At 68.4% G+C, this 223,577-nt stretch carries 219 protein-coding genes, 1 tRNA gene, 6 pseudogenes and 1 riboswitch (2 of these 227 running past the window's edge); of the genes and pseudogenes, 110 read left to right on the forward strand and 116 right to left on the reverse strand.

Annotated features, from left to right (window positions below; translation table 11 throughout):
• On the reverse strand, positions 1-95 hold the start of the coding sequence (locus tag AB0269_RS10210) for a cell division protein CrgA (protein ID WP_366211084.1). The gene continues 145 nt to the left of window position 1, outside the view; the window shows 95 of its 240 coding nt (coding positions 1-95); the start codon lies at positions 93-95; the stop codon falls past the left edge of the window.
• Positions 96-172: 77 nt separating this feature from the next.
• On the opposite strand from AB0269_RS10210, the gene AB0269_RS10215 reads away from it, so the two are divergent.
• Genes AB0269_RS10215 through AB0269_RS10225 form a run of 3 tightly spaced genes read left to right on the forward strand, consistent with a single transcriptional unit; the run spans position 173 to position 1,718 of the window.
• Entirely contained in the window at positions 173-964 is a 792-nt protein-coding gene (locus AB0269_RS10215) for a class E sortase (RefSeq protein WP_366211085.1), read from the forward strand.
• Positions 965-978: 14 nt separating this feature from the next.
• The gene (locus AB0269_RS10220; RefSeq protein WP_366211086.1) at positions 979-1,134 is read left to right on the forward strand and encodes a hypothetical protein; all 156 of its coding nucleotides are present in this window, start codon (positions 979-981) and stop codon (positions 1,132-1,134) included.
• A complete protein-coding gene (locus AB0269_RS10225; protein WP_366211087.1) occupies positions 1,131-1,718 on the forward strand; it encodes a gamma-glutamyl-gamma-aminobutyrate hydrolase family protein in 588 nt (195 codons plus the stop codon). The genes AB0269_RS10220 and AB0269_RS10225 overlap by 4 nt, the downstream gene beginning before the upstream one ends.
• An 86-nt stretch (positions 1,719-1,804) precedes the next feature.
• Here the strand turns inward: AB0269_RS10225 and pknB are convergent, their stop codons facing one another.
• The 7 genes from pknB to AB0269_RS10260 form a co-directional block, all read right to left on the reverse strand.
• On the reverse strand, positions 1,805-3,481 hold the full coding sequence (gene pknB, locus AB0269_RS10230) for a Stk1 family PASTA domain-containing Ser/Thr kinase (protein ID WP_366211462.1): 1,677 nt from the start codon (positions 3,479-3,481) through the stop codon (positions 1,805-1,807).
• 64 nt (positions 3,482-3,545) lie between these two features.
• A complete protein-coding gene (locus tag AB0269_RS10235; RefSeq protein WP_366211088.1) occupies positions 3,546-5,288 on the reverse strand; it encodes a protein kinase in 1,743 nt (580 codons plus the stop codon).
• On the reverse strand, positions 5,285-6,739 hold the full coding sequence (locus AB0269_RS10240; protein ID WP_366211089.1) for a penicillin-binding protein 2: 1,455 nt from the start codon (positions 6,737-6,739) through the stop codon (positions 5,285-5,287). The genes AB0269_RS10235 and AB0269_RS10240 overlap by 4 nt, the downstream gene beginning before the upstream one ends.
• Positions 6,739-8,124 (reverse strand): FtsW/RodA/SpoVE family cell cycle protein, encoded by a 1,386-nt coding sequence (locus AB0269_RS10245; RefSeq protein WP_366211090.1) that lies wholly within the window; start codon positions 8,122-8,124, stop codon positions 6,739-6,741. Before AB0269_RS10245 ends, AB0269_RS10240 begins: the two co-directional genes overlap by 1 nt.
• Positions 8,121-9,470, reverse strand: coding sequence for a PP2C family serine/threonine-protein phosphatase (locus AB0269_RS10250; RefSeq protein WP_366211091.1), 1,350 nt, complete (start codon positions 9,468-9,470; stop codon positions 8,121-8,123). The genes AB0269_RS10245 and AB0269_RS10250 overlap by 4 nt, the downstream gene beginning before the upstream one ends.
• Positions 9,471-9,477: 7 nt before the next feature.
• The gene (locus tag AB0269_RS10255; protein WP_366211092.1) at positions 9,478-9,987 is read right to left on the reverse strand and encodes an FHA domain-containing protein; all 510 of its coding nucleotides are present in this window, start codon (positions 9,985-9,987) and stop codon (positions 9,478-9,480) included.
• Entirely contained in the window at positions 9,984-10,706 is a 723-nt protein-coding gene (locus AB0269_RS10260) for a DUF3662 and FHA domain-containing protein (RefSeq protein ID WP_366211093.1), read from the reverse strand. The genes AB0269_RS10255 and AB0269_RS10260 overlap by 4 nt, the downstream gene beginning before the upstream one ends.
• 210 nt (positions 10,707-10,916) lie before the next feature.
• Between AB0269_RS10260 and AB0269_RS10265 the strand changes: the two genes are divergently transcribed.
• A tRNA-Leu gene (locus tag AB0269_RS10265) sits at positions 10,917-10,999 on the forward strand.
• A gap of 60 nt (positions 11,000-11,059) precedes the next feature.
• Here AB0269_RS10265 and AB0269_RS10270 read toward each other — a convergent pair.
• Positions 11,060-11,215, reverse strand: a pseudogene (locus tag AB0269_RS10270) (AraC family transcriptional regulator); the annotation flags it as partial.
• Between the two features lie 96 nt (positions 11,216-11,311).
• Entirely contained in the window at positions 11,312-11,503 is a 192-nt protein-coding gene (locus tag AB0269_RS10275; RefSeq protein ID WP_366211094.1) for a hypothetical protein, read from the reverse strand.
• Between the two features lie 33 nt (positions 11,504-11,536).
• Here AB0269_RS10275 and AB0269_RS10280 point away from each other — a divergent pair, with 33 nt between their 5' ends.
• Positions 11,537-12,238, forward strand: a complete 702-nt coding sequence (locus tag AB0269_RS10280) for an EamA family transporter RarD (protein ID WP_366211095.1) — start codon at positions 11,537-11,539, stop codon at positions 12,236-12,238.
• 92 nt (positions 12,239-12,330) lie between these two features.
• On the opposite strand, the gene AB0269_RS10285 is transcribed toward AB0269_RS10280, so the two are convergent.
• Both AB0269_RS10285 and AB0269_RS10290 read right to left on the reverse strand, forming a co-directional pair.
• Positions 12,331-12,933 (reverse strand): response regulator transcription factor, encoded by a 603-nt coding sequence (locus AB0269_RS10285; protein ID WP_366211096.1) that lies wholly within the window; start codon positions 12,931-12,933, stop codon positions 12,331-12,333.
• Positions 12,930-14,186 carry a histidine kinase gene (locus tag AB0269_RS10290; RefSeq protein WP_366211097.1) on the reverse strand — a complete coding sequence of 419 codons (1,257 nt, stop codon included), beginning with the start codon at positions 14,184-14,186 and terminating at the stop codon, positions 12,930-12,932. Before AB0269_RS10290 ends, AB0269_RS10285 begins: the two co-directional genes overlap by 4 nt.
• 111 nt (positions 14,187-14,297) lie before the next feature.
• Here AB0269_RS10290 and AB0269_RS10295 point away from each other — a divergent pair, with 111 nt between their 5' ends.
• Positions 14,298-14,855 carry a small multidrug efflux protein gene (locus AB0269_RS10295; protein WP_366211098.1) on the forward strand — a complete coding sequence of 186 codons (558 nt, stop codon included), beginning with the start codon at positions 14,298-14,300 and terminating at the stop codon, positions 14,853-14,855.
• 121 nt (positions 14,856-14,976) lie between these two features.
• Here AB0269_RS10295 and AB0269_RS10300 read toward each other — a convergent pair whose 3' ends face one another.
• Both AB0269_RS10300 and AB0269_RS10305 read right to left on the reverse strand, forming a co-directional pair.
• A complete protein-coding gene (locus AB0269_RS10300) occupies positions 14,977-15,150 on the reverse strand; it encodes a CsbD family protein (RefSeq protein ID WP_175987912.1) in 174 nt (57 codons plus the stop codon).
• 98 nt (positions 15,151-15,248) lie between these two features.
• Positions 15,249-15,746, reverse strand: a complete 498-nt coding sequence (locus AB0269_RS10305) for a hypothetical protein (protein WP_366211099.1) — start codon at positions 15,744-15,746, stop codon at positions 15,249-15,251.
• A 96-nt stretch (positions 15,747-15,842) separates the two neighbouring features.
• Between AB0269_RS10305 and AB0269_RS10310 the strand changes: the two genes are divergently transcribed.
• Together AB0269_RS10310 and AB0269_RS10315 are read left to right on the forward strand one after the other, a co-directional pair.
• Positions 15,843-17,906, forward strand: coding sequence for an MMPL family transporter (locus AB0269_RS10310; RefSeq protein ID WP_366211100.1), 2,064 nt, complete (start codon positions 15,843-15,845; stop codon positions 17,904-17,906).
• Between the two features lie 241 nt (positions 17,907-18,147).
• Positions 18,148-18,354 (forward strand): cold-shock protein, encoded by a 207-nt coding sequence (locus AB0269_RS10315; protein ID WP_175987918.1) that lies wholly within the window; start codon positions 18,148-18,150, stop codon positions 18,352-18,354.
• 70 nt (positions 18,355-18,424) lie between these two features.
• Here AB0269_RS10315 and AB0269_RS10320 read toward each other — a convergent pair whose 3' ends face one another.
• The 3 genes from AB0269_RS10320 to AB0269_RS10330 are packed head-to-tail and all read right to left on the reverse strand — an operon-like array spanning position 18,425 to position 21,098.
• Positions 18,425-19,105 (reverse strand): HAD hydrolase-like protein, encoded by a 681-nt coding sequence (locus tag AB0269_RS10320; protein WP_366211101.1) that lies wholly within the window; start codon positions 19,103-19,105, stop codon positions 18,425-18,427.
• A gap of 58 nt (positions 19,106-19,163) precedes the next feature.
• On the reverse strand, positions 19,164-19,859 hold the full coding sequence (nucS, locus tag AB0269_RS10325; RefSeq protein ID WP_366211102.1) for an endonuclease NucS: 696 nt from the start codon (positions 19,857-19,859) through the stop codon (positions 19,164-19,166).
• 9 nt (positions 19,860-19,868) lie between these two features.
• Entirely contained in the window at positions 19,869-21,098 is a 1,230-nt protein-coding gene (locus AB0269_RS10330; protein ID WP_366211103.1) for an MFS transporter, read from the reverse strand.
• A gap of 58 nt (positions 21,099-21,156) precedes the next feature.
• On the opposite strand from AB0269_RS10330, the gene AB0269_RS10335 reads away from it, so the two are divergent.
• From AB0269_RS10335 to AB0269_RS10370, 8 genes are all read left to right on the forward strand, one after another.
• Positions 21,157-22,221 (forward strand): LacI family DNA-binding transcriptional regulator, encoded by a 1,065-nt coding sequence (locus AB0269_RS10335; protein ID WP_366211104.1) that lies wholly within the window; start codon positions 21,157-21,159, stop codon positions 22,219-22,221.
• A 96-nt stretch (positions 22,222-22,317) separates the two neighbouring features.
• The gene (locus AB0269_RS10340; RefSeq protein WP_366211105.1) at positions 22,318-25,263 is read left to right on the forward strand and encodes a Na+/H+ antiporter subunit A; all 2,946 of its coding nucleotides are present in this window, start codon (positions 22,318-22,320) and stop codon (positions 25,261-25,263) included.
• The gene (locus AB0269_RS10345) at positions 25,263-25,853 is read left to right on the forward strand and encodes a Na(+)/H(+) antiporter subunit C (protein WP_366211106.1); all 591 of its coding nucleotides are present in this window, start codon (positions 25,263-25,265) and stop codon (positions 25,851-25,853) included. Before AB0269_RS10340 ends, AB0269_RS10345 begins: the two co-directional genes overlap by 1 nt.
• Positions 25,850-27,403: a Na+/H+ antiporter subunit D gene (locus AB0269_RS10350; RefSeq protein WP_366211107.1), complete on the forward strand. Its 1,554-nt coding sequence runs from the start codon at positions 25,850-25,852 to the stop codon at positions 27,401-27,403. Before AB0269_RS10345 ends, AB0269_RS10350 begins: the two co-directional genes overlap by 4 nt.
• Positions 27,400-27,972: a Na+/H+ antiporter subunit E gene (locus AB0269_RS10355; protein WP_366211108.1), complete on the forward strand. Its 573-nt coding sequence runs from the start codon at positions 27,400-27,402 to the stop codon at positions 27,970-27,972. The genes AB0269_RS10350 and AB0269_RS10355 overlap by 4 nt, the downstream gene beginning before the upstream one ends.
• On the forward strand, positions 27,969-28,238 hold the full coding sequence (locus tag AB0269_RS10360) for a monovalent cation/H+ antiporter complex subunit F (RefSeq protein ID WP_366211109.1): 270 nt from the start codon (positions 27,969-27,971) through the stop codon (positions 28,236-28,238). The genes AB0269_RS10355 and AB0269_RS10360 overlap by 4 nt, the downstream gene beginning before the upstream one ends.
• Complete coding sequence (gene mnhG / locus AB0269_RS10365) at positions 28,235-28,624, forward strand: monovalent cation/H(+) antiporter subunit G (RefSeq protein WP_366211110.1); 390 nt, start codon at positions 28,235-28,237, stop codon at positions 28,622-28,624. Before AB0269_RS10360 ends, mnhG begins: the two co-directional genes overlap by 4 nt.
• Positions 28,625-28,861: 237 nt before the next feature.
• On the forward strand, positions 28,862-29,734 hold the full coding sequence (locus AB0269_RS10370) for a hypothetical protein (RefSeq protein WP_366211111.1): 873 nt from the start codon (positions 28,862-28,864) through the stop codon (positions 29,732-29,734).
• Between the two features lie 114 nt (positions 29,735-29,848).
• On the opposite strand, the gene AB0269_RS10375 is transcribed toward AB0269_RS10370, so the two are convergent.
• The 5 genes from AB0269_RS10375 to AB0269_RS10395 are packed head-to-tail and all read right to left on the reverse strand — an operon-like array spanning position 29,849 to position 33,742.
• Positions 29,849-30,613: an alpha/beta hydrolase gene (locus AB0269_RS10375; RefSeq protein WP_366211112.1), complete on the reverse strand. Its 765-nt coding sequence runs from the start codon at positions 30,611-30,613 to the stop codon at positions 29,849-29,851.
• A gap of 23 nt (positions 30,614-30,636) precedes the next feature.
• A complete protein-coding gene (gene ehuA, locus AB0269_RS10380; protein WP_366211464.1) occupies positions 30,637-31,419 on the reverse strand; it encodes an ectoine/hydroxyectoine ABC transporter ATP-binding protein EhuA in 783 nt (260 codons plus the stop codon).
• Between the two features lie 16 nt (positions 31,420-31,435).
• Positions 31,436-32,101, reverse strand: coding sequence for an ectoine/hydroxyectoine ABC transporter permease subunit EhuD (gene ehuD / locus AB0269_RS10385; RefSeq protein WP_366211113.1), 666 nt, complete (start codon positions 32,099-32,101; stop codon positions 31,436-31,438).
• Positions 32,098-32,835 carry an ectoine/hydroxyectoine ABC transporter permease subunit EhuC gene (ehuC, locus tag AB0269_RS10390; RefSeq protein ID WP_366211114.1) on the reverse strand — a complete coding sequence of 246 codons (738 nt, stop codon included), beginning with the start codon at positions 32,833-32,835 and terminating at the stop codon, positions 32,098-32,100. Before ehuC ends, ehuD begins: the two co-directional genes overlap by 4 nt.
• 10 nt (positions 32,836-32,845) lie before the next feature.
• Positions 32,846-33,742: a transporter substrate-binding domain-containing protein gene (locus AB0269_RS10395; RefSeq protein WP_366211115.1), complete on the reverse strand. Its 897-nt coding sequence runs from the start codon at positions 33,740-33,742 to the stop codon at positions 32,846-32,848.
• A gap of 246 nt (positions 33,743-33,988) precedes the next feature.
• Here AB0269_RS10395 and AB0269_RS10400 point away from each other — a divergent pair, with 246 nt between their 5' ends.
• Positions 33,989-34,756 carry a GntR family transcriptional regulator gene (locus AB0269_RS10400; protein WP_366211116.1) on the forward strand — a complete coding sequence of 256 codons (768 nt, stop codon included), beginning with the start codon at positions 33,989-33,991 and terminating at the stop codon, positions 34,754-34,756.
• On the opposite strand, the gene AB0269_RS10405 is transcribed toward AB0269_RS10400, so the two are convergent.
• From AB0269_RS10405 to AB0269_RS10430, 6 genes are all read right to left on the reverse strand, one after another.
• The gene (locus AB0269_RS10405; RefSeq protein WP_366211117.1) at positions 34,757-37,402 is read right to left on the reverse strand and encodes a penicillin acylase family protein; all 2,646 of its coding nucleotides are present in this window, start codon (positions 37,400-37,402) and stop codon (positions 34,757-34,759) included.
• 149 nt (positions 37,403-37,551) lie between these two features.
• Complete coding sequence (locus tag AB0269_RS10410) at positions 37,552-39,456, reverse strand: YhgE/Pip domain-containing protein (protein ID WP_366211118.1); 1,905 nt, start codon at positions 39,454-39,456, stop codon at positions 37,552-37,554.
• Entirely contained in the window at positions 39,453-40,070 is a 618-nt protein-coding gene (locus AB0269_RS10415) for a hypothetical protein (protein WP_366211119.1), read from the reverse strand. The genes AB0269_RS10410 and AB0269_RS10415 overlap by 4 nt, the downstream gene beginning before the upstream one ends.
• Positions 40,067-40,705, reverse strand: coding sequence for a helix-turn-helix domain-containing protein (locus tag AB0269_RS10420; RefSeq protein ID WP_366211120.1), 639 nt, complete (start codon positions 40,703-40,705; stop codon positions 40,067-40,069). Before AB0269_RS10420 ends, AB0269_RS10415 begins: the two co-directional genes overlap by 4 nt.
• A gap of 203 nt (positions 40,706-40,908) precedes the next feature.
• A complete protein-coding gene (gene argG / locus AB0269_RS10425) occupies positions 40,909-42,339 on the reverse strand; it encodes an argininosuccinate synthase (protein WP_366211121.1) in 1,431 nt (476 codons plus the stop codon).
• A gap of 63 nt (positions 42,340-42,402) precedes the next feature.
• Positions 42,403-42,918 carry a MarR family transcriptional regulator gene (locus AB0269_RS10430; RefSeq protein WP_366211122.1) on the reverse strand — a complete coding sequence of 172 codons (516 nt, stop codon included), beginning with the start codon at positions 42,916-42,918 and terminating at the stop codon, positions 42,403-42,405.
• Positions 42,919-43,013: 95 nt separating this feature from the next.
• Here AB0269_RS10430 and idi point away from each other — a divergent pair, with 95 nt between their 5' ends.
• The 10 genes from idi (at position 43,014) to AB0269_RS10480 (ending at position 52,223) form a co-directional block, all read left to right on the forward strand.
• The gene (gene idi, locus AB0269_RS10435) at positions 43,014-43,574 is read left to right on the forward strand and encodes an isopentenyl-diphosphate Delta-isomerase (RefSeq protein WP_366211465.1); all 561 of its coding nucleotides are present in this window, start codon (positions 43,014-43,016) and stop codon (positions 43,572-43,574) included.
• Entirely contained in the window at positions 43,567-44,649 is a 1,083-nt protein-coding gene (locus AB0269_RS10440) for a polyprenyl synthetase family protein (protein WP_366211123.1), read from the forward strand. Before idi ends, AB0269_RS10440 begins: the two co-directional genes overlap by 8 nt.
• Entirely contained in the window at positions 44,646-45,515 is an 870-nt protein-coding gene (locus tag AB0269_RS10445; RefSeq protein ID WP_366211124.1) for a phytoene/squalene synthase family protein, read from the forward strand. The genes AB0269_RS10440 and AB0269_RS10445 overlap by 4 nt, the downstream gene beginning before the upstream one ends.
• Complete coding sequence (gene crtI / locus AB0269_RS10450) at positions 45,512-47,137, forward strand: phytoene desaturase family protein (RefSeq protein ID WP_366211125.1); 1,626 nt, start codon at positions 45,512-45,514, stop codon at positions 47,135-47,137. Before AB0269_RS10445 ends, crtI begins: the two co-directional genes overlap by 4 nt.
• On the forward strand, positions 47,134-47,457 hold the full coding sequence (locus AB0269_RS10455; protein ID WP_366211126.1) for a lycopene cyclase domain-containing protein: 324 nt from the start codon (positions 47,134-47,136) through the stop codon (positions 47,455-47,457). The genes crtI and AB0269_RS10455 overlap by 4 nt, the downstream gene beginning before the upstream one ends.
• A complete protein-coding gene (locus tag AB0269_RS10460) occupies positions 47,454-47,789 on the forward strand; it encodes a lycopene cyclase domain-containing protein (protein WP_366211127.1) in 336 nt (111 codons plus the stop codon). The genes AB0269_RS10455 and AB0269_RS10460 overlap by 4 nt, the downstream gene beginning before the upstream one ends.
• Positions 47,782-48,666 (forward strand): prenyltransferase, encoded by an 885-nt coding sequence (locus AB0269_RS10465; protein ID WP_366211128.1) that lies wholly within the window; start codon positions 47,782-47,784, stop codon positions 48,664-48,666. The genes AB0269_RS10460 and AB0269_RS10465 overlap by 8 nt, the downstream gene beginning before the upstream one ends.
• Positions 48,663-50,183: an SDR family oxidoreductase gene (locus AB0269_RS10470; protein WP_366211129.1), complete on the forward strand. Its 1,521-nt coding sequence runs from the start codon at positions 48,663-48,665 to the stop codon at positions 50,181-50,183. Before AB0269_RS10465 ends, AB0269_RS10470 begins: the two co-directional genes overlap by 4 nt.
• Entirely contained in the window at positions 50,180-51,403 is a 1,224-nt protein-coding gene (locus tag AB0269_RS10475; RefSeq protein WP_366211130.1) for a ferrochelatase, read from the forward strand. Before AB0269_RS10470 ends, AB0269_RS10475 begins: the two co-directional genes overlap by 4 nt.
• 118 nt (positions 51,404-51,521) lie before the next feature.
• Entirely contained in the window at positions 51,522-52,223 is a 702-nt protein-coding gene (locus AB0269_RS10480; RefSeq protein WP_366211131.1) for a hypothetical protein, read from the forward strand.
• A 121-nt stretch (positions 52,224-52,344) separates the two neighbouring features.
• Here the strand turns inward: AB0269_RS10480 and AB0269_RS10485 are convergent, their stop codons facing one another.
• The 10 genes from AB0269_RS10485 to AB0269_RS10530 all read right to left on the reverse strand — a co-directional run bounded on the left by AB0269_RS10485 (position 52,345) and on the right by AB0269_RS10530 (position 60,174).
• A complete protein-coding gene (locus tag AB0269_RS10485) occupies positions 52,345-52,761 on the reverse strand; it encodes a PIN domain-containing protein (RefSeq protein WP_366211132.1) in 417 nt (138 codons plus the stop codon).
• Complete coding sequence (locus AB0269_RS10490) at positions 52,745-52,975, reverse strand: AbrB/MazE/SpoVT family DNA-binding domain-containing protein (protein ID WP_366211133.1); 231 nt, start codon at positions 52,973-52,975, stop codon at positions 52,745-52,747. Before AB0269_RS10490 ends, AB0269_RS10485 begins: the two co-directional genes overlap by 17 nt.
• Before the next feature lie 33 nt (positions 52,976-53,008).
• Complete coding sequence (locus AB0269_RS10495; RefSeq protein WP_366211134.1) at positions 53,009-54,091, reverse strand: hypothetical protein; 1,083 nt, start codon at positions 54,089-54,091, stop codon at positions 53,009-53,011.
• On the reverse strand, positions 54,085-54,855 hold the full coding sequence (locus AB0269_RS10500) for a hypothetical protein (protein ID WP_366211135.1): 771 nt from the start codon (positions 54,853-54,855) through the stop codon (positions 54,085-54,087). The genes AB0269_RS10495 and AB0269_RS10500 overlap by 7 nt, the downstream gene beginning before the upstream one ends.
• Positions 54,852-55,892 carry a VWA domain-containing protein gene (locus AB0269_RS10505; protein WP_366211136.1) on the reverse strand — a complete coding sequence of 347 codons (1,041 nt, stop codon included), beginning with the start codon at positions 55,890-55,892 and terminating at the stop codon, positions 54,852-54,854. Before AB0269_RS10505 ends, AB0269_RS10500 begins: the two co-directional genes overlap by 4 nt.
• Positions 55,889-56,875: a VWA domain-containing protein gene (locus tag AB0269_RS10510; protein ID WP_366211137.1), complete on the reverse strand. Its 987-nt coding sequence runs from the start codon at positions 56,873-56,875 to the stop codon at positions 55,889-55,891. Before AB0269_RS10510 ends, AB0269_RS10505 begins: the two co-directional genes overlap by 4 nt.
• The gene (locus tag AB0269_RS10515) at positions 56,866-57,354 is read right to left on the reverse strand and encodes a hypothetical protein (RefSeq protein WP_366211138.1); all 489 of its coding nucleotides are present in this window, start codon (positions 57,352-57,354) and stop codon (positions 56,866-56,868) included. The genes AB0269_RS10510 and AB0269_RS10515 overlap by 10 nt, the downstream gene beginning before the upstream one ends.
• The gene (locus AB0269_RS10520; protein ID WP_366211139.1) at positions 57,341-58,228 is read right to left on the reverse strand and encodes a DUF58 domain-containing protein; all 888 of its coding nucleotides are present in this window, start codon (positions 58,226-58,228) and stop codon (positions 57,341-57,343) included. Before AB0269_RS10520 ends, AB0269_RS10515 begins: the two co-directional genes overlap by 14 nt.
• Before the next feature lie 21 nt (positions 58,229-58,249).
• Complete coding sequence (locus tag AB0269_RS10525) at positions 58,250-59,215, reverse strand: MoxR family ATPase (RefSeq protein ID WP_366211466.1); 966 nt, start codon at positions 59,213-59,215, stop codon at positions 58,250-58,252.
• 251 nt (positions 59,216-59,466) lie between these two features.
• Positions 59,467-60,174, reverse strand: coding sequence for a Pr6Pr family membrane protein (locus AB0269_RS10530; protein WP_366211140.1), 708 nt, complete (start codon positions 60,172-60,174; stop codon positions 59,467-59,469).
• A gap of 136 nt (positions 60,175-60,310) precedes the next feature.
• On the opposite strand from AB0269_RS10530, the gene AB0269_RS10535 reads away from it, so the two are divergent.
• The 8 genes from AB0269_RS10535 to AB0269_RS10570 all read left to right on the forward strand — a co-directional run bounded on the left by AB0269_RS10535 (position 60,311) and on the right by AB0269_RS10570 (position 68,374).
• Positions 60,311-61,594: an adenylosuccinate synthase gene (locus AB0269_RS10535; protein ID WP_366211141.1), complete on the forward strand. Its 1,284-nt coding sequence runs from the start codon at positions 60,311-60,313 to the stop codon at positions 61,592-61,594.
• A 175-nt stretch (positions 61,595-61,769) separates the two neighbouring features.
• Positions 61,770-63,011, forward strand: coding sequence for a beta-propeller fold lactonase family protein (locus AB0269_RS10540; RefSeq protein WP_366211142.1), 1,242 nt, complete (start codon positions 61,770-61,772; stop codon positions 63,009-63,011).
• Between the two features lie 219 nt (positions 63,012-63,230).
• Entirely contained in the window at positions 63,231-64,646 is a 1,416-nt protein-coding gene (locus AB0269_RS10545; protein ID WP_366211143.1) for an NAD(P)/FAD-dependent oxidoreductase, read from the forward strand.
• Positions 64,647-64,760: 114 nt separating this feature from the next.
• Positions 64,761-65,066 carry a DUF427 domain-containing protein gene (locus tag AB0269_RS10550; RefSeq protein WP_366211144.1) on the forward strand — a complete coding sequence of 102 codons (306 nt, stop codon included), beginning with the start codon at positions 64,761-64,763 and terminating at the stop codon, positions 65,064-65,066.
• Positions 65,067-65,085: 19 nt separating this feature from the next.
• Positions 65,086-66,024 (forward strand): ATP-binding cassette domain-containing protein, encoded by a 939-nt coding sequence (locus AB0269_RS10555; RefSeq protein WP_366211145.1) that lies wholly within the window; start codon positions 65,086-65,088, stop codon positions 66,022-66,024.
• Positions 66,021-66,704: an ABC transporter permease subunit gene (locus tag AB0269_RS10560; protein WP_366211146.1), complete on the forward strand. Its 684-nt coding sequence runs from the start codon at positions 66,021-66,023 to the stop codon at positions 66,702-66,704. Before AB0269_RS10555 ends, AB0269_RS10560 begins: the two co-directional genes overlap by 4 nt.
• Positions 66,701-67,435: an ABC transporter permease subunit gene (locus tag AB0269_RS10565; protein ID WP_366211467.1), complete on the forward strand. Its 735-nt coding sequence runs from the start codon at positions 66,701-66,703 to the stop codon at positions 67,433-67,435. Before AB0269_RS10560 ends, AB0269_RS10565 begins: the two co-directional genes overlap by 4 nt.
• Before the next feature lie 21 nt (positions 67,436-67,456).
• A complete protein-coding gene (locus AB0269_RS10570) occupies positions 67,457-68,374 on the forward strand; it encodes an ABC transporter substrate-binding protein (RefSeq protein WP_366211147.1) in 918 nt (305 codons plus the stop codon).
• Positions 68,375-68,414: 40 nt separating this feature from the next.
• Here the strand turns inward: AB0269_RS10570 and AB0269_RS10575 are convergent, their stop codons facing one another.
• The gene (locus AB0269_RS10575; protein ID WP_366211148.1) at positions 68,415-69,629 is read right to left on the reverse strand and encodes an AI-2E family transporter; all 1,215 of its coding nucleotides are present in this window, start codon (positions 69,627-69,629) and stop codon (positions 68,415-68,417) included.
• A gap of 60 nt (positions 69,630-69,689) precedes the next feature.
• Here AB0269_RS10575 and AB0269_RS10580 point away from each other — a divergent pair, with 60 nt between their 5' ends.
• Complete coding sequence (locus AB0269_RS10580) at positions 69,690-69,986, forward strand: chorismate mutase (protein ID WP_175987371.1); 297 nt, start codon at positions 69,690-69,692, stop codon at positions 69,984-69,986.
• 203 nt (positions 69,987-70,189) lie between these two features.
• On the opposite strand, the gene AB0269_RS10585 is transcribed toward AB0269_RS10580, so the two are convergent.
• The 5 genes from AB0269_RS10585 to AB0269_RS10605 all read right to left on the reverse strand — a co-directional run bounded on the left by AB0269_RS10585 (position 70,190) and on the right by AB0269_RS10605 (position 76,083).
• Entirely contained in the window at positions 70,190-72,661 is a 2,472-nt protein-coding gene (locus tag AB0269_RS10585; protein ID WP_366211149.1) for a CHAT domain-containing protein, read from the reverse strand.
• Positions 72,662-72,711: 50 nt separating this feature from the next.
• Positions 72,712-74,289 carry a S8/S53 family peptidase gene (locus AB0269_RS10590; protein WP_366211150.1) on the reverse strand — a complete coding sequence of 526 codons (1,578 nt, stop codon included), beginning with the start codon at positions 74,287-74,289 and terminating at the stop codon, positions 72,712-72,714.
• A 31-nt stretch (positions 74,290-74,320) separates the two neighbouring features.
• Positions 74,321-74,773: a hypothetical protein gene (locus tag AB0269_RS10595; RefSeq protein WP_366211151.1), complete on the reverse strand. Its 453-nt coding sequence runs from the start codon at positions 74,771-74,773 to the stop codon at positions 74,321-74,323.
• Positions 74,766-75,383, reverse strand: coding sequence for a sigma-70 family RNA polymerase sigma factor (locus tag AB0269_RS10600; protein WP_366211152.1), 618 nt, complete (start codon positions 75,381-75,383; stop codon positions 74,766-74,768). Before AB0269_RS10600 ends, AB0269_RS10595 begins: the two co-directional genes overlap by 8 nt.
• 106 nt (positions 75,384-75,489) lie before the next feature.
• Positions 75,490-76,083: a short chain dehydrogenase gene (locus tag AB0269_RS10605; protein WP_366211153.1), complete on the reverse strand. Its 594-nt coding sequence runs from the start codon at positions 76,081-76,083 to the stop codon at positions 75,490-75,492.
• A 90-nt stretch (positions 76,084-76,173) separates the two neighbouring features.
• Here AB0269_RS10605 and AB0269_RS10610 point away from each other — a divergent pair, with 90 nt between their 5' ends.
• Both AB0269_RS10610 and AB0269_RS10615 read left to right on the forward strand, forming a co-directional pair.
• Entirely contained in the window at positions 76,174-77,118 is a 945-nt protein-coding gene (locus AB0269_RS10610) for an ROK family protein (protein ID WP_366211154.1), read from the forward strand.
• A gap of 183 nt (positions 77,119-77,301) precedes the next feature.
• Complete coding sequence (locus AB0269_RS10615; protein ID WP_366211155.1) at positions 77,302-77,520, forward strand: hypothetical protein; 219 nt, start codon at positions 77,302-77,304, stop codon at positions 77,518-77,520.
• A gap of 140 nt (positions 77,521-77,660) precedes the next feature.
• On the opposite strand, the gene AB0269_RS10620 is transcribed toward AB0269_RS10615, so the two are convergent.
• Positions 77,661-79,061 carry an MFS transporter gene (locus AB0269_RS10620; protein WP_366211156.1) on the reverse strand — a complete coding sequence of 467 codons (1,401 nt, stop codon included), beginning with the start codon at positions 79,059-79,061 and terminating at the stop codon, positions 77,661-77,663.
• Positions 79,062-79,136: 75 nt separating this feature from the next.
• Between AB0269_RS10620 and AB0269_RS10625 the strand changes: the two genes are divergently transcribed.
• Positions 79,137-79,727 carry a winged helix-turn-helix domain-containing protein gene (locus AB0269_RS10625; RefSeq protein WP_366211157.1) on the forward strand — a complete coding sequence of 197 codons (591 nt, stop codon included), beginning with the start codon at positions 79,137-79,139 and terminating at the stop codon, positions 79,725-79,727.
• 116 nt (positions 79,728-79,843) lie between these two features.
• Here AB0269_RS10625 and AB0269_RS10630 read toward each other — a convergent pair whose 3' ends face one another.
• The 6 genes from AB0269_RS10630 to AB0269_RS10655 form a co-directional block, all read right to left on the reverse strand.
• Complete coding sequence (locus tag AB0269_RS10630) at positions 79,844-80,530, reverse strand: hypothetical protein (protein WP_366211158.1); 687 nt, start codon at positions 80,528-80,530, stop codon at positions 79,844-79,846.
• Positions 80,530-81,438: an ABC transporter ATP-binding protein gene (locus AB0269_RS10635; RefSeq protein ID WP_366211159.1), complete on the reverse strand. Its 909-nt coding sequence runs from the start codon at positions 81,436-81,438 to the stop codon at positions 80,530-80,532. Before AB0269_RS10635 ends, AB0269_RS10630 begins: the two co-directional genes overlap by 1 nt.
• The gene (locus AB0269_RS10640; protein WP_366211160.1) at positions 81,435-81,821 is read right to left on the reverse strand and encodes a GntR family transcriptional regulator; all 387 of its coding nucleotides are present in this window, start codon (positions 81,819-81,821) and stop codon (positions 81,435-81,437) included. Before AB0269_RS10640 ends, AB0269_RS10635 begins: the two co-directional genes overlap by 4 nt.
• A gap of 189 nt (positions 81,822-82,010) precedes the next feature.
• Complete coding sequence (locus AB0269_RS10645; RefSeq protein WP_366211161.1) at positions 82,011-82,808, reverse strand: ABC transporter permease subunit; 798 nt, start codon at positions 82,806-82,808, stop codon at positions 82,011-82,013.
• Positions 82,801-83,817, reverse strand: coding sequence for an ABC transporter ATP-binding protein (locus AB0269_RS10650; RefSeq protein WP_366211162.1), 1,017 nt, complete (start codon positions 83,815-83,817; stop codon positions 82,801-82,803). The genes AB0269_RS10645 and AB0269_RS10650 overlap by 8 nt, the downstream gene beginning before the upstream one ends.
• On the reverse strand, positions 83,814-84,524 hold the full coding sequence (locus tag AB0269_RS10655) for a TetR family transcriptional regulator (protein WP_366211163.1): 711 nt from the start codon (positions 84,522-84,524) through the stop codon (positions 83,814-83,816). Before AB0269_RS10655 ends, AB0269_RS10650 begins: the two co-directional genes overlap by 4 nt.
• A 61-nt stretch (positions 84,525-84,585) precedes the next feature.
• Here AB0269_RS10655 and AB0269_RS10660 point away from each other — a divergent pair, with 61 nt between their 5' ends.
• From AB0269_RS10660 to AB0269_RS10680, 5 genes are all read left to right on the forward strand, one after another.
• Complete coding sequence (locus AB0269_RS10660) at positions 84,586-85,848, forward strand: methyltransferase (protein WP_366211164.1); 1,263 nt, start codon at positions 84,586-84,588, stop codon at positions 85,846-85,848.
• Between the two features lie 282 nt (positions 85,849-86,130).
• The gene (locus AB0269_RS10665) at positions 86,131-87,432 is read left to right on the forward strand and encodes a glycine betaine/L-proline ABC transporter ATP-binding protein (RefSeq protein ID WP_366211165.1); all 1,302 of its coding nucleotides are present in this window, start codon (positions 86,131-86,133) and stop codon (positions 87,430-87,432) included.
• Entirely contained in the window at positions 87,432-88,385 is a 954-nt protein-coding gene (locus AB0269_RS10670; RefSeq protein ID WP_366211166.1) for a proline/glycine betaine ABC transporter permease, read from the forward strand. Before AB0269_RS10665 ends, AB0269_RS10670 begins: the two co-directional genes overlap by 1 nt.
• Positions 88,386-88,432: 47 nt before the next feature.
• Entirely contained in the window at positions 88,433-89,341 is a 909-nt protein-coding gene (locus AB0269_RS10675) for a glycine betaine ABC transporter substrate-binding protein (RefSeq protein WP_366211167.1), read from the forward strand.
• 130 nt (positions 89,342-89,471) lie between these two features.
• On the forward strand, positions 89,472-90,923 hold the full coding sequence (locus AB0269_RS10680) for a lipase maturation factor family protein (protein WP_366211168.1): 1,452 nt from the start codon (positions 89,472-89,474) through the stop codon (positions 90,921-90,923).
• A 22-nt stretch (positions 90,924-90,945) separates the two neighbouring features.
• Here the strand turns inward: AB0269_RS10680 and AB0269_RS10685 are convergent, their stop codons facing one another.
• A complete protein-coding gene (locus AB0269_RS10685) occupies positions 90,946-91,740 on the reverse strand; it encodes an SDR family oxidoreductase (RefSeq protein WP_366211169.1) in 795 nt (264 codons plus the stop codon).
• A 23-nt stretch (positions 91,741-91,763) separates the two neighbouring features.
• Complete coding sequence (locus AB0269_RS10690; protein ID WP_366211170.1) at positions 91,764-92,618, reverse strand: hypothetical protein; 855 nt, start codon at positions 92,616-92,618, stop codon at positions 91,764-91,766.
• 240 nt (positions 92,619-92,858) lie between these two features.
• Here AB0269_RS10690 and gnd point away from each other — a divergent pair, with 240 nt between their 5' ends.
• The 4 genes from gnd to AB0269_RS10710 all read left to right on the forward strand — a co-directional run bounded on the left by gnd (position 92,859) and on the right by AB0269_RS10710 (position 96,122).
• Complete coding sequence (gene gnd / locus AB0269_RS10695; RefSeq protein WP_366211171.1) at positions 92,859-93,914, forward strand: phosphogluconate dehydrogenase (NAD(+)-dependent, decarboxylating); 1,056 nt, start codon at positions 92,859-92,861, stop codon at positions 93,912-93,914.
• A gap of 96 nt (positions 93,915-94,010) precedes the next feature.
• The gene (locus AB0269_RS10700; protein WP_366211172.1) at positions 94,011-94,175 is read left to right on the forward strand and encodes a hypothetical protein; all 165 of its coding nucleotides are present in this window, start codon (positions 94,011-94,013) and stop codon (positions 94,173-94,175) included.
• 4 nt (positions 94,176-94,179) lie between these two features.
• A complete protein-coding gene (locus AB0269_RS10705; RefSeq protein ID WP_366211173.1) occupies positions 94,180-95,853 on the forward strand; it encodes an FAD-dependent oxidoreductase in 1,674 nt (557 codons plus the stop codon).
• Positions 95,850-96,122 carry a metal-sensitive transcriptional regulator gene (locus AB0269_RS10710; protein ID WP_366211174.1) on the forward strand — a complete coding sequence of 91 codons (273 nt, stop codon included), beginning with the start codon at positions 95,850-95,852 and terminating at the stop codon, positions 96,120-96,122. The genes AB0269_RS10705 and AB0269_RS10710 overlap by 4 nt, the downstream gene beginning before the upstream one ends.
• A 58-nt stretch (positions 96,123-96,180) precedes the next feature.
• Here AB0269_RS10710 and AB0269_RS10715 read toward each other — a convergent pair whose 3' ends face one another.
• The gene (locus AB0269_RS10715) at positions 96,181-97,017 is read right to left on the reverse strand and encodes a helix-turn-helix transcriptional regulator (RefSeq protein ID WP_366211175.1); all 837 of its coding nucleotides are present in this window, start codon (positions 97,015-97,017) and stop codon (positions 96,181-96,183) included.
• Between the two features lie 100 nt (positions 97,018-97,117).
• Here AB0269_RS10715 and AB0269_RS10720 point away from each other — a divergent pair, with 100 nt between their 5' ends.
• Positions 97,118-97,873: an SDR family NAD(P)-dependent oxidoreductase gene (locus AB0269_RS10720; protein ID WP_366211176.1), complete on the forward strand. Its 756-nt coding sequence runs from the start codon at positions 97,118-97,120 to the stop codon at positions 97,871-97,873.
• A gap of 7 nt (positions 97,874-97,880) precedes the next feature.
• Here the strand turns inward: AB0269_RS10720 and AB0269_RS10725 are convergent, their stop codons facing one another.
• The 4 genes and pseudogenes from AB0269_RS10725 to AB0269_RS10740 all read right to left on the reverse strand — a co-directional run.
• Positions 97,881-98,249 carry a TraR/DksA C4-type zinc finger protein gene (locus AB0269_RS10725; RefSeq protein ID WP_366211178.1) on the reverse strand — a complete coding sequence of 123 codons (369 nt, stop codon included), beginning with the start codon at positions 98,247-98,249 and terminating at the stop codon, positions 97,881-97,883.
• On the reverse strand, positions 98,237-98,560 hold the full coding sequence (locus AB0269_RS10730; protein ID WP_366211179.1) for a cupin domain-containing protein: 324 nt from the start codon (positions 98,558-98,560) through the stop codon (positions 98,237-98,239). Before AB0269_RS10730 ends, AB0269_RS10725 begins: the two co-directional genes overlap by 13 nt.
• A 59-nt stretch (positions 98,561-98,619) precedes the next feature.
• Positions 98,620-98,811: a hypothetical protein gene (locus tag AB0269_RS10735; protein WP_366211180.1), complete on the reverse strand. Its 192-nt coding sequence runs from the start codon at positions 98,809-98,811 to the stop codon at positions 98,620-98,622.
• Positions 98,808-99,554, reverse strand: a pseudogene (locus AB0269_RS10740) (AIR synthase-related protein); the annotation flags it as partial. The gene AB0269_RS10735 and the pseudogene AB0269_RS10740, both read right to left, overlap by 4 nt.
• 66 nt (positions 99,555-99,620) lie before the next feature.
• Here AB0269_RS10740 and AB0269_RS10745 point away from each other — a divergent pair.
• The 4 genes and pseudogenes from AB0269_RS10745 to AB0269_RS10760 form a co-directional block, all read left to right on the forward strand.
• A pseudogene (locus AB0269_RS10745) lies at positions 99,621-99,842 on the forward strand (SDR family NAD(P)-dependent oxidoreductase); the annotation flags it as partial.
• 56 nt (positions 99,843-99,898) lie between these two features.
• On the forward strand, positions 99,899-100,051 hold the full coding sequence (locus AB0269_RS10750; RefSeq protein ID WP_247963099.1) for a hypothetical protein: 153 nt from the start codon (positions 99,899-99,901) through the stop codon (positions 100,049-100,051).
• 117 nt (positions 100,052-100,168) lie between these two features.
• A pseudogene (locus AB0269_RS10755) lies at positions 100,169-100,324 on the forward strand (leucine zipper domain-containing protein); the annotation flags it as partial.
• Positions 100,324-100,548 (forward strand): annotated as a pseudogene (locus AB0269_RS10760) (integrase core domain-containing protein); the annotation flags it as partial. The pseudogenes AB0269_RS10755 and AB0269_RS10760, both read left to right, overlap by 1 nt.
• Here AB0269_RS10760 and AB0269_RS10765 read toward each other — a convergent pair.
• The 4 genes from AB0269_RS10765 to AB0269_RS10780 all read right to left on the reverse strand — a co-directional run bounded on the left by AB0269_RS10765 (position 100,545) and on the right by AB0269_RS10780 (position 104,337).
• Complete coding sequence (locus tag AB0269_RS10765) at positions 100,545-101,078, reverse strand: gluconokinase (protein WP_366211181.1); 534 nt, start codon at positions 101,076-101,078, stop codon at positions 100,545-100,547. The pseudogene AB0269_RS10760 and the gene AB0269_RS10765 overlap by 4 nt on opposite strands.
• Positions 101,075-102,313, reverse strand: a complete 1,239-nt coding sequence (manD, locus tag AB0269_RS10770) for a D-mannonate dehydratase ManD (RefSeq protein ID WP_366211183.1) — start codon at positions 102,311-102,313, stop codon at positions 101,075-101,077. The genes AB0269_RS10765 and manD overlap by 4 nt, the downstream gene beginning before the upstream one ends.
• Before the next feature lie 93 nt (positions 102,314-102,406).
• Positions 102,407-103,546: an N-acetylglucosamine-6-phosphate deacetylase gene (locus AB0269_RS10775; RefSeq protein ID WP_366211184.1), complete on the reverse strand. Its 1,140-nt coding sequence runs from the start codon at positions 103,544-103,546 to the stop codon at positions 102,407-102,409.
• Positions 103,543-104,337 carry a 6-phosphogluconolactonase gene (locus tag AB0269_RS10780; protein ID WP_366211185.1) on the reverse strand — a complete coding sequence of 265 codons (795 nt, stop codon included), beginning with the start codon at positions 104,335-104,337 and terminating at the stop codon, positions 103,543-103,545. Before AB0269_RS10780 ends, AB0269_RS10775 begins: the two co-directional genes overlap by 4 nt.
• 71 nt (positions 104,338-104,408) lie before the next feature.
• Between AB0269_RS10780 and AB0269_RS10785 the strand changes: the two genes are divergently transcribed.
• The 7 genes from AB0269_RS10785 (at position 104,409) to AB0269_RS10815 (ending at position 112,071) form a co-directional block, all read left to right on the forward strand.
• Positions 104,409-105,413: a LacI family DNA-binding transcriptional regulator gene (locus tag AB0269_RS10785; protein WP_366211186.1), complete on the forward strand. Its 1,005-nt coding sequence runs from the start codon at positions 104,409-104,411 to the stop codon at positions 105,411-105,413.
• Positions 105,414-105,445: 32 nt separating this feature from the next.
• Positions 105,446-106,447, forward strand: coding sequence for a Gfo/Idh/MocA family oxidoreductase (locus AB0269_RS10790; RefSeq protein ID WP_366211187.1), 1,002 nt, complete (start codon positions 105,446-105,448; stop codon positions 106,445-106,447).
• Positions 106,444-107,439 (forward strand): Gfo/Idh/MocA family oxidoreductase, encoded by a 996-nt coding sequence (locus tag AB0269_RS10795; RefSeq protein ID WP_366211188.1) that lies wholly within the window; start codon positions 106,444-106,446, stop codon positions 107,437-107,439. Before AB0269_RS10790 ends, AB0269_RS10795 begins: the two co-directional genes overlap by 4 nt.
• Positions 107,440-107,503: 64 nt before the next feature.
• Positions 107,504-108,796: a sugar ABC transporter substrate-binding protein gene (locus AB0269_RS10800; RefSeq protein WP_366211189.1), complete on the forward strand. Its 1,293-nt coding sequence runs from the start codon at positions 107,504-107,506 to the stop codon at positions 108,794-108,796.
• Positions 108,797-108,807: 11 nt separating this feature from the next.
• On the forward strand, positions 108,808-109,731 hold the full coding sequence (locus AB0269_RS10805) for a sugar ABC transporter permease (RefSeq protein ID WP_366211190.1): 924 nt from the start codon (positions 108,808-108,810) through the stop codon (positions 109,729-109,731).
• A gap of 76 nt (positions 109,732-109,807) precedes the next feature.
• Complete coding sequence (locus AB0269_RS10810; RefSeq protein WP_366211468.1) at positions 109,808-110,656, forward strand: carbohydrate ABC transporter permease; 849 nt, start codon at positions 109,808-109,810, stop codon at positions 110,654-110,656.
• Between the two features lie 56 nt (positions 110,657-110,712).
• On the forward strand, positions 110,713-112,071 hold the full coding sequence (locus AB0269_RS10815; protein WP_366211191.1) for a mannitol dehydrogenase family protein: 1,359 nt from the start codon (positions 110,713-110,715) through the stop codon (positions 112,069-112,071).
• Positions 112,072-112,190: 119 nt separating this feature from the next.
• Here AB0269_RS10815 and AB0269_RS10820 read toward each other — a convergent pair whose 3' ends face one another.
• Together AB0269_RS10820 and purL are read right to left on the reverse strand one after the other, a co-directional pair.
• A complete protein-coding gene (locus AB0269_RS10820) occupies positions 112,191-112,328 on the reverse strand; it encodes a hypothetical protein (RefSeq protein ID WP_247963415.1) in 138 nt (45 codons plus the stop codon).
• Entirely contained in the window at positions 112,325-114,655 is a 2,331-nt protein-coding gene (purL, locus tag AB0269_RS10825) for a phosphoribosylformylglycinamidine synthase subunit PurL (RefSeq protein WP_366211193.1), read from the reverse strand. Before purL ends, AB0269_RS10820 begins: the two co-directional genes overlap by 4 nt.
• Positions 114,656-114,902: 247 nt before the next feature.
• Between purL and AB0269_RS10830 the strand changes: the two genes are divergently transcribed.
• Positions 114,903-116,129 (forward strand): cobalamin-independent methionine synthase II family protein, encoded by a 1,227-nt coding sequence (locus AB0269_RS10830; RefSeq protein ID WP_366211194.1) that lies wholly within the window; start codon positions 114,903-114,905, stop codon positions 116,127-116,129.
• 150 nt (positions 116,130-116,279) lie between these two features.
• Here the strand turns inward: AB0269_RS10830 and AB0269_RS10835 are convergent, their stop codons facing one another.
• The gene (locus AB0269_RS10835) at positions 116,280-116,882 is read right to left on the reverse strand and encodes a biotin transporter BioY (RefSeq protein ID WP_366211195.1); all 603 of its coding nucleotides are present in this window, start codon (positions 116,880-116,882) and stop codon (positions 116,280-116,282) included.
• Between the two features lie 65 nt (positions 116,883-116,947).
• On the opposite strand from AB0269_RS10835, the gene AB0269_RS10840 reads away from it, so the two are divergent.
• The gene (locus tag AB0269_RS10840) at positions 116,948-117,523 is read left to right on the forward strand and encodes a helix-turn-helix domain-containing protein (protein ID WP_366211197.1); all 576 of its coding nucleotides are present in this window, start codon (positions 116,948-116,950) and stop codon (positions 117,521-117,523) included.
• Between the two features lie 192 nt (positions 117,524-117,715).
• On the opposite strand, the gene AB0269_RS10845 is transcribed toward AB0269_RS10840, so the two are convergent.
• Positions 117,716-119,182: an HNH endonuclease signature motif containing protein gene (locus AB0269_RS10845; RefSeq protein WP_366211198.1), complete on the reverse strand. Its 1,467-nt coding sequence runs from the start codon at positions 119,180-119,182 to the stop codon at positions 117,716-117,718.
• Between the two features lie 89 nt (positions 119,183-119,271).
• Between AB0269_RS10845 and AB0269_RS10850 the strand changes: the two genes are divergently transcribed.
• On the forward strand, positions 119,272-120,192 hold the full coding sequence (locus tag AB0269_RS10850; protein WP_366211199.1) for a hypothetical protein: 921 nt from the start codon (positions 119,272-119,274) through the stop codon (positions 120,190-120,192).
• On the opposite strand, the gene AB0269_RS10855 is transcribed toward AB0269_RS10850, so the two are convergent.
• The 5 genes from AB0269_RS10855 to AB0269_RS10875 form a co-directional block, all read right to left on the reverse strand.
• Entirely contained in the window at positions 120,162-121,685 is a 1,524-nt protein-coding gene (locus tag AB0269_RS10855) for an ATP-dependent DNA ligase (protein WP_366211200.1), read from the reverse strand. The genes AB0269_RS10850 and AB0269_RS10855 overlap by 31 nt on opposite strands.
• A gap of 45 nt (positions 121,686-121,730) precedes the next feature.
• Positions 121,731-122,162 (reverse strand): type II toxin-antitoxin system VapC family toxin, encoded by a 432-nt coding sequence (locus AB0269_RS10860; RefSeq protein WP_366211202.1) that lies wholly within the window; start codon positions 122,160-122,162, stop codon positions 121,731-121,733.
• Positions 122,159-122,395 (reverse strand): toxin-antitoxin system, encoded by a 237-nt coding sequence (locus AB0269_RS10865; protein ID WP_227529814.1) that lies wholly within the window; start codon positions 122,393-122,395, stop codon positions 122,159-122,161. Before AB0269_RS10865 ends, AB0269_RS10860 begins: the two co-directional genes overlap by 4 nt.
• A 213-nt stretch (positions 122,396-122,608) precedes the next feature.
• Positions 122,609-122,878: a hypothetical protein gene (locus AB0269_RS10870; protein WP_366211203.1), complete on the reverse strand. Its 270-nt coding sequence runs from the start codon at positions 122,876-122,878 to the stop codon at positions 122,609-122,611.
• Positions 122,879-122,906: 28 nt separating this feature from the next.
• Positions 122,907-123,902, reverse strand: a complete 996-nt coding sequence (locus tag AB0269_RS10875; RefSeq protein ID WP_366211204.1) for an SDR family NAD(P)-dependent oxidoreductase — start codon at positions 123,900-123,902, stop codon at positions 122,907-122,909.
• A gap of 152 nt (positions 123,903-124,054) precedes the next feature.
• Between AB0269_RS10875 and AB0269_RS10880 the strand changes: the two genes are divergently transcribed.
• The 3 genes from AB0269_RS10880 to AB0269_RS10890 all read left to right on the forward strand — a co-directional run bounded on the left by AB0269_RS10880 (position 124,055) and on the right by AB0269_RS10890 (position 126,186).
• Positions 124,055-124,414, forward strand: a complete 360-nt coding sequence (locus tag AB0269_RS10880) for a hypothetical protein (protein WP_366211205.1) — start codon at positions 124,055-124,057, stop codon at positions 124,412-124,414.
• A gap of 19 nt (positions 124,415-124,433) precedes the next feature.
• The gene (locus tag AB0269_RS10885; protein WP_366211206.1) at positions 124,434-125,009 is read left to right on the forward strand and encodes a TetR/AcrR family transcriptional regulator C-terminal ligand-binding domain-containing protein; all 576 of its coding nucleotides are present in this window, start codon (positions 124,434-124,436) and stop codon (positions 125,007-125,009) included.
• Between the two features lie 91 nt (positions 125,010-125,100).
• Positions 125,101-126,186: an HNH endonuclease gene (locus AB0269_RS10890; RefSeq protein ID WP_366211207.1), complete on the forward strand. Its 1,086-nt coding sequence runs from the start codon at positions 125,101-125,103 to the stop codon at positions 126,184-126,186.
• Here AB0269_RS10890 and AB0269_RS10895 read toward each other — a convergent pair.
• The 4 genes from AB0269_RS10895 to AB0269_RS10910 are packed head-to-tail and all read right to left on the reverse strand — an operon-like array spanning position 126,176 to position 129,454.
• On the reverse strand, positions 126,176-127,915 hold the full coding sequence (locus AB0269_RS10895) for a DNA/RNA helicase domain-containing protein (RefSeq protein WP_366211208.1): 1,740 nt from the start codon (positions 127,913-127,915) through the stop codon (positions 126,176-126,178). The genes AB0269_RS10890 and AB0269_RS10895 overlap by 11 nt on opposite strands.
• Positions 127,912-128,538, reverse strand: a complete 627-nt coding sequence (locus AB0269_RS10900; RefSeq protein ID WP_366211209.1) for a hypothetical protein — start codon at positions 128,536-128,538, stop codon at positions 127,912-127,914. Before AB0269_RS10900 ends, AB0269_RS10895 begins: the two co-directional genes overlap by 4 nt.
• 45 nt (positions 128,539-128,583) lie before the next feature.
• Positions 128,584-128,928 (reverse strand): nucleotide pyrophosphohydrolase, encoded by a 345-nt coding sequence (locus tag AB0269_RS10905; protein WP_366211210.1) that lies wholly within the window; start codon positions 128,926-128,928, stop codon positions 128,584-128,586.
• Between the two features lie 31 nt (positions 128,929-128,959).
• Entirely contained in the window at positions 128,960-129,454 is a 495-nt protein-coding gene (locus AB0269_RS10910; protein WP_366211211.1) for a hypothetical protein, read from the reverse strand.
• 241 nt (positions 129,455-129,695) lie between these two features.
• Here AB0269_RS10910 and AB0269_RS10915 point away from each other — a divergent pair, with 241 nt between their 5' ends.
• Positions 129,696-130,469, forward strand: coding sequence for a CBS domain-containing protein (locus AB0269_RS10915; RefSeq protein WP_366211212.1), 774 nt, complete (start codon positions 129,696-129,698; stop codon positions 130,467-130,469).
• A gap of 7 nt (positions 130,470-130,476) precedes the next feature.
• Here AB0269_RS10915 and AB0269_RS10920 read toward each other — a convergent pair whose 3' ends face one another.
• The 3 genes from AB0269_RS10920 to AB0269_RS10930 form a co-directional block, all read right to left on the reverse strand.
• Complete coding sequence (locus AB0269_RS10920) at positions 130,477-131,367, reverse strand: HNH endonuclease (RefSeq protein ID WP_366211213.1); 891 nt, start codon at positions 131,365-131,367, stop codon at positions 130,477-130,479.
• Positions 131,368-131,399: 32 nt separating this feature from the next.
• Complete coding sequence (locus tag AB0269_RS10925; protein ID WP_366211214.1) at positions 131,400-131,660, reverse strand: NUDIX domain-containing protein; 261 nt, start codon at positions 131,658-131,660, stop codon at positions 131,400-131,402.
• A gap of 144 nt (positions 131,661-131,804) precedes the next feature.
• Positions 131,805-132,119 carry a hypothetical protein gene (locus AB0269_RS10930; protein ID WP_366211215.1) on the reverse strand — a complete coding sequence of 105 codons (315 nt, stop codon included), beginning with the start codon at positions 132,117-132,119 and terminating at the stop codon, positions 131,805-131,807.
• A 15-nt stretch (positions 132,120-132,134) separates the two neighbouring features.
• Between AB0269_RS10930 and AB0269_RS10935 the strand changes: the two genes are divergently transcribed.
• Positions 132,135-135,116 (forward strand): ATP-dependent DNA helicase, encoded by a 2,982-nt coding sequence (locus AB0269_RS10935; protein WP_366211216.1) that lies wholly within the window; start codon positions 132,135-132,137, stop codon positions 135,114-135,116.
• A gap of 5 nt (positions 135,117-135,121) precedes the next feature.
• On the opposite strand, the gene AB0269_RS10940 is transcribed toward AB0269_RS10935, so the two are convergent.
• From AB0269_RS10940 to AB0269_RS10960, 5 genes are read right to left on the reverse strand one after another with little or no spacing between them, the layout of a single operon-like run.
• Positions 135,122-136,057, reverse strand: a complete 936-nt coding sequence (locus AB0269_RS10940) for a 5'-nucleotidase (RefSeq protein ID WP_366211217.1) — start codon at positions 136,055-136,057, stop codon at positions 135,122-135,124.
• Positions 136,058-136,110: 53 nt separating this feature from the next.
• On the reverse strand, positions 136,111-138,699 hold the full coding sequence (locus tag AB0269_RS10945) for a DEAD/DEAH box helicase family protein (protein WP_366211218.1): 2,589 nt from the start codon (positions 138,697-138,699) through the stop codon (positions 136,111-136,113).
• The gene (locus AB0269_RS10950; RefSeq protein ID WP_366211219.1) at positions 138,696-140,870 is read right to left on the reverse strand and encodes a DNA methyltransferase; all 2,175 of its coding nucleotides are present in this window, start codon (positions 140,868-140,870) and stop codon (positions 138,696-138,698) included. The genes AB0269_RS10945 and AB0269_RS10950 overlap by 4 nt, the downstream gene beginning before the upstream one ends.
• Before the next feature lie 54 nt (positions 140,871-140,924).
• On the reverse strand, positions 140,925-142,445 hold the full coding sequence (locus AB0269_RS10955; protein WP_366211220.1) for an AAA family ATPase: 1,521 nt from the start codon (positions 142,443-142,445) through the stop codon (positions 140,925-140,927).
• A 2-nt stretch (positions 142,446-142,447) separates the two neighbouring features.
• Positions 142,448-144,901 carry a hypothetical protein gene (locus AB0269_RS10960; RefSeq protein ID WP_366211221.1) on the reverse strand — a complete coding sequence of 818 codons (2,454 nt, stop codon included), beginning with the start codon at positions 144,899-144,901 and terminating at the stop codon, positions 142,448-142,450.
• Between the two features lie 433 nt (positions 144,902-145,334).
• Between AB0269_RS10960 and AB0269_RS10965 the strand changes: the two genes are divergently transcribed.
• Positions 145,335-147,230 (forward strand): DUF262 domain-containing protein, encoded by a 1,896-nt coding sequence (locus tag AB0269_RS10965; RefSeq protein WP_366211222.1) that lies wholly within the window; start codon positions 145,335-145,337, stop codon positions 147,228-147,230.
• Between the two features lie 81 nt (positions 147,231-147,311).
• Positions 147,312-149,114: an NERD domain-containing protein/DEAD/DEAH box helicase gene (locus AB0269_RS10970; RefSeq protein ID WP_366211223.1), complete on the forward strand. Its 1,803-nt coding sequence runs from the start codon at positions 147,312-147,314 to the stop codon at positions 149,112-149,114.
• A gap of 19 nt (positions 149,115-149,133) precedes the next feature.
• Here AB0269_RS10970 and AB0269_RS10975 read toward each other — a convergent pair whose 3' ends face one another.
• Both AB0269_RS10975 and AB0269_RS10980 read right to left on the reverse strand, forming a co-directional pair.
• Complete coding sequence (locus AB0269_RS10975) at positions 149,134-149,583, reverse strand: hypothetical protein (RefSeq protein WP_366211224.1); 450 nt, start codon at positions 149,581-149,583, stop codon at positions 149,134-149,136.
• Positions 149,584-149,868: 285 nt separating this feature from the next.
• Positions 149,869-149,986, reverse strand: a riboswitch (SAM riboswitch).
• 290 nt (positions 149,987-150,276) lie between these two features.
• Entirely contained in the window at positions 150,277-151,533 is a 1,257-nt protein-coding gene (locus AB0269_RS10980; protein ID WP_366211225.1) for a hypothetical protein, read from the reverse strand.
• Positions 151,534-151,654: 121 nt separating this feature from the next.
• On the opposite strand from AB0269_RS10980, the gene AB0269_RS10985 reads away from it, so the two are divergent.
• A complete protein-coding gene (locus tag AB0269_RS10985) occupies positions 151,655-152,050 on the forward strand; it encodes a DUF2510 domain-containing protein (RefSeq protein ID WP_366211226.1) in 396 nt (131 codons plus the stop codon).
• 78 nt (positions 152,051-152,128) lie between these two features.
• Here AB0269_RS10985 and AB0269_RS10990 read toward each other — a convergent pair whose 3' ends face one another.
• Positions 152,129-152,983 (reverse strand): hypothetical protein, encoded by an 855-nt coding sequence (locus AB0269_RS10990; protein ID WP_366211227.1) that lies wholly within the window; start codon positions 152,981-152,983, stop codon positions 152,129-152,131.
• 238 nt (positions 152,984-153,221) lie between these two features.
• On the opposite strand from AB0269_RS10990, the gene AB0269_RS10995 reads away from it, so the two are divergent.
• Positions 153,222-154,067 (forward strand): hypothetical protein, encoded by an 846-nt coding sequence (locus AB0269_RS10995; protein ID WP_366211228.1) that lies wholly within the window; start codon positions 153,222-153,224, stop codon positions 154,065-154,067.
• 27 nt (positions 154,068-154,094) lie between these two features.
• On the opposite strand, the gene AB0269_RS11000 is transcribed toward AB0269_RS10995, so the two are convergent.
• From AB0269_RS11000 to AB0269_RS11015, 4 genes are all read right to left on the reverse strand, one after another.
• Complete coding sequence (locus AB0269_RS11000; protein ID WP_366211230.1) at positions 154,095-154,304, reverse strand: hypothetical protein; 210 nt, start codon at positions 154,302-154,304, stop codon at positions 154,095-154,097.
• A gap of 209 nt (positions 154,305-154,513) precedes the next feature.
• Entirely contained in the window at positions 154,514-154,723 is a 210-nt protein-coding gene (locus AB0269_RS11005) for a helix-turn-helix transcriptional regulator (protein WP_366211231.1), read from the reverse strand.
• Entirely contained in the window at positions 154,724-155,134 is a 411-nt protein-coding gene (locus tag AB0269_RS11010; RefSeq protein ID WP_366211233.1) for a DUF2975 domain-containing protein, read from the reverse strand.
• Positions 155,135-155,185: 51 nt separating this feature from the next.
• The gene (locus AB0269_RS11015) at positions 155,186-155,851 is read right to left on the reverse strand and encodes a hypothetical protein (protein ID WP_366211235.1); all 666 of its coding nucleotides are present in this window, start codon (positions 155,849-155,851) and stop codon (positions 155,186-155,188) included.
• Between the two features lie 62 nt (positions 155,852-155,913).
• Between AB0269_RS11015 and AB0269_RS11020 the strand changes: the two genes are divergently transcribed.
• The 10 genes from AB0269_RS11020 to AB0269_RS11065 all read left to right on the forward strand — a co-directional run bounded on the left by AB0269_RS11020 (position 155,914) and on the right by AB0269_RS11065 (position 165,465).
• Positions 155,914-156,996: a PfkB family carbohydrate kinase gene (locus AB0269_RS11020; RefSeq protein ID WP_366211236.1), complete on the forward strand. Its 1,083-nt coding sequence runs from the start codon at positions 155,914-155,916 to the stop codon at positions 156,994-156,996.
• Between the two features lie 37 nt (positions 156,997-157,033).
• The gene (locus AB0269_RS11025; protein ID WP_366211237.1) at positions 157,034-158,377 is read left to right on the forward strand and encodes a DUF222 domain-containing protein; all 1,344 of its coding nucleotides are present in this window, start codon (positions 157,034-157,036) and stop codon (positions 158,375-158,377) included.
• 183 nt (positions 158,378-158,560) lie between these two features.
• On the forward strand, positions 158,561-159,202 hold the full coding sequence (locus AB0269_RS11030) for an archaellum operon transcriptional activator EarA family protein (protein ID WP_366211238.1): 642 nt from the start codon (positions 158,561-158,563) through the stop codon (positions 159,200-159,202).
• Positions 159,203-159,258: 56 nt separating this feature from the next.
• Positions 159,259-160,932, forward strand: coding sequence for an AarF/ABC1/UbiB kinase family protein (locus tag AB0269_RS11035; RefSeq protein WP_366211239.1), 1,674 nt, complete (start codon positions 159,259-159,261; stop codon positions 160,930-160,932).
• Positions 160,933-161,085: 153 nt separating this feature from the next.
• On the forward strand, positions 161,086-161,853 hold the full coding sequence (locus AB0269_RS11040) for a Rossmann-like and DUF2520 domain-containing protein (protein WP_366211240.1): 768 nt from the start codon (positions 161,086-161,088) through the stop codon (positions 161,851-161,853).
• Positions 161,850-162,710, forward strand: a complete 861-nt coding sequence (panC, locus tag AB0269_RS11045) for a pantoate--beta-alanine ligase (RefSeq protein ID WP_366211241.1) — start codon at positions 161,850-161,852, stop codon at positions 162,708-162,710. The genes AB0269_RS11040 and panC overlap by 4 nt, the downstream gene beginning before the upstream one ends.
• Positions 162,710-163,111 (forward strand): aspartate 1-decarboxylase, encoded by a 402-nt coding sequence (panD, locus tag AB0269_RS11050; RefSeq protein WP_366211242.1) that lies wholly within the window; start codon positions 162,710-162,712, stop codon positions 163,109-163,111. The genes panC and panD overlap by 1 nt, the downstream gene beginning before the upstream one ends.
• The gene (gene panB, locus AB0269_RS11055; RefSeq protein WP_366211243.1) at positions 163,108-163,974 is read left to right on the forward strand and encodes a 3-methyl-2-oxobutanoate hydroxymethyltransferase; all 867 of its coding nucleotides are present in this window, start codon (positions 163,108-163,110) and stop codon (positions 163,972-163,974) included. The genes panD and panB overlap by 4 nt, the downstream gene beginning before the upstream one ends.
• A gap of 153 nt (positions 163,975-164,127) precedes the next feature.
• Complete coding sequence (locus AB0269_RS11060) at positions 164,128-164,475, forward strand: helix-turn-helix domain-containing protein (protein ID WP_366211244.1); 348 nt, start codon at positions 164,128-164,130, stop codon at positions 164,473-164,475.
• Between the two features lie 3 nt (positions 164,476-164,478).
• Positions 164,479-165,465, forward strand: a complete 987-nt coding sequence (locus tag AB0269_RS11065) for an SRPBCC family protein (protein WP_366211245.1) — start codon at positions 164,479-164,481, stop codon at positions 165,463-165,465.
• A gap of 79 nt (positions 165,466-165,544) precedes the next feature.
• Here the strand turns inward: AB0269_RS11065 and AB0269_RS11070 are convergent, their stop codons facing one another.
• Positions 165,545-166,144 (reverse strand): hypothetical protein, encoded by a 600-nt coding sequence (locus tag AB0269_RS11070; protein ID WP_366211246.1) that lies wholly within the window; start codon positions 166,142-166,144, stop codon positions 165,545-165,547.
• A gap of 110 nt (positions 166,145-166,254) precedes the next feature.
• Here AB0269_RS11070 and AB0269_RS11075 point away from each other — a divergent pair, with 110 nt between their 5' ends.
• Positions 166,255-166,893, forward strand: coding sequence for a TRAP transporter large permease subunit (locus tag AB0269_RS11075; RefSeq protein WP_366211247.1), 639 nt, complete (start codon positions 166,255-166,257; stop codon positions 166,891-166,893).
• 1 nt (position 166,894) lies between these two features.
• On the opposite strand, the gene AB0269_RS11080 is transcribed toward AB0269_RS11075, so the two are convergent.
• Genes AB0269_RS11080 through AB0269_RS11090 form a run of 3 tightly spaced genes read right to left on the reverse strand, consistent with a single transcriptional unit; the run spans position 166,895 to position 168,543 of the window.
• The gene (locus AB0269_RS11080; RefSeq protein ID WP_366211248.1) at positions 166,895-167,593 is read right to left on the reverse strand and encodes a ribonuclease H; all 699 of its coding nucleotides are present in this window, start codon (positions 167,591-167,593) and stop codon (positions 166,895-166,897) included.
• A gap of 30 nt (positions 167,594-167,623) precedes the next feature.
• Positions 167,624-167,950 (reverse strand): hypothetical protein, encoded by a 327-nt coding sequence (locus tag AB0269_RS11085; protein WP_366211249.1) that lies wholly within the window; start codon positions 167,948-167,950, stop codon positions 167,624-167,626.
• Between the two features lie 32 nt (positions 167,951-167,982).
• Positions 167,983-168,543, reverse strand: coding sequence for a TetR family transcriptional regulator (locus tag AB0269_RS11090; protein ID WP_366211250.1), 561 nt, complete (start codon positions 168,541-168,543; stop codon positions 167,983-167,985).
• Positions 168,544-168,580: 37 nt separating this feature from the next.
• Between AB0269_RS11090 and AB0269_RS11095 the strand changes: the two genes are divergently transcribed.
• Positions 168,581-169,774 (forward strand): FAD-dependent oxidoreductase, encoded by a 1,194-nt coding sequence (locus tag AB0269_RS11095; RefSeq protein ID WP_366211251.1) that lies wholly within the window; start codon positions 168,581-168,583, stop codon positions 169,772-169,774.
• On the opposite strand, the gene AB0269_RS11100 is transcribed toward AB0269_RS11095, so the two are convergent.
• On the reverse strand, positions 169,771-170,472 hold the full coding sequence (locus tag AB0269_RS11100; protein WP_366211252.1) for a hypothetical protein: 702 nt from the start codon (positions 170,470-170,472) through the stop codon (positions 169,771-169,773). The genes AB0269_RS11095 and AB0269_RS11100 overlap by 4 nt on opposite strands.
• A 157-nt stretch (positions 170,473-170,629) precedes the next feature.
• Between AB0269_RS11100 and AB0269_RS11105 the strand changes: the two genes are divergently transcribed.
• A complete protein-coding gene (locus AB0269_RS11105) occupies positions 170,630-171,715 on the forward strand; it encodes a mechanosensitive ion channel domain-containing protein (RefSeq protein WP_366211253.1) in 1,086 nt (361 codons plus the stop codon).
• On the opposite strand, the gene AB0269_RS11110 is transcribed toward AB0269_RS11105, so the two are convergent.
• Together AB0269_RS11110 and AB0269_RS11115 are read right to left on the reverse strand one after the other, a co-directional pair.
• A complete protein-coding gene (locus AB0269_RS11110; RefSeq protein ID WP_366211254.1) occupies positions 171,660-172,037 on the reverse strand; it encodes a protealysin inhibitor emfourin in 378 nt (125 codons plus the stop codon). The genes AB0269_RS11105 and AB0269_RS11110 overlap by 56 nt on opposite strands.
• A complete protein-coding gene (locus AB0269_RS11115) occupies positions 172,009-173,067 on the reverse strand; it encodes a M4 family metallopeptidase (protein WP_366211255.1) in 1,059 nt (352 codons plus the stop codon). The genes AB0269_RS11110 and AB0269_RS11115 overlap by 29 nt, the downstream gene beginning before the upstream one ends.
• An 83-nt stretch (positions 173,068-173,150) precedes the next feature.
• Here AB0269_RS11115 and AB0269_RS11120 point away from each other — a divergent pair, with 83 nt between their 5' ends.
• Positions 173,151-174,683, forward strand: a complete 1,533-nt coding sequence (locus AB0269_RS11120; RefSeq protein WP_366211257.1) for an SDR family NAD(P)-dependent oxidoreductase — start codon at positions 173,151-173,153, stop codon at positions 174,681-174,683.
• A 111-nt stretch (positions 174,684-174,794) separates the two neighbouring features.
• On the opposite strand, the gene AB0269_RS11125 is transcribed toward AB0269_RS11120, so the two are convergent.
• Genes AB0269_RS11125 through AB0269_RS11145 form a run of 5 tightly spaced genes read right to left on the reverse strand, consistent with a single transcriptional unit; the run spans position 174,795 to position 179,501 of the window.
• The gene (locus AB0269_RS11125; RefSeq protein ID WP_366211258.1) at positions 174,795-175,970 is read right to left on the reverse strand and encodes an FAD-binding oxidoreductase; all 1,176 of its coding nucleotides are present in this window, start codon (positions 175,968-175,970) and stop codon (positions 174,795-174,797) included.
• A gap of 8 nt (positions 175,971-175,978) precedes the next feature.
• The gene (locus tag AB0269_RS11130; RefSeq protein WP_366211259.1) at positions 175,979-177,019 is read right to left on the reverse strand and encodes a Gfo/Idh/MocA family oxidoreductase; all 1,041 of its coding nucleotides are present in this window, start codon (positions 177,017-177,019) and stop codon (positions 175,979-175,981) included.
• On the reverse strand, positions 177,019-177,789 hold the full coding sequence (locus AB0269_RS11135; protein ID WP_175987152.1) for an amino acid ABC transporter ATP-binding protein: 771 nt from the start codon (positions 177,787-177,789) through the stop codon (positions 177,019-177,021). The genes AB0269_RS11130 and AB0269_RS11135 overlap by 1 nt, the downstream gene beginning before the upstream one ends.
• Positions 177,786-178,574, reverse strand: coding sequence for an amino acid ABC transporter permease (locus AB0269_RS11140; RefSeq protein ID WP_247963153.1), 789 nt, complete (start codon positions 178,572-178,574; stop codon positions 177,786-177,788). Before AB0269_RS11140 ends, AB0269_RS11135 begins: the two co-directional genes overlap by 4 nt.
• Positions 178,575-178,628: 54 nt before the next feature.
• Entirely contained in the window at positions 178,629-179,501 is an 873-nt protein-coding gene (locus AB0269_RS11145; protein ID WP_247963154.1) for an ABC transporter substrate-binding protein, read from the reverse strand.
• 213 nt (positions 179,502-179,714) lie between these two features.
• On the opposite strand from AB0269_RS11145, the gene AB0269_RS11150 reads away from it, so the two are divergent.
• A complete protein-coding gene (locus AB0269_RS11150; protein ID WP_366211261.1) occupies positions 179,715-180,767 on the forward strand; it encodes a LacI family DNA-binding transcriptional regulator in 1,053 nt (350 codons plus the stop codon).
• Positions 180,768-180,902: 135 nt separating this feature from the next.
• On the opposite strand, the gene AB0269_RS11155 is transcribed toward AB0269_RS11150, so the two are convergent.
• Complete coding sequence (locus tag AB0269_RS11155) at positions 180,903-183,443, reverse strand: DUF3516 domain-containing protein (RefSeq protein ID WP_366211262.1); 2,541 nt, start codon at positions 183,441-183,443, stop codon at positions 180,903-180,905.
• Positions 183,444-183,605: 162 nt separating this feature from the next.
• On the opposite strand from AB0269_RS11155, the gene AB0269_RS11160 reads away from it, so the two are divergent.
• Both AB0269_RS11160 and AB0269_RS11165 read left to right on the forward strand, forming a co-directional pair.
• Positions 183,606-184,670, forward strand: a complete 1,065-nt coding sequence (locus AB0269_RS11160) for an iron-containing redox enzyme family protein (protein ID WP_366211263.1) — start codon at positions 183,606-183,608, stop codon at positions 184,668-184,670.
• Entirely contained in the window at positions 184,663-184,881 is a 219-nt protein-coding gene (locus AB0269_RS11165; protein ID WP_175987141.1) for a CDGSH iron-sulfur domain-containing protein, read from the forward strand. The genes AB0269_RS11160 and AB0269_RS11165 overlap by 8 nt, the downstream gene beginning before the upstream one ends.
• Here AB0269_RS11165 and AB0269_RS11170 read toward each other — a convergent pair.
• A complete protein-coding gene (locus AB0269_RS11170) occupies positions 184,850-185,521 on the reverse strand; it encodes a DNA alkylation repair protein (RefSeq protein ID WP_366211264.1) in 672 nt (223 codons plus the stop codon). The two genes, AB0269_RS11165 and AB0269_RS11170, sit on opposite strands and share 32 nt — an antisense overlap.
• An 83-nt stretch (positions 185,522-185,604) precedes the next feature.
• On the opposite strand from AB0269_RS11170, the gene AB0269_RS11175 reads away from it, so the two are divergent.
• Both AB0269_RS11175 and AB0269_RS11180 read left to right on the forward strand, forming a co-directional pair.
• A complete protein-coding gene (locus AB0269_RS11175; protein WP_366211265.1) occupies positions 185,605-187,035 on the forward strand; it encodes a glycosyltransferase family 2 protein in 1,431 nt (476 codons plus the stop codon).
• Positions 187,032-187,238, forward strand: coding sequence for a hypothetical protein (locus AB0269_RS11180; protein WP_366211266.1), 207 nt, complete (start codon positions 187,032-187,034; stop codon positions 187,236-187,238). The genes AB0269_RS11175 and AB0269_RS11180 overlap by 4 nt, the downstream gene beginning before the upstream one ends.
• Here AB0269_RS11180 and AB0269_RS11185 read toward each other — a convergent pair.
• The gene (locus AB0269_RS11185) at positions 187,200-187,937 is read right to left on the reverse strand and encodes an EAL domain-containing protein (protein ID WP_366211267.1); all 738 of its coding nucleotides are present in this window, start codon (positions 187,935-187,937) and stop codon (positions 187,200-187,202) included. The two genes, AB0269_RS11180 and AB0269_RS11185, sit on opposite strands and share 39 nt — an antisense overlap.
• 105 nt (positions 187,938-188,042) lie before the next feature.
• Here AB0269_RS11185 and AB0269_RS11190 point away from each other — a divergent pair, with 105 nt between their 5' ends.
• Positions 188,043-189,044 carry a GGDEF domain-containing protein gene (locus tag AB0269_RS11190; RefSeq protein ID WP_366211268.1) on the forward strand — a complete coding sequence of 334 codons (1,002 nt, stop codon included), beginning with the start codon at positions 188,043-188,045 and terminating at the stop codon, positions 189,042-189,044.
• A 3-nt stretch (positions 189,045-189,047) separates the two neighbouring features.
• On the opposite strand, the gene AB0269_RS11195 is transcribed toward AB0269_RS11190, so the two are convergent.
• A complete protein-coding gene (locus AB0269_RS11195) occupies positions 189,048-190,082 on the reverse strand; it encodes an FUSC family protein (RefSeq protein ID WP_366211269.1) in 1,035 nt (344 codons plus the stop codon).
• Between the two features lie 141 nt (positions 190,083-190,223).
• On the opposite strand from AB0269_RS11195, the gene AB0269_RS11200 reads away from it, so the two are divergent.
• The 7 genes from AB0269_RS11200 (at position 190,224) to putP (ending at position 197,867) form a co-directional block, all read left to right on the forward strand.
• Positions 190,224-191,258 carry an iron-siderophore ABC transporter substrate-binding protein gene (locus AB0269_RS11200; protein ID WP_366211270.1) on the forward strand — a complete coding sequence of 345 codons (1,035 nt, stop codon included), beginning with the start codon at positions 190,224-190,226 and terminating at the stop codon, positions 191,256-191,258.
• A 5-nt stretch (positions 191,259-191,263) separates the two neighbouring features.
• Positions 191,264-192,301, forward strand: coding sequence for an iron ABC transporter permease (locus tag AB0269_RS11205; RefSeq protein WP_366211469.1), 1,038 nt, complete (start codon positions 191,264-191,266; stop codon positions 192,299-192,301).
• Entirely contained in the window at positions 192,301-193,368 is a 1,068-nt protein-coding gene (locus AB0269_RS11210) for an iron ABC transporter permease (protein WP_366211271.1), read from the forward strand. The genes AB0269_RS11205 and AB0269_RS11210 overlap by 1 nt, the downstream gene beginning before the upstream one ends.
• Entirely contained in the window at positions 193,365-194,165 is an 801-nt protein-coding gene (locus tag AB0269_RS11215) for an ABC transporter ATP-binding protein (protein WP_366211272.1), read from the forward strand. Before AB0269_RS11210 ends, AB0269_RS11215 begins: the two co-directional genes overlap by 4 nt.
• Complete coding sequence (locus AB0269_RS11220; protein WP_366211273.1) at positions 194,155-195,114, forward strand: siderophore-interacting protein; 960 nt, start codon at positions 194,155-194,157, stop codon at positions 195,112-195,114. The genes AB0269_RS11215 and AB0269_RS11220 overlap by 11 nt, the downstream gene beginning before the upstream one ends.
• Before the next feature lie 100 nt (positions 195,115-195,214).
• Entirely contained in the window at positions 195,215-196,270 is a 1,056-nt protein-coding gene (locus tag AB0269_RS11225) for a DUF998 domain-containing protein (RefSeq protein WP_366211274.1), read from the forward strand.
• Between the two features lie 64 nt (positions 196,271-196,334).
• Complete coding sequence (gene putP, locus AB0269_RS11230; protein ID WP_366211275.1) at positions 196,335-197,867, forward strand: sodium/proline symporter PutP; 1,533 nt, start codon at positions 196,335-196,337, stop codon at positions 197,865-197,867.
• A 45-nt stretch (positions 197,868-197,912) separates the two neighbouring features.
• On the opposite strand, the gene AB0269_RS11235 is transcribed toward putP, so the two are convergent.
• Positions 197,913-198,755, reverse strand: a complete 843-nt coding sequence (locus tag AB0269_RS11235) for an alpha/beta hydrolase (protein ID WP_366211277.1) — start codon at positions 198,753-198,755, stop codon at positions 197,913-197,915.
• Positions 198,756-198,848: 93 nt separating this feature from the next.
• On the opposite strand from AB0269_RS11235, the gene AB0269_RS11240 reads away from it, so the two are divergent.
• The 3 genes from AB0269_RS11240 to AB0269_RS11250 all read left to right on the forward strand — a co-directional run bounded on the left by AB0269_RS11240 (position 198,849) and on the right by AB0269_RS11250 (position 202,694).
• Positions 198,849-199,409 (forward strand): TetR/AcrR family transcriptional regulator, encoded by a 561-nt coding sequence (locus AB0269_RS11240; protein ID WP_366211278.1) that lies wholly within the window; start codon positions 198,849-198,851, stop codon positions 199,407-199,409.
• A gap of 109 nt (positions 199,410-199,518) precedes the next feature.
• Positions 199,519-199,761: a hypothetical protein gene (locus AB0269_RS11245; RefSeq protein ID WP_366211279.1), complete on the forward strand. Its 243-nt coding sequence runs from the start codon at positions 199,519-199,521 to the stop codon at positions 199,759-199,761.
• 56 nt (positions 199,762-199,817) lie between these two features.
• Positions 199,818-202,694 (forward strand): AAA family ATPase, encoded by a 2,877-nt coding sequence (locus tag AB0269_RS11250; protein WP_366211280.1) that lies wholly within the window; start codon positions 199,818-199,820, stop codon positions 202,692-202,694.
• A gap of 141 nt (positions 202,695-202,835) precedes the next feature.
• Here the strand turns inward: AB0269_RS11250 and AB0269_RS11255 are convergent, their stop codons facing one another.
• The 4 genes and pseudogenes from AB0269_RS11255 to AB0269_RS11270 all read right to left on the reverse strand — a co-directional run bounded on the left by AB0269_RS11255 (position 202,836) and on the right by AB0269_RS11270 (position 207,644).
• Positions 202,836-203,507 carry a response regulator gene (locus AB0269_RS11255; protein WP_366211281.1) on the reverse strand — a complete coding sequence of 224 codons (672 nt, stop codon included), beginning with the start codon at positions 203,505-203,507 and terminating at the stop codon, positions 202,836-202,838.
• Positions 203,504-204,919, reverse strand: a pseudogene (locus AB0269_RS11260) (ATP-binding protein); the annotation flags it as partial. The pseudogene AB0269_RS11260 and the gene AB0269_RS11255, both read right to left, overlap by 4 nt.
• 54 nt (positions 204,920-204,973) lie before the next feature.
• Positions 204,974-206,980: an APC family permease gene (locus tag AB0269_RS11265; protein ID WP_366211283.1), complete on the reverse strand. Its 2,007-nt coding sequence runs from the start codon at positions 206,978-206,980 to the stop codon at positions 204,974-204,976.
• Between the two features lie 94 nt (positions 206,981-207,074).
• Positions 207,075-207,644: a GNAT family N-acetyltransferase gene (locus AB0269_RS11270; RefSeq protein WP_366211284.1), complete on the reverse strand. Its 570-nt coding sequence runs from the start codon at positions 207,642-207,644 to the stop codon at positions 207,075-207,077.
• A 97-nt stretch (positions 207,645-207,741) separates the two neighbouring features.
• Here AB0269_RS11270 and AB0269_RS11275 point away from each other — a divergent pair, with 97 nt between their 5' ends.
• Entirely contained in the window at positions 207,742-208,437 is a 696-nt protein-coding gene (locus AB0269_RS11275; protein ID WP_366211286.1) for a GTP pyrophosphokinase family protein, read from the forward strand.
• 10 nt (positions 208,438-208,447) lie between these two features.
• On the opposite strand, the gene AB0269_RS11280 is transcribed toward AB0269_RS11275, so the two are convergent.
• The gene (locus AB0269_RS11280; RefSeq protein WP_366211287.1) at positions 208,448-209,662 is read right to left on the reverse strand and encodes an amidohydrolase; all 1,215 of its coding nucleotides are present in this window, start codon (positions 209,660-209,662) and stop codon (positions 208,448-208,450) included.
• 10 nt (positions 209,663-209,672) lie between these two features.
• Positions 209,673-210,314, reverse strand: coding sequence for a TetR/AcrR family transcriptional regulator (locus AB0269_RS11285; protein WP_366211288.1), 642 nt, complete (start codon positions 210,312-210,314; stop codon positions 209,673-209,675).
• Positions 210,315-210,475: 161 nt separating this feature from the next.
• On the opposite strand from AB0269_RS11285, the gene AB0269_RS11290 reads away from it, so the two are divergent.
• The 7 genes from AB0269_RS11290 to AB0269_RS11320 all read left to right on the forward strand — a co-directional run bounded on the left by AB0269_RS11290 (position 210,476) and on the right by AB0269_RS11320 (position 219,839).
• Positions 210,476-212,146 (forward strand): ABC transporter substrate-binding protein, encoded by a 1,671-nt coding sequence (locus tag AB0269_RS11290; RefSeq protein ID WP_366211289.1) that lies wholly within the window; start codon positions 210,476-210,478, stop codon positions 212,144-212,146.
• A 56-nt stretch (positions 212,147-212,202) separates the two neighbouring features.
• Positions 212,203-213,027 (forward strand): ABC transporter ATP-binding protein, encoded by an 825-nt coding sequence (locus tag AB0269_RS11295; protein WP_366211290.1) that lies wholly within the window; start codon positions 212,203-212,205, stop codon positions 213,025-213,027.
• A complete protein-coding gene (locus AB0269_RS11300) occupies positions 213,024-213,839 on the forward strand; it encodes an ATP-binding cassette domain-containing protein (RefSeq protein ID WP_366211291.1) in 816 nt (271 codons plus the stop codon). Before AB0269_RS11295 ends, AB0269_RS11300 begins: the two co-directional genes overlap by 4 nt.
• On the forward strand, positions 213,836-214,927 hold the full coding sequence (locus tag AB0269_RS11305; protein ID WP_366211292.1) for an ABC transporter permease: 1,092 nt from the start codon (positions 213,836-213,838) through the stop codon (positions 214,925-214,927). The genes AB0269_RS11300 and AB0269_RS11305 overlap by 4 nt, the downstream gene beginning before the upstream one ends.
• Before the next feature lie 123 nt (positions 214,928-215,050).
• Positions 215,051-215,962 carry an ABC transporter permease gene (locus tag AB0269_RS11310; RefSeq protein WP_366211470.1) on the forward strand — a complete coding sequence of 304 codons (912 nt, stop codon included), beginning with the start codon at positions 215,051-215,053 and terminating at the stop codon, positions 215,960-215,962.
• The gene (locus tag AB0269_RS11315) at positions 215,955-218,198 is read left to right on the forward strand and encodes a glycoside hydrolase family 3 N-terminal domain-containing protein (RefSeq protein WP_366211293.1); all 2,244 of its coding nucleotides are present in this window, start codon (positions 215,955-215,957) and stop codon (positions 218,196-218,198) included. Before AB0269_RS11310 ends, AB0269_RS11315 begins: the two co-directional genes overlap by 8 nt.
• Positions 218,199-218,342: 144 nt before the next feature.
• The gene (locus AB0269_RS11320; RefSeq protein WP_366211294.1) at positions 218,343-219,839 is read left to right on the forward strand and encodes a SulP family inorganic anion transporter; all 1,497 of its coding nucleotides are present in this window, start codon (positions 218,343-218,345) and stop codon (positions 219,837-219,839) included.
• A gap of 73 nt (positions 219,840-219,912) precedes the next feature.
• On the opposite strand, the gene nhaA is transcribed toward AB0269_RS11320, so the two are convergent.
• The 3 genes from nhaA to AB0269_RS11335 all read right to left on the reverse strand — a co-directional run.
• On the reverse strand, positions 219,913-221,184 hold the full coding sequence (gene nhaA / locus AB0269_RS11325) for a Na+/H+ antiporter NhaA (protein ID WP_366211295.1): 1,272 nt from the start codon (positions 221,182-221,184) through the stop codon (positions 219,913-219,915).
• 101 nt (positions 221,185-221,285) lie between these two features.
• A complete protein-coding gene (locus tag AB0269_RS11330) occupies positions 221,286-222,299 on the reverse strand; it encodes a LacI family DNA-binding transcriptional regulator (protein ID WP_366211296.1) in 1,014 nt (337 codons plus the stop codon).
• Positions 222,300-222,312: 13 nt separating this feature from the next.
• On the reverse strand, positions 222,313-223,577 hold the 3' portion of the coding sequence (locus AB0269_RS11335) for a glycoside hydrolase family 13 protein (RefSeq protein WP_366211297.1). It continues 397 nt past the right edge of the window; 1,265 of the gene's 1,662 nt are visible here — the last part of the coding sequence; the start codon falls outside the window, past its right edge; it ends in the stop codon at positions 222,313-222,315.

Here is a 223,577-nt window from a genome sequence, read left to right on the forward strand (position 1 = left end):
CCGATCATGACGGGCTTGAACCAGACGGCGTTGGGCGCCTGCTCGCCCTCGGTGCGCTCGACGATGGGCTCTTCGCTCTTGCGGTCTCGTGCCATGCCGTCATTCTACCCATGAGCGCTCCGTTCTCCCGGGTCGGGATCGGCGCCGCATCCGCGCCGATAGGATCGGGTACATGACTGCATCCGTCGCGGAGGCGTCGCCGACCTCGCGCAGCCCGCGGCGACGGTCTCGGGCGACGTTCACGAGCGTGCTCGGCGAGCTGCTTCTCACCGCGGGTGTGGTCGTGCTCCTCTTCATCGCGTGGCAGATGTGGATAGGCGACCTCATCATCGGCGCCGAGAGCAACAGCGCAGGGCACGCGGTGTCGCAGGAGTGGGCGGAGCTCCCCGCTCCCGAGCCACCGCCCGCGACGATGCAGGACGACGGCGATACCTGGTACGAACCGCCCGTGCTCGAGCATCCCGCGAACGGTGAGAAGTTCGCCCAGATGCTGATCCCCCGGTTCGGGTCCGACTACAACGTCGCCGTCGCCGGGGGCACGACGCGGCCGGCGACGCTCGACAACGGCTGGATCGGCGTCTACGACCAGTCGGTCATGCCCGGGCAGGTGGGCAACTTCTCCGTCGCAGGGCACCGCACCACGTGGGGCGCGCCGCTGAACCGCATGGACAAGCTGCGCATCGGCGACGCGATTGTGATCGAGACACCGGAGGGCTGGTACACCTACCGGTTCCGAACTCTCGAGTACGTGCAGCCCGACGAGGTTGACGTGCTACGCGATGTGCCCCAGATGCCCGAGGCGCAGACCGGTGAGCGGTACCTGACCCTCACGGCCTGCTCTCCGCTGTATTCGCTCGCCGAGCGGATCGTCGGCTACGCCGTGTTCGACGCCTTCCAGCCGCGTGCCGAAGGCGCGCCCGACTCCCTCGATCCGGTCGACGACGTCGCGTCGCCGTCCTGGTGATCGGAGAAGACCTCATGTATGCAGCGCTGTGGCGGATCCTCCCCGGCCCGTGGTGGGTTCGGGTGCTCATCCTGATCATCGCCGCGGCCGTGATCGTCTACGGCCTCTTCTTCTACGTGTTCCCGTGGATCAGCCCGATCATCGCGCCGGGCGAGGTCGACCTGCAGTGAGCGCGCGCATCCTCGTCGTCGACAACCACGACAGCTTCGTGCACACCCTCGTCGGGTACCTGCGCGACCTCGGCGCCTCGGTCGACCTGGTCGAGGCGGATGCGGCGGACGCGAGCGCGTTCGCCGCGATGATCCCCCGCTACGACGGCGTGATGCTCTCGCCGGGGCCCGGAAGGCCGCGGGATGCCGGAGCATCCGTCGACGTCGTGCACCTGTGCGCCGACATCGGGATGCCGCTGCTCGGCGTGTGCCTCGGGCATCAGGCGATCGGCGCGGCGTTCGGCACCGAGGTCTCCGAGGCGCCGGAGCTCATGCACGGCATGGTGTCGTCCATCGCGCACACGGGGACCGGACTGTTCGACGGCATCCCCTCGCCCTTCGACGTCGGGCGCTACCACTCGCTCGCGCTCGCCGAGGAGGACCTTCCCGCGGAACTGCGGGTGACGGGGCGCAGCGAATCGGGCACGGTCATGGCCGTCGCGCATCGCGAGCTGCCGATCACGGGTGTCCAGTTCCACCCCGAGAGTATCCTCACCGAGCACGGGCACCGCCTGCTCGCGAACTGGCTGCGCTCTCTCGGCTGAGCCCTCACCTCCCGCGAGAATCGCGCTGCGCGCTGAGACGGATCCTGCCGGCACCATTCTCGTGCGGCTGGATCGCTGGTCGCGCTCTACTGACCGGTGCAGTAGCGCAGTTCGACGTCGGAGTGCACGGGGACATCGCCCGGCGCGGCCGACATCGACGCGACGGTCGCGGGATTCGTGGCCGGGCAGTCCGCGGACTCGATCGGGATGGCGTTCAGCCCGAGTTCCTCGAGCTGTGCGGATGCGGCATCCAGCGTCCATCCCGTGACATCAGGGAGAGTCACCCGACCGCTCGCCACGACGAGGTTGATGACGGTGTTCGGGGCGACCTCGTCGCCCTCGTCGGCGCTGGCCTCGAGCACCGTGTCGGTCTGGCTCGCCGGGTCATTGCGCGGTGTGACGCTGCCGAGCTTCAGACCGAGGTCGCCGAGTTCCTTCTTCGCCGCGGTCTGCGACAGGCCGACCAGTTTGGGCACGGTCACGGTCTCGGCACCCGACGAGACGTACAGGGTCACCGTCTCGCCCACCTTCACCGACTGCCCGGCCTCGGGGTCCGTGCGGATGACGTTGTCCTCGCTGACGTCAGGGTTCGCCTCGTAGATGACCTCGGCCTGCAGGTCCATGTCGATGAGATCTTCCTGCGCACGCTCGGCCGAGACGTCGACGAGGTCGGGGATGATCCGTGACGAGGTCGGAATCTCTTCGCCCCTGGGCATCATGATGACCCACAGCAGCACCGAGATGAGCAGCACGGCCAGCAGCGCGACGCCGGCCCAGATCCACGCCACCGGCGGACCGGACTGGGTGCGCGTCATGGTCGTGTCAGAGCTCAGCTGACGCAGCGACCGCGCGGTCTCCTGCGCCTGGCGCGGGCTCGGACCGTACAGCTCGCTGGTGAGCTCCCCGAGCTGCTTCTTCGTCGGCGCCTTTCCGGTCACGGCCGAGTCGAGCGCGACGCGGAAGCTCGCGGCATCCGGATACCGCTGGTACGGGTCCTTCGCGAGAGCCCGCAGCACGATCGGGTCGAGCGTGCGCGGCGCCTCTTCGTTCACCTCGGTCGGCGGAACGGGCGCTTCGCTGACGTGCTGATATGCGACGGCCACGGGCGACTCGCCGCGGAACGGCTGGCGTCCGGTGAGCAGCTCGTACAGCACGACGCCCGTCGAGTAGAGGTCGGCCCTGGCGTCCACCGGCTCGCCCTTGGCCTGCTCCGGAGAGAAATACGCGGCTGTGCCGAGGATCTGGGTCGTCTCGGCGACCGTCGACGACGAGTCCGACACCGCGCGGGCGATGCCGAAGTCCATGACCTTGACCTTGCCGGCGGCGGTGACCATGACGTTGCCCGGCTTGATGTCGCGGTGCACGACGCCGGCGCGGTGCGAGTAGTCGAGGGCCTCGAGGATGCCGTCGATGTACTTCACGGCGTCGTCGACGGGCACGGGCCCGGCGGAGATGATGTCCTTCAGCAGGCGCCCCTGGACGAGCTCCATGATGATGTACGGCTCGCTCGTTGCGGGGGTGGCGCCGTCGGCGGAACCGGGATCGCCGGCGTCGAACACGCGCACGATCGAGGGGTGCGACATGCGCGACGCCGCCTGCGCCTCGAGGCGGAACCTCGTGCGGAAGGCCGTGTCGCGGGCGAGTTCGGGGTCGAGGATCTTGATCGCGACGTCGCGGCCGAGAGTCAGGTCGTAGCCGCGGTACACCTTGGCCATGCCGCCGTGGCCGATGAGCTCGTCCACGCGGTATCGCTCAGCGATGATGCGCGGCTCTGCAGACAATTCATTCCCCCCGGATGTGGCGCGATGCAATGGAACGCACGGCTCGTCAGCCCTGCGGGGCTTCCTCGCCGCCGCCCTCTTCAGCAGGGGCTGCGGTGATCGGCACGGACATCTGCGGAGACGGGTCCGACTCGCGCTGCTCGTCGCCGCCGGAGCACAGCGCGGTGTACGTCGCCGTGGCCTGCAGACCCTCGCCGCCCAGCGTGATCGGCGCGCTGCGCGTCGCCGGGTCGAAGGCGCGTGTCGTGCTGCCGTCGTCGAACGTCGCGTTCGTGATCGTCACGTTGTAGCCGCTGAGGGTTCCCGTGCCGCTCGGGCAGGTGAAGTTCGTCCAGTTCAGCGTGACGACGGTCCCGGTGACCGGGTCGCCCGTGATGGACGGGGCCGACTGCGGTGCGCCGAGCTGCACGCGGTCGCCGTACAGCGTCAGCGTGATCGAGTCGCCCTCTTCGAGGTCGCCGCGCGGGCTGACCGATTCGACCGTGCCGACCTGGTCATCGGATGACGCCGCCGTGCTGCCGGTCTCGCAGACCGGGACGAGCCCGGCGTCGCGCGCCTTCGCGAGCGCGTCGTCGCAACTGAGGCCGATCAGGCCGAGAGCGTCGACGCTGATGCGCGTCTCGGTGGGCGTCGGGGTGTTCGACGGGGTGTTCGACGGCGTCCTCGACGCGGTGGTCGCGGGCGGCGTCGACGGGTCGGCTTCGGGTTCGCCCTGGTTCAGCAGCGCGAACAGCGTGCCTGCCAGCACGATCACCAGCAGGACGATGAGGGCGATCAGCGGCCACGTCCAGGGGCTGCGCTTCTTCTTCTTGCCCTCATCGGCCTCGCCGTGCTGCTCGGTCGGCAGCTGGGCGGTGGTGGGCAGGATGCGAGTCGCACCGTCGCCTGCGGCCGAGGTGAGGATGCGGGTCGCATCGTCACCCGCAGCTGCCCCGGCGATGGCCGGGACGGCGATCGCGGCGGAGTTCAGGTCGCCGCGGCGCAGCGCCTGCGCAGCACGCGCCACGGTCGCCGAGGACGACGGGCGGTCGGCGGGCTTCTTGGCGATCATCGCCATGACGAGGTTCTGCACCGGGATCGGCACGGTCACCGGCAGCGGCGGGGGCTGCTCGTTGATCTGCGCCATCGCGATCGCGACCTGCGACTCGCCGGTGAACGGGCGCTTGCCGGCCAGGCACTCGTACGCGACGATGCCGAGCGAGTACGTGTCGGTGGCCGGGGATGCCGGGTGACCCGAGGCCTGCTCGGGGGATAGGTACTGCACCGTGCCCATGACCTGACCGGTCGCGGTCAGCGGCACCTGGTCGGCGATGCGCGCGATGCCGAAGTCGGTGATCTTGACGCGGCCGTCGGGGGTGATCAGCAGGTTGCCCGGCTTGATGTCTCGGTGCACGAGACCGGCGGCGTGCGCCGCCTGCAGCGCGGATGCCGTCTGGGCGACGATGTCGAGGGTCTTGTCGGCGCTGAGTGATCCCTCGCGCTCGATGATCGTGGAGAGGGCCTCGCCGGGCACGAGCTCCATGACGAGGAAGGCCGAGCCGTTCTCCTCGCCGTAGTCGAAGACGCTCGCGATGCCCTCGTGGTTGACGAGTGCGGCGTGGCGCGCCTCAGCGCGGAACCGCTCGAGGAATCCGGGATCCCCCATGTACTCGTCCTTGAGGATCTTGATGGCGACGGTACGTCCGATGACGTGATCCGTCGCCTCCCAGACCTCGCCCATACCGCCGATCGCGATACGCGACTGAAGCTCGTATCGACCACCGAACGACACACCCTGCGTCGGCCTCATTTGTTCAGCACCGCCTCAATGATCTTCTTCGCGATCGGGGCGGCGAGTGTGTCACCGGATCCCGACTGTCCCATTCCACCGCCGTCTTCCACGACGACGGCCACCGCGATCTGCGGGTCGTCCGCCGGCGCGAAACCGGTGAACCACAGTGTGTACGGATCGTCTGGTTCGTGTTCGGCCGTCCCCGTCTTACCGGCGACCTCGACCCCGTCTATTCTTGCACCCTGGGCCGCGCCATCCGTGACGCTGGCGACCATGGCTGCGGTCACATCGTCGGCCACACCCGCCTCGACGGCGCGGCCGAACTCCTCGTCCGGATACTCGCGCACGGTGGACAGGTCGTTGCCGATCACGGCATCCACCAGTCTCGGCTTCATCACCAGACCGTCGTTGGCGAGTCCGGCCGATATCATCGCGACCTGCAGCGCCGTCGCGGTGACCTGCCCCTGACCGAATCCGGTCAGGGCCGTCTGCGGGTCGTTGAGGACGCGGGGGTAGCTGGACTTGGCGACGGGGAGCGGCGTGGTGAACTCCTGGTTGAACCCGAACTTCTCCGCGATGTCGAAGATCGTCTCGCTGCCCAGTTCGACGGCGAGCTCCGCCATCGGGATGTTACAGCTGAGCTTGACGGCCTCGGCGATCGTCACGGTGGAGCCGGATCCGCACGTTCCGCCCCAGGCGTTGCGCACCTGGTTGTTGGATCCGGGGAGGGTGTAGCGGGCAGGATTGGGGAGCGTCGACTCCGGCGTCCACTCGCCGGTGGCGTAGGCCGCCGCGGCGACGAGCACCTTGAACGTGGATCCGGGAGGGTTGACGTCGGCGGTGGCGTTGTTCACGAGCGGGTTGGGCTTGAGCGCGTCGAGCTCGTTGTACCGCTGCTCGGCCTGCGTCGCGCTGTGCACGGCGAGCTCGTTCGCGTCGTATCCGGGCGTCGAGTACATCGCGAGGATGCGGCCGGTCGACGGCTCGATGGCGACGGCTGCGCCCTGCTTGTCGCCGAATGCCTCGTACGCAGCGCGCTGCGCATCGGCATCCAGGGTCAGCTCAACGCTGAACCCGCGCTGCGGCTGGCCCGAGACGATCCGCTCGATCTCGGCGAGGAAGGCGCTCGCACCGGTGCCCGACAGGTCGCCGTTCAGGGCGTTCTCGATGCCGGTGGACGACTGCAGGGCGGGATTGAAGAACCCGGTGATGTTCGACCACATGGGCGAGTCGACGTACTCGCGCTGGTACTGGTACTCGTCGTCCGAGGGCACGGAGCTCGCGATCGGCATCCCGTCGACGATGATCGACCCGCGCTGGATCTCGTAACTGTCCAGCAGCGACCGGGTGTTGCCGTCGGCCTGGCCGAGATCGTCGGCCGCGACGACCTGGATCCAGCTCGTCGCGACGAACAGCGACAGGAACATGAACAGCATCACGATGCTGAGGCGGCGCATCTCTTTCGTCATCAGCCGATCACCACCCTGGGCTGGCGACGCACGCCGTCGGAGATCCGCAGCAGCAGTGCGACGATGAGCCAGTTCGCGACGAGCGAGGATCCACCGGCCGCGAGGAAGGGCGTGGTGAGACCGGTGAGCGGGATGACGCGGGTCACACCGCCGACCATGATGAACACCTGCAGGCCGATCGTGAACGACAGGCCGGTCGCGAGGAGCTTGCCGAAGTCGTCCTGCCCGGCGATGCCGATGCGGACGCCGCGGCTGACGAACACCATGTACAGGCAGAGGATCGCGAACAGGCCGATCAGGCCCAGCTCTTCGCCGAGGCTCGGGATGATGTAGTCGCTCTCCGCCAGGGGCGTGATCTGCGGGCGGCCCTGACCGAGGCCCGTGCCGATCAGGCCGCCGTGGGCGAGGCCGAAGATGCCCTGGACGAGCTGGAAGCCGGGCCCCTGCGGGTCGACGACCTCGGGGTCGAACGCGTAGAGCCAGTTCGTGAAGCGCCCGTGGACGTACGGGAGGATTTGCGTTGCGGCGGCGACGCCGGCCGCGACCATGCCGAGACCGATGAGCACCCAGCTCGTCTTGCCGGTGGCGACGTACAGCATCGCGATGAACAGGCCGAAGATGAGCATTCCGGTACCGAGGTCGCGCTGGATGACGATGATGCCCAGCGAGATCAGCCACACGACGATCACGGGTCCGAGTTCGCGCATCCGCGGCCAGGTGATGCCGAGGAACCGCTTGCCCACCGAGGCGAGGCTCTCGCGGGTGCGGACGAGGTAGCCCGCGAAGAAGATCGCCAGGCAGATCTTCGCGATCTCACCGGGCTGGAAGGAGAAGATCCCGCCGATCGACACCCACACGTCGGCGTTGGCCTCGGCGACGCCGAGACCGGGGATGAACGGCAGGAGCAGGAGCAGGATGCCGGCGAGGCCGAACAGGTACGTGTACCGGAAGAGGATCCGGTAGTTGCGAAGCAGGATGACGATCGCGATCGCACCGGCGAGCGAGATCGCCGTCCACGCGAGCTGCTTCGTGGAGAACGCCGCCCAGCCGGTGTTGTGCTCGGCGATGTCCAGCCGGTAGATCATCGCGATGCCCAGGCCCGTGAGCAGCGTCGCGATCGGCAGCACGAACGGGTCGGCGTCGGATGCCACGGCGCGCAGGACGAAGTGCAGGGCGAACGCGAGGATCGCCAGTCCACCGCCGATGAACAGGATGAACGGGTCGATGAGGCCGAGTGCGCCCAGCTGCACGAGCGCGAGGGCCGCACCGCTGACCGCGACGGCGAACAGCAGCAGCCAGAACTCGCGGTTGCGCTGGGTCTGCGGCATCCGCATCCGCTTGAGGGCCTTGATGACCGCGGTGTCGGCGGCGACGTCGGCGCTCATCCGATCACCTCACCGTCGTTCGTCATGGTGGGATCCGCCTCGCCCGGGGCGCTGTTCGGCGTCTCGGTGGGCACGGGGGTGGGCGAGGGCGACGGGGTCGCGGTGTCGCCGATGACCGCCTCTTCGCCGGCGCGGAGCCGCTCGACGATCGCCATCGCATCGGAGAGGGACCGCGCGGTGATGGTCCGCTCGACGGTGGCGCGCTGGTAGGCGGGCAGGTTCGCCAGGAGGATGCCGGTGTCCTCGAGCTCAGTCGACAGTGAGATCGGTCCGATGTTCTGCTGCACGCCCTGGAAGATGACGACGCTGTCCTCGTCGGCGCCGACGAAGTAGCGGGTCTGGGTCCAGTTGTACGCGAGGACGCCGGCGCCGGTGAGCGCGAGCACGAACACGACGAGCGCGGCGATCCAGCCGATGCGGCGACGCCGTGCGCGACGGCGATCCTCTTCGATGAGCTCTTCGAGGTAGTCGGCGGCCGGCTCGAAGTGCGACGGCTCGTTGGCCGCCTGGCGCACCGGGTGCAGCCAGCTCGGACGGTTCGGGCGCGCCGCGGGGACGAGGACGCCGGACGGGGTGGATGCCGCGCCGACGATGGTCGGGGTTCCGGAGGAGAGCGGATGCTGTCCTCCGACGTCGACCAGCACGATCGTGACGTTGTCGGGGGCTCCGCCGTCGAGGGCCTGCTTGAGCAGGTTGTCGGCGGTGCGGCCGGGCGGCAGACCGAGGCGCATCGCCTTGAGGATGTGGGCCTCGTCGACGACGCCGGAGAGGCCGTCGGAGCACAGCAGCCAGCGGTCGCCGGGGAGCGTCGGCATGACGAACATGTCGAGCTCGGGGTCGTTGTCCATGTCGCTGAGAACCCGCATGAGGACGGAGCGGCGGGGGTGGTAGCGGGCCTCTTCCGGCGTGATGCGGCCGGAGTCGACCAGGCGCTGGACGAACGTGTGGTCGGCGGTGATCTGCGTCAGCTCGTCGTCGCGGTACAGGTAGATGCGCGAGTCGCCGATGTGCCCGATGACGGCGTGGTCGTCGACCATGATGATCGCACTGACGGTGGTGCCCAGGCCCGCGAGTTCTGGCTGCTCCTTGGCCGCGCGGATGAGGTCGTTCGCGGCGGTCGTCGCGGCCGCCTGGAGTTCGGCCTGCGCGTCGTCGGTGGAGGTGAAGGCCTGGTCGAGCTGCTCGAGCTGGTGGATGGCGATCGTGGATGCCACGTCGCCACCGGCGTGACCCCCCATGCCGTCGGCGACGGCGAACAGGTTCGCTCCGGCGTAACCGGAATCCTGGTTGTTGGACCGGACCTTCCCGGTGTGGGAGATCGCGGAGGCGGATCCTTCGAAGACCATGCCGGGTTCAGGCCCGCAGCTCGAAGGTCGTTGCGCCGACCTTGATCGTGTCGCCGATGCTGATGGGGGTCGGGGTGCCGCCCAGGCGCTTTCCGCCGAGGAAGGTGCCGTTGGTCGAGTCGAGGTCCTGGATCGCCCAGGCGTCGCCGCGCAGCAGCAGGCGGGCGTGGTGGCTGGACGTGTAGTCGTCGCGGATGACGAGGCCCGACTCGCTCGAGCGGCCGATGGTCATCGCCTCGGTGCCCAGGGGCAGCTCGAGCCCCGCCTTCGGACCCGAAGTGATGACGAGCGTCGAGACCGTGGACGTGGTGGCCGGGCTTCCCGGTTTCGCGGCGCGCGGGGCCTTCGGCGCGGGGGCGGGGGCGGCGACGGGTGCGCCGGAGGCGGCCTCGGCGGGGAGCTTGCGCACCTTCACGCCGAACAGGTCGGCGCGCAGCGAGTAGACGACGCCGAACACGAAGAACCACAGCAGCACCAGGAAGCCGATGCGCAGCAGCAGGAGGACGAGTTCACTCATCGGGCCGCCACCCCGCTCCCTGAGCCGCCGCTGCTTCCTGAGCCCGTCGAAGGGTCGGCGGCCGCGACGACGCGGAAGACGAGGTCGGTGCGGCCGATCGTCATCGTCGTGTCGGTCGGCAGCGCCGCCTCACGGACCTTGGCGCCGTTGACCTTGGTGCCGTTGGTGGATCCGAGGTCGCGCATCATGGCGCGCTCGCCGTCCCACAGCACCTCGACGTGCTTGCGGCTGGAACCGGCATCCGAGATCGTGATGTCGGCATCCGAGCCGCGACCGATGACGGTGCGCGCACGGGAGAGCGTGTGGCGGCGGCCGTCGACGTCGATGACGGCCTGCCAGCTGACGCGGCCCTCAATCGTGCCCGAGTTCACGCGCACCGTTCCGGTCGCGACCTTCTCGTCGGACTCGAGCGCGATCGACACGGGTCCGGCGAAGCTGTACCCCTGCGCCTTGGCGTGCTTGGTGAGCAGTGCGTGCAGCTCGTCGGTGAGCGCTCCGCCGAGGGCGTGCATCCGGTCGTGGTCGTCGGCGCTCAGACGCACGACGAAGCTGTTCGGCACGATGATGCGGTCGCGACTGACCACGGCCGCCTTGATGTCGGCCTCGCGGCGCAGGGCCGAAGCGATCTCCACCGGCTGGATACCGCTGCGGAAGGTCTTGGCGAAAGCGCCGTTGACGGCGCGCTCAAGACCCTTCTCAAAGCTGTCAAGTAGTCCCACGGGGCTCCTCTGGCATGGCGGCGGTAGCAACATCGTAGCCAGACCACCTGAATGTGCGCCCGTGCGGCCCTGCTTCGCGGTCGTTGAGCGAGCGCAGCGAGACGAAACGGGCTGAGCGACCGGAGGGAGTCGAAGCCTCCCGTCCCGTTCCTCCACCCCTCGTTTCGTCTGATATCCTCGTGAAGTTGAGTTCTTCGGAACGAGACGCTCGCGCGAGTGGCGGAATGGTAGACGCGCTGGCTTCAGGTGCCAGTGTCCTTATGGACGTGGGGGTTCAAGTCCCCCCTCGCGCACGCGAGTGAGATGGCCCCCGACCTGGGATTCAGGTGCGGGGGCCATTTGCGTCTCCTGGGTCAGGACCGCTCGACTGGCATCCACAGCTCCGTCGTCGCGGTGCTGAAGTCGTCGGACCGCTCGAGTAGGGCGACGATCGACGGGCCGGGGCGCAGGCGCCACGGGTTCGACGGGAACCAGTCGGTCGCCGACGATGCGTACGCCTGCTGCAGTGCATCCCCGGCGGCGCCCGACATCTCCGGTCGGATGCAGTCGGATGCGCGACCGTTAGGCTGGAGGCGACTCGTCAGGGCCGACGACATCCCGCCCCGTCATCCCTGGAGTCTCTCATCCGCCGCACCGCCCTCGCCTCCACCGCATCGCGCGGGGTCGCCGTATCCGTTCTCGCGTCCGTCCTGTTCGGCGCGATCAGCCTGCTCGGCGGCCATCTCGACGGCTTCACGCCCGAGCAGACCACCGCCTGGCGGGTACTGTTCATCGCCGCTGCCCTTGGCGCGCTGCACGCCACGGTCTCCCGTCGCGCGGCGTTCGTGTCGGTGGCGCGGCGCATCATTCGCAGCCCGAAGCTCGTCGTCATCGTCGTGGTCAACACGGCGATCATGTGGGTGCAGCTCTGGGTCTTCATGTGGGGGCCGGCGAACGGGCACACGCAGGACATCGCGTTCGGATACTTCCTGCTGCCGCTGGTCATGGTCGTCGTCGGCCGGGTGTTCTTCCGCGACCGTCTGCAGGTGCTGCAGTGGGCGGCCGTCGCGGCCGCAGCCCTCGGCGTGCTCGCGCAGGCCCTCATCGCCGGGGGCGTCAACTGGCCGGTGCTCATCATCGCCGGCCTCTACCCGGTCTACTTCGCCCTGCGCCGCTGGGCGGGCATCGATTCGATGCAGGTGTTCCTCATCGAGATCGTCCTGCTCGTCATCCCCTCCGCCGTGATCGTCGTCGGGCATCTCGCGTCGCCGGCGGGTGCCGCGGCGTCCTGGCCATCCCTCCTTCTCATGGCGACCCTGAGCGCCGCGGCGATGATCCTCTACATCCTCGCCTCACGCCTGCTGCCGCTGTCGCTGTTCGGGCTGCTGTCGTACCTCGAGCCGGTCCTCGTGCTCGGGGCATCCCTGCTGCTCGGTGAGATCCTCACGGGCGCGGACGCCTTCGTCTACGGACCGATCGTCGCCGCCCTCGTGCTGCTCGGACTCAGCGGCCGCCGCCGACCGCGCGAGCACCTCGAGGAGCCCCCGCTGTAGCGGCACGCAACCGCGAAACAGGTCTTGCCGCACGAGACAGGCCGTGCCACGAGCCGTCTCAGGCGGTAAGTCCCGTCTCGGCGAGGCGGCGCTCAGATCCAGCCGCGCTCCTCGGCCATGAGTACGGCCTGCTGACGCGTGGTGACCTGCAGCTTCGACAGGATCGCCGAGACGTGGTTGCGCACGGTCCCCGGGGCGAGCAGCAACTTCTTCGCGATCTGCCCCGTCGTCTCGCCGCGGCGCCCGGCACGCAGCACGTCGAGCTCGCGATCGGTCAGCGGGCAGCGCTCGTCGCTCAGCGCGTCGGCCGCGACCTCGGGGTCGACGTAGCGGGCGCCTGCCGCCACGCGGCGGATGACCTCGGCCACCTCGCCCGCGCCCCGCGACTTGGGCAGGAACCCGGCCACACCGGATGCCAGCGCCCGCCGCAGCACGCCGGGGCGGGCGTGCCGGGTCACCACGACGCAGCGCGCGGTGATCGTCCGGCTCAACCGCTCGGCCACCTCGACGCCGTCGAGTCCCGGCATCTCGAGGTCGAGCAGGCAGATGTCGGGCTGCAGCTTCTCGGCCATCGCGACGGCCTGGAGCCCGTCGGAGCACTCCGCGACGACGTCGATGTCATCCTCGAGCCGCAACAGCGCCGCGAGCGCCGAGCGGATCATCGCCTCGTCGTCGGCGAGCAGCACCCGGATCATCGCTCGGCCCCCGGCTCGGCCGCTGCCTCCCCGAAGGCGGCATCCTGCAACGGGCCTGCACTCGCGGCATCCGGAACCGTCGCGATCACCCGGAACTCCCCCCGCTCGCGCTCGACCCGCACCTCGCCGCCGGCCTCCGCCACGCGGCGCGCGATGCCGTCGAGTCCCGAACCGCTGCCCGCGGCGCCGTTCGCGGATGCCGCATCGTTGACGATCTCGTACTGCCACATGCCGTCCGCGCGATGCAGCGACAGTCGCGCGCGGTTGCCCCCGCCGTGCCGCAGCACGTTCGTCGTCGTCTCGCGGATCACCGGCCCGAGGACCGACGCCGGTGCGTGCGCGGCATCGTGCGACACCGTGGCATCCGCTGTCGTCCCCGCCGCGCGCAGCAGATCGACGGCGTTGGCGATCTCGTCCGGCAGCGGCACACCGCGGAACCGCATCGCGAGGTCGCGCGTTCCCTGGCGCGCTTCCGCGACGCTCGTCCTGGCCAGTCGAAGCTGTTCGAGCGCGGCATCCGGATCGCGCTGCTTCTCACCGCCCGGAGCCAGCAGCCGCTCGGCGAGCTCGAGCTGCAGTGCGATCACCTGCAGATGATGCCCCTGCAGATCGTGCACGTCGGTCGCGACCCGCAGACGCTCCTGCGTCGCGCCGAGCCGCGCCTCTGCCGCCCGCGCGCGATCGAGCGTGACCAGCACGTCCCACCACCACAGCGACATCACGGTCATGAGCGGCAGTGTCGCCGCGAAGAAGCCGAACAGGAACCAGGCGCTCGTGACCTCTGCATCCGCACCGTCGAACGTCATCCTCAAGTCGATGAACCACAGCGCGGCGATGACGATGACGCACGCGATCACGAATCGCAGCCGCACCCCGCGCGGCCAGTTCAGCAGCGTCAGCGACTGGATGAGAGGGATCGCGCCCACGAGCCACAGGCCGCTGGCAAGGCCCGAGAACACACCGAACGCGATGGCGACGGCGAGCGGGATGAGGATGCCGCGCCACCCGGCGACGGGTCCTGCCGAGTCGTCCCGATGCCGATACTGCAGCAGCAGCGGAACACTCGCCGCGCACCAGATGAGTCCGCCCACTCCGATCAGCGTGAGCGCCACCGGATCGACCCGCATCCCGGCGAAGATGCTCAGCCAGATGAAGAGGATCATCACCTGGAACACGAGCACGCCCGAGATCGTGTACCACCACGTCGCGGTGATGCCGCGGTTCAAGCGGCGGGCGCCGATCGCATCCGTCATGCCCTCAGCCTAGGGGCGTGACAGATGTCACCCATCGGACGTGCACAGTGCCCGCAGAGAGGTGACAGGCAGGCACTTACCGGATGCCGCGGCACACGGTGAACTGTAGGCATGAACCTCATCGAGACCTTCCAGAACCTCGTCGCCCAGGTACCAGAGCTCGTCCAGCCGCTCATCGTGGCGCTCGCCGGGGCCGTGCCCTTCATCGAGGGCGAGGGTGCAGCGACCATCGGCATCCTCGGCGGCATCCCGCCCGTGATCGCCGCGATCGCCGCGATCATCGGGAACTTCGTCTGCGTCGCCCTCCTCGTGCTGCTCAGCGCCAAGGCGCGCGAGGCCGTGGTGAACCGTCAGCGCGCCAAGGCGCTGGTCGACGCCGACGGTCGCGTCGTCGCTGATGCCGCAGCCACCGGCATCCAGATCGAAGCCGGCGACAGCGAGCGCAAGGCTGCCCGCAAGCAGAAGTTCCAGCGGGCCCTGGAGCGCTACGGCGTCCCCGGGGTGAGCCTGCTCGGCCCGCTGCTGCTGCCCACCCATTTCACCGCGACCATGCTCGCCGCGATCGGTATCGGCCGTGCCCGCATCCTCATCTGGCAGGCCGTCGCGATCGTCGGCTGGACGACCGCGCTGTCGCTGCTCGCGACGGGGATCGTGCACTTCGCGGTCTGACCGGTGCGGCCGCGAGCCGCGGCCGCACCACCCGTAGGGATCCGCGAAACGGGGTCTGCTGCACGAGACGGGGCCTGCCAGCACCTGTTTCGTGCGGCAGACCCCGTCTCGGTGACGCGGACTACTTGTCGAACGCGTCCTTGATGTCGTCGCCGATCTTCTTCGCCTCGGCTTTGGCCTGATCGGCCTTGCCCTCGGCCTCGAGCTTCTCGTTGCCGGTCACCTTACCGGCGGCTTCCTTCGCGTGGCCGGCGATGTCCTCAGCGGCGTGCTTGGCCTTGTCTCCGATACCCATCGATGCGTTCCTTTCGTCGGGGATCAGGTGATCCGTTCCCTCCACGCTGTCACGGTCGAACTGCCGCGCCAAGGGGTTGACGTGGGCGTCCTGGCACGTTACGCGGGATTGTCCGCCGCGGGTTTCCGGTACGCGTCGCGCATGTGGTCGCTGGTGAGGAAGTCGGCGATCCCGATCATGATCAGGCTGAAGACGATCTGCTCGGTGACCATCCATGCCGGGTAGAGTCCGGGGATCGCGGCCATCACCAGGGTGATCACCGGGAAGATCTGCGCGAACAGCCGCAGCCGCTGATATCCCCAGCGCCAGCCGAGCTGTGCCCGCCAGGCGAAGTAGAACAGCGTCGCCGTCATGCCGAGGACGACCACCGTCCGCATCCACACCGCGAACGAGACCGGCTCACCGCCCATCGCCAGAACGAGCGCGATCACGACGGCGCCGATGCCGAGGAGCAGCTCGACGAAGAGCAGCCACATGATCCAGGTGAAGGCGCGCTTCGTCTTCGGGTGGGAACGCGCCTCGTCCGGGATCGCGACGCCCGCGGCGCGGCCGCCCGCGATGCGATCGAGTCGCTGCAGCAGGGATTCGAACGACATGCGGTCAGCCTATGCGGCGGCATCCACGCGTGCGATGCGCGGGTCTCCACCTTTCGAGCGATGTCCGCACGCGCGTGCGCTGGTGGGCTGGAGATCATGACAGCAACGCGCACGCGCCTTCCCGACCGGCTCACGTCCCGGCGGGGAGCATGGGTCTCCCTCGGCATCGTCCTCATCGTCTTCGTGGCACTGTTCGGCCTGTTCAGCAGGATCGAGGCGCCGTCCGCGAACGAGACGGCCCCGGCGGATTCGGAGTCGAGCCGGGTGAGCGCGCTGCTCGACGAGTTCCCCGACGCGGAGGAGCAGTCCGTGATCGTCGTCGCCTCACGGGAGGATGCCGGCGAGCTCACGGCATCCGATCTCGATGCCCTGACCGACCTGGTGCCGGTCCTCGACGAGCACACCGGTCTGGAGTCCTCGCCGCCGAGCGTCAGCGACGACCGCGAGGCCGCGGTCATCGTCGCGCCGATCACGGTCGGCGACGACAACGCCGCGACCGCCGAGATCGTGAAGGATCTGCGGCAGGCGATTCCGGGCATCGACGGACTGACCCTGCAGGTCACCGGCGGACCGGCCTTCGGCTCCGACATCACCTCGTCCTTCGACGGCGCGGATTTCACGCTGCTGATCGTGACGATCCTCATCGTCGCGCTGCTGCTCATCGTCACCTATCGCTCCCCGATCCTCTGGCTGCTGCCGCTCGTCGTGGTCGCGTTCGCCGACCAGCTCGCAGCGAAGGCGACCGAAGCGCTCGGGGCCTGGCTCGACCTCCAGTTCGACGCCGGCATCATCAGCGTGCTCGTGTTCGGTGCCGGCACGAACTACGCGCTGCTGCTCATCTCGCGCTACCGCGAGGAGCTGGCAGTGAACGACGATCACCGGGTGGCTCTGAGCACGGCATGGCGCAAGACGGTGCCGGCGATCGTGGCATCCAACGTCACGGTCGTGCTCGCCCTGCTGACGCTCGCACTGGCCGTGATCCCCGGCACGCGGGGTCTGGGCATCTCATCGGCGGCGGGGCTGCTCATTGCGCTCGCCGCGGTGCTGTTCGCGCTGCCGCCGGTGCTCGCGGTGTGCGGGCGGAAGGTGTTCTGGCCGTTCGTGCCGAAGCCGGGAGGCGCTGTGAAAAAAGAGGGCGCGGCGAAGCAGGGCAGCGCGTGGCGCGGCATCGCGACGCGCGTCATGAAGCGACCCGCCGTCAGCCTCGTCGGCGGCATCGCGCTGCTCGCCGTCATGGCCACAGGGCTCCTGGGCACGACGGTCGGTCTCGACCACGTCCAGAAGTTCCGGGTGCAGTCCGAGTCCGCGGCCGGACTCGAGGTGCTCTCAGATCACTTCCCGCCGGGCGAGGCGCAGCCGATCCTCATCGTCGCCGCGTCCGACCAGGCGGACGAGGTCGTGGATGCCGTCGGCGGCGTCGACGGGGTGGTCCGCGCGCATCCGACCGGCGAGACCGACGACGGCGAGCTCACCCGGATCATGGTGACCGGCGAGTTCGCGCCCGGCACCCAGGAGAGCCTCGACCTCGTCAGCGAGCTGCGCGGCGTCGCGCACGCCGTGCCGGATGCCGATGCGCTCGTCGGCGGCGCGATCGCGACCGACCTCGACGCCCGTGCGGGCAATCAGCGGGACCTTCTGCTTATCGCCCCGCTCGTGCTCGCGGTGAGCTTCATCGTGCTGCTCGTGCTGCTGCGCTCGCTCGTCGCCCCGGTCGTCCTCCTGCTCGTGAACCTCGCGAGCGCCGCGGCGGCGATCGGCGCCGGGGCGTGGCTGAGCCGCGTGCTGTTCGATCGGCCGGCGCTGGATCTGCAGGTTCCGCTGCTGGCGTTCCTGTTCCTCGTGGCGCTGGGGATCGATTACACGATCTTCCTCGTGCACCGTGCGCGCTCCGAGGCGCAGGCGCGAGGCACCCGCGGGGGCATGGTCGAGGCAGTATCGCACACGGGTGCCGTCATCACGAGCGCGGGCATCGTCCTGGCCGCGGTGTTCGCCGCGCTCGGCGTGCTGCCGCTGGTCACGCTCGGCCAACTCGGGCTCATCGTCGGCGTGGGCGTCGTGGTCGACACGCTCGTCGTGCGCACCGTCATCGTGCCTGCACTGTTCGGCGTTCTCGGCGATCGGATCTGGTGGCCGAGGAAGGTCGAAGCGCCTCGGTTATGAGGTTTCTGAGTTTGTCCCCCATATGGGGGACAAACACTTGCGTTTGGATATAGGCTGTCTCTGACGCACCCTCCGGTCGTCTTTGGCCCTCACCGCTCCCCCCGCGGTGAGGGCCGCATCCGTTCTCGGGCTGTGCAACATTTGGATCACCATCTGGTCACAGCTGTTCCGCTCGGAGCGCGCGCAGATAATCTGGGCATCGTCGGGGCACCCCGGCGACATTCCAGCAGAACGGCAGTACATGAGCACCCAAGGCACGGTCAAGTGGTTCAACTCGGAGAAGGGCTTCGGCTTCATCTCCCCCGATGACGGCGGCGCCGACGTCTTCGCGCACTACTCCGCCATCGAAGCAACCGGCTACCGCTCGCTCGACGAGAACCAGCGCGTCGAGTTCGATGTGGCGCAGGGCCCCAAGGGCCTGCAGGCCGAGAACATCCGCCCTCTCTGAGGCAGATCTTCACCCGCACTCCTCGTCCGGGAGCACGCCATCCGCGTGCCTCGGCGGGGAGTGCTGTGTTTCAGGAGGCCTGCTCCGGCAGGAGGATCGCCCGCAGCGAGGATGCGTCGGCGACGCGATAGGCTGCGGCATCCCCTTCTGACGGGTCGCCGAAACCCCACTCGTCGAAGATGACGGGGATGCCGAACTCCGCGGCGCCCTCGACATCGTGATGCCGGTCGCCGATGAGCACCGGACGCGAGATGTCGGCACCGGCCGCCGCCAGGCGCTCGAGCGCCCAGCCGATGACCTCCTTCTTGCTGTCGCTCCGGCCGATCTCGCCCGCGCGCGCGCCCGAGACGGCCGTGAAGAGATCGAGCAGCTCGTTGTGCTCGAGGATCGCCCGTACCTGGTTCTCGGGCTTCGTGCTCGCCGTGGACTGCGGGATGCCGGCGGCCGCGACCGCGCGGATGACGTCGGGCACGCCCGGGTAGACGTCGACGGATGCCGCATACCCGTCGCGGGCGGCGAGGGCGCGATACGCGGTCAGCGCCTCGGATGCCTTCTCGGGGCTGAGGCCCGCGAGCTCCTGGAACGACTCGTACATCGGCGGGCCCACCCACCGGTGCAGGATCGCCTGGTCGGGTTCGGGGAGCCCGAACTGGACGAACACCTCGCGGAGCCGAGGAAAGATGCCGGGCGTCGCATCGGCGATCGCGCCGTCGACGTCCCACAGCACGCAGGAGAAGGGGGAGAGGGGCATGCATCCAGCCTATGGGCGCGCTGCCGATCCCTGAGCCTGTCGAAGGGTCGGTTGCGTCTCAGAACAGGCGGGGGATGCCCGACTCGATGCCCTTCATCTCGTCGTAGTCGAGCACGAGGCAGCGGATGCCGCGGTCCTCGGCGAGCACACGCGCCTGGGGCTTGATCTCCTGAGCGGCGAAGATGCCGGTGATGGGGGAGAGGTGCGGATCACGGCCGAGCAGGTCGAGGTAGCGGGTCAGCTGCTCGACGCCGTCGATGTCGCCGCGGCGCTTGACCTCGATCGCGATCGCCCGGCCCTCGGCATCCCGCACCATCAGATCCACGGGCCCGATCGCGGTGGGGTACTCGCGCTGCACGAGGGTGGTGCCCTCGCCGACGAGCTCGACCTGCTCGGCGAGGAGGCGCTGCAGATCGGCTTCGACGCCGTCCTTCTGCAGGCCGGGGTCGATGCCGAGCTCGTGCGCGGAGTCGTGCAGCACTTCGTAGATCTGCACGCGCAGCGCGTCGCCGGTCTTCTTGTGGGTCACGCGCCACACGTCGATGACGCCGGCGCTCGCCTCCTCCTCACCGGGCTCCTCGGTCGTGAGGGTGCACGGCGGGCTCATCCAGTTCAACGGCTTGTAGCTGCCGCCGTCGGAGTGCACCAGCAGCGACCCGTCGCCCTTGTGCACGAGCAGTCGGGTGGCGAGGGGAAGGTGGGCGTTGAGGCGGCCCGTGTAGTCCACGGAGCAGCGGGCGATGACGAGACGCACCCGACGAGCCTACTTCGTCGCGGTGGTGGCCGCCGTCTCCTTCAAGGGCTTGGCCGCACCCGAGAACAGGCCGGATGCCACGACCAGCGCCACGAGGATGAACAGCGTGTTCAGCAGGCCGATGTGCTCGCTGATGACGCCGAGCACGGGCGGGCCGCCGAGGAAGGCGATGTATCCGATCGTCGCTGCAGCGCTCACGCGCGCCGCGGCCTTCGCCGGGTCATCTGCCGCTGCGGACATGCCGAGGGGGAAGCCGAGCGATGCGCCGATGCCCCACAGTGCGGCGCCGACGAACACGAGCGGCAGCGACGGGGCGAGGATGAACAGCAGGATGCCGCCGGCCGCAGCGACCGACAGGACGCGCAGCACGAGCACGCGTCCGAAGCGGTCCACGAGCGGTCCGCCGAAGATGCGGACGGCCGTCATGCAGACCGAGAACAACGTGAGCGCGGCGGCCCCCATGGCCGTCCCGCCGCCGTGGTCCTCGGCCGTGCCGAGCGCCAGCCAGTCGTTGGCGCCGCCCTCGGCGAACGACATGCCGAGCATCACGACGCCGAGCGCGTAGGTGCGCGGCTCGCGCCAGGCGGACAGCGCCACGTGCATCCGCTCGCGCCAGTGCGGCTTCTCGCCGGGCTCCTGGGGGTCGAGCACGGCCTCGCGGGAGGGCACGTTCGCGAAGCACACGAATGCGGCGATCGCGATGGCCGCGCCGACCGCGGTCGCATGCACCACGACGGAGGCGTGGAAGTTCGTCGCGAGCCAGCCGATGCCGGCGCCGATCACGGTGCCGAAGCTGAAGAAGGCGTGGAACAGGGGCAGGATCGTCTTGCCCGCCTCCTGTTCGATCGCGGTCGCCTCGACGTTCATCATGACGTCGAGCGCTCCGTTGCCGAGGCCGAAGAGCACGAGTCCGGCGATCACGACCGGGAACGATGCGAGAACGGTCGTTCCGAGCCCGATGAGGGCGAGTCCGATCGCGACCATGATCATCGTCGTCAGCATCCCGCGCCGCGCGCCGGTGCGCGCCATGACGGCGGGACCCGTGGAGATGCCGATGATCGAGGCGATGCCCATGCCGAGCAGGAGCAGGCCGATCTGCGCGTTGTGAATGTCGAGCGCGAGCTTGATGTCGGGAACGCGCGACGCCCACGTCGCGATCGACATGCCGCTGGCGAGGAAGATCGCGAAGATCGCATTGCGCCAGCGGACGTACTGGGCCCCGGTGAGCGTCTGGTCCATGCCTCGAGTGTATCGAATCGATTCGATGCCCGGAACCGGGAGCGGCTATCCTCGGATCATGGCAGCTGAGATCGCACCGCGCAGAGCGACGCTGTCGGACGTCGCCCAGGAGGCCGGGGTGTCGATGTCGACGGCCTCGGTGGTCTTCAGCGGCAAGACCAAGGTGTCGGATGCCACCCGCGATCGCGTGCTCGCCGCAGCGTCGGCGCTCGGCTACACCGGCCCTGATCCGATGGCCGCCTCGCTCCGTCGCGGCCGCAGCGGCATCGTCGCCGTCGTGCTGGAGGGACAACTGCGCGAGGCGTTCCTCGACCCCGTGACGATCCCCATGATGGACGGCCTCGCCGACGGGGTCGCTTCGCTCGGCGCCGGCATCCTGCTGCTGCGCGACGATCCGACCGAGGACGGCGCGTCGGCGCTGACCACGGCCCCGGTCGACGCCGCCGTCCTGATCGGATGCTCCACCCGCACCCGTTCGTCGCTCGACGTGCTGCGCAGCCGCGGGCTCCCCGTCGTCGTGATCGAGGGCGACGCCGGCGAGGGCGTCCCGCGCATCTCGCTCGACAACCGCGAGGCGGCCGCCGAGATAGCGCGGCACGTGCAGCGTCTGGGGCACACCGATGTCGTCGCCGTGACGCTCGCGACCGACAGCCGCCGAGAGCGCGGCGGAATCTCGCCGGATCGCCTCGCCAGGGCCACTGTGGACGTGACCGTCGATCGCCTCGGCGGCGTGCACGACGTCTACCCCGACGCCCCGGCCATCTCCGCCGCGACCAGCTCGATCGACGAAGGCCTCATCGCCGGTCGAGCGCTGCTCGCGGACCCGGAATCGCGGCCCACCGCCGTGCTCGCGCAGAGCGACCTGCTCGCGGTCGGCGTCATCCGCGCGGCTGAGGAACAGGGGCTCCGCGTGCCGCAGGACCTCAGCGTCGCCGGATTCGACGGCGTCCGCGTCGACGGCATCGGCGATCACGTGCTGACGACCATGGTGCAGCCCGCCGTCGAGAAGGGAAGAGCCGCAGGGGAGCAGGTTGCCAGGATGCTGCGCGGAGAACGGGCCGCATCGCTCCACTTCACCTGCCGTTTCCGGGCCGGTTCGACTACGGGCGCTCCACCGGACTGACGATCTCTGCGCCGAGGGGTTCCTCGCGGCGGGTAAACTGGGAAAAACCCGCCCGCCTGCGCCCCTCGGGGCCGACGAGCCATTGAGGAGCCGCCGATGATCGTGCTCCTCGCTGTGTTCCTCGTCGGGGCCCTCGTTCTCCCGGCATTGGTGCGCTGGCTGGGAGCCCAGGCATTCGCTGCCGCTGCACTCATTCCCGCAGCGGCATTCGTCCACGCGCTCATGCTGACGCCGCAGGTGCTGGATGCCGAACCGGCGCCGTTCGAATCCGTCACGTGGATCCCGCAGCTGGGGCTCAACCTCTCGATGCACATGGATGTGCTCGGGTGGATCCTCACCCTGATCGTCAGCGGCGTCGGCGCGCTCGTGCTGCTCTACTGCCGCTGGTACTTCTTCGACGACACCACCGAGCTCGGCCAGTTCGCAGGCGTCCTGCTCGGCTTCGCCGGGGCCATGTACGGCCTCGTCCTCACCGACGACATCATCATGCTCGTGATGTTCTGGGAGGTCACGAGCATCCTCTCCTACCTGCTCATCGGGCACTACCGGCGCCGCGCGGCCAGCCGTCGCGCGGCCCTGCAGGCTCTGCTGGTCACGACCCTCGGCGGTCTGGTCATGTTCGTCGGCGTCGTGCTGCTCGCGGTGGATGGCGGAACGACGAGCATCGCCGCGATCCTCGAGGCCGCGCCATCCGGCCCCATCGTGGATGCCGCGATCGTCATGCTCCTGGTCGGAGCCATCAGCAAGTCCGCGATCTTCCCGTTCCACTTCTGGCTGCCCGGTGCGATGGCAGCTCCCACCCCGGTCAGCGCGTATCTGCACGCCGCTGCCATGGTCAAGGCGGGCATCTACCTCATCGCGCGCTTCTCACCCGTCTTCGCGCTGTCGGAGCCGTGGCGCCCGATCGTCATCTCGCTGGGAGTGTTCACGATGCTGCTCGGCGGCATCCAGGCCCTGCGCGAGACCGACCTCAAGCGCGTGCTCGCGTTCGGCACGGTCAGCCAGCTGGGCTTCTTCACCGTCATGACCGGCTACGGCACGCAGGCCACGGCGCTCGCCGGACTCGCGCTGGTCATCGGCCACGCCCTCTTCAAGTCGGCGCTGTTCCTCATCGTCGGCATCATCGACCGTCAGCTCTCGACCCGTGACATCACCGAGCTGTCCGGCGTCGGCCGGCAGGCCCCGGTCATGGCCGTCGCGGCATTCATCTCGGTGGCATCCATGGCCGGGATCCCGCCGACCATCGGATTCGTCGCCAAGGAGTCGGCCCTGACGTCCCTGCTCGACGACGCGATGGGCGGATCGGTCTGGGGTCTGGTCGCTCTGATCGGCGTCATCCTCGGATCCATGCTGACCACGGCATACGGCATCCGGTTCCTGTGGGGAGCGTTCTGGCGCAAGCGCGACGAGCAGGGCGCGCGGATGCCGGAGACCGTCTGGCCCGACCCGCCCGTCGGATTCCTGTCCGCACCCATCATCCTCGCCGGCGTCACCCTCGCCGCCGGCCTCGCCGCCCCGGCCATCGACATCGCGCTGCATCCCTACGCCGTCACGGCGCTGCCCGGCCTCGACGCCGAGGGCGCCGCGACCGAGGGCCCCGGCCATCTCGCGCTCTGGCACGGGTTCGAGCCGGCGCTCGGCATCTCGATCCTGTCGATCCTTGTCGGCGCGGGGGTCTTCCTGCTCGCCGTGCGCACCCGATGGGACCGCAGGCGCCGGCTGCTGCCCTTCACGGCCGCCGACGCGTACGCGTTCGTCATGCGCGGCGTCGACCGCCTCTCGGTGATCACGACCACGCTCACCCAGCGCGGCTCGCTGCCGGTCTACGTCGGCACGATCTTCGTCGTGGTCGTCGCCGCCGAGGTCACCGCGCTGCTCGCCAGCGACATCGACCGGCTGAACCTCTCGGCCTGGCACACCCCGACCCAGATCGCCGTCGCCCCGATCATGGCGATCGCGGCGGTGTTCGCGGTGCAGGCGCGCAAGCGCTACACCGGCGTCGTGCTCGTCTCGGTCACCGGCCTCGGCATGGTCGCGCTGTTCGCAACGAGCGGCGCTCCCGACCTCGCCCTCACGCAGATCCTCGTCGAGACCGTGACGATGGTGACCTTCGCGCTCGTGCTGCGGCGGCTCCCGGCTCGCATGGGCGAGCACAACGCCTCGGTCTCCCGCATCCCGCGCGCCCTCCTCGCGATCGGCACCGGACTGACGATGGCCTTCATCGTCATCGTCGCCACGCAGTCCCGCATCGCCGACCCGATCTCGATCACGTTCCCCGAACTCGCGTACGAGCTCGGCCACGGCAAGAACGTCGTCAACGTGGCCCTCGTCGACCTGCGCGGATGGGACACCATGGGCGAGCTGTCCGTGCTCGTGCTCGCTGCGACCGGCGTGGCTTCCCTCGTCTTCGTCACCCATCGCGCCGACATGCTCGCCCAGCGGCCGGCGCTGCCCAAGCGGGTCCGTCGCAAGGCCCGCATCATGCCGCTCGTCGAGACCACCGAGGGCGTCCGATTCCAGACCGCGGAGAACCGCAGCAGCCCGCGCGCATGGCTCGTGGGCGGGCAGCAGATGAAGCCCGAGAACCGCTCGATCCTGCTCGAGGTGATCGTGCGGATCCTGTTCCACACGATCATCGTCGTCTCGATCTACCTGCTCTTCGCCGGGCACAACCAGCCCGGCGGCGGATTCGCGGGCGGCCTCGTCGCCGGCATGGCCCTGGTCATGCGCTACGTCGCCGGCGGGCGCTGGGAGCTCGGTGCCGCAGCTCCCACCGATGCCGGGCGTCTGCTGGGCGCCGGACTCATCCTCGCCGTCGGCGCCGCCGTCGTACCGCTGTTCTTCGGGCTCGCGCCGTTGACGAGCACGTTCTGGGAGTGGGAGATCCCCGGCATCGGACACATGGAATTCGTCACCTCGACCATCTTCGACATCGGGGTCTACCTCGTCGTCATCGGGCTCGTGCTCGACGTTCTGCGCAGCCTCGGCGCCGAGGTCGACCGCCAGACGCAGGAGATGCGCACGCGGGGGGTGACGATCTGATGGATGTCTCGCTGACCCTGATCATCGTCATGGCGGTGCTGTTCGCCGCCGGGGTCTACGCCATGCTCGAGCGCAGCCTCACCCGTGTGCTCATCGGCTTCATGCTGCTCGGCAATGCCACGAACCTGCTGCTGCTGATCGTCATGGGTGTGCCGGGCAACGCGCCCTTCTTCGGCTACAGCGACGTCAGCGACCCGTTGCCGCAGGCGCTCACGCTCACGGCCATCGTCATCACGTTCGCCGTCACGGCCTTCCTCCTCGCCCTCATCTACCGCTCCTGGCAGCTCGGTCAGGCCGACACCGTCGAGGACGACGACGCCGACATCGCCCTGCGCGAGCGCACCGACGCCGACGAGGACGTCCTGGACGACGAGGACGACACCGGCGACGAGGATGCCACGACCGACTTCGTCGACGTGCGCACGGCCCCCATCACCGTGCTGCACATGCGCGATCACCCGTCCATCCACGACGACGCCCCGGTCGACCGGGCGTGGTCGGCGGATGCTTCGACGGACTCGCCGCTCCCTGAGTCCGTCGAAGGGTCGGCCACGGCATCCGACACGGACGACGAGGGGGACCGCACATGAGCGCCCTCGTGCCCCTGCTCGTCGCCCTGCCCCTGCTCGGCGCCGCCATCACGCTCGTGTTCGGGCGCAGCCCGCGCCTGCAGGTGTTCGTCACCGTGGCGACCCTCACGGCGGTCGCGATCATCGCCGCCGTGCTGCTCGTCGTCGTCGACCAGGGAACCCCGCTCGCCGTCTCCGTCGGCGGCTGGCCGGTGCCGTTCGGCATCGTCCTCTACGTCGACCGGCTCGCAGCGCTCCTGGTTCTCATCTCGAGCATCGTGCTCGTCGCGGTCCTCCTGTTCTCGATCGGCCAGGGAGCCGCCGACGGCACCGATGAGACCCCGATCTCGATCTTCAACCCGTCGTACCTGATCCTCGCGGCGGGCATCTTCAACGCCTTCATCGCCGGCGACCTGTTCAACCTGTACGTCGGATTCGAGATCCTGCTGGTCGCCTCGTACGTGCTCATCACGCTGGGCAGCACCGAGTCGCGCATCCGCACCGGCGCGGTCTACATCGTCGTCTCGCTCGTGTCGTCGATCCTGTTCCTCGCCGCGATCGCGGTGATCTACGGCGCGCTCGGCACCGTCAACATGGCGCAGATCGCCGAGAGGATGAGCGAGCTGCCGCAGGACACCCAGCTCGTGCTGCACCTGCTGCTCCTCGCGGCATTCGGCATCAAAGCCGCCATCTTCCCCGTGTCCTTCTGGCTGCCCGACTCGTACCCGACGGCGCCCGCGCCGGTGACCGCGGTCTTCGCCGGATTGCTGACGAAGGTCGGCGTGTACGCGCTGATCCGCACCGAGACGCAGCTCTTCCCCGGCAACGACATCAACTTCGTGCTGCTGATCATCGCGCTGGCGACCATGATCGTCGGCGTGCTCGGTGCTGTCGCGCAGGCCGAGCTCAAGAGGATCCTCTCGTTCACTCTCGTCAGCCACGTCGGCTACATGATCTTCGGCCTGGCGATCGCGACGCCCGAGGCGATCGGCGCGACGGTGTACTACATCGTGCACCACATCATCGTGCAGACGACCCTGTTCCTCGCCGTCGGACTCATCGAGCGCCGGGCCGGCAGCACGTCGATCCTGCGCGTCAAGGGGCTCATGAAGGCCGCGCCGGTCCTGGCGGTGCTGTACTTCATCCCGGCGATCAACCTCGGCGGCCTTCCGCCGTTCTCCGGCTTCATCGGCAAGTTCGCGCTGTTCGAGGCCGCGGCATCCGTCGGCACGCCGATCATGATCGTGCTGATCTTCGCCGGCATCCTCACCTCTCTCCTCACCCTCTACGCCCTCATGCGCGCGTGGAACCTCGCGTTCTGGCGCGAGGAGGAGGACTCGACCGAGACCGAGGCGCGCACCGCGTACCTCGCCGACGCGCCCGCGGCCGACGAGCAGCAGGAGCGGCGGCGCATCCCGAAGATCATGACGATCGCGACCGGCGGCATGGTCGGCGTCACCATCGCCCTGACCGTCTTCGCGGGTCCCCTCTACGCCCTGTGCACCAGCATCGGCGAATCGCTGCTGCAGCCGGTCAACCTCGTCCAGCTCGAGGAGGAGGTGAACCCGTGAGCCCCGAATCCTCGCGGAGCGTGCTGCGCGACATCGCGCTGCAGCTGCCGTTCCTCGCCTGGCTCATCGTGCTGTGGATGCTGGTGTGGAACCAGTTCACCGTGCTCTCGCTCGTCACCGGCCTCGTCATCGCGATCTTCGTCACCCGCGTGTTCCGCCTGCCGACGGTCGAGCTGTCGGGTCGCGTCAACCTCTGGTACGCGGCGCTGTTCGTCGTGCAGTTCCTGTGGGCGATCGTGCGCGGCGCCGTGGCCGTGACGATCCAGGTGTTCGACTTCCGGCGTCAACCGGGGGCTGCGATCATCGGCGTGCCGCTGCGCTACGCGGACGACCTCATCATGACTCACGTCTCGGTCACCTCGTCGCTGATCCCCGGATCGCTCGTCGTCGAGGCCGACCGAGACCGCAGCATCCTCTACCTGCACGTCATCGGGGTGCGGAACATGGATGACGTGGAGCACCAGCGTCAGAACGTGCTGAAGTGGGAGCGGCGGATCGTGCGGGCGCTCGGAAGCCCGGCGCAGTATCGTGCGCTGAAAGAGGACGAGCGGATGGGAGGCGCCCGGTGAACGGACTCATGATCGCGATCATCGTCATCTTCGGTGTCGCCGCCGTGCTGACCGTCGTCCGCATCATCCGCGGGCCGTCGATCCTCGACCGCGCCGTCGCGTCGGACGTGCTGCTGACCGAGGTGATGTGCGTGATCGGCGCCGAGATGGCGATCAACGGTCATACGCGCAGCATCCCCGTGCTGCTGATCATCGCCGCCGTCGGCGTCTTCGGATCGATCGCGGTGGCCCGCTACGTCGCACGGAGGGACAACACGACCTCATGAACGTGCTCGGATTCGAGATCCCGGACGCCGTGATCGACACGACGGTGCTCGTGCTGATCCTGCTCGGCGCGCTGCTGTGCCTGTCGGCCGCGGTCGGGCTGCTGCACTTCCGCGCGGTGCCCTCGCGGCTGCATGCGGCGACCAAGCCGCAGGTGCTCGGCCTCGTGCTCATCTGCCTGGCCGTGGCGCTGTCGCAGCGGTCGGTCGGAGGCATCCTGCTGGGCCTCGCGCTGGTCGTGCCGATCGTGCTGATGCAGTTCGCGACCGCCCCGCTGTCGGCCCACATCGTCGGGCGGCAGGCCTACCGCAACGGCACCGAGGAGGAGCGCACGCTCGTCGTCGACGAGCTCGCTCAGTCCAAGCAGACCCCGCCCGGCGCCGGCTGAGTCGCGCCGCCCGCCCCCCCGCGGCCGGTGGTGTACACAACTCCTCAAAGATCGGCCGCAGGACGCCGTTCCCGGCCGTTGCATCCGCCTTCGCCGCCGTTCTTGAGGAGTTGTGCGCGAGCGCGCGCTGAATCCGGCACCGCGACTCGTTCTCCACGATCCAATTCGCCCGAGCCTCATCCACCGAACCCGCGTCCCTGGCACACGCGAGGGCTGGTGGATCGGCACACTTCGGGCATGACGGACGACAAGAGAACTGTTCGCGAACGTGTCGAGGACGTGTACGAGCAGACTGTGTTCTCGCGGTCAGAGCTGGTCGAGAGTGGGATGAGCTCCCGCGACATCACCTCGGCCGTGAACGCCGGGACACTTTGGCGATTGAGGCGCGATCATTACGCCGTCGCAGGCATCGACGCCGACGTCGCGGAGGCTGTGCGTGTGGGCGGACGAGTCAGCTGCATATCGCTGCTTCAGAAGATCGGTGTCTTCGTTCTGAGATGCGCGGTCCTGCACATCCACGCGCGACCGGGGAGTTCGCGCCTGCGCAAGCCGCACAACACGACCACCGTGTTGCATTGGGACGTCTGGTCTGGACACGAGGGACCGCGCCATGCGGTCTCGCTGCTCGACGCGATCCGTCACTCCATGCGCTGCCAGGAGCCCCGCGCGGCGATCGCGACCCTGGACAGCCTGCTGCACCATCGACTCGTCACCCGGCAGCAGATCGAGTCCGTCATCGCCGTCATGCCTGTGCGTTTCGCCGTGCTCCTCGCGCTCACCGATCCGAGCGCGGAGTCGGGATCTGAGACGTTCATGCGGCTCATGCTTCGAGCACTGGGCGTGCGCTATGAGACCCAGGTCACGATCCCCGGCGTGGGACGCGTAGATTTCGTGGTGGACGGCTGGCTCATCATCGAGTGCGACAGCAAGGAGTTTCACCAGGGCTGGGACAAACAGACCGAAGACCGTGTGCGTGATATCGCCGCCGCACGTCTCGGCTACGTGACGATCCGCCCCATCGCCGCTGACATCCTGTACCACTCCGCTCGTGTCCAGGCCGCGGTCGCCGATGTGATCAGGATTCTCGGGTCGCGGTTCACCGGCGCCTGATACGCATAACTCCTCAAAGGTGACGAGAATCTGGGGACTTCGCGCACATTCGGCAGCGTTCCACCTGGAATCTGAGGAGTTATGAACGAGAAGCGCGCTCAGCGCGAACCGGCGTCACAGCGACGCGGCGAACTCCGTGATGAGGTCGGCGGCGAGCTCGGCGTCGCTGATCAGCGTTCCGTGCCCGTGGTCGGGGATCTCTCGCAGCTCGGCCCGGCCCGGTATGAGGGAGACGATCTTGCGGCACCAGTCCACGGGCGCGAGTGGGTCTCGCTCGCCGCGCAGCACGAGCACGGGGCACAGCACCTTCGCGTACGCCTTCTCGGGCTCGTGCACCACGGTCGCGCGGATCTTCCTGATCAGATGCGGTCCGCCTCGCAGATACTCGCGCGCGCCGCGCCAGAGGACGATCGGACGCTCGCCGATCAGGTCGCGCATCAGATACGTCGCCTGCTCCCTGACGCTGCGCGATGCGCTGTTCACAGTGGGCCCGGCGAGCACCACGCCGTCGACGACCGATGGATGCCGCGACGCGAGCTCCGCGCCGATCTGGCTGCCCATCGAGTGGCCGATGACGACGGCATCCGAGACGTCGATGCTGCGCAGGAACGCCGCGATCAGATCGGCATGCCGCGCCATGGTCAGCGTGCGGGAAGGCTCAGGTGCCTCGCCGAACCCGGGCAGATCGAGGGCGATGATGCGGCCGGGCAGACGCTCGACGAAGTCGAGATAGACGCTGCGGCCCATGCCGATGCCGTGGATCAGCACGTAGGGTCGCGCGCCGGTGCCGAAGTCCTCGGCGATCAGGGTCGCGCCGCCGTGCTCGAATTCGACGATGGATGCAGGAGTGCCCTCGGGAGCAAGAAGACGTTCTGGCACCCTTCGAGCCTATCCCGCACCGCTCAGAGAACTGCTGAGAGGAAGTCGCGCGTGCGCTGCTCCTGCGGATCGCTGAAGATGGCCTCGGGAGTGCCCTCCTCGACGATGCGTCCGCTGTCGAACATCAACACGCGATTGGAGACGTCCCGGGCGAACTGCATCTCATGGGTCACGATGAGCATGGTCACATCGGTGTCCCTGGCGACGTCCCGCAAGATGTTCAGGACTTCGCCGACGACCTCCGGATCCAGCGCGCTGGTGACCTCGTCGAGCAGCAGGATCTCCGGCTCCATCGCCAGCGCTCGCGCGATCGCGACGCGCTGCTGCTGACCTCCGGACAACTGCGTCGGGTGAGCGTTCTCCTTGTCGGGCAGGCCGACCTTCTCGAGCAGTGCACGCCCGCGGGCAAGCGCCTCCTGCTTGGACAATCCCAGGACATGCACCGGGGCCTCGATGATGTTCTCGATCACCGTCATGTTGGGGAACAGATTGAACTGCTGGAACACCATGCCGATGCGCTTGCGCATCTCGTTCTTGTGCTTCTCCTTCAGCTCCACTCGCTTGCCGTCGCGTTCGAAGTGCGTGAGCGGGCTTCCGTCGATGAGGATGTAGCCGGCGTCCGCCTCTTCGAGCGTCATGACGAGCCGCAGGATCGTGGTCTTGCCCGATCCGCTCGGTCCGATCAGCGTGACGCGGTCGCCGCGCCGCACGGTGAAGTCGAGGTCGTGGAGGACGACGTGGTCGCCGAAGCGCTTCTCGACCTTGTCGAAGAGGATCGCGGGAACGTCTCCGTCCTCGAGGGCGATCGCGCCGGTGTGGGTGTCAAGCGGTGGTGTATTCAAGCTTCTTCTCCAGTCGTCTGGCCAGGACCGAGCTCAGCAGGCTCGCCGCCAGGAAGATGAGTCCGGCGAGGGTGATCGCCTCCACGTAGCGGAAGTTGGTGCCGCCGTAGAGCTGCGCCTCCCGCACGAGCTCCGTGACCGTGATCACCATGAGGAACGGAGTGTCCTTGAACATCGAGATCACGTAGTTGGCGAGGGCGGGGAGCGTGGCGCGCAGCGCCTGCGGGATGATCACGGCCGTCCAGGTGCGAGCGGGCGACATCGACAGTGCGGTCGTCGCCTCCCACTGGCCGGGCGGCACGGCGTCGATCCCGGCGCGATAGACCTCGGCCATATAGGTCGCGTAGTGGATGCCGATGATCACGGTCCCCAGCACGATCGGAGGCACGGTCGTGAACACGTAGTAGGCGAACAGCAGCTGCACGACCAGGGGGGTCATGCGGACGAAGTTCATCACCAGCGTGAGCACTCCTGCGACCGGTCCGGGCGCCGTGCGGCGTCCGAGCGCGATGACGAGACCCAGGACGGCGGCGATGGCGCTGCCGATGATGGTCACGACGAGCGTGACGGTCAGGAAGGTCCACAGCAGGTCGGGGAGGACGGCGAGCGCGTGATCCCAGCTCCAGATGCTCTTGTCGTCGTTCATGCGGCCTGCCCCGCGCCCTTCATGTCCGGGACCGACGGCGTGCCGGCGATCGCGTCACGCCACTTCGTGCCTTGGCCGAGACGGTGCTTCGCGCGGGACTCGAGCGCGTTCATGCCGAGGGTCAGCAGGTAGGCGATCGCGAAGTAGATGAGGAGCCCCAGTGTGTACGCGAAGAAGACGTCGGTCTGCACGCGCAGCCGGTTCAGTTCCGCAGTGAGGTCGACGATCGTGATGAGGTACACGACCGCCGTCCCCTTCAGGAGCTGGATCAGCAGGTTGTTGAGGGAGGGGATCATGAGCGCCCAGGCCTGGGGGAAGATCACCCGGCGCATCCGCTGGGAGCGCGACATGCTCAGCGCCGTCGTGGCCTCCCATTGACCGGCCGGCACGGCGTTGATGGACCCGCGCACCACTTCAGCGCCGTATGCGCCGTAGTTGAGACCGAGGGCCAGGATGCCGGTGAACAGGGCCGGGAGCTCGAGGTTGAACGGCGGCAGCGGCAGCACGAAGAAGAAGAAGAACAGCTGCACGAGCAGCGACGTCCCGCGGAAGAGCTCGATGATCGTCCTGGCGAACCCGCGCAGCAGGATGTTCTCGAACCGCGCCAGCAGACCGAGCGCGATCGCGACGATGATCGCCAGGAGGGCGCCGCCCGCAGTGAGCACGAGGGTGATGAGCACCCCGTCCCAGATCTGCGGCAGCGCCCTCCAGAGCGCGTCCAGATTCTCAGTCACCGGAGCGGGATCAGCCCAGCTCGCCCGAGCAGAGCTGCTCGGTGGTCAGGTCAGCCGGCGGGAGGTTCTCGGCGGTGAACCCGAAGGGCTCGACGAGGTCGAGGTAGGCGGCCTCGTCGCCGGTGATCTTGGCGAGCTCCTCGTTGTAGGCCTCGAGGAGCTCGGTGTCCTCCTGGCGGAACACCGTCGAGCCGGCGCCGATCTGCTCGACGCCGTCGATCTCCTGCACGAAGGCTTCCGTGGTCTCGACGTCGTCGAGGTCCTCCGTCATCCAGTTCATCGAGACGGCGGTCAGGGCGAAGGCATCCGCTCGGCCCGACTGCACGATCTCGATGCCGGCCTGAGCGCTGTCGACCTGGACGGTGTTCGCGATGCCGAGGTCGGCGGCGTAGCCCTCCTCGATCGCGCCGGACTGCACGGCGAGCGTCACGTCGCCGCCCGCAGCGGCGATCGAGTCGAGGTCGCTGAGATCCTTCGGGTTACCGGCGGGCACCACGAGCGTCGTCGTGTACATGATCTCGGGGTCGCTGAACGCCGCCTCCTCGCAGCGCTCCGGGAGGATCGACATCCCTGCGCTGATCACGTCCCAGCGCCCTGCGTTGAGCCCGGGGATGAGCGAGTTCCAGTCGACCTCTTCGATCTTGATGTCGTCGATGCCGAGGCTCTTGAAGATCTGCTCGTGCATGGCGATCGTCGCACCGGTCGGCTCGCCGTCCTCGACCCACGAGTAAGGCTGCTCCGAGGCGATCGCGAGAGTGATCGACCCTGACTCCTGTGCCTTCTCGAGCGTGCTCATGCCCTCGGTCTCCGCGTCGCCGCCGGCGGAGCAGCCGGCCAGCAGGCCCAGCGTGAGCGTGCCGACCGCCGCTGTGGCGACACCGATCCGTGTCGTTCTTTTCGTCATCATGTCCTCGCGTTCCGTATCGGGTTCCGTTCTCGGGGCGCGCCGCAAGGCCGCCGTAGACCGCGACCCAGACTATGAACGTTGTCGGCACTTGTACAGTCAGACGCGCAGATTGTCGACAAGTATGCAGAATCGTGATCTCGCGAGACACTGTTTCCGGATCGACTTCGTATCTCGCCGCCGAGGATCGACAATGAGTTGTTCGCTGTTCCCACGCACCATCGATGGCGACGAGCCGAAGGGATGCTCATGACCTCACACAATCCGCGACCCGTGACGCCGATTTCGATGGTCCGCGTGCCGCGCCCGTCGACGGTCGACCTGATCACCGCAGAACTCCGCAGCGCCATCTTCTCCGGTGCCCTCCCTGTGGGCAGCCCGATCGGCGAGGTCGAGATGGCGTCCCAGCTCGGAGTGAGCCGGAGTCCCCTGCGCGAGTCGATGCAGCGGCTGGTGCAGGAGCGGCTGCTGACGGCATCCCCCGGTCGCGGCATGCGGGTCAGCGAGATCGGGCCCGAGCGCGTCGCCGATGTCTACGACGCACGCCTCGCCATCGAGGCTCAGGCGGCCAGGCTCATCATCAAGGCCGGCGCCGAGTCCGTCCTGGACCGGCTCGAAGCCGCCTACGCGGCGCTCGTCCAGGTGAGCCGGGGAACGGATGCGCTCGCCATCAGCGACGCCGACCTCGAGTTCCACCGTCTGCTCGTCGACGTGTCAGGCAGTGCCCGGCTCGGGCTGTACATGTCGACTCTCGTGATCGAGACCCGCATCGCCGGACTCAGCGGCGAGGGCGACGGCTACACCGCACGCCGCTCCGTCTCGGAGACCTATCGTGAGCTGCTCGACGCGCTCGCCGCCGGTGACGCGTTCGCGGCTTTCACGGCTCTCGAACGCCAGTTCGCCGAAGCCGTCGCACGGCACACCGGCCAGGCCGGCGACGTCGACACCGTCGAGACCCCGGTGACCGAGGCGATCGCGGTGATCACCCCGATCGAGGTCGTCGACGACGAGGGCTGATCAGCCCTTCGGCGCCAGCGTCAGCGTGTCGACGGTCGCCTCGGCGACGGCATCCGGCGTGTAGGCCCACACCGTCTGGAGGCCGCGCGACCAGTTCTCGGTCTGATCCGTGTAGTGTGCGTGGAACGCGTGCCCGGATGCTCCGGTCAGATGATTCCACGAGGAGGCATCGAAGTCGGACAGATCGATGACCATGCGCATCGATGGCACGGTCGTCGTCTCGTACGACTGGCCGATGTCCCAGCCCGTCGCGTTGACGACCGACGCGCCTCCGCCGACGGGGTAGGGGCCGCGGTTGAACAGCGCCTCGATCGGCGCGATGCCCGAGGAGCCCAGGGTGTCGCTGCGCAGGGTGATGGCGTGCAGACTCCCCCAGTTCCACCGCGAGGTGACGCCCCCCTGCAGGGCGACGAGCTCGTCATAGGCCTCCTCGGCCGACAGGGCGAGCATCTCGTCCATGCCGCTCGCGCCGATCGCGTCGTTGGACCAGAGCGGATCGGACGGGTCGTCGAGCATGCCGTCGACGACGGTGAACAGGCGGCCCTGACCGCCGATGGGCAGCGGCTCCTCGCGCTCGGCGAACAGGTTCGTCACGAGGTGCGACCAGAGCACATTCGCATAGGCGGCCGCCGCCGAATCGGCGTTGTTCTGCGCATCCCAGGTGCGCAGCAGGTCGACCGCCTCCTGGGGGCCCGCGCCGTCGACGGCGACATCGCCCATGACGGTGGCGAGCTTTTTGCCGATCCACATCTCGTTGTCGTTCTGGATCGCGCGCATGTCCGCGCTCGTGAGGGGAGCCGCGGCCGCCTTGCGCTCGATCAGGTGGGCGATGCGCGCGGCCCGGTACCCGTGGTCCCAGTCCCGCGAGAGGAAGTGGTCGTAATCGTCCGTGACGATCGCGTTGTTGGCTGTCACGATGTAGCCCGAACTCGGGTTGTACGACACGGGCAGCTCCTCGAACGGGATGAACCCCGTCCAGTCGTACGCGCTGTCCCAGCCCGGCTGCGGCAGCCAGCCGTCGCCGGCGCCGCGGATCGGCAGACGCCCTGGTGCCTGGTACCCGATGTTCCCCTCGACGTCGGCATAGATGAGGTTCTGCGCCGGGACGTCGAACAGGGATGCCGCATGCCGGAAGGCGTCGAAGTCGTGGGCGGTGTTCATCGCGAACAGCGCCGCCGCCGTCGTGCCGGCGTCGAGCGCCGTCCACCGCAGGCTCACGGCGTACTCGCCGCTCATGCCGTTCGCGGCATCCGTCTCGCCCTGGCTGAGGCCGGAACCGTCGGCCGTGACGAGGCCGTCGGCGACGGACGTGAAGTCATCGGTGAGGCCCGACACGATCGGACCGTGCACGGTCGAGCGGATCGTCAGCGGGATGTCGTCGCCACCCGCGACCTCGATCGTCTCCTCGCGGACGTCGAGCGGCACGAGTTCGCCGTCGCGCCAGTACTGGTCGCCGTCGACCTTCTCGATGTACAGATCAGCCACGTCGGTCGTCAGATTCGTGAAGCCCCAAGCGACCTGGCTGTTGTGGCCGATCACGACGCCGGGAAGACCCGAGAACGAGAAGCCGCCGACGTCGAACGGGCAATCATCGCTGATCGTCGAGCAGCGCAGCTGCACCTGATACCAGACGCTGGGCAGTGCGGCCCCGAGGTGCGGATCGTTGGCGAGCAGCGGCATCCCGGACTCGGTCAGCGCACCCGACACGACCCATGAGTTCGAGCCGATGCCCTCGCCGGCATCGCCGAGGAGCATGCCGGCCGCCTCGATGACGCTGTCGGCCTCCTGCCAGTCGATGGTCGTGACGGCGTTCTGGATGCCGCTGCCGGAGTCGTCCGTGAAGGACGCCCTATCGGCATCCGTGCTCGATCCGACCTCGGGGACGACCGAGATCTTCGGCACGATGACCGGGTTCTCATCGAACGGGTACGACGGATAGAGCTGCTCGAGCATCGACATGCTGTCGGCCGGTGCCTCGGCATCCCCGGTCTGCGCGACGAGCAGCGCCCGCTCGGTCTCGTCCTCGATGTTCGTGCGGAGGTCCCAGGCCATCGCCTTCAACCATGCGACGGAGTCGGCCGGCTCCCACGGCTCGATCTCGTACTCCGGGTTCTGCATGCCGAGTACGGCATATTCGAGGGATGCCTCGGCGCCGTCGTTCTCGGCGAGGTAGGCGTTCACGCCATCGGCGTAGGCCTCGTAATAGGAGCGGGTGGTGTCGTCGAGGGCCTCGACCTCCTGTTCGGCGACGTCGCGCCAGCCGAGTGTGCGCAGGAACATGTCGGTACCGGACTGCGACTCCCCGAACATCTCCGAGACACGGCCGCTGGTGACGTGGCGGCGGAAGTCCATCTCGAAGAAGCGGTCCTGCGCGTGCACGTAGCCCTGCGCGTAGAACAGGTCGTGCGAGGAGTCGGCCGTGATGGTGGGCAAACCGAGCGCGTCGCGCTGCACGACGACCTCGGACTGCAGCCCGTCGACCTGCAGCTCGCCGGCGGTCTGCGGGAAGGAGCGCTGGATCGTCCAGACTACGAAGAACGCGGCGGCGACCGCGACGACGAGGAGGGCGGCGACGACGAGGAATGCGATCCTCCCGATCTTCGCACCGAGATGACGGGGGGCGGGCTCGGCGGGTTCAGTCGTCATCGCACAGCTTTCAGGGTTGACCTGGGGATCCGGTCTCACCGGATCTGGGAGCGCGTTTCGGGTCCGCGCCCCTGGAATCCTAACCGATCAGCGGTTTTCCGCGCGCAGCCTGTGGATGAGTCGCTCCCGCGCGTGTCCCTGCGGTGCCCTCACCCGATCAGGCTCGGCTGCAGGTCGCGCAGCGTTCGGCGATGCGTCATCCGCGTGACTCCGATCGCCGCGAGCGCGAGCGCACCGACGAGCCACAGACCGAGCACCGCGAGATCCCATGCGGCGCGTCCCAGGTCGCCGCCGTACATCAGCTGTCGCATGGCGTCCACGACGAAGCCCATCGGCAGCACGTGATGGAGGGCGGCGAGCGGCACCGGCAGCGTCTGCCACGGGAACGTCCCTCCCGCCGTCACCAGCTGGAGCACCATGAGCACGAGCCCGAGGAACTGCCCGACCGAGCCGAGCCAGACGTTCAGCGCGAGGATGATCGCCGTGAACGTCGCGGATGCCGCGATCAGAACCCCGAGGGCGCCGGCGAGGTTGTCGAAGCTGAAGCCGAGCGCGGCCGTCAGCACACCCATCAGCGCGACCATCTGCAGCGCGCCCAGCAGGGCCGGGGTGAGCCACCCTGCCAGAGTGATGCGCAGCGGCGAGTGCAGCGCCGTGACGGCGCGACGCGAGACGGGCTTGACGATGAGGAACAGCGCGTAGATGCCGATCCAACCCGCAAGCGCGCCGAAGAACGGGGCGAGGCCCGCGCCGTAGTCCTCGGCGGCCGCGTCGTCCGCGGTCGTGATGCGCACCGGGTCGGCGATCGTGTCGGCCTGCGCCGCGCGCTGTTCGGCGGTGGATGCAGGGATCCGGTGCACTCCGTCCGCCAGGCCGTCGCGCAGCTGAGCCATGCCGTCGGTCAGGGTGGCCAGGCCGTCGCGGAGCTTCGCGGCGCCGTCGTTCGCAGCGGAGGCGCCGTCGGAGAGGGATGCCGCACCGTCAGCGAGCTGTCCGGCGCTGCTCGCCAGCGTGCCCGCGCCGCCGGCGAGCGCGTCGGCGCTGCTCGCGAGCGTGGCGGCTCCCGCGGAGAGCCGGTCGATCTCGGCGATCGCGGACTGCGCCTGCCCGGTCGCGCCCTGAACCCGGTCGGCGACCGGCTGCAGGAGGGCCGTGATCTCGTCGATCTCGGCATCCGAGATCCCCCGGGCGGCGAGGGCTGCGCGGATGTCCGCACGGACCTGAGGGACCGCGTTCTGAGCGTCGCCGATCGCGACGCCGACCCGATCCGCGACGGCGGCGATCTCGGCATTGCCGTTCGCCACCTGATGCGCGCCGTCGGCGAGCTGACGGGATCCGTCCGCGAGCCGGGACGATCCGTCGGCGAGCTGCTGCGACCCGTCAGCGAGTCGGGCGCTGCCGTCCGAGAGTTTCGCGGTCCCGTCGGCGAGTGCGGTGCTGCCGGAGTGGGCGGATGCTGCACCGTCGGTGAGCTGCGATGCGCCATCGGTGGCGTCGACAAGCGATTCGCGCACATCGCTGAGCCCTGTCAGCAGCCGGTTCGCCGCCTCGGTGCCGACCTTTTCGGCGACCGTGGAGCGGATCTTCTCGACTGCCTGGGTGCCCATGGTCGAGGCGAGATAGTTGTTCGCGTCGTTGGTGCCCAGCCGCAGCACCGCCTGGTGCGGATCGGTGCCCGACGCCGAGGTGAGCGCGGCGGAGAAGTCCGCGGGGATCGTCACGGTGAAGTCGACGTCTCCGGCGGTCAGCGCGGCGGCGGCAGCGTCGGCATCCATCCGCTGCCAGTCGAACGCGGCGCCCTCGACGAGCGTCTCGGCGACGTCCTCGCCGTAGTTGACGCGGGTGTCCGGATCGGATGCCGACGGCGCGCCTTCGTCGTCGACGACGAGCGCGACCGGAACGTCGCTGAGCTTCGCATACGGGTCCTGGTTGGCCCAGAGGTACAGTCCGCCGTAGAGCACGGGCACGAGCATGAGGGCGATCAGGGCGATGATGCCCATCTTCGTCGAGGTCAGCCGCCGCAGCTCGGCGGCGATCATGGACGGAACCTTCATTCCTCCTCCTCGGTCTCTTCTGACGGCATCCGCTCGATGGTCGCGGCTGCGGCGCCGCCCACGATCACGAGCACGGCGAGGCCGCGGTCGGAGAACTCCCGGACCACCGGCCACCAGGACTCCGGGCGGCCGCCGTGGCGGTCGGGATGCACGAGGACCAGGCCCTCGACGCCGTCGCGCAGGACGGCCAGTTCGCACAGGATCCGCACCCTCGCCGCGGTCGGCACGGCGCTGAACGGCAGGCCGGCGAGCTCGGGGTACCCCGTGTGCTTCAGCCAGCTGCGGGCGTGCAACGGCGTGGCGCCGCGGCCGGCGAACATGAGCTCTTCGCCGACGACGCCGGCGACCGTGACGTCCGGATGCGGGTCGTTCACGTCAGGTGCGTCGATGAGGGCGACTCGGCGGCGCAGCATCCGGTTGTCCGTGGCGCCGTCGATCGTGACGGTGCCGGTGTCGGGGCGCATCCGTCCGCTCGCGATGAGGCCGAGGACGGTCGGACGCTGCTCGGTCTCGGCGAACGCGACGGTCGCCGTGCCGGTCTCGTAGGAGAGCGACGTCTCGGGCAGAGCCTGACCCTGGCGTCCCTTCGAGACGCCGTGGAGTTCGATCCTCATCGAGCTGACTCCTTCGCGAGCAGGTCAGGATGCGCGCGCACGAGCTCTTCGGCCTCGCGCCACGAGAGGCCGCCGAGGCTGAGCACGGCGCGCACGGCGATTGAGCGGGCGTCGGTCACGGACGCGGTGAACATCGGCGCGCGCGTGACGAACGTGCGCGCGCCCTCTTCGATGATGCGGGCGAGGGTCTCGGCATCCATGTCGGTGCGCAGCGTCTGGACCGCCTGGCCTCGGCGCACGATCTCGAGGAGCATCCGGCGGACGGGTGCGAGCGCGGCTGCGGTCGATGCGACGTGCTCGTCGTCGAGTGCGACGGCCGCGATGAGCTGGACGTCCTCGGCCGCGCCCCACAGGCGTGCGGCGAGCCGGGCGAGGTCGGCGCGGGCGTCGGCGGTCATCGGCTCGTCGGCGATCGCGTTGAAGCGCTGCGCTCCGGTCGCGATGAGTTCGGTGACCAGGGCCGCGCGGTCCTCGAAGTGCCCGTAGAGGGCGCGGCGGCTGAGGCCTGCGGCGCGGGCGACGGCGTCGATCGAGGCGCGCGGGTCCTTCGCGAGGGTTTCGCGCGCGGCGGCGAGGATGCTCTCGCGATTGGCTCGGGCGTCGCTCCGGGGTGCGCGCGGGGTCGGCTGGGTCATGCGTCCAGTGTAGAAACATGCACACACCTGTGCAAGTTAACTCAGCGGATGCTCAGCCCGGCGACACTTCGGTGGACCTGAGCACGGATGCAGGACGTTTCCCCGGGATCCGTCCGACATCGGTCGTTTCGGCCCCCGAGGCGTCGCGCCCATGCGACGGAGGGGGCGGATGCCGCAGCACCCGCCCCCTCCTGAACCGAGCCTCAGTCCGTGCCGGAGTCGAAGGCCGCGCCCTCGGATGCGGCATCCACGGCCTCGGCGAGGGCCTCATCGGGAGCATCCGATGCGGTGATCTCGCCGGCCTCGCCCGCCGTCACGCGTCCGACGAGCTCGCCGGTCGCGCCGCCCACGAGCCCGAGGCCCGCGTACTGCTCGAGGCGGGCGCGCGAGTCCGCGATGTCGAGGTTGCGCATCGTGAGCTGTCCGATGCGGTCGACGGGACCGAAGGCGGCGTCGCCCACACGCTCCATCGAGAGCTTCTCGGGGCCGTACGACAGGTTGGGGGAGACCGTGTCGAGGATCGTCCAGTCGTCGCCGCGGCGCAGGCGGATCGTGACCGAGCCCGAGATCGTCGACCCGACCCAGCGCTGGATGGACTCGCGCAGCATGAGCGACTGCGGCTCGAGCCAGCGTCCCTCGTACATCAGGCGGCCCAGGCGCCGGCCCTGCTCGTGGTAGGTGGCGAGGGTGTCTTCGTTCAGGATGCCGTTGACCAGGCGCTCGTACGCGATGAACAGCAGCGCCATGGCCGGGGCCTCGTAGATGCCGCGGGACTTCGCCTCGATGATGCGGTTCTCGATCTGGTCGCTCATGCCCAGGCCGTGGCGTCCGCCGATCGTGTTCGCCTCCATGACGAGGGCCACAGGGTCGGAGTACTCGACGCCGTTGATGGCGACGGGGCGGCCGGCCTCGAAGGTGACCGTGACGTCCTCGGTCTCGATGGCGACGGACGGGTCCCAGAACTTCACGCCCATGATCGGGTCGACGGTCTCGAGCGAGACGTTCAGGTGCTCGAGGGTCTTCGCCTCGTGCGTGGCGCCCCAGATGTTGGCATCCGTGGAGTACGCCTTCTCGGCCGAGTCTCGGTACGGGAAGCCGTGTGCGACGAGCCACTCGCTCATCTCCTGGCGACCGCCGAGCTCGGTGACGAAGTCGGCGTCGAGCCACGGCTTGTACACGCGCAGGCGCGGGTTGGCGAGCAGCCCGTAGCGGTAGAACCGCTCGATGTCATTGCCTTTGTACGTGGAGCCGTCGCCCCAGATGTCGACGCCGTCCTCCTTCATGGCGCGCACGAGCATCGTGCCGGTGACGGCGCGGCCGAGCGGCGTGGTGTTGAAGTAGGTCTTGCCGCCGGAACGGATATGGAACGCACCGCACTGCAGTGCGACGAAGCCCTCTTCGACCAGCGCGGTCTTCGCGTCGATCAGGCGCGAGGCCTCGGCGCCGTACTCGAGCGCGCGGCCCGGGATCGAGGCGATGTCGTCCTCGTCGTACTGCCCGAGGTCGCCGGTGTAGGTATAGGGGACAGCGCCCTTGTCGCGCATCCACGCGACCGCCACAGAGGTGTCGAGACCTCCGGAGAATGCGATGCCGACGCGCTCGCCGACGGGGAGGGACTGCAGGACCTTGGACATGCCATCCAGTCTATCGGCGCGCGGCCCGGCGCCTTGGTGGGATGACGCGGGGGCGGGTGCCGGTCAGGACGAGGCGAGCTCGCCCTGGGGGGTGTCGGCGTCGGTGAGCGCCTCGAGGAAGCGGATCACGGCCTCGCGGTCGTCCGCGCTGAGGGATGCCGCGGCCGAGAAGCGTCTGGCGTGCTGCCGGCCGATCGTGTCATGGGCCGAGAGCCGGGTGCTCTCGGTGACCTCGAGGCATGTGGTGCGGCGGTCGTGGGGATGCGGGACGCGCACGAGATGGCCGGCCGCCACCAGTCTGTCAACGAGCTTGGTCGTCGATGCGCTGGAGATGCCGACCTCTCGCGCCACATCCTTCGGCGTCACGATCTGCTCCTGTTCGGTGGCGCGGATGATCATGCGGATCGCGCGCATGTCGCTCTCGTTGAGCTTCATGTACCGCTTGGACGCCTCAGAGAGCGCGCGCGACGCCTGCTGCCATTGACGAAGGGATTCGAGCACGCGGAAGCACTGGTCGACCTCCTGCTCGGAGAGACCGACGCGATCGACGAGGTCGGATGCGGATGAGAAGTATCGCATGTCTGCGTTCTCCGCTCCGGGTCTTTCTGGCTCGTGCACGATGTCATCATAACTGTTACGCTGAGCATAACTTAAGCCAGGCTAAAGAAATGGAGATGCCCGTGGAGCCCGTGGAGCTGGTCGTACTCGTCGATGAAGACGGTGCACCGATGGGGACTCACGACAAGGCGACCGTTCACGGCACCTCGACGCCTCGGCATCTGGCCTTCTCCTGTCACATCCTCGACGCCGAAGGGTGCCTGCTCGTCACGCGCAGGGCGCTGAGCAAGCGCACCTGGCCGGGCGTGTGGACGAACTCCGTGTGCGGTCATCCTGCGCCGGGGGAGAGCATGGAGGACGCCGTCCGTCGCCGGGCCGCTTTCGAACTGGGGCTCGAGGTCGCAGGCATCGTGTGCGCTCTGCCGGAGTTCGGCTATTCGGCACGGGATGCGTCCGGCATCCAGGAGAACGAGTTCTGCCCCGTCTTCATCGCCCGAGCGGTCTCCGCCGTGGAACCGAATCCCGACGAGGTGGCCGAGTTCCGCTGGGCGGATCCGGCGGATCTCGTGGCGGCGGTCGGTGCCGCTCCCTGGGCCTTCAGCCCCTGGCTCGTGGCGCACCTCGCGGATCTCGCGCCGCACCTGACGGCGACGACCACGGCGGGCGCCCATGTCTGAGCGCACGATCGAGCGCACCGCGTTCGATGAGAACACGTTCGACGAGACAGCGTTGAACGAGCGACTGCGCGAGGCGCTGACCGCCGCGGAACGCCGTGCCCCGTCGTCCTCGGCTCCGTTCGAACGCCTGTGGAGCACACTCGCGGCCATGACGGCGGGCGGGAAGAAGCTCCGTCCCCGCCTCCTGCTGGACGCCTACGCGGCCCTGGGCGGGTCCGATGAGCGGGCGGCGATGGATGCCGCGTGCGCGGTCGAGCTCCTCCACCTGGCGTTCGTCATCCACGACGACGTGATCGATCGCGATCTGACCCGACGCGGCGAGCTGAACATCACGGGGGCGTTCGCGATGGATGCCGTGATGCTCGGCGCGAGCCACGACGACGCGCGCGCCTGGGGCGAAGCATCCTCGATCCTCGCCGGCGACCTCATGCTCACGAGGGCCCACTCGCTCCTCGCCCGCATCGATGTCGATGCCGAGCGCCGGCACGCGCTGCTGGACGCGTTCGAGGACGCCGTGCACGAGAGCGCAGCCGGAGAGCACCGCGACGTGTGGCTGAGCATGCACCTCGAGCCCGCCGGCCCCGACGAGGTGCTGTCGATGATGGAGCAGAAGACCGCCGCGTACTCGTTCCAGGCTCCGCTCGTGCTCGCGGCGATCCTCGCCGGCGCAGCGCCGTCCGTCATCGCCGAACTCACCGGGATCGCCCGACGGATCGGCGTGGTCTATCAGCTGCGCGACGATGTGCTCGGCCTCTTCGGAGACGAAGGTCGCACGGGCAAGTCGACGATGAGCGATCTGCGCGAGGGCAAGGAGACGCTGCTGATCGCGTACGCGCGCTCCGCCCCCCGCTGGTCCGAGGTCGAGCCGCTGTTCGGCGATGCGCAGCTCGACGAGGCGGGCGGGGAGCGCCTGCGGCAGGTGGTCAGGGATTCCGGCGCACTCGCGATCGTCGAATCCGTCATCGCCCGGCGCTGCGACGAGGTCCATCGACTGATCGCGGAGGCGGAGGTGCCCGTCGCGCTCCGCGAGCGACTCGCCGCGATCACCCGGGCGTGCGGTTCGAGGGACGTATGAGAGCCGCGGGCATCGACCTCTACAACGCGACCGCGGACGTCAGCGCCGCGACGGTCATCCGCCGCTACTCGACCTCATTCGGATGGTCGAGCAGGCTCCTGCCCGCGGCCATGCGCGACGACATCGCCCACGTCTACGCGCTGGTCCGACTCGCGGACGAGCTCGTCGACGGCCCGGCCGAGAGCGTCGGAGTGGATGCCGCGACCCGGGGCATCCTGCTCGACGAACTCGAGGCCGACACCGAGCGCGCCCTGTCGCTCGGCTTCAGCACCAATCTCGTCGTGCACGCGTTCGCGCTGACCGCCCGCACGCACGGCATCGGCATGGACCTGTGCCGACCGTTCTTCGCGTCCATGCGCCGGGACCTCGACACCTCGGCTCTCGATGCTGCGGCCCTGGACGATTACATCCACGGCTCGGCCGAGGTCGTCGGACTCATGTGCCTGGCCGTGTTCGAGGCGGGCGCGATCCGCGAGGCGGCCGCGCGCGAGCAGCTGCGCTCCGGCGCCCGTCGCCTGGGTGCGGCGTTCCAGAAGGTCAACTTCCTGCGCGACTTCGCCGAGGACCATGATCAGCTCGGTCGCACCTACTTCCCCGGCACATCGACAGCGCTCACCGACGATGCGAAGGGAGAGATCATCCGTTCCATCCGTGCTGATCTGCAGGCCGCCGACGAGGCGATCCCTCTTCTGCCGGCGGGATGCCGGCCCGCGGTCTGGGCCGCGAGGACGATGTTCGGCGAACTCGCCGACCGCATCGAGTCGACGCCGGCGGCGACGCTCATGCGCACGCGGGTGAGCGTGCCGGCATCCGTCAAGGCCCGCATCCTGGCGCGCGCCTTCGCCATGAAGGCGGCTCGCGCGTGAGAACGGGCAGGGGCGCACGAGGCAGGCGTATTGCGCGACCGGCATCCCGCGTCATCGTCATCGGCGGCGGCGTGAGCGGCCTCGCCACCGCCTGTCTGCTCGCGCACGACGGCCACCATGTCACCGTGCTCGAGAAGAACCCCGATCTGGGCGGGCGGGCGGGGGCCTGGGAGCAGGACGGCTTCACCTTCGACACCGGACCGTCGTGGTATCTCATGCCCGAGGTGTTCGAGCACTTCTACCGGATGCTCGGCACGACGACCGCCGAGCAGCTCGACCTCGTTCCGCTGCAACCCGGCTACCGCGTCTACGGCGAGCCCCGGCAGAACGACCCCCAGGCACCCGTCGACGTGAGCACGGGAGTCGACGCCGCAAGCGCACTGTTCGAGAGCCGCGAGCGCGGCGCCGGCATCCGGGCCCGCCGCTACCTCGCATCCGCGTCGAAGACGTACCGGGCGGCGGTGCGCTCCTTCCTCTACAACCCGTTCTCCTCGTGGCGCGACTTCGCATCTCCTGCGGTGCTCGCTGCTGTCCCCGCCGTCGTACCGCTGCTGTTCCGGTCGCTGTGGTCGTTCGTCGCGCGCCGGTTCCGCGACCCGATGCTGCGGAAGATCCTCGGCTACCCCGCGGTGTTCCTCGGCACCTCGCCCTTCGACGCTCCGGCGCTGTATCACCTGATGAGCCACATGGACCTCGTCGACGGCGTGCAGCATCCGCGCGGCGGGTTCCGCGCATTCGTCGCCTCACTCACCGCGCTCGCCCGCGAGAACGGCGTCGAACTCCTCACCGGCAACGACGTCACGGCGATCATCAGCGAGAACGGCCGAGCACGCGCCGTCGAATTCGAGCGGTGCGGTCGGACGCAGCGGCTGGAGGCCGACATCATCGTCTCGGCGATCGACGAGCACCACACCGAGACCGTGCTGCTGGCTCCCTCCGACCGCTCGTATCCCGCAGGGCGCTGGGACGCCCAGGTCTCGGGACCGGGCGCCGTGCTCGTCATGCTCGGCATCGACGGGCCGCTGCCCGAACTCCTGCACCACACGCTGTTCTTCTCCGACGACTGGCACGACAACTTCGACGCGATCTTCGGGGCACGCCCGCGGGTGCCGCAGACGCCCTCGATCTACGTCTGCCGGCCGAGCGCCACCGACGACGACGTCGCGCCCGCCGGCGCGGAGAACCTGTTCGTGCTCGTCCCGCTGCCGCCGGACGTGGAAATCGGGCACGGTGGGATCGGCACGGCGGGAGACACCACCGTGAACGCCGTCGCGGATGCCGCGATCGCGCAGATCGCCGACTGGGCGGGCATCCCCGATCTCGCCTCCCGTATCGTCGTGCGCCGCACCGTCGGGCCCGCCGACTTCGCAGCCGAGTTCAACAGCTTCCGGGGCAGTGCGCTGGGGCCCGCGCACACGCTCGCGCAGAGCGCGTTCTTCCGCGGCGTGACCCGTTCGCGTCGCGTGGACGGGCTGTTCTACACGGGTGCGACGACGGTTCCGGGGGTCGGGCTGCCGATGTGTCTCATCAGCGCCGAACTCGTGCTCAAGCATGTGCGGGGCGACCATGGCCCCGGCCCGCTGGCGACGCCTGCGGTGACATCGGGCGCGGAGGTGCGATGAACCTCGTCTACGCGGCCGCGCTGGTGGTCAGCACGGCGTGTCTCGTGCTGCTCGACCTGCGCTACGCGCTGGTCTTCCGGCGGCGTCCGCTCGCGGGCGCTGCCGCCCTCGTCATCGGATTGCTCTTCTTCATCGCGTGGGACGCCGCAGGCATCGCACTCGGCGTGTTCCGCCACGTCGACTCGCGGTGGGCGACCGGCCTGCTCCTGGCGCCGGAGTTCCCCGTGGAGGAGTTGCTGTTCCTCGTCTTCCTCAGCTACCTCACCCTGATCCTGCTGAGTGCCCGGCAGCGCCTGCGCACCAGGGAGGGTTCACGATGACGTACCTCCTGCTGTCGCTGCCGTTCGTCGCCGTCGGGGTCGTCGTGTTCCTCATCGGGGCAGCTGCCGCGCATCGCGCCGGTGCTGCCCAGGCGTACTTCTCGTCCTGGGCTGCGGCGGCGTTCGTGCTCCTCATCCTGACCGCGGTGTTCGACAACATCATGATCGCCGCCGGCTTCTTCGACTATCGCGAGGACGGCATCTCCGGCATCCGCCTCGCTCTCATGCCCGTCGAGGACTTCCTCTATCCGATCGCCGGCTCCCTCCTGCTCGCCGGCGTCTGGCAGCTGCTCGGCGGCGAGCGCGAACCGCGAAGGAGGGCGGATGCCTGAGAACGCGGTCCGCACCCTGCTCGTCGCCTCGCGGCCGCTGAGCTGGATCAACACGGCCTACCCTTTCGCCGCCGTCCACCTGCTGACGACCGGCACCATCGATGCCGCCTTCGTGATCGGGACGCTGTTCTTCCTCGTGCCGTACAACCTTGCGATGTACGGCGTGAACGATGTGTTCGACTACGAATCCGACCTCGCCAATCCCCGTAAGGGCGGTGCCGAGGGCGCGAAGCTCCCGCCGGAGCTGCACCGCGCGACACTGTGGGCTTCGGCCGCCCTCGGCGGCGCGTTCGTGATCGCGCTCGTCGTCCTCGGCGCGGGCCGGCCGGTGTCGTGGGTCGTCCTCGCCGTGAGCCTGTTCGCGGTGCTCGCCTACTCCGTGCCCGGCCTCCGCTTCAAGGAGATCCCCGTCGTCGACTCGATCACCTCGAGCACGCACTTCGTCTCCCCGGCGCTCTACGCCGCAGCGCTCGCCGGCACGACGCTCACGCCGCCGCTCGTCCTCACGCTGATCGCGTTCTTCTGCTGGGGCATGGCCAGTCACGCGTTCGGGGCCGTCCAGGACATCGGCCCCGATCGGGATGCCGGGATCGGTTCCATCGCGACCGCGCTCGGCGCCGCCGCGACGGTGCGGATCGCCGTCGGGCTCTGGCTCGTCGCGGGCCTGCTCATGCTGTTCGCGCCGTGGCCCGCGAACCTGGCGGCGCTCGCCGTACTGCCGTACATCGCGATCGTCGCGCCTTATCTGAACGTCGACGACGGCCGGTCGGCGTCGGCCAATCGTGCCTGGCGCCGCTTCCTCGTCATCAACTACGCCGTGGGGTTCGGCATCACGATGCTGCTGATCGCCTGCTGGACGGAAGGACTCTTCGCATGACCCGCGTACTCGTCACCGGAGCCACCGGCTACATCGGCGGCCGCCTCGTGCCGCAGCTGCTGGATGCCGGGTACGACGTCAGCGTGTACGTGAGGTCGGCGTGGAAGCTGCGGGACGTGCCCTGGCGCAGCCGCGTGAAGGTGTTCTCGGGCGACCTGTCCGACCCCGTCTCGACCCGGCGGGCGATGAACGGCGTCGATGTCGCCTTCTACCTCGTGCACGCGATGAGCGCGGGGCGAGGCTTCCGGAAGGCCGAGAAGCAGACCGCCGAGACCTTCGCGGATGCCGCCGCAGCGGCCGGTGTCCGCCGCCTGGTCTATCTGGGCGGGCTGCACCCCGACACCGACGACCTGTCCGAGCACCTGGCGTCGCGGGCCGACGTCGGCCGCGTGCTGCTCGCCAGCCCGGTGCCTGCGATCGTGTTCCAGGCCGGGATCGTGATCGGTTCCGGCTCGGCATCCTTCGAGATGATCCGCCACCTCACCGAGGTGCTGCCGTACATGCCGGCTCCCCGCTGGGTGCGCAACCGGGTGCAGCCCATCGCCGTCCGCGACGTGCTGCGGTACCTCGTGCACGCGGTCGGCGTGCACGGCGACCTCAACCGGACCTTCGACATCGGCGGGCCCGACGTGCTCCGCTACGGGCAGATGATGAACGGCTACGCGGTCGAGGCGGGGCTGCCGCAGCGGCACATCGCCGCGCTTCCCGTCCTCACGCCGTGGCTCGCCTCCCAGTGGGTGAGCCTGGTCAGCCCCATCCCGCGCCAGATCGCCGTGCCCATCATCGCGTCGCTGCAGAACGACTGCATCATGAGCGAACACGACATCGACGCGGTGATCCCGCCGCCGGACGAAGGACTGCTGCCGTATCGCACGGCCGTGCGCCTGGCGCTGCGCCGCGAAGCCGACGGCGAGGTCGAGACGAGCTGGCAGAGCGCGACGGTTCCCGGCGCTCCGAGCGACCCGTTGCCCAGCGACCCCGACTGGGCCGGGCACACGGTCTTCACCGATCTGCGCGAGCGCCGCAGCATCGCGTCACCGGGAGCGGTGTGGAACGTCATCGAGGCGATCGGCGGCGAGAAGGGCTGGCACTCGTTCCCGCTCGCGTGGGCTGCTCGCGGATGGATCGACCGGCTCGTCGGAGGGGTGGGGATGCGCCGCGGCCGCCGCAATCCCTCGCGGGTGAACAGCGGCGACGTCATCGACGTGTGGCGCGTGGAGTCCATCGAACGCGGGCGGATGCTGCGCCTGCGCGCCGAGATGCGGATGCCGGGGCGCGGCTGGCTGGAGCTCGGGGTGGAGCCCGCCGAGGGCGGGAGCACCTACCGCCAGCGGGCCGTGTACTTCCCCAAGGGGCTCAGCGGCCGGCTGTACTGGCTGGTGCTGCTGCCGTTCCACGGGATCATCTTCAACGGCATGGCCGCGAGCATCCTGCGCGAGGCGGAGCAGGCCGAGCACGCCGACCAGGCCGAGAACGCCGAGAAGGCCGAGAACGCCGAGAAGGAGCGAGCACGATGAACGAGCGCGACAAGCGCACAGATGCGCGGCGGGAGACCAAGCCGGCCGCAGCCACTGGGGCATATCGGGCGGAGGGGGCACTCGTCCCCTCCGCCACGACGGCCACCTGCGACGGACCCGAGCACACCGCGGTCCCGATGCCCTACGACGGCATCCTGCTGTCGGGGTTCGGCGGACCTGAGGGTCAGGACGACGTGCTGCCGTTCCTCCGCAACGTCACCCGGGGGCGCGGCATCCCGGACGAGCGGCTCGAGCAGGTCGCCCACCACTACCGGCACTTCGGCGGCGTGAGCCCGATCAACGCGCAGAACCGAGAGCTTCTGCAGGCGCTGCGCGCGGCGCTCGCAGACGAGGGCATCGATCTGCCCGTGTACTGGGGCAACCGCAACTGGGCTCCGTATCTCGACGAGGCGCTGACCGAGGCCGCCGCCGACGGCATCCGCACGATGATCGCCATTCCGACGAGCGCCTACTCGTCGTACTCGTCGTGCCGGCAGTACCGCGAGGACTGGGCCGATGCGTTAGAGGCCGCGGGGCTGCAGGAGAGCCTGCAGATCGACAAGGTGCGTCAGTACTTCTCGCATCCCGGTTTCATCCGCCCGTTCATCGACGGTCTGCGCGACGCGCTCGCCGCGGCGCGGGCGGCCGGCCACGCCGATGACGCGATCGAGGTGCTGTTCTCGACGCACAGCATCCCGACCGAGGACGCCGCGCACTCGGGCGGCTCGATGTTCACGGGCGTCGACGGCGGCGGCTATGTCGCGCAGCATCTGGCCGTCGCGCGCGAGGTGATCGCGAAGACGTCGCCAGAGATCTCGTGGCAGCTCGTGTTCCAGTCGCGGTCCGGCCCGCCGACGCAGCCGTGGCTCGAGCCCGACATCAACGACGCGATCGACGCTCTGGACGCGCGCACCGCCGTGATCGTCGTGCCGTTGGGGTTCGTGAGCGACCACATGGAGGTCATGTGGGACCTCGACACCGAGGCGCGCGAGACCGCCGAGGAGAATGATCTGTGGTTCGCGCGGACGCCGACGCCCGGCATCCATCCGGCCTTCGTCAGCGCCCTGGTCGACCTCGTCCGCGAGCGGATCGCCGGAATCCCGGTCGAACGGCGACTGAACGAGACGGAACTCGGACCGTGGTTCGACGTCTGCCGGGGCGGATGCTGCGCGAATCCGCGGCTCGGGTTCAAGCCGGCGATCGCGGGTCTGGCGCCGTGACGCCGGGCCGCGTTCGGGCGGACTTCGCACGGATGGGAGGAGGGATTCCCGAGAATCGTCCTCCCGATCGCGAGATCTCCTCCCGATCGCGGGCGGATGCCGAGGCTAGGGTGAGCGCATGGGAGAGGCGATCCTGTGGGGAGCGGTCGCGGCTGCGCCCCTGCTCGTCGGCGCCGTGCTCGCGATGCTGCGGACGTGGCCGCAGCGCCTGCTCGGCATCGTCCTGGGCTTCGGCACCGGAGCGCTCATGGCCTCCATCGCGTTCGAGCTGTGGGAGGAGGGCCTGGACCTCGGCGGCCCGATCCCCCTCGTCATCGGGGTCGCAGCGGGTGCCCTGACGTACTACGTCGCCGACCGGATCGTCGAGCGCCGGGCATCCGGGCAGAAGGGTGCGGGTGGCCCGCTCGCGGTGGGAGCGCTGCTCGACGGCGTCCCGGAGCAGCTCGTGCTCGGCATCGGCCTGGCATCCGGAGAGGGCGTCAGCGTCGCTCTCGTCATCGCGATCGTCGTCTCGAACCTGCCCGAGTCGATCGGCTCGGCCGCCGACCTCCTGGACGGCGGGATGAAGCGTGCGCGCGTCTTCTGGCTGTGGGCGGGTGTCGCCGTGGTCTGCGCGCTCGCGACCGTCGCGGGTGCGGCGCTGGCGGATGCCGTCGGCCCCGACTTCCGCGCCGGAGCGAGCGGCTTCGCAGCCGGTGCGCTTCTCGTCATGCTCGTGGACTCGATGGTGCCCGACGCCCAGTCCAAGGCGAAGGAGTCGACCGGGCTCGCCACAGTCCTCGGCTTCGCGCTCGCCGCGGGGCTCTCGCTCGCGTCCTGAGCCGGCCGCACGGCATCCGTCCGTTCCGAATCCCAGACGTTTCGGCGCGATCCCGGTGTGTCACCCTGCCGGCGCGCCGGTGTCCCGCGGGTTCGTCTGGGATTCGGGCCGCCCGGCCTCGTCAGATCATGCGGAAGTCGACCCCGAGCCGCACATAGGTCGGCTCTGCTCGGCGGTCGCACGAGAGCAGGGCGACACCTGCCGCCTTCGCGGCCAGGCCGACCAGCCCGTCGTACACGGCGCCGCCCGCGATTCCCGCGTTGATGAACGTCTGCGCCGCGCGCAGTGCCTGCGGCTCGGGCAACGCAACCGAGGACGGGAACACCGTCTCGAGGATCTCCCCCACCCGATCGGGCCGGATGCGGGCAGAACCGGGCAGGCGGGTGAGGACCGAGTACGTCTCGATCAGCGCGTGGCCGGCCAGGCCCAGGACGGCTCCGGACGTCGCTTCGTTCGCGGCATCGTGCGCGGGATCCACGTCGCGGAGCAGCGCGAGGGCGGCGCTGGTGTCGAGGAGGAGGTCAGCGCTGGTCGGCAAGGCGCAGCTCTCGGATCTGCTCGGGCGTGAGGACCGGGCCGCCGGTGATCACGAGCCGTCCGTCCTTCTCGATCACGTTGTCGTGCACCTCGACTTCGATCCGGATGCCGGTGCCGTCCATGATCAGATCGACCGGCCCCGGCACCATTCCCAAGCGCTCGCGCAGCACGGCGGGGATGACGATCCGCCCTGCCTTGTCCATGGTCGCCTTCATGCCATCAGAATACCATTCGAATGGCACGCGCTGTCAGAACCCCGGATACTCCTGCATCCGCTCCTGGAACTCCGCCCGGTCGGCGTCGCTGAGCAGCTCGGGGGCGAGGAAGTAGATCTGCAGGCCCTCGAGCGGTTCGCCGGACCCGGCGCTCTCGGCCTCGCGCTCGGCGCGCAGCTCGCCCGCCGGATCGTTCGAGAGGTCGTGGATGACGGCGTAGAACCGCAGCGGGTCGGGGTAGTTGTCGGAGTACCACTCCCAGGTGTGCTGGGTGCGAGGGTCGCTCGACCCGTAGAACTTCTGCAGGATCGTGTCGTCGAGGCTGGAGGAGGGATCGTTGAACGAGTACAGCCCGTACATGCCGTACTGCGTGACCACTTCTTCGATCACGCCCATCACCGCGAGCTTGCGGTCGTAGTCCTGGATGGGCTCGTTCGTCGCCCACGGCACCGAGATGTACTGCACGAGCATCGACTCGCCCCCGTAGCCGTTGCGCTCGGGGCGCAGATCCTCCTGACCGATCTCGGACCACGTGTACCCGAACCGGTCGCTCAGCCGGCGACGGATCTCGGCGAGCATCGCGTCGCTCTGCTCCCGGACCTCCTCGAGCGACGGCTGCAGGAGGATCTCATCCGCTGATCGGTCCTTGACGCCGGGGTAGGCCTCCTCGTGCTTCTGCTCGGCGGTCTTCTCGCCGCCGTAGCTGCCGGATGCCGAGGTCTGCAGCGCGCTCGCCGCTCCCACGGTCGCGACGTTGAGCAGCAGGACGATGACCAGGGCGGATGCGCCGAGCACCCGGCCGCGCGAGGTGCACAGCGCCGCGACGACGACCCCGAGCACCACCAGCTGCAGCGTCAGCATCGTCACGCCGTACAGCAGGTCGGTGCCGCCGGCCAGCAGCGCGCCGAGCAGCACGAGCGCGAAGAGGATGGCGGCGACCAGGGCGATCCAGCCGATCGCGTTGGCGGACTGCTTCTCGGTCGCAGCCGACGCGGTGCCGACGATCGGTGCGGGGGCTGCGGCCGTGCGCCGGGCGCCGTGATACCCGCCGGGCGGGGGAACCGGCGGTGCACCTTCGGCACCCGTGAGGTAGCGCGCTCGCTTCGGATCTACCATGGCCTGTCCGTCCCGCCGCCGGGACCGTCCTCGCCGTCCTCGTTCTGCTGACGCTCCTCGGCGCCCTGCTCGAGCTTGTCCTGCAGCTCGTCGAGCTTGTCCTGATCCGGTCCGGACGGCTGCTCCTGCTCGCCCTCGTCCTCGGGCGGAGTCGGCTGCCCGTTCTGGTCCTGCTGCTTCTCCTGCAGCCTGTCCTCCAGGTCGTCGAGCGTGTCGCTCATGTCGCGCTGCGGATCGGGCGACTGCTCATCAGCCTCGTCGCTGCTGCACTCCTCGGGCGTCTCGGCCGTGACCGTGAGCGCTTCGCCGTACAGCTGCGCCGCCGCCTCGCCGTCGCCGCTCGCGCGCGCGGCATCCCCCTGTCGTTCGATCACGAGTGCGAGATTGACCCGGACGGCGCACACCTCGAGCCCGGATGCCAGAGGCAGAGCCTCTTCGAGCTTCGCCCTGGCGGCGTCCAGTTCGTCCGCACCGGCGAGCGCCGTGCCGACGTTGTACGGGGCCTTGTACGGCTCGAACCAGTTCAGCAGCTCCTGACCCTGGGCCGCTGCGGTCGATCCGGCGTAGTCGTCGGTGACGTAGGTCGAGATCGCCTGATGCGCGAACCCGTACATGCTCAGCAGCTTGCCGACGAGGAGGATCGCCGCGAGCGTCAGCGGGAGGGTTCCGAGCGCGATCCAGCGGCGGATGCTGCGCCGCCGCCTGTTCGCCGCCAGCAGTGCCGCTGCGGCATCCTGCTGCGCCTGCGTGGTCGTGATCGTCATGCGTCACCCCCGCGGATCGCGAGGCCGCGTAACTGCACGACGAGCATCGCGGCGCGCGCGATCTCGACGCACAGCAGCAGGGCGATCAGCCCCGCGAACACCCAGTACAGCTCGATGACGTTGCCGACCGAGCCGCTCTCGGCGTGGTTCGTCGTCGTCGCCGGGGCCCCCGGCAGGTCGATCGCTGTGGCGGCATCCCGCACCTGCAGCGGCACGCCCAGCTCCTCGGCGACCGTCTGCAGGTTCGCCTCGTCGATGACCGACATGGCCGGTTCGCCCTGGTACTCGATGTAGCCCTGGTCGCCGCTGAACGAGCCCGAGGTGACCTTCATCGGGCCGCCGTCCGTCGTGCCGTATCCGAGCACGGATCCTCCGTCGACGTAGGCGGCGCTGCCGGAGAACGACTCGGGGTCGCTCGAGACGGTCTGCTCGCCGTCGCCGAGGTAGAACACCATCCGCGAACGCTCCGGGGACTGCTCGGCGGCTCCGGCGAGGGTCTCCTGCACCATGGCCGCGGCGATGCCGATCGAGCTGCCCCGCGACTGCGAGGTGACCTCGGGACGGAGGATCTCGAGCGACGACATGAGGGCCGTGGCATCGGTGGTCAGGGGCAGTCGCTGCTCGGCCGACGCGTCGAACGTGATCAGCGCGAAGCGCGCGCCCGGGTACTCGTCGACGATCGACTGGACGTCGGCGCGCACGCCCTCGAGGCGCGGCCGGTCGCCGTCCCAGTCCTCCGCCACGATGCTCGCCGTGGTGTCGAGCACGATGATGATGTCGGTGTCCGTCGCGAGCGTCTGCGACGTGCCGCCGGGGATGCCGGGCCGCAGCAGCATCGTGAAGCAGGCGAGGAGCATGACCAGGCGCAGCGCCCACCAGCCTGCGCCGGCGCCCGTCGACAGGGCGGCTGACGACGTGGATCCCGGTCCAGCGCCGGATGCGCGCGCCGCGCGCACCAGCATCCACACCGCGAGCGCCCATGCCGGGGCGAACAGCAGCACCAGCAGGAAGACATTGAGCACGGGTTGGAAGATCACAGCCTGACCCTCCACATCAGTACGACGAAGCCGAGCGCGAGCACGAGCAGCACGGCGATCCACGCATTCGGGGTGTCGGTCCACACCACCTGCGCCTGACCGCGCAGCTCGGTGGCGTCCTGCTCCTGCACGTCGTCGATGATGTCGGCGACGGTCGTCGTGTCGCGCAGGCCGTACGCCTCGCCGCCGGTCGACTGCACCGCGGCGACGAGCTCGTCGCTGAGCTGCGTGTTCACGCCCTGCACGGGATTGAGCGCGAACACCCGGATGCCGGTGGATGCCGCGTAGTCGGCCGCCTCCTGCAGGGTGACGATGGATGCCCCGGCGAGCTCGTTGTCGGTGGCGAGGATGATCGACCGGCTGCGCTCGTCGTCCTGATGGTCGAAGCGCATGGCGCACGCGGCGAGTCCGTCGCCGATGAGTGACGCTCCGGGGCCGTTGAGCGTCCCGACCCAGTGCTCGGGGATCTCTTCGACGAAGTCGAAGCTCTCGCGGATGCTCTGCAGATGCGTGCGGATGAACTCGTAGTCGTCGGTCAGCGGGAACACCTGCACGGGGGAGCTGTTGAAGATCGTCAGTCCGATCCGCTCGCCCTCGAATCCGTCCAGCAGCTCCTCGAAGACGCTGAGCACTTCGACGTCGACGTCGCTCATGGAACCGGAGACGTCCAGGCACAGCATGATGTCCCGGCTGGTGTTCACGGGCTGGATGGTCTGCGACGACATGGGGCGCGCCGCCACGACCCCGGCCACGATCGCCGCGATGACGCTGAGCGACAGGATGCCGGCGAGAGCGGCCGTTCGCCGGTTCACCGCCCGGCGGAACGACGGCAGCGTACGCAGCCGCTCGGCCCGCGCGATCGGCGCGCCGGCCTGCGCGCGGTGCCGTGCGCTGCGGCGGATGCCGATCAGCAGCCCGATCACGACGGCCGCGACGACGAGCCCGGCCGCGATGAGGATCACCCACCCGTTCGCTAGTGCCATGTCGCGACCACCTTCCGCGCGGCCTCGGCACCTGCGTGCGGATCGATGGCGGCGCCCCGGCGGAAGATGCTCGGGTAATAGTGCCGGCCGATCGCATCGACGAGCTCGGGTCGGACGCCCATCCGCACCAGGTCGTCGAGGGCGAGAACAGGTGCCTCCAGGCCGCTGTACTCGTTGACGAACGAGCGCACGGAGCGGCTGAGCTCGAGATTCGCCGCGCGGGCGTCGATCACTCCGGCGTGGAAGGCCGCCTCGATCCGGTCGATCGCCGTGGTGTATTCCGTTCGGAGCATAGACAGCATGTCGCTCGTCGGCGGGGTGACCGGCGGTGCTCCGACGACGGTGATGCTGCGCCTCGGGCGGGTCAGGAGCACGACGAGCCATCCGGCGAGGATCAGCACCGCGATGATCCCGACGGCGAGGAGGATCCAGCCCCAGCCGTACTGGACGGGAGGGTAGAGCTCGTCAGGGGCGGACATGCGCCCTCCGATTCAGCATGCGCAGCAGTGCGCCCACGGCGGCATCCTGCGTGTCGAGCGCGGCCCTGCTGATCTCCAGCCGGTCGAGGAGGGCGTCACGCCGCGCGGCATCCGCCTGCGCGTGGGCGGCGACCTCGTCGAGGACGGCCGCGTCTCCGTGCACGAAGTCGGGGATCGTCCAGTGCGAATCGACGTCGGCCCTGGCCGCGTGAGACCGCCTTGCCAGGACGGGATCGGCGTCGTGAAGGGTGATCCAGAGCACGTCGTGCTGCACGCGCAGGCGGCGCAGCATCCGCTCGGTCTCATCGGTCACGGGTGCGTCGTCGGTCACGATCACGACGATGCACCGGCGCGCGATCGTGCGCGCGACGAAGGCGAGCAGGGCGTCGCGATCGCTGGGGGCGGATGCCGTCGCGATCGCGTCGTCGAGCGTGCGCAGCGCGTGCTCGAGAGCCCCTTCGCTGCGTCCGGGTGCACGACGGCGGATGCGCTCGGCGTCGCCGTGCACGACGCTGAAATCGTCCCCGTGGCGCAGCGCCAGGATGCCGAGGGCGCCGGTGGCGAGGATCGCGAGGTCCTTCTTCGGCTTCTCGTCGTGCGCGAGCGCCGTCATGGACAGTCCGGTGTCGACGACGAACAGGATCGTATGCATCCGGTTCGCGCGGTGGCGCTTGACGAGCGGTTCGCCCTGGCGGGCCGTCGCGCGCCAGTCGATGTCGCGGATCTGATCCCCGTACTCGTACTGGCGCAGATCCTCGAAGTCGAGGCTGCGCCCGTGCAGGAGCGACGCGTAGGCGCCGTCGAGGGCGTGCATCGACTTCTGCGACGAGTGGATGAAGAGCTTGCTCTTCACCTGGGTGATCAGACTTGCCACGATCCCTGAGCCGGCCTGAGGTTACGGGGTGGGGACGACGGAGAAGATCTCGTCGATGATCTCCTCGCTGCGCACGCCCTCGGCGTCGGCCTCGAAGGTCAGCAGCACGCGGTGGCGGAGGACGAGGTGACGCAGGGCGCGGATGTCCTCGGGCAGCACGTGATTGCGGCCGTTGAGCAGCGCGAGGGCGCGCGACGCCTGCAGGAACGCGATGCTCGCGCGGGGGCTGGCACCGTACTTGATGAACCGCGCGCGCTCCTCGCCGATGTACGGGGCGGGGTTGCGGGTGACATAGGCGATGCCGACGATGTAGTTGCGGATCGCGGCATCGACGTAGATCTTGGACGCCGTCGCCTGCAGGGCCTGGACGTCCTCGAGCGAGACGGCGCCGGCGACGTGCCGGTCGGGGTCGAGCACGCCGGAGTCGATGCGGCCGAGGATCTCGACCTCGTCGGCGGGGCTCGGGTACTCGACGATCTCCTTGAGGAGGAACCGGTCCATCTGCGCCTCGGGCAGCTCGTACGTGCCCTCCTGCTCGATCGGGTTCTGCGTCGCGATCACGAGGAACGGCTTGGGGAGGTGGTGCACCTCGCCGCCGATCGTGGTCTGGTGCTCCTGCATCGCCTCGAGCATGGCGGACTGCGTCTTGGCGCTCGATCGGTTGATCTCGTCGAGCAGGACGAAGTTCGCGTGCACGGGACCCAGGACGGTGCGGAACGAGCCGGTCGCCGCGTCGTAGATCTGGTTGCCGGTGATGTCGCTGGGCAGCAGGTCGGGGGTGCACTGGATGCGCTTGAAGCTCGCCTTGACCGTGTCGGCGAGGGTGGATGCTGCGGTCGTCTTCGCCAGGCCCGGGACGGACTCGAGGAGGATGTGACCGCCGGCGATGAGCGAGACGAGCAGGCTCGTGCGCAGCCGCTCCTGGCCGACCATCTTCGCCGAATACGCCTTCGAGATGACGTCGAGGATGCCGGATGCACGGCGCATCTCCGCGTCGGTCGGGCCCGTCGCGACGGCGGGGCCGGTCCGTGTGACGGTGCTCCCGGTCGGTGAGCCGCTGCAGGCCCCTGAGCCTGTCGAAGGGTCCGGCACCGCCTGCGGGCGCGGCGCGGGCGGGCGCGGCGGAGGGGGAGGGGCTGCGGGCACTCCGGTCCGTGCGGCGTTCGACTCGCTCATCCTGCCAGCGTAATCGGGGGGCGCCCGCGGCGGCGGGGCTGGGGATGGGTAGGAGTTCCCGTCTAGCGCGATGCTCCGCGGCGGCGCCCGACCCACACCACGAGCGCGGCGACGCCGATGATCGCCACGGCGATGCCCACGATGTATGCGATGACGCCGAGGTATCCGCCCTGCAGGTGCGGGTCGAGGAACGGGTACGGGTACCACCACGGGTTGCCGGTGGCTGGCGCCGTGATGAGGTTCGCGCGCACGAGCGTGTACACCGCCCACACGATGGGGAACGCGACGGCGGTGAGCATCGCGCCCCACGGCAGCGCGCGCCGACGCGGGGCGAACAGCACGTCGACAAGCATGACGAGCGGGATGACGACGTGCAGGGTCTCGTTCGTCCACACGTCGGAGATGCCGGCGATCGGGATGCCGCGCAGCAGCAGGTTGTAGACGATCCCCGTCACGATCATGTACGTCGATGCGCAGGCGAGGAGGGTCGCCAGCCACGCGGGTTCGGGACTGGCCGCTCCCTGAGCCTGTCGAAGGGGCGGTCGGGTGCGCAGCATCCACACCCCGCCGGCGACGAGGGCGACGACGGCGATGAGGTTCGAGAGGATCGTGAAGTAGCTGAAGAAGTTCGTGACCACGGTCGGCAGGTGAGAGCCCCACGGCGTCTCGGCGGCGAGGGCGTTGCCGAGAGAGAGCGACAGCTGCCGGATGATCGCGGCAGCGCCGAGCACCGCCGCGGCGAGTCGGAAGTACGGCCACCAGATCGTCATGGATCCTCCTGCGGTCACTGTAACGGTCGCCGTCCGCGGAGCGTCGGAACCCCTCCGATAGGATGGAACGGCCCGCTCAGGGCCAGCTCATCGGCCGGTGCAAGCCCGGCGAGAAGCACTATCCAGGGGGACACCCATGCCAGGAATCGTTATCGTCGGCGTCCAGTGGGGCGACGAGGGCAAGGGCAAGGCGACCGATCTGCTCGGCGACCGCACCGACTGGGTGGTGAAGTTCAACGGCGGCAACAACGCCGGGCACACGGTCGTGGTCGGCAATGAGAAGTACGCGCTGCACCTGCTGCCCAGCGGCATCCTCTCTCCCGGCGTGACGCCGGTGATCGGCAACGGCGTCGTCATCGACCTCGAGGTTCTCTTCGACGAGCTCACCGCACTGTCGGCGCGGGGCATCGACGTCTCCAAGCTGAAGGTGAGCGCGAACGCGCACATCATCACGCAGTACCATCGCACGCTCGACAAGGTCACCGAGCGCTTCCTCGGCAAGCGCAACATCGGCACGACCGGACGCGGCATCGGACCGGCGTACGCCGACAAGATCAACCGCGTCGGCATCCGCGTGCAGGACCTCTTCGACGAGAACATCCTGCGTCAGAAGATCGAGGGCGCCCTCGACCAGAAGAACCACCTGCTCGTGAAGGTCTTCAACCGCCGCGCCGTCACGTGCGACGAGATCATCGAGGACCTGCTGTCGTACGCCGAGCGGCTGCGTCCGATGGTCGCCGACACCGGACACCTCATCGACGAGGCGCTCGACCGCGGCGACGTCGTCGTGTTCGAGGGCGGCCAGGCGACCATGCTCGACATCGACCACGGAACGTATCCGTTCGTCACCTCGTCGACCGCGACCGCTGCCGGTGCGGCATCCGGTTCTGGCGTCGGACCAGGCCGCCTCGACCGCATCGTCGGGATCGTGAAGGCCTACACGACCCGCGTCGGCTCGGGCCCGTTCCCGACCGAGCTGTTCGACGAGCAGGGCGACTGGCTGCGCTCCGCCGGTTTCGAGTTCGGCACGACGACGGGCCGCCCGCGTCGCGTCGGCTGGTACGACGCCCCGATCACCCGCTACGCCACGCGCATCAACGGCATCACCGACCTCGTGCTCACCAAGCTCGACATCCTCACCGGCCTCGAGCAGATCCCGGTGTGCGTGGCGTATGACGTCGACGGCGAGCGCTTCGACGATGTTCCGGTCAACCAGACCGACTTCCACCACGCGAAGCCGATCCTGGAGTACTTCCCCGGTTGGAAGGAAGACATCTCCACCGCCCGCACCTTCGAGGATCTGCCCCAGACTGCGCAGGACTACGTGCTCGCGCTCGAGAAGATGAGCAAGACCCGTATCTCGGTGATCGGCGTCGGCCCCGAGCGCGACCAGGTGATCGTGCGCCACGACCTCGTCTGACGTGATGGGCGAGGGCGTGAGGGGTCGCGAATCGTCGCCTCAGCGACGGAGAGGCGACCAGATGCGCCCCCTCCTGAACCGCGCGGTGGGTGAGGGGTCGTGAATCGTCGCCTGAGCGACGCGGATACGACCACTTGCGTCCCCTGTTGGAGGGCTCGAGCGTGAGGATGCACGTGTGACGCGGTTCTGGGTCGGCGGCTACGGCCCCGAGATGGACGGGGATGCCGCCGGCATCGGCCTGCTCGAGGGCGACGAGGGCCGCGAGCCGACGACCCTCGCATACCGGGGAGCCGTGGCCGCCGCGGCTTCGCCGTCGTGGCTCGCCGCGCACCCGACGCTCGATGTCGTCTACGCCGCGCTGGAGGGCTCGGGCGGCGTGCAGGCGTTCTCGCGAACCGGTGAGCGGTCGCTCGCCCGATTCGGCGCGCCCGTCGACGTCGGCGACGGCGTCTGCCACCTCGCCGTCGCGCCGCACGGCGGGTACCTCGTGGCCAGTTGCTACGGCGACGGCCGTGTCGTGCGCCTCGGGATCGACGCCTCCGGGCTGCTGGGCGAGACGGCGGTGGCGGATGCCGCGACCGACCCGTACGGCACGAACCCTGCCCCGGTGGCACAGGGGGCGCCCGCGGTGCCTGGCCCCGACCTCAACGATGTGCTCACGTCGCTCGCGCCCGCGGCCTCCGCACCAGCGCGCTCCGGGCTGCTGCTGTTCGATGAGGAGCTGGGGTTGACGCCGGGAGCCCCGGAGCCTGTTTCACCGGCGGCTGCGGTGTTCGCGGCCGCACTCGCTCCGGCATCCGCAGCCGATGCGCCGGAGCGCACCTCGCGCGCGCATGCCGCGGCCTTCCTGCCCGACGGCCGCATCGCCACGACGGACATCGGGTTCGATCTCGTGCGGATCTGGCGTGCGACCTCCGCCGGGCTCGTGGTCGACCACCAGATCGTGCTGCCGCACGGCGTTGGCCCGCGTCATATGGTCGTGCACCCCAGCGGACACCTGCACGTCGTGACCGAGTACTCGTGCGAGGTGTTCACACTCGCCGCCGGCGCCGACGGACGCTGGGCGCTCGTCGCAGGGACAGCCGTGAGCCCGGCCGCCGTGAGCGGAACCGACTACCCGTCCGAGCTCTCGCGCTCGCGCGACGGCGAGACTCTCTACGCCGGGATCCGGGGCAGCAACACGATCGCGGCTCTCCGCGTACGGGGATCCGGCGAGATCGTCGAGCCGCTCGCGTTCGCCGACGCCGGGGTCGACTGGCCGCGTCACCACCTCGTGCACGACGGCGCGCTGCTCGTCGCCGGGCAGCGATCGGACGAGATCAGCATCCTCGACCTCGACGAGCGCACCGGCGTGCCCCGCGGCATCCGCCACCGCGCCGCGGCCCCGGCGCCGAGCAGCATCCTGCTCGCCCGCTGACCCCTCTCTGCCCCTCTCGCCCCTCCTCCTGGGCACAACTTCGGACCCGGCGGGCGACACGCCGCCGCATCCGCCTCGCCGCCGGCGTGTCTGTCCCGGGCTCCGAAGCTGTGCACAGGAGAGACAGGACAGCCCGGGAACAACACCCCGGTGACACGGCGTTGCAGATCAGCAAGACTGGGCGGTGCTGTTCGAGCGCGGCCGCAGGAAGGCGGAGTGATGACGCAGAACGAGTACGACCTCATCGTGATCGGAGCAGGACCGGTCGGCGAGAACGTCGCCGATCGAGCTGTGCAGGGCGGCTTGACCGCCATCATCGTCGAGAGCGAGCTCGTCGGCGGTGAATGCTCGTACTGGGCATGCATGCCCTCGAAGGCGCTGCTGCGCTCCGGCCAGGCGCTGCGCGCTGCACAGCACGTGCAGGGCGTGATCGGCGGCGAACTGGATCCCGCCGCTGTGCTGGCCCGACGCGACTCCTTCACGAGCGACTGGTCCGACGACGGCCAGGTGAAGTGGCTCCAGTCCGCCGGCATCGATCTCGCCCGCGGGCACGGCCGCATCAGCGGCGAGCGCGAGGTGACCGTCACGGCCGACGACGGCTCGACGCGGGTCCTGCACGCACGCCACGCGGTCGCGATCGCCACCGGAACGGATGCTGCGATCGCCCCGATCCCGGGTCTTGCAGAGGCAGAGCCCTGGACGAGCCGCGAGGCCACGAGCGCGCAGGAGATCCCGGCATCCCTGGCCATCATCGGCGGCGGCGTGGTCGCGGTCGAGATGGCGACCGCGTACGCTTCGCTCGGCGCGGCCGTCACCGTCATCGCCCGCGGCGAACTGCTCGCCAAGATGGAGCCCGTCGCGGGCGAACGCGTCGCAGCCGGTCTGCGCGCTGACGGAGTGGACGTCCGCACGAACACGGGGACGACCAGCGTGGTCCGGGATGCCGACGGCGTCACCGTCGCGCTCGATGACGGCACCGAGATCCGCGCCGCCCAGGTGCTCGCCGCGACGGGCCGGAGCCCGCGCTCCGATGACATCGGGCTCGACACGGTCGGCATCGAGCCCGGGACGTACGTCACCACCGACGACACCCTGCGCGTGCCCGGCCACGACTGGCTGTACGCCGTCGGCGACATCAACGGCCGCGTGCTGCTCACGCACCAGGGCAAGTACCAGGCGCGTGCCGCGGGCGACGTGATCGCCGCCCGCGCTCAGGGCCTCGAGGTGGACGATGCGGCCTGGGGCCGCCACGTCGCGACCGCCGATGAGGCGGCGGTTCCGCAGGTCGTGTTCTCGTCGCCGGAGGTCGCCTCCGCCGGCCTGACGGCTCAGCAGGCGCAGGATGCCGGGCGCCCCGTCCGCGTCGTCGACTACGACCTCGGAGCGGTGGCCGGATCGAGCCTGCACGAGGACGGCTACGAGGGCACGGCCCGGATGGTCGTCGACACCGAGCGCGACGTCATCCTCGGAGTGACATTCGTCGGCCCCGACGTCTCCGAGATGCTCCAGGCCGCCACCATCGCGATCGTCGGCGAGGTGCCGATCTCGCGGCTGTGGCACGCGGTCCCCGCGTACCCGACGATGAACGAGATCTGGCTGCGGCTGCTGGCGGCGTATGGTCGGGAGTCCGCGTGACCCATCCGTTCACGGCTCCGCTCCGAACACGCTGAGCTGTCAACACTCGCTGAATCCACCCCGCATGTCCGCGGCATCCCCTACGCTCGAAACCTGATCCGAGGAGACACCACCATGAAGGCTGTACTCGCAGGAACCGTCATCGCCGAAGCCGGCGACGCCGACCTCATCTCCATCGAGGGCAACTGGTACTTCCCGCTCTCGTCCGTCGCAGACGGCGTGCTCGTGACGAGCCCGACGCCGTACACCTGTCCGTGGAAGGGCGAGGCGCAGTACTACTCCGCCGTCGTCGACGGCGAGACTCACGCCGACGCGGCATGGGGGTACCCGAACCCGTACCCCTCGGCATTCGAGCGTGTCGGAAAGGACATCTCCGCCCACATCGCGTTCGACCCTCGCCAGGTGGAGGTCGGGCCGTAGCCGGGGCGCGGGCCAGCTCATGATCGAGTTCCGTTCGGTGTCCAAGAGATTCCCCGACGGCACCCTCGCCGTCGAGGACTTCAGCCTCGTGCTGCCCTCGCGAAAGACGACGGTCTTCGTCGGATCGTCCGGATGCGGCAAGACCACGCTGCTGCGCATGATCAACCGCATGGTCGAGCCGACCGCCGGCGACGTCGAGATCGACGGCGAGAGCGTGCTGGTGGGCGACCCGGTGGCTCTGCGCCGCAGGATCGGCTATGTCATGCAGAACTCCGGCCTGATGCCGCATTTCTCGGTCATCGACAACGTCGCGACCGTCCTGCGGCTGAACGGCACGGGCAGGAAGCAGGCGCACGAGCGCGCTCGCGAGCTGCTCGACACCGTCGGCCTCGACCGCGCGCTCGCCGATCGGTATCCGAGCCAGCTCTCGGGCGGGCAGCAGCAGCGCGTCGGCGTCGCGCGCGGTCTCGCAGCCGACCCGAACATCCTGCTCATGGACGAGCCCTTCGGCGCGGTCGACCCGATCGTGCGCGCCGATCTGCAGCAGGAGCTCATCCGCCTGCAGCGCGACCTCGACAAGACGGTCGTCTTCGTCACGCACGACATCGACGAGGCGTTCCTGCTCGGCGACCAGGTGGTCATCCTCGACAAGGGCGCCCGCATCGTCCAGGTCGGCAGCCCCAGCGAGATCATCGAGAACCCGGCGGACGACTTCGTCTCGGCGTTCATCGGCGCCGAGCGCGGGCACCGGGCGCTGCGCATCAAGCAGACCCCGCGCGGCCGGTTCGTCGTCGACTCCGAGGGCCGCACGCAGGGCACGCTCCTCGATGACGCGGACGATGAGCCGTCGAGCGCTTCGACAGGCTCAGCGATCGACGCCCCGATCCCTGAGCGCGCGCCGGCCCCTGAGCGCGCGCCGGCCCCTGAGCCCGTCGAAGGGTCCGGTCCCACCCCGTGAACTGGGTCGCCGACAACCTCGACCTGATCCTCGGTCTCGCGCTCACCCACCTCGGTCAGAGCGCGATCGCGATCGTCTGCGGTTTCGTGCTGTCGCTGCCGCTGGGCTGGGTCGCCTGGCGGTACCGCCTGGTGCGCGGCCCCATCGTCGTGCTGACCGGCCTGCTCTACACGATCCCGTCGCTCGCCCTGCTGATCCTGCTGCCCTCGGTCATCGGATACTCGGCGCGCAGCCAGGAGAACCTCATCGTCGGACTCACCATCTACGCCGTCGCGATTCTCGTGCGCTCCGTCGCCGACGGCCTCGACTCGGTCGACCCCGACATCCGCCAGGCGGCAACGGCGGTCGGCTACGGCGCGGCGCGCCGATTCTGGACGGTCGACCTCCCGCTCGCGGGCCCCGTGATCCTCGCGGGTCTGCGGGTCGCGGCGGTCAGCACGATCTCGCTCGCCACGGTCGGCATTCTCGTCGGCGTCGAGAACCTCGGCTACCTGTTCACGAACGGGCTGCAGCGCCGCATCATCCCCGAGGTGTTCGCGGGCGTCCTCGCCGTCGTCGTGATCGCCCTGGTGATCGACCTGCTGCTCATGCTCGCCGGCCGCGCGATCATGCCGTGGACGCGCACCGCGTCGGCGGCGACCGCCCGTCGCCGCATCGTCCCGATGAGGGCCGCCGCATGAACCTGTTCGCCGAAGCCTTCGCCTGGCTGTTCTCTCCCGAGCGGCTGGAGGGCCAGTACGCGCTGCCCGTGCTGCTCGGCCAGCACCTGTTCTACACCGTGGTGTCCGTGCTCATCGCCGCCGCCATCGCCGTGCCGGCGGGGTGGGCGATCGGCCACACCGGTCGTGGCCGCGAGGTCGCCGTGGCGATCTCGGGCGCCGCCCGCGCCGTGCCGTCGTTCGGCCTCATGGTGCTGCTCATGCTGCTCATGGGTGTCGTCCGGGTGCCGGAGGCGGCGACCATCACCTTCGTGCTGCTCGCGATCCCTTCGCTCCTGGCCGGCGCCTACACGGGGCTCGAGGCGATCGACCGCCGCGTGATCGACGCGGCCCGCGCCACCGGCATGACCCAGTGGCAGGTGTTCTGGAAGGTCGAGGTCCCGCTCGGTCTCCCCCTTCTCGTCGGCGGTCTGCGCTCGGCGACCCTGCAGGTGATCGCGACGGTCACGATCGCCGCCTACGTGAACCTCGGGGGTCTCGGCTGGCCGATCATCCAGGGCATCCCGCTGCGCCGCTTCGACCAGGTGCTCGGCGGCGCCATCCTCGTCGCCGTCGTCGCCCTCATCGCCGACCTGCTGCTCGCCCTCGCCCAGCGCATGGCCGTTCCGGCCGGCATCCGCGTCGCGAAGCCCGGCACGTCCGCACGGGCCGCGCGCCGCGCGGCAGCATCAGCATCCACAGCATCCGCCTGACTCCCACCAGAGAGGAACATCATGTTCACAGCACGCACGACACGTCTCACCCTTGCGACCGGTGTCGCGCTCGCCGGCGCCCTCGTCCTCGCCGGCTGCGCGAGCAGCAACCCCCTCGACGCTCCCTCCGACGACACGTCAGGCGGCGATTCCGACACCATCGTCATCGGCTCGCAGGCCTACTACTCGAACGAGATCATCGCCGAGATCTACGCCCAGGCTCTCGAGAACGCCGGCTACACCGTCGACAAGCAGTTCAACATCGGCCAGCGCGACGCGTACATGCCCGACGTCGAATCCGGCGAGATCGACCTGTTTCCGGAGTACACCGGCAACCTGCTGCAGTACTTCGACGACAGCTCCGAGGCCACGAGCCCCGACGACGTGTACGCCGCGCTGCAGGAGGCGCTGCCCGACGGGCTCACAGCACTCGACTACGCCGAGGCATCCGATCAGGACACCTACACGGTCACCAAGGCGTTCGCCGACGCGAACGACCTGACGAGCATCGCCGACCTCGCTGACGTCGACGGCACCGTCACCCTCGGCGGCGCGCCCGAGCTCGAGCAGCGCCCGTACGGCCCGGCGGGCGCGAAGACCGTCTACGGTCTCGACCTCGCGTTCTCGGCGACCGGCGACACCACGTTCGACGCGCTGCTGGCCGACGAGATCCAGGTCGCCGACATCTACTCGGCCGACCCGCGCTTCCAGACCGAGGACATCGTCGCGCTCGAGGACCCGGAGAGCCTGATCCTCGCCTCGAACGTCGTGCCGATCGCCTCCAGCGACGTGGCCGACGAGATCGCCGATGTCATCAACGGCATCAGCGCCGAGCTCAGTGTCGACGACCTCGTCGCGATGGGCGTGCAGAGCACCGTCGACCAGATGTCGCCCGAGGACATCGCGACCGAGTGGCTCACCGAGAAGGGTCTGATCTGATCCCGCGCTGATCCGAGCACACCCGCGCCAGGACTCCCGGTCACACCCGGGAGTCCTGGCGCGGGATCCACACCTTCTTGATGATGATGAGGATGGATGCCGTGACCGGCACAGCGACGAGCGCGCCGAGGAGTCCGAGCAGCGTTCCTCCGACGAGGGCGCCGATGACGACGAGCGAACCGGGGATCGAGATCGCCCTGTTCATGACGCGCGGCGTGAGGAAGTACGACTCCAACTGCATGTAGATCAGGTAGATCACTGCGAACACGAGCGCGAGGATCGGGTCGGCGAACAGCGCGATGCCCGTGCCGATCACCCAGAAGATCAGCGATCCGACGAGCGGGATCAGCGTGATCAGGAACGCCACCACTGCCAGCAGCAGCGGGAACGGCAGCGACATCACCGTGTACAGCAGCAGCACGACGACGGCGTTGATGAATGCCAGCGTGACCATGCCCATGACGTAGCCGCCGACCGAGTCGGTGATCTGATCGGTGATGATGGCGGTGTTCTCGCGGTCGCGGGCGGGCACCAGGCGCAGCATCGCCTGCTTCATGGTCGGCAGCGTCGCGACGAAGTAGATGACGAGCACGAGCACGATGACGACGCCAGAGATGGCGTTCGCGATGGATGCTCCGACCTGCAGCGCCCCGCCGCCGATGGCCGCGATGTTGTTCGGGTCGGTGAGGAAGCCCTGCACGTCCGAGACGAGGTCCTGGAACTGATCGCCGAACTGCGCCTCGAGCGTCGCGTAGAGGTCGCTGCCGGTGAAGTCGGCGATGAGCCCGGGCACGCTCTTGACGAACAGCGTGATCTGCTCGACGACGACCGGGATGATGATCCACAGGATCAGGGCGAGCGCGGCGATCAGGGCGACGAGCACCACGACGACGCTCCATCCGCGGCCCAGCCCTCGGCGTTCGAGGAAGCGCACGGCCGGGTCGAGGCCGAGGGCGGCGAACAGGGCGAGCGCGATGTAGATGATGACCGTCGACAGATTCGACAGCGCGAGTCCGAGCAGGATCGCTGCCAGACCGCCGAGCGTGACGAGGAACCCGAACACGAACGGCTTGTCGATGCGCGTCCAGAACGACCTCGTCGACGGGACCGGCTCGACCACGGGCTTGGGGGTGATCGGCGGATCGGCCGGTTCGGGCTTCTTCGTCTTCGTCGGCTTCGGGGCCTTCGACGCCTTCCGCGTCGGCGGCTCCGTCTCGACGGCGACTCCGGATTCCTCCGGCAGATCGTTGGTCATGCGCCAACTCTAGGGGGTGCCGTCGCGATATCGTCAGAGGGCCGACGAACAGGGGGAGCCATGACCGACCAGGATGCCACCGCACGACTTCAGCGCCTGCGCGGCACGATCGACAACATCGATGCCGCCCTGATCTACATGCTCGCCGAGCGCTTCCGCGCCACGCAGGAGGTCGGCATCCTCAAGGCGGAGCACGCCATGCCCGCCTCCGACCCGGCCCGTGAGGAGCAGCAGGTCGCGCGCCTGCGAGCACTGGCCGAAGAGGCGCATCTGGATCCCGAGTTCGCGGAGAAGTGGTTCAACTTCGTCGTCGCCGAGGTCATCCGCCACCACACCGAGGCGGCCGAACGGCGCTGAGCGCGCGTCGCCACGACATGGCGGAGGGCGCCGTGGATGCATCCACGACGCCCTCCTGAAGCGGTCGGTGTCCGTCGCTGCGTCCCCCAACGCATCCCCAAGCGCGACCGCGCCTCCTCATGCCCGTCAGGCATTCCGCGTGACACCTTCCGACTATCAAGAGCGGGGTACCGCCGTTCTGATACATCCGGCCCGAAGAAGTTTCAGAACCCGGTTCCGTGGCACTGGAACGGGGTGCGCAATCCGGTCTGCACGGATGCCGCGGCCAGCGCCGCAGCCGGAGACTGGCCGTCGGCGAGGCCGGAGTGCACCGCGCTGAGCAGGTCGCCCGCGACGTCGTCGGCGACGACGGCCGGAGCGGCGATCACGCTGCGGGTTCCCGCGTGCAGCCAGACGCGGGTCATCCCCAGCGCCTCCTCTCCCCAGCGCACCGATGAGCGGCCGAGCTCGCACGCCGACAGCACGACCGTGTCGGGCACGCGGGGGATCAGGTCGACGTCGTAGCCGAACAGGGCGCCGTCGGCGAGCTCGAACCCGGCGAACAGCGGGTTGTCGGCGGCATGCCGGCCGTGTGCGGCGATGTGCAGCACGTCGACGTCCGCGGCCAGCGCCGTCACGGCATCCACGCGCGCATCCTCTCCGGTCAGCACCGTCGCCTCGCCCCACACGGATGCCGAAGCGTGCACCTCGCCGGCACCGCGCGGCACGCGGGGACCCGCGGCGAGCCCTGCTCGCGTGAGCTCACGCGGGATGCGGCGCTCCTGCACCCAGCGCGACATCGAGGTCGCGATCGTGAACGGACGGCCCGCCATCGTCGGCAGCATGGCCCACGGGATGCCGGCGAGGATGCCCGGCACGGTCAGCACGGTCCTCCGGTCGCCGAGGAGCGATCGGGCGGGGCCGAGCAGCAGGTCGTCGAGTCGCCGCATCCGCTCGCCCAGTGCCTGCGCGACGATCGCGGCCATCGGGCCGCTGCGGATGGATGCCGAGACGTCGAGGTCGGCGCGCAGCCCGTCCGTCGCCGCCCCGATCGCCGCGCGGTCGAGCGTCACGATCGTGCTGTCGGCGTCGGTGGTGACGACGCACAGCATGCTGTCGCCGGAGTACACGAACGACAGGGCGGCGGTGCCGGCATCCTCGCCGAGCTCGGTGCGCGCGTCGTCGCGCCGCTCCTGGCGCAGCTCGTTCTTCAGCACGTCGAGGGTGATCCGGGGACGGGTGTCTCCGGCTCCCGTCGCCGTCCACTGATGCTCGCGCACGCGGTCGCGGAGCAGACGCACGCGCGGATGCGTCGTCCACTCCTGCCCGGTCAGCTCGGCGCGCAGCATCCGCAGCTCGCCGAGGTCGGCGGCGTGCTCGCCGTCGTGCGGAGGGCGCACCGGCGCGACCTGCTGACTGAGGTGGCGGGCGCGCTCCGACCAGTCGAACAGCACCTCGGGGTCGTGGCTCTGCGAGGCGGCCGACAGACCGGCGAACACGAGGTGCGTGCCGTGCATGGCGAGGGATGCCTGCAGGTCGAGCGCGCCGAAGGAACGCTGCCAGTCCGAGAGCAGGTCGAGGCCGGCGGCGGCGTGCCGGCGAGACTCCGCGTGCCTCGATCGTGCGCCGGCGCGGGCTGCCCGCACCTCGGCCGCGCGCAGCCGCAGGGGGACCGGTGCGTCGGCGGGCAGTCGGATCGGCGGGGCCGCTTCGCCGCGGCGGGTCGCCGCCAGAGCGGAACTCAGCCGCACGGCGCTCGCCTCGCTCGGGAATCCGGCTCGGCGCAGCTGGGCGGCCGTGGCGGCGAAGTCCGCGGCCGGCGGGGCGTCACCTGCATCCAGTTCGGCGTCGAGCCGGATGGCATCGCCACGAGCGGCCCAGCTGTCGGCGCCGAGTCGGCGGAACCGGCGCGCGGCCGTGCGTGCGACCTGTCGCGCGCGCTTCGGGTCGTGCTGCAGCAGCGACCGCGCGAGGTGGTACTCGGCCTCGGCGCGGGCCTGCGTCATGCGCGCGGCGCCGAAGGTGGCGGCGACGGCCTCGAGCAGGTTCTCGGCCTCGTCGACGAGACCCGCGTCGCGCAGCACCTCGGCGCGGTCGAGGTCGCTCATCGCCGCACCGACGGGGGATCCTGCGGCGATCACCGGGCGCGAGCGCGCCATGAGGTCGAGTGCTTCGACGAGGTCGCCGCGCAGCAGGGCGGCGTAGCCGAGGTTGTGGCGGGCCTCGGCGGCGGCATCCGGATCGCCGTGCTGCTCGTAGAGCGCGGTGGCGCGTTCGAGATCCGCCGTGCAGGCGTCGAACGCGCGGCGATGCATGTGCACGAGAGATCGGTTGAGGAGGCAGTTCGCGAGCGCCGTGCCTTCGAGGACGTCGACCGCGCGCGTGAGCATGTCTTCGGCCTCGTCGAGCCGGCCGGCGCGGGTGAACAGCACGCCGAGCTGACCGGCGAGGATCGCCCTGGTCTCGTCGCTCACGCCGTCCTGGTCGAGGGCGGCGCGGCCGAGTGCTTCGGCGCGTGCGGGTTCTCCGGTCTGGGCGAGCACGTACGCGAGGGTGCCGTGGATGCGGGCGCGCAGGTCCGCGTCATCATCAGCGGCCGCCTCGGCCCTGGCGAGCAGGCGGCGCGCCTCGGGGTAGCGCTGCGCGTTGGACGCCGCGCGCCCGCGCTCGTACAGCTCCGCCGCCGAAGTCCCCATCCGTTCAGGATGCCGTGTCCCGGGCCGGCGCGGAAGTCCGGGGCGCCGGCTCAGCTCAGCGGGCGATCCGGCGGCAGCGCCGCCAGCACCTCCTCGACGGCCTTGTTCGCTGCGGCATCCGTCGCGGCGGCATCCTCCGGCAGCTCCCCCAGCAGCGCCGCCACCCTGCCGGCGACGTAGGGCGCGGAGAACGACGTCCCGCTCCACGCGACGAAGCCGCCGCGGTAGTCGTCCGGGTCGACGGTCTGCCGTTCGAACCCGTCGACGTCGGCGCGGGTCACGGCCTGCGTGCCGCCCGTGAATGCCGGCGTCGTCGAGACGACCATCGCTCCCGGCGCGTACGTGCGCACCCACGGACCGACGTTCGAGAACAGCGCGAGCGACCGCTGCGACGGATTGAGGGCCCCGACCGACACGAGCGGAAGGTGCTTGTCGGCCACGATCCCGTTGTCGGCGCCCGGCCACGCCCACAGTGATGCCGGGAACGACGGACGGTCGATCGCGTCGTTCCCGGCGGAGCAGACCACGACCGTCCCCAGCGATCTGGCGGTCTGCAGCATCTCGTGCAGCACGAGTGAGAAGTGCCCGTCGATCGGCGTCTCGTGGTAGTAGCCGAGCGACAGGTTCAGCACGTCGATCGGGCGCCCGCCGTCCTCGCCGTGCACGAACCGGCGCTGCAGTTCGATGACCGCCGCGAGCGCCTGCAGGAACGTGCTCTCGTCCACCACGCCGAGCGAGTTCGCCACCCGGATCGCGAGGACGTCGGCATCCGGAGCCGTCTGCCGGATGATCCCAGCGATGAACGTTCCGTGTCCGGCCACCGCGTCGATCTCGCCGTCGAGCTGGCCGTACAGATCGGGATACCGCTCCGGATCGTCGTCACCGGTGAGTCCGATCGGGATGCCGTCGAGCTCGGCGCCGCGCGTGACGATCGAGTCCGGCAGCCAGTCGTGCTCGCCGCATCCTGTGTCGAGCACGGCGACGACGGCCCTGCGCTGCTTGTCTGCGAGCCTGCTCCGCACGGGTGCGGCCCCGATCCAGGAGATCGGCTGGCGCCCGCCGCGTCCGGGCTCCAGGTAGTCGTCGCTGCCGACGGCGCCCGCCCCGCGCACCGGGTTCGTGCGCGTGAACGGGTTGGTGCGGGTGAACGGGTTCGTGCGGGTGAACGGATTCAGCCCGACTGGGTCGATCGCCAGGACGTGCTCGAGGCTCGCGCGCGGCATCGGCCCCCCGACGATGCGCCGCGCCCGCTGCAGCACGCGCCACGCGTCGGGCGGGACAGGAGACTCGCCCTCCCGCGGAATGTCCGGCGTCGTCAGCACGGCGCGCCGGACGCCGGGGATGCCGGGCAGCATCCGCTCGGTCAGACCGGTGCGGATGACGTCCTCCGCCTCGACCGTGAGCTCCCAGCCGAACGATCCCGCCGCCTGCGTCAGTGCGCGCAGGTCACGGTCGTAGGCGCCGTTCTCGCCGTCCTGCCGCTCGGAGATGAGCATCCGGTCCGGCAGATACGCGGTGGGGAAGGCGCGGATGCCCTCCACCGGCTCCACGGACGGATCCAGCGCCGATCCGCGCGGAATCGACCCCTCCGCCCTGTCCTGCCAACTCCACTTCTCGGGCTGCGCCATCGCTCTCCCCTTCGGCTCGACGCTTCAGTCCTCACACCTCGAAATGCGGCGTGAGCAGGTCCTTCTGTTCCCCGCCTGCGACGAGGCGCACGTGGGTGAGGCCCGGGGCGACGTCGTCGAACGCGAACCGCCCGTGGTCGTCGGGCGCGGCGGCCCAGGTCCGCTCGCCCTGTGTGAGCTGCACCTCGACGGCGGCCGGGTCGACCCAGCCGTCCACGCGGCGCCGCCCGTGGTCGGTCCGGCTGACGTGCAGGAGGATGCTCGCCGCCCCGTCGCTGAACTGCAGCGTCGTCGTCTCGCCGTCGCCGCGGCTGCGCACGGGCGCCTCGGCGTTCTCGATCAGGGTGAGCATCGCGTACTCGCGCGAGATGTCGGCGATGGCGATCGCCGCGATCGCGCGGTCGGCGAGATCAGCGGGCGGCGGATCGAATCGCTCGGCGGCCGTGCGGATGCCGGCGAACAGCTCTGCATCGGTGTCAGCCATCGCCGTCCCCCTCTGTCGCGGCTCCGGTGCGCACGAGTTCGGCGCGCAGCTTCACCAGGCAGCGCCGGCGCGTCGGCCCGATGCTGCCGATCGGCATCTCGAGCTCGCCGGCGAGGTTCGCGTAGTCGGGTCGGTCGTCGAAGGCGATCACTCGCAGCAGCCGGCGGCACCGCTCGTCGAGGGTCCCCACGGCCGTCCACAGCCGGCGGGACTCGTCGGATGCCGCGACCTCGGCCTCGGCCGACTCCTGTGCGGGCAGCATCGGCTCGAGGATCTCGTCGGAGGTGGCATCCGCTCGTCGCTGCCCCTTCGACACCCTCCACGCCTCGCGGCGGGCCGTCGTCGTCAGCCAGCCCGAGATCGCGCGGGCATCGGCGACGGACTCGCGCGCGCGCACGAGGGCGAGCCACGTGGACTGCACGACGTCCTCGGCGAGGGAGCGCTCCAAGCCGTAGGCGCGCACGACATGCCAGAGCACGGGTGTCATCAGGCGCACCAGATCGTCGATGGCGCGCGTCTCTCCGGCGCGCCAGTCGGCGAAGAGATCGGCGGCGCGTTCCCACCGCGCCGAGCCATCGCTGACGGCGCCCCCGCGGGAAGCGTCGGTCATGAAGATCATTGTGCTCACATCTACCAGGAGCACGGCAAGCGTTTCGTGATACATGACGCCCGGATCCCGGTCCCTGAGCCTGTCGAAGGGCCGGGCGCCCCGCGGTCTACGCCGTGATGACGCGCCCTCGGACGAGTCCTTCCACCGCGAGCGCGTACGCGCGGCCGATCTCGGCATCCGGAACCGGCCGCTGACCCGCGAACAGCGCATGCAGGTCGGCCGAGCTCTCGAGGACGTTCGGCGACACCGCGTTGATGCGGATACCGCGCGGCGCCTCGGCCGCCGCGGTGACGACGAACGACTCCAGGGCTCCGTTGGCGACGGCGGCGGCGGCGCCCGTGGCGATCGGCTCGCGGGCGAGCACGCCGGAGGTGAGGGTGATGGATCCGCCGTCGCGGATGCGGCCGAGCGCGATGCGGGCGACGTCGAGCTGCGGCAGCGCCTTGGCGGTGAACGCCGCGAGGTAGTCGTCGCGGGTCAGTTCGGTGACGTGCGCGAACGGTGCCGACCCGGATGCCACGACCACGGCATCCACCTCTCCGACCGTGTCGAACAGTGCCTCGATGGATGCCGGATCGGTGATGTCGACGCCGAGGTCGCTGCTGCGCGACGCGGGCAGCACGTCGTGCCCGTGCGACGCGAGCGTCGCCGTGACGACGCTGCCGATGTGTCCTGTTGCTCCGATCACGAGAATGCGCATGGGCTCGATCCTATTCCTCGGGCGTCCGGGCGACTACGCTATTTGTGAAGTGTGTGAACAAACATGGTCGACAGGACGGGATCGGAACCGATGACACTGCGCGAGATCGGACGGGGGGCACCGGTGCTCGCCTTCGACGTGGGCGGAACCGACATCAAGTCGGGCCTCTTCGACGCGGACGGTGCAGCGCTCGGAATGCGCCGCACGCCGACGCCGTCGCTGGGAGCCGAACCCGCGACGACCCTGATCGACGAGCTCGCCCGCCTGGCGGGCGAGCTGCGGGCGCAGCATCCGGATGTGGTGCCCGCCGCCGGCGGATTCGTCGTGCCGGGCATCGTCGATGCGGATGCCGGGACGGGCGTCTTCGCGAGCAACCTCGGGTGGCGCGACGCCCCGCTGCGGGCGCTCGCCGCCGAGCGGCTGCAGCTGCCGATCGCCCTCGATCACGATGTGCGCTCGGCGAGCTGGGCCGAGCACGAGCTGGGCGGCGCCCGCGCTCATGACGACGTCGTCGTCCTCATCATCGGCACCGGGATCGCCGGAGCGATCCTCATCGGCGGCGTTCCCTACACTGCCGGCGGATACGCGGGCGAGATCGGGCATGCGCCGATCGCCGAAGGACCGCCGCGCGGCGAGGCGCTGCTGTGCACATGCGGCGCGTACGGATGCCTCGAGACGGTGGCCTCGGCCGGGGCGATCGCCCGCCGGTACGCCGCCGCGACCGGAAGCGCCGTGACCGGCGCCCGCGAGGTGATCGCCCGCGCCCTGGACGGCGACGCCGTGGCCGCGCGGATCTGGGACGACGCGCTGGATGCGCTCACGCTCGCGCTCGCACAATTGACCGCGTTCCTCGCGCCTGAGGCGATCGTGATCGGCGGCGGACTCTCGCGGGCGGGCGACGTGCTGTTCGACGAGCTGCGCGCGCGACTGGCGGCGCGATTGAGTTTCCATCGGACGCCGGAGCTGCTGCCCGCGCAGCTCGGCGGGGATGCCGGGCTCCTCGGTGCGGCGCTCCGCGCCCGCGAACTGACCTGACCCGGCCGCGGCTCGCCCCATCAGGCGCCTGCCCCTGTGCACAACTTCGGACTTCGGCGGGGGCACGCCGGGTGATTCCAGGGTTGAGCGGCGCGTCGGCATCCGCATCCGAAGCTGTGCTCGCGCTCTCGGCGCGCGGAGGCCTGGCGGATGCCGGTACTGTCCGCCGCCTACGCTGGCGAGGTGACCGTTCTCGTCGTGCTCCTGTTCGTCAATGCCGCATTCAACGCGATCGTCTGGCCGCGGTTCTACAAGCGCGTGGCGAACGACCCGCGGGCTCGCGATGCCGACGGCCGGCCCACGACATTCCTCAAGGTGCATGCCGTGCTGATCGCGATCGCTCTCGTCCTCGCCGTGATCTCGGCGCTCGCCGGCATCGCCGCCCTGACCGGGATGCTGTAAGCCCGACACCACCGCTCGCCCCGAGGACAGCTTCGGACGGCGGCTCGGACACGCCGGGTGGGGCCAGGATGCTGCGGCGCGTCGCCCGCGGCATCCGAAGCTGTGCTCGGAACGCGGTGCCGCGCGGGCAGGCGCCCGGGTCAGCGGATCGCGAACTGCGCGGCGTGAGCCGCCCACCCCGACTCCGCCGGGAGCGCGCGCAGCGCGGCGGTCGCGACGGCGAGCAGAACGGATGCTGCGCACAGGGCGGCGCCGACCACCAGAGTCGCCTCCCGTCCGATCAGCGACAGCCCGACCCCCGCGATGAGCGGAGCGAGCGGCATGGCGCCCATGCCGAGGACGGCCGATGCGCTGTTCGCCCGCCCGAGCATCTGGGTGGGTGTGGCCACCATGAAGTACCCCATCAGCGCGGCGTTCACGGCCGGGATGAAGAACACGATGCCGGCCAGCACGAGGGCCAGAGCCACCGGCGCATGCATCGGGATGAGGCAGAAGACGCCGACGGCTGAGACGGCGAGCCCGCCGATGATGATCGTGCCCGCGCGGACGCGCGAGACGATGAGCGGCGCGACCAGCGCTCCGGCGAGCATCGCGACTCCGGCGCCCGTGGCCAGGAACCCGATCGTCACGGGGGAGTGCCCCTGCTGCTGCAGGGCGTAGATGACGGTGGTCATCGCCGTGCTGAAGCCGAGGTTGATGATCGTGGCGACGAAGAGGGCTCCGCGCAGGTCGGGGCGCGAGAACAGCCAGCGGAACCCCGCGACGATCTCCCGCATCGCGTTCGGCTTGCCCGCGGCCACGGCGGCCGCAAGAAGGCCGGCTTCCGCGGCATCCGCGTCTGCCACCGCGCCGAATCCCAGATGATCTGCCGCGCCCGCGGCGTGTTCGCCGGCCGCGGCATCCGACGCGCCGTCAGCGTCTGGGATTCGGGACGCGACCTCGGCGTGCGTGCGGCCCGAGTGCTGCAGCATCCACGCGGTCGCCGCGGCGACGACGTGGCACACGGCCATCGCGGCGCCGATCAACCAGGTGCCTGCGGCGAGCAGCACGCCGCCCAGCGGCCCGCCGGCGAGCTGGAGAACGGCATCCCGACCCTGGTTCGCGGCCTGCGCCCGACCCATGGCGTCGTCCGGCACGATCTCCTTGAGCGCGCTCTCGCCGGCGATGTCGAACAGGCCCGTGCGGGCGGCGAGCAGGATCTCCATGACCAGCAGCGTGACGAACGTCAGCGCGTCGGTGAGTGCCAGCACTGTGAAGGCGACGGAGAGGACGACGCCGACGAGCGACCCGGTCACCATCAGGGCGATGCGGCGGTGCCGGTCGGCGAGGACGCCGCCGTAGATCGTCGTGAGCGTGCGGATCGTCATGCCGACGGCACTGATGGCGCCCGCCTGAGCGGGCTCGTTCGTGACGAACAGGGCGATGAGCGGGATCGCGAAGCCGAACAGCGCGCTCGCCAATCCCTTCGCCGTGTCGCTGACGAGCCAGGCGGCATAGCGCCCGTTGCGGATCAGGCTGTGCGGAGTGGTCGCGGTGCTCATGTCGACGATGGTAATTCCGCAATGAGAATTGCGCAATAGAAGTTGCGCAAGTTTTCTTGTGGGTAGGATTGGGCTATGACGGACGAGCAGCGAAAGCCCGTGCATCCCGACGAGCGCCACGCGACCACGGCGATGCTCAAGGCGTACTCGCATCCGCTGCGTCGGCGCATCGCGCGGGCCGTCGCCGCGCGGGGGCATGCGCGCGCCGCCGACATCGCCGCCGACCTCGACGTGCCCGCCAACAGCGTGAGCTTCCACCTGCGGGTGCTGGCGGATGCCGGGATGATCGAAGAGGATCCCGAGCACGCGCGCGACAAGCGCGACCGCGTCTGGAAGGGCGTCGAGGGAGCGTGGAACATCGGCTCTCCGGAGCATCCGGTCGAGGACGAGCTGCTCGGCGCCGCCGTGATGTCCTCTCTCGTCGAAGATCACTTCGCGATGGCCAGGCGCGTGCTGACCTGGTCGGCGGAGTACGTCTCGGGCCGGGACGCCGCACAGCACGGCACGTTCTCGCAGCGGAACCTGCGTCTCACCGAGGCGGAGTTCCGCGAGATGGAGCGGCGCATCAACGAGGTGATCACCGAGATCACCGACGCGCACGACCCCGACGATCCGGACTCGCGCTTCTGGAACCTCGACATCATCGGCGCCGACGACCAGATCTGAGCGACGTGCGTCAGCACGAACAGGGTTCGCAACTCCTCAAAGAAGGCGTGAATCGGCCCGATCGCGAAGCTGGCGTGCGCGATCGGGCCGATTCGTGAGGAGTTGTGAACATGGCGCTACGGCGTCGCCCTCCGGAACGCGAGGAACGACACGACCGAGAGCAGCGCGACCACGACCAGTCCCCACAGCGCGAGGCCCAGGGCGCCGAGATCGAGGATGCCGATCCACACCTGCTCCCACATCTCCAGGCGGGTGACGAGGAAGGCGAGCCCGACGAGGATCAGCGCCAGCGCGAGCGACGCGATGGTCAGGACGACCGGTCCCCAGCGCTTGTACACCGTCGCGCCCGTGAAGCCGACGACGAAGAAGAACAGCGCGAGCGCGAAGTAGACGATGAAGGCTCCGAGCGGGCCCGCCTCCCACAGCCACGGCAGGTGGAACACGTAGCCGTTCACGCCGTAGCCGTTCGTCAGCATCTCGATGCCGCCGCCGATGAGGAACAGCACACCCATGAAGGCGCTGGCGAGCACTGCGGTGATGAGGGTGCCGAGGAAGAACTCGCGCCGGGTGACGCTCATGGCCTGCGAGAACGGGAACGTCATCGTCATGGCCGACAGGCCCACGGCGAAGAACACCCAGAGCGGCGCCTGCCCGCCGCCGCCGTACTTGGGCTCCGACGTCGGGATCATCGCGTAGATGAGCACCGACACGAGCACGGCCGATGCGAGGACGATCAGCGGCACCCAGATGAAGGTCTGCCTGTTGATCAGCTGCAGACGGATCACGTTCAGCGTGCGGGACATCAGCGGACCTCCTGGGTGTCGGCGGCGAGCGCCTCGGCGCCGGCCTTCTGCGTGAGGCGGACGATGAGCTGCTGGAGCGAGACGGGGGCGAGATCGAGACCGGATGCCGCGACCTCCGCCCGCTCCGCACCGGAGAGGTGGCCGAGCACTGTGACGGATGCCACGTGCCCGAGCTCATCGCGGTGGAGGACCTCGCGGCCGGCGGCCCAGGCGTCGACCTTGGCCGCGTCGCCGACGACGGTCACGGCGCGATCGCGCACGGCATCCGTCTCCTCGTCCAGCAGGATGCGGCCCTTGTCGATCACGATGACGCGCTCGATGAGGTTCGCGACCTCGTCGATCAGGTGCGACGAGAGGATGATCGTGCGGGGGTGCTCGGCATAGTCCTCGATCAGGCGGTCGTAGAAGGTCTGCCGTGCGACGGCGTCGAGTCCGAGGTACGGCTCGTCGAAGAACGTCACCTCGGCCCGGGATGCCAGCCCGATGATGACGCCGACGGCCGAGAGCTGGCCGCGCGAGAGCTTCTTGATGGTCTGCTTCATGGGCAGCTGGAAGTCCTCGATGAGGCGGTCGGCGAGCGCCTGGTCCCAGTTCGCGAAGAACAGCCGCGCCGCCGTGAAGGCGTGGCGGGGTGTCGCGTCGTCGGGATACTTCTGGCTCTCGCGGACGAAGCACATCCGGCTCAGCACCCGCGGGTTCTCGTAGGGGCTCTCGCCGAACACCCGCGCCTCGCCGGAGGTGGCGAAGTTCTGTGCGGTGAGGATCGACATGAGCGTGGTCTTGCCGGCGCCGTTGCGTCCGAGTAAGCCGTAGATCGAGCCCGGCCGGATGCTGAGCGAGACGCCGGCGAGCGCCTCGGTGTCCTTGTAGCGCTTGGTGAGGTTCTGCACCTCGATGACGGCGGTCATGCGGGGTTCCCTTCTGATGCGGATGCCGCGACTGCGCGTTCACGCAGCAGGGCGGCGAGGTCGTCTGCGCCGAGCCCGAGCGTGCGGGCCTCGGCGAGCAGGGGGTCGATGTAGCGGTCGGCGAAGGCGGATCGCCGTTCGGTGAGCAGCGTCTGTCGTGCGCCGGTGGCGACGAACATGCCGATGCCGCGCTGCTTGTACAGCACGCCCTTGTCGGTGAGCATGGCGACTCCCTTGGCGGCGGTGGCGGGGTTGATGCGGTAGAAGGCGGCGAGCTCGTTGGTCGAGGGCGCCTTGGACTCCTCGGTCAGCGAACCGTCGAGGATCTGGTCCTCGATCTGCTCGGCGATCTGGATGAAGAGCGCCTTGCCTTCTTCGATCACGGTGCCTCCGCGGGTTAGGTGGTTAGTTACTCGACTAATGAACCACTAAACCCGGAGCGTGTCAACCCCTCGCGTCCCCGTGCACAACTTCGGACCCGGGGCGCGACGCGCCGGGCCGTCGCCGCGTACATCGGCGTATCGGATGCCGGATCCGAAGTTGTGCCCGGCGGGAGGAGGGAGCGGGGCGTGTCAGCCGCGGAGGTCGCGGGCGCGGAGCGCCAGGGCGGATGCCGCGGTGAGCGCCAGGGCGAGAGCCCAGGTCAGCGCGAGGCCGCCCTCGTCGACGCCCTCGGCGAGCGGCGACCGGTGGTACACCCATGCGTACGGAGACACGGCGTTCAGCCACTCGAGGTCGCTGGACTGCTTGGCGACCGCCTGCAGGATGTATCCGACGACGGCGATGCCGGCGCCGACCCCGGTCGCCCACATGCGGCGCCCGGTGAGGGCTCCGGCGAACAGCGCCGCGGATGCCGTGAGGAAGGCCAGCCCGACCAGCCCGGCGCTCGCGCCGACGATGCGAGCGGGCTCGAGATCGAGCTCGGCCGGACCGTTCAGCGCCCAGATCACGAGGCCGGCGAACACGCCCAGCCACAGCAGTCGCATGAGCACCGACAGAGCGGTCTCCAGCGCGTACGACCCGCGTCCGATGCCATGCGCTAGGTCGAGCTCGGCGCGTCCGCTCTCCTCGGCCGCGGCGAGCGACGATCCCCACATCACGGCCGCGATCGTCAGCAGCAGGAAGCCCATCAGTCCGTAGAACGTCGCCTCGGTGTATCCGGCGCCGCTGGTGATCTGGTTGTAGCCGAGGGTGTCGACGAGCTGTTCCGGCAGCGAGTCGATGAGCTGCTTCATCTGGTCGCTCGCCCCGATGCTCGGGTACAGCGGCAGGTAGAGGAAGAGGACGCCGGCGATGCCGATGGTCCAGCCCAGAAGGCTGCGCCACGATTCGCGCATGCTGCGCCGGAACACCGGCAGGATGCTAGCCACGGTCGCCCTCCTTCCCGCCGAGCCGCCGCTGTCGTCTGGTTGGAGCCGGCGGAGCAGACGACGCCGCATCCCCGTACAGGCGCAGGACGGACTCCTCCAGGTCGGGTTCTTCGACCGTCAACTCGTGCACGTCGTACTGCGCGAGAGCCTTCACGAAGGGATCGATCGCGCCCTCGACCGTCGCGGACAGCTGGACGCCGTCGGCGCCCGCGCCGGTCCCTGCGCCTGTCGAAGGGCCGGCATCCACCCCCTCGACCCCCGGTACGGTTTCGAACGCGGCTCGCGCGGCTGCGGCATCCGCACCGCCGATGCGAGCGCGAACGCGCCGCATCGACCCCAGCCGCAGCGAGGCGACGTCGCCGTCGGCGACGATGCGACCGTTCGCGAGGACAGCCACCTCGTCGGCGGTCTGCTGGATCTCGCTGAGCACGTGCGAGCTGAGCAGTACGGTCTGGCCCGCATCCCGCGCCTCCCGCACCATCGTCAGGAACTCGCGCTGCACGAGCGGGTCGAGTCCGCTCGTGGGCTCGTCGAGGATGAGCAGCTCGGGCCGGTGCATGAACGCCTGGATGAGCCCGACCTTCTGCTTGTTGCCCTTCGACAGCGTGCGCACCGGGCGGTTCAGGTCGACGCCGAGTCGGTCCGCGAGGTCGCGCGCGGTGGCCAGGACGGATGCCGAGTCGCCGGAGCTCCCCGACACCTCGGCGTAGAAGGCGAGCAGCCGGTGGCCGCTGGCGCGGCCCTCGAGATGCAGCTCGCCCGGGACGTAGCCGATCCGCCGTCGCAGCCGGGCCCCGCCGCTGCGCGGGTCCTCGCCGAGCACGCGCACCGTCCCGGACGAGGGTCGGATCACGTCGAGGAGCGTGCGCAGGGTCGTCGTCTTGCCGGCGCCGTTCGGCCCGATCAGGCCGAAGACCGTGCCGCGCCGCACGCGCAGGTCCAGTTCGTGCAGGGCGACGTTGCGCCCGTAACGCTTGTGCAGCGCAGAGACCTCGATCGTGTCGCTCATGACTCCTCCTCTCGTGAGACTGCAAGGCCGCGCCGAGACTGCGCGGCTTCGCCGCTGTCTCGGCGCGGCCTTGCAGTCTCGGTGGAGCCCATCGCCTGGCGTGTACCCTCGAGGAACACGTCGGTGGCGTAGACGCCGTGGGTGAGAAGCTCCATGGTCGGCAGCGTCGCGCGCAGGAGCCCGGCGGAGCCGAGGCCGTCCTCACCGAGTGCCCTGGCGATCTGGGTGCGCAGCACGACGTGGCCGAGCCCGAGGATCGTCACCAGCAGCGTCGTCATCTCGGGGTCGCTCATGGGCTCGAGGAGACCGGCGGATCGCTGCTCGTCGAACACGGCCCCGGTCGCGGTGAGCAGCGTGTCGAACAGGTGCGCCGCGGCAGGGGAGTCGCCGGTGAGCATGCGCCCGAGATAGTCGATGTACGGGCCGTAGCGATCGAGGTCGTGCAGGGCAGTCCGGATGCGGTCGGCGGTGGGAGCGGCGATGAGCTCGTGCTGCTCGTCGGTGAAGACGCTCACGACGTAGTCGTCGCAGGCCGTGCGCAGGGCGGCCTTGTCGCCGAAGTGGTGCACGATGAGCGCGGCGCTCACGCCGGCGTCCGCCGCGATCGTGCGCATGCTCGTGGCGTCGAATCCGTCGCGCGCGAACGCGATGATCGCGGCGTCGCGGATGCGGGCGCGGGCGGTGAGGTCATCGGCTGCTGAACGCATGTACAGCAGACTAAACAGGTGTTCAGTCGCTGTCAAGAGGCGCTGAACCTACGCTGGGGAGGTGGACTTCTCCTACGCCGCGTTGCGCCGCTTCCCCGATGTCGAGGCGCCGAATCTGCAGGCGTGGGATGCCACGGACGAGCTCCTCGTCCGCACCGCGCTCCCCGCCGGAGTCCCGGGCGACGAGATCGCCGTGATCGGCGACGAGTACGGAGCGATCACGTTGGCGCTGACGGATGCCGGCATCCGCGGTGTCCGTGTGCACCAGGACCTCGCGACCGGGCGCCGGGCGCTCGCCCGCAACGCCGAGGAGCTCGGGCTCGGTCGACCGTCCCGAATCCCGGACGATGCGGGGGAATCGCGGCGTGTCGACGAGCAGCGCGCCGACGCGAGCGCGGAGCGTCTGGGAATCGCCACCGACCGGCCGGCGTTCGTGGAGTGCGAACTCGGTCCTGCCCTGCTGACGGGCGCGTGGCTCGTGCTGCTGCAGCTGCCCAAGTCGCTCGCCGAACTCGAGGAGATCGCGGATGCCGTCGCGCGGTGGGCGGCGCCGGACGTCACGCTCATCGCCGGCGGGCGCGTGAAGCACATGACGCTGACGCAGAACGAGCTGCTCGGGAGGAGCTTCGAGACCGTGCAGCCGCAGCGCGCCGAGCGGAAGTCGCGGTTGATCATGGCGAGCGGGCCCCGGGATGCTCCGGCGGAGCCGCCCTTCCCGATGACCGCATCGCTCGTGGTTCCCGGGCTCGAGCTGCCCCTCACGGTCGTCGCGCACGGCGGGGCGTTCGCCGGAGCGAAGCTCGACATCGGCACGCGCGTGCTGCTCGAGGTGCTGGGGCGTCCGCCCCTTCGACCGCTGAGCCTGTCGAAGCGTCAGGGATCGGACTCTCCACGTCCCATAAGCGTCGTCGATCTCGGCTGCGGCACCGGCATCCTCGCCGCCACCTGCGCGCTGACGCACCCCGGCGCGCAGGTGATCGCCACCGACCGCTCGGCTGCGGCCGTGGCATCGGCTCGCGCCACGTTTGCCGCGAACGGCATCAACGCCCAAGTCATCCACGACGATGCGGGTTCGGAAATCCCCGATCAGTCCGCAGATCTCATTCTGCTGAACCCTCCGTTCCACCTTGGCGCGAGCATCCACGCGGGGGCGGCGACGAAGCTCTTCGCGGCCGCCGCCCGCATCCTCAAGCCCGGCGGCGAGCTGCTCACCGTCTACAACTCTCACCTCGGCTACAAGCCGGAACTCAGCACGCTCGTCGGGCCCACCGAGCAGCTGCACCGCACCCCCAAGTTCACCGTGACGCGCAGCATCCGACGCTGACTTCTGTCTGCTCCGCAGATTGTCGACATTAGACAAAGGTCCTCATAGTTGTTACGTTGAAATGTAGGCCTTTTGGTCTGAGACCAGTCCGCGGCCGCGTCCTTCTTTCGAATGTGCTGTGCTGCGAAGAGGCGTGGACGTATGGTCGATGTTCGTGCGGTGGGGCCGAAACCCGCCGTCAGCGCCGCCAGCGCAGCTTGTCGAAACGGTCATGCGAACATCACCCGGGCGCAAATCGAAGCGGCTTCCGAGACCCGAACAATCGGCGGCCGCGGGGGAAATGTGACCGAAACCGCACTTGAAGCGCGCCATCTGTTCAAAGTCTTCGGACGCAATCCGAAGCAGGCAGTCCAGAAGCTGAAGTCCGGAGCGTCCCGTACCGACGTGCAGGATGCCGGAACCGCTGCCGTCATCGACGCGAGCTTCACCGTCAACAAGGGCGAGATCTTCGTCATCATGGGCCTGTCCGGCTCGGGCAAGTCCACCATCATCCGCATGCTGAACGGCCTGCACGACATCACGGACGGCTCCGTCGTGGTCGGCGGCGACGAGATCGCCGGCGTCCCGGCATCCCGCCTGCGCGAGATCCGCCGCGACAACGTGTCGATGGTGTTCCAGCACTTCGCGCTGCTGCCGCACCGCACGGTCGCCGACAACGTCGCCTACCCGCTCGAGCTGAAGGGCGTCAGCAAGACCGAGCGCCGCGCGAAGGCGGACGAGGTGCTCGCGATGGTCGGGCTCGACGGCTGGGGCGACAAGCTGCCCAGCGAGCTCTCCGGCGGCATGCAGCAGCGAGTCGGCATCGCCCGTGCGCTCGCCGCAGACACCGAGATCCTGCTCATGGACGAGGCGTTCAGCGCCCTCGACCCGCTGATCCGCCGCGAGATGCAGGAGCAGCTCGTGGAGCTGCAGGAGAAGCTGCAGAAGACCATCGTCTTCATCACCCACGACCTCAACGAGGCCATGTTCCTCGGCGACCGCATCGCCGTCATGCGCGACGGCCGCATCGTGCAGATCGGCACCCCCGAGGACATCCTCACCGACCCCGCCAACGACTACGTCGAGCAGTTCGTGCAGGACGTCGACCGCGCACGCGTGCTCACGGCATCCAACGTCATGGAGCGCCCGCGCCCCGTCGTCGCCGAGTCGGGCGGCCCCCGCACGGCGCTGCGCCAGATGCGCGACGCGTACATGTCGGCCGCCTACGTCACCGGCAAGGACCGCAAGCTCCTGGGCATGGTCACCGACCGGGATGCCGTCAAGCTCGTCCGCAAGGGCGACGCCGCGCTGACGTCGATCCTGAAGCCCGTGCCTCAGTCGGTGTCCGAGGACGAGGTCCTCATGAACCTGTTCGTGCCCGCTGTCGAGTCGCCGCTGCCGCTCGCCGTGGTGGATGCCGAGGGGCGCCTCGTCGGAGTCATCCCGCGCATCACCCTGCTGGCCGCGCTCGGCCCCGGGCCGAACTCGACCGAGGAGATCACCCTGCCGCACCTGCCGGTTCCGCAGGCTGAGATCGACGCCGTGCTCGGAGAGGCGGATGCCGCCACCGGAGACGCCGCCGCGACCGAGGAGGAGGTGCGCTGATGGACGGTTTCCGCATTCCGCTCGGACAGTGGGTCGACGTCGCCGTCGATTGGGTCAAGGACAACCTCAAGGGCCTGCTCGACGTGATCTCCTTCGTCGTGAAGTTCCTCGTCGACGGGCTCACCGACATTCTGGTCGGCACGCCGCTGGTGGTCGTGATCATCATCGCAGCGCTGATCGCCTGGGCCGTCCGGTCGGTCTGGATGGCCGTCGGCACTGTCGTGCTGTTCCTGCTCATCCTCAGCATGAACCTCTGGATCCCGTCGATGCAGACGCTGGCGCTCGTGATCGTCTCGGCGCTCGTCGCCGTGCTCATCGCTATCCCGCTGGGCATCTGGTCGGCGCGCAATGCGACGGTGCGGATGATCCTCAAGCCTGTCCTCGACTTCATGCAGACGATGCCCGCCTTCGTCTACCTGATCCCGGCGATCATCTTCTTCAGCATCGGCGTCGTGCCGGGCCTGGTCGCCACCGTGATCTTCGCGCTGCCCCCCGGGGTGCGCATGACCGAGCTCGGCATCCGCGGCGTCGACTCCGAGACCGTCGAGGCCGGCCACGCGTTCGGTGCGACGCCGGGGCAGATCCTGCGCGGCATCCAGCTGCCGCTGGCGATGCCCACCATCATGGCCGGCGTCAACCAGGTCATCATGCTCGCGCTCTCGATGGCCGTCATCGCCGGCATGGCCGGCACCGACGGACTCGGCAAGCTCGTCGTCGAGGCCATCTCGACGGTGAACATCGCCAAGGGCGCCGAGGCGGGCCTCGCCATTGTGCTGCTGGCCGTCTACCTCGATCGCGTCACAGCCGCCCTGGGAACGCCGAACGAGTACCCGTCGTCATTGCTGGGGATGCTCGCGCGTCGGCGCGCGGCACAGCGCGGCGAGAAGACGGATGCTCCGTCCTCCGTCGAGTCCGACCGGGCGGCCGCCGCCGGCTTGCGGCGCGCACCCTGACCCTTGAACCCATACGAAACGCAGCAGAACATACGAAAGGAAGCACCATGAAGAAGTTCCGGCACATCACAGCCATCACAGCACTCGGCCTCACGGCATCCCTCGCCCTCGCGGGGTGCGCCACGGGCAACGACACCGCCGGAGGCGACGGCGGGGAGGAGAGCAAGGGCACCATCACGCTCGGGTTCCTCCCCTCCTGGACCGACGGCCTGAGCATGGCGTACCTGCTTCAGGACCAGTTCGAGAAGCTCGGCTACACGGTCGAGATGCAGACGCTGACCGAGGCGGGCCCGCTGTACACCGGCCTCGCCCAGGGCGACGTCGACATGTACCCGTCGGCGTGGCCCGAGGTCACCCACGCGAAGTACATGGAGGAGTACGGCGACGACCTCGAGGACCTCGGCGCGTACTACGAGAACGCCGTCCTGACGATCGCGGTGCCCAGCTACACCGACATCGACTCGATCGCCGACCTCAAGGGCAATGCCGACATGTTCGACGGCAAGATCATCGGCATCGAGCCGGGCGCCGGCCTCACCGGTGTCACGCAGGACTCGATGATCCCCACCTACGGCCTCGAGGGCGAGTACACGCTCGAGACCTCGTCGACCGCCGCCATGCTGACCGTGCTCGGCGAGGCGATCGACAACGAGGAGGACGTCGTCGTCACGCTGTGGAAGCCGTTCTGGGCCAACAGCTCGTACGACGTCAAGACGCTCGAGGACCCGGAGGGCGCCATGGGCACCCCTGAGACCCTGAACTTCATGGGTCACAAGGGCTTCGCCGAGGAGTTCCCCGAGGCCGCTGAGCTCGTCGAGCAGATCAAGCTCGACGACGCGCAGTACGGCTCGCTCGAGGACATGGTCGTGAACGAGTTCGGCGAGGGCCAGGAGGCCGACGCCGTCGACAAGTGGCTCGAGGAGAACGGCGCCCAGTTCGACTGGGTCGTCGAGTAAGCCTTCGGCTCAACCGAGCCCCGGCCGATCCGCAAGGGTCGGCCGGGGCTTCTTCGTGCCCGCGTCGCGTTTCCGCTCGGTGCGGGTGCAAGGCCTGTCCCCGGACGCGCTTGCCGACGATCATGGGCATATGGACGGGTTCGCCGCGGTCGATTTCGGCTTCGCGCGCGAGGTGCTGCAGCGGGGCATCGCGGCGCTGTACGTCGTCGCGTTCGTCTCGTCACTGAATCAGTTCCGCGCGCTGTGCGGTGAGCGCGGGCTGCTCCCGGCCCCAGAACTGCTCGACTGGGCGGGCACGTCGAAGGCGCGAAAACGGATGCTGCGCCCCACCGTCTTCACACGCATCCGCTACACCGACCGGCGGCTGGCCGCCGTGTGCTGGGCGGGGATCCTTGTCGCGGTGGCACTGATCGCCGGCATCCCGCAGCTCGCCCCGCCCTGGGTGCCGATGATCTGCTTCCTGGTGCTCTGGCTCGGCTACATGTCGATCTCGAGCATCGGGCAGACCTTCTACGGGTTCGGGTGGGAGATGCTGCTGCTCGAGGCCGGGTTCCTCGCGGCGTTCCTCGGGTCGGGCAGCGAGCCGCCGCCGACCGTCGTGATCGTGCTGTTCTGGTGGCTGGTGTTCCGGCTCGAGTTCGGCGCGGGGATGATCAAGATCCGCGGCGGGCGCGAGTGGCGCGACCTCACCGCGCTCACGTTCCACCATGAGACGCAGCCGATGCCCGGACCGCTCAGCCGTCAGGCGCATCTGCTGCCGCGGTGGTTCCACAAGGGCGAGGTGCTGGGCAACCACTTCGCGCAGCTGGTCGTGCCGTTCTTCCTGTTCGCGCCGCTGCTCGGACTCGTACCGGGCATCGGCCCGGCGCCGGCCATCGTCGGCGCAGTCGCCGGGACGATCGTCATCGCGACCCAGGTGTGGCTGGTGCTGACCGGCAACTTCGCCTGGTTGAACTGGGCCACGATCGTGATCGCGTTCTCGGCGATCGGGCTTCCGGCTGCGCGCCCATCGGCGCCGGGCATCCCCCTCTACTGGATCGTCATCACATCCGTCGTCGGCATCCTGTATCTCGCGCTCAGCTGGCCCGCGCTGCGCAACCTCTTCGCCCGTCGGCAGCTCATGAACGCGAGCTTCAACCGCTGGCAGCTCGCGAACGCCTACGGCGCGTTCGGCACCGTGACGAAGGAGCGGATCGAGATCGTCGTCGAGGGCACCCTGGCTGTCGACCCGGATGCCGGAGACTGGCGCGAGTACGAGTTCACCGGCAAGCCGGGGGACGTGCGCCGCGTTCCCCGGCAGTTCGCGCCGTACCATCTGCGGCTGGACTGGCTGATGTGGTTCCTGCCGCTCGGCCGCTCGCTCGAGGACTGGTTCACGGTGTTCCTCGTGCGGCTGCTCGAGGCGGATGCCCCGACTCTCGCGCTGCTGCGCACCGATCCGTTCGACGGCGAGCGCCCGGTCTGGGTTCGTGCTGTGTCGTACCGGTATTGCTTCACCACGCGGGAGGAGAAGCGAGAGAGCGGAGCCGTGTGGGTGCGTGACCGCCGCGGGACCGTGCTCGGCCCGATCGGGCTGCGGTGATCGGCCCCGACGGCGTGACCGCCTACGGGACGATCGAGTCGACGTAGCCGCCGTCGACCCGGACGGCGGCGCCGGTGGTCGCGGATGCCAGGGGCGAGGCGAGATATGCGACCATGTTCGCGATCTCCTCGGGCTCGATCAGTCGCTGGATCAGCGATTGCGGCCGGTGCAGGCGCATGAACTCGCGCTGCGCCTCGTCCCACGGCAGGGCGGAGTCGACGAGTTCGTACACGAACGTCTCCACGCCGCCGGTGTGCGTGGGGCCGGCGATCACCGAGTTGACGGTGACGCCGGTGCCTGCGGCATCCTTCGCGAAGCCGCGGGAGACGGCCAGCAGAGCCGTCTTCGACATGCCGTAGTGGATCATCTCGGCGGGGATGACGATCGCCGAGTCGCTGGCGATGTTCAGGATGCGGCCCCAGCCGCGCTCCTTCATGCCGGGCAGCAGCGCGCGGATCAGCCGCACCGCGACGAGGACGTTCACCTCGAAGTAGCGCCGCCACTCGTCGTCGGTGATCTCCAGCGGCGGCGTCGCGCCGAAGATGCCGAGGTTGTTGACGAGAACGTCGATGTCGCCGGTCGCGGCGATGACGGCATCCGCACCGGCCTCATCGGTGACATCGCCGGGTGCGGCGACGAGGTCGCGGGCCGGGTCCTCATCGAGGAGGGAGACGATCGTGGATGCCACGCTCTCGGCGCTGCGGCCGTTGACGGCGACGCGGGCGCCGGCATCCGCGAGCGTCGCCGCGATCGCGCGACCGATGCCCTGCGTGGATCCCGTGACGAGCGCGCTTCTGCCGCTCAGATCGATCTTCACGTCAGCTCTCCTCGGCTCTGTCCTCAGCTCTGTTCCTCAGGGCGGTGGATCGGGTTGTGCGGGGTCGGGCTTCCGGCCGCGGGGGTGTTGCGAACGGGCAGAGGGTCCGGCGTCTGGTCGGCGACGCGCTCGGCTGAGGGAGTCGCCGCAGCAGTGGGCCCGGTGATCTCCCGCGCGACCTGCTTCTCGAGCACCTCGACGGCCTGTTCGCTCAGCACGATGAGTCCGTCGAGCTCTTCGCGCACCCGCTTGTAGGCGATGTTGCGCTCGGCCTGCGTGGCCGACTCGTCCACGGCGACCTTCAGCAGCTTCTCGGCCCGTTCGAGCTTCTTGCGCTCGGCCTCGCTGAACGTGGAGTTGCGCAGTCTGCGGGCATCCTTCTCGGCGATCTCGAATGCGACTGCGGCGTTGCCGACGGCATCCAGGTACTCGCTGACCTGCTGCTCGGAGACCTTCGCGCCGGACGAGGACGGACGCAGGTTGTCTGCAGTCTTCTTCGCCCGCAGGAACGCGGCGGTCAGCGGCTGGCGCCCGTCGCTCATGGCGGGGTAGGCGATGAGCTTCGCGACGTCGAGCTCGTAGTCCAGCCAGCGCGCGGTGATCTCATCGTGCTCGGCGAACAGGCGCTCGAGCAGCTCCTTCGACGAGAGCTGCGAATCGGACGCGACCTCCTTCGCCTTCGCTCTCGTCGGTACTGCCTGCCCTCGCGCGGCGTACTGCGCGGCCTTGATCTCGCCCTTCACACGCAGGGTCTCGAGGCGGCGCTCGTGCCGGCGCTTCGCGGCGCGCTCCCACGCCTTGGCGGCTCCGCCGGCCATTCCCATGATCGGGAAGATGAGCCACCAGAAGCTGCCCGCCCACTGCCAGAACTCTTGCATGATGGCTTCAGCCTAGTCCGCGTGGATGCGCCGTACTCCGTGACGATCATCACGAGTTTCAGGGACTCGAGCCCCTGGCGCGACCAGGTCGGTCTCGTAGAAGACCAGGTCGGTCTCGTAGAAGAGAACAACGAGGACGGCGGCGGGTGCGCGGGGTGCCGATCCGGTGGCGCGGGCCGGGATGCCGTGTCAGGATGACCACGGATCGGCTCATCGCGAGCCCGAACGGGAGGAGCAGACATGCAACTGGCCATGATCGGACTCGGCAGGATGGGCGCGAACATCGTCCGCAGACTCATGCGCGACGGCCACGACTGCGTGGTCTACGACGTGAATCAGGATGCCGTCGCCGCTCTCGTCGCGGAGGGTGCGACGGGTGCCGAGAGCATGGCGGACCTCGCCGCGAAGCTGCAGCCGACCCGCGTGGTCTGGATGATGGTGCCGGCATCCCTCACGGGGCAGGTCGCCGATGAGGTGGCCGCCGTTCTGGAGGAAGGCGACATCCTCATCGACGGCGGAAACTCGAACTACCGCGACGATGTGCGCCGGGCTGCGGCGCTGCGCGAGAAGGGCATCGAGTACGTCGACATCGGCACGAGCGGCGGCGTCTTCGGCCTCGAACGCGGCTACTGCCTGATGGTCGGCGGGTCCGAGCGCGCCTACGCGCACATCGAGCCGATCCTGAAGACGATCGCACCGGGCGTCGGCGAGATCGAGCGCACGCCCGGCCGCACCGGCGACCTCGCCCCCGAGGAGCAGGGCTACCTGCACACCGGTCCCGCGGGTTCGGGGCACTTCGTCAAGATGGTGCACAACGGCATCGAGTACGGCATCATGGCCGCGATCGCCGAGGGCCTGAACCTGCTCCACAACGCGGATGCCGGCGTGCGCGAGGCCGAGCACTCCGCCGAGGTCGCCCCGCTCGAGGAGCCGGAGTTCTACCAGTTCCCCATCGACACCGCCGCCGTGTCGGAGCTGTGGCGCCGCGGGTCGGTGATCTCATCGTGGCTGCTGGATCTCACCGCGGCTGCGCTGACGGAGAACCCCGCCCTCGACGGGCTCGCCGGCCGGGTGTCGGACTCGGGCGAGGGTCGCTGGACGGTCAAGGCCGCGGTCGACGTCGGGGTGCCGGTGCCCGTCCTCGCGGCATCCCTGTTCGAGCGGTTCGCCTCGCGCGACGAGGACCAGTTCGCCAACCAGGTGCTCTCGGCGATGCGGCTGCAGTTCGGCGGCCACAAGGAGCTCCCGGCCGGCGACGTGCTCGAGGCAGGGGCGCGCAAGGCCGACTCGGAGTGAGGCGCTTCGCACCGGGACGTGCTGATACTTCTCAAAAATACCCCTAGGGGTATCTGTTACACTCGATCGGACGTTCCACGACCGAGGAGAGAAAACATGTGCCGAGCAGTCGCCTGCCGTACGTGCGGAAAGACCACGTGGGCCGGATGCGGCCAGCACGTCGACAGCGTCATGCGGGGTGTGCGCCCGGCCGACCGCTGCCCCGGTCACGAGAACGACCCGGCAGAGTCCGGGTTCTTCGCCAAGCTGTTCGGCCGGTGATCCGGTGCGCGTGATCATCGTCGGCGGGGTCGCCGGCGGCATGTCGGCCGCAACCCGGATGCGCCGACTCGACGAGCATGCCGAGATCATCGTGGTCGAACAGGGCGACTACGTCAGCTTCGCGAACTGCGGGCTGCCGTACTACGTCGGCGGCGTGATCTGCAACCGCGACGCCCTGCTGCTGCAGACCCCGGAGTCGCTGCGCGCGCGGTTCGACCTCGACGTGCGCACCGGCAGCGTCGTGACGCGGATCGACCGGGATGCCCGGACCGTGAGCATCCGCGACGTCCGCTCCGGCGAGGTCCGCACCGAGACCTACGACCGGCTCATCATCGCCGCAGGTGCCGCTGCGCGCAGCACGTTCGGGCAGCAGGACGGCCCGGTCGTCTCGACCCTGCGCACGATCGACGACGTCGACCGGATCACCCTCGCCCTCGCCGACCTGCCCCGCGCCGGGCGCGCCGTCGTCGCAGGCGGCGGGTTCATCGGCCTCGAAGCAGTCGAGAACCTCGCGCACCGCGGGCTCGAGGTCACGCTCATCCAGCACGGTGCGCATCCGCTCAGCCCGCTCGACCCCGAGATGGCGACTGTGGTGCTCGACACTCTGGTCGACAACGGCGTCGACGTGCGCACCCGCACCACAGTGGCCTCCGTCGACGTCGACGGTGTGCACCTCGACGACGGCACGACCGTCGAGGCTGACATCGTCATCGATGCGCGCGGGGTGGCGCCCGCGGCATCCATCGCCGTCGATGCGGGACTCGCGATCGGGCCCACGGGCGGCATCGCCGTCGACGCGCACCAGCGCACGAGCGACCCGACGATCTTCGCGGTGGGCGATGCGGCCGAGAAGCTCGACGCGATCTCGGCGGAGCCGACCCTCGTCACCATGGCCGGGCTCGCGAATCGGCACGGCCGCACGGCGGCTGACGCCATCGCATGGGAAGCCGGGCTCGTCGATGAGCGGCCCTCCGACGCGCCGCCCGCCGTGGGCACGGCGATCGTCGGGGTCTTCGGTCTCGCCGTGGCGACGACGGGGTGGAGCGAGAAGCGGCTGCGGGCAGCTGGCCGCGCGCACCGGGTCATCCACGCGCACCCGACCGATCACGCCGGCTACTATCCCGGCGCCGAGCGCCTCACCATGAAGCTGCTCGTCGACCCCGAGACCGATCTCATCGTCGGTGCGCAGGTGCTCGGACGCAACGGTGCCGACAAGCGCATCGACGTCATCGCGACCGCCATGCAGGCCGGGCTCACCGCCTCGCAGCTGAGCCGGCTGGAACTCGCCTATGCCCCGCAGTTCGGGTCGGCGAAGGATGCCGTGAACATGCTCGGCTACATCGCCGACAACGCCGCGACCGGACTGACCGAGAGCATCCAGTGGCACGAGATCGACGCGGCGGTCGCCGCCGGTGCGACCGTGGTCGATGTCCGCTCGGCCGGTGAGAACGCCGCCGGGGCGATCCCCGGGAGCATCAACATCTCGGTCGATGAGCTGCGCCACCGGCTCGACGAGCTTCCGGCCGGCGAACTGATCGTGCACTGCCAGGTCGGCCAGCGCGGACACACCGCCGTGCGCCTGCTGCGCCAGCACGGGCGCGCTGCGCGCAACCTTGACGGCGGCTACCTCACCTGGCGGGCCGGAACCCGCAGCACCCTGACGAAGGAATGGGCATGACGAACGCACCCGACGACGACATCCGCAAGGTCGTCAACCGCCTCAAGCGCGCCCGCGGTCAGCTCAGCGCCGTCATCGACGCGATTGAGGCCGATGCCGACTGCCGCGACGTGGTGATCCAGCTCGCCGCGGTCGGCAAGGCCATCGACAGGGCCGGTTTCGCCGTGATCAGCACCGCGCTGCGGCACTGCATGACCGAGGACGAGTCCGCTGACGAGGACGCCCCGACGGTCGGCGAGCTCGAGAAGCTGTTCCTGACGCTGGCCTGAGCTGCCGGTCGGAGACGTACGCGGGGCGGGGTGCGCAAGGCCGACTCGGAGCTGCCGCTCAGAACCGCTGCGCGCCGACCACCCGCAGAAGCCGGATCTTCTCCTCGTCGTCGCTGCGGGGTGCGGCGGTGAGCACGAGGAGCGCCTGCCCGCGGTCCTCGGTGAACAGCACCTGGCAGTCGACCTCGATCGGCCCGACCTCGGGGTGGATCAGCGTCTTGTGATCGGCGAACCGCTGCGCGACCTCCTGACGGTCCCAGAGCTCACGGAACTCCTCGCTGTGCCGTGACAGCTCGGCCACGAGGGCCCCGGCCTGCGACCGCTGACCCATCGCGCCGTAGGCGACGCGGAGACCGGCGACCTGCGCGCGGCTGTTGCGGGCATGATCGTCCTCCGGGTAGTGGGCGCGGGCTCGCTCGGGCTGCAGGAACCAGCGGTACGGCTCGTAGCGCTCGAAGCCGGACAAGCCGACGTTGTCGCCGAGCAGCGCTGCCGCCAGCGCGTTCTGCACGAGCGTCTCGCCGAGGCTCGAGATGATGAGCGCCGGGGTATCGTCGAGCCGATCGAACACCCGCTGCAGGGCAGGGGCGACATGGTCGGACGGGCCGATCCGGTCGGGTACCGCGTGCCCGGCGACGCGGTACAGATAGTCGCGCTCGTCGGATGACAGGCGCAGCGCCCTGGCGAGCGAGGTGAGGATCTGCGTGCTCGGCTGCGGTCCGCGCTGCTGCTCCAGGCGGGTGTAGTAGTCGGTCGACATCAGCGCGAGCTGCGCCACCTCTTCGCGTCGTAGCCCCATCGCCCGGCGCCGCACCCCCGCCGGCAGGCCGACGTCACCAGGGCGCAGCTGCTCCCGGTGCGTGCGCAGGAAGTCGGCGAGGGCTGCACGATCCATGCATCCATCATGCGCGCCTCGCATCGCGGCATCCAGGGATCGCCGGTCCCCCGACAAGCGCTCTCTGCCGCGCCCGTCGCATGGCGCAGACACTCGGATCATGCGAATCAACGGAAACACCATGTTCATCCCCGGCGCGACCAGCGGCATCGGCCTCGCCCTCGCGCTGCGTCTGCACGAGGCCGGCAACCAGGTGATCGTCGGCGGGCGGCGCACGGAGCTCCTCGACGAGATCGCGACGCAGCATCCGGGCATCGACACGATCCGGATCGACACCGCGGATGCCGCATCCATCGCGTCCGCCTCCGCCCAGGTCATCGCGCGGCATCCGGATCTCAACGTGCTCATCCCGATGGCCGGCATCATGCGGGCGGAGGACTGGACCGCACCCGGATTCCTCGAGACGGCCGAGGCGACCGTGACGACGAACGTGCTCGGGCCTATCCGGCTGATCGCGGCGTTCGCCGAGCACCTGCTCGCCCAGCCGGATGCCACGATCATGACCGTCTCGTCAGGCCTCGCGTTCGCGCCTCTGCGGTTCACGCCCACGTACAACGCGACGAAGGCGGCGATCCACCAGCTCAGTGAAACGCTGCGCCTGCAGTTCGCCGGCACGAGCGTGCGCATCGTCGAGCTCGTGCCGCCGTCCGTGCAGACCGACCTCATGCCCGGTCACGCCGACGACCCGCACGCGATGCCGCTGGACGACTACATCGACGAGACGATGAGCATCCTCGAGACCCAGCCGGATGCGACCGAGGTGCTGGTGGAGCGTGTGAAGTTCCTGCGCTACGGCGAGGCCCGAGGGGATCAGGCACAGGTCATCGCGGTGCTGAACGGCGCTGCCGTCGCCTGACCCGCGCTCAGCGCCCGAGCCTCTCGGCGCACGGCACGCAGAGCTCGGCGAACGGACGCACGCGCAGGCGCGCGATCGGGATGCCGCGGCCGCAGTTCGTGCAGACGCCGTAGGTGCCGGCATCCATGCGGGCGAGCGCGGCGTCGACCTGATCGAGCTCCTCACGGGCGGCGTCGCGCAGTCCGCTCAGCCGTGACCATTCCGCGGACAGCGGCACGCCCTCCGGGTCGTGCTCGTCGTCGTCGCTCTGACTGCTGCGGTCGTGGGTGAGTTCGGCGAGCGTCTGTTCCAGCGCCGCCGCACGGTCGGCGGCCTGGCGCCGCAGCACCTCGAGCAGCGGGCGCAGCTCGTCGTCCGGCACGGCTACTCGAGCCATTCCGTGACGAAGCGGTCGTTCGCGTGGATGTGCGTCGCCTCGTACGTGCCGCCGTCGAGCACCTCGAAGCGGTGCGACACGAGCGCGGGCACGACGAGGATCTGGCCGCCGACGCCGACGATCTGCTCCTCGCCGACCGTGAACAGCGCCCGGCCCGCGCGGATCACGAACGTCTCGGCATAGGGATGCCGGTGCAGCCGCGGGCCGCGCCCCGGCGTCTCGATGTATTCGCGCATGATGCTCACCGGCGAGCCGAGGAGGTGCCCCTCGATGTCCTGGTCGCGGGCGACGTCGATCGGCTGAATCGTCATGGTGCCCTCCGTTCCCACCCGAGGCTACGCGTCGGACCGGCGACCCGGAAGCGCGAGCCTCAGCCGAACAGCAGACTCAGCACGGTGGCGCCGCCGCCGACGAGGATCAGCGAGATGATCGCGACCCACGCGACCGCGCGGATACGGCGATTGCGGCGTTCGCCGAGATCGCCGTAGTCCTCGCTGAGGCCGTCATGGGCCGGCTGGTTCCGTGCCGGCTCGTTCGGCTCGCGGCGGCTGAGCTCGCTCACGCCACCGGCTCCGCGACGGTCGGGCCGAAGGCGGCGGGCAGCGTGGCCTGCGAGGTCTCGCGCAGCTCGGCGGCGCTCACCGTGAACAGCCCCGTGACCTCGAGGTCGGCGACGGTGTCGGTGACGCCGATGCGCAGCACGGGGTAGCCGCGTCCCTCGCAGAGGCCGCGGAACTTCACATCCTCCTCGCGGGGGACGGTCATGATGACGCGGCCGGTCGACTCCGAGAAGAGAGCGGATGCGGCATCCACACCGTCGCGCTCCATGAGCTCGGTCAGCCACACGCGCGCGCCGACGCCGAAGCGCATGACGCCCTCGGCGAGGGCCTGCGCGAGGCCGCCCTCGGACACGTCGTGCGCGGAGGAGATCAGCCACTCGTCGCGGGCTGCGCCGATGAGCCCGGCGAGGGTCTTCTCGGCGGCGAGGTCGACCTTCGGCGGGAGCCCGCCGAGGTGGTCGTGGACGACGTCGGCCCAGGCCGAGCCCGACAGCTCGGTCCGGGTGGTTCCGAGCAGGTAGATGTTCTGGCCCTCGTCCTGCCATCCCGACGGGATGCGGCGCGAGACGTCGTCGATGATGCCGAGCACGCCGACCAGCGGGGTCGGGTGGATCGGGACGTCGCCGGTCTGGTTGTAGAACGAGACGTTGCCGCCGGTGACGGGGGTACCGAGCTCGTAGCATCCGTCGGCGAGGCCGTCGACCGTCTGCCCGAACTGCCACATGACCTCGGGATTCTCCGGGGATCTTCCCGGCGAGCACCCCAGTGGCGAACCTGCAGGACGACGAATGGGACCGTGCGCTGCGCGTCAATGTCTCCGCTGTCGCCCGTCTGGCGCGAAGCGTCCACGCACTGCTGGCGCGATCGCCGCGCGGAGGACGGCTGGTGCTCGTCTCGACCAAGAACGTCGCCGCGCCTGGTCCCGGCGTACTCAGCAAGCAAAGCCGCCGCAGCACAACTCGCGCGCGTGCTGGCGCTCGAGTGGGCATCCGACGGCATCCGGGTCAATCAAGTCGAGCCCAATGCCGTTTTTGATACGAGTATCTGGACGCCCGAGCTGCTCGCGCAGCGCGCGGAGCGGCGCACGGCATGTCCGTCGCTGAGTACCGCACGCGCAATCTGCTCGGAGCAGAAGTCACGAGTTCCCTGGTTGCAGAGGCAGTCGGGGTGTTCTGCGAGATGCTGCCCGTCACCACCGGGGCGCACCTGAGCGTCGACGGCGGCAACGACCGCGTGATCTAGGTGTGATGTCTAGGGACGTTGTTTCGGCGACACGGCCGTGAGGGTCTGAGAGGCGAGGGCCTCCGGTTGTGAAGTGGAGCTGTTGAGTTCACCCGCTTCGCGAACCTGGAGGCCCTCGTGTCCCACGCTAACGCTGGTCTGACCCCGCGCGCCCGTGCCCGGCTTGCGCGCCTGATCGTCGAGGACGGCTGGCTGCCGTCGGTTGCGGCGAAGATGTTCATGGTCTCGACCGTCACTGCCAGGAAGTGGGCTGCCCGGTTCCGATCACCGCGAAGAAGACCCGCCCATACCGGCCACACACGAACGGCAAGATCGAGCGCTTCCACCGCACCCTCGCCGACGGGTGGGCCTACGCGAAGCTCTATCCCTCAGAGACCGCACGGCGCGACGCTCTCGCCCGCTGGCTGCACTTCTAGAATCATCACAGGCAACACTCCGCGATCGGAGCCTCACCCATCAGCAGGATCGAAAACAACCTGCCTGGACATCACACCTAGCTCGCGTGCGGGTGCACGACACGGATGCCGCAGCGGCGCAGCACTCGTTCGACGAGCACCTCTGGTGCCGCATCCACCTCAATTGTGATGCCCTGCTCATCGTCGCCGAGCGGCTCGAGCGCGGCGAGCTGCGAACGCAGCAGCGCGGGCGGCATGAAATGCCCCTGGCGTGCCGACACCTGGGCTTCGATCTGCGTGGCATCCGCCGAGAGCAGCACGAACGGCGTCTGTGGCGCCTGCGCACGCAGCGCATCGCGGTACGCCCGCTTGAGGGCGGAGCAGGCGACGACAGCAGGCGGATGCTGCGCCAGCTCGGCACCCACCCGGGCGAGCCACGGCCAACGGTCCTCGTCGGTGAGCGGAATGCCCGCGCTCATCTTGGCGATGTTGGCTGCGCCATGCAGGTCGTCGGCGTCGACGAAGCGGAGGCCCGTGCGCTGCGCGAACAGCTCCGCCACCGTCGACTTACCCACGCCTGACACCCCCATCACCACGAGGGAGGTGCCGACTTCGGCCGACGGGGGGATCACCAGTCGTGCACCGTACCGTCGGCGAGGCGGTTGTACGGCAGGTAGGCCTGCTCGTACGGGTACTTGCCCGCCTCGTCCAGGTTGAGCTCGACGCCGAGTCCCGGCTTGTCGCCCGGGTGCAGCAGGCCGTTCCGCCAGGTGAAGGACTGCTCGAACACCTGATCGGTCTTGGCTCCGTGCTGCATGTACTCCTGGATGCCGAAGTTGTGGATCGCGAGACCCAGGTGCATCGCGGCGGCCATGCCGACGGGGGAGATGTCGGTGGGTCCGTGCATGCCGGACTTGATCTGGTACATCGCCGCGTAGTCGAGGGTCTTCTTCAGCGCGCTGATGCCGCCCATGTGCGTGACGGCGCCGCGCACGTAGTCGATGAGCTGGTCGCGGATGATGTCCTTGAAGTCCCAGACGGTGTTGAAGATCTCGCCGATCGCGAGTGGCGTCGTCGTGTGCTGGCGCACGAGGCGAAGGGCTTCTTGGTTCTCGGCGGGCGTGCAGTCCTCGAGCCAGAACAGATTGTAGGGCTCGAGTGACTTGCCGAGCTTCGCCGCCTGGATCGGTGTCATCCGGTGGTGGCCGTCGTGCAGCAGCGGGATGTCCGGGCCGAACTCATTGCGCACGGCTTCGAAGACACCGGGGAGGTGGTGCAGGTACGCGCGGGTGTCCCAGTCCTCCTCGACCGGCTTGGCGCCGCGGCGGGCGGGTTCATGGTCGTAGCGTGCCTCACCACCGCCGGTGTCAGCCGCCTGCGAAGCGATGCCGTAGATCGCCTTCAGCCCGGGGACGCCGGTCTGGATGCGGATGGCGCGATACCCCTGTTCCAGGTGGGAGCGCACCGAGGCGAACAGCTCGGGGAGTTCCTTGCCGGAGGCGTGGCCGTAGGCGAGCAGCCCGCTTCGCGATGCGCCGCCGAGCAGCTGATACACGGGCATCCCGGCCTTCTTGCCCTTGATGTCCCACAGCGCCATGTCGACCGCGGCGATCGCCGCCATCGTCACCGGACCGCGCCGCCAGTAGGCGCTGCGGTACAGGAACTGCCAGGTGTCTTCGATGCGGTCCTCGTCGGCGCCGATCAGCAGCGGAACGACGTGCTCGCTGAGGTACGCGACGACCGCGAGCTCGCGACCGTTGAGGGTCGCGTCGCCGAGGCCGGTGATGCCATCGGCGGTGGTGATCTTCAACGTAACGAAGTTGCGGTCGGGGCTCGTGACGATGACGTCGGCTCTGTCGATGGTCATGGGTCTCCTCATGAGGGTGGTGGGTCGCCAGCGTTCTGGATCGATGGGAAGGGATGTCACGGCGCAGCGGTGCGCGCGGCGCGAGAGGCGGCGTCAGACGGTCGCGGGTTCGCCGGCGATGAGCACCTGCACGGGCTGGATCTCGGTATCGCCCGGAGCCCATTCGAATTGCACGACATCCGCGCGTGCGCCCGGCCGCCAAAGCGCGGGCAGCCCGAGGGCCGCTGCGGGCGCGTGCGTAGCGAGGCCGTACGCCGTGGCGAGCGAGCCGGTGATGCGGGCGACGGTCGCGACTCCCACGTCAAGCGTCTGCACGGATCCGGCGAGGTAGCCGGTGGCCACGTGTCGCAGTGCTCCGTCGGACGCGAGCTCGACGCCGCCGCCCACGGTCGACTCGCCGCCGTGGCGCAGGGCGGCAGGCGTGGCGACGGCATCGCTCACGAGGAAGATCCCGTGGTCGCGCTTGGCCGCCAGCATCGTCGCGAGGGTGGAGTCGGGCAGGTGGTGACCGTCGGCGATGACCCCGGCGCGCAGGCGGGGCTCAGCGAGCTGCGACCAGATGTAGTTGGGGTGTCGCGGCAGCACGCCATGCGCACCGTTGCCGAGGTGCGTCGACAGTGTGGCGCCGGCGTCGACGACCGCGCGGATCTGCTCCTCGTCGGCATGGGTGTGGCCAATCGATACCTGCACGCCGTTGGCGACCAGAAAGCGGGTCGCCTCGACGGCACCGTCGTGGTGCGGAGACAGGGTGACGACGCGGAGCAGACCCGATGCGGCATCGAGCCAGCGCTGCAGCTCTTCGATGCGAGGAGGACGGATATGCGCGAGAGGATGCACACCGCGGGGCCCGTCCTGCTCGGAGAGACTTGGCCCTTCAATGTGGATGCCGGCGACCGAGCGGGCGACCGCGGCATCGGCGCAGGCGTCGACGACGGCGCGGATCCGTGCCCGGATGTCGGCTTCGGAGGCGGTGATGATCGTCGGCAGGAACCGGGTGACGCCCCGAGTGCTCAAGCTGTGGGACATCGCGGCGATCTGCGAGGCATCCGGCTCTGCCGCGTTCGCATCGCCTTCTGCGTGCCCGTTGACCTGGAGGTCGATGAGCCCGGGGCCGATCCACGGCAGGCTCGCGGCGGATGCGGCAAGCGGGCGGATCTCGACGATCTCGTCCCCTTCGACGACGACCTCCACAGCCTCGCCGCTGAAGACGTCGCGACCACGCAGGAGAGTCATGAGTCGTGTACGACGACGCGCTGGCGCGCCGGTCCGGTCAGGGGGATGAGCGACGCCGCATCGCTGTCGACGTGCACCTCGCAGCGAGTGTGACGACGCAGGACCGTGCACGGCCACGCCTCGGTCACGGGTTCCTCGACGAGCGCACGCACGGCGTCGGCCTTGCGGGCGTCGGGAACGGCGCACACCAGGTGGGCGCCTGCGAGAAGCGCTGGGATCGTCAGCGTGAGTGCGTGGGTCGGCACGTCTCCGAGGGTATCGAAGCACTCGTCATCCACCTGCTGCACGCGGCTGGCTTCGTCGAGAGCGACGATGCGCACCGGGGATGCTTCGTCGAAGCGCGCCTCGGGCGGATCGTTGAAGGCGATGTGCCCGTTGACGCCGATGCCGAGGCACACCAGATCGATCGGTGCCTCTTCCAGCAGCGCGACGTACTCAGCCGCTGACTGCTCCGCGCCGAGCTCGGTGCGCATCGCGTGGAACACCGGCGTTCCCGAGAGCCCGGAGAGCAGGTGCGCACGCAGCCAATTGCCGAATCGCTGGGGTGCGGCGGCGTCGAGCCCGACGTACTCGTCCATGTGCAGCACGGTGACCTTGGACCAGTCGATCCCCGGCTCCTGCGCAAGAGCGCGATACACATCGAGCTGGCTGGGGGCGGCAGCGGCGATCATGCGGGCCGCACCTCGGTCGGCGATGGCTGCACGCAGCGTTGCGGCAGCGGATCGGGCGGCACTCAGGCCCATCTCGACGCGATCGGGATGGACATGCAGGGCGAACGTAGGCGTGCTCATGCGACACAACAATAGTGCAACCGGTTGCAAGCGCAAGTCCGGATCTGTCGAATCCCCACTATCGTTGACGCATGACCTCGAAACGCAACGGCACGGCGACTCTGGCTGATGTCGCCGCGGCCGCGGGTGTGTCAAAGTCGACCGCCTCCCGCGCTTTCAGTCGCCCCGAGCTGATCAGGCCGGAGAACGTCGATCGCATTCGGCGGATCGCCGCAGAGCTCGGTTACACGGCGGATCCCCGTGCTCGCGCGCTCTCGACAGGGCGAACGGCGAACATCGCGGTCATCGTTCCTGACATCGCCAACCCCTTCTTCCCTCCGCTCGTCCGGGCCGTCGAGTCGGGGGCCGAGCGGGCGGAGCTCGCCGTGTTCCTTGGCGACACCGACGAGAGCGCCTCGCGTGAGCGCGTCCTGGTCGACCGGCTCGAGAAGCAGGTGGACGGCTTCGTGCTCGCTTCCCCGCGCCTTCCCGATGCGCAGATCCGCGAGCTCGCTGAGCGAGTGCCCACGGTGCTGATCAATCGCGACATTCCGGGCGTGCATCGGGTTCTGGTCGATGCGGCGACCGGTGTGCGCGAGGCGGTCGAACTGCTCACCGCTCTGGGGCACCGGGCCATCGCGTACCTCGCGGGTCCGCCCGAGTCGTGGGCGGATCAGCAGCGCAGGGCTGCCGTCGTGCAGGCCGCCTCGCATGCGGGGCTCGCGCTCTCGGTGCTCGAACTCGGGCGCCCCAGCTACGAGGCGGGCCGCGAGTGCGTCGGCTCCATGATCGCGACGGGGGCGACGGCGGCGATCGCCTTCGACGATGTCATCGCCCATGGGGTGCTCGCCGGTTTCGCGACGCTCGGTCGCGAGGTGCCAGCGGATTTCAGCGTCATCGGGTGTGACGATGTGCTCGCGGCGACGACGTTCCCGGCGCTCACGACGATCTCCGGCGGATCGGCGGCGAGCGGTGCGGCCGCGCTCGACACGCTGCTCGCGCTCATCGACGGCGAGCACCCGGAGCAGCGCACCGCGATCGCGGGTCATCTGGTGCATCGGGCGAGTGTCTCGGCGGTGCGTCAACACGCACGTTGACACTGCAACCGGTTGCATGACACAATGCCGACATGACAGGCATCGTGATCGCCGGCGTGGCCCACTCTCACGTCGACTACGCCACCGCAGAGCTGCGGGCGCGACAAGACCTTTCCCTGCTCGGCGTCTTCGACGCAGACCGTGAAGCGGCGGCGCGCATCGCCGAGCCCTTCGGCGCACCCGTGGCCGAGTCGCTCGACGCGCTGCTCGCGCTCGGCCCGGAGATCGTCGTCTGCGCCGGCGTGTACAGCGAGCGCGCCGCCACCGTGATCGCCGCCCTCGGTTCCGGCGCCGACGTGCTCTGCGACAAGCCGCTGTGCATCACCCTCGACGAGCTCGACCAGATCGTCGAGGCCTGCGGGCGCACCGGGCGCAAGGTCGCGCTCATGCTGGAGAAGCGCACCTACCCGGAGACGCTCGCGCTGCAGGCGGCGCTTCGTTCAGGAGAAATTGGTCAGCCCGTCGCCTTCTCGTCATGGGCGCCGCATAAGCTCCTGCGCGATGTGCGCGCTCCCTGGTTCCTCGATCCCGCCCGCTACGGTGGCATCCTCGCCGACCTGCTCGTGCACGATGTCGACATCGCGCTGCAGGTGACGGGCGCCACCCGCGGAACCGTCCGCGGCTGGCTCGGTCCGCAGATCGACACCGGCTTCCACCTGCAGGGCGGGGCGACGGTCTCGTTCGGGGGCGAGAGTGGAAGCCCCGTGCTCAGCGCCGAAGTCGATTGGCTCACCCCCGCAGGATCCGAGATCCACGGCGACTACCGCATGCGCGTCGTGGGCACCGAGGGCACCGCGGAGCTCTACTGGGGTCGTGGCCGCTGTGAGCTCACCACCGCGACCCAGGCGCGCCACGATGTGGCCCTCGACGCCGGCCGTCGTCCCGCAGAAGACGCCCTCGACGCGCTGCTGGCTGGAGGCGAGCGCGCGGCCGAGGCCACGAGTGACGCGATTCTGGCCACCCGCATCGCCCTGCTCGCCGAGCAGAGCGCCCGCTCCGGTGGGATCGAACTCACTTGGGAGCACTCCGCATGATCGACATCGCCATCATCGGAGCCGGATTCATCGGCGGCGTGCACGCGCGCCTCATCGACTCGATCGAGGGCGCGCGGGTCAGTGTCGTCATCGATGCGAACCTCGATCGCGCCGCCGCCCTCGCGGAACCGCGGGGTGCTCGGGTCGCGGTGTCGCTCGACGAGCTGGGCGATGAGATCCCCGACCTCGTGAGCATCTGCACGGTCAGCGCCGGGCACGCGGATCTCGCGATCGCCGCGCTCGAACGCGGCTCTCACGTTCTCGTCGAGAAGCCCATCGACATCACGCTCGAGGCCGCAGCCCGCCTGGCCGATGCGACCCGTGTGCACGACCGTATCGTCGGAGTGGTCAGTCAGCGTCGCTTCCTCCCGACTTCGCAGGCCCTGCGTGAGGCGATCGATGGCGGAACGCTCGGAAAACTGACCGGAGGCACCGTCGAGTCGCCCTTCTTCCGGGCCCAGTCCTACTACGACTCGGGTGACTGGCGCGGCACCCGCGAGTACGACGGCGGTGGCGCACTGATGAATCAGGGCGTCCACGCTCTCGACCTGCTGCTCTGGTTCCTCGGTGACCCGGCGAGCGTCAGTGCGGCATCTGCATGCGTGGCGCATGAGCGTATCGAGGTCGAAGACGTCGTCGGCGCGGCGATCGCATTCCGCTCCGGTGCCGTCGGCACTGCCTTCGCCTCGACCGCCGCCTTCCCCGAAAGTGGTGTTCGGCTGTCGGTATTCGGCAACGAAGGATCAGCCACGATCGCCGACGGGCGCCTCACGATGCGCTTCGCCGACGAGGAGGTGGTCGTCGATGACACGGCTCCCGACGGCTGGTCGACGATCGACTGGGCGCACCGGGCACAGTACGTCGACCTTCTCTCAGCCATCGCCGAGAACCGCGCGCCGGCCATCGGCATCGAGGACGGCCGCCGTGCACTGGCATCCGTCCTCGGCATCTACGAATCGGCCGAGACCGGCCGTGCCGTCTCCCTCATCTGAAATCCCGACACCATACCCACCCGGTGGTGGATTCCCCACCACCGCTACCGATGGAGGTAGAAGCATGAAGCGCACAGCACGACTCAGCATCGCTCTCGCAGGCGTGACCGCAGTGAGCCTGGCACTCGCCGGCTGCGCGGGCAGCTCGACGCCCGCCACAGAAGAAGGCGGCGACGTGACGCTGCGCTTCGCCTGGTGGGGTTCGGATGCACGCCACACGGCCACGCAGGCGGCGATCGACGCGTTCGAGGAGGCCAATCCGGGCATCACGGTGGAGGCCGAGTTCGGCGACTGGGGCGGCTACTGGGATCGCCTGGCGACGCAGACCGCCGGTGGCAACGCCCCCGACGTCATGCAGATGAGCGACGCCTACCTTGCGGAGTACGCCGGTCGAGGCGTGCTGCTGCCGCTCGACGACCGCGCGGAGATCGATTTCTCGGGTCTTGACGAGGGCGGCGTCGCGAGCGGCGAGGTCGACGGAAAGCTCTACGCGCTGCAGGCGGGAGCCAACTTCCCGGCTGTGCTCGCCAACCCGGCGCTCTTCGAAGCCGCAGGCATCGAGATGCCGGACGACAGCACCTGGTCGTGGGAGGACTACGTGCAGGTCGCGGTGGATCTCACCAAGGCCGGCGTCGGCGCGGTCGGCACGGATTCGATCATCGGAGACCCGGTGACCAACGCCTGGCTGCTGCAGCACGGCGACTCGCTGTTCACCGCAGACGGCAAGGTCGGATTCGACAAGGACGGCCTGACCGGATTCTTCGAGCTCGCCTCGGATCTGTCGACATCGGGTGCGGCCCCGGCGGCCTCGGTCATCACTGAGCAGATGGTGCTCTCGCCCGACCAGTGGGGCATCGCCACCGGCAAGAGCGCGATGGGTTTCGCCTGGTCGAACCTGCTGACCACGATCGAGGGATCGCTCGGGTCTGAGCTGGACCTGCTGCGCATGCCCACCGACAGCAAGGAGTCGGGCCTCTACCTTCGCGGGGCGATGTACTACGCGATCTCGGCCGGAACGAAGCACCCTGTCGAGTCGGCCAAGCTCATCGACTTCCTGCTCAATGACGAGGCGGCGGCCGATGAGCTGCTCGCCGAGCGGGGTCTGCCGCTGAACACGAGCATCCGCGAGTACATCGCCGACAAGGTCAGCGACCCCGAACAGCGCCTCATCGCCTTCACCGTCGACAACGCCGACGCCCTCGGCAAGGCACCGTCTGTGCCCGCTGTCGGTGGCGGCACGTACGACCAGGTGATCCAGCGAGGCATCTCGGATGTGCTTTTCGGGACGCTGACTCCCGCGCAGGCATCCGAGCGCGTGCACACCGAACTCAGCGACCTGTTGACGGCCGCCGGCTGACGGATCCTCTTGTGACAGACACCACCCTCACTCGCACCCCCTCCCGCGCCAAGCGCGGGAGGGGGTGGCGGGACTCCCTCGCGGCCTACGGGTTCCTCACGCCGTGGATCATCGGCATGCTCGCCTTCACGATCGGGCCCGTGATCGCGTCGTTCTTCCTCTCTTTCACGCAGTACAACCTGCTGCAGCCGCCCACCTGGATCGGCACCAAGAACTACGAGATGATGCTGCAGGACGAGCGCCTGCACCACTCGATCGGCGTGACCTTCACGTACGTCGCGATCGCCGTGCCGTTGCAGCTGATCGTCGCTCTCGCACTCGCGATGCTTCTCGACCGTGGCATGCGCGGCATGTCGTTCTACCGCTCTGCCTTCTACCTGCCATCGATGCTCGGAGCATCGGTCGCGATCGCGGTGCTGTGGCGGCAGATGTTCGGCGCAGACGGACTCGTCAACCAGGTGCTCGCGATGTTCGGGGTTGAGGGTGCCAGCTGGATCGCCAGTCCCGACACGGCGCTCGGCACGCTCGTCCTGCTGCACATCTGGACCTTCGGCTCGCCGCTCGTGATCTTCCTCGCGGGCCTGCGCAACATCCCGCGCATGTACTACGAGGCCGCACAGGTCGACGGTGCAGGGCCCCTGCGTCGATTCGGCGCCATCACGCTTCCGCTGCTGTCGCCCATCATCTTCTTCAACCTGGTGCTGCAGATCATCGGAGCGTTCCAGACCTTCACACAGGCCTTCGTGGTCTCGAACGGAACAGGCGGCCCCTCGGACGCCACGCTGTTCTTCACGCTGTACCTCTACCAGAAGGGCTTCCCGGGCTTCCAGATGGGCTACGCCTCGGCGATGGCCTGGCTGCTGCTGCTCATCGTCGCGGCAGTGACGGCCCTGAACTTCTGGATCTCGAAATGGTGGGTGTTCTATGAAGACTGAGACCGCGAAAACAGGCGCTGTCGACGAGGGCTCGGCAACGCGGCTGATCGTCACGGGATCGACGGATCCGCGTCCGATGCGCATCACACGCACCGCGGGATCGCGCATCCGCTCTGTGCTCAAGCATTTCGGTCTCTCGCTGCTGGGACTGCTCATGCTGTACCCACTGCTCTGGATGCTCGTGAGCTCGTTCCGCCCCACGGAGGACATCTTCAGCTCGCCGGGGCTCTCACTGGAGGGCTTCACGCTCGAGAACTACACGCTCGGCTGGGACGCACTCTCACACCCCTTCGGCCGCTACCTGCTGAACTCGGCCGTCGTCGTGCTCGGTGCGATCGTCGGCAACCTCATCTCCTGCTCACTCGCGGCCTACGCGTTCGCCCGGTTGACGTTCCGCGGCAGCAAGTGGATGTTCGGGCTCATGCTTCTGACGATCATGCTGCCGCTGCAGGTGATCATCGTTCCGCAGTACATCATGTTCAACTCGGTCGGCTGGGTGAACACGGTGCTGCCATTGATCATCCCGAAGTTTTTCGCGACGGATGCCTTCTTCATCTTCCTCATGGTGCAGTTTATCCGCGGTCTGCCGCGTGAGCTCGACGAGGCCGCGCGCATCGACGGCTGCGGTCACTTCCGCACCTTCACGCAGATCCTGCTGCCACTCATGACTCCGGCGCTTGCGACGACGGCGATCTTCACCTTCATCTGGACGTGGAACGACTTCTTCAGCCAGGTGATCTACCTCACCTCGCCCGAGTCGTACACGGTGCAGCCCGCACTGCGTGCGTTCCTCGATTCGCAGGGACAGAGCTCGTGGGGTCCGCTGTTCGCGATGTCGATCGTCTCGATCATCCCGGTCTTCCTGGCGTTCATCTTCGGCCAGAAGTACTTGGTGCGAGGAATCGCGACGACGGGGATGAAGTGAGCGCAGCGCTTCTCGGGTCCTCTCGGCTTGGCCGGGGGGACCTTCCCCGTCCGCCCGTGCGGATCGTTCACCTGGGTCTCGGGGCCTTCCACCGCGCGCATCAGGCCTGGTACACGGCCCGCTCGGCGGATGCCTCCGAGTGGGGGATCGCCGCTTTCACCGGTCGCAGTCCCGAGGCGGCGCGCGTGCTCGCAGAGCAGGACGGCGTGTACACCCTCGTCGAGCGTGGCGCCGCGCATGACAGCTTTGAGATCGTCGGCTCCATCGTCGAGACGCGCGATGCGTCGGAGACGACGGTGCTGCGCCGGCTGGTGAGCGAACCCGCGGTGACGGTCGTGACGCTCACCGTGACGGAGAAGGGATACCGATTGGGCCCGGACGGCACGCTCGACCCGGGCGATGCCGATGTCCGCGCGGACCTCGCCATGCTGCAGGCGGCGTCGCGCGGTGGTGATGTGACCGACGGCGCGCTTCGGACGATGCCGGCGCGTCTGTTCTGGGCGCTGGACGGGCGTTTCGCCCGACGCGACGATGCGATGATCGCTGTCGTCTCCTGTGACAACCTGCCGGGTAACGGAGCGGCAGCTCGCGCCGCGATCGAGGGCGTCGCGACGGCCGTGCACGGTTCTGCGCCCGCATGGCTGGATGCCGGCGTCGATTGGATCGAGACGTCGATCGACAGGATCACCCCGCGCACGACCGCGCGCGACATCGCCATCGTCGAGGAGAACTGCCGGTACGTGGATCGTTCCCCGGTCGTCACCGAGCCGTTCTCGAGCTGGATCCTCAGCGGAGAGTTTCGAGCGGCCCGCCCGTCGTGGGAGACCGCGGGAGCGGAGTTCGTCGAGGAGATCGCACCCTTCGAGAGCCGCAAGCTCTGGATGTTGAACGGGGCGCACTCGCTGCTCGCCTACGCGGGGATACTCCGTGAGCATGACACCGTTGCCGCCGCGATGGCGGATCCGATCTGTGCATCGATGGTGAACGATCTCTGGGACCTCGATGAGTCGATTCTCCGTACGTTTGACGCCGAGCTCGCCGTGGATGCGTACCGGGCTGCCCTGGTGACCCGGTTCGAGAATCCGGCGATCGTTCATCAGCTGCGCCAGATCGCCGCCGACGGCAGCGTCAAGCTGCGCGTTCGGATCGCCGACCCGGTACTGCGCGTGCGGGCTGCAGGCGGCACGGGCGATGCGGGTCTTCGTGTGATCGCCGCGTGGATCCGGTTCGTGCGGGGCGAGTGTGCGAGGGGGCGTGAGCTCGACGACGTCGCCGCCGACGAGCTCGCCCTGCGTGCAGCATCCGAGGATCCGGTCAGAGCACTGCTGAGCCTGACCTCGCCGGAGCTGGCGGACGACCCGCACAGCCTGGCGCGGGTCCGCGCGCATGCCGGCGAAGGCGCGGTCATCGGCTGATGGTCGTGCGCGACTCCGCGCAGCGGATCGCGACCGTGACGTGCGGCGATCTGGGGAGTTGACTTCACGAAGAAGACGGGCACCCCGTCGGGGATGCCCGCCTTCTTACGTGTTGCGAATCAGCCCAACAGCAGGCTGATGACGGTCGAGCCGCCGCCGACGAGGATGAGCGCGATGATCGTCACCCACGCGATCGCGCGGATGCGCCTGTTGCGGCGCTCGCCGAGGTCGCCGTAATCCTCGCTCGGCTCGCTCAAGCCACAGCCTCCGCGACGGTCGGGCCGAAGGCCGCGGGCAGGGTCGCCTGCGAGGTCTCGCGCAGTTCGTCGGCGCTGACCGTGAAGAGGCCGGTGACCTCGAGGTCGGCGACGGTGTCGGTGACGCCGATGCGCAGCACGGGGTAGCCGCGTCCCTCGCAGAGGCCGCGGAACTTCACATCCTCCTCGCGGGGGACGGTCACGATGACGCGGCCGGTCGACTCCGAGAAGAGAGCGGATGCGGCATCCACACCGTCGCGCTCCATGAGCTCGGTCAGCCAGACGCGCGCGCCGACGCCGAAGCGCATGACGCCCTCGGCGAGGGCCTGCGCGAGGCCGCCCTCGGACACGTCGTGCGCGGAGGAGATGAGCCACTCGTCGCGGGCCGCGCCGATGAGCCCGGCGAGGGTCTTCTCGGCGGCGAGGTCGACCTTCGGCGGGAGTCCGCCGAGGTGGTCATGGACGACGTCGGCCCAGGCCGAGCCCGACAGCTCGGTCTGGGTGGTGCCGAGCAGGTAGATGTTCTGGCCCTCGTCCTGCCATCCGGACGGGATGCGGCGCGAGACGTCGTCGATGATGCCGAGCACGCCGACGAGCGGAGTCGGGTGGATCGGGACGTCGCCGGTCTGGTTGTAGAACGAGACGTTGCCGCCGGTGACCGGGGTGCCCAGCTCGTAGCATCCGTCGGCGAGGCCGTCGACCGTCTGCCCGAACTGCCACATGACCTCGGGGTTCTCGGGGGATCCGAAGTTCAGGCAGTCCGTGATCGCGGTGGGCTCGGCGCCGGTGACGGCGACGTTGCGGTAGGCCTCGGCGAGGGCCAGCTGCGCGCCCGCGTACGGGTCGAGCTGGCAGTAGCGGCCGTTCGCGTCGGTGGAGATCGCGAAGCCGAGGCCGGATTCTTCGTCGACGCGGATCATGCCGGCGTCGTCGGGGAACGCGAGGGCGGTGTTGCCGAGCACGTAGTAGTCGTACTGGTTCGTGATCCAGCGGGTGTCGGCGAGGTTCGGGGAGCCGACCAGACGGAGGAACTGCTCGCGCAGCACATCGCCGTCGTCCGTGCGGGGCAGCAGCTCGGCGGCATCCGCCTGCAGTGCGTCGATCCACGTCGGGTAGGCGACCGGACGGTCGTAGACCGGACCGTCGACCGCCACCGTCGACGGGTCGACGTCGACGATGCGCTCGCCCTGCCAGTCGATGACGAGGCGGCCGTCGCCGGTGACCTCGCCGAGCACGCTCGTCTCGACGTCCCACTTGTTCACGACCGCCATGAAGGCGTCGAGCTTCTCGGGGGCGACGATGGCCATCATGCGCTCCTGCGACTCCGACATGAGGATCTCCTCAGCGGTCAGGGTGGGGTCGCGCAGCAGGACGTTGTCGAGCGAGACGTGCATGCCCGAGTTGCCGTTGGCGGCGAGCTCGCTGGTGGCGCACGAGATGCCGGCGGCGCCGAGGTCCTGGATGGCCTCGACGAGCTCGCCCCGGTACAGCTCGAGGCAGCACTCGATGAGGACCTTCTCGGCGAACGGGTCGCCGACCTGCACGGCGGGGCGCTTGGTGGGGCCGCCGTCGTCGAAGGAGTCGGATGCCAGGATGCTGGCGCCGCCGATGCCGTCGCCGCCGGTGCGCGCACCGAACAGGACGACCTTGTTGCCGACGCCCTCGGCGTTCGCGAGCTTGAGGTCCTCGTGGCGGAGGACGCCGACCGCGAGGGCGTTGACCAGCGGGTTGGCCTGGTAGACGGAGTCGAAGACCGTCTCGCCGCCGATGTTGGGCAGGCCCAGGCAGTTGCCGTAGAAGCTGATGCCGGCGGTGACGCCGTGCACGACGCGGGCGGTGTCGGGGTGGTCGATCGCACCGAAGCGGAGGGCGTCCATGACCGCGACCGGGCGCGCGCCCATCGAGATGATGTCGCGGACGATGCCGCCGACACCGGTCGCTGCACCCTGGAACGGCTCGATGAAGCTCGGGTGGTTGTGCGACTCGGCCTTGAACGTGACGGCCCAGCCCTCGCCCACGTCGATGACGCCGGCGTTCTGGCCCATGCCGACCATGAGGCGCTCGCGCATCTCGTCCGAGACCTTCTGGCCGAATCTCTTGAGGTAATTCTTCGAGCTCTTGTACGAGCAGTGCTCCGACCACATCACCGAGTACATGGCCAGCTCGCCGCTCGTGGGGCGGCGGCCGAGGATCTCGCGGATGCGGGCGTACTCGTCGTCCTTGAGGCCGAGCGCGCCGTAGGGCTGCTCCTTCTCGGGGGTCGCCTCGGCGTTCGAGACGGAGTCGGGGACGTGCTGACGAGCGGATGCTTCGGGGGCGGTGGTCACGCGCGCTCCAAGTGGCGAGAGGGCTGGCGGGGCGGTCTCAGTCTACTTGGGCCGACCGGCGGTGAGTCTCGCTGAGAATTGCCCTGCCGCGTGAGAATCGTGCTCGCACGGCAAGTCTCGTCGCGGTGGGCAATTCTCGCGGCTGGGCGGCTGGGCGGCCGTGGCGACGTCACCGAGCGACACGAGATGTGTGCGGCTGCCGGTGTGTTTCGTAGATTGGGGACTCACGCTGTGAAGGAGCCCGATCGTGACCGAGATCCAGACGACCACCGCCGGCAGCCTGCCGCGCACCCAAGCCCTGCTCGACGCCAACGCGGCCCGCTCGTTCGCGGATGACGGCTTCACGCTCGAGTCCACGCCGGAGTTCGAGGCGCTGGTCGGCGAGGCCGTGGCCGACGTCGTCGAGCGGCAGCGGCGCGTGGGCATCACGCAGCCCGGCGACGGCGAGTTCGGCAAGGCATCGTCCAGCCCCGTGGACTACGGAGCCTGGTGGGGCTACTCGTTCCAGCGCGTGAACGGTCTCTCGCTCACCGAGGTCAACGCGTTCAATGAGCCCGCTCGGCAGTCCACACCAGGCAACATCGTGCTCACGAGCTTCCTCGACCGTCGCGACCGCCAGGCCTTCGCCGACGCGTACGCAGACCCCGAGGCGGGGATCGGCACGGGCCGCACCGCGACCGCCTTCCCGACCACGACCGGTGCGCTCTCGTATCGCGGTCAGGATGCCGTCGCCGCCGACGTCGCACACCTGCACGCCGCGCTCCACGAGGGGGAGACCGGCTTCCTCACCGCGATCGCGCCGGGCTCTGCCTCGCGCGTCCGCAACGACTTCTACCCGACCGACGAGGCGCACATCGATGCCTGGGCCGATGCGCTGCGCGAGGAGTACCGCGCCATCACCGACGCCGGCCTCATCCTGCAGCTCGACGACCCGTCGCTCGCCGAGAACTGGGACCAGATCAACCCCGAACCGTCTGTCGCCGAGTACCAGGAGTTCACCAGCATCCGGGTCGAGGCGATCAACCGGGCGATCGAAGCCCTGCCGAAGGAGCAGGTGCGCCTGCACCTCTGTTGGGGCTCATGGCACGGACCGCACTCCACCGACATCGACGTGCGCCACATCCTTCCGGTCGTGCTGCAGGCGAAGGTCGGGTCGATCTCGTTCGAGGCGGCGAACGCCCGTCACGAGCACGAGTGGGCGCAGTGGGCGGATGCCGCGGCCGCCGGCCTGATCCCCGACGATCTGGTGCTGGTGCCCGGCGTCGTCGGCCACTCGACCAACCTCGTCGAGCACCCCGACCTGGTCGCTCAGCGCATCGGGCGCTACACCAGCATCGTCGGAGCCGACCGTGTGATCGCGTCGACCGACTGCGGCCTGGGCGGACGCGTGCACCCGGACATCGCCTGGGCGAAGCTCGAAGCGCTGGGCGAGGGGGCCCGTCGCGCGTCGCGTCCGGCCACGGTCATCGCGTAGCTCGCGGGCCGGCGCGGGGGTCGCTGTTCGCGCGTCGCTGCTGGCGCAGGGAGGGGTCGCAGATGGTCGCGTGCGCGGTGACCTGGCGACCAACTGCGACCCCTCTCGCGGGGCGCGGGCGACCTCGTGGCGCGCGGGCGCGCGCGGGCGTCAGCGGCGCGTGCGATCGAGCACGTGCCACGTGGCCGGAAGCAACGCGGTCACGGCGGCGATCTTGATCGCGTCGCCGATGAGGAACGGCACGACTCCTAGCGCCAGCGCGGTAGACAGGTCGACGCCGAGGAACGCGGCCAGCCACGGCATGCCGCACGCGTAGATCACGAGCGAGCCGAGGGCGGCGAGGCCGAGGGTCAGCCAGACGTTCCGGTCGGCGCGGCGGCGGGCGAGGATGCCGACGAGCAGTGCCGCGGCGACGTAGCCGAGGATGTAGCCGAACGATGAGAACGCCCAGCCGGACGATCCGTTCGCGAATAGGGGCACTCCGACCAGGCCGATCGCGAGGTACAGGCCCGCGCTCGCGCCTCCGCGCAACGGCCCAAGAGCAGCGCCGGTCAGCAGCACCGCGAATGTGGCCAGCGAGATCGGCACCGGAGTGAACCACAGCGGGATGACGATGTACCCGGCGATCGTGATGAACGCCGTGCCGGCGAGCGTGAGCAGCACGTCGCGCACGCGGGCACGCTGCCGGGACCCGGCGGGAATGAGATCGGCGAGAACGGGAACGTGCGTGATCGGGGTGGCGGGTGCGGTCACGGAATCCTCCTGAGAAGTAGGACCTGAACAGTGTTCACCTGAACGGTGTTCTGTACGATAGCAGCATGACTCCGGCATCCGTTCGCAACGACAAGAACCGCGTCGTCGCCGCGGCGATGCGCGTGCTCGCCGCCGGAGGTCTGCCCGCGCTCTCGATGCGCCGCATCGCCGACGAGCTCGACGTGCAGGTGAGCGCGCTGTACTGGCACTTCCCGAATAAGCAGGCGCTGCTCGCGGCCGTGAGCGCCGAGATCGTCGGCGCCGGTTCCGCCGGCGGCGGGATGGATGCCGTCGCCCGAGCCCTGCGCGACCGGCTGCTGATGTTCCCGGACGGCGCCGAGATCGTCTCGAGCTCGCTCGCGCTCGGGCTGCTCGAGCTCCCGGCGCGGACCGACCTCGTCTCGGCCGCGCAGGCTGCGGGGCTGGACGCCGCAACCGCAGAGGTCGCCGCCGACACGGTCGTGCACTACGTCATCGGCTGCACGTTCCACGAGCAGCAGCGCGTGCACGCGGCGATCGTGGGGGCTGCAGATTCCTCCGTCGACCTGACCCCAGCCGGCATCGGCACGCGACCGGACGGCTTCGAGGCCGGACTCGCGATGGTCGTCGCCGGGGTGCGCGCGGCGGCATCCATCGCCTGACCGCGCCGCCGCGCGGTGCCCGCGACCCCTTGAGTGCGCCGATGGCGTTGCGGTTGTTGGCGCAGAAGAGGGCCGTCGGCGGGTTCTGCAGGCGCAGCAAGGCGCGGGTGGCCTCGCGGGCCTGGTCGACGGTCTCCCACGCCTCGCTCGCGCGACACCCGATCAGACGCGTTCACCCCTCCAGCCCCCGGCTCACCCGGCCGGGCGGAATCTTCGCGGCGGCGGATCGATCCCCGCCCACGCATATGTGAGCGGAAGGCGTCTTTGCAGAATGATCGCCTCTTCGCGCACTCTGTCACCGGGTGGATGGAGGACGAAGTCGCCCTTCCCGTCACGGGTGATCCGCCACCCGCGGTGGTGCAGGTTCATATGGTGGAACCGGCACAGCAGGATCCCGCGATCGATGTCGGTCCGACCGCCGTCGGCACTCCATTCGTCGATGTGGTGCGCTTCGCAGTACGAGGACGGCCGGTCGCACCCTCGCCACATGCAGCCGCCGTCGCGCAGGGCGAGCCCGATGCGCTGTCGCGTCGTGAACAGGCGCTGTTCGCGACCGACATCGAGAGGATTGCCGCATCCGTCGACCGTGACCGGGACGTATCCGCTGTCGCAGACGTGCTGGTCGGCGACAGCGGCGGGCAGCGTCGTCAGGCCGTCTTCGGTGTGCGATGTCGATGCGTCGACGACGCGCACGAGCCTGACGCCGGCCTGCCGGGTGCCGAACACGGTCTCGGCGTCTGCCAGTGTTCCGGCCCTCAGCACATCGAGGAACAGGTCGTACGCGAGCTGGTCGTTGGTCCGCTCGTCGGCGGTGAGGTCGGCGGCGCGTTCGCGCTCCGCTGAGTCGACGAAACGCGGCCCGCCGCGCCGCGGGCGCAGAGCGTTGTCGCGCATCGTCTGCGCCAGGAGCCAGCCCTCGTCGTCGAAGAGGAATGATCCGCGCCGGTTGCCGTCGGCATCCATCCACAGCCGGACGCTTCGCCGCTCGAACCTCTCCAGGAAACGGCGATGCGCGCCGTCCGGGTCGAGCCGGTCCCGCACGGACCTCGCGGTCTGTCGAAGCTCGTCCAGCGACACCGTCGCAGCTTCCGCGATCAACTGCTTTGCCGCGAGCGCCCATGCCGCAGCCGCCGCCTCGGCTGCTGAATCATCAGCATCCTCCGCAACCACAGGCTCCCCGAGCCCCTGCCGGATGGCGTCGTTCTGCGCCGCCGTGATCGTCTGCGTGAGCAGCGCCGCGCCGAGCGCAGCATCCCATGCCGGCGGCGGCGACTTCTCGCTTGCAGTGCCGACGATTTCGTCGACCACCGGCTCCGGCACGCTCAGCAGTGATTCACCGACGCGCACCTTGCGCGCAGCATCCGCTTTGCCCGCGCCCGTGAGCTCTTGCACGAGCGACAGCGCCGTGCGGTGCCCGCGCGACTGCGCGAGGCCCGAGTGCCCGGCATCCCGTGTCGAACGCGCCGCGATCACCCCGACGGCCGCCACCTGCGCGAGCTCGGCGCAGCGCATCAGGGCGGCCGCCGTTTCGGCCAGGGTGACGGCATCCGCATCGCTCAGCAGCGCGACGCGAGTCGCCACGTCGTGCGACTCGACGTCAGCCCCGAGCACCGCGACCAGCGCTGTCGCGCGGGCTGTGATCTCGGCTGCGAAGGTCATGTCTCCAGTATCACGAGGGCCACCGACATTCGAACAAAACTACGATCGGATATGCGGCCGATCCGCCGGACTTCTGCCACGCTTGCCGCATGGAACCCGAGGCTCCGTCCACGCGCGCGCGATTCTGGCCGTCCCTGCTGATCGGGGTCGCGTCCGCCGCCGTGATGCTGGTCCCGGCGTTCTCCTACGGCCTACGGCTGCCCTTGCAGAACCTGTGGAGCGGTGAGGTATCCGAACCGGACGACATGCCGTTCGCCCTGCTGCCGCTGAGCCAGTACTTCGCGATCAATGTGTTCGTCATGCTCGTGATGGGCGGCGTCATCGCGGGACTCGCGATGCGGGTGATGCGCCGTCGATGGATGCCGCGAGCCGGCGCCGCGGCGCTGGGAGTGCTGCTCGTGCACGGGGTGGTGTCGGTTCAGGCGTTCGTGGTGCTTGCCGGCGGCCTCGGCATCGGGGACGGCTCGGCGGACGCGCGCCAGGTGCTCTACTTCGGCGGGATGCTGGGCGGCGTGGTCATCGGCATCCTGTTCGCGCAGCTCGGACTGTGGCTGACTTCGCGGGCGTCGGTGATGCCGGCAGCTCTCGGGATCGTGCTCGCGGCGGTTCCGGCGGCGAACTGGGTGAGCCTCGCGGTCGTGGCGACACCGGCGATCGGCGGCTGGACGTCCCTCCCGCTCTTCTCGTGGTGGCTGCCGGGGGTCATCGTCGGCGTGACGTTCGCGTGGTGCGGTGTGCGTCCGCTCGTGCGACTGATCGTCTGGGTCGTCGGGCTGCTGGCGGTGTGGGTCGTGCCGGCGCTGTTCACGGCGATCATGTACGCGCTCGGATCGCGGGTGTTCGACGGTGACCTCTGCATGATGGCTGAGGCGGGAATACAGGTTTTCCCGCAGGTGCTGGCGGTGTCGTGGCAGCCGGCGCTGGTCGCGCTCGTGATCGGCGTGATCGGCGTAGTGGTGCGGATGCTGGTGGGCCGAAATCACTCCCGCAGCAACCCCCGCAGCGTCTGAATCGTGTCGGCTTCGGCGGCGGTCTTGTCGGGGCGGTAGCCCTTGACGCGGGCGAAGCGCAGGGCGATGCCGCCAGGGTAGCGCGGTGAGCGCTGCACGCCGTCGATCGCGATCTCGACGACGATCTCGGGCCGCAGGAGCACCGCGTAGTCGGACCGCGAGGCTTCGTACTCGGGAAAAGTGGTGGTCTGCCACTCGAGCAGCGCATCGGTGAGCCCCTTGAAGGTCTTGCCGACCATGACGAACGCGCCGGGCTCGCCGAACTCCCCCGACGGGTCGCGGGCGCCGAGATGCAGATTTGAGAGCTTGCCGCGTCGTCGCCCCGATCCCCATTCGGCGCCGAGCACGACGAGGTCGAAGGTGAGGACGGGCTTGACTTTGATCCAGGACTTTCCGCGACGCCCGGCTGTGTAGGCAGAGTCGATCGCCTTGACGAGCACGCCCTCGTGCCCGGCGGCGAGGGCTTCGCGGGAGAGCTCTTCGGCTGCATTCGGGTCGGCGGTGACGATTCCCGGCATCCGCCATTCGCCGGCGATGCGATCGAGTTCTTCGAGCCGAGTCGAGAGGGGCTCGTCGAGCAGATCACGCCCGTCGACGTGCAGCAGGTCGAAGAACCAGGGGCGCAGCGCGATCTCGCGCGAGACGTCGGCGCCGAAGCGCGACATGGTCTCTTGGAACGGGCGCGGCCCGCCGTCCTCGTCGAGCGCGAGCGTCTCGCCGTCGAGGATGAGGTCGTGGGCGGGCAGCGCGCGCACGATGTCGACGATCTCGGGCACGCGATGGGTGATGTCGGCGAGGCTGCGGGTGTAGACGCCGACGTCGTCGCCGTGGCGGTGCACCTGGATGCGGGCGCCGTCGAGCTTGTATTCGACGGATGCTTCGCCGGTGAGCTCGAGCGCGGCGGTCGGTGTGGCGGCGGTGCCGGCGAGCATCGGCAGAACCGGTCTCATCACCTCGAGACCGACGTTCTCGAGGTCCTCGGGTGTTCCGGTGAGGGCGAGGACGGCGGTGGTGCCGAGGTCGCCGGACAGCATCGCCGCTCGTCGCACGGTTGCAGGCGGACGATCGGATGCTCGGGCGATCGCGTCCAGCAGGACACCGCCGAGCGCCCCGGTGCGGAGCTCGCCGAGCATGGCGCGGGTGAGGAAGTCCCATTCTTCGGCGGTGGCTGCGCTCGCGAGAGCACGCAGCGTCTCTGATCGCGCGCCGGCGGATCCGGCGCCGGAGGCGTGCGCGAGCTCGTCGAGCGCCTGGTCGACGTCGGCGATCGTCAGGGTCGCGTCGGTCGCGTGCGTGACCTCCAGCGCCGCGATACCGCGCCAACCGACGCCGAGGCGCCCCTGTCGCGGAGATGCGAGCAGCAACCCGATGAGCGCCGGGAGCTCATCGGGCGCAGCATCCCGAAGCGAACGCGCGAGCGCGTCGATCTTCGCAAGGCGCGAGGTGGTCGCCGCGACCTCGCGGGTGGTGTCGACGAGCTCGGAGAGCTTCATGGAGAGATTGTCGCACCGGAGTCGGACGTTCGGGTGGGTGATCGCTCACGGGCGTGCGGCGTCGGCATCCCAGGGGTTGATCACCGTGACGTCGATGCCGTCGAAGTCTCTGGTGTTCCTCGTTGCAAGCGTGGCTTGCGCGTGCTCGGCGATGGACGCGATCTGCGCATCGGCGATGCTGATGGGGCGGCCGAGACGGTTGCGGTGACCGATGATCTCGCCGTACTTCAGCGCGGCGACGGCGGTGAAGGCGAGGATGCGATCGTCGAACCCGCGCAGTGCCGTGATGAACCCCGACTGGAGCCGGGTGCGCTGTTTCCCCTCGGGCAGGCCGGCGATGCCGGCTGCGATCTCGGCGACGGTGACAGATGTCGTCCAGACCTCACCGCGGGGGATGCCGTCGAGCCAGGCAAGAACGGTGGCATCCGGGCTGGGACGCATGAACTCCGAGACGACGTTCGTGTCGAGAACGATCACGGCAGGTCGATCGGTTCGGGGAAGTCGGCCCGCGGCGGGATCTCGGGAAGGCCCGCTCCCCCGAAGGCCTCGGCGAGGAAGGTGCCGAAGCCGCGTTCACCGTCGGCCGTCTTCGCCGCCGCGGTGAGGATGCCACGAACTTCCGCTTCCATCGACCGTCCTTCACGCGCCGCTCGAACCTTGAGTGCACGGATCACTTCATCATCGAGTCCGCGGACGGTGATCGTTGACATGGCGGCGGCTCCTGACTGCGTTGCTGGCAATGAAGTCATGGTATGCCGCCATCAGCCGATCCGATAGTGGATGCCGAAATATCTGATCCCATGGGCAACACGATGCGGCACCGAGACCCACGGCAGGGTGCGTGATCACATCAACCGGGGACAGGGCGGGCGGCTTGCCCGATGTGGAGGGCGAGTGCCCGAGCAACAGGCGATCTCGGTGTCTCAGCGGGTGACACCGATCGGATAGTCGTAGACCTCCGTCTCCTCGACGCGGTGCACGGGTCCGTGGTCGATGAGCCGCTGCAGCACGAGTTCGCGCTTATCCATGGCCCAGTCGGGAGCGACCTCCCGCCATCGTTCGACGCTGGGGAAGTACGTCACGTAGGGCTTCAAACCCCAGCCGCCGTCGAGGTGCAGTCCTCGATCTCCCTCCCAATAGAAGACCTGCTCCTTCCAGCGGAACTCGATCTCGTACTCGGGGACGGGAGGCATACCAAGACGGTAGCGCGGTTGATGCGCCCTACTGCACCGACCACCCACCATCCGAGGCGAGCACCGCGCCGTTGATGTTCACGGCGTCATCGCTCAACAGGAACGTGATGGACGCGGCGAGGTGCTCGGCGGTCGCGACGGTCGGGATCGCCTGCTGGAACGGTGCCAGCCGCGCAGACCCCGCCTCGGACATCTGAGGCGGCATCGGGATGCCGGTGGCCACGCCGCCGGGAGCGACGGAGTTCACGCGGATGCCCTTCGGCCCGTACATGAACGCCGCGGACTTCGTGACGCCGATGATGCCGTGCTTGCTCGCCGTGTAGGCGTTGCCGGACGCGTTGCCACGCAGGCCCGCCTCGCTCGAGACATTGAGGATTGACCCGCGGCCGGCCTTCTCCATGAGCGGAAGCACGGCGCGCATGAGCTTGAACGGCGCGGTGAGGTTGATGGCGATGACGCGGTCCCACACGGCATCCGTCGTCTCTCCAGCGGGGGAGAAGTCGTCGTTGATCCCGGCGACATTGGCGAGAGCATCCACGTGGTCGCCGGCTGCGGCGAGTACGGCGTCGATCGCGTCCTGCCGGGTGAGGTCGCCGGCGACGGTGACGATGTCGGGAAGCTCGCTATTCAGAGCATCCAGCTTCTCGGCGGCGATGTCGGAGGCGATGACGCGTCCGCCTTCGCGAGCGATGCGGGATGCCGTCGCCTTGCCGATTCCGGATGCCGCACCCGTGACGATCACAGTCTTGCCGGCGAAGCGTCCGGGGGTGATCTGCTCCGTCCAGCCGGCCGCCTCAGCGTCTTCGGGAATCTCGCCGCCGTTCGCGGCGCGGACGAGGTCGTCGACGACCGACTGCGGCATGGCGCCCTGGCTGAGGGTGACGAGCTGCTGCAGTGGCAGGCCGAGCACGGGGGTGAGGGATTCGGGGTCGGCGCCGGACTGGGCGAGGAGTCCGCGGACGAGCTCGCCGCCCGTGGGGTCTTCGAGCCATTCGCCGATGGTGGAGTGTGCGGTCAGGGCCATGATTCCTCCTGCAGATCGTTTCGCGACGGTGCGTCTCGTTATGGATCAGTGTACGCCTCGATACGCTCGGTGGACCCCCTCGTCTCAGTGAGAAAGCCCGCCAGGGACCGGCGACGATGCGGGCGCACCTGTCCTGACGTGAAGGAGCGAGAATGACCGACGAAACCCCGGTCGTGCATGAGGTGATGTCCGTGGACGACGTTCTCGCCCTGGTCGGCGAACGGCGGCCCGCGGCGAGCCACATGGTGAGGGTCTCGGACGGTGAGCTCACCTTCGTCATGTACGACGCGTTCAGCGTGCGCGGCGCCTACGACGACTACGGGCGGGGCGGCTGGGGCTTCAGCATCGCGCTGGGCGATGACGCGAGCGTGTCCCGTGTCTTCGGACAGCGCCTGACCCTGTGCGGCACCCGCGACGCGGTGCGCGGGGCCCTGGATGCCACCGACCGATATGCGCGGCTCAGGCTGGGCGCGGAGTACCTCGCCGAGTACGAGGCCGCGTACGGGCGCTGACCCTCGATACGCTCAGTGGATGCCTCGTCCTCGCAGTGAGAAAGCGCGCCAGTCGGTTCTGGCGGCGATGCGTGCCGCGCTCGCCGCGGACGGGTACGCGGCCGTCACGATCGAGGGCCTCGCCGCCGAGGCCGAGGTGTCGAAGCAGACGATCTACCGCTGGTGGCCGTCGAAGGCCGCGATCCTCGGCGAGGCACTGCTCGAGGGCTCGCTGGACACACCTGCGCTTCCGGTGACTTCAGACCTGGCAGCCGATCTGCGCGCGTGGTTCTCGGCGATGTCGTCGCAGACCGGGCACGGCACGAGCGTCGAGGTCGCGCGGGCGCTGATCGCGGTGACCGCGACGGATGCCGAGCTCGGTGCGGCGCTGAATGCGCGGCTTGCCGGGCCGATCGTCGATCAGATCCTCGCGCGGCTGACGGCGGCGCAGGCGGCCGGCGAGGTGCGGGCGGACGTGGATGCCGCGGCCGTCGCCGACCAGTTCATCGCCATGTCGTCGTATGCCGCGCTGCTCGGGCGGGAGATGGATGAGGAACGGGTGGATGCTGTGGTGGGGGTGCTGATGCGGGGGATTGGCGTCGCACACCGCGAGTAGGCTCACGGGCGTGACGCAGAGCTCTTTCCGATTCGCAATGCCCAAGGCCGTCCGCATCACCGGGCGCTCGTCGAGTATCACGAATTCGTTCGTGAACGGCATCGTGCCGATCATCAAGCCGACGGATGCAGAGATTGACGAGGCGCTCACGGTCCTCGAGATGATGGATGCCGTCGTGTGCGCGTACTGCGGCGACACCGCGACGGAGTGGGATCACCTGCGTCCGCTCGTCGAGAACCAGCGGCCCACAGGGTACATTCACGAGATCCACAACCTCGTTCCCGCGTGTGGCAAGTGCAATCAGAGCAAGGGCAACAAGCAATGGAAGGAGTGGATGTTCGGCGATGCGCCTCTGTCTCCGAAGACGAAGGGCGTCGCGGACATCGACGCGCGGGCAGCCATCATCGAGCGCTATGAGGAATGGACCCATCCCACACGAGTCGACTTCGCCGCGGTGGTCGGTGAAGAACTCTGGGCGGAGCACTGGGCGAACCACCGCGCGCTTCTGAAGCAGATGCGTGAGGCGGAATCAGTCGTGGAACAGATCCGCGATCTGATCGCTGCGAGAGTCGAGCATGCTGTGGAACCGGTACTGACGGGCGAACCCGACGGCGGTTTCACCGGACTTGTCACCGCAGTAGAGGATGCAACGACGCCTGTTTCGGCTTCAGATGCATCGGTCCATTGGGACGACACGCACTCCCTCGGGGAGTTCGGATTCACGGGCTTCAAGTCGGTGGGCGAGTTGCGCGAGAACATGCTTCAGACCCCGGATGTCCGAGGCGTGTACGCGGTGCTCCGCACTTCACCCGAAGAACCGAGATTCCTCGCCACCGGCAGCGCCGGATTCTTCAAGGGTAAGGACCCGAACGCTAACGTGAGCGTGTTGCAGGCGAACTGGGTCTCGGATGCAGTTGTTGTCTACATCGGAAAGGCGGGCGATCCGGGATCGAGTGCGACTCTGAGGTCGCGTTTGCGGCAGTACCTTCGATTCGGCGCCGGAGAGAATATCGGTCACTGGGGCGGCCGATACATCTGGCAGCTGGCGGATTCAACGGATCTGGTGTTCTGTTGGAAGCCGCTTCCCGACGGGCGACCGAGCGAGGTCGAGTCCGAGCTGATCGCGAGCTTCCGATCACGGTACGGCGTGCGGCCCTTCGCCAATCTCAGGAAGTAGTGCTGAGGCGGCTCCGCAGCCGCTCCCGCAACCCCGGATCGCACACATACACATACGTACCGAGCATTCCTCGCGTCAGCAGCACACCATAGATGTTCCGGATGAAGACGGGCAGGTCTTCGTCGTCGAACGTCTCGGCGAGGTGGCCCGTCCGTTCCTTGCCCTTCTTGTCGCGGTACGCGTCCCAGTCGGCGATGATCCGCCCGGTCGTGGGTGAGACCCGCAGGTCCGGCCCGATGATCACGCCGGCGTAGTTGAGGTCGTAGCCCTGCACAGTGTGGATCGATCCGACTTCGTCCAACGAGCGGGCAGAGTTGATCCAGTCCTTATCCGTGCTGTTCCAGCGCAGTTGCACCCCGTCGATCTCGATGTCGAACGCCGATGGGTCGCGCCGCGACTTCCAGTCCCACGCGTACCCGGCGACGAGACGCGATAGACCGACTGAAGCATCCCGTTCGCGGATTGCCGCCTGCATCTCGCCGAGGTCGTCGAAGAAGCGCAAGTCGTAGCTCCCCAGTGAGGGCAACGCAGGATGCTCATCACGCAGCAACGCGCGGACGTACTCGACGTAGTCCGCACCCGCCTGCACGCGCATCTGGGTCGTGAGCCGGTAGTGGCGGTGCAGGTCGCGGGCTTCCCGAACCTCGCGCGACAGCACCGCGGGTGACAGGTCGTGCGGACGCACGCTCTGCTCGCCGTCGACGAGCAGCATCTGATGCTTGCTGCGTGCCTTGATCCAGTCGAGCTGGGTGTAGTGCGCGGCATCCTCGCCGAACAGCGCCTCGTTGATCTCGCGGAACTTCTTGTTCTGCACGCCCGACGCCTGGTTCGCGCGCTGGCTGAGGCGATGGGTCTCGTCGACGAGGATGAGGTCGAACGCAGCATCCGATTCGCCGACCTGGAACGGCGTCAGCACCATCGACGGGTCGAGACGGGGAGTCTTCTTGAATACCTTCTTGACCGACTCCCGGAGCGACTGCTGCGGGATCACCAGAGCCATGCGCAGGTCGGCGAGGAGTTCACGGTTCTCGGGGACGAAGAACTCCGCGAACATCGAGTCGGGCTGCGCATCGTCGTGATCCTGGAAGTCGCGGATGTCAGCGAGCAGCTTCATGAGGAAGATCGCGATGATCGTCTTGCCAGTGCCCGGCTCGCCCTGCACGACGAGGGTCGAGCGGGCGTCGGGATGCTGCACATCCTCGAGAAGTCCCTCGACGATGTCGGAGATCGCGATGGCCTGGTCGTCGTTGAGCGCCTTGAACGGCGACAGCTTGAACAGGTCGGAGTTCTCGATCTGCGGGATGCTGCGCGAGAACAGTCCCTCGGCGCGCAGCGCCTCGAACACGTCGCGGAACGACTCGCGGTACAGATCGCGGTCGTAGTACTGGGCGTCGGTGAGCCCGTCGTTGCCGTTGAGGAGCTCGTACTGCCCGTCGCCGTGGAACCAACGGATGAGGTGCGACTCGAGGTCGAGGCACACCGACTTGTTGAAGCGCTCGTCGATCACCACGCGGATCGAGTCGAGACCCTCGTTCTTCTTGGAGCCGGCGAGGTGCTGACGCATGCGCTTCTGCGTGCTCGTGGTCTCGCCGACATACAGCTTGCGCCTGTTGCCCGCGCGGTCGATCACATAGACGACGGGCCAATTCGTGTGGCGCGGGTGCTCGGCCGCCCAGGTGTCGACCGCGTTCTTGTCGAAGGTGACGTGCTGAATGCTGAAGCCGGTCACTCTTCTTCCTCGCTGTCGAATCCGCTCGAGCGGTCGACCAGTGGTGCCCGAGTCGCAAGCCGAGCAATCCGCCGGACGCCCGCGGCCTTATGTCGACCGTGTTGTTCGATCCAGCCGAGCATGTAGCCCCCACCTTCTGAGTACGACCTCCACGCGCTGAAACTTGCACGCTTTCCGATGGGTTCGGCTACCTCATTCGGCTCCAGGACTCCAGAAACAAAGGAGTGACTGCTGGGCGCGATCCCGCGCCACGGGCCGTGTGGTCCGAGTGCGTCAAGAACGACCGGTAACGGCCTCCCGGGAGCGATCAGATTGGACCCCGTGGAATCCCAGGTCGAGAAGCTGTCGTCGGTGTGGAACTCGACGATGCCGATGTCAGTCCATTCAGACATCACGTGAAGACCCGGCACCTTTTGAATGCTGAACGCCGAACCTTGTGCGCGCCAGCTTTCTGCGACCTTCTTTGCAGAGTTGAGCGAGCAGGTCAGACTTGCTGGGCCGCGATACTGTCGGCTCTTGGTGCCCCACCATGCGTTGCGTTGTCGTGTCGTGATGAAGAAGTAAGCCGGGGCGATCCGGGACAAGTGCTCGTTCTTAAGATCGCTGTAGTTCAGGTTTTGCATGTTGGTCCTCCCGGGAGCGTCTGACGAAGCGGAAGCGGCGAACGGTCACTCTTCTTCCTCGCTGTGCTGCTGCAGCTCCGTGTACTTCGTCATGCGGCCCCTGGCGAGCTCGACCGGGTACTTCTGCTCCGTGGATTCGAGCTTGCGCATGACGATGTCGTCGAGATCGACGCCGAGCTTGTTCGCGAGGTGGATGCAGTAGGTGACGACGTCGGCGAGCTCTTCCTCGACGCGGTCCTGGTCAGGCGTGCTTCCCCACTGGTAAAGCTCGAGGAGTTCCGCGGCCTCGATCGAGATGCTCTTCGCCAGGTTCTCAGGAGTGTGGAACTGGTCCCAGTTGCGGGCTTCGACGAAGGCGCGGAGGGCTTGCAACGTTGCGGGCGTGGGCATGACGGTGAGCCTATCGCTGGCATTGCTTTCGTCAGCAGCTGTCGCAGACGCCGGTCAGCGGTAGCACCTGGAAGCAGTTTGGACATGTCGTAGGGATGGCGCGGCTTTCGCCTTCGGGTCTGCTGCTCGCCGTTGGCGATGTCGAGATCGAAATCACTTCCAGTGAGCTACCAGCCAGTACGGTCAGAAATGGTCGTCGGTCCTTGGCATTGATGAACTGTCCGTTTCGCAGAAAGAACATGCGACCGCCTGTTGCTCTGCGCATCTGGTTGAGGATGTAGCTCGCGTCGTCGACCAACGGGGAGAGACCTGAGATGTGTACGCGCGCTTTATCCCGAGTCTGCCCATTGTTCTCCGTGGCAAATGTCGAGCCGTTGGGAACAATCGTGAACTGTGCATCACCGCTCGTGATGGCGAGTGCCCGAACGATGATCTGCTCAGCCTCGTCCGCAGTCATGACACAGTCCGCGACCGTTCCACGCGCGACCTTGTTCTTGAAACGAAGGCTCTCGGTCGCGAGTTGCACGCCGTACCAGCTCGACAGGCGGGACTCGAGCCGCTGCGCAGCTTCGCGCCGTCCGAAACGTGTGCCACCTACGGCGTCGACGCGCCGAATGAGACGGTTTCGCCATGTGGCGGCCTCCAGAGGGTTCAATCCTGTTCGTGCAACCAAGATCCGCTCCATTCAACTGAATGACGTTTGGCAGCATGCTATTGCAGGCCGCCGACATCGACAGGAGCGGCCGGGGATCAGCCATGATGAACGCATGGACGAGACGAATCTTCGATTGCGCGTGGACTACGTGCCGAGCGCAACCATCGAGCCCGTGATCACTGTACGAGCTAGCGACACGCTCGAACGTGCAGTCACGCTCATGCGCCTACACAACTTTTCGCAGTTGCCGGTGATGCGCGGCAAGGGGAAACGACCCGAAGGAGTCGTGAGTTGGCGGTCAATCGGTCGCGAGTTGCTCAGGAACGCTGCAGCAGAACTCAAGGATTGCATCGATGACTCTGTTGCCATCGTCAATCTCGACGACGACCTATTGGAGACGATCGATCGGATCAATCAGGACGATTACGTGCTCGTTGTGAAGGAGAACGGCGATATCTCAGGCATCGTGACCAGCGCGGATCTCGGGGACGCGTTGGCTGCGATCGCCCGTCCGTACTTGCTGGTCTCGCAATGCGAGGATGCGATGCGGCACTTCATTCGGCGCGGTCTCGAGCTCTCGATCATCAATGCGGGGGATATCAACAGGGCAACTCTTTCGAAAGGAAGAGCCTTCGCTGGCGCCGTCGACGACCTTCCATTCGGCGACCTCATCAACATCTTGAGCATGGAGGCGTTATGGAAAGGGTCTAGCTTCCGGACAGACCCTTCAGCTTTGCGAGCCGACCTCAACCTGGCGGCGCAACTACGAAACGAGATTATGCACTTCCGGGATCACACGCCAAAGACGGAGGCAGTCCGGGACCGTCTGCCGTTCGTCATCGCGGAGCTGCGTTCAGTCCTCGACGGACTTCCGACGCGCTCCTAGAGATCGCCTACGAGTTCATGAACTCCTGGAACCGCACCGCAAGCCCATCACGCGAGGGACGTGCCTTGGCGCTGGAAGGCAGGCGGATCGTATGCCCATGCATGTCTTGCAATCCGTGGCGCAGCATAGGACCGTCAACTTCGTCCAACAGGCGGGAGTTGATGCGAACCTCGTAGTCCGGTGTGATCCCAAGCAGCGCGCGGTCGTACGCCGCGTGGTGCAGCTTGCACAGGGCTAACCCATTGCTCACGTGCGCGACTCCGAAATCGGTCGCGTCCGGGATGATGTGGGCGGCGTCTAAGAGCTCTGCGTGACGGATGTCGCAGATCGTGCACGCGCTCGCGTAGGCGTGCAGCACCTTCGCACGGAACAGCGGCTGGTGTAGACGCGACTTCACGATGCTTTCTGCATAGCGCCGCTGCTGTTCGGTGTAATCCATCGGATCCCCGAGGATCGACAAGCTTTGCTCAAGCGGGAGGCGCACGACGCGACCAATCGGATCATTCTCAGCGATCAGGATTGGGTAATAGGGGAAGTAGTAGCCCTCCCGCACCGCCCGAAAATAGACGATCGGATCCTGATTCTCGTACGCACGAACAAGCTTGATGTTGTCGCCGCCATCGCCAGCGCGGTACGAGTAAGTGACCCAGCCGGTGTCATTGTGCTGGTCGTTGTACTGATTGGCTTTCCACCCGGACATGATCGATAAGGTCGATGAGAACGTTGCTGGATTCCGGATGCCCTTACCAGTGTCGAGCAGCGGTATGCGCTCTCCGTTGAACTCGTACGTCTTCAGCGCGGTGTGATGGATCTCGTAACCACCGCCACCGATGAACTGCTCGTCCAGCCAGCGGAACACGTCGGATCGAATAGCGAGCTCTTCCTCACGCGTGCGCATACTGAGATTATGCCCGTCGGTCAGGCGCCTAGTCAGAGTGACGCCAGATCAGCGACGACGCGGTGAACAGCCGGCACGTCCGCGGGGGCCCATGCAAGTGCCTTCAGCTCGTTGGCATTGCACCAGCGCAACTCGGAGTGCTCGGATGCAATCGGCTTGCCACCTATGACCTCGGAGTAATAAGTGGACAGCTCAACGACGGCGAACTCGTACGTGTGGCTTGTTGTCGCGACTGAGTCGCCCACCCGGATGTCGACGCCAAGCTCTTCGCGCACCTCGCGCTGGAGCGCCACCTGTGGCGACTCGCCTGCTTCGACCTTGGCCCCCTGGGAACTCCCACAAGCCCGGCAACGACATCGACGGACCCCGTTGCGCGGCTAGGACGCAGCGATCGCGAACGATCACGGCGCCAACAACGCGGATGTGCCGGTCATGAGTCATAGCCGGTCAATCCACGTGTCCTCTTCCCGATCTGTCCAGGCATTTCCCGTTGAGATGCGAGTCTGCGAGTCGACTCGCTGGCGCAGCCGATGAACGAGGAGGCTTGCGTTGGAGGAAGTGAGGTCGGTTACGCGTTGGAGACGAACGCCAATTAGCTCATCGACGAGTGCGAATTGCTCGTGCGCAGTCGTCTTGCCGAGTTTGGCGAACAGGCCGCGTATCTCGCCGCGCTGCGCGTCAGTCATCGAGGCGGGCCGCTCCGGTTCCGGCTCGGGAGATGCGGCGGCAAAGAGATCGAGTGGGTCATCCATCGATCACAAGCGTACGTGTCCGTCGATAAGCTGGCCGAAACTCGACCAGCGGGGGCTGCAGTGAAGTTCAAATGGGTATCGCCGGCAACGAAGCAGACGAGCGTACCGAAGGCGTTCAGCGCTGTCGCGGAACCGCCGAAGATTCAAGCGGTGCGCGCTGTTCACACACCGCGGCCGCTTGCGCCTCCGCATCAGCAGTCGACCGCCCACGGGCCTCGGGTGCCCGCGGTCACTCACGCGTCCACCGCAACATCGGCAGAGATCCCCGAGCTTGAGGGCGACGCGGCCGCCGCCGTCGCACATCGTGGAAGCCACATCCAGATCATCGCTGCTGCGGGATCTGGCAAGACTGAGGTCGTCGCACAGCGCGTTGCTTCGCTCTTGGCTGATGGTGAACAGCCCGAATCGATCGTCGCCTTCACATTCACGGAGAAGGCTGCGTCCGAGTTGAAAGAGCGTATCCGCGAACGCGTCACGGCACGCATGGGCGCGGAAGCTACTGACCAACTCGGCCGGCTATTCGTGGGTACGATTCACGCCTATTGCTTCCGGATGCTGCAGACATACGTGCCGAAGTACGAGACCTATACTCCGCTGGATAGCAATCAACTCACGAACTTTCTGTACCAGCAGAGCGCGTTCATTGGGCTCAAGGAACTGTCTCCAGCCGACGGTACGTTCAAGCGCATTGCCATGTTTCAGCGAGGCATTGATGTCCTAGAGAACGAACTGATCGACATCGAAACCCTGCCAGCTGGAGATTTTAAGAAGGCGGTGCTGGCTTATTACGCAGCCTTGGACCGTTATCAGTTCATGTCTTTCGGTACGCAGATCGTCAGGGCCGTGGAAGCGCTGATGGAGCCCTCGGTTCATGCCGCCGTGACAGGACCGATCAAGCACCTCATCGTCGACGAATACCAAGACGTGAACCCGGCGCAGGAGAAGCTCGTCGAGCTGCTCGCGAAACCGCACGGCGCTGCGGACGTGGTGGTAGTGGGAGACGACGATCAAGCGATCTATCAGTGGCGGGGCTCGTCGGTGCAGAACATCGTGAGCTTCGCACAGCGGTACCCGAACGTGGCTTCGTTTAAGCTCCTCACGAATCGACGTTCTGGGCCTGACATCGTGGCGGTTGCGAACCTGTTTGCTCAGACGATTCCCGGCCGCATTCCGAAGCAGATGGATCCGTTCCGGGTTGCGGATGGGCCAAGCGTTGCCTTGTCTCGTGACTCAGGGACTGAACACGACGAAGCCGATGGGATTGTCCGCGAAATCCGACGGTTCCGGGACATGGGCCTCGCCTATCGGGACATCGCGATTCTCGTACGAGGTCGTTCGGCATATCCCGCGATCATGGCCGCGCTCGATCGCGAGGGGATACCTGTGCAGGCGGGTGGGCGATCTGGGTTGTTCTCGCAGGCAGAACCGCAATTGTTCGGGGCGACCTATGCCTGGATCAGCGGCGTTGATTGGGCTGCGCAACAGTACGAATCGCGCCGAGCCGTGACGTTGCCCGACCTCCTAGACCGGTACCGCTCTACTTTCGACCTGGGCAACGACCGCGTGTCCGCGCTTTCTGGGCATCTCGAACAGTGGAAGGCGGCTGCACTCGCAAGCACGTTCAACGAGAGCCTCGTCCGCGACTTTTACCTGCTCATGGAGGTGCTCGGGGTGAAGGACTGGGATCTAGGTAGTGACCTGGTTCGAAATCGCCTGGGGACGATCGCTCGTTTCACGGCGGTGCTTGCTGACTACGAGAGCGTGAGTTGGCGTTCGCGCCGTGACAGTAAGCAGCCCGGCGAGCAGGTAGGTGGCCAGAGCGGAGGCGTCTGGTTCTATAAGAACCTGGCCATCTTGCTCACCAACTACGCGATCGGCAACTATGACGACTTTGCGGGGGAAGAGACGCACCTGGATGAGGGCGTGGCACTGGGAACTGTGCACGGATCCAAAGGCCTCGAATGGCCAGTAGTCTTCATCCCTTCGCTGGTGAAGACCCGATTCCCTTCGAGCATGAATGGGCGCGCGCAGGTTTTCCCGGCGGATCTGATCGGCCATTTCGATCGAGATCGCTATGAGGGAACGGATGCCGACGAGCGTCGCCTGTTCTACGTAGCGATCACTCGCGCGCGGGACGCCGTGCTCATCTCGAGCTTCTCGAAGACCAGCGGTAACAAGAATCGTGCGGCGTCACCGTACTACGCGGAGTTGGATGCGGCCTTCTCGAAGGCAGGCATGCCCACATCGGCGTCGAGCAAAGTTGCAACCACGGATGCTGATCTCACGATCACGTACAGTGAGCTCGCTGCCTATGAGTCCTGTCCCCGTAGTTACCTGTTGCGGAACGAGCTGGGATTCATGCCGACGATCCAGCCCGAACTTGGCTACGGAAACGCCGTCCATCACACGATGCGGGTACTTGCGGAGCGCACACAGGCGACAGGAATTGCGCCGACCGCAGCGCAGGTAGACCAGCTTCTCAACTCCGAGTTCTTCCTGCCATACGCGAACAAGGCGGGACATAAGGAGATGCGTGAAAAGGCACGCAATCTTGTGATGCGATACGTCTCGGAGCATTCTGCTGACCTCCTGCGGACCTGGGCGACGGAGCGCCCATTTGAGCTGTACCTCGATGGTGCCGTGATCTCTGGGCGTGCAGACGTGATCTACGACAACCAGGACGGACAGGTCGGGCGGCTTGCGATCGTCGACTACAAGACGTCCACACACGGCGGCATCGATCCGTTGCAACTTCAGATCTACACGGAAGCCGGCCGTCGAGAAGGTCTAGATGTCGGCGCAGCGTTCATCCACGATCTCGGCGCCGAACACAGCCACGACGTGGACGTCGCCCAAGAAGCGATCATCCACGCCGAGACTCAGATCATCGCAACGATTGACAGTCTTCGTCGACGCGAGTTCGAGCCCCGTCCCGCACGCACCAAGTGCCGGGTGTGCGACGTACGAGATATCTGTTCTGCTGCGCCGCGGCGATAACTCGCCTAGTCAGGAGGCGACTCGACACTGTCGTGGTTGACGATACCGAACGGCACATGAACACTCGGCACGTCGTCGGCCGCACTGGTGAGATGGCCGCGTTGATCGTCAAAGAAGATGTGCGGTTTAAGTACTCGAAGCACACGAGCCTTCTCTACACCACCGAGGAAGAAAGCGTCGTTCACGCGCAGGCCCCATGACTGGAGCGTGCGCACGACGCGCTCGTGAGAGGGAGCATTGCGCGCAGTTACGATCGCAACGTGGACGCGGCGGTTGTAGTTCGGGTCCGAATGCACCATATTCTCTTCGAGGTCTTGGATGCGATTGATTCCTCGGAGGAAATCGGCAAGCCGACCTTCCTCCAATGCCTGGGTCACGCGAGCTGATTCGTGCGCGTGGAATGCTTCCAAACCCTCCGATTGCATTACGCGCTCGGAAGAATCATCTGCCAGCACCCCATCGAAGTCGAACGCGATACGCAGGTCTGAACCCTCCAAGTCGGCCGCGGGCGAGCCAAGCACTTGGCCCGCTGCGAATCCAGTATCGATCGCCGTTCGGACGTCGTCAGCATTTGCGGAGAGGAAGAGCGACATATTTAGCGCTTCCATGAATTTGTAGGGCGACTTGCCCTGCATGAAGATTGCTCGGGTAATAGGGAGATCATGCGAGCGGATTGAACGCATGACGCGAAGGCCTGTCTCGGGATCGTTGCGAGACAACACGATGACTTCGACGAGCGGCTTGTCTTTCGGGGAGAGTGCATTCAATGACAACAGTCGCCGAATGAACGGGAAGGCTGTTCCCGGCGAGAGGACCTCGGCTATGTTCTCCTCTTGATACTGACGGTACTTTGCTTCACCCTGCTCCCTGAAGACAGCATCGGATTCCGCGAGATCAAAGAGGGCGCTCGAAGCGATGCCGATGACCAGCTTGTCGTCCAACTCGTATGCCATTTGCCTCTAACCATCCGTGAACGTTGCGTGAATGTGGTTGGTCACACGATGTAGTCGACGGCGAAGTCTGATTTGTAGAACTCGACGGCCGGTTTGTTCTCATGGAGCACGCCGTCTCGCACCGCGGGGATCGTCATGTCGAGCACCTTCATTGAGTTCCCCACCTCGGCGACAGCCTCGATTCGGTGGAACTCCTGGCCGAACTCTTGTGCGAATTCAGCGAGGGCGCGGAGTTTGACGACGGCGTCGTCGAGGTGATGACCGTGTGGATCCACGATTGAGGCCTTGACCTCCCCGTTCACCTCGTGGAAGAAAACGAAGTCGGGGTACATGGCACGCCAGTTGCCGTTGCCGTCGCGGTAGGCGACGCCAAGAGAGTCGACGGCAGAGCGGATCGGGTTGCGATACCACCCGATGGCTCCACTCTGGGCAAGCTCGGCCGCTACCACCTTGCGTTCCCATACGTTCAGCGAAGACAACGGAAACATACCGTTCTCATCGGACATGAGGTGCCGGTCGACGAGCGGCGCATCGGCGACCTGATCGTTTTCATCGAGAACCTTGAAGTCCTCCATGCGTGACCGGGGGCGACCTAGTTCCCCTCGCTGAGGGTCTGTAGTCATTGCGCGGATGTCTTCGTACTCCTGCTGGCGGACGTCCGGAAGCCCCTTGATCGCGACACGGTGCTCAGCGAGCCACCTATTGACGAGGTCTGTCGCCTCCAGATCGACCTTCTCACGTACTTCTTTGATCATGGCCAAAGCGGATGCCCTGACATAGGCATCGCGCAAGCCGTCGTCGTCTCCGTCGTCGTCTCCGGCGAGGTGGTTCACATATGACTGCGCGATGTCGGCCCCGAAGGCCTTCTTGGCGTCTTCGAACGCCGAGCGAATCGCGCGATCGTCGGCGCGCATCGAGAACTCACGATATGTCAACTTGCTCGAGGTTGACGTACCGCGGATCTCCTGCACGTCCACTCGCCACACCTCGTCGATCTGCTCATCGAGTAGGGCACGATAGCGGGTTGCGTATGCGTCGAGGATGCTGTGCATCTCCTGCTCGGCGTCAGAGAGCGCGCCGCCCCGCACACCGTCCATCGCAAGTGCCTGTGCGAGCGCCACAAGTCGCTTGACCGGGCGGGCGCCACGCTTGGGCAGGGTCTGGGTCGGTAGGGAATCCCACTTCTGCCATACGGATTCGGGGATCGCTGGGTTCGGGCGAAGCTCGCGACCTTCGATCAGGATCTTCTTTGAGCCGCCGCTGCCAGGCATTTCGTCGAGCTGGCCGGTCAGGTAACGAACAACTTTGCCCGCTGTGGTGCGGTCGAAGAAGGGCAGGATGCATTCCACGGAGTTCAGCGCCTCGTCACCGGGAACGCGGCGGGCCAGTGGGCTGCGCACCATGCGGCCAAGAAGCTGCGTGATGTGGGTGTTGTCCTTCGCCGGCCGGAAGGACACCATCACCTCTGCGCGAGGGCAGTCCCACCCGGTTGATATCGCGTCCTTTGCTATGAGCACCCGCACAAACGATGTGTCCTGCACGCGCTGCGGTTCAATCCACTCAACGTCCCACTTCCCGAAGAACTGACGTGAATGGTCACCAAACACGTGCGCAACGTTGCCGATGTGGAGCTCGGGTATCACCTCAGCGATAGCGTCGAGTGCACGCCCGATCTGATCGGGCTCAGGCAAGTTAGGGGTTTGGAGAACAAGGAGTGGGACGACCTTCTCGGTGAGTCCCTGTGACGACGAATACTCTGACCAGCGTTCCGTCGAGGCGAGGAGCTTCTGCGCTGCGAGTTTGACCAGCGTGGTATCGAAGTTCCCCGCCTCGTTCGGAATGTCGAGACTGACGACATCCTTGACGAGGCCGGATTCCTGGACGCGGCCAGGATCGACCATCACAGCCGGAAAAGCGCGCCGATCCTTGGCGGCGTCCGCTTCCGTCATGGCGTCCTGGAAGTGCTGAATCGTCGCGGAGATTCCCCACACGATCGGAATCGCCGGGTACCCGGCATGACCTTGGATCAGTCGGCGGACCAGCGTGTTCTTGTCGCGAGTTGCCTTGGTGTTGAATCCGCGATGGGCCTCATCGAGGATCAGGTAGAGCGTGCGGTCATCATCGTTGATCGTGTTCGCTATCGTCTCCCAGATCGTGTAACCCTGCAGATCCGGCGTGCTCGCCTCTGCCATGTCGAGTTGGCTCGTGTCCTCGACGTGTCCTCGGGTGAGTCTGGAAGATTTCGACAGCTTCTGGGTGTTGAGAAAGTACACCTTGCCCGGATCTAGTCGCGGTTGGGCGAACGGCGGCTCAATTACGACGAGATCCGACGACGTGAACTTCTCCGACGCATCCATGAGGCGCATGCGAGTCTGGTCGTTGAGGTTGGGGTCGTCGGAGAACCACAGCACGACCGCGCCCTCGTCGGCGTCGACGTTGAAGCGTTCGTTCCCGTAGAACAACGACTCGATTACCGCCGCTGCCATCACCGTCTTGCCGGCACCCGTCGGCGCGGTAAGCGCGATTGACGTTTCCTCACCATCACGTTGCCAGGACGTGCGAGCGCGCTCGAGGGTGTGCAGGATGTCGTCGACGGCGTCTTCTTGGTAGTCCTTCAGCGTGAATTTCACAGCGCGCTCCTGCCCGTTTCGATCTCGAAGTTGTGCAGGTACGCCTCGTAGAGCCTCACTGCTTCCACACGCTCCGGAAGCTCCCTTACGACGGACTCAAACAGGCGATCCTCGTCTGTGACGACGAACGCCAATCGGGCGCGCTCCTTGCTCGAGATCGCCTCGACGAAGGTTTCAGTCTGGTCGAGATCCGCGAGCACACCATAGGTTTCGGTGACGTCCCAGCCGTGCGCGAGACTCTCGATGCGACGACCTTCGGATCCTGCGCGTAACCAAAGGAGCGGTGCGATGCGTTCGAACTCGCGATTCGATGAGACGCGGAGTGGCGCCTCGTACGTCAATGTGAAGAACTCGACGTTCTCCTCGAATCCATCAGACATCGGAAACTGGTCGGTGAACTTGTAGTCCCCCTTGATCAAATCACCGTCTGGCGTCCGGCCGGTGATCGCCGATGCGATTCGGGGTTTGGTGACGTATTCACAAATCCCCCATTCCTCCCATGCGGCGTCGCCCGGACGAAGCTGAGACAACCGGAGGGTGTTCTGTTCGCCGGCGCTGACTTCATTGTTTGTTACGCTGATCGACTGCCGGCGTCCGTTGTCTTGTTTGTTCAGCCTCATGACCGCGTGCGTCGTGGTTCCCGAACCAGAGAAGAAATCGATGATCGTCGCATTTGGTTTGTTTGCTACGAAGAATCGCAGCGCGTCTTCCACAGCATAAAGTGATTTCGGAAAGGGAAACTTCCGCCCCGGGATCATCGCGCTTACGAGTGTCGATCCATACACGCTTGCGTCATGCGCATCCCGTACCCAGATAGTCCGCGCGGCGTTCACCTGCTGAGTCACTGTTGCAGTGCCGGCCCGAATGACAAGCGCGCCAGCTGCATCAAGACCCGAAATCTCAAGGTGTCCAGACTTGACGTCTGCCATTTGCTTGTCTTTGATCACCACGACGCTATGCTGCGCGGACTCTTTGTTGAACTCGCCCCCGCGAGCGCGACCCTGATCGACGAGGCGCATGAGGGTTTCATGCCCAACTTGCCAACGACCTTCGATGCCAGCGCGTCGAAGCGGCCACGATGCAACTGCGTGTGCCGGAAGCCACTCCGGCGGGGAGACCTCCGAGCGATCCTGTCCTAGAGGGAGAGGGGGGCCGGCGTGAAGTATTCGTCGGGTGTCTGGGTCGACATAGACCGGGTAGAACATATTGGGGCGATCCGAGCGCATCGCATCGGTTCCTCGTCGCAGGAGGCTGTTCCAGATTGTCGCGATTGAACTTTTGGGGCGTGAGGTTGCGTCCATCTCGGGCAGCATCATGTTGTCGTGACCATGTGAAACTGATGCTTTTCCGAGCATTAGAATGAACAGATATTCTTCCGACCGGGAAAATCTACCCGGACGAGTTGAGCCCTTCTTGTTGATCATCGAAGTAATCATTTGCATCGATGCTTGCGGGAATAGGTCCTGCAGAAGCAGTCCGAGTCGCAGGTATTCCTTCTCGTCGATCGTCACAATGAGAACGGAGTCGTCTGGATTCAGGAGTTCCTTCGCGAGCTTGAGGCGTCGCTCCATGAACGACAACCACTTTGAATGACGGTAAAGGTCATCGCTATTTACGTAGTCATTATTGTACTTCCAGTCCCTGTCGCGGGTATTGTACGGAGGATCGATATAGACCGCATCCACCTGACCACGGTGCGTGAAGAGCAGCGTCTGGAGCGCGTGATAGTTCTCCGCATTGATGACGGAGTGGTAAGGCTTGTCGCCACCGCGCTCTACCTTGCCGGTCGAGACAAGGCCCGGGTAGATGGGATCGCGGAACTCGGCGACCACGACGAGGTCGGCAACATCGGACTCAGCTGTGACGGACTCATCGTCGAAGAGCTCGAGTTGAGCAGTGCGGGCGCCGGCGGCATCCTTGTCGATTCCCATCACGTGCCAGAGACGGTCGTCACCGTCGTTGGGTTTCGACCCGCGGGGCGGCAGGACACGCACTTTGTCTCCCCGACGCACCGGCCGGCCAGGCAGTTCAACGGCTTCGGGAACGTGACGCTCGAAGTTGAGGCCGAAGGCGCGCCTATTGGCCAGCGCATCGACCTCTTTCCGCAGGTCCTTTGCTAACGCGGGGTCCTTCGCGTCAAGCCGCCGCAGCAGGTCATTCAACCGAGACACGACACGCCTCCATCTGGGTCAGAGTGAACTTCGATTCTTTCAGTCAAGTGCTGGTCAGTCATCGCTCGACACGTCAATGGCGGCTCGCGCAAACGTCGCGAGTATGCGCTCGTGTGTTTGTCGGGGGAGCTGTCGGGTGCCGGGCTCGCCGAACGGCGTGCCCGACCGGGCCGGCGCCTCCGCAAGGAGCTGATCGAGACCTGGCCGTGCCAGCATCAGTAAGCCGTGCGTTGCGCGCGTGCACGCTACGGCCAGGCGCCCGAACGCGGAGTTGAACTCGTCAAGTTCTGACGCACCGTTGAGCGGGTGTACGGCGATGGTGATGCCGTTCGTCTGACCCTGCCAAGAGTCGACGGTCGAGGCAACGAGGTCACGTTCTGTGATGTCGTGCTTCGTGCGCAGCCGCTCCACAACATCAGTTGCATCGTCGACGGACTGATTGCGCGTCGCAAGAATGGTGATGAGTGGGTCCTGGTGGTTCCCGCGTGGGCGGGAAGTGTCCCACGTCCCGGTCGGTCGGCCCGGGACGTCGACATCGTAGCCTGCAGATACGAGTGCGGCGCCTGCTTCGAAGAACACATCGATCAGTTGCTCTGCGAATTCGATCAGGGGGAGATCGACGTCGGCAGCCTCAGGTTCCGGAAGCCCATCGACTTCAAGCAGAGTAGGAATTCCTGTGCCCACCTGGGCCCAGACAACCGCTCCGTCCTCCGTCATCTTGCCGAGGTCAATGGCTCGGTCGCCCGGCGCTGCCACGCAGTCAAGTGACGTCCACTCGGGATAGAACGCGCGCCAAAGAGCTAGGTGCCCCGCGGCTGGCCGCCACACAGCCGGCAGCTCACGCTCCCACGTACGTGAATCGCCAGCGTAGTCGGTGGGCCACGCACGATACGGGTTGTAACCGGGATCTCCGCGCCAAGGATTCTCTCCCACCTCGAGCGGTGGCAATTGACCTACGTCGCCCACTCCCACCCAAACGGGCGCGAGGCGAGTGATTTTGTCGAAGAGATGATGCGCGATCTGCCATGCTTCATCGACGAACAGCACGTCGAAAGGAGCCGTGCCATTAGCGCCCGAACCAAGGTGTGTTGTGAGGCGGCCGATCTCACCGGGAGCGCCAAATCGCGCGACCGTTGCGATCACGGCGGTGGCGTCATGCGGTATCTCACTGCTCTTCTGCACAACCGTCACCGCTTCGTGGACGTCGTCAGGGACGTCACTGAATGCTGACTTGCTGGCGAGTAGCACCACGGCATCACGGCCAAGCGCTTCGCCAAGAGAGACTGCGAGCGGCCGAACCTGCTTGTTGGTGAACGCCGTGATCGCAACTCGCGCCGCTCGCGGATGTTGTGCTGCCTCGACCACGAGGCGTTTCAGTGCGTATGACTTGCCTGCGCCAGCCGAGGCCTTAAGGAGCATCCGCTCCATCGGCGATGTGGCCGACAGAATCTCCGCGAGTTCCGCACTTGCCGCATCCGCTACAGCGTCGTTGAGCGCCGCTGCGGAGTCGTGATGTATAGCGCTCTCGGCCGTGATCTTCGGAGACGCGAACGGGCTTGTTTCCGCTGCTTCCACACTTACTCCAGATCATCCAGGTTCTGATCAGTTGGTGCCAGTTCAGGCGGCGCTTCGAAGGGGTTGCCGAGCGCGGCAGTGGCGGCCGACACCTCGAATGCATCGCCATCGTGAACTGGTGGCCAGGTCTGCGGGTTCAACTCACCCCGCGCTCTCTTCTCGGCGATCTGGTCCGAAAATTCCGCCTCGCTCGCTTCGTGTGACCGACAACACCATCGGTGCGACTGCGGGTCGTCACCATAGGAGTCGGCGTTGCAGTCAGCCTTTGGCGCGGATGTAACGTCTGGTTTTGGCTTGTCGACCGACAAGTATCGATTGCCAGTAAGTGTCGAGAACCAAGCGAAGTCCGCGATGACCAGATGGTCACCCGGCGCAAGCGTCGGAAGGGTATCGGGATCCCACTCGAGTCGAGACGGCTCGTCGGCCTCTGACTGGTCGAGTGGCCCGATCGACAGCCCGTCGATCTTGAACGAGCCGCGATTGCTCGTGTCGATCGAGATAGTGGGGCCAACAACGCAGCCGTCACCGTTGCGGGTGAGCATCACGATCCGTGATCCCGCCCGGATGCGTCTGGAATCGACATCCAAAACGAGCGGCGTCGTCGACACAACCGTCGCGAACGCGACGAAACGGTTACCGGCGTCAGCAGCGAGGTCGTGTGCTACCTGGGGGTTACCCAGGGCGAGCAGTTGTGCGTTGCACTGCCCATCGCTCTCGATCATGGGCACAAGCGAGTTTCGCCACGGTCTGTATGTGCGGCCGAAGCGCACCAAGTCCGATGCGTGGAGCGTTAGCCGCCGACGCCACACCACCTGTGCATCGGATTCGATCGCGCGATGGGCCGGACGAAGCACCGACGCGGGGATGCACGCCAGCGCGTCTAGTGCCCGCTCGAGCACGTTCGCTTTGTACTGGAGTTCTGCAGTCACCAGCTGCGCGTAGCGTTCTGGATCAGCGACCGGTGTTTCGGCCGGCTTGCCGCGGCGCCCCACGAGTGCCTCGTACAAGGCGTCGGAGGTTGCATTCGTCAGGCGGGCGCCTGGTGTGTGCTCAGAGCTCTCGATCTCGTCGGCGAACCTTCGGTGGTCGATAGGGGTTCCGGAATCGGTCTCGGCCCACCCAACGAGATAGTCAAGTCGCCCGAGGTTTGTGAGCGGACCACCCGCGACAAGGTGTCGTGCCATCACAGCGCGGACATCGATGATGGGCGACCGCAAATGAAATGCTCGCGAGCGATCATCCTCTAGAAGCAGGGCGATGGCGGTGCGCTCGACCTCGGTGATCGCTCGGGGCACGGTGGCCGGCTCGCCGTCGTAGGTCAACGTAGGACGGCCCATCTCTTTGTCGCGCTGCCAGCGCAGTCGGCTCAGCTCGACACCTGCCAGATTGTCGGCGATAGAAACCAGCACGTCAGCGGTGGCCTTGTCGGGTACGACGAGATGCACCGAGCCTGGCACCTCGTCACGGGCAGATCGCCGCTGTTCTCGCATCGCCTGATTGAGGGCATTGCCGATGCGACGCATGACCAGTCGGCGCGTATCGGCAGACTGAGGGTCGCCGAACGACTCGAACTCCCAACTGCCCCGACCGTCTGCCGCGACCCGCTGCACGCCGATGCCGTGAATCCCAAGCGCCGCGGCGTCTGACTTTGCGATGACGACGTTGACCGTGCCCGGTTCGCCGGCTTGGTCAACACGAAGTTGCCCCGTTGGCACTGCCTTGCCGCTGACCGTCGCGGTGATACTTGCTGCAATTGAGGCAGGAACGCCACTCGCAGGAGTGGTGCCGTCGACCAAACCGACGGCACGCTTACGCATGTCTCTGGGTATCCCGAGTTCGATCAGTAAGTCTTCGGGCCGAGTCGAGTGCCGAAGCTCATCGCGACAGTATGTGAAGAGCGTGCACGTGACACATCTCGCGGGATCAAACGTGGCCTCGAGATGCTCGACCAACTCGTCGAGCGGTTGGTCCGTAACGTGCGTTGATTCTTGGGCCTCCCGACGACGCTCTGCGATCCGTAGCGCAACCTCCTCTTGGTAGTCGTGGAGGTTCTCGACCACTGGTTCGGGTTGCAAGAATGCGTTGCGTGGCACAGCAAGAACGCCGTGAGAGTGCACGGCCATCCCTTGAGGCAGCGATGACCACGCACGAGCGGAAACGGCACCAACTGCGACCTGCAGAAAGCCTTTCAGCATTCGCGCGTCGTCGATTCGGGAACGCACCCTTTCGTAGTCTTTGGCGTCACCCATGATCAGCCAGGAGTGTGCACGGCCGTGAGACGGGGCCACGACCGCGAAGTCTGGCTTGACGTCGGTCGCGCGGGACTCTTCGAAGCCGACAAAGGGCACAGCCAACTGGTACATCAATGTCACAGCGCCGTGATCGACTGCTCTGGAGTGTGCTTGAGCGAGTGCTTCAGACGTCGTATCGAGGTTTGCGTGTGCATCAACAGTCACGACCTCTTCAGGTCGGTCTAGACCTAGTTCGCCTACGGTGCGAGTTGCGACCTGACTGGCGAAAGCCTCATTTCGCACGAGACGCTCAAACGTCATCGCGCGCATCCATCGCGCTTGGGGGATTCCGCCTGAGGCGTCGGAGTAGCCAACGGCCTTGGCAAGATTGCGTCGCGTCAGCCCGGTGATCAGCGGATCCGTCCCCCGAAACCTCGCGCATCCGGCGTGAGACGACGACGCGACCGCCCCAGAACCTCCGCCGACAACTTCAAGCGCCATTCGCGCCCTCGCAATCTGTTCCCCTCGAGCCGACCCCTCAGACGGTGGCCCTCCTCTCATCTTGGCAGAGTGTGCGGACAGGGCCGCCGGCGTTGCCAGCAGTGGCGCGGCCCGAGCGCTTGCTACGGTTTCGTCAAGGTTTGAAAGGGCGGATTTCATGGCTGGATCGATGTTCACGGCTTCCCCGGTGCACCTGACGAAGCTACTGGGAGACGCGCAATCGGGCGCGCTTCAGCTTCCAGACTTCCAGCGTTCTTGGGTGTGGGACGAGGAACGCATTCGCAGCCTTATTGCCTCTATCTCACGGGGGTTTCCTGTCGGCGCCGTCATGACGCTCGAGACAGGTGGCGATGTGAACTTCCGTCCTCGTCCGGTCGAAGGCGCGCCTGATGCAGCGAAGGTTGCCAAGCCTGACTCGCTCCTCCTCGACGGGCAGCAGCGGCTCACTTCCCTGTTCCAGGTGCTGCTCCGAGGTGAGGTCGTTGAGACGGTGACGCCACGCAACCAGCGCGTCCGTCGCTGGTTCTACATCGACATGGACAAGGCGCTCGACCCCACGGCTGATCGTGACGATGCCATCGTGATCGTCCCGGAATCGAAGCAGGTGAAGAGCGATTTCGGCCGGGTGGTTGAGCTCGATGTGACATCAGTCGAGAACGAGGTTCGGGCGGAGATGTTTCCAGTCGCGAGCCTGCTGGGCTGGGCGGATTGGCAGCAGGCGTATCTGACAGCACACATCGATGATGTTGGCCCGGCACTGGCACGAATGGAGCGCTTCCGGATCGAGGTTATCCAACAATTCACGAACTACTTGGTCCCCGTCATCGAGCTTGGGAAGACCACTTCCAAGGAAGCCGTCTGTGTGGTTTTTGAGAAAGTCAATACCGGCGGCAAGTCCCTCGACGCGTTCGAGCTCATCACGGCGATGTACGCGGCAGACGGACACGAACTGCGCCGCGACTGGTACGGCGCGGAGGGGCACGAAGGGCGTCAAGAGCGGCTTCGACAGACGCTGAGAATGCCGTCGGCGTCGGCCGGCGTATTGAGCGGCGTCGGAAACACAGATTTCTTGCAGATCGTGGCGCTCTTCCACACCAGGGATGTGCGTGATGCTGCAGCCGAATCGGGTAAGTCTGGGCGTGAACTTCCCCAGGTCTCACTGAAGCGGCAGACACTCTTGAACCTGCCGTTGACTGCGTACCTTCAGTACCAGGACCACGCCGAACGCGGGTTGGTTGCGGCAGCGAAGTTCCTCATCGGCCTCGGCATCTTCCGGGTCTATGACCTGCCCTACCAGAGTCAGGTCGTGCCGCTGGCGGCGATTCTTGCGGAGCTGGGGGACAGGGTGGAGATCGCTAGCGTTGCCGCCAAGGTCGCGCGCTGGTTCTGGAACGGCGTGTTCGGGGAACTCTACGGATCGTCCACCGAGACGAGGATGGCGCGGGACTTCACCGAAGTGCTGGCTTGGATCGACGGTGGTGACGAACCGACGACCGTCAGGGATGCGTTCTTCAGGGAGGACCGACTCCGATCGCTCCGCTCTCGCCAGTCCGCAGCCTACAAAGGAGTCAACGCTCTGCTCATGCAGCAGGGCGCTCACGACTTCCGTACCGGCCAAGCTTTCACGAATACGGTCTTCTTCGACGAGAACGTCGACATCCACCACATCTTCCCGCAGCACTGGTGCCGTTCGCAGGGCATCGCTCGTGATACTTACGACTCGATCGTGAACAAGACGCCCCTGACCGCGCGCACTAACCGGATCATCGGCGGCGGTGCGCCGTCTCAGTATCTGGCAGAGCTTGAGCGGTCAGACAGCGAATCCAGCGTCGACGCGCTGGATTCGCGGCTGCGATCACATCTGATCGATGTCGAGGCTCTCAGATCCGACGACTTCGATGCGTTCATCAACAAGCGGCGCGCGCAACTCGCTCATTTGATTGCTGCGGCCACAGGGAAGGCCGTTATCGAAACTGGGGGAGCGGGCGACGAGGAGGTCTTCGTCGATAGCGAGACTGACGATGCAGAACAGATCGTGAGTGACCCGCACTAGCAACGGTGGTTAGTAGGGTGCTCGCTCCGGACCTGCGCTGAGTAACGCGTTTGATTTCTATGGCCCGCTAGCATCCCAACCATGACACGCATGATCCCCGTCCGCCCTCGTTCCGGCGCCAACGTGTCCGAGAGGCGCATCTTCGACGCGTTCGCCGGCGCGACCGGTGCGGACGACTGGATCGTCCTGCACAGCCTCGAGATCCACCGGCATGCGTCGCAGTTCCAAGGCGAGGCCGACTTCATCGTGCTCGTGCCCGGCCGCGGAATCGTCGTGATCGAGGCGAAGAGCCCCGAATACGTGGAGTATAAGGACGGCCAGTGGCGTCTCGACCGCGTGCCGAACCCTGGCAAGAGTCCGTTCGAGCAGCTCGACGGCAGCATCCGCAGCCTTCGCGGCTACCTCAAGCACCGCGACATCCTGGGCGGCGCGGAACCGATCGCGCGTCTTGTCTGGTTCACCTCTCTCGACCGCTTCCAGTTCAAGAACGCGACACCCGGCGACATGCAGTTCTTCGAGTGGGAGCTCGCGTGGCACGGCGATCTGCAGCATCCGATCAAGGCGATCGAACAGGTGCTCGACGCGCACGACGCCTGGTACTCGGCCGTCGACGGGGTCGAGCATGCCCCAGAGCTCATGACGGCCGAGCACGTGGAAGAGATCGCGGCTGCGCTCCTCGGCGACTTCGCCGGCGGGCGCTCGCTCGCCGACCGCAAACTCGAACGCCTCGACGACGAGAACCGATTGCTGAAAGAGCAGCGTGTCGTGCTCGAGATGATCGAGCGCAACGATCACGTCTACTTCGACGGACCCGCCGGCACCGGGAAGAGCTACCTGCTCGCGCAGCTCGCGAAGCGCTGGAAGTCCGACGCTCGCACGCTCGTCACCTGCTGGAACGTGCTCATGGCGGACGAACTCCGCGACATGCTGCGCGCGGGCCGCGACATCGATGTCGACGACCTGAACACGATCATGCTCCGCGTCGCCGGCATCCAGGAGAACCCCGCGGAGGCCGGACGCGACTGGTACACCACGGAACTCCCGCAGCTCGCGCTCGCCGCCCTGCAGAAGGATCCGACGCTCGGTGCATACGAGGCGATTTGCGTTGACGAGTTCCAAGACATCGCGGGCTTCCCGGACGTTCTCGACCTGCTCTTCGCGCTCGCCGGAACAGGAGCGGCAGACGGCACCCGGCTCGCTTTCGCCGGGGATGCGCGGCAGCAGATTCTGCGGCCGGCAGACGCGCATGTCGACCCGTACGCGGTCGCGCGCGAGCGGGTGCCCGACCTCGTCCATGTCGCGCTGCGTCGCGGACTGCGCCAGGTGAGCGCGCTCGCCGAATCCGCTGAGGCCCTGCTCTCACGCAGGTTCGGCTACCGCGGTCACCGCGCCACCTCGACGATCAGCGCACCAGTCGCCGTGAAACCGGTCGCGGATGCTGCCGAGGCATCCGCAGCACTGGCCGCCGCCCTTCGGGAACTGCTCGAGCACCACCAGGCGCACGACATCGTCATCCTCAGCCCTTTCGGCTCCCGCCGCTCGCTTGCAGGCAAGGTTCTCACCGCCGAGCACTTCACCAAGGAGGAGCGCTGGCTGCGCGATCGACTCAAGGTCGACGCGCCGGTCGGCATGGGGCCGGTGGACGCTGCGACCACCGACGTGGTCGTCGACGTTCCCACCCCCACGACTCCGAAGGCCCCGCCGGGACGAGTGCGCTGGGGGTCGATCTTCAAGTACAAAGGTCTGGATGCCGAAGCCGTCATTCTCACCGACATCGGCGACGAGGCCCTCGCGTTCGTCGGAAGCGAGGGCCTCGCCTGGTTCGACCTGCTCTACGTCGGGCTCACACGGGCGCGGTATCGGTGCGTGGTGATAGCGAACTGACAGCGACGTCGGCTCTGCCTCACGCGCTGAAGCGCGACCCGGGGCTGGTGCTGAAGGACACGTCGCCTGGCGAGAACGTCCGCGCACCCAGCGCTTCTCGCGTCTGACGGTAGCTCTCGGGCGTCAGGCCCTGCGTGACGAGTTCGGCCGCTCGACCCGGGTAACCGAACACGGTCGGCAGACCGCCCTCTTCGAGAAGCCGCAGAGCCTTCGCGCGGACCTCGGAACCAGGGTGGATGAACCCGTGCGGTTCATACTGAAACAGGTTCCAGCTCCACGCCCGAGCGTCTCCTCGGGTGAACCCTGACCAGGGCCCGTCGTCGATTGGCTCCCCGGCATCCGTGGCCGAGAGCGCCTCGTGCACTCGCGCCCAGCCGTAAGCGCGTCGCTCTTCGGCGTCGCCGGCACGCCGCTGAACTTCAGCGGATGCGACGCGTCCGAGTTCGGATACGACGTCGTCGATGCTCATCGCCATACCGTCGCTTACACGGATGAACCCCGACGGCTGTACGTCTGCGAGTAGTCGGTCCGTGGCCCGCTGGGCAGAACGATCGTTCGCACTGGCACCCGGTGCGAATGCCGATCTCAATCCGAGCCTGACCCACCAGCGGGCGCTCGGTGCGCTCCAGCGGGTGTCGGCGAAGACCGGTCGGTTCGCATCGTCGGGCCAGCCGTCGGAGCGGCGGTCGGAACCGTCGTGATTAGCGTTCATTTCGATATCCCTCTCAGTGGGAGGGCGACGCACGTGGCGTCAGCCCATCGACTTGCCCGCACGCGTTTGCGTCGGGCCGGTTCTTCCCCTGGGGCACCCCGCTCGACGGAGGAGGGTTGCCGTGCAGCCGGCCAGGTACCGAAGGCTGCAACTCGTGAACCTGAAATGCACTGTAGCAGGAGGGTCCGACATCGATTGGGCTCACCCGGGCGTGCTATCGGTGCGTGGTGATACCGAACTGATGATGGCGGAGCTGATCAACTCGCACCCGTCCCTCGATGTCTGTGCTCGTCAGGCGCGGAGGATCTCCGCCGTGCTGCGACGACCGCGTCGTCCGGGTGCACTTCTCCGATGCGGATGCGTGGCGTGTCGAGTGGAGAGGTGGACGAGTAACCGAGAAGCCGACGCGACGGAGCACGGTGACGGACGTCTCTTAGGGCACTCGAACCGTCAGCGCTCGCCGTCCTTGGAAGACTCGCGGCGGATCCGCTTCAACCCGCCGGCCAGCTGCCCGGACAGCTTCGATGCGACGCCCTTCGCGTGATCGAATGCCTCGCCACCGACGCGTGCCGCAACGTCGATTCCTTCGGTGCCGGCCTTGATCATGCTGTCGCGGGTCTCGACGGCCGCGTGCTTCCAGCGCTTCGTCTCGACGGAGTCGCGCTCGCGCTCGATACCGAGTCGCGCGTCGAACTCGGTCACCGCGCCGGCGACCTCGTTGCTGCTCCGCACCACCGCCGGTGACATCGTCGGGTGAAGGAGCACCTTCGAGTTGGCCGCCGAAGCAGCGGAGTCGAGGCGTGACATCAGTTGACCCGTGCTCTGCGAGATCAACGTCAGGCGCTTCGCACGCGCCGTCCGCAGCGCGATGCGGTGTCGGTCGAGCTCGTCCGGGGAGGAGTCCAGAACCCGGTCGAGCTCGAGCACGCCGATCGCCTCCTGCAGTGAGAAGCAATGGGCGAGAACAGCGAGCCACTCCTGCGCTTGCTTCTCCGCGGCCTTCGCGGCCTCGGCGAGATCGCCGATCTTCGCCGTGCTCTCCAGCCGTTCAGCGAGCGCATCGAGCTGGCGAAGCGCGTACGCCTGGGTGCGAGCGACGGTCATCGACGTTCCCTGCACCTTCGACCAGGTGATCTCGGAGACACGGCCCACCTCCGTCCGAACCGTCATGGCTTCTTCGAGGATGAGCTCCACGCCGATCATGTCGGCGAGCACGGCATCCTTCTGTGCACGGAGAACGGCGTCCACCTTGGCGTCGATCACCGCAAGGTAGTCGGTGATCTCGTCCATGGTCTGCTGCATCGCGAGCTGAGCCATGAGGCCGGCAGCGCCGGCGAGCATCGCCGGATTGGTCAGCATCGCACCGGGGCTCTTGAGAAACTGGAGGTTTTTCGCGAACTGACCGTTCGGCGCGCGCAGTGTTGCGTGAACGTGACCACTCGTCGAGTTCGTCACCTTCGGCAGGTGCTGCGCGGCCTTCCACGACTCCTCGGTCAGCTTCATCCAGCGGCCCGAGTTCGCTGCGATCTCCGAGCCCGCTTGAAGTGCCGCCGATCCGCCGCCGAATGCCTTGCCCAGACGCTGGATGCCGAGATCCCGCCCCTCGAGGCCCTGCGAGGTCAGGAACATCTCGACAGCACGCTCTTCACCGATCACGGCGAGACCGGCGCCATCGCTGATCAGCTCGACTTCGAGGTCTTCGGTCATTGTTGCTCCAAGGTCCGCGCGGTCGGTGCGATTCCCATCATGGCTTGACTTTACTGATTCCATTACCGCTACCGTGACATCCAGGTGAGTCCACAAGGCGGTGGGCCGGAGAGGGTTTCAGATGGCTGACGTACAGGCAGGCTGGTACGACGATGGGTCCGGCACGGGCACGAAGCGGTGGTGGGATGGCCAGCAGTGGACTGAGCAGGTGCAGCCGCCCGCCCCGAAGGAACCGGGCATCGACGGTGTGATCAATCGGGCGCGAGCCGACGCCGAGGCGGGTGCGCAGCCGCGGCCTGCACCGAAAGGCATGAGTTACGTGGTGCTGCAGGTCGTCCTCAAAGAGAAGTTCTGGGGCACCGGATCCGGCAACCTGACCGAGCTGGAGAAGGTCATCAACAAGCAGGCTTCGCTCGGCTACCGCCTGCACACGATCACGACCGCGTCGTCTGGGAGCGCCGGATTCGGCGGCGGTGATCGCATCCAGGCGACCATGGTTTTCGAACGGCTGACCTGATCGATCAGACGGTCGTCCAGATGAGATGACAAGGACCCGGCTCCCCACGGCCGGGTCCCTGCTGTTCGTCCAGCTCCCCTACGGCTGAACGAACACCTCGTCGGCGAACATCCCCGGGCGCACGCGGATCAGTGCCGTCTCACCATCGGGGATGAGGAATGCCGCCGAGCCCGTGGCCGAAGCGCCGTTGTACAGCTCGTCGGCCATAAAGTTGTCCGCGAGGACGACCATGGCGTCGTAACTGTTGATCACGTTGCCGGCGCTGGTGACGACATCCACACCGACCTCGGGCGCCAGCCCCGACTCATCACCGGTGTACGTGACGGTGTAGTTCACGATCTCGTAGTGCGAACCGGCCGGCGCCGCCTCGTTGAACTGGTTGCCCTCGGCGACCGCGGCCGCCCCATCCGCCGTGTGGCTGTTGATCACGACGGTCCAGTCGGACGAGCTGATCGTCGAGCCGAGCGGGTACGGGTTCTCGCGCGTGCCCTCGGCTGCGGCATCCGATCCTTCCTCGGCGGCGGGTGCGGCATCCTCGCCGGACTCGTCCGTCGGCTCGCTCACGACCGTGTCGCCGCTGCCGAACTCGTCCTCGAACGCCTCCTGGGCAACGCCGGCCATCACCGCGAAGAACACGACGAACCCGACGATCGTCCCCACGACCGACGCGACGAGGCCGACGATTCCCATCCACTTGCCGCTCCCCTTGAGGAACAGCGAGACGATGCTGAGCACGAACGCGATCGGCAACAGGATCCAGCCGACGATGAGTGCGCCCGGGATGCAGGCGAAGATGAACCCGACGGCGGCGGTGATGAGCGCGACGAGCGCCAGGACGTTGCGCTTCGCGGGCGCTGCCGGCTGGTCGACCGGCGGCATGGGCGGAGGCATCTGCTGCGGAGCAGGAGCTGTGGGCGGGTTGGGTACGGACATGTGATTCTCCTCAAGGAGTGTGCGTGGAGCACCGGCCTGCCCCACGACGGATGCCGTAGGGCGCCGACCGCACGCACGACGAATACCGCCCTTCTCAGGGCGCGATTCCGGAGCTCCGGGTGGGGCTCCGTGGTCCGTGCGGACCGGCTGGATCAGACCATAGAGAAGGCCTCGGACATTGGTCGTAGTCCGGTTGGAAAGAGGTCGACAATCGCTCCGCCCGAACTACGCTGATCCCATGTTCCGTCGCCCCATTGAGCTCCGCGTCGACCGCGACAGCGTGGCGATGGGGGATGACGTCGTCTCCCACGCACGATCGATGACCGTGCCTCGCGGCACGTTGCTCAGCGCGGCGCTCGAGCGGTCATCGCCCGAGATCCGATCCCAGGGCTGGTCGTGGGTCGCCGTCGTCGACCGCGAGGTCGCCGCAGTCTGGTCCGTCGACCACGGCGTCCAGCTTCTCGTCGAAGACCGCAAGCTCACGCGCGGGCCGGTCGACATCCACTTCCGCTACTTCGTGCAGATCGACCCCGCCTGGCTGCACCGCCGCCTGGCCGAGGGCGCGCGAGCGAACCGGCAGGAACTCGAGGCCGAGTACGCCCCCATCGCTCGCGATAAGCACCGCGCTGAGCTCCGTCGGCGCGAGCGCGAGATCGACGCGCGGCTGCTGAGCCCCGAATGCATCGACACGCTCGGCCACTACGGCGCCGAGATCACCCTGCACGCCGACATCGCCTGCGACTTCATCCACGAGGGAGAGACCTGGGCGTTGCGCCGCGCCGACACCATGCTCCAGGTCTTCCGCGGACCCGGCGGCCCCATCGCGTCCATCCGGCCGCACATCCTCGGCGAAGCCTGGCTCGTCGCGATGATCGGGTCCGTCGTGCGCGTCGCTACCGGGCAGGCCGCCCTGCCCGACGCCGCCCCGCTCCCGGGCCTCGAGCTCACCCGATCCGCCGGCCGATGGATGTCGCGCGGCGGCGGCGCCACCGTCGTCCAGGTCCGCTCCGACCACCAGGCCGACGCCGCCCGCCTCGCCTACGGGCGGTCGATCACCGAGGTGCGCGCCCTCCTCGAGGCCTGACACTCGTCAGAGGTGTGAGGCGCGACCTCACGGCACCGGCGGATAGTCCTCGTTGCGGCCCTGCTCCTCAGCGGCGATCCGATCGCTCTGCTGCTCGTCGAACGAGGGCGCCTGATCATCCGGGCGCTCCTCGTCCGCTCCGGGCGACTGCTGGCGCTCGTCGTCGTCACTGCTCAGATCGGGATCGACGCCCTCGGGCTCGAGCGGGTCGGTGGGGAACGGTGTGGGGTTGGTCATGGCTGCCTCCTCGATCGTGGGTGGGCGACCAGAGTGGCACGCGCGCGGTCGATCGTGGAGGTGCTTGACAACGGGATCCGGATGCGGGATGAGTCCGACACCGGACGCTCCTCACGCCGTGAACGCCGGCACGGCCTCGATGAGCATGCGGGTGTACTCCTCCTGCGGATCTGGGGCGGCACGCTCTTCCGACGGACCCCGAGCCGTGACTACGCGTCCGGCTCGTACCGGAGCAGATCCCCGGGCTGACAGTCCAGCGCCTGGCACAGGGCGTCAAGCGTCGTGAACCGCACGGCCTTCGCCCGACCGTTCTTCAGGACAGCGAGGTTCGTCGGGGTGATGCCGATGCGCTCGGCGAGCTCGCCGACGGCCATCTTGCGGCGGGCGAGCATGACGTCGATGTCGACGATGACGGGCATTCAGATCACCTCGCCGAGTTCGCTGCGTAGGGTCTGCGCCTCGTTCTCGCGGTCGATCGCCTGACGCAGCAGCGCTTTCATGACGACCATCAGCAGCGCCATGCCGCCGAGGACGAGGGCGGCTCCGCCGACGAGTGCGACGAGCCCCGGCGCGATCTCCGTGGGCTTTAGCAGGAGAGCCAGCGCCACGGCCAGCACGGCGGCCGCGGCGAATGTGCCGATGATGACGTCGACCAAGCGGAACGACGACGCCTGGAAGATCGACCCGCGGCGCACCTTGGTCAGCAGCATCCAGACGCACACGGCGAACACCTGCATCGTCAGCACGCCCAGCACGACGATGGTGACGAAGCCGATGCGGAACCACGCGGGCGCGTTATCGAGGTCGATCCAGATGAGCGGCGCGAGCACCGTCTGCACGATAAGTGAGCCGGCCGCGATCAAGGAGATCGCTGAGGGGATTTAGGCCCGCGCGGCGTCCGCCGCGGCGAGTCCGTCGCGCATCGCCTCGCGCGACGCGGCACCCCACGGCCCGGAACAGGCGAGCGGGATCTCCGTCATGTACCGGCGCTGAGGTTCCGGGATCCGCTCCGCGAAGCCCGCAGGGTCGGAGCCCGCCGTGGCATACAGGTCGGGGCCGTCGGCGTAATAGAGGTCGCACGCGACGAGGCGTCCGTCGCTGCCGCGCATGATGTTCGACGGGTTCTGATCGAGCGGACCGCACCACGGCAGCTCGCGCATCGCATCGGCATGGATGCGCCGCACGATGTCGACGAGCTCGGCCACGTGCGGCTCGCGCTCGGCGATCGCGGTGTGGAAGGCCGCGGCATCCTGCTCGTCGACCTCGCCCAGCCACTCCATCACCTGCAGGTCGCCGCCGCCGTCGAGGCGCCGATGCGCGAACAGCCGCGGAACCTGCCGGGTGTGCGCCGCCTCGCGGTACAGAGCGGCGGTGTACGGCCCGACCGGATCGAACGGGCTGATGCGCACGGCGGCCGAGCCGTCCGGGGAGCGCAGTGCGATCGCCCAGTCGCCCTCGCCGCACGACGTCCATCCGGCGTCTCGGAAGATCCGCTCGGCGTCGTGATGCGTGGCATCCGCGGGCAGGCTGTCGACGATGGCAGTCATGCCTCCAGTCTGCGGGGCGCGGCCTCGATCTGCCAGGCGAGGCGGCTCACTAGGCTGGCCGCATGGATGCTCCTTCCGCTCATCGCGCTCCCGGCGCGCGCTCCCCGCGCGTCATCCACACCGGGCAGGCGCTGGTCGATGAGGTGTTCGAGGTGCCGGGCATTCCGGCGCGCGGACAGAACGTCATGGCATCCTCTGTCGCCGAGTACGCCGGCGGCGCGGTGACTGTGCTGCTGGCGGCGACTCGCCTCGGTGCACAGTGCGTGCATGCGGGCGCGATCGGAACGGGCCCACGCGGTGACCTGATCCGTTCGACGCTCGCCGGTGACGGGATCACGGCATCCGCGCCTCCCGTCGCCGACCGCGACACCGGCGTGTGCGTCGTGCTCGTGGAGCCGACCGCGGAGCGCACCTTCGTCACGACCCTCGGGGCGGAGCGCGAGATCACCGTCGAATCGCTCGCCACCGCTGAGGTCGCAGACGGCGACCTCGTGTGCGTCACCGGATACTCGCTCGCCGTCGACCAGACGCGCGACCCGCTGCTGGCCTGGCTGGATGCTCTGCCGGCGGGCGCCGTCGTCGTGCTCGATCCCGGAGCCGCGTTCGCGGCCCTGCCGCCGGAGGTGCGCGATCGGATGCTGGCGCGCACAGACGTCTGGACCGGTAATGCGGAGGAGGCGGCCGACGTGCTGGAGGTGCTGGGGATGGATGCTTCGTCTGTTCCTGCGGGCGCCGAGCCAGTCTCGCCGATCCCTGAGCCCGTTTCGCCGATCCCTGAGCCTGTCGAACGGTCGGCGCCTTCCGGCCGCGAGATCACCGCTCACGCTGCGGCGCTGCAGTCCGTCTTGCGGGATGGCGGCGTCGCGATCGTCCGCGATGGGGCCGAGGGGTGCGCCGTCTATGCGGACGGTGGGTCGACCTATGTGCCCGGCTTCCCGCAGAAGCCGGTGGACACGAACGGCGCTGGCGATACGCACACCGGCGCTCTGCTCGCATCGATCGCCGTCGGCTCGACGTGGGTCGATGCCTGCCGGCGGGCCAACGCGGCTGCCGCGATCAAGGTGACCCGACGCGGACCCGCCACGGCGCCGACCGCCGACGAGGTCGACGCGTTCTTGACGAGTTCTCCACAACCTCGAACATAACTCCGAGAATGTCCGTGGTACTGCGTACTCTGGGGGCATGTCCAAACTGACCGCTCTTCACGAGGCTATAACGTGCCTTGAGCGCGTGTGGGCGGATGCTGAGGACTCGAACGATCTTTCGAGAGAGCAACTCGTTTCCGCGACAGACGCCGTTGCGCTCGTGCAGCGCCGGCTGGACGCCGTGCAGGTCGACGTCGCCGCGGGGCTCGCGCGGGAATCACGACCGGAGCTCGGGGCCGGCTCACTCGCGAAGCAGCAGGGATTCCGCACCCCGGCGAAGATGCTGTCGACGACGATGGGCGTCTCGACCGGCGATGCGCTGCGACTGATCAAGGTCGGTGAAGGCACGGCACCCCGAACGGATCTGCTGGGCGCGAAGCTCCCGGCGAAGTATCCGCTGGTGCGCGAGGCGCTGGATCGCGGTGTGCTCAGCGCGCAGGCGGCGGCGGTCGTCACCGCGATGCTCGATCGCTGTCGCGTCGCGGCGGGCGCTGAACGCATCGCCGAAGGAGAGAAGCTGCTGACCGAGGCTGCGGTCGGGCTCGGACTCGACGAACTGCGCAAACTGGTCGTCCGTGCCGAGGCCTGGCTCGACCCCGACGGCATCGAGCCGCGAGAAGAGGAGCGGCGCGCGCAGCGCTCGCTCACCATGTTCGAAAGAGACGGCTATCTGCATGTCAACGGCAAGTTCGATGCCGAGACCGGAGCGCCGATCGTCGCGGCCGTCCGCGGTTTCGTGAGTGCGACGTTCGCGGCCCGCAAAGACGCGGTCGACCCGGATGCACCCGATGCCGATCGCCGCACGGTCGCGATGATCCAGGCCGACGCGTTCAGCACGTTCTGCGCGCACATGCTCGGCTGCGCGGCGAAGGGCCCTGTGCTCGCCGGGGCGACGATCGTCGTGCGGATGAGCCTCGACGACCTCGAATCCGGCACGGGCTCGGCGACGATCGACGGCATGGAGCAGCCGATCAGCGTCTCCGCCGCGAGACGGATGGCGGCGAACGGTGGGGTGATCCCGTGCGTTCTCGGCGGCGACAGCGAGATCCTCGACTGGGGTCGTCGTAAGCGATTGTTCACCAAGGCTCAGCGGCTGGCGCTCGTCGAACGCGACGGCGGGTGCGCGATGTGCGGACTTCCACCCGAGATGACCGGGGCGCATCACATCCGGTGGTGGCAGCGACATCGGGGGAGCACTGATCTCTCCAACGGCGTGCTCCTGTGCGAGACGTGCCACCATCGCATTCACGACAACGGGTGGGAGATCGAGATCGACGGCATCGGTGTCGGTGCGAAGGTGTGGTTCATCCCGCCGCCCTATGTGGACCCGGCGCGGACCCCGCGGCTGGGTGGCCGGGCACGGTTCGACCTCGTCGCATGAGCGACGCGGGCGCGCCGAAGTGCTGGGCGCGTCGCCGTCCGGGCGCGAGAGCGATCCCGTGTGTTCGCCGGGAACTCTTCCCTAACGATCTATAGCGATATATCGTTAACGCACTCGATTCGACACGAACGGGCTTGACGAGAACGGGTGCGCGCCCTGCGCGCCACGATCCAGGAGGTCATCATGAACGATTCGTCCCACAGCGGCGGTTTCGGCTCGAGCTCGCCCTTCGGCGGGTTCGGGGGCTTCGGCTCTGGCGGCTTCGGCGGCTCGAACGGCGCCGGCGGCCCGGGAGCCATGATCTTCGACGCGCTCGACCAGATCCGCAAGCAGTTCGAGTCGCGTCCCGCCGGCACGTCGCGCATGGCGCGCGGAGACGTCCGCGCGGCCGTGCTCTCGCTCCTCGCCGAAGAGCCCATGCACGGGTACCAGATCATCCGCGAGATCGAAGACCGATCCGGCGGATCGTGGAAGCCGAGCGCCGGTTCCGTCTACCCGACCCTGCAGCTGCTCGCCGACGAGGGGCTCGTCGAAGCGCAGGAGCAGAACGGGCGCAAGACCTACTCGCTCACCGAGGCGGGCCGGGCCGTGGCCGATGAGGCCGAGTCGCCCGCGCCGTGGGCGGCCACCGGCGACGGCGCCCGACGCGACGGACGCGGTGGCGAGCGGCCCGGTGAGAGCCAGCGCGCTCTCGCGAAGGCCGGGGTCGACCTCGCCGGAGCCGCGGCGCAGTTCGCCCGCAGCAACCCGGAACAGATCGATCAGGCCGTCGAGATCCTCGAAGACGCCCGCCGTAAGCTGTACGCGATTCTTGCCCAGGACTGATCCGCCGGCTCACCGGCAGCAGGACCAGCACGAGCTCGGCATCGCGGGAGGGCGACATGGCTGACGCAGGACGGCCCGGGCCTGATCGCGCCCGATACCGGCGCATCCTGCGCTTCGCATCTCTCCAGCTCGTGCAGCTGTGGTGGTTCGAACTGTTCCTGCCTCGCATCGGGCTCTCCGGTGTCGCCGAGCGCACCCGCACCGACCGGATGCGGCGGATCGCGCAGCGCTTCCATGTGCTCGCCGTCGATCTCGGCGGCCTCATGATCAAGGTCGGCCAGTTCATGTCCTCGCGCCTGGACGTGCTGCCGCCCGAGATCACCGACGAGCTCGCCGGCCTCCAGGACGAAGTGCCCGCGGTGCCCTTCAGCGAGATCAAGGCGCTCGCCGAAGCCGAGTTGGGCGCGCCGTTCGCGCGCGCCTTCGCCTGGGTCGACGAGAACGCGCTCGCCGCGGCATCCCTCGGCCAGGTGCATCGGGCGCGGCTGTCCGAGCTCGACGCGGCCGACACCGGACTCGAGGACGTCGTCGTCAAGGTGCAGCGCCCCGGGATCGACGAGATCGTCGCGACCGATCTCGCTGCTCTCCGCAAGGTCGCCGGCTGGCTGCGACGGGTGCGGATCGTCTCCGACCGCGTCGACGCACCGGCCCTCGTGGAGGAGTTCGCGCACACCTGCCAGGAAGAGATCGACTACCTGCACGAGGCGGCGAACGCCGAGCGGTTCGCCGAGAACTTTCAGGGCGACCCGCTCGTCGGCACGCCCCGGATCGTGTGGGAGCGCACCACGCGCCGCGTGCTCACGCTCGAAGACGTCACGGCGATCAAGATCAACGACGTGGACGCCCTGCGCGCCGCAGGCATCGACCCGGCGGAGGTGGCGGATGCCTTTGCCAAGGCGATGTTCGAGCAGGTGTTCACGCACAGCTTCTTCCACGCCGACCCGCACCCAGGCAACATCTTCGTGACACCCGTGGGGGATTCCTGGCGGCTGACGTTCGTCGACTTCGGGATGATGGGCGAAGTCCCCGAGGGCCTGCGCGGCGGCCTGCGCTCGCTCGTCATCGCCGTCGCTGCACGCGACGGTCGCCGCCTCGTGAATGCCGTGCAGGAGGTCGGGGTGCTCCTGCCGTCCGCCGACACCAAGGCGTTCGAGAAGGCGATCACGGCGCTGTTCGCCCGGTTCGGCGGCATGGGCTTCGCCGAACTCGCCACCGTCGACCCGCGCGAGTTCCGTGACTTCGCCGTCGAGTTCGGCGACACGATCCGCGCGCTGCCGTTCCAGCTGCCGGAGGGGATGCTGCTGCTCTTCCGCGCTGTCGCCTTGACCTCGGGCATGTGCAGCGGGCTGAACCCGACGTTCAACGTGTGGGATGCGGTCGAGCCCTTCGCCGCACAGTTGCTGCGCGACGAGTCGGGCAGCACGGCGCGGGCGTTCGCGGATGAGGCATGGAAGACCGCGGTGACCACGGCACGCCTGCCGGGCCGCATCGACGCCGTCATCACCGAGATCGAAGAGGGCACCGTCACCTTCGACACCTCGCGGCTCGAACGTCGGTTGGACTCGCTCATGCGCATCGGCACGCGGGTGATCTCGGCGGTGGTCTTCGCCGGTCTCGCGGTCGGAGGATCGCTGCTGATCGGTTCCGTGCCGCCGCTGGGCATCGTGCTGATGTCGGTGTCGATCGTGCCGCTCCTGCACGCCGTGTTCGGCGGCGTCGGGCGACGCTGAAAATCACAACGACAAGCGAATAGGCACGATTGAGTGACTAACAACAAGAGCTAGTGATCAAACGCTTGTCACTCTGCTCCGCGATTTGTCCGAGATGCCGCGACGGGTCGATACTCGTGGCATCCTCGCCCCTCGATCCCTTCGGGAAGACCCGTGTCCTCTGCATCCGCTCGCGCATCCGAGACCAGTGCCGTCGCGAAGACCAGCGTCGCCGTGATCGGCGCCGGCCGACTCGGCCGCGTGCTCGCGCGAGCGCTCGTCCAGGCGGGCTTCGAGGTCGCAGGGCCCCTCGGCCGTGACGAGATCGCTCCGCAGTCCGACATCGCCCTCCTCTGCGTGCCCGACGCGGAGATCCCGGACGCCGCCGCGGCCGCGCGCAGCCGTGCCGGGCTCGTCGGCCATGTGTCGGGTGCGACGACGCTCGAGCACGTGGATCTCAGCATCCACCCGCTGCAGACTTTCACCGGCACGGAGTCGCCCGAGGTGTTCAGCGGCATCGGCGCGGCCGTCGACGGGCGCACCCCCGACGCCCTCGCCGCCGCCGAAGCTCTCGCGCTCGCACTCGGCGCCCGGCCCTTCCGCGTCGCAGACGGCGATCGTGCCGGGTATCACGCAGCGGCATCCCTCGCCTCGAACCTCGTGCTCACGGTCCTCGACGCGACTGAGCGGCTCGCCGCAGACGCCGGGCTGACGGCGGATGACGCCCGCGACCTCTTCACCCCGCTCGTCCGGCGCGCGGTCGAGAACTGGGCCGAGCGCGGTGCGCGCGACGCTCTCACCGGCCCGATCGTCCGCGGGGACGAGGAGACGGTCGAGCGCCAGCGAGCGGCGATCGACACAGCGGCGCCCGACCTGCTGCCGCTGTTCGATGCGCTCGTCGCCCGCACCCGCACGATCGTCGACCGGGAGCTCGTCGCATGAGGATCATCCGCACGATCGACGAGATCCGCGCCGCCGTCGCCGAGGCGCGCGCTGCCGCTGCCACCGATCACACCGTCGCGCTCGTGCCCACCATGGGCGCCTTCCACGCGGGGCATCTGTCGCTCATGCGCCAGGCGCGCGCGGCATCCGATCTCGTGGTCGTCTCGCTGTTCGTCAACCCGACCCAGTTCGGTCAGAACGAGGATCTCGGTGCCTACCCGCGCGACGAGGCGCGAGATGCGGCGCTCGCCGAGGCCGAGGGCGTCGACATCCTGTTCGCGCCGGAACCCGCCGAGATCTACCCCGATGGCTTCGCCACGACGATCCATGTCGCCGGCATCACCGAGGTGCTGTGCGGGGCGACTCGCGGAGCGCATCACTTCGACGGCGTCGCGACCGTCGTCACGAAGCTGTTCGGCATGGTCGAGCCCGATGTCGCCTACTTCGGGCAGAAGGATGCGCAGCAGATCCTCGTCGTCCGCCGCGTCGTCCGCGACCTGAACCTGGACGTCCGGATCATCGCGAGCCCGATCGTCCGCGAGCCGGACGGGCTGGCGATGAGCTCGCGCAACGTCTACCTCGACGAGGATGCCCGTCGTCGGGCGACCGCGCTGAACCGCGGACTGGATGCGGCATCCGCTCTGGCCGGCGCCGGAGAACGCGACGCGATGACTCTCGTCGGAGCGGTCAGGCGGATGCTCGCCCACGTCGACATCGAGCCCGAGTACGTCGAGCTGCGCGACCTGACCGACCTGAGTCCTGTCCCCCGCCTCGACGGCGAAGCCCTCCTGGCCGTCGCCGCCCGCGTGGGCGGTGCCCGTCTCATCGACAACCACATCTTGAAAGCGAGCAGCTGATGCGCCGCACCATGCTGAAGTCGAAGATCCACCGAGCCACGCTCACCGGCAGTGACCTCAACTACGTCGGATCGATCACGATCGACCCCGACCTGCTCGAAGCGGCCGACATCCTCGAGCACGAGCAGGTCCACGTCGTCGACGTCGACAACGGTGCGCGCTTCGTGACGTACACGATCGCGGGCGTCCGCGGTTCGGGCGCGATGCAGGTCAACGGCGCGGCCGCCCGGCTCGTGCACACCGGCGACACCGTAATCGTCATCTCGTACGCCGAGTACGCGCGCGAGGATCTCGAGGGCTACGAGCCGACCGTCGTGCACGTCGACCGGACGAACCGCGTCATCCAGGTCGACGACGCGGTCGACCAGCTGCTCACACCCGCGGTCGGTGCACCGGCATGAGCGTGCACGCCGCGACGGGTCGGCGCCTGACGCTCGGCGACCTCGCCGCGAAGAAGGCGGCCGGCGAGAAGCTCGTCATGGTCACCGCATACGACCACCCCGGCGCGCAGATCGCCGAGGCGGCAGGTGTCGACATCGTGCTCGTCGGCGACTCGGCGGCCATGACCGTGCTCGGCTACGACAGCACGGTTCCGGTCACCGTCGACGAGATGATCATGCTCACCGCGGCAGTGCGTCGCGGACTCCGCACGCCGCTGCTCGTCGCCGATCTGCCGTTCGGCTCGTACGAGGCATCCGACGAGCAGGCGATCGCGACGGCGCAGCGCTTCGTGAAGGAGACCGGCTGCGACCTCGTCAAGATCGAGCGGGGCGGCACGAGCATCGATCGTGCGCGTGCGCTCGTCGCCGCCGGCATCCCGGTCGTGGGGCACGTCGGGCTCACCCCGCAGACCGCGACGTCGCTCGGCGGCTACCGCGCGCAGGGGCGCACGGCGGCGGCCGCGCGGCAGCTCATCGAGGACGCGGTCGCCCTGCAGGATGCCGGATGCTCCATGCTCGTCGTCGAGGCCGTGCCGAGCGACGTCACCGCGGCGCTCATGCCGCACCTGGCGATCCCGGTCATCGGGATCGGCGCGGGACCGGATGCCGACGGCCAGGTGCTCGTCTTCCACGACCTGCTCGGCCTGTACGACGGCCCGGCGGCGAAGTTCGTCAAGCGGTACGCCGATCTGCGCACCGCCGCGATCGCCGGCATCGCCGCCTACGCCGACGAGGTGCGCTCGGGCGCCTACCCCGCGCCGGAGCACGGCTACGGGATGCCGGAGGCAGAGGCCGCGCGGCTGCGCACGGCGACCGCCGGCTGAGGTCCGCTACTCGCCGTCGACGATCTCGACCGTGACTCCGTCGCCCTCCAGGAGTGCGAGCTGTTCGGCCGTGGCGTGTGTGGTCGGAGTGCGGAGATGATTTCCGAATCGACCTCTTGACACGGCATCCGTCCGGGCATAACGTACAACCAAATGGTTGCACAAATGGAATTGAGCGAGACGGAGATCGACCGTGTCTTCCACGCACTGGCGACGGCGACACGACGTGACATCCTGCGCCGCACGATCGCCGAGGAGCAGTCGGTGTCGACCCTCGCTGGCGACTACGACATGTCGTTCGCGGCGGTGCAGAAGCACGTCGCCGTCCTCGAGGCCGCCGGCCTCATCATCAAACGCGCCGAGGGACGCGAGCGGCTCGTCCGCGCGAATCCCGAGATGATCGCGCGCGCTCGGGCGCTGCTGGCCCGATACGAAGAGCTGTGGCGGGCGCGCATCTCCCGCCTCGACGAGCTGCTGTCTGAATCCAACGAAGGAGTATGAGCAATGCCTGTCACCGATATCACCACCGATCCGCGGAATCTCACGATGACGCTGACCGCCGAGTTCGCCGCCCCGGTCGAGCGCGTCTGGAACGCGTTCACCACGGCCAGCCAGCTCGAGCGCTTCTGGGGACCCCCGGGTTGGCCCTCGACGTTCCGTGAGTTCGACCTCACGGTCGGCGGTCACGCGCAGTACTTCATGACGAGTCCGCGCGGCGAGAAGTCATCCGGGTCGTGGGAGTTCACCGCGATCGACGAACCGCGCGGCTTCGAGGTCATCGACTCGTTCGTCGACGACGACGGCAAGCCGCTCGACGGTTTCCCGGCGATGCGGATGAGCTTCACGTTCGAGTCGACCGCCGAGGGCAGCCGGATGGTCAACACCAGCTACTTCGACAGCGCCGAGGCGCTCGAGCAGGTCGTCGCGATGGGCGCCGTCGAGGGCTCGCGCATGGCGATGGCGCAGCTGGATGCCGTGCTGCAGGACCTGCGCGAATACGCCGAGGGCAAGGGCACCCGCGTCGAGCTGCTCGACGACACCCACGTGCGCATCACCCGGCTCGTGAACGGTCCGCGCGAGCTCGTCTGGCGGGCGCACCACGAGCCCGACCTCGTCCGGCAGTGGATGCTCGGACCGGACGGCTGGGAGATGACGGAGTGCACCGTCTCCACCACGGTCGGCGACAGCTATCGCACCTCGTGGGCGCCTGTCGGCGACACCGAGGGCGAGCCGTTCGGCTTCGAGGGTGAAGTGCTGCTCGTCGACGCTCCGCGCCGCGCGGTCACCACCGAGCGAATGCAGGGCCAGCCGATCGAGACGCTCAACGACCTGAACCTCTATGAAGAGGACGGCGCCACCCTCGTCACGGTGCTCATCGAGTACCCCGACAAGGACACCCGCGACATGATCCTCGCCACCGGCATGGCCGACGGCATGGAGCAGTCGTTCGCCCGACTCGAGCGCGAGGTGCTGGAGCCCGCGCGGTCATAACTCCTCAAGAGTTGCTGCTTCGGCCCCGGATCCGGTGGATTCGGGGCCGAACTGTTCCGGTTCTGAGGAGTTATGCACCCTACCGTTGCGCGGCCAGCCGGATCGGCGCGTTCGCGCCGCCGTACCCGTCGTAGCCGCCGCGGCGCTCGACCACCTCGAAGAAGACGTCTCCGATCGTGCGCGTGTAGAAGTGGATGAACTCGCCGTGCGCGTCGCGGTCGTAGAGCAGATCGAGCTCGCGCAGCGATGCGAGTGTTTCGTCTGGCAGATCGAACCGGGCGGCGAGGTCGTCGTAGTAGTTCGCGGGGATCCGCAGGTGATCGATGCCGCGCTCCCGCGCCCGTCGCGCAACCGCGAACACATCACTGGTGCGCACCGCGACGTGTCGTGCCGGCGGCTTCGCGGTCGGGGGAGCGAGGTTGATGGGAACGCGGAGGATGCCGTCGGGCGTCCGCATCACCTGACTGCGGATGAGCCCCAGAGGACCGGGCACCTCGGCCGGAGCATCCGGACGCAGCGCCAGCGCGCTCGACATGAACAGCACCGCCTCGTCGAAGTCCTGCCACGCGTAGGCGAGGTTGACGTGATCGATCTCGCCGTCCAGTCCTCCGACGACACCCGTCCCCCCGGTAAACTCCTGCAGCCATGAGCCCTCGATCGGCGACGAGCTCCAGAACACCTGCGTGCCGTCCGGCGCCGCGACGCCCTGCAGATCCTGCTCGCCCTCGTACGTCCGTCGGAAGACCGACGGCGACCCGAGCGCGATGGCCCGCGAGAGGTGGCGGCGCTGTGACTCTCCTGCTCCTCGCCCTGGCGATCGCGATCCTCCTCGCGATCCGCGTTCCCGTCCCCTTCGCCTTCCTCGGCCCTTCGCTGGTCTACATGGCGATCGAAGGCCAGTCGCTCGGCATGGCACTGCGCACCGTGACCAACGCGGCCAGCAGCTTCCCGCTGCTCGCCGTCCCGCTGTTCATCTTCCTCGGCGCCCTCGCCAACCACGCCGGCATCGCCGATCGGCTGTTCCGCTTCGCTCAGGCCCTCCTCGCGAACGTCCGCGGCAACCTCGGCTACGTCGCCGTCGGCACGAGCGTCGGCTTCGCGTGGATGAGCGGATCGGCCGTCGCAGACGAGAACATCCACCACGGCGAGTTCATCAAGCGCCTGGACGGTCTGCGGACTCTGAATCAGCCCGCCGTCGACGTCCTCGAGACCGTGCTCGAGCGGGGGAGGTCCGAGGGCTCGCTGCGCACCGACGTGGACGCGCTCGATGTTCACCTGCTCATCAGCTCGTACTGCTTCTTCCAGGTCGCCAACCAGCACACCTTCGGCTACTTGTTCGACCGCGACCTGCTCGCCCCCGAGCGTCGCGAGCACCTGCGGTCGATGATCGGCGACGTCGTCGTCGCCTGGATGACCGCGACGCCCTGACTCAGATCAGGCGGCGCAGCGCCTGCTCGAGCGAGATGTTCTGCGCGTCGGCGCGGTCGCGCAGACGGGAGTGCTCGTCGGGCGTGAGGGTCACGTGCAGATCGATGGCGGATGCCAAGGGCCCTTCGATGGGCTCAGATGCGTCGAGATCGTTGAACAGCGACGACGTCTCTGCCCAGAGCGGCTGCGACGACGGTGCGCGCGACTCTTCGGGTGCCGGCGCCGCGACCGCGCCACCCATCGTGAACCCCGGGCCGCGGTTCGGCTCGCGCCCTGCCTGATACGCCTTCGCCGCGGCGTTCGCGCGCTCATCGGCGGCCTCGTTCAGATCGTGGCCCGCATGCCCCTTCACCCACGCGAACTTCACGTCGCGGCCCTGCATTGCGGCGTCCAGCGCCTCCATGAGGTCGCGGTTGAGCACAGGCGCGCCGTCGGCCTTGCGCCATCCGCGGCGCTTCCACCCCGGCATCCACTTGGTGATCGAGTCGATCACGTACTTGCTGTCGCACATGATCAGCAGCGACTCGTCTGTGCCGGCGGTCGCCCGCAGCAGCTCGAGCACCGCCTGCAGCTCGCCCTGGTTGTTCGTGCCGTGCGGTGACCCGCCCGCCGCCCAGTTTGCGTCGTCGATGTACCAGGCCCAGCCGTTCGGGCCGGGGTTGCCGAGGGCTGAGCCGTCTGCCGCGGCGGTGATCGTCATCCTTCAACCGTAACGGGCGACAGCGCGGCTTCAGACTCGTCGGAACACGTAGTACCCGACCACGGCGCCGTGATTCACGACGCCCTCGCCAGTGCCCCACATCCGCGCCGAGGTCGTCGCTCCGCTCTCGACGAAGGTGAACGCGCTCGACTCCAGCCGCCACCCGATCTTCTCGACCTCGCCGAGGAAGTAGCCGATGCTCTCGTCGTGCGTCGCGGTGTTGCCTGCCGATCCGAAGGACGATTTCTCGCCCGTGAGCAGGCTGACGTCCACGGCGATCTGCAGCAGGTCATCGCCCCGCTCGTAGGTGTGGTGCGCGAGCCCCAGCAGTCTGGATGCCTCGTCGGCAGTGGGCATGATTCCCCCTCGTGTCCGTCCTGCCGCACAGCCTACGGCTGACGCAGCATCGACAGCAGGAGCGTCGCCGTCTCCGCCGCCGACAGCCCGGTGAGCACGGGCAGCTCGAGCACGTACCGTCCGAAGATCACGCCGATGATCGCCGTCGCCATGCGCCGCGCCCGATCCTGCCCGAACTGTGCGGCCAGGCTCTCGAACACGGTGTGCTGCAGGTACGACGAGAGCACCGACGATCGCGGGTCGTCGGCGGCGAGGCCGCGTGCGAACGATGCCAGGCGTGCACCGTGCTCCGGATGCTCCCACACCAGCACCAGCCCGTGCACGAGCCGCGCGAGATCGAGTCGCCCCTCGGCGTCCCTGGCCGCGTCGATCACCTGATGCGGTGCCGCGCGCAGCGATACGGCTGCGGCGAGGAGGCCGTCGCGGGAGCCGAAGTGGTAATTGACCAACGTGTGGGTGACGCCGACTTCATCGGCGAGGCGTCGGGCTGAGGTCGTCGCCAGGTCACCGGCCTCGAAGTGCCGGTGCGCGGCATCCAGAAGCAGCGCGCGGGCATCCCCGCCTCCTGCCGGTCTGCCGACTTTATTGACCATGCGTGCATCCTCGCATCCGGAGGGCGACGGTGGACTCATGAGCACTCACATCGAAACTGACTGCGTGATCGTCGGCGGCGGCCCCGCCGGACTCATGCTCGCGCTCGCACTCCTCCGGCACGGAGTCGAGGTCACCGTCGTCGAGAAGCACGCCGACTTCCTGCGCGACTTCCGCGGCGACACGATCCACCCGTCCACGCAGGAGCTCCTGGCCGATCTCGGACTTCTCGACGACTTCCTCGCCCGCCCGCACGACGACATGCCGCGCGTGAGTGTGAGCTGGCAGGGCGCCGAGCTCGTGCTCGCCGACTTCACTCGGCTCCCCACCCGTCGGAAGGTCATGACGTTCATGCCGCAGTGGGACTTCCTCGATCTCCTCGCGGACGCCGCTGCGCGGCATCCGGGGTTCGTGCTCCTCCGCGAAACCCGTATCGGCGGGTTGGTCCGCGACGGCGGCCGGGTCGCCGGCGTGACGGGGACGGGCCCGGACGGCGAGGTGACCATCCGGGCGCGACTCGTCGTCGACGCCTCCGGTCGGGACTCCGACATCCGCGCCGCCGCCGGTCTGCAGCCGCAGGGCGTCGCGGCCTCGATGGACGTGCTCTGGTTCCGCCTGTCCAAGCAGCCCGGCGACGCCTATCCATTCATCCAGGCGGGCTCCGGCATGATCATCACGATCGACCGCGGCGACTTCTTCCAGATCGCCCACGTCATCCCCGCCGGCACCTGGAACGGCGCCGACGCCGACCTGTCGGCCATGAAGGACCGCATCGCAAGGATCTCCCCGCGCATGGCCGATGCCGCGGCCGCTGTCGCGGCGGACGACGTGCACCTGCTGCGCGTGCGTCTCGAGCGGTTGCGCCGCTGGTACGTCGACGGGATGCTCTGCATCGGCGATGCCGCGCACGCCATGTCGCCGGCGGGCGGCGTCGGGATCAACCTCGCGATCCAGGATGCCGTGGCCGCGGCTCGCATCCTCGGCCCGGTGCTGCGCGCCGGCTCGCCGACGACCGCCGACCTGCGGCACGTGCAACGGCGCCGCACTCCGCCGACGCGCGTCACGCAGTTCGTGCAGCGCCGACTGCAGGGCCCGCTGATCGCCGAGCGCGCCCCGGATGCTCCGTTGCCCCTGCCGCTGCGCCTGCTGCGCGACCATCCGCGGCTCGCGCATCTGACCGGACGGTTCGTCGGCCTCGGCGCCCGGCCGGAGCGACTCGACGAGGCGCTCTAGGGGCGCTCGATCTTCACGACGGTGGTGCGCTGCACGCCCGCATCCGTCGGCGATTCGAAGCGCACCGGCATCCCGGGATGCGCCGTCGCGAACCAGAAGACGTCGGGTTCGGCATCCGCCGAGGCGCGCACCTCGTAGCGCAGGCAGCCCACGCGTCCGATCGGCAGATCCAGAGTCTCGGAAGACAGCGTCGTCTGCTCGGCGGGGAACGCCGCGTGCCCCTGCAGTTCGCGCCAGGTCACGCGCGAGCTCGCGATCTCGCCCTGGACGATCCCGGTCGGGCCCGACGTCCATCGCTCCAGCGTCGCGCCCTCGTCGTCGAGGTCGCGGAACCGGTTGACGCGGTGAACCGTCGTGCCGTCCGGCTCCTCCACGACGATGCGGATCGTCTTGCCGCCGCGCGCCGCATCGCGGATCTCGTCAGCCGTGAACGGGGTCGGCAGGAGCCCGGGGCCCAGCACATGCGGGTCGGGTTCGGCGGGATCCTTCGGCGCGGCATCCGATGCCTCAGCGGCCTCCGGCGCCGGCGGCGCGACGGGGAACACGACCGAGGTGTACTGCGCGCCGAGCCCGACGGCGAGCGGATCCACGTCGGGCGCGGCATCCAGAACCTCGGCGGCATCCCTCGGTCCACGCGGTTCACCGGGCAGTGCCGCCCAGGTGTTCTCCTCGTCCTTGCGCTGAGAGAAAAGTCCCATGGCGTCCTTCAGAAATCGGCGATGATGATCTTCTTCATCCCCATCATCTTCGCGTACGCGCCCGGCGCGGCATCCGTCGCCCCGTCGGGGCGGGTCGCCGTCGAAGCGCAGCGGGTCTGTTTGCGCCACGGCGGGCACCCGTGTTTATGGTGGAGCGATGACGTCACTCGCAGAACTCGCTCCCGACTGGTCCTCGTGGGTCGGCACTCTCGTCAGTGCCGCCGTCGCGGTCGTGCTGGTCTCGGTCGCTGTCATCGTCGTGCGGTTCATCGCCGGGCGCGCGCGCGGACGCTCGGCTTGGATCGGTGATCTCGAACGGCGAATCCGCGTGCCGGCCATGACGCTGGCGTTCGTCGTCGCGTCCTGGATCGTGTGCGCGACGACGGCCCCGGCGGCGCTGTCGTGGTGGGAGGTGCTCGAGCGCATCCTCTTCATCGCCTCCGTCCTCGTCGGTGCGTGGCTGCTGTCCACGCTCGTGACGTTCGGCATGGAACGGCTCATGCAGTACGACAGCAGACGCGACGCCACGAGCGCGGAGGCCCGGCGCCGCCAGACGCAGCTGACAGTGCTCAACCGCCTCGCCGTCGTGCTGGTCGGGGTGATCGCCGTCGGCGTCGTGCTGTTCTCGTTCCCGGAGGTGCGGGCGGTGGGCACCAGCATCCTGGCGTCCGCCGGCGTGGTGAGCATCATCGCGGGACTGGCTGCGCAGTCGACACTCGGCAACCTCATCGCCGGCGTCCAGATCGCTTTCACGGACTCGATCCGCGTGGGCGACGTCGTCGTGATCGAAGGCGAATGGGGGCGGATCGGCGAGATCAACCTCTCCTATGTCGTCGTCTACATCTGGGATGAGCGCCGGCTGATCCTGCCGTGCACGTACTTCACCTCGCAGCCGGTGGAGAGCTGGACGCGCAGGAGCGACAAGATCCTCGGCACCGTGTTCATGGACCTGGACTGGCGAGTGCCGGTGGATGCCGTGCGCGAGAAGTTCATGGAGATCGTCGAAGGGTCGGCCGCGTGGGACCGCCGCAAGGCCGGAGTGGTCGTCACCGGCTCCGAGGGCGGTCACGTCACGCTGCGCTTCACGATCTCAGCGAAGGACTCCGACGACCAGTGGGACCTGCGGTGCCTCGTGCGGGAGAAGATCATGACCTGGCTGCAGCAGGAGCACCCTGAGGCGCTGCCCGTCACTCGGGTGATGCTGGATCCTCCTGCGGCGGGATCGGACTCGGCGCGGGTGTAGGCGAGGGCGACGGGCTGTCGGCCTCGCGCACGGCCTCGACGAGCTCGCGCCAGGCGCCCTGCAGCTCCGAGTCGGCGAGTTCGCGTTCGCGCTCCTGCTGCGGCATCCGCACCTGGATGCTCCACACGTAGCGATCCGCCCCCGGATCCTTCTGCGGCGGCGCGTCCCACGGGCAGCGCTCGATCAGGCCTACCCAGACCTCGATCTCCGGCCGCGGCGGCGAGACCCGCCACCGGCGGCTGATGCCGGCGACACCGCCGGATCGGACGACGATGACGACCAGCCGATCATCGTCATCCGGCGCGTCGAGCTCCTTCGGCATCCAGCACTCCCACGGTCGTCCAGGCGTCGCGAACTGCGGCGGTCACCTCTTCACCGTACTCGCGCTCGGCCGCTTCGACAGTGGCGTCCGCGAAAGCGCGGAACGTCGCGGCCTGAGACAGGCCACCGGTCAGGGCGCGGTACCAGACCGTTCCGGCCTGCTCCCAGGCGTGGCCGCCGAGAGTGCGCGCGGTCAGCGCGAAGGCGCGATTCGGGATGCCGGAGTTGATGTGCACACCGCCGTTGTCCTCGGTCGTCTGCACGAAGTCGCTCATGTGCGCGGGCTGCGGGTCCTTGCCGAGCTCATCATCGTCGTAGGCGGTGCCCGGTTCGATCATCGACCGCAGCGCCTGCCCCTGCACCTCGTCGGTGAAGATGCCCGCGCCGATCAGCCAGGTCGCCTGATCCGCAGTCTGCCCCTCGGCGTACTGCTCGGTCAGGGCGCCGAGCACGTCGGCGATCGACTCGTTCAGCGCGCCGGGCTGCCCCTGGTACTCGAGGTTCGCGGTGTGCTGGATCACGCCGTGCCCCAGCTCGTGCCCGATCACGCTGATCGATCGGGTGAAGCCCTGGAAGACCTCGCCGTCGCCGTCGCCGAACACCATGCGCTCGCCGTCCCAGAAGGCGTTGTCGTAGTCGGTGCCGTAGTGCACGGTCGCATCGAGCCCCGCTCCGGCCCCGTCGAGGGAGTTGCGCCGGAACGCCGACAGCAGCATCTCGAACGTCGCGCCGAGTCCGTCGTACGCCTCGTTGACCGACGCGTCCTCGGCGGGCGGATCGTCCTCGGCGCGCACCACGACGCCGGGCAGCGCCTCCGTGCCGTTCGCATCGCTGATCGTGCGGTTCGGAGCATCCGACAGCTCGGCCACGAGGTCGCCGTGCTCATCGATCGACAGGTTGAGGCGAGCGCGGAACTGGGGTCTGCCGGCGATCAGCGTCTGGCGGGCAGCATCCGCCGCCTTCGTGAACCGGCCCGACTGGGCGAGGCGGGCGAGGAGGTATGCCGGAATGATGCCGTGTGCGCTTTCCATGGGGCCGACGATACGCGGGGCCGCCGACAGAGTCACGGCCGCCGCAGGAGCACGCCCTCCCAGGTCGCTCGCGTAGAATCGGCATGGTGACCGAACCCTTCGACAGGCTCAGGGACCGCGAAGGGGACGACCTCGGCGACGGCCTCGACCCCGACGACCTCGCCACCACGCTCCGGGTGCTCGCATCGCTCGATTCGATGAGCGAGCAGCATCCCGACTACATCGCCGTCCGCCGCGCGACCGGACGGATGTTCAAGGCCGTCAAGCGCGCCCGCCGCAAGGAGATCCGCGACGCGATCGCCGAGGCCGACAAGGCGGTCGTGGCGAAGACCGCGACGGGTGCCCCGGACCGCATCGACGACGAGACCCGCGGCAACGACCTCGCCTCCAGCGTGGATGCCCCGAGTGCGGGCGAGCTGCGGAGGCCCCGCAACTGCTACATCTGCAAGCAGCCGTACACGCTCGTCGACGCCTTCTATCACCAGCTCTGCCCGGACTGCGCCCGCTTCAGCCACGCCAAGCGCAACGCGCGCACCGACCTGACCGGACGTCGCGCACTCCTCACCGGCGGGCGGGCGAAGATCGGCATGCACATCGCCCTGCGCCTGCTCCGCGACGGCGCCCATCTCACGATCACGACCCGCTTCCCGCGGGACGCCGTGCGCCGCTTCTCGTCGCTTCCGGATGCCGCCGACTGGCTGCACCGCCTGCGCATCGTCGGCATCGACCTGCGCGACCCCGCTCAGGTGATCGCGCTCGCCGACTCGGTCGCGGCTCAGGGGCCGCTCGACATCCTCATCAACAACGCCGCGCAGACCGTGCGGCGCTCGCCGGGTGCGTACTCGCTGCTGGCGGATGCCGAGATGCAGCCGCTGCCCGACGGACCGCTGCCCGAGATGGAGACCTTCGGACACACCGCCGACCCGCACCCGCAGGCGCTCGAGGCGTCCGTCGCGGCGAACCCGCTGCTGTCGGTGGCATCCCTCGGCGGCACCGTCGCCGAGCAGGGCGGCCAGGCGCTGACGGCCGAAGACCTCGCCCGCCTCGCGATGGCGCCAGGATCGTCGTCGCTCGCGAAGCACGCCGACGGCTCGGCCATCGACGCCGGCGGCCTCGTCCCCGACATCGACCACGTCAACAGCTGGGTGCAGTCGGTCGAGCAGGTCGATCCCCTCGAGATGCTCGAGGTGCAGCTGGCGAACACGACCGCGCCGTTCCTCCTCATCAGTCGGCTGCGAGCGTCGATGGAGGCATCGGACGCCCACCGGAAGTACGTCGTGAACGTCTCGGCGATGGAGGGGCAGTTCTCGCGCCGGTACAAGGGCCCGGGGCATCCGCACACGAACATGGCCAAGGCCGCGCTGAACATGCTCACGCGCACCAGCGCCGGCGAGATGCTCGAGACTTCCGGCATCCTCATGACCGCCGTCGACACCGGATGGATCACCGACGAGCGCCCGCACCACACCAAGGTGCGCCTGGCGGAGGAGGGCTTCCACGCCCCGCTCGACCTCGTCGACGGCGCCGCCCGCGTGTACGACCCAATCGTGCAGGGCGAGGCCGGCGTCGACCTGTACGGCGTCTTCCTCAAGGACTACAAGCCCAGCCCCTGGTGAGGTGCGGCGCCGCGAGTGCATGACACTTCGGGGGCCGACACGCCAGATGTCGGACCGATTCGGCCGAAGCATCCGACAAGTGGCGTGCCGGCCCCCAGCGTGTGCCGGGTCTCAGCCCTCCGCTACGGGTGACCAGGCATCGGTCCCGACCTTGGCCGGAAGCACCTGGTCGGTGAACCGTTCGAAGCGGAATGCCTCCAGCACAGGGGACGGCTCGCCGCTCATCACCTCGTCAGCGGCGAGCTCGCCGAGCACGAGGCCCAGCGTCGCCCCCGAGTGGGTGAACAGCGCGTACAGCCCGTCGACTCCGGGCACGGGACCGGCTACCGGGTCGCCGTCGCCGGGGATGGGCTTCCATCCGGCTCCCACGTGCGACGCCGTCAGAGTCGGCCTCCCCGCCAGCACCTTCGAGGCTTCGTCCAGCAGTCCGTGAATCGACTCGTCGGGCACCTCGATGGTGCCGTCGTCGCCGACCACGATCGACTCCTCGGCCCACGCCGCATCCAGCACCAGCCGGTTGTCGGGCGTCGGGCGCACCGCCACCCGAGGCGTGTTCAGCACGGTCTTCACGGTGAAGTCCACCGGATCCGTGAACAGGACGAATGCGGCGGGCGAAGCATCGGGAACGGTGACGCCGAGCGCGACCAGGTGCGCCGGAACCGCGGGCCCGGTGGCGAGGACGACGCGATCCGCTGCGACCGCGGACCCGTCGCCGAGGATGACACCGGCCGCCGTGCCTTCGTGCACGTCGACGCGGACCTCGCCGGCGTTCTCGATCACGGTGGCGCCGGCGTCCCTCGCCTCCGCCACCAGCACGGCGATGATGTCGGGCAGGCTCACCCATCCTTCGCCGGGGTTGAAGATCGCGCCCTCGTCGGCGATCGCGGCGGCGTCGACACCGGGCGCGAGTCGCTCGATGTCGTCCCGGTCGATCCACAGCGAGTCGTAGCCGACCGATCGCTCGAACTCGAACGTTCGGCGGAAGCTGTCCTCAGGGCCTGCCCACTTCAGCGCCCCGTCGAAGCGGAGATATGCGCTGCTGTCCGTGTGTCTCGCTGCCCAGGTGCGGTACCGGTCGATGGCCAGCAGCCGCAGGTAGTGATAGGCGGACGAGCGATCTCCGGACGAATTGAGCCACGCGATCGAACGACCGGAAGCGCCGTCGGCGAGGGAGCCCTGGGTGACGAGGGTCACATCGGCGCCCGCACGAGCGAGATGGGCTGTGGTCGAGGCGCCGAGGATGCCTCCGCCGATGACGATGACCTTCTTCGAACCGGTTCCTGACATGGTGTTCCTCACTTCTTGGTTCTTGACACTGCTGCTGCGCGAGCTGCGGCGATCAGGCGCAGGCCGGCGACGGCGTCTGCCGGATCGACGGGGACCGGCGACCCGCTGTTGATGGAGGCCGCGACGCCGGCGTAGAAGCGCTCGTACTGTCCGCGCGCCATCGGCACGGTCTTGCTGTCGTCGCCTGTGGTGAACGATCCCCACTCGTCCTGGTCGCGTTCGCCGAAGCCGGGATCGCCTGGTCGCCGTCCGGCGACCAGCGCAGGCTCCTGGCCATCCAGCCCCCACGAGACGTACGCCCCTTCGGAGCCCAGTACGCGGAACCGCGGCCCGGGCTCCGCAGTCACCGCACTCATCCACAGGTGCGAGCGCACGCCGGACTCATGCTCGAGGGCGACGAACGCGTCGTCGTCCGCCGCGACGCCCTCGCGCAGCGTGTCGATCTCGGCGTACACGTCCACGACCGGACCGAACAGGTGCAGCGCCTGGTCGATGAGGTGCGGTCCGAGATCGAACAGGATGCCGCCGGCTTCGGCGACCGGTGCCTCTGCCTTCCATCCTTCCGGCGCCTGCGGCTGCCACCAGGTGAATCGCGACTCGAAGCGGCGGATCTCGCCGAGACGCCCGGACTTCACCAGGTCGCTCACAGTGAGGAAATCGCCGTCCCAACGCCGATTCTGGAACACCGTCAGCATCAGGTCTCGAGCCGCGGCGATCGCGATCAGGGTTTCGCCGGTCTCCGCGTCGGCGACGAACGGCTTGTCGACGACGACGTGGTAACCGGCACGCAGCGCCGACTCGGCGTGAGCGGCATGGCTGCCGCTTGGCGAGGCGACGACGACCAGATCGATCGAGTCCGCCATCTCCCACAGGGCGGCGGTATCGGCGAGGATGCGGGCCTGAGGATGCTCGCTCGTCGCACGCTCGACGCGAGCGGGATCGCGCGTCACGATCGCGTCGATGCGGAAGGCCGGATCGGCGGCCAGAAACGGCGCGTGGAAGAGGCCCCCCGCGGTGCCGAAGCCGATGATCGCTGTGCGGATGACCATCAGAGGACCTCGGAGAGGAACAGCCGCAGCCGGTCGCTCTTCGGGGCGTCGAAGATCTCGTCCGGAGTTCCCGCCTCGACGACTCGGCCCTCGTCCATAAAGACGACCTGATCTGCGACCTTGCGCGCGAAGCCCATCTCGTGAGTGACGACGAGCATCGTCATGCCGCGCTGGGCGAGCTCTGCCATGAGGTTGAGCACACCCTTGACCAGCTCGGGGTCGAGCGCGCTCGTCGCCTCGTCGAAGAGCATGACCTCGGGTTCCATCGCCAGGGCGCGTGCGATCGCCACACGCTGCTGCTGCCCGCCGGAGAGGTCGCGCGGGCGATGGTCTGCGCGCTCTGCCAGGCCGACCTCGGTCAGCCGTGCGAGCGCGATGCGCCGGGACTCTCCCTTGGACATCTTCTTGACGTTGCGCAACGCGAGGGCGACGTTCTCGAGCGCGGTGTGGTCGGGGAACAGGTTGAAGTGCTGGAACACGAGACCGACGCGACGACGCAGCACATCCGGCTTCAGGGCGAGGGCGTCGTCGTCTGCGAGCATCACCCTGCCCGCTTTCGGCTCGTGGAGTCGGTTCACACCGCGTAGCAGCGTCGACTTGCCCGATCCGGATGGTCCGATGATGCAGGTGGTCGTGCCGGGTTCGACGGCGATCGACACATCGCGGATGACGTCGATATCGCCGTACGCCATCACGAGGTTGTCGATCTGCAGGCGCGATCCTTCGTAGAAGCGGCCCTCTGTCACGGGGAGCGGGGAGGTGTAGGTCATGTGTTCTCTCCTTGGGCCAGTGCGGGGCTCACGGGCCTCTCATCGATCTCGTCCAGACCGCTCTTGGGCGGGGTCGCCTTACGGCGCCCGGTGCGGAATCGGTTGTCGAAGTAGTTCACGAGGTGCGTGAGCGGCACGGTGATCACGAGGTAGAAGACGCCGGCCAGGACGAGCGGCGACAGGTTTCCGGTCAGCACGGCGGCGTCCTGTCCCACGCGGAACAGCTCCCGTTCGCTGACGAGCAGCCCGAGGAAGTACACGAGGCTCGAATCCTTGACGATCGCGATGAACTGATTGACCAGGGCGGGCAGCACCCTGCGGATCCCCTGCGGAACGACGACGAGGCGCATCGCGCTGCCGTATGTCATGCCCAGCGCGCGGCACGCTTCCAGCTGCCCCCGTTCGACGCTCTGGATGCCGGCGCGGAAGATCTCGCCGATGTAGGCGCCGGCGATCAGGCTGAGCGCGAGGATGCCGAGTGGATACGGAGACGGTCCGAAGAGCTGCTGACTGATCCTGGCGAAGCCCTGGCCGATGAGCAGGATGGTCAGAATCGCGGGAAGTCCGCGGAAGATGTCCGTGTAGATGCGTGCGGGCAGGCGCAGCCATGCGGTGCGCGAGACGCCCATGATTGCGAGGATCATGCCGATCACGATGCCCAGCAGTGTCGCGAACACCGAGATGACGAGGGTGTTCACAAGACCGATGCCGAGCAGCTGCGGCAGGACCGCGATCATCGCGTCGAAGTCGAGGAACGTCCTGATGAGGTTATCGAGCCAATCCATGCGGATCTCCCTTCGGGCTGTGGGTGCGGGCAGCGCCCGCACCCACAGCAGCCGTTACTTGCTGTCGCCGGTGTCCTCGCCCTGCTCATCGCTGGGCAGGTACTGGTCGGGCATCGGGGAGCCGGGGAACCACTTCTGGTAGAGCTCCTTCCACGTGCCATCCTCCATCGCGTCGTGGAGCGCCTCGTTCAGAGCATCCTTGAACTCGTCGTTGCCCTTGGCGATCGCGAATCCGGCCGGCGCGTCGAACGACGGGATGTCGATGGCGTTCTCCAGACCGTACTGTTCGGCGTACTCCTTCGCGGCCTCGTAGTCGAGGAAGTGCGCGTCGATCGCGCCGCTGTTGACGGAGGAGATCGCGGAGTTGTTGTCGGGGAAGCGCACGAGTTCGGTGTCGGTGAAGTTCTTCACGGCGTACGCCTCCTGCAGGGTGCCCTGCACGACGCCGAGCCGCTTGCCCGCGAGGCTCTTCTCGTCGGTGATGCCGCTGTCGGGGCTGGCCATGACGGTGAGGTATCCGGCGAGGTAGCCATCCGAGAAGTCGACCGTCTGCTCGCGCTCTTCGGTGATCCCGATCGCCGCGACGCCGACGTCGAACTGCCCGTTGGCGACAGCGGCGAGCAGTCCGGAGAAGTCCTGGCCGGTGAACACGACGTCGTCGATGCCGATGCGCTCGGCGACATCGGTGAACAGCTCGACGTCGAAGCCGGTGAACTCACCGCTCGCGTCGGTGAATGTGTACGGCTTCGAGTCGCCCAGGCTCGCAACCCGGATCTGGCCGGGCGTGATCAGGCCGTACGGGTTCTCGTCCTGGTCACCGCCGCCGGCTGAGGCGTTGCCGGTCGAGCTGCAGGCGGTGAGCGCCAGGGCTCCTACTACTGCGGCGGCGACTGCGAAGCGACGGAATGTCAGGGTTCTCTTGGCCATCGGATGGCTCCTCTCAGAGGACTGCACTATCGGAACGGGGTGGACGCTGTGGCGAAGCTCGGCTAAATTGAGACCGGTCTCAGTTCTGCGTTGAGTTGGACAGTACACGGCAGAGATCGGGCCGTCAATAGGGTGGAACCCGACGATGAAGTGAAAGGGCGGCGAGCGGTGAGCGGACACGGGGACGGGCTTCGCGACGTGACGGTAGCGGACGTGGCCGCACGAGCCGGCGTCGCCAAGGCGACCGCGGCGCGTGCGCTCGGCGACTACGGAGCGGTGAGCGCGAAGGTCCGCGCCCGCGTTCAGGATGCAGCATCCGCGCTCGGGTACCGGCCGAACGCCGTCGCGCGCAGCATGAGCACCGGGCGATCGAAGGCGATCGGCATCATCGTGGGTGACATCGAGAACTCGGCATTCGCGCAGGCGACTCGCGGGGCCGCCGACGTCGCCGAGGCCGCAGGGTACGACCTGATCCTGTCCAACTCGCGCGAGGAGGTCGAGGCGGAGCGCAAGGCCATCGATCTGCATCTCGCCAAGCGGGTCGACGGGCTCGTCATCGCGCCCGCGTCGTCGACCCACCCCGCCAACTTCCTCGACATCGTCGATGCCGGCCGTCCCCTGGTGTTCTTCGACCGAATCGTGCACGGGGTCGAGGCGGACGCCGTCGTCGCGGCGAATCGTGAGGGTGCGACGCGTCTCGCCGATGTGCTCCTGCAAGCTGGGCATCGTCGCATCGCGTACGTGTCGGCGCTCGACGACATATCCTCTGGAGGATTCCGGTCGAGGTGGGATGCGGAGTCCCGCGAGTTCGTTCCGGGCCTCCAGTCCTCGGTGATCGCCGAGCGCATCACCGGGTTCACGGGCGCTCTTCAGCGCGCCGGCATCGGAGACCCGCTCGCCTATGTGCGCCTCGGCGCCGACGAGGAGAACGCTCGTCGGATCGTGTCTGATCTGGTCACCGGCGACGACGCGGTCACGGCGATCGTCGCGTCCGACAGCATGGTCTCGTTCCACGCGTTTCGCGCGATCCGCGACCTCGGATTGCGGATCCCCGATGACATCTCACTGGTCGGGTTCGACAATGCGCCATGGACGTCGGTGACCGAGCCGGCGATCACCGTGATCTCTCAGCCCTCACGCGAGCTCGGCGCGCTTTCGACTCAGATCCTCATCGAGCGGATCGAAGGTGCGACCGGCCCCATGCGCGTGCAGGTGCTCCCGCAGGAGCTCATCGAACGCGGATCGGTTTCGCGACCGCGAGGCTGAGGTTGCCGAAGCGCCTGCGTCACTCGACGAGCTGTACGCAAGCGCCGACGTGGCGGGCTGACCCTCGACGATCCCGCCGGACCGTCGGATGTCGCGGGCATGCTCGCCGTCATGCAGGGATGAGCCCGCCGTCGGCTACAGCCGATCTACCGCGGTGACGGTCACCACGGCCTCGCCCGCCTCATCGGATGCCGCGAGATCCACGGTGGCTGAGATGCCCCAGTCGTGGTCGCCTGCCGGATCGTCGAGGATCTGCCGCGCCGTCCACTCGGATGAGCCCTCGGTCAGCAGAAGCAGCTTCGAGCTGCGGGCATCCGCCCCGGTGAGGATCTCGTCGTGCTCGGCGAAGTACGCATCCAGGGCATCGTTCCAGGCATCCGCCCCGAAAGCGGGATCGAGCTCGACGAGAGCGTCGACGTCCTCGAGCGCGGCGAGCTGCACCCGCCGGAACAGCTCGTTGCGCACGAGCGTGCGGAAGGCGCGGATGTTCGCGGTCAGTCGCTTGGGCGCGGGCGGGACGATCGGCTCGTCCACGTGTTCCGCGCTCTTCAGGGCGGCGAGGTCGACCCGGCCGTCGTCCGTGCCGGCGCGCAGCTCCTCCCACTCGTCGAGCAGGCTCGAGTCCACCTGCCGCACGAGCTCGCCGAGCCATTCGATGAGGTCGCGGAGGTCCTCGTTCTTCAGCTCCTCGGGGATCGTCTGCGATGCGGCGCGGTACGCGTCCGACAGGTACCGGAGCACGACGCCCTCCGAGCGGGCGATCTTGTAGAACGCGACATATTCCCCGAACGACATGGCTCGCTCGTACATGTCGCGCACGACGGACTTCGGATGCAGCTCGAAGTCGCGGATCCACGGCTGAGCAGCGCTGTACGTCTCGAACGCCGCTCCGAGCAGCTCGTCCAGCGGCTTCGGATACGTGATCTGCTCGAGCAGCTCCATCCGTTCCTCGTACTCGATGCCCTCGCGCTTCATCTCGGCCACCGCCTCGCCGCGGGCGAGGAACTCCTGCTGACCGAGGACGGCCCGCGGGTCATCCAGCGTCGATTCGACGATCGAGATCATGTCGAGCGCGAAGGTCGCGGCATCCGGGTCGAGCAGCTCGAACGCCGCCAGTGCGAACGGCGACAGCGGCTGGTTCAGCGCGAAGTTCGGCTGCAGGTCGACGGTGAGACGGACGCCCTTCGACGGGCTCAGGGACCGGTCCTCGTACTGCTCGACGATGCCCGACTCGCGCAGCGTCCGGTAGATCCCCAGCGCCCGAAGTGCGAGCTGCCGCTGCCGGGCCCGCGGCTCGTGGTTGTCGTATACCAGTGCGCGCATATTGCCGAACACGTCGCCGCCTCGGGCGATGACGTTCAGCATCATGGCGCTCGTGATCTGCATGTGCGAGGTCAGCGTCTCCGGTTCCGCATCCACGAGCTTGCGGAACGACGGCTCTCCCCACGAGACGAAGCCGTCCGGCGCCTTCTTGCGGATGATCTTGCGCTTCTTCTTGGGGTCGTCCCCGGCCTTGCGGATCGCGGCGGCGTTCTCGGATTCGTGCTCCGGCGCCTGGCAGACCACGGTTCCCGCGGTGTCGAAACCCGCGCGCCCCGCGCGGCCCGCGATCTGATGGAACTCGCGCGCGTTCAGCTGCCGCATCCGCGTGCCGTCGAACTTCGTCAGGGCCGTGAGCAGCACCGTGCGGATGGGCACGTTGATGCCGACACCGAGCGTGTCAGTGCCGCAGATCACGCGCAGCATCCCGCGCTGGGCGAGCTGCTCGACGAGCCGGCGGTACTTCGGCAGCATCCCCGCGTGATGCACGCCGATGCCGGCCCGCAGGAACTTCGACAGCGTGCGCCCGAAGGCGGTCGTGAAGCGGAACCCGCCGATCAGCTCGGCGATCTCGTCGCGCTGCTCCCGCGTGGCGATCTTCGTGCTCGACAGCGCCTGCGCGCGCTCCATCGCCGCAGCCTGCGAGAAGTGCACGACGTAGACCGGCGCCTGCCCGGTCGAGAGCAGATCCTCGATCGTCTCGTGGATCGGTGTCAGCTCGTAGAAGAAGTGCAAGGGCACGGGCCGCTCGACGCCCGTCACGACCGACGTCTCGCGCGACGTGCGCCGCGTCAGATCGTCAGCCAGAGACGTCACGTCCCCGAGCGTCGCCGACATCAGGACGAACTGCGCCTGCGGAAGCGTCAGCAGCGGGACCTGCCACGCCCACCCGCGGTCGGGATCGGCGTAGAAGTGGAACTCGTCCATCACCACCTGCCCGACATCCGCCGACGGGCCCTGGCGCAGCGCGAAGTTCGCGAGGATCTCGGCGGTGCAGCAGATGATCGGGGCGTCCGCGTTGACCGCCGAGTCGCCGGTCACCATGCCGACGTTCTCGGCGCCGAACACGTCGACGAGGGCGAAGAACTTCTCGCTGACCAGAGCCTTGATCGGGGCCGTGTAGTAACTCCGTCGGCTGTCGGCAAGGGCGGCGAAGTGTGCACCGATCGCGACGAGCGACTTCCCCGTGCCGGTGGGGGTCGAGAGGATCAGGTTGTTCCCCGAGACGATCTCGATGACCGCTTCGTCCTGGGCCGGATACAGCTGGATGCCGGTCGACTCTGCCCATTCGACGAACGCCGTGTAGACGGCATCCGCGTCGGTGCCGTCGGGGAGGGAGTCGGTGAGGGAAGCCATGTCCCTACGATCCTCCCCCATCGTCAGGCAGATATCTCCGGAGGCGTGAGCCCCGAGCGGGCGATCAGACGCTGAGGGTCTGCGTCAACCCCCGATGCTCTGGGCTGTTCCCGTGAAATGCTGATCGCCGGGTGCATCCGCGAGCGCCCGCGAAGGGGATCCATGATCGACAGCCACGCCGTCGATGCCGTGTCGGCACGAGGGGCGCTCAGCGCCGCACTGCTGAACCGGCTCCGATTCGACGATCCGATTCATACCGGCTCGATCGCCGATGGGCGAAGCGCAGACCTGGTCGAACTCGCGGCTGACGCGCTCACCACGAGCTCCGGCATCGCAACGGATGACGACCTGCAGATCACCCTGTTCCTGCTGTACGCGTGCGCGTACGGATCTCTGGACTGGATCGACCCTGCATGGGAATGGAACCCTGAGCTGCTGGCTGTCCGGCGAGGGATCGAGCGGGAGTTCGAACGCGAGCTTCGCCGCGACGTCGCCGTGGGCGCAGTACCGCCCGCGGATGCTGAGTCCATCGCCGCCGCGCTTTTCGAGCTCACGGCGCCGAACCCCGGCCCCTCCCTTGCTCGGTACGTCGCCAAACACGCGACGCTCCACCAGGTGAGGGAGTTCGTGATCCAGCGCAGCATCTACACGCTGCGCGAAGCCGATCCGCACTCCTGGGCCATTCCTCGGCTCACCGGTCGCGCGAAGGTTGCGCTCGTCGAGATCCAGTCCGATGAGTACGGAGGTGGACGGCCCGAGCGCATGCACGCGGAGATCTTCGCCCGTACGATGCGTGGACTCGGGCTCGACGCACACTACGGCGGCTACCTCGATCGGGTTCCGGCGGTGACGCTGGCCTCGCAGAACGCCATGTCGATGTTCGGCCTGAACCGGTCGCTGATCGGCGCGATCGTGGGCCACCTGGCAGCCTTCGAGATGACCTCGTCGTTGCCCAACCGCTCGTATGCCGAGGGTGTGCGCAGGCTCGGCTTCGGCGACGACGTCGCGGAGTACTTCGACGAGCATGTGGAGGCGGATGCTGTGCATGAGCAGATCGCGGCGCGTGATCTCGCCGGCGGGCTCGGGGAGGATCGCCCCGAACTCATCGAGGACATCTTCTTCGGGGCCGGTGCCTGCCTGATGCTCGACGATCGAGCTGCGGATCATGTCAGGGCTGCGTTCGAAGCGGGCGAGAGCTCTCTGCGAACCGGGGGCGACGATGCCTGAGCGCGACGTGCAGATCACCGCGTGCGCCGACGGGCCGCTCCTCGTGCGCGGTGCGGTTCAGGTCGTCGGTGAAGACGGGCAGACCATCGACAATCCTCGTCGAACCGTCGCGCTCTGTCGTTGCGGGTCTTCAGCGATCAAACCGTGGTGCGACGGCACGCACAAGCTGATCCGCGGGGTCAGTGATCCAGCCTCTTCGACATCTCGGTGATCCAGATCGGCGCGAACGGCGAGATGCAGCCCGGCGCGGTGGGGTAGTCGGCGAGCACCTGCAGCGCGTTGCCGATCGCGAGCGCACGAGGCCGCAGCTCGGGGTTGTGGATGCCGATGTTCGCCAGCGTCTCGTTCATCGCCCATTGCGGGCGGCTCGGAGCATCCTTCATGTCGTGCTCGATGAGGTCGAGCAGGTGGTCGAGGTCGAGACCCTCGGGCTTCTTCACGACGCGTTCGGAGGTCAGCGACCACGCGGCCGCGTTCACGGTCGGGTCGGCGTCGCCGAACCACCGCAGGCGCATCTCCTCCGCGAGCGGCGACTTCTTGGCGATGTAGCTGACGAACCACTCGTTGACCTTCGGCGGCCGCGTCTCGCGCAGCATCCCGTCGAGCTCGTCGGCCGAGAACTCGCGCGGCTTGCAGATCAGCAGCGCGAGCAGGCGGGCCGGCGTCTCGCCCGTCGCCCACAGCTCCTTCGCGACGGCGTGATCGACCTTCACGTGCTTCGCCAGCGCCCGCATCTTCGACAGGTTGATGCCGTGGTCGTCGCCGCGCTTCTCGTTCGCGGCGCGCATCTTCGGGTCCTCGAGGGCAGCGAGCTCGGTGAGGATCTCGGGGACGGTCATCGTGGCGGGCATGTCTTCAGGCTACGGCTCGGCAACTCGCATCGCAGGCGCGAGCATGAAAGTCTGACAGTCCGAGATTCGTCTGAGGGGCAGAAGTGAACCGGTTCCTGCAACGCACGGTCGGCCTGGCCGTCATCCTCATCGTCCTGCTCGCAGCGGGTCTGCTGTGGTGGGGCATCGCCGTCACCGATCCGCCGACGCTGTGGCAGCCCGCGCATGTGACGCTGGCCGGCATCTGGCGGGTGCTGTACAGCACCGAACTGCCGAACCTCGGCGTTCTCGCGACGGCGCTCGGCATCGCCCTGCTGCTCGTGCTCTTCGTCGTGGTCAGCGAGCGCATCGTCGCGAACCGCTACCGCCGTGCCGGTGCCGAGGTCACCAAGCTCACCCTCGCCCCTCGAGCCGTCATGGAGAGGACCCGCGGCGTCTTCGCGGGCGATGTGACGGTCACCGTGCTGATCCCGGCGCACAACGAGGAGGCATCGCTGCCCCTCACGCTGCGGTCGCTGTCGCAGCAGAGCGCACCTCCCGCGCGGATCCTCGTCGTCGCGGACAACTGCACCGACGGCACGGTGCGCGTGGCGCGCGAGCACGGCGCCGATGTGTTCGAGACCGTCGGCAACACTCACAAGAAGGGCGGCGCGCTCAACCAGGCCCTCGCCGACCTCCTCCCCGTCCTCGGCGACAACGACACGGTCATGATCATGGATGCCGACAGTCAGATCGGCGACGACTTCCTGCGGACCGCCATGCGGCGCTTCGAGAACGATCGGGCCCTCATGTCCGTGGGCGGGCTGTTCTCCGGCGAGGAGGGCCACGGGATCCTCGGTCAGTTCCAGCGCAACGAGTACTTCCGCTACCAGCGCGAGATCCAGCGCCGCGACGGGCGGGTGTTCGTGCTCACCGGCACCGCCTCCGTGTTCCGCGCCTCCGCTCTCCGCGCGGTCGCCGAGGCCCGAGGCGCACAGCTTCCCGGCCTGCGCGGCGAGGTCTACGACACCTTCGCCCTCACGGAGGACAACGAGCTCACGATCGCCATCAAGTCGCTCGGCGGACTCACGATCTCGCCGCGCGAATGCACAGTGGTCACCGAGCTCATGCCGACCTGGCGGATGCTGTGGGCGCAGCGCCTGCGCTGGCAGCGCGGTGCCCTGGAGAACCTCGGCACCTACGGGGTCACGCCGCAGACACTGCGGTACTGGTCGCAGCAGATCGGCATCGGATACGGCGTCCTGGCGCTGTTCTCGTACTTCCTGCTGCTCGGGCTCATGTTCGTGGCGATGGACACCTGGGTGTGGTTCCCGTTCTGGCTCAGCGTCGGTGTGCTCTTCGCGATCGAGCGCACGGTGACCGTGTGGCGTGGCGGCTGGCGGGCGCGGTTCGTCGCGATGCTCGTGTTCCCCGAGCTCGTGTACGACTGCTTCCTCAACCTCGCGTTCCTGCGCGGCGTCTTCGAGATCGCCTTCGGCCGCAGCGCCACCTGGAAGCACGTCGATCACGGCGGGGCGAAGGAGGCGGCGGCATGATCGCGCCGACCGGGTTCCTGTTGCCTGAGACGATCCTGCAGACGGAGTGGTTCAGCATCCTCGCCACTTTCGTGGCGATCAACACGGTGATCTATGTCGTGCTCGGCGTCATCAAGATCTTCCCGAAGGTGAAACTGCAGCGACGCGGCGGAGCCAACAGGCGCTCAGAGACCCGGAGCATCCATCCCGATGCTCCGGTGTAGCTCGCGCAGCGCGGCCGGCATCTCCTCCGCTGGCGTCGGCATGCCGAGGTGGAAGCCCTGAGCGAGATCAGCACCGAGGTCGCGGGCAAGATCCACGTGCTCGGGCTCTGAGACGCCTTCGACGAGAAGGCGCGCGTCGGCGCCGCGGGTCGCGGTGATGATCGGCTCAAGGCGCGCCCGCGCTGCGGGGTCGGTGCCGGCGGCCCAGAACAGTCCGCGGTCGATCTTGACGACGTCGGGACGCAGGGTGCGGATGCGGTTCTCGTCCGCGTGCGACGTGCCGGCGTCGTCCACGAGCAGCTCGCCGCCGAGTTCGGTGACGCGCGCGCGGATCGTCGCGAGGTCGACGGGCGTGTGCGCCTCGAAGAGCTCGATCCCCCACGGACGGGACATCCCGGCGAGCGCGTCGGCCAAGTCGTCGCGCAGGATCGTCACGCCGGAGGCGTTGATGGTGACCACGCCGTCCGGCAGGGCATCGGCTGAGGCGATGGCGCGCCGGATGAGCACGATCTCGAGCTCCTCGCGTCGCCCGGCGGCTTCCGCTTCGGCCAATCGGCCCAGTGGAGACGCGCCGTCGGCGAAGCGTGCGAGCGCCTCGAAGCCCGCCACCCGCCAGGCGCGCAGGTCGATCACCGGCTGGAAGACGGTGCGGCTGCTCCAGGCATCCTCGTCGATGTTCGAGGGGTGCGGGGTTGACATCACGGTTCAGTGTATCCCCGGGGTGACGATCGCGCGGTTCGCAACAGATTCCTCAGATCGCGTCGTATTCTGAGTGCGGGGAAACGCAGAGGGGAATGCGAGCGCATGGTCGTACAGGGGATAGCGGCGTCGGACGCCGAGGACCTTCGCTGGTTGCGCGCCGGCTGGCTGAAGACGCTCCGCAAACGGACGTCGATCTACTCGGTCGTCACCGCGGGGCTCACGCTCGTCTTCGGAATCATGGGGCTGTTCGAGCTCTTCGAGGACGACATCACGGCGTTCGAGGTGGGCCTGTCGATCGTCGTCTTCCTCGGCGGTGTCGGCGTCGCGCTCGTCGTCGTACTCGGCGTCGAGCTGCACCGGTGGCTCGGGCTCGCCATCGTCATCGCCCACGCCCTCGTCTCGGTGTACTACCTGGGCTTCTCCGACGAACGGCAGAACGCGATCGCCGCCCTGCAGGAACTGCCGATCATGGCCATGTACTTCTCCTGGTTCTACGGGGCGCGCATCGCGCGCATCGGCGAGCTCGCGATCCTCGTCTGCGTCGGCTCCGCGGCCATCCTCGGACCCTTCTCGACGGTGTACGGGCTGCTGGGCCCGGCGAACGTGTTCACGGCGGCCCTGTTCACCTGGCTTTCGCTCGAGGCCGGACTCTACGTGCGGCACCGCATCCTGCTCGAATCGCACACCGACGAGCTCACCGGCGCGCTCAATCGCCGCGGATTCCTCGCGAAGGCCGACCGCGAGTTCCAGCGGTCGGTGCGACGCGGCTGGCCGATCAGCATCGCCGTGCTCGACCTCGACGACTTCAAGGCGGTCAACGACGATGCGGGACACGCCGCCGGTGACGATGTGCTCCGCGTCGAGACGGCGCAGTGGATGTCGCTCACCCGCAGCTACGACATCGTCGGCCGGCTCGGCGGCGACGAGTTCGCCCTGCTGCTGCCGGAGACGAACGAGAAGGACGCCCTGACGATCATGCGCCGGCTGCGCGACTACGCCGCGCACCCGTGGTCCTGGGGCGTCGTCGAGGTGCACAAGGGCGAGAGCGTCGAAGCGGCGCTCGGGCGCGCGGATGCCGCCATGTACGACGACAAGCGCGGCTGAGGTTCAGTCCTCGCCGATGATCCCCTCACGGATCCGGCGCAGGTCCTCCATGAGCGATCCGATCAGGATCCAGTGACCGGATGCCGGCGGCCGCACCTGCAGCGGTGCGGTCAGCGCCGGGATCGCCGAGGTCTCGGCCGCGGGCTCCGGAGCGATGTCTGCGACCTGCACCGCGAGCCTGACGTCGTGGCCTGCGCGGCGCAGCTGCTCGGCGATCGCGTGCACCGTCGGCTCCTCGGCGAGCGTGTCGTCGTAGTGGTCGAAGAACGCGCGCGTCATCCCGATCACCTGCGTGACGATCGGCGAGAGGCGATCGAGCAGCGCGCGCATCTCGGCGATCTCGCCTCTGGCCGCGCGGCGCGGGTTGAGCGTGAGGGATTCCTCGCCGGCCGATACGGATGCCGCAGCCGCCGCCTGCATCGGGCGCAGCAGGCGCGCTTCGACCATCAGCCCCTGCAGATCGCCCGGCCGCTGCGTGCTCGAGAGGGCTGCGGCCAGGCGGTCCAGGCTCGCAGCGATCTCGGTGCCGAGCAGACCGAGGTCTCGACGGGCGGGGGCGATGAGCACCGGGGGCACGAGCAGCGCGTTGACGACGAGCGCGAAGCTCACTCCGATCAGCGTCTCGAGGATCCGATCGATCGCGTACTCGGGGTTCGACGATCCGAGAGCGAGCACGAGCATCGCCGAGATCGCGACCTGATTGCCCGTTCCCGGTGAGGCGCGCAGCGCCCACGCGACGAGCATCGCCACGACGATCGCCAGCAGCACCACCCAGCTCTGCGCGCCGAGCAGCAGGCTCAGGGCCACGGCGATGACGACGCCGACGATCACGCCGATGCTGCGCTCCAGCGCCTTCGCGAACGACTGGTTGACGCTCGGCTGCACCACCAGCAGCGCGGCGATCGCCGCGAACACCGGCAGCGGGCCGGGGATGAGCCAGCCCGCGATCAACCACGCGCCGATCGTGGCGATCGCCGACTTCGCGACCTGCAGCAGCGGACTGCGCTTCGCGCTCCGCACCGACGCCGTCACCCTCATGGCACAACGCTAGCGCCGTCGCCATCACGTCATCAGCAACTGAGGTCACCCTAACCCCGTGATACCTTAGGGGAGGCTTACCAAAGCCGTCCGGCTCCCGGCCGCCTCCCGAACCCACCGAAACCCTTGAAGGGAACGCCCGTGCGTACCTCCCGACTCCTCGCCCTCGGCGCCGCAGCGGCCCTCGCGCTCAGCCTCGCCGCATGCTCCTCGACGGCGCCGACGAGCACCGACGACACCGCAGCCGGCTCCAACCCGGCATCCGCTGACGCCTTCCCCGTCACCGTCGAGCACGTCTACGGCGAGACGACGATCACCGAGAAGCCGGAGCGCGTCGCGACCGTCGCGTGGGCAAACCACGAAGTGCCGCTCGCGCTGGGTATCGTGCCGGTCGGCATGAGCAAGGTGGCCTGGGGCGACGACGACGAGAACGGCGTCCTCCCCTGGGTCGAGGAGAAGCTCGACGAGCTCGGCGCCGAGACCCCGGTGCTCTTCGACGAGGCGGACGGCATCGACTTCGAGGCCGTCGCCGACACGAACCCCGACGTGATCCTGGCGTCCTACTCCGGACTCACGCAGGAGGACTACGACACGCTCTCCAAGATCGCGCCGACCATCGCCTACCCTGAGGTCGCCTGGGGCACCTCCTACCAGGACATGATCACCATGAACGCGACCGCCCTGGGGCTCGCTGACGAGGGCGCGGACCTGGTCACCGACCTCGAGGCCCAGACGCAGGAGGCGCTCGACTCGCACCCGGCTCTGAAGGACGCCAAGGTCCTGTTCACCTACATCGACCCCAACGACTTCAGCCAGGTGGGCTTCTACACGCCCGTCGACACGCGCCCCGGATTCCTCCTCGACCTGGGCCTTCCCGAGCCGCAGATCCTGAAGGACAACGCCGACGCGACCGACTTCTACCTGACCGTCAGCGCCGAAGAGGTCGACAAGTTCGACGACGTCGACCTGTTCATCACCTACGGCGACGAGTCGATGGTCGCCGCCCTCCAGGCAGACCCGCTGCTCGGCAAGATCCCCGCGGTCGCCCAGGGGCAGATCGCGATCCTGCCCGACGCCACCCCGATCGCCAACTCCGCCAACCCGTCGCCGCTGTCGATCCCGTGGGGGATCGACGAGTACTTCTCGATCCTCGAGGCACCGCTGACGGGCAAGTGAGCTCGATCACCACAGCACCGACGCCGGGCGCCGCGGGTCTGCGGCGCCCGGCATCGGTGCGCACAGCGTGGCTGCTCATCGGCGTCGGCGTCATCCTCGTCCTGAGCATCCTGTCGGTGTCGTTCGGCGTCCGTGCCGTTTCGATCGACGACATCCTCGCCGGCCTCGGCGGTCACACCGACACCGTCGAGCAGGCCGCCATCGTCAAGCGGATGCCGCGCACGGTGCTCGCGATCCTCGTCGGAGCCGCCCTCGCGCTCTCCGGTGCGACCATGCAGGCAGTGACACGCAACCCCATCGCCGACCCCGGCATCCTGGGTGTCGCCAACGGCGCATCGCTCGCGGTCGTCATCGGCCTCGCCTTCTTCGGCGCGACCGGCGCCTTCACGCAGATGGCCGTCGCCGTCGTCGGCGCAGCGCTCGCCGCAGTCTTCGTCTACGCCGTCGGGTCGCTCGGCCGCGGCGGCGCCACCCCCCTCAAGCTCGCGCTCGCGGGAGCCGCGACATCGGCCGCGCTCGCCTCGCTCATCAGCGCCGTCATGCTCCCGCGCGTCGATCTGCTGACAGCCTTCCAGTCCTGGCAGGTCGGCGGCGTCGGCGGCGCGGAATGGCCGAGGATCGCGATCACCGCGCCCGCGCTCGCGGCGGGCGCCCTCATCTGCTTCGCTTGCTCGCGCGGCATGAACTCGCTCGCGCTCGGCGACGACATGGCCGCAGGGCTCGGCGAGAACGTCTTCCGCACGCGGCTCATCTCGGCGCTCGGCGCCGTCATCCTCGCCGGCGCCGCCACGGCCATCGCCGGCCCCATCGGATTCGTCGGCCTCGTCATCCCGCACTTCTGCCGGATGCTCATCGGCACCGACCACCGCTGGCTGCTGCCGTTCACCGCGCTCGCAGGCTCTGCCCTGCTGCTGGCGGCCGACATCGTCGGCCGCGTGATCGCGCCGAACGGGGAGGAGATCCAGGTCGGGATCATCACCGCCGTCATCGGCGCGCCGTTCTTCATCTGGATCGTGCGCCGTCAGAGGGTGAGGGAGCTGTGATGGCCGCGCGGGTGCCGACCCTTCGACAGGCTCAGGGATCGGATGCGGGGGCGGCGATCGCCGCCGGGCGCCGGATGCGCCGCCGCAGGCACGTCGTCGCGAACAGCATCCTCGGGGCCCTCCTCGTCGCCCTGGCCGCCACGGCGCTCATGGTCGGCAACACTTTCTACACGCCGGACGAGGTGATCCGCGTCATCCTCGGCGAGACGGTGCCCGGAGCGTCGTTCACGGTGGGCGAGCTGCGGCTGCCGCGCACCGCCATGGCGCTGCTCGCCGGCATCGCGTTCGGCATCGGCGGCGTCTCGTTCCAGACGCTGCTGCGCAACCCGCTCGCAGCCCCCGACATCATCGGCATCACGCAGGGTGCGAGCGCCGCCGCGGTCGTCGGGATCGTCGTCCTCGGGCTCAGCGGGCCGTCCGTGTCGGCGCTCGCGGTCGCGGGGGCGCTGGTCACGGCGATCGCCATCTACCTGCTCTCGAACAAGGGCGGATTCTCCGGCATCCGGTTGATCCTCATCGGCATCGGCATCGCGGCGATGCTGCAGAGCGTCATCTCCTACGTGCTCTCGCGAGCGGCGCAGTGGGACATCCAGACGGCCATGCGGTGGATCGCCGGCAGCCTGAACAACGCCTCGTGGGATGACGTCGCCCCGCTCGCGATCGCGAGCCTGGTGCTGCTGCCGCTGCTGTTCGCGCAGGCCAGGGCCCTCGGGATGCTGCAGCTCGGCGACGACTCCGCCGCGGGCCTGGGTGTGCGCGTGAACCTCACCCGCGTGCTGTTCATCATCGGCGCCGTCGCACTGCTCGCCTTCGCCACCGCCGGCACGGGCCCGATCGCGTTCGTCGCGTTCATGGCGGGGCCGATCGCCGCCCGCATCGTCGGCCCTGGCGCGAACCTGCTCCTGCCGTCCGCATTGGTCGGCGCCGTGCTCGTGCTGGGCAGCGACCTGCTCGCCCAGTTCGCCCTCGGCACCCGCTACCCCGTCGGCGTCGTCACCGGCGTCCTCGGCGCGCCGTACCTGATCTATCTGCTCATCCGCACCAACCGCTCGGGAGGCTCGCTGTGACCGAAGCGCACACCCTCACCGCCGAAGCCGTCACTCTCGGCTACGGCGATCGCACCGTCATCGAGGGCCTCGACCTGCAGATCGCGCCCGGGAGGATCACCTCGATCGTCGGAGCGAACGGATGCGGCAAGTCGACGCTGCTGCGCTCGCTCGCGCGTCTGCTGTCGCCGGCATCCGGCCAGATCGTCCTCGACGGCAGGTCGGTGCACTCCCGGCCCACCAAGGAGGTCGCCCGAATCCTCGGCCTGCTGCCGCAGTCGCCGATCGCGCCCGAAGGCATCGCGGTGGCGGATCTGGTCGGACGAGGACGGCATCCGCACCAGAAGGTGCTCGCCCGCTGGACGGCCCACGACTACGAGGTGGTCGCCGATGCGCTGGAGGCCACCGGCATCTCGGATCTCGCCGATCGCAGCGTCGACGAGCTCTCCGGCGGCCAGCGTCAGCGCGTCTGGATCGCCATGGCCCTCGCGCAGGAGACCGACATCCTGCTGCTCGACGAGCCCACCACATTCCTCGACGTCGCCCACCAGGTCGAGGTCCTCGACCTGCTCACCGACCTCAGCCGCGCCCGCGGCACCACGATCGTCATGGTGCTGCACGACCTCAACCTCGCGGCCCGCTACAGCGACGAGCTCGTCGCGATGCGCCAGGGCCGGGTGCACGCGTCGGGCGCGCCGAGCGAGGTCCTCACCCGCACGCTCGTCGAAGAGGTCTTCGGCATGGCGAACCAGATCACCACGGACCCGGTGTCGGGGAAGCCCATGGTGACCCCGATCGGAAGGCATCATGTCCGCTGACACGCGCACCCGTCCGCCGTACGTCCTCGCCCGCGCCGAGGTGCGCGCCGTCGAACGCGTCTCGCCGAACTTCGTGCGGGTCACCTTCGGCGGCAGCGAGCTCGACGAGTTCGGCACCCCGGGCGACGTCTACGACGCGCGGATCAAGCTCGTCTTCCCGCCGCCCTCCGGCATCCTGCCCGACATCGATCGCGAGACCGACGACTGGTGGGGCGCGTACCTCGCCGTCCCGGAGGACGAGCGCGGGTCGATGCGCACGTACTCGATCCGCGAGCTGCGCACTCCGGCCGCTGAGCACGTCGAAGCGTCCGGCACCGAGGTCGTCGTCGACTTCGTGCTGCACCTGGCGCCGGGGCTCACCGGTCCCGCCTCGCTGTGGGCGAGCAGCGCGGCCGTCGGCGACGAGCTGTGGATCGTCGGCCCCCGGCGCGGCCGCGAGGACCGTAGCGGCATCGAGTACGCCCCGGGTGCGGCATCCTCGGTCGTGCTCGTCGGCGACGAGACGGCGGCGCCGGCGATCGCCCGCATCCTCGAGGACGCCCCGCGTGACCTGCGCGGCATCGCGTTCATCGAGGTGCCCGTCGGCGAGGACGTCCTGCCGATCGATGCGCCGGACCGCGTCGAGGTGCACTGGCTGCCCCGGGGGGATGCCGCGCACGGCCTGCGCGTGATCCCGACCGTGCTCGACTACCTCGGCGACACCGGCCACAGCGAGATCACGGTTCAGGATGCCGAGGGCGAGGACCTCGTCTGGGAGACGCCGATCTACTCCGGCAGCGGGGAGACGCTGGGCGCTGAGGCCGCCGACGTCGACCGCTACTTCTGGATCGCCGGCGAGAGCGGCGTGGTCACGACGCTGCGCCGCCACCTCGTCAAGGAGCTCGGCATCGACCGGGCGCAGGTCGCCTTCATGGGCTACTGGCGCCGCGGCGTCGCCATGCGTGGCTGAATCCCTCGTCACACGCTCGACAACGCGCAAACCGCGCTTCCTGTCCTCGGCGGAGGGCGGTTTGCGCGTTATCGTCGCACCCTCGTGTTCTGATGGACACGTGGATGCTGCGGAGCGGATGGCGCGCGAGACCAGAGCGATCTGGGCGACCGTGGTGTGCTTCGTCGTCGGGACCGCGGCCGGCATCGTCGTGCTCGCCGGTGATCCGCGCCCGGTGGCCGGCGACGGCTCGGTCGGCGTCCCCGCGGCGATCATCGCGGCCGTCTCTGCTGCGGCATCCTTCGTCGTCTCGACACAGCTGCACCGCCGGGGCGAGCACGCGGCCATGCCGCGCTGGCAGGTGATCATCTCGTCGCTGTCGGCCATCGCGCTGACCGTCGCCTTCGCCGGAGTCACCGCGCTCGGCGTGCTGCTGACCACCGAGGTGCTCGGCGCCGGCCTGCAGGGCCTGCAGCTGTCGGCCGTCGGCGGGGGCCTCATCACCGGTGTCGCGAGCGCCGTGGCCGGCCGCCTCGCGTTCGAAGCCGGCATCGGCCTGCGCACCGCCGACCTCGCGAACCTGCTGTTCGGGTACCTCATCATCGGCACCCTGTTCGCGATGATCACGGCCGCCGACCCGCAGTGGTGGGAGCTGAACTTCTCGCAGCTCGGGATCGGCACCGGCGCCTGGGCGTTCAACGGCACGCTCGTCGTCGCCGGCATCCTCACCGCCACGGTCGGCTCGTACATCGGCCGCGATCTGCACCGCATCCGGGGCGACGCCTCTCTCGGGCGGATCGCCTGGGTCGTCGCGCTCTGGGCGGCCGCCGGCGCTGCGCTCGCCGCCGTGGGGCTGTTCCCCCTGGAGCGCATCGTCCTCGTGCACAACATCGCCGCGTTCTCGACGCTCGTCCTGTTCGTCGCGGCGGGCGTTCTGACCGTGATCACGATCCCCGGCCCGCCGCCCGCCCTGCTGCTGACGACCGCAGGGGTGGCGCTGCTCATCGTCGTCGCCGTCGTGCTGGCGTTCGCGTTCGGGCTGTTCTCGATCACGGCGCTCGAGGCGATCATCATCGGGCTGGCGCTGCTGTGGCTGACCACGCTCGTACGCGTGCTCGCGGTGCTCACCCCGGATCGGACCAGGCCGTCGGTGCGCGCTTCGCTGCTGAAGGGGTAGGGGTAGCCGTCGCAGCGCAACCCTGTCACTATCGGGGGAACGATCGATGACGAAAGGGACGACGATGTCCGATCAGATCTTCATCTTCATCGCGCTGGGGCTGTACTTCGCAGCCATGCTCCTCATCGGCTATCTGGCTTTCCGCCGCACCACCGATCACGAGGACTACATGCTCGGCGGGCGGAATCTGCCGCCGTGGGTCGCGGCGCTGAGCGCCGGGGCATCCGACATGTCGGGATGGCTCGTGATGGGCCTACCCGGCGCGATCTTCCTGTCCGGGCTCATCGAGGCCTGGATCGCCGTGGGCCTGACGATCGGCGCGTACCTGAACTGGCTGCTCGTGGCGCCGCGCCTGCGCGCGTACACGCAGGTGTCGCGCAACTCGATCACGGTGCCGAGCTTCTTCGAGAACCGGCTGCGCGACTCGTCCCGCCTGCTGCGGATCCTCGCCGGAGTCGTCATCCTGGTGTTCTTCACGCTGTACATCTCCAGCGGCATGGTCGCGGGAGGCGTGTTCTTCGAGAGCTCGTTCAACTCGGACTACCTGCTCGGCATGGGGCTGGTCGCCGGGGTCACGCTGCTCTACACGTTGTTCGGCGGGTTCCTCGGCGCATCCTTCACCGACGTGGTGCAGGGACTGATGATGGTCATCGCCCTCATCGTCGTGCCGGTCGCGGCCGTCATCGCCGTCGGCGGCTTCGGCGAGGTCGGTGCGTACATCGACGAGCTCGCACCCGATCACCTGTCGCTCATCGGCGGCACCGCACTGACCGGCGGCACGATCCTCGCCATCGTCTCCGCGCTCGCCTGGGGCCTGGGCTACTTCGGGCAGCCGCACATCATCGTGCGGTTCATGGCGCTGCGCAGCCCGCGCGAGGCGAAGAGCGCTCGCCGCATCGGCATGACCTGGATGATCATCTCGCTGATCGGCGCGGTGTTCTCGGGCCTCGTCGGCATCGCCTACATGGCGCAGCAGGGGATCGATCTGAGCAACCCGGAGACCGTCGTGCTGGTGATGTCGCAGACGCTGCTGCATCCGTTCGTCGCCGGCCTCGTGCTGGCCGCCGTGCTCGCCGCGATCATGAGCACGATCTCCAGTCAGCTGATCGTGGCGTCGTCCGCGCTCGTGGAGGACCTGTTCAAGGTGGTCAAGAAGGAGCCGTCGCCGAAGCTCCTGGTGACGTTGGGCCGGCTGACCGTGCTGGTCGTCGGCGTCATCGCCGCCCTTCTCGCGATCGTGCCCAACGACACCATCCTCGGGCTTGTGTCGTTCGCATGGGCGGGCTTCGGCGCTGCGTTCGGTCCGATCATCCTGCTGAGCCTGTTCTGGCGGAAGCTCACGAACTGGGGAGCCCTGGCCGGCATGTTCGTCGGTGCGGCCGGCGTCTTCGTCTGGAAGGCCGTGTGGCCGCAGATGTACGAACTCCTGCCCGGATTCGTGTGCGCCCTGCTGGTCGCCGTGGTCGTCAGCCTGCTCACGCATCGCGAAGGGTCGGAGCGCCAGCAGGAGATCCTGCAGGAGTTCACCGACACCGGGTCGCTGCTGACGGTGAACGGCGTGGGCCGCGGCGCGCGGACGGACCGGATGACGCCTTAGCGCCTCCGGCCCGTCGTGCGTCGCCGGTGCTCCGGCGAGCGGATGCTACTTGCCGAGGAACTCGGTGAGCGCCGCGTTCACCTCGTCGGCGTGCGTCCACAGGAGCCCGTGCGGGGCGCCCTCGACCTCGACGTAGTCGGCCTCGGGGACGGCCTGGTGGAAGCGGCGAGCCGTGGCGTCGATCGGCAGGATGTTGTCAGCGGTGCCGTGCAGGATCAGGGTGGGCTTGCCAGCGCTGCGCACCGACTCCACGTCCGCGCGGAAGTCCTCGATCCATGCCGGAACCACGGCGTACGCCGCGACCGGAGCGCTCGAGATCGCGACGTTCCAGCTGCCGTCGACGACCTCCTGGCTGATCCGGGAGCCCAGATTCTCGTCCAGGTTGTAGAAGTCCTTGTAGAACTGGGTGTACCAGGCGTAGCGGTCGGTCCTCGCGGCATCCGCGATGCCGTCGAACACCGCCTGCGGCACCCCCTCCGGGTTGTCATCGCGCTGCACGAGGAACGGTTCGAGCGAGGCGAGGAACGCGAGCTTCGCGACCCGCTCATGGCCGTACCGTGCGACGTAGCGGGCGAGCTCACCGGTGCCCATCGAGAAACCGACCAGGACGACGTCGCGCAGGTCGAGCGTCTCCAGCACGGTGTTCAGATCGGCGGCGAACGTGTCGTAGTCGTAGCCGGAACCCGTCTTCGACGACTGGCCGAATCCGCGCCGGTCGTAGGTGATCACGCGATAGCCCTGCGCGAGCAGTTCGCGCGTCTGCTTCTCCCAGCTGTGGCCGTCGAGCGGGTAGCCGTGGATGAGCACGACCGGCTGCCCTGCGCCCTGGTCCTCGTAGTACAGCTCGACGGGAGCGGAGTTGTCGGCGCCGACGGTGATGTAGCCCATGATCTTCTCTTTCCACTGGTGGGAGAACGATCGTTCTCCGCGATGGGAACCAATGTAGAGAACGATCGTTCTCTTGTCAAGTAGACTGGAGTCATGAATACGGAAGAGGCACGTGCGAGCATCCTCGATGCCGCGGAGCAGCTCTACTACGCCAAGGGATACGCCGCCGTCGGGATGGACGAGCTGCGCACGGCGGCCGGAGTGTCGTTGAAGCGGCTGTACGGCCTGTTCCCCTCCAAGGGCGACATCATCCGGGCGGTCCTGGCGCGCAAGCACGACGAGTGGGAGCGGATGCTGACCGGTGCGGTGGCGGATGCCGGCGACGATGCCAGGGCGCGGCTGCTGGCGGTGTACGGCTTCCTGGAGATCTGGTTCGGCACCGACGACTTCCGCGGCTGCGCGTTCATCAACGCCTTCGGCGAACTCGGCGGCACCTCGCCGGAGGTCGCGACCATCGTGCGGGAGCACAAGGCCTCCTTCCAGCAGTACATGACCGAGCTCGTCGCCGGGACCGGCGCCCCGGCATCCCTCGCCGCGCAGCTGTCGATCCTCGCCGAGGGTGCCCAGAGCACGGCGGCGATCTCGGCGGATCCGGGCGTCGCCGTGCACGCGCGTCAGGCGGCCGAGGTCCTCATCGACGCCGTCTCGGTGTGACGCCTCAGACGAGGCGCAGGGTGCTGCGGAGAAGATAGGGCATCTGTCCGATGCCGGAGGGGTGCCTTAGAGCGGAGTGTGGACTCAGATCATCAGAGAGGTCCACACCATGTACGAGAACTTCATCTACAGCACCATCGTCGTCGAGCAGGAGCGCCTGGACCGCGAGAACGAGCTCAAGCGCATCGTCAGCGAGAACCCCGACCGGCTGGTCCGCCGCGAGCGCCGTCTCGTCTCGCGGGCACGCGGCTGGCTACGCCGTCACCAGACGGATGCCGCGGCGGCAGCGGTCGCGGCAGACAGCGTCCGCGAGATCCGCGACGAGGTCCCCCAGCCCGCATACGCACGGTGAGCGCCCTCATCGCAATCGCCGGTCCCGATGTCGGAGGTGCGTGGCACCATGAAGTGGTGACCATACCGGCGGACGGCACGACGATGGTGGGGCGCGACGGCGACCTCGCCGGTCTGCGGCGCGCGTTCGATCGCGCAGCAGGGGGCGAGCCGTCCGCCGTCCTCATCGAGGGCGAGGCCGGCATCGGCAAGACCCGCCTGCTGCGGGAGTTCCTGACAGGTCTCGCCGCCGACGCCGCGGTCGAGACGCATGTCGGGCGCTGCCTCGACCTCGGCTCGGCGCGTTCGGCCTACGGCCCGCTCACCCGCATCCTGCGCTCGGTGGTGGACACGCTCGGCATCGACGAGGCGCGGGCAGCGGTCGGGGCCGGCGCCGAAGCCCTCCGCATGCTCGTCCCTGAACTCGGCGAGGGCCAGCCGTCGCGCGAGAGCACGAGCCCCGACGCGCTGCGCAACGCCGTGGCGACGCTGTTCGAATCGGCGGCCGAGCGCGCTGTGCAGGTCGTCGTGATCGAAGACCTGCACTGGGCCGACGACTCCACCCTCGTCATGCTCTCGTACCTGCTGCGCACGCTGCAGCAGGGGCGCGTGCTGCTGCTGCTCACCTGCCGCAGCGACGATGTGCGCCGCGGCGACGCCGTGAGCCGGTTCATCGCCGAGAACACGCGCGCGCGGGTGATCGAGCGCCTGGCCCTCGAGCGCCTCGACCGCGAGGCGACCAGGCGGATGGTCGAGCAGCTCCACGGCGGACCCCTGAGCGACGCCGCCCTGCAGCGGCTCGTCGAACGGGCCGAGGGCGTCCCCTTCTTCATCGAAGAGGTCGCGTGCTGCGCCTCGGGCCCCCTGCCCGATTCCCTCCGCGACATGCTCCTCGTGCGGTTCGACCAGCTCGACAGCGACGCGCGTCATGTCGTGCAGATCGCATCCGGCGCCGAGGGATCGCTGTCGCACTCGCTGCTGGCCGAGCTCGCCGGACTCTCCGACGAGCGCCTCGACGCCGGCATCCGAGCCGCCGCTGCGGGCGGTATCCTCTCCGTCCACGACGACGTGTACTCGTTCCGGCACGCGCTGCTGCGCGAGGCCGTGCACGACGATCTGCTGCCCGGTGAGCGGGCGCGGCTGCATCGCGCCTACGCCGAGGCGGTCGAGGCGCGGTCTCCCGCGCCCGACTACTGCGACCGCTCGTCGATCGCCCATCACTGGCGCCTCGCTCAGGTCCCCGATCGCGCGCTGGCGGCGACCGTGATCGCGATGCAGGATGCGAAGCGGCGCTTCGCCTTCGCCTCGGCCGCGCGGTTCGGCGAGATCGCGCTCGAGCTGTGGGAGCAGGTTCCGGATGCCGCATCCGTCACCGGCATCCCGCACATCACCCTCATGCGGCAGATCGGATCGATCCTCCGCAACGCGGGCGAGGCCGAGCGCTCGCTCGTCGTCGTCGATCGCGCCCTCGCCGAGGTCGACGACGACACCGATGCCGCCGAGCATGTCCGCCTGCTGCGCGACAAGGGGCAGTACCTGTCGAACCTCGGGCAGCCCGGTGCGATCGACCACTACCTCGAAGCCCTCGAGCTCATCGACCGCGGGGTCGACGACGATCGGCTGCACGCGATGCTGCTGAACGCCCTCGCGGGCAAGTACATGCTCGCGTCCCTGCGCGCCGAGGCGACCATCACCGCGACGCAGGCGCTCGAGGTCGCCACGCGGGCCGACGATCCGCACGAGATGTCCGTCGCGCACAATCTGCGCGGCACGTGCCGCATGCACCTCGGGCAGATGGACGAGGCGTTCGCCGACTTCCGCGAGGCCGCACGGCTCGCTCCGTTCAGCAACGGCGGCGCCGAGCTGCGCTACTTCGTCAACTACTCCGACGTGCTCGAGCTCATCGGCCGTCACCGCGAGGCCTTCGACGTCGCGTCGGCGGGCATCACGCGTGCCCGCGACCTGGGCGTCGAACGCGCCAACGGCACGCTGATGGCGCAGAACATGGTCGAGCCGCTGCTGTCGCTCGGCGAGATCGACCGCGCCGTCGCGCTGCTCGCCGCGGTGCCCGCCGGGCGCACGCAGGTGCTCAATGATCAGTACGTCACCCTGACCCGCATCCGCACACTCGCCTGGCAGGGGCTCGTCGACGAGGCCGAGCAGCTCCGCGAGGAATGGATGCCGGTGCTCCGGCGATCCGGCGACCTGGAGCGCCAGGCCTGGTACCGCAATCTCGAGAACGACATCGCCCTGTCGGCCGCCCGCGGCCGGTGGCGCGACGCCCTTGCCTCGGTGCTCACGATCGCCGAGCAGGACGAGACATTCGAGTCGTTGCACGCGTACCGGCTGCTGCTCGAGTCCGGTTGGGCGGTCGCCGAGGTCAGAGCTGCCGACGTGCCCGTCGACGATGCGATCGCCGTGATCCGCCGTCTCTGGCTCGCGCTGCCCGCCTCCGTCCGCTCCGACTCGTGGTCGAACGTGCTCGATGCCTTGCTCGATCCGTCCGTCGAGAAGCTGAGGGCCGCGGCCGAGCTCACCGAGGGCGACGACCTGCCTGCGGTCATGCGCGGTGTCGTGCTGCTCGAGCTCGCCCGCGAGCTGGTCGCGGAGGGCCGCCGTGGCGAGGCGCAGGAAGCCGTGGCGAGTGCCGAGTCCGCCGCCGTCGCGATCGGTCACGTGCCGCTGCAGCGCAGCATCCGGAGCTTCGGCACGGCGAGCGGCGTGGGCGCGCACGAGTCGGCGCATGACCCGGGGTCCGGAGTGAGCGGTGACCTCGAGCTCACGGCCCGCGAGGCCCAGGTGCTCGACCTCATCGCCGAGGGACTCAGCAACAAGCAGATCGGTGCGCGGCTCTTCATCAGCGCGAAGACCGCGAGCGTGCACGTGTCGGCGATCCTGCGCAAGCTCGGTGTCTCCAGCCGCACCGAAGCGGCGATGCTCACCGCGCGCCGCTGAGTCCACGGCGTCCCGGCTACCGGACGGGCCGGTACCCCATGCCCGCCCGGGGCATTCCGGGTGCAGGACGAGTGACCCGGATCAGGACAATCTGCCGGATCCCGTCCTGATCTCGGGTGAACGTCCTGATCCTGGCCCCGGCTACAGCACGAGCCGGTACCCCATGCCCGCCTCGGTCAGCAGGTGCACGGGCTCGGCGGGCGTCGCCTCGAGCTTCTTGCGCAGCTGCGACATGTACAGCCGCAGGTAGCCGGAATCGGTCACCTGATCGCTGCCCCAGATGTCCTTGAGCAGATCCTGGCGGGTGACGAGGGCACCGGGGCTTCGTGCCAGGTGCTCGAGCATCTGCCATTCGGTCGGTGTGAGGTGCACGCGGTGCTCGCCGCGGGTCACCGACTTCGCGGCGAGGTCGACGACGACGTCGCCGAACGAGACGACGGCGTCGGCTGCGGCGCTCTGCACGCGTCGCGACAGCGCGCGCAGGCGCGCGAGCAGCTCGTCGATCTGGAACGGCTTGGTGACGAAGTCGTCGGCGCCGGCATCCAGCGCCTCCACCTTGTCGGCAGACCCGGTGCGTCCGGACACGACGATGATCGGTGCGCTCGTCCAGCCGCGCAGCGCCTGGATGACCTGGATGCCGTCGAGCTGCGGCATCCCGAGATCGAGCAGGATCATGTCGGGGCGGGCTGCCGCGGCCGTCGTGATCGCGGCCGCGCCGTCGGGGGCGGCGACCACGTCGTAGCCGTGCGCGCCGAGCGTGATCCGCAGCGCGCGCACGAGCTGCGGGTCGTCGTCGGCGATGAGGAGCTTCATGCCTCCACCGTCTCATCCTCGGCCGCGACCGGGAGCGAGACGACCATCGTGAGTCCGCCGCCCGGCGTCTCCTCGGGCCGGAGCGTACCGCCCATGCCCTCCGTGAAGCCCTGCGACAGGGCGAGGCCGAGTCCGAGACCCGTCGTGTTGTCGGTGTCTCCGGAGCGCTGGAACGGCTGGAACATCGTTGCGCGGCGTTCGGCCGGCACCCCCGCTCCGTGGTCGATGATGCGGATCTCGCCGTCGTCGCCGTTCCGACGCGTCGACACCGTGACTTTCCGCTCGGCGGGCGAGTGCCGGTGGGCGTTGGCGAGCACGTTCACGAGCACGCGCTGCAGCAGGACGGGGTCGGCCTGCAGCGCCGGCTGCTGCGGCTCCAGGTCGAGCTCGACATCACCGGGGCCGAGTGAGAGCTCATCGAGCGCCGCGGTGACGCTGCCGGCGGCATCCACCGGAGACAGCGAGACCGCGAGGACGCCGGCCTGCACCCGGCTGACGTCGAGCAGATCCGTCACGAGCGCCGACAGGGTCGCCAGGCTCTCATCCGCCGTGGCGACGAGCTCCCGGCGATCCTGCTCGGAGAGCCTGCCGTCGTCACGGAGCCCGCCGACGGCGGCGACGGCCGAGGCGAGCGGGCGGCGGATATCGTGGCTCACAGCCGAGAGCAGGGCGCTGCGCACCTGGTCGGTCTCGGCGAGGGCGTCCGCCTCACGCGCGGCGGCTTCCCGTTCGAGCGCAGCGGCGAGCTGCGCGACGATGACGTCGAGCAGACGCCGGGACGGCTCGCTGAGCGGTCCGCCGTGCAGCTCCAGAGTGGCCTGCGGTGCGCGGGCCCCGCGCGCGGCGATCGGCGCCACCGTCGACCGTCCGTCGCGCACGGGTTCGCCGTCCATGGCGATGACCGTGCCGTCGGGTGCCACGAGTCGCACGCCGCTCAGACCGAACGCCTCACGGGTCCTGCTCACGAGGGCGAGCACGGCGCTGTCGCCGCGCAGCACGTTGCCGGCGACAGAGGCGAGCAGCTCTGCCTCGCGCGCCGCCCGCTCGGCGTCGCGCGCACGGCGGGCGGCGACGGCGACGATGAGGCCGACGATCACGGCGATGATCACGTACAGGGCGAGCGCGACCACGTGCAGCGGATGCTCGATCGCGATCGTGAACGCCGGAGCGACGAACAGCAGATCCAGGGTGATGCCCGAGAGCACGGCCGCCAGAACAGCCGGGCGCAGTCCGCCGATCAGGGCGACCACCACGACCAGCAGCTGGTACGACAGCACCTCGTAGGTGATCGACTCGGGGCTGCTCAGAGCGAACAGCAGCCAGGTCAGGAGCGGACCGAGCACGAACGTCGCAGCGTACCCCCACAGTTCGCGCCGCCAGCCGAGCGCGGCGCCGCCGGTGAGCCGGAGGAGCATCGACGGCCGGGCCGGCTCGTCGAGCGGAGGAGTGCTCATGATGTCTGAATCCTAGACTCCGACGTGACCGGAGCGCTCCTGGCCGGGGACGGGCCTGGAGCGGCGTCCGTAGATGAGCTCGGACGAGTCCAGCAGCCACGGCACGAGCGTGATCGAGACGCCGTGCACGAGCATGAGCTGGTTCGCGATGCGCCGCGCCCGCCGGTTGTGCAGCAGCCGTTCCCACCAGTGGCCGACGATGTACTGCGGCAGGTAGACCGTCACGACCGAGGGGCCGTGCTTCTCGCGGTAGCGCTCGATGAACTGCGCGACCGGCTGCGCGTACGTCCGGTACGGCGAGTCGACGATGACGAGCGGCACCGGGATGCCGTGCGCATGCCACTCCCGCTGCAGCTGCTCGGCATCCTCCCCGCCGGAGGCGATGTGCACGGCGAACGTCTTGTCGTGGTCGGCGGCGACAGCGTAGTCGAGCGCCTTCATGACCGGCTTCTGCAGCCGGTTCACGAGCACGATCGCGACGTCGCCGGATGCCCCGAAGCGGGTGTCGTCGTCCATCGCCACCTCGTGCTCGACATCGCGGTAGTAGCGCTTGACCCCGATCATGAGGAGGGCCAGCACGGGGATCGCGAAGAACACGAGGTACGCGCCGTGGGTGAACTTCGTCACGGTCACGATCAGGAGCACGAGCACCGTGAAGACGGCGCCGACGGCGTTGATCGCGAGACCCGAGTACGCCGAGCGCCGCTCGGATGCCGTGGCGTCCGTCTTCACACGGAGCGGGCCGCGCAGCATCCGCCGCCAGTGCCGCACCATGCCGATCTGGCCGAGCGAGAACGAGACGAAGACGCCGATGATGTACAGCTGGATGAGCGTCGTCAGCCGCGCCTGGAACACGATGAGCACCGCGATCGCAGCAAGGCCCAGCAGGATCATGCCGTTCGAGAACACGAGGCGGTCGCCGCGGGTGTTCAGCGCCTTCGGCGCGTAGCCGTCGCGGGCGAGCACGGCGCCGAGCAGCGGGAAGCCGTTGAAGGCGGTGTTGGCCGCGAGCAGCAGCACGCAGGCCGTCGCCGCCTGCACGATGAAGAACGGGATGCTGCCTCCGCCGAACGTCGCGGCGGCCACCTGGGCCATGAGGCTCGGCTGCGGGTTCGAGCAGTCGAACCCGATGAGGTCGCACGGGTTCTCGGCGTAGTGCACGCCGGTGATGAGCGCCAGGGCGGTGAGGCCGGCGAACAGGCAGATCGCGATCGATCCCATCAGCACGAGGGTGTTCTGGGCGTTGCGGACCTTCGGGGTGCGGAACGCCGGGACGCCGTTGGAGACCGCCTCGACGCCGGTGAGGGCGGAGCATCCGCTCGAGAACGCGCGCAGGATCAGCAGGATCACAGCCGCTTGGCTGAGGCTCTCGGCGTGCACGGCGAACTCGGCGCTGGATGCCACGGGGGCATCGCCGATGGCTGCGCGCACGAGGCCGGTGACGATCATGACGCCCACCGACCCGATGAACACGTACGTCGGGATCGCGAAGACGGTGGATGCCTCGCGGACGCCTCGCAGGTTCACGATGACGAGCACGATCACGAACCCGACGGCGAGCTCGACCCGCCACGGGTTCAGACCGGGCAGCGCGGAGATGATGTTGTCGACGCCGGATGCCACCGACACCGCGACCGTGAGGACGTAGTCGACGAGCAGAGCCGCGGCGACGACGACGCCGGGGATCTCGCCGAGGTTGGTGCGGGCGACCTCGTAGTCGCCGCCGCCGGAGGGGTAGGCCTTGATGAGCTGCCGGTAGCTGAGCACGACGACGATGAGCAGCACGACGACGGCTGCGGCGACCATGGGGCTGAACGACAGGAACGAGAGCCCGCCGATGAGGAGGATCATCACGAGCTCCTGCGGCGCGTACGCCACCGAGCTCAGCGCGTCCGAGGCGAAGATCGGCAGCGCGCGGCGCTTGGGCAGGAGCTGCTCGTCGACCTGCTCGGTCGTGAGCGGGTCGCCGATGATGAGCCGCTTCGCGAGCGGCGGGGCATCCGGGGTCTGGTCTGTCACGAACGACGAACGTACGCGCACGTCGGCCGTCCGGACGGCATCCTCACGGAATCCCTACGGGCGCGTGCGCGACCCTCACGCGATCCTCACGGCGTCAGCGGGATGCCGGCCACTCCTCGGCGAGCAGGCCGTAGTTCATGCCGTCCATCCATTCGCCCGAGCGATGCAGCGCCGTCTTGCGGCTGTGCTCCTCGCGCCGCATCCCGAGGCGCTCCATCATCCGCCAGGACGGCTCGTTGTCGGCGAAGCATCCGGCGTGCACCCGGCGCAGACCGAGCGCCCCGAAGCACACGTCGATCACTCCGCGCACCGCCTCTGTCGCGTAACCCTGGCCGGTGTGCTCGGGCGCGAGCGTCCAGCCGAGCTCCGCCTCGGTGCCCTTCGCCTGCTCGATGACCTCGCGCTGCGCCCAGGCATCGCCGATCTTCAGCATGATGTCGCCGATCACGGCGCCGTCCTCCGGCCTCGTGATCAGGAGCGTGGTGGCGAGCCGCTCGGGGTCGAGGTACAGATCGTCGAAGGCCTCGCGCGTCGCGGGCGCCGGCCCCAGCCAGCGATTCACCTCGGGCAGGCGCCGGTACTCCCAGATCGCGCCGAGGTCCTCTGCGGTGGCGGGTCGGATCTCGAGGCGCTCGGTCCGGAGGGGCCACGGGGTGTCGGTCATCCTGCGATCCTACGAGCGCGGGCGGCGGAAGCGGCATCCTGTCCGCTCATGACGAACGCACAGCCCGTTCCGATCACGAACCCGTAACGTCGAAGCCATGACGACCATCGAGGTCACCGAAGACGCCATCCGCCAGACCCGCGAACTCCGTGACGAGTTCCAACGCTTCCTCCGGGAGTACGAGTTCGGGATGCGGGAGGTGGAGACGAAGATCTCGATCCTGCGCGACGAGTTCCTGCACGACCACGCCTACAACCCGATCGAGCATGTCAAGAGCAGGCTGAAGACGCCCGACAGCATCGTCGAGAAGATCGCTCGCAAGGGCATCGACGAGCCGGACTTCGAGCGCATCCGCGAGGAGATCACCGACATCGCCGGAGTTCGGGTGACCTGCAGCTTCGTCGCCGATGTCTACCAGCTGTTCGATCTGCTCACCCAGCAGGACGACATCACGGTCCGCGTCGTCAAGGACTACATCGCCGAGCCCAAGGCCAACGGCTACAAGAGCCTGCACGCGATCATCGAGGTGCCGGTGTTCCTCTCGACCGGGCCGCTGCTGGTGCCGGTCGAGGTGCAGTTCCGCACGATAGCGATGGACTTCTGGGCGAGCCTCGAGCACAAGATCTACTACAAGTTCTCCAACCAGGTGCCCTCGCATCTCGTCGAGAGCCTGTCGGACGCCGCGGAAGCCGCATCCGAACTCGATGCCCGCATGGAGCGGCTGCACCGCGAGGCGCACGGCGTGCCGCGGCGCCAGTTGCCGCCCCCGCCCCCGCGCGTCGTGCAGGTGTAGCGGCGCGTCCTCAGTCCAGGAACTCGCGCACCGCGGTCGCCATCGCCGTGACGCCGACCTCGATCGTGGGGTGCATGACGGGCGCGAAGTACGCCGAGTGATTCGTCGGGATGCTGCTGGCCACGGTGCCGGCGGCCCTCGCCTGCGCGAACACCTCGGCATCCACGCCGCCCCAGAACCAGAACACAAGAGGGACACCGGCATCCCGGGCGAACCACGAGACGTCCTCGCTGCCGGTGAACATGCCGGGATCGATCACAGTCCCCTCGCCGAGTGCGCGCTCCAGCGCCGCGGCGACGCGCGCCGTGGCATCCGCATCGTTGATGGTCGGCGGAAGCGTGTGGTCGGTGCGGAACTCCGGCTCGCGCTCGGCGCCGGATGCCGCGGACTCGGCCCGCACGATCCGCTCGACGGCGGCCAGCACGCGCTCGCGCGCCTCGTCGTCGGGGTAACGCAGGCTCAGCTCGAGCGTGGCGTCGGCGGCGATGATGTTGTTCTTCGTGCCGGCGTGGATCGACCCGACCGTGACGACGCCGACCTCCTGCGGATCCAGTTCGCGCGACGCGATCGTCTGCAGCCGCATGACGGTCGCCGCGGCCATGACGACGGGATCGATCGTCGTGTGCGGGCGCGAGCCGTGGCCGCCGCGGCCGTGCAGCGTCACGGTCAGACCGTCGGATGCCGCCATCTGGGTGCCGCTGCGCACGCCGATGACGCCGGCGGGAAGGGGAGTGACGTGCTGCCCGAGCACGACATCGGGCTTCGGCAGGCGGTCGAGGATCCCGGCATCCAGCATCGCCCTGGCGCCCGCGCCGTACTCCTCGGCCGGCTGGATGAGAATCACGAGCGTGCCCGACCACGCGTCCCGATCGGCGACCAGGCGCTCGACGGCGCCGATCATCGCGGTGACGTGCATGTCGTGGCCGCAGGCGTGCATGACCGGTACGACGTGGCCGGCCGGATCGACCCCCGTCGCCGTGCTCGCGTGCGGCAGTCCGGTGAGCTCCTCGACGGGCAGCGCGTCCATGTCGGCGCGGGCCCAGACGACCGGCCCGTCGCCGTTGCGGAGGACGCCGACGACGCCGGTGATGCCCACGCCCTCCTCGACCTCCAGTCCGAGGTCTCGAAGGTGACCGGCGGCGATACCGGCTGTGCGGGTCTCCTGGAAGGACAGCTCGGGATGCTGGTGCAGATCGCGGTACAGCGCGTCGAGGTCGATGCTCATGGGGCCGAGCCTAGCCCTGTGCGTACGTCTCCAGCTCGGGGCCCGGCTTCAGCACGGCGTTCACGATCGCGCGGATCGCGAACTGGCTGGTCTCGCCGAGCTCGACGACGCCCGGATGCAGGAGCCACTGCAGCTGCAGACCGTCCATGACGGCGAGGATCGCGGCGGCGGCCGACGAGACGGTGCTCTGGTCGGTGACGCCCTCCTGTGCGCACAGCTCGCTGAACGCCTCGGTGATCTCGCGCCGCAGCGTCGAGTAGCGCTCCTCGAAGTACTCGCGCGCCGGGTGGTCGTCGGTGATGGACTCCGCCGACATCACGGTGTACGCCTGCACGATGCCGGGGCGCTGCGCGTTCACGAAGGCGGTGCGCACGAGGTGCAGGAAGAGCTCGGGTCCGCCGGGGATGTGCTGCTCGACGAGATCCTCGACGTCGGCCTGATCGCGGAAGGCGAGCATCTCCAGGAGAAGGTTCTGCTTGGAGCCGAAGTGGTGCAGGATGCCGGCGTGCGTCATCCCGACCTGCTCGGCGACGTCGGCGAGGGTCCCGTTCGCGGAGCCCTTCGTGCCGAAGATGTCGACGGCCGCGCGGAGGATCTCTGTGCGCTTCTGACGGGTGGCCGGACGGGTGCGCGTCGCGTTCTCAGTGGCCACGGCATCCCCTTTCTTCTGGTGAGTGTAACGGTCCGGCATCCGTCGCTTGCCAAGCTTACTGACTTGTCGGTAATCTCACTGCAGTTTACTTTCTCACAAGTAAGCTAATCACCATCCCGGCACTCCAGCCCTACACAAAGACCCGTGTCCAAGGAGAAGCAATGAAGCTCAGCAGATCTCTGATCGCCGTCGGCGCGATCGCCGCCCTCAGCGTCGGTGCCCTCGCCGGATGCTCGACATCCGGCACCACCGACGACGGCGATTCCGGCAGCGCAGGCACCGCCGCGCTCACGATCGCCAAGCCCGACGGCGCGATCACCACCGAGTCGCACAACCCGTACCTGGGCGACTCGTCCGCATCGAAGTACGGCTATGCCAAGGTCATCTTCGAGCCGCTCGCCCTCGTCAACCCGACCGGCGACCTGGGCACCACCCCGTGGCTGGCCGAATCGGTCGAGTGGAACGACGACTACACCGAGCTCACCGTCGTCCCGCGAAGCGGCGTGAAGTGGAGCGACGGCGAGGACTTCACCGCCGAGGACATCGTCTTCACGTTCGACATGTACCTCAACGGCAAGCTCGCCGACTCGCAGGGCCTGCACTACGAGGGCGCGACGGTCGACGGCGACGCCGTGACCCTGAAGTTCGCCGACTCGAAGTTCACCGCGCAGGCGCGCGTGCTGCACACCCCGATCGTGCCGAAGCACATCTGGGAGGGCATCGAAGACCCGAACACCGACCCGCTCACCGGGGAGGGTCTCGCCGTCGGCACCGGTCCGTACGTGCTCTCGAGCTGGACCACGGAGTCGGTCACGCTGGCCGCCAACGAGGATTACTGGGGCGGCGACCTCGCCGTTCCGGAGCTGCACTACGTCTCCTACGGCGACAACGCCGCCCTCACCACCGCTCTCGCGTCCGGCGAGGCCGACTGGGCGCAGGCGTTCATCCCGCAGATCGAGTCCAGCTACCTCTCCGCGGACGAGAACAACCAGTTCCTCGTGTCGCCGACCGCCGGCGCGGGCACGTTGTTCATGAACCTGCAGACCAAGCCGTTCAACGACCCGGCGCTGCGCGAGGCGCTCGCCTGGACGATCGACCGTCAGGCGTACGTCGACATCGCCCGCGAGGGCGCGAGCGAGCCGGTGTGGAACGTCACGGGCCTGGGCACCCTCCTCGAGGACGAGATCGCGCCCGAGTACAAGGACGTGAACTACTCGGTCGACGTCGACAAGGCCAAGGAGATCCTGACCGACGCCGGCTACACCTGGGAGAGCGACAAGCTCATCGACCCCGACGGCGAGGCCGTGTCGTTCTCGATCTCGGTCCCGGCCGGATGGAGCGACTGGAACACCGAGCAGGCGCTCATCGCCGAGGAGCTCGACGAGGCGCTCGGCATCGAGGTCAAGGTCGATCAGCCCGACTGGGGCGGCTGGGACGCCGCCCGCCAGGAGGGCACCTTCCAGGCGATCATCCACTGGCTCGAGGACACCGGCAACGTGTACGGCCTGTACACCTCGACCATGGACCCGAAGTGGATCGTCGACGACAAGGCCCAGTACAACTTCGGCCGCTTCGACGACCCCGCCGTCACCGAGGCGCTGAACACGTACGCCAACGCGTCGACGGACGAGGACCGTGCCGCGGCATCCGAGGTCATGCAGAAGGCGTTCGCCGAGAACGTGCCGGCGATCCCGCTGGGCGCGCACCCGCTGCTGGGCGAGTTCAACACCCGCAACTACGTCGGATGGCCTAGTGAGGACGACCAGTACGCGTCGGGCGACCCGACCCAGCCGGGCATCGTCCAGATCCTGACGAACCTCGAGGCGAAGTAAGTCACGATGGATGCCGGGGCTTCGGTCCCGGCATCCATCATGGATGGAGCAAACCCATGACAGACCCCCTGCTGTCCGTCCGCGACTTCTCGGTCGTGTACGACGTCGACCCGCCGGTCGCGGCGGTGAAGAACGTCTCGCTCGAGCTCGAGCGCGGCGAGATCCTCGGCCTCGCCGGAGAATCCGGCTGCGGCAAGACGACTCTCGCGTACGGCATCCAGCGCCTGCTCAAGGCGCCCGCGGTGATCACCGGAGGCTCCGTCGTCTTCCACGACTCGAGCGGGTCCGACATCGACGTGAACGACCTCGGCGCCGAGCAGATGCGGCGCTTCCGCTGGGACAAGGTCTCGATGGTCTTCCAGGGGGCGATGAACGCCCTGAACCCGGTGGCGACGATCGGGTCGCAGCTCGAGGACGTCTTCGAGGTGCACCGCCCCGGCATGAGCCGGCGCGACCGGCGGGATGCCGTGGCCGAGCTGCTCGAGATCGTCAAGGTCGGGGCGCAGCGCGCCCGCTCGTTCCCGCACGAGCTGTCCGGCGGCATGCGCCAGCGCATCATGATCGCCATGGCGCTTGCCCTGCGTCCGCAACTGATGGTCATGGACGAGCCGACCACGGCACTCGACGTGCTCGTGCAGCGCGAGATCCTCCGCCAGATCTCGCAGTTGCGCGAGGAGTTCGGCTTCTCGGTGATCTTCATCACCCACGACCTGCCGCTGCTGCTCGAGATCAGCGACCGCATCGCCATCATGCGCGAGGGCGAGATCGTCGAACTCGCCACCGCCGAGCAGATCTGGCGCGACCCGCAGGACGAGTACACCAAGACGCTCCTGTCGTCGTTCCCGCGCCTCACCGGCGAGAAGGGGGTGGTGGTGCGATGAGCACCCTCGAAGTCCGCCACGTCACCAAGGTCTACAACGTCAGAGGAGCAGGTCAACTCACGGCCCTCGACGACGTCAGCTTCACTCTGCAGTCCGGGCAGACCATCGGCCTGGTCGGCCAGTCCGGCAGTGGCAAGTCGACGATCGCCAAGATCCTCACCCAGCTCGAAACGCCCACGAGCGGCGAGGTGCTCCTCGACGGGAGGCCGATCCCGCGCCGCGGCAAGGGGCTGCGCACGTACCGCCAGCAGCTGCGCATGGTCTTCCAGGACCCGTTCGCCTCGCTCAACCCGTACCACTCGATCCGGTACCACCTCGAGCGGCCGCTGCGCCTGGACGACGTGGTGCCGAAGGACGAGACGGACGCCGAGGTGCGCCGCCTCCTCGAGCGCGTGCGGCTGAACCCGGATGCCGTGATCGACCGGCGTCCGCACGAGCTCTCCGGCGGCCAGCGCCAGCGCATCGCGATCGCCCGCGCCCTGGCATCCCGACCTGCGATCCTCGTCGCCGACGAGCCGGTCTCGATGCTCGACGTCTCGATCCGCCTCGGCGTGCTCAACCTGCTCGCCGATCTGCAGCGCGAGGAGGGCCTCGGCGTGCTCTACATCACGCACGACCTCGCAACGGCCCGCCACTTCAGCGACGAGATCATCGTGCTCAACCAGGGCCGGATCGTCGAGCACGGCACCGCCGATGACGTGATCCTCCGCCCCCAGGACCCGTACACGCAGGAGCTGCGCGCGGCATCCCCCGACCCGGAGCGGCACTTCCAGGCGGCGGGATGGGCGGCAGACGCAGGAGGTGCCCGATGACCGCGGTCGAACCCCAGCTGCCCCCTGCCGAGACGCGCGCCGTTCCGGACGCCGTCGAGGCGGGCACCACCGCGACGAAGGTCGTCGCAGGCCGCAGCCGCATTCCGTGGCGCTTCCTGGGCGGGCGCGCCGCCTTCTATCTGTTCACGCTGTGGGCGGCCCTGACGATCAACTTCTTCCTGCCCCGCATGATGAAGGGCGACGCGGTCACCCAGTACCTGGCCCGCAACCGCAACGTCTCGCCCGAGGCAGCCGACGCGCTGCGCGCCCTGCTGGGCCTCGACACCGACAAGAGCTTGTGGCAGCAGTACCTCGACTACTGGGGACTGCTGTTCCGGGGCGACCTCGGCGTCTCGCTGCTGCACGGCCTGCGCCCGGTGACCGAGGTCATCAGCCAGGCGCTGCCGTGGACCGTCGGGCTCGTGGGCCTCGCGACCATCGTGTCGTTCGCGATCGGCACGATCGGCGGCGCGTTCATCGGCTGGCGCCGCGGCAGCAGGCTCGACGCGTTCATCCCGATCACGACGTTCCTCAGCACCATCCCGTACTTCTGGCTGGGGCTCCTCGCGATCGCCGTGTTCTCGGTCAACCTGAAGTGGTTCCCGATCGGCAAGGCCTACGGGGTCGGCATGGTTCCGGGCTGGAACCTCGAGTTCATCGGCCAGGTCATCCACCACGGCACACTGCCGCTGCTGACCATCGTGATCGCCTCGCTCGGCGGCTGGATGCTGGGCATGCGCAACATGATGCTCACCGTGCTGGACGAGGACTACATCACGGTCGCGCAGGCCAAGGGCATGCCGAACCGCCGCGTGCTGTGGGGCTACGCCGCCCGCAACGCCGTACTGCCGCAGATCCAGAGCTTCGCGCTGTCGATCGGCTTCATCGTCGGCGGCACGATCGTCATGGAGATGGTGTTCAGCTATCCCGGCGTCGGCAAGCTCCTGCTGGATGCCACGAACGCGAAGGACTACGCGCTCATGCAGGGCGTGTTCCTCGTGATCACGCTGTCGGTGCTCGTCGCGAACATCCTCGCCGACATCGCCTACGCGTTCCTCGACCCGCGCACGCGCCAGACGGAGAGCTGAACCATGACGACGACTCAGAAGCGGGCCGGAGCGCCCGACACGTTCCTCATCCGCACGAGCACGCAGGGCTCCGGCCACGCACCGGAGCAGAGCTTCTGGTCCAAGGTCGCCGGCGCCTTCGCGATGTTCCGCAACGGCAAGTCCATCGCGGGGCTGGCGATCCTCGGGTTCTTCGTGCTCATCGCGATCTTCGCCGATGTGATCGCCCCGTACTCGCCCACGAAGGTCGACAACACCGCGCGACTGCAGCCGCCGTCCGCCGCGCACTGGCTCGGCACGACGCACATCGGCGAGGACGTGCTCAGCCAGGTCATCCACGGCACCCGCGGTGTCATCGTCGTCGGGTTCCTCGCGGCGATCATCGCGACGCTCATCGCCATCACCGTCGGCGTCATCGCCGGATACCTGTCGGGGTGGAAGAGCGAGGCGCTGTCGGCGCTGACCAACGTGTTCCTCGTGATCCCCGGGCTCCCGCTCATCATCATCGTCGCGTCGATGTTCGAGGAGCCGCCGCTCGTGCTCATCGCCGCCGTCCTGGGCATCACCGGGTGGGCGTGGGGCGCGCGCGTCCTGCGCGCTCAGACGATGTCGCTGCGCAACCGCGACTTCATCCAGGCCGCACGGGCGAACGGCGAGCCGCTGCGCCGCATCATCACGGTCGAGATGCTGCCGAACCTCATGGCGCTCATCGCCGCGAGCTTCGTCGGCACCGTGACCGCCGCGATCCTCGGCCTCACGACTCTGTCGTACATCGGCGTCATCCCGGTGACGACGTACAACTGGGGCACCATCCTCAACTGGGCCTCGGCCCAGGGCGCCTTCGGCCAGAACCAGTGGTGGTGGTACCTGCCCCCGGGGCTGTGCATCGCCGCGATCGGCGTCGCGCTGTCGCTGATCAACTTCGGCATCGACGAATACGTCAACCCGCGCCTGCGCTCGGCCGGTGAGCGGGCGCGCGCCATGAAGAAGAAGGGGCTCGACGTCAACGACGCCGTGACCGCTGTTCGGACCACACAGAACGCAGACAATGACTGAAACGCTCGTCCACACCCATCCGTACCGCGATCCCGCCCTCTCGATCCCCGAACGCGTCGCCGACCTGCTCGGCCGCATGACGCTGGAGGAGAAGGTCGGGCAGATGCTGCAGCTCGACGCCCGCGACGACCTCGAGGACCACGTGCTGCGCCGCCACGTCGGCTCCATCCTGCACACCTCGCCGGAGCGGATCGTCGCAGCGCGCGCGCTGACGCTGCAGACCCGGCTGCAGATCCCGCTGATCGTCGGCGAGGACTGCATCCACGGCCACTCCTTCTGGCCCGGTGCGACGATCTACCCGACCCAGCTCGGCATGGCGGCGTCCTGGGATGCCGGTCTCGTCGAGAAGGCGGCGCGCGCGACCGCGGTCGAGGTGGCCGCCACCGGCATCCACTGGACCTTCTCGCCCGTGCTCTGCATCGCCCGCGACCTGCGCTGGGGACGCGTCAACGAGACCTTCGGCGAGGACCCGCACCTCATCGGCGAGCTCGCCAGCGCCATGGTGCGCGGCTACCAGGGGAAGGGACTGTCAGACCCGAGCGCCATCCTCGCGACGGCCAAGCACTTCGCCGGGTACTCCGAGACGCAGGGCGGCCGGGATGCATCCGAGGCCGACATCTCGCAGCGGAAGCTCCGCTCGTGGTTCCTGCCGCCGTTCGAGCGCGTCGCCCGCGAGGGATGCCGCTCGTTCATGCTCGGCTACCAGACCACCGATGGCGTGCCGATCACCCTGAACGAGTGGCTGCTCAGCGACGTGCTGCGCGGCGAGTGGGGCTACACCGGCACCCTCATCACCGACTGGGACAACGTCGGCCGGATGGTCTGGGAGCAGCACATCCAGCCCGACATCACGCACGCCGCGGCCGCCGCGGTGAAGGCCGGCAACGACATGATCATGACGACGCCGACCTTCTTCGAGGGCGCGCTGGATGCGGTCGCCCAGGGTCTCCTCGGAGAGGATGCCTTCGACGCCGCGGTCGCGCGGATCCTGACGCTGAAGTTCGAGCTCGGGCTGTTCGAGGACCCGCGGCAGCCGCGCGAGGATGTCTCGTCCTTCGTGGGCACGGCGGAGCATGCGGAGCTGAACCTCGAGGTCACCCGTCGCTCGCTCGTGCTGCTGGAGAACGACGGACTGCTGCCGTTGTCGTCGGCGCAGGAGAAGCGCATCGCCGTCACAGGACCGCTCGCGGACGACGACCAGGAGCAGCTCGGCGACTGGGCCGGCGGCTCCGGCCAGGCCGGCTGGCTCGACGGACAGCCGCGCGAGATGATCACGACCGTGCTCGACGGGCTGCGCGAGATCGCCCCGTGGGAGGTCGTGCACGCCCGCGGCGCCGACATCCTCACCCTCGAGCCCGACCCGGCCGGCGTCACCTGGCCCGACGGCCAGCCGCGCCCGCCGGTCGTGCGCCCGATCCCCGCGGACGAGGCGCAGATCGCCGAGGCGGTCACTGCGGCCGAGTCGTCCGATGCCGTCGTCGCGGTCGTGGGTGATGCCCGCGGTCTGTACGGCGAGGGTCGCTCGACGGCGACCCTCGAGCTCCTCGGCGGGCAGATCGCCCTGCTCGATGCACTGATCGAGACAGGGAAGCCCGTCATCGTGGTGCTCATGGCGTCCAAGCCCCTCGTGCTGCCGGCATCCGTGTCGCGGGCCGCCGCCGTGCTGTGGGTCGCGAACCCCGGCATGCAGGGCGGGCGAGCGATCGCCGAGCTCATCACCGGCGCGATCGAGCCCACCGGCCGCCTGCCGATCTCGTTCGCCCGGCACGCCGGTCAGCAGCCGACGTACTACAACCAGATCCGCGGGCAGCACGGCGACCGCTACGCCGACCTCACGCAGTCGCCCGCCTGGGCGTTCGGCGAGGGTCGCTCGTACACGACCGTCGCGTACTCAGACCTCTCATTGGCCGAGATGGCGCTCCCGGCATCTGGCACGGTTGTCGCCGACGTGACGGTCACCAACACCGGTGCGCGCCCGACGATCGAGACCGTGCAGGTCTATGTGCGGGATGCCGTCACCAGCGTCAGCTGGACCGACAAGGAGCTCAAGACCTACCGCCAGGTCGCGCTGACTCCGGGGGAGTCCGCACGCGTGCGCGTGGAGGTGCCGGCGGCCGAGTGCACGATCGTGGATGCCGCGGGGCGCCGCGTCGTCGAGCCGGGGGAGTTCGCCCTGCTCGTCGGTCCGTCCTCGCGCGAGGACGTGCTGCTCGAGGCCGGCTTCACCGTCGCCTGAGATCAGGAGTAGCGCCCGAGATCAGGATGCATGCGCCCGCAGCCTCCTGATCTCGGTGACGTCGCCTGAGCCGGGCACGCCGCGACTACAGTTGACCTGCCCCGCTCGGGGCGTTCCCCCGGTTCGAGAGGTCACCGAGTCCGCATGAGCATCCTCGACGATCGCGCCCGTTACCGGCCGAACCCCACCGTCCTCACCGCGCTGAAGAGCCCGCGCATCCTGACCCGCGAGGTGCTCGCGGGGCTCGTCGTGGGACTCGCGCTCATCCCCGAGGCCATCGCGTTCTCGGTGATCGCGGGGGTCGACCCGAAGGTCGGGCTGTTCTCGTCGTTCATCATGGCGGTCTCGATCGCGTTCCTCGGCGGGCGCCCGGCGATGGTCACGGCGGCCACGGGCGCCGTCGCTCTCGTCATCGCACCGGTCGCGCCCACCTACGGCATGGACTACTTCATCGCCACGGTGCTGCTGGCGGGCGTCTTCCAGATCGTGCTCGCCGTGCTCGGGGTGGCGAAGCTCATGCGGTTCATCCCGCGCAGCGTCATGACGGGGTTCGTCAACGCGCTGGCGATCTTCGTGTTCAGCTCGCAGGTGCCGCATCTGCTGGGCGTGCCCTGGCTGGTGTATCCGCTCGTGGTACTCGGCACCCTCGTGATGATCGTCATGCCGCGCATCACGAAGGTGATTCCGGCCCCATTGGTCTCGGTGATCATCGTGACGGCCGTGGTGATCGTTCTCGCTATCCAGGTGCCGACCGTCGGCGACCAGGGCGAGCTTCCGCGCAGCCTTCCCGAGCTGTTCATCCCGAATGTACCGCTGACGTGGGAGACCTTCACGATCATCGCGCCCTTCGCACTCGCGATGGCGGTCGTCGGGCTCATGGAGACGCTCCTCACCGCCAAGCTCGTCGACGAGATCACCGACACGCACTCCCGCAAGACCCGCGAGTCGTGGGCGCAGGGGGTGGCGAACATGCTGTCGGGCATCTTCGGCGGCATGGGCGGCTGCGCCGTGATCGGCCAGACCATGATCAACGTCAAGGAGTCGGGCGCCCGCACGCGTCTGTCGACGTTCTTCGCGGGTGTCTTCCTGTTCCTGCTCGTGGTCGTGTTCGGCGATTTCGTCGCGACGATCCCGATGGCCGCGCTCGTCGCCGTGATGATCATGGTCGCGATCGGCGCGTTCGACTGGCACAGCGTCCGCCCGTCGACGCTGAAGCGGATGCCGAAGAGCGAGACCGCGGTCATGGTGCTGACCGTGCTCGCCGTGGTGATCACGCACAACCTCGCGATCGGCGTCGTCGTGGGGGTGGTCGTGGCATCCGTCCTGTTCGTCCGGCGCGTCGCGCATTTCGCGACGGTCACAAGGACCGTGACGACGGATGCCGCGCACTACGCCGTCGACGGCGAGCTGTTCTTCGCCTCCAGCAACGACCTCACGACCCAGTTCGAGTACAGCGCTGACCCGGACCGCGTCGTGATCGACCTGTCGCGTTCGCACGTGTGGGATGCGTCGACCGTCGCAGCGCTCGACGCCATCGAGACGAAGTACGCGCGGCACGGCAAGACCGTCGAGCTCATCGGACTCAATGAGGCGAGCGGCCGCTTCCACGGGCGGCTGAGCGGCGGGTTCCCGCCGGCCTGATCGACGACGTCACCTGAGATCAGGAGGGTGCCCCCGGGTCAGGAGCCTTCGCGCCGAATCATCCTGATTTCGGTCAACTGTCCTGATTCCGGTGCCGCCGGTACCGCCGGTTGCGTGCGCCCAGCAGGACGGATGCCACGGCGGCGGCCACCACGGATGCCGTGAGCACGGCGACCTTGGCATGATCGGCGGCCTCGCTGCCCGCGGCGAAGCTGAGCTCGGCCACCAGCAGCGACACGGTGAATCCGATCCCGGCGAGGATGCCGACCCCGGCGATGTCGATCCAGCGCAGCGCCGGGTCGAGGTCGATCCGCCGGATGCGAGTGATGATCCACGTCGCGGCCGTGATCCCGAGCGGCTTGCCGACCACGAGCGCGACGATGATGCCGATGACGATCGGGTCGGAGAACGCGGAGGCGAACCCGGCGGCTCCGCCGACCGCGACGCCGGCCGAGAAGAACGCGAACACCGGCACGGCGAACCCGGCCGACAGCGGACGGAACCGGTGCTCGAACTCTTCGGCGAGGCCGGGGCCGGCATCCTCTCCGCGGTCGGCTCTGCGATGCAGGACGGGCACTGTGAATCCGAGCAGCACGCCGGCGATGGTCGCGTGGATGCCGGAGGCGTGCAGCAGCGCCCACGCGACGAGCCCGATCGGAAGCAGGATGAACCAGGCCGCGGTGGGGCGCAGCCGGAAGAAGCGGCGGTACAGCTGCGCGATCGTGCCGTAGACGGCGATCACTGCGAGCGCGAGCAGGAGCGGCACGACCTCGACCGTCTCGGTGTAGAAGATCGCGATGATCCCGATCGCGATGAGGTCGTCGACCACGGCGAGGGTGAGCAGGAAGATCCGCAGGGCGCTGGGCAGGTGCGAGCCGATCACGGCGAGCACGGCGACGGCGAAGGCGATGTCGGTCGCGGTCGGGATCGCCCATCCGCGGGATGCCTCGGCGGAGCCGGCCGTCACGGCCAGGTAGATCAGGGAGGGCACGGCGACGCCGCCGACGGCAGCGACGATCGGCACGACCGCGGTGCTGAAACGGCGCAGGTCACCGCTGACGAACTCGCGCTTGAGTTCGAGCCCGACGAGGAAGAAGAAGATCGCCAGCAGGCCGTCCGCCGCCCAGGCCCCGATGCTCAGGCGCAGGTGCCAGGGCTCGTATCCGACTTCGAAGTCACGGACCGCGAAGTACGTCTCGGCCCATGGCGAGTTCGCCCAGATCAGCGCGACGACGGCGCAGGCGACGAGCAGGATGCCGCCGACGGTCTCTTTGCGGAGGATCTCGCCGATGCGGATCGACTCCGAGGAGGAGGACGACGGGAACAGCGAGCGGATGCGCGACATGGGCGCCTTTCGGGTCGACAGCAGTTCGTGTCGACCAGGCTTCCCGACGCTCCGCGGACCAGTCTAGCGGGGGAGCTGGAGCTGTGCGGCTTCGACTCGGGTCAGGCCTTCGGGAGCCGGGCGGTCGTGCCGCGCACGATCAGCTCGAACGGCAGCTCGCCGTGCGCGGTGGGCTCGTCGCTCGACTCGAGCTTGGCCAGCACGGCATCCGCCGCCCGCTCGCCCTGCGCGAGCGGGAACTGGTCGACGGTCGTCAGACGGAAGAAATCGCCGAGCTCGTGGCCGTCGATCCCGACGACCGACAGGTCCTCCGGCACCCGGTAGCCGAGGTCGCGCGCCGCGAGCACGGCGCCGATCGCCATCTCATCGGATGCCGCGAACACCGCGGTCGGGCGAGGGCCCGGTCGCCCGAGCAGCTGTTTGGCCGCCCGGTACCCGCCGTCGACCGTGAAGTCCGCGGGCTCGAGATAGGCCGGGTTCGGTGCGATGCCGGCGTCCGCCAGCGCCTGCTCGAAGCCGAGCCGGCGGTTGGTCGGGATGTGGAAGTCGATGTCGAACTCGGGGTTCGCGCCGATGTGCGCGATGTCGGTGTGCCCGAGGCTGAGCAGATGCTCCGTGGCGAGCCGGGCCAGGGCGAAGTCGTCGACCGTGAGGGTGTCGAGCCGGGCGTTCGGTCCGCCGATCGCGATGACCGGCAGGCCGAGCGCCAGCAGCTGCTCGGTCTCGTCCTCGTCGAGCTCGATCGCCACGGCGATCACGGCATCCACGCGCTGACGGCGCAGGGCCGTCTCGAACACGTCCTTGCGGACGTCCTCGTCGGCGGTGATGTTGTACAACGTGATGTCGTAGCCGCGGCGCATCAGAGCGCTCGAGACCCCCGAGAGCACGGTGCTGAAGAACCAGCGGTCGAGGAACGGCACGACCACGCCGATGTTCCTGGTGCGCCCCGAGGCCAGGCTCGAGGCCCGCGACGAGACGACGTACCCGAGTTGCTGCGCGGCGATCCGAACCCGCTCGCGGGACGCCGCCGACACGTAGCCGCGACCGCTGAGGGCGCGCGAGACCGTGGCTGTCGAAAGCCCGGCCAATCGCGCGACCTCATCGATGCTCACCATGCTCGAGTCCCGGTCAGCCCTTCGTGTACCAGGCGGCCGTGTCTGCCGGCACAGCGGTGCCGTCGAACGACTGGCTCTGCACGACGAACGTCACGCCCTCGCCGAGCTCCAGCGGCTCAGCGCCGACGTTCAGCGCCACGTGCAGGTCGCCGCGACGGAACGCGACGGCGTGCTCGCCGAGGTCCTCCCACACGAGCGAACCGGTGCCGAGCTCGCGCTCGCGGCGCAGGCGCAGCAGCGCCTTGTAGAGGTGCAGGGTGGAGGCGGCATCCGCCTCTTCGGTGTCGCGCGCGAACGACGCCCACTCGTCCGGCTGCGGCAGCCACGAGTCGCCCGTGGTGTTGAAGCCGAAAGCGGGGGCCTTCGCCTCCCAGGGCAGCGGCACGCGGCATCCGTCGCGTCCGTAGCGCTCGCCGTTCGTGCGGAACCAGGTCGGGTCCTGACGGAACGCGTCGGGGATCTCCATGGCCTCGGGGAGCCCGAGCTCCTCGCCCTGGTACAGGTACGAGGACCCCGGCAGCGACAGCATCACGGTCGTCGCCGCGCGGGCGCGCGAGAGGCCGGTCGCCTGGTCGGGCTTGCCCTGGGACTTCGGCCCGATGCCGTCGCCCTGCGGGCTGTCGGCCGTGAGCGCGAGGCGCGAGGCGTGGCGGATGACGTCGTGGTTCGAGAGCACCCAGGTGCTGGGCGCGCCGACCGTGCCGAACTCGTCGAGCGATTCGCGGATGATGTCGCCGATCTTCTCGGCATCCCACTCGGTCATCATGTACGGGAAGTTGAACGTCTGGTGCATCTCGTCTGGTCGCACCCACAGCGCCGTCTTCTTCAGCGTCGGCAGCCACGCCTCGCCGCACAGCGCGCGGTCGCCGTCGTATTCGGCGAGCACCTGGTGCCAGTCGCGGTAGATGTCGTGCACGCCGTCCTGACCCCAGTACGGCACGTCGTCCTCGCCGCCGCCCATCGAGTCGGCCTCGGCAGGGGGCGTGTAGTCGGGCAGACCGTCCTTCTTGATCATGCCGTGCGCCACGTCGACGCGGAATCCGTCGACGCCGCGGTCGAGCCAGAAGCGCAGGATGCCGCGGAACTCCTCGCGGACCTCTTCGTTCGTCCAGTCGAAGTCGGGCTGCGAGGGGTCGAAGATGTGCAGGTACCACTGGCCGGGCGTGCCGTCGGCTTCGGTGATGCGGGTCCACTGGCCGCCGCCGAAGACGCTCTCCCAGTTGTTCGGAGGCAGCTCGCCGTTCTCGCCCTTGCCGTCGCGGAAGATGTAGCGGGCAC

Origin of the sequence: Microbacterium sp. NPDC077644 (assembly GCF_040702785.1) — a bacterium.
Lineage (GTDB): Bacteria > Actinomycetota > Actinomycetes > Actinomycetales > Microbacteriaceae > Microbacterium.

Excerpts from the sequence above, each read along its gene's own strand:
- AB0269_RS10595 (WP_366211151.1), bottom strand. The coding sequence starts at position 74,773 with ATGGCTGACACCGATGCAGAGCTGTTCGCCGGCATCCGCACGGCCGCC.
- AB0269_RS10525 (WP_366211466.1), bottom strand. The coding sequence starts at position 59,215 with ATGCGCCGTGCATCCGGCATCCTCGACGTCATCTCGAAGGCGTATTCG.
- AB0269_RS10570 (WP_366211147.1), top strand. The coding sequence starts at position 67,457 with ATGTTCACAGCACGCACGACACGTCTCACCCTTGCGACCGGTGTCGCG.
- AB0269_RS11135 (WP_175987152.1), bottom strand. The coding sequence starts at position 177,789 with ATGACCTACACCTCCCCGCTCCCCGTGACAGAGGGCCGCTTCTACGAA.
- AB0269_RS11270 (WP_366211284.1), bottom strand. The coding sequence starts at position 207,644 with ATGACCGACACCCCGTGGCCCCTCCGGACCGAGCGCCTCGAGATCCGA.
- AB0269_RS10440 (WP_366211123.1), top strand. The coding sequence starts at position 43,567 with ATGTCTGAGCGCACGATCGAGCGCACCGCGTTCGATGAGAACACGTTC.
- AB0269_RS10480 (WP_366211131.1), top strand. The coding sequence starts at position 51,522 with ATGGGAGAGGCGATCCTGTGGGGAGCGGTCGCGGCTGCGCCCCTGCTC.
- AB0269_RS10300 (WP_175987912.1), bottom strand. The coding sequence starts at position 15,150 with ATGGGTATCGGAGACAAGGCCAAGCACGCCGCTGAGGACATCGCCGGC.
- AB0269_RS11310 (WP_366211470.1), top strand. The coding sequence starts at position 215,051 with ATGTTCCGCAACGGCAAGTCCATCGCGGGGCTGGCGATCCTCGGGTTC.
- gnd (WP_366211171.1), top strand. The coding sequence starts at position 92,859 with ATGCAACTGGCCATGATCGGACTCGGCAGGATGGGCGCGAACATCGTC.
- AB0269_RS10810 (WP_366211468.1), top strand. The coding sequence starts at position 109,808 with ATGCGCATCACACGCACCGCGGGATCGCGCATCCGCTCTGTGCTCAAG.
- AB0269_RS11300 (WP_366211291.1), top strand. The coding sequence starts at position 213,024 with ATGAGCACCCTCGAAGTCCGCCACGTCACCAAGGTCTACAACGTCAGA.
- AB0269_RS10605 (WP_366211153.1), bottom strand. The coding sequence starts at position 76,083 with ATGCGCATTCTCGTGATCGGAGCAACAGGACACATCGGCAGCGTCGTC.
- AB0269_RS11100 (WP_366211252.1), bottom strand. The coding sequence starts at position 170,472 with ATGGGACTTTTCTCTCAGCGCAAGGACGAGGAGAACACCTGGGCGGCA.
- AB0269_RS10445 (WP_366211124.1), top strand. The coding sequence starts at position 44,646 with ATGAGAGCCGCGGGCATCGACCTCTACAACGCGACCGCGGACGTCAGC.
- AB0269_RS10555 (WP_366211145.1), top strand. The coding sequence starts at position 65,086 with ATGATCGAGTTCCGTTCGGTGTCCAAGAGATTCCCCGACGGCACCCTC.
- AB0269_RS10975 (WP_366211224.1), bottom strand. The coding sequence starts at position 149,583 with ATGAGCATCGACGACGTCGTATCCGAACTCGGACGCGTCGCATCCGCT.
- AB0269_RS10410 (WP_366211118.1), bottom strand. The coding sequence starts at position 39,456 with ATGAAGGTTCCGTCCATGATCGCCGCCGAGCTGCGGCGGCTGACCTCG.
- AB0269_RS11025 (WP_366211237.1), top strand. The coding sequence starts at position 157,034 with ATGTCCAAACTGACCGCTCTTCACGAGGCTATAACGTGCCTTGAGCGC.
- putP (WP_366211275.1), top strand. The coding sequence starts at position 196,335 with ATGTCCGATCAGATCTTCATCTTCATCGCGCTGGGGCTGTACTTCGCA.
- AB0269_RS10855 (WP_366211200.1), bottom strand. The coding sequence starts at position 121,685 with ATGAAGCTCTCCGAGCTCGTCGACACCACCCGCGAGGTCGCGGCGACC.
- AB0269_RS10730 (WP_366211179.1), bottom strand. The coding sequence starts at position 98,560 with ATGACGATTCAGCCGATCGACGTCGCCCGCGACCAGGACATCGAGGGG.
- AB0269_RS10295 (WP_366211098.1), top strand. The coding sequence starts at position 14,298 with ATGAACCTCATCGAGACCTTCCAGAACCTCGTCGCCCAGGTACCAGAG.
- AB0269_RS11115 (WP_366211255.1), bottom strand. The coding sequence starts at position 173,067 with ATGGAAAGCGCACACGGCATCATTCCGGCATACCTCCTCGCCCGCCTC.
- AB0269_RS11180 (WP_366211266.1), top strand. The coding sequence starts at position 187,032 with ATGATCGCGCCGACCGGGTTCCTGTTGCCTGAGACGATCCTGCAGACG.
- AB0269_RS11245 (WP_366211279.1), top strand. The coding sequence starts at position 199,519 with ATGTACGAGAACTTCATCTACAGCACCATCGTCGTCGAGCAGGAGCGC.
- AB0269_RS10710 (WP_366211174.1), top strand. The coding sequence starts at position 95,850 with ATGACGAACGCACCCGACGACGACATCCGCAAGGTCGTCAACCGCCTC.
- AB0269_RS10220 (WP_366211086.1), top strand. The coding sequence starts at position 979 with ATGTATGCAGCGCTGTGGCGGATCCTCCCCGGCCCGTGGTGGGTTCGG.
- AB0269_RS11170 (WP_366211264.1), bottom strand. The coding sequence starts at position 185,521 with ATGCCCGCCACGATGACCGTCCCCGAGATCCTCACCGAGCTCGCTGCC.
- AB0269_RS10795 (WP_366211188.1), top strand. The coding sequence starts at position 106,444 with ATGATCGACATCGCCATCATCGGAGCCGGATTCATCGGCGGCGTGCAC.
- AB0269_RS11235 (WP_366211277.1), bottom strand. The coding sequence starts at position 198,755 with ATGGGCTACATCACCGTCGGCGCCGACAACTCCGCTCCCGTCGAGCTG.
- AB0269_RS10700 (WP_366211172.1), top strand. The coding sequence starts at position 94,011 with ATGTGCCGAGCAGTCGCCTGCCGTACGTGCGGAAAGACCACGTGGGCC.
- AB0269_RS11020 (WP_366211236.1), top strand. The coding sequence starts at position 155,914 with ATGGATGCTCCTTCCGCTCATCGCGCTCCCGGCGCGCGCTCCCCGCGC.
- AB0269_RS10290 (WP_366211097.1), bottom strand. The coding sequence starts at position 14,186 with ATGACGGATGCGATCGGCGCCCGCCGCTTGAACCGCGGCATCACCGCG.
- nhaA (WP_366211295.1), bottom strand. The coding sequence starts at position 221,184 with ATGTCGCGCATCCGCTCGCTGTTCCCGTCGTCCTCCTCCTCGGAGTCG.
- AB0269_RS10510 (WP_366211137.1), bottom strand. The coding sequence starts at position 56,875 with ATGGCACTAGCGAACGGGTGGGTGATCCTCATCGCGGCCGGGCTCGTC.
- AB0269_RS10680 (WP_366211168.1), top strand. The coding sequence starts at position 89,472 with ATGGACGGGTTCGCCGCGGTCGATTTCGGCTTCGCGCGCGAGGTGCTG.
- AB0269_RS11140 (WP_247963153.1), bottom strand. The coding sequence starts at position 178,574 with ATGGATTGGCTCGATAACCTCATCAGGACGTTCCTCGACTTCGACGCG.
- AB0269_RS10465 (WP_366211128.1), top strand. The coding sequence starts at position 47,782 with ATGCCTGAGAACGCGGTCCGCACCCTGCTCGTCGCCTCGCGGCCGCTG.
- AB0269_RS11120 (WP_366211257.1), top strand. The coding sequence starts at position 173,151 with ATGGTGACCGAACCCTTCGACAGGCTCAGGGACCGCGAAGGGGACGAC.
- AB0269_RS11090 (WP_366211250.1), bottom strand. The coding sequence starts at position 168,543 with ATGGTCAATAAAGTCGGCAGACCGGCAGGAGGCGGGGATGCCCGCGCG.
- AB0269_RS10575 (WP_366211148.1), bottom strand. The coding sequence starts at position 69,629 with ATGACCAACGATCTGCCGGAGGAATCCGGAGTCGCCGTCGAGACGGAG.
- AB0269_RS10995 (WP_366211228.1), top strand. The coding sequence starts at position 153,222 with ATGTTCCGTCGCCCCATTGAGCTCCGCGTCGACCGCGACAGCGTGGCG.
- AB0269_RS10990 (WP_366211227.1), bottom strand. The coding sequence starts at position 152,983 with ATGTCCGTACCCAACCCGCCCACAGCTCCTGCTCCGCAGCAGATGCCT.
- AB0269_RS10320 (WP_366211101.1), bottom strand. The coding sequence starts at position 19,105 with ATGCCCCTCTCCCCCTTCTCCTGCGTGCTGTGGGACGTCGACGGCGCG.
- AB0269_RS10845 (WP_366211198.1), bottom strand. The coding sequence starts at position 119,182 with ATGACCTTCGCAGCCGAGATCACAGCCCGCGCGACAGCGCTGGTCGCG.
- AB0269_RS10340 (WP_366211105.1), top strand. The coding sequence starts at position 22,318 with ATGATCGTGCTCCTCGCTGTGTTCCTCGTCGGGGCCCTCGTTCTCCCG.
- AB0269_RS10720 (WP_366211176.1), top strand. The coding sequence starts at position 97,118 with ATGCGAATCAACGGAAACACCATGTTCATCCCCGGCGCGACCAGCGGC.
- AB0269_RS10970 (WP_366211223.1), top strand. The coding sequence starts at position 147,312 with ATGACACGCATGATCCCCGTCCGCCCTCGTTCCGGCGCCAACGTGTCC.
- AB0269_RS10350 (WP_366211107.1), top strand. The coding sequence starts at position 25,850 with ATGAGCGCCCTCGTGCCCCTGCTCGTCGCCCTGCCCCTGCTCGGCGCC.
- AB0269_RS10630 (WP_366211158.1), bottom strand. The coding sequence starts at position 80,530 with ATGTCCCGCACGCTGAACGTGATCCGTCTGCAGCTGATCAACAGGCAG.
- AB0269_RS10750 (WP_247963099.1), top strand. The coding sequence starts at position 99,899 with ATGTCCGTCGCTGAGTACCGCACGCGCAATCTGCTCGGAGCAGAAGTC.
- AB0269_RS11330 (WP_366211296.1), bottom strand. The coding sequence starts at position 222,299 with ATGGTGAGCATCGATGAGGTCGCGCGATTGGCCGGGCTTTCGACAGCC.
- AB0269_RS11295 (WP_366211290.1), top strand. The coding sequence starts at position 212,203 with ATGACAGACCCCCTGCTGTCCGTCCGCGACTTCTCGGTCGTGTACGAC.
- AB0269_RS10800 (WP_366211189.1), top strand. The coding sequence starts at position 107,504 with ATGAAGCGCACAGCACGACTCAGCATCGCTCTCGCAGGCGTGACCGCA.
- AB0269_RS10850 (WP_366211199.1), top strand. The coding sequence starts at position 119,272 with ATGGAACCCGAGGCTCCGTCCACGCGCGCGCGATTCTGGCCGTCCCTG.
- AB0269_RS10310 (WP_366211100.1), top strand. The coding sequence starts at position 15,843 with ATGACAGCAACGCGCACGCGCCTTCCCGACCGGCTCACGTCCCGGCGG.
- AB0269_RS11130 (WP_366211259.1), bottom strand. The coding sequence starts at position 177,019 with ATGGTCATCCGCACAGCGATCATCGGCTTCGGCACCGCGGGGGGCCTC.
- AB0269_RS11210 (WP_366211271.1), top strand. The coding sequence starts at position 192,301 with ATGGCCGCGCGGGTGCCGACCCTTCGACAGGCTCAGGGATCGGATGCG.
- AB0269_RS11240 (WP_366211278.1), top strand. The coding sequence starts at position 198,849 with ATGAATACGGAAGAGGCACGTGCGAGCATCCTCGATGCCGCGGAGCAG.
- AB0269_RS10875 (WP_366211204.1), bottom strand. The coding sequence starts at position 123,902 with ATGGCCCTGACCGCACACTCCACCATCGGCGAATGGCTCGAAGACCCC.
- AB0269_RS10415 (WP_366211119.1), bottom strand. The coding sequence starts at position 40,070 with ATGAGGATCGAACTCCACGGCGTCTCGAAGGGACGCCAGGGTCAGGCT.
- AB0269_RS10430 (WP_366211122.1), bottom strand. The coding sequence starts at position 42,918 with ATGCGATACTTCTCATCCGCATCCGACCTCGTCGATCGCGTCGGTCTC.
- AB0269_RS10405 (WP_366211117.1), bottom strand. The coding sequence starts at position 37,402 with ATGACGACTGAACCCGCCGAGCCCGCCCCCCGTCATCTCGGTGCGAAG.
- AB0269_RS11320 (WP_366211294.1), top strand. The coding sequence starts at position 218,343 with ATGAGCATCCTCGACGATCGCGCCCGTTACCGGCCGAACCCCACCGTC.
- AB0269_RS10870 (WP_366211203.1), bottom strand. The coding sequence starts at position 122,878 with ATGCCTCCCGTCCCCGAGTACGAGATCGAGTTCCGCTGGAAGGAGCAG.
- AB0269_RS10650 (WP_366211162.1), bottom strand. The coding sequence starts at position 83,817 with ATGAGCGACACGATCGAGGTCTCTGCGCTGCACAAGCGTTACGGGCGC.
- AB0269_RS10635 (WP_366211159.1), bottom strand. The coding sequence starts at position 81,438 with ATGACCGCCGTCATCGAGGTGCAGAACCTCACCAAGCGCTACAAGGAC.
- AB0269_RS11005 (WP_366211231.1), bottom strand. The coding sequence starts at position 154,723 with ATGCCCGTCATCGTCGACATCGACGTCATGCTCGCCCGCCGCAAGATG.
- AB0269_RS10490 (WP_366211133.1), bottom strand. The coding sequence starts at position 52,975 with ATGAAGGCGACCATGGACAAGGCAGGGCGGATCGTCATCCCCGCCGTG.
- AB0269_RS11145 (WP_247963154.1), bottom strand. The coding sequence starts at position 179,501 with ATGGCCAAGAGAACCCTGACATTCCGTCGCTTCGCAGTCGCCGCCGCA.
- AB0269_RS11195 (WP_366211269.1), bottom strand. The coding sequence starts at position 190,082 with ATGAGGGTGACGGCGTCGGTGCGGAGCGCGAAGCGCAGTCCGCTGCTG.
- AB0269_RS10565 (WP_366211467.1), top strand. The coding sequence starts at position 66,701 with ATGAACCTGTTCGCCGAAGCCTTCGCCTGGCTGTTCTCTCCCGAGCGG.
- AB0269_RS10725 (WP_366211178.1), bottom strand. The coding sequence starts at position 98,249 with ATGGCTCGAGTAGCCGTGCCGGACGACGAGCTGCGCCCGCTGCTCGAG.
- AB0269_RS11190 (WP_366211268.1), top strand. The coding sequence starts at position 188,043 with ATGGTCGTACAGGGGATAGCGGCGTCGGACGCCGAGGACCTTCGCTGG.
- AB0269_RS11035 (WP_366211239.1), top strand. The coding sequence starts at position 159,259 with ATGGCTGACGCAGGACGGCCCGGGCCTGATCGCGCCCGATACCGGCGC.
- AB0269_RS10545 (WP_366211143.1), top strand. The coding sequence starts at position 63,231 with ATGACGCAGAACGAGTACGACCTCATCGTGATCGGAGCAGGACCGGTC.
- AB0269_RS10780 (WP_366211185.1), bottom strand. The coding sequence starts at position 104,337 with ATGAGCACGCCTACGTTCGCCCTGCATGTCCATCCCGATCGCGTCGAG.
- AB0269_RS11065 (WP_366211245.1), top strand. The coding sequence starts at position 164,479 with ATGCCTGTCACCGATATCACCACCGATCCGCGGAATCTCACGATGACG.
- AB0269_RS10980 (WP_366211225.1), bottom strand. The coding sequence starts at position 151,533 with ATGACCGAAGACCTCGAAGTCGAGCTGATCAGCGATGGCGCCGGTCTC.
- AB0269_RS10500 (WP_366211135.1), bottom strand. The coding sequence starts at position 54,855 with ATGACGATCACGACCACGCAGGCGCAGCAGGATGCCGCAGCGGCACTG.
- panB (WP_366211243.1), top strand. The coding sequence starts at position 163,108 with ATGAGCGTGCACGCCGCGACGGGTCGGCGCCTGACGCTCGGCGACCTC.
- AB0269_RS10965 (WP_366211222.1), top strand. The coding sequence starts at position 145,335 with ATGGCTGGATCGATGTTCACGGCTTCCCCGGTGCACCTGACGAAGCTA.
- AB0269_RS11085 (WP_366211249.1), bottom strand. The coding sequence starts at position 167,950 with ATGCCCACTGCCGACGAGGCATCCAGACTGCTGGGGCTCGCGCACCAC.
- AB0269_RS10250 (WP_366211091.1), bottom strand. The coding sequence starts at position 9,470 with ATGGTCTTCGAAGGATCCGCCTCCGCGATCTCCCACACCGGGAAGGTC.
- AB0269_RS10245 (WP_366211090.1), bottom strand. The coding sequence starts at position 8,124 with ATGAGCGCCGACGTCGCCGCCGACACCGCGGTCATCAAGGCCCTCAAG.
- AB0269_RS10315 (WP_175987918.1), top strand. The coding sequence starts at position 18,148 with ATGAGCACCCAAGGCACGGTCAAGTGGTTCAACTCGGAGAAGGGCTTC.
- AB0269_RS10900 (WP_366211209.1), bottom strand. The coding sequence starts at position 128,538 with ATGCAAAACCTGAACTACAGCGATCTTAAGAACGAGCACTTGTCCCGG.
- AB0269_RS11110 (WP_366211254.1), bottom strand. The coding sequence starts at position 172,037 with ATGCCGAAGGAGCTCGACGCGCCGGATGACGATGATCGGCTGGTCGTC.
- AB0269_RS10905 (WP_366211210.1), bottom strand. The coding sequence starts at position 128,928 with ATGCCCACGCCCGCAACGTTGCAAGCCCTCCGCGCCTTCGTCGAAGCC.
- AB0269_RS10215 (WP_366211085.1), top strand. The coding sequence starts at position 173 with ATGACTGCATCCGTCGCGGAGGCGTCGCCGACCTCGCGCAGCCCGCGG.
- AB0269_RS10305 (WP_366211099.1), bottom strand. The coding sequence starts at position 15,746 with ATGTCGTTCGAATCCCTGCTGCAGCGACTCGATCGCATCGCGGGCGGC.
- ehuD (WP_366211113.1), bottom strand. The coding sequence starts at position 32,101 with ATGAACGACGACAAGAGCATCTGGAGCTGGGATCACGCGCTCGCCGTC.
- AB0269_RS10530 (WP_366211140.1), bottom strand. The coding sequence starts at position 60,174 with ATGACGATCTGGTGGCCGTACTTCCGACTCGCCGCGGCGGTGCTCGGC.
- AB0269_RS10400 (WP_366211116.1), top strand. The coding sequence starts at position 33,989 with ATGACCTCACACAATCCGCGACCCGTGACGCCGATTTCGATGGTCCGC.
- AB0269_RS10515 (WP_366211138.1), bottom strand. The coding sequence starts at position 57,354 with ATGTCCGCCCCTGACGAGCTCTACCCTCCCGTCCAGTACGGCTGGGGC.
- AB0269_RS10455 (WP_366211126.1), top strand. The coding sequence starts at position 47,134 with ATGAACCTCGTCTACGCGGCCGCGCTGGTGGTCAGCACGGCGTGTCTC.
- AB0269_RS10550 (WP_366211144.1), top strand. The coding sequence starts at position 64,761 with ATGAAGGCTGTACTCGCAGGAACCGTCATCGCCGAAGCCGGCGACGCC.
- AB0269_RS10865 (WP_227529814.1), bottom strand. The coding sequence starts at position 122,395 with ATGTCAACGATCACCGTCCGCGGACTCGATGATGAAGTGATCCGTGCA.
- AB0269_RS10610 (WP_366211154.1), top strand. The coding sequence starts at position 76,174 with ATGACACTGCGCGAGATCGGACGGGGGGCACCGGTGCTCGCCTTCGAC.
- AB0269_RS10690 (WP_366211170.1), bottom strand. The coding sequence starts at position 92,618 with ATGCAAGAGTTCTGGCAGTGGGCGGGCAGCTTCTGGTGGCTCATCTTC.
- idi (WP_366211465.1), top strand. The coding sequence starts at position 43,014 with ATGCCCGTGGAGCCCGTGGAGCTGGTCGTACTCGTCGATGAAGACGGT.
- AB0269_RS10285 (WP_366211096.1), bottom strand. The coding sequence starts at position 12,933 with ATGATCCGGGTGCTGCTCGCCGACGACGAGGCGATGATCCGCTCGGCG.
- AB0269_RS10880 (WP_366211205.1), top strand. The coding sequence starts at position 124,055 with ATGACCGACGAAACCCCGGTCGTGCATGAGGTGATGTCCGTGGACGAC.
- AB0269_RS10790 (WP_366211187.1), top strand. The coding sequence starts at position 105,446 with ATGACAGGCATCGTGATCGCCGGCGTGGCCCACTCTCACGTCGACTAC.
- AB0269_RS10335 (WP_366211104.1), top strand. The coding sequence starts at position 21,157 with ATGGCAGCTGAGATCGCACCGCGCAGAGCGACGCTGTCGGACGTCGCC.
- AB0269_RS11280 (WP_366211287.1), bottom strand. The coding sequence starts at position 209,662 with ATGAGCATCGACCTCGACGCGCTGTACCGCGATCTGCACCAGCATCCC.
- AB0269_RS10675 (WP_366211167.1), top strand. The coding sequence starts at position 88,433 with ATGAAGAAGTTCCGGCACATCACAGCCATCACAGCACTCGGCCTCACG.
- AB0269_RS10475 (WP_366211130.1), top strand. The coding sequence starts at position 50,180 with ATGAACGAGCGCGACAAGCGCACAGATGCGCGGCGGGAGACCAAGCCG.
- AB0269_RS10495 (WP_366211134.1), bottom strand. The coding sequence starts at position 54,091 with ATGGTAGATCCGAAGCGAGCGCGCTACCTCACGGGTGCCGAAGGTGCA.
- AB0269_RS10920 (WP_366211213.1), bottom strand. The coding sequence starts at position 131,367 with ATGCGCACGCGTGAGGAAGAGCTCGCTATTCGATCCGACGTGTTCCGC.
- AB0269_RS11155 (WP_366211262.1), bottom strand. The coding sequence starts at position 183,443 with ATGGCTTCCCTCACCGACTCCCTCCCCGACGGCACCGACGCGGATGCC.
- AB0269_RS10775 (WP_366211184.1), bottom strand. The coding sequence starts at position 103,546 with ATGACTCTCCTGCGTGGTCGCGACGTCTTCAGCGGCGAGGCTGTGGAG.
- manD (WP_366211183.1), bottom strand. The coding sequence starts at position 102,313 with ATGACCATCGACAGAGCCGACGTCATCGTCACGAGCCCCGACCGCAAC.
- AB0269_RS10840 (WP_366211197.1), top strand. The coding sequence starts at position 116,948 with ATGACTCCGGCATCCGTTCGCAACGACAAGAACCGCGTCGTCGCCGCG.
- AB0269_RS10330 (WP_366211103.1), bottom strand. The coding sequence starts at position 21,098 with ATGGACCAGACGCTCACCGGGGCCCAGTACGTCCGCTGGCGCAATGCG.
- AB0269_RS10625 (WP_366211157.1), top strand. The coding sequence starts at position 79,137 with ATGACGGACGAGCAGCGAAAGCCCGTGCATCCCGACGAGCGCCACGCG.
- AB0269_RS10785 (WP_366211186.1), top strand. The coding sequence starts at position 104,409 with ATGACCTCGAAACGCAACGGCACGGCGACTCTGGCTGATGTCGCCGCG.
- AB0269_RS10470 (WP_366211129.1), top strand. The coding sequence starts at position 48,663 with ATGACCCGCGTACTCGTCACCGGAGCCACCGGCTACATCGGCGGCCGC.
- AB0269_RS11185 (WP_366211267.1), bottom strand. The coding sequence starts at position 187,937 with ATGTCAACCCCGCACCCCTCGAACATCGACGAGGATGCCTGGAGCAGC.
- AB0269_RS11275 (WP_366211286.1), top strand. The coding sequence starts at position 207,742 with ATGACGACCATCGAGGTCACCGAAGACGCCATCCGCCAGACCCGCGAA.
- AB0269_RS10985 (WP_366211226.1), top strand. The coding sequence starts at position 151,655 with ATGGCTGACGTACAGGCAGGCTGGTACGACGATGGGTCCGGCACGGGC.
- AB0269_RS10885 (WP_366211206.1), top strand. The coding sequence starts at position 124,434 with ATGCCTCGTCCTCGCAGTGAGAAAGCGCGCCAGTCGGTTCTGGCGGCG.
- AB0269_RS10715 (WP_366211175.1), bottom strand. The coding sequence starts at position 97,017 with ATGGATCGTGCAGCCCTCGCCGACTTCCTGCGCACGCACCGGGAGCAG.
- AB0269_RS11220 (WP_366211273.1), top strand. The coding sequence starts at position 194,155 with ATGTCCGCTGACACGCGCACCCGTCCGCCGTACGTCCTCGCCCGCGCC.
- AB0269_RS10235 (WP_366211088.1), bottom strand. The coding sequence starts at position 5,288 with ATGAGGCCGACGCAGGGTGTGTCGTTCGGTGGTCGATACGAGCTTCAG.
- AB0269_RS10915 (WP_366211212.1), top strand. The coding sequence starts at position 129,696 with ATGGACGAGACGAATCTTCGATTGCGCGTGGACTACGTGCCGAGCGCA.
- AB0269_RS11105 (WP_366211253.1), top strand. The coding sequence starts at position 170,630 with ATGACGTCACTCGCAGAACTCGCTCCCGACTGGTCCTCGTGGGTCGGC.
- AB0269_RS10370 (WP_366211111.1), top strand. The coding sequence starts at position 28,862 with ATGACGGACGACAAGAGAACTGTTCGCGAACGTGTCGAGGACGTGTAC.
- AB0269_RS10240 (WP_366211089.1), bottom strand. The coding sequence starts at position 6,739 with ATGACGAAAGAGATGCGCCGCCTCAGCATCGTGATGCTGTTCATGTTC.
- panC (WP_366211241.1), top strand. The coding sequence starts at position 161,850 with ATGAGGATCATCCGCACGATCGACGAGATCCGCGCCGCCGTCGCCGAG.
- AB0269_RS10420 (WP_366211120.1), bottom strand. The coding sequence starts at position 40,705 with ATGACCCAGCCGACCCCGCGCGCACCCCGGAGCGACGCCCGAGCCAAT.
- AB0269_RS10585 (WP_366211149.1), bottom strand. The coding sequence starts at position 72,661 with ATGGGGACTTCGGCGGCGGAGCTGTACGAGCGCGGGCGCGCGGCGTCC.
- AB0269_RS11060 (WP_366211244.1), top strand. The coding sequence starts at position 164,128 with ATGGTTGCACAAATGGAATTGAGCGAGACGGAGATCGACCGTGTCTTC.
- AB0269_RS11290 (WP_366211289.1), top strand. The coding sequence starts at position 210,476 with ATGAAGCTCAGCAGATCTCTGATCGCCGTCGGCGCGATCGCCGCCCTC.
- panD (WP_366211242.1), top strand. The coding sequence starts at position 162,710 with ATGCGCCGCACCATGCTGAAGTCGAAGATCCACCGAGCCACGCTCACC.
- AB0269_RS11000 (WP_366211230.1), bottom strand. The coding sequence starts at position 154,304 with ATGACCAACCCCACACCGTTCCCCACCGACCCGCTCGAGCCCGAGGGC.
- mnhG (WP_366211110.1), top strand. The coding sequence starts at position 28,235 with ATGAACGTGCTCGGATTCGAGATCCCGGACGCCGTGATCGACACGACG.
- AB0269_RS11160 (WP_366211263.1), top strand. The coding sequence starts at position 183,606 with ATGATCGACAGCCACGCCGTCGATGCCGTGTCGGCACGAGGGGCGCTC.
- AB0269_RS10655 (WP_366211163.1), bottom strand. The coding sequence starts at position 84,524 with ATGCGTTCAGCAGCCGATGACCTCACCGCCCGCGCCCGCATCCGCGAC.
- AB0269_RS11255 (WP_366211281.1), bottom strand. The coding sequence starts at position 203,507 with ATGAAGCTCCTCATCGCCGACGACGACCCGCAGCTCGTGCGCGCGCTG.
- AB0269_RS11125 (WP_366211258.1), bottom strand. The coding sequence starts at position 175,970 with ATGTCAGGAACCGGTTCGAAGAAGGTCATCGTCATCGGCGGAGGCATC.
- AB0269_RS10395 (WP_366211115.1), bottom strand. The coding sequence starts at position 33,742 with ATGATGACGAAAAGAACGACACGGATCGGTGTCGCCACAGCGGCGGTC.
- AB0269_RS10590 (WP_366211150.1), bottom strand. The coding sequence starts at position 74,289 with ATGGCGCAGCCCGAGAAGTGGAGTTGGCAGGACAGGGCGGAGGGGTCG.
- AB0269_RS10345 (WP_366211106.1), top strand. The coding sequence starts at position 25,263 with ATGGATGTCTCGCTGACCCTGATCATCGTCATGGCGGTGCTGTTCGCC.
- AB0269_RS10460 (WP_366211127.1), top strand. The coding sequence starts at position 47,454 with ATGACGTACCTCCTGCTGTCGCTGCCGTTCGTCGCCGTCGGGGTCGTC.
- AB0269_RS11030 (WP_366211238.1), top strand. The coding sequence starts at position 158,561 with ATGAACGATTCGTCCCACAGCGGCGGTTTCGGCTCGAGCTCGCCCTTC.
- AB0269_RS10620 (WP_366211156.1), bottom strand. The coding sequence starts at position 79,061 with ATGAGCACCGCGACCACTCCGCACAGCCTGATCCGCAACGGGCGCTAT.
- AB0269_RS10255 (WP_366211092.1), bottom strand. The coding sequence starts at position 9,987 with ATGAGTGAACTCGTCCTCCTGCTGCTGCGCATCGGCTTCCTGGTGCTG.
- AB0269_RS10930 (WP_366211215.1), bottom strand. The coding sequence starts at position 132,119 with ATGGATGACCCACTCGATCTCTTTGCCGCCGCATCTCCCGAGCCGGAA.
- AB0269_RS10600 (WP_366211152.1), bottom strand. The coding sequence starts at position 75,383 with ATGACCGACGCTTCCCGCGGGGGCGCCGTCAGCGATGGCTCGGCGCGG.
- AB0269_RS10580 (WP_175987371.1), top strand. The coding sequence starts at position 69,690 with ATGACCGACCAGGATGCCACCGCACGACTTCAGCGCCTGCGCGGCACG.
- AB0269_RS10670 (WP_366211166.1), top strand. The coding sequence starts at position 87,432 with ATGGACGGTTTCCGCATTCCGCTCGGACAGTGGGTCGACGTCGCCGTC.
- AB0269_RS11015 (WP_366211235.1), bottom strand. The coding sequence starts at position 155,851 with ATGACTGCCATCGTCGACAGCCTGCCCGCGGATGCCACGCATCACGAC.
- AB0269_RS11315 (WP_366211293.1), top strand. The coding sequence starts at position 215,955 with ATGACTGAAACGCTCGTCCACACCCATCCGTACCGCGATCCCGCCCTC.
- AB0269_RS11080 (WP_366211248.1), bottom strand. The coding sequence starts at position 167,593 with ATGACGATCACCGCCGCGGCAGACGGCTCAGCCCTCGGCAACCCCGGC.
- argG (WP_366211121.1), bottom strand. The coding sequence starts at position 42,339 with ATGTCCAAGGTCCTGCAGTCCCTCCCCGTCGGCGAGCGCGTCGGCATC.
- AB0269_RS10535 (WP_366211141.1), top strand. The coding sequence starts at position 60,311 with ATGCCAGGAATCGTTATCGTCGGCGTCCAGTGGGGCGACGAGGGCAAG.
- AB0269_RS11305 (WP_366211292.1), top strand. The coding sequence starts at position 213,836 with ATGACCGCGGTCGAACCCCAGCTGCCCCCTGCCGAGACGCGCGCCGTT.
- AB0269_RS11165 (WP_175987141.1), top strand. The coding sequence starts at position 184,663 with ATGCCTGAGCGCGACGTGCAGATCACCGCGTGCGCCGACGGGCCGCTC.
- AB0269_RS11095 (WP_366211251.1), top strand. The coding sequence starts at position 168,581 with ATGAGCACTCACATCGAAACTGACTGCGTGATCGTCGGCGGCGGCCCC.